The sequence below is a fragment of the gamma proteobacterium symbiont of Scutellera amethystina genome, from assembly GCF_059730845.1.
The window spans coordinates 796,814-1,027,499 of record NZ_AP035935.1; the positions used below are offsets into that span (position 1 = coordinate 796,814).

The window sequence follows — 230,686 nt, forward strand, 5'->3', positions numbered from 1 at the left end:
CCACCGTGCCTTCGGCGGTAAAGGTGCGCGCCGGGCTGTATTTGGAACTCAGCAGGCGATGGCGCGGATCGATCGGCACCGCGCACGGCGCGCCGAGATAGACATCGCCGAGACCGAGAATCAGATAGCTGGCGGCAAACAGGGTGTCGCGTACCGCTTCGCGGCTCGCCAGTCCATTGATGCGCTGAATGAAGTCAACGTTATTCGGCAGCCACGGCGCGCTGGCGCGAACCGTCTCTTTGTAACGCTCCACCGCGCCGAGCGTGGCGCTGTCTTCAAACGCCATCGGCAGCCAGACGATGCGCGACGGCACTTTCAGCGCGCTGACGTCACCCAGCCCGGCTTCCAGCTCCAGCAGCAGCGTCATCAGCTGCTGCTGACCGATCACCAGGCTGTCATAGCGCACCTGCAGCGAGCGCACGCCGGGCGACAGCTCTTCAGTGCCGGGCTCTGCACGCTGGCGCAGCGCCTGCATCAGCAGGTGTACGCGCAGGCGCAGCGCCAGATCCAGCACGTTATCGCCGTACTCAATCAGCACATATTTGTCGCCCGCCTGGCGGTAGACCGCAGCAGGCGTGGTGGCGGTCGCCGGCAGCGCCGCTAACAGGGTGGCAGAACCGATGTCGCTCGCCGCCAGCGAAGGCACCGCGAAGGTCGGTGCGTGCTGGCTGCGCAGCGTGGTTACGCTGTGCGCCTGGGCTTTCTCCAGCGCGACCGCTTCGTCGGCGCTGATCGGGTGGAAGCGGATGCGATCGCCCGGTTTGACCTGGCCGACTTTCCACAGCTCGGCTTTGGCGATGGTGACCGGGCAGACGAAGCCACCAAGGCTTGGGCCGTCGTGCGTCAGGATCACCGGGAAGTCACCGGTAAAGTTCACCGCGCCGATGGCGTATTCGCAGTCGTGTACGTTAGACGGATGCAGCCCGGCTTCACCGCCGTTAGCGCGCGTCCAGCTGGGTTTAGGCCCGACCAGACGGACGCCCAGCCGGTTGGAGTTGTAATGCACCTGCCAGTCGCTGGCAAAGAACTCATCGATGGCAGCCTGGGTGAAGAAATCCGGTGCGCCGTGCGGGCCGTACAGCACGCCAATGCGCCATTCGCTGCCGTAGTGCGGCACCAGCGCGCGATCCAGCGCTTCAGGTTCGCTGACCGGGGCTGGCGTGGTGCAGGCGGCGAGCGCCGGCTGGGAGATCGGCAGCATGTCGGCGACGCGCAGCGTACGTCCGGCGTGGCCGCCAAACTGGCCCAGCGAGAAGGTGGCGCGGCTGCCGAGGTATTCCGGCACGTCGAAACCATTACGCACCGCTAAATAGGTGCGGCAGCCGCTCTGCGCGCGGCCCAGCGTCAGGGTTTGTCCGGCTTTCACCGCCACCGGCTGCCAGTAGTCGACCGTGCTGCCGTCGAGATCGGCCGGACAGTCGGCACCGGTCAGCGCGATCAGCGCATCGCTGTGGAAACGCAGCGTCGGGCCCTGCAGGGTGAACTCCAGCCCGGCGGCGCTGGCGTGGTTGCCAACGATACGGTTGGCCAGGCGGAAGGCGAAGTCATCCATCGGGCCGGACGGCGGCACGCCGATGTCCCAGTAGCCCAGGCGGCCGGGAAAGTCCTGAATGCTGCTGAACGTGCCCGGCTGCAGCACTTCGATGACGCTGGCCGCCGGCGTAAAGCCGTCAAGGAAGCGCGTCCAGACGTTACCGCTGCGGAAGGCGTCGGTCGCCACGATCTGACGCAGATAATCGAGATTGGTGGCGATGCCGTGCAGTTGGGTAGCGTCAAGCGCCTGCTGCAGCTTCGCCAGCGCGGCGTCGCGCGTTTCGCCATGCACGATCAGTTTGGCTACCATCGGATCGTAAAACGCCGTCACTTCGCTGCCGGTCTCGATCCAGCCGTCGACGCGCACCCCCGGCGGGAAGCTGACGTGGGTTAACACGCCCGGGCTCGGCTGGAAGTTTTTCAGCGGATCTTCGGCGTACAGCCGCACCTCAATTGATGCGCCGTGCGGTGCCTGCTGCAGACGATCCCAGTCGATGGCATCGGCCGCCGCCACCTGCAGCATGCACTCCACCAGGTCAAGGCCGGTGACGCACTCGGTCACCGGATGCTCCACCTGCAGGCGGGTGTTCACTTCGAGGAAATAAAACGCGTCCTGCGCGGCGTCATAGATGTACTCCACGGTGCCGGCGCTGCGGTAATTAACCAGCTCGCCCAGCCGCACCGCTGAAGCCAGCAGCGCTTCACGCGTGGCCTGCGGCAGATTAGGAGCCGGCGTCTCTTCCACCACCTTCTGATTGCGGCGCTGCAGCGAACAGTCGCGTTCGCCCAGCGCAATCACCTTGCCCTTGCCGTCGCCAAAAATCTGCACTTCCACGTGGCGCGCACGATCAATGCAGCGTTCAAGAAACACGCCGGCATCGCTGAAAAACTGTTCCCCCAGGCGACGCACGCTCTCCCACGCGTTCTCCAGGGCCGTGGCGTCGGCGCAGCGGGTCAGACCGATGCCGCCGCCACCGGCGGTGCTTTTCAGCATCACCGGATAGCCAATGTCTTCCGCCGCGCTGAGTGCGTCCTGCAGCGAACTGAGCAGCGGCGTGCCCGGCGTCATCGGCACGCCAGCGCTGGCCGCCAGCTCACGGGCGCGATGCTTGAGACCAAATTCGCCGATCTGCTGTGCGGTCGGGCCGACAAACGCGATGCCGGCCTCTTCGCAGGCGGCGGCGAACGGCAGGCTCTCCGACAGAAAACCGTAGCCGGGCCAGATGGCCTGCGCGCCGCTTTGCTGCGCAGCGGCCAGAATTTTGTCGATGCGCAGATAGCTGTCGCTGGCTTTGTCACCGCCAAGGGCGATGGCCACATCGGCTTCGGTAACGTGACGCGCATTGCGGTCGGCATCCGAATAGACCGCCACGCTGGTTACGCCGAGGCGCTTCAGGGTGCGGATGGCACGACAGGCGATTTCGCCACGGTTAGCAATCAGAACGGTGCTGAACATGATTAGTGATTCCCCTGTGACGTCAGCCAGTTGCGCCAGCCGCCGAATTCAGTGATTTCCAGCGCCTGCGTCAGCGCTGCCGGTTCGCAGATAAAGCCTTTCACGATGCGTCCATCCGCCAGCGTCAGCGAGCCGATGCCGAGCGGTGCCGGGATTTCCGCGACGAATTCGCCAAAGCGCGCCAGCGGGATGTCCCACAGTTCAACGGTGATGGCGGCGCCGCTGTCGCCGCGCAGCAGGCCGGGCTTTTTGATCGGGCCATCGAGCAGGGCGAACAGGCGATAGTGGCTGGCGGTTTGCGTCTCTTCGACCCACACCGCCTGACGCGTGGTGAGCTGGAAATTCAGCGGCATGCCGGTGAGATGAGCGCCGACCACCGCCACGCGCACGTGGTCAGGCGACGGTGGCAGCGCGGCGGGCTGCGGCGGCAGCGCTTTGCCGGTGGCCCCGAGCGGCAGCGCCAGCTGCTGCTGCCAGCGCAGGCCAAACGCCGCCAGCGCACGGTCGTGCCACGCCGGGGCGATCAGCGTGATGCCCGCGGGCAGTCCATCGGCGCGGAACGGGCCGGGCAGCGCCAGCGCGCTGAGATCGGCCAGATTCGTGAAGTTGGTATAGGTGCCGAATTGCGAGTTGTAGTGCACCGGCTCCTGCTGCATCTCTTCCAGCGTATGGATGGTGGGCGAGGTCGGCACCACCAGCGCATCGAACCGGGCCAGCGTCTGCTGGATCTGGCGCGTCAGTTCGGCGCGCAGGTATTCGGCCTGATACGCCTCGACGGCGCTGTACTGGCGGCCGCTGCTGACGATGCCGTACACCACCGGATCCATCTCTTCCGGGCGGTCGAGCATCTCACCGACCGCCACGGTGCGCTCAGCCACCCACGGGCCGTAATAGAGCTGCTCCGCCAGCTGGTGGAAAGGGGCGAAGTCGATAGGGTGCAGCGTCGCACCGCTCGCCGTGAGCTGCTCCAGCGCGCTGAGCCACGCCGCTTCCGCCTGCTGGTCACCGTAAAACTGTGGCGCGGCAGGGATCGCCAGCGAGGGTTGCGGCTGGAAACTGGCCGGTGCGCTGCGTGGCGGCTGGCGCGCGTAGGCGTCACCGGCGTCGTAGCCGCCCGCGATGCTGGCGACGCTAAAGGCATCGGCAACCGTCAGGGCGAACACCGAGATGGTGTCATTGAGACGGCAGGCCGGTACCACGCCGCTGGCCGAGAACCAGCCTTTGGTCGGCTTCAGCCCGACGATATTGTTAAAACCTGCCGGCACGCGGCCGGAGCCGGCGGTATCGGTGCCGAGCGAGAAGCCGACCAGGCCGCGCGCCAGCACGGACGCGGAGCCGGAGCTGGAACCGCCGCTGACGTAGGCCGGGTTAAAGGTGTTGCTCACCGCGCCATACGGCGAGCGGGTGCCAACCAGACCGGTCGCGTACTGGTCGAGGTTGGTTTTACCGATGACGATAGCGCCTGCCGCTTTCAGCCTGGCCACCACGAAGGCATCGGCCGCGGCCTGATACGTCAGCGCCGGGCAGGCGGCGGTGGTCGGCCAGCCTGCCACGTCGATGTTGTCTTTGACGGCAAACGGCACGCCAAACAGCGGCAGCGCGGCCGGATTGCGCTGATACGCCGCCAGCAGCGGTTCAACCTGCGCCAGTAGCTGGGCCGGCGAAGCGAGGTACAGCCAGGCATTATCCTGGTTATCGAGTGCGTCGAGATGTGCGGCCAGCAGTGCAGGGATCTGCTGTGCATCCTGCTGTGCGCAACGTTGCCAATCCTGAAGCGTAAAACCGAAGGTCGATGCCATGAGTGAATTCCAGCTGGTATACAAGATGGCATTCAACAGAGCAAAGCGCGTGCCAGAGTTGTAACTGAATGAAAACGCGTAGCTATTTGATGGGTAATAAGTTTTTCTGATGATTATTTGCACAATTGCGGCGCAGGCGCTGAACAATCACGGTGCGCCTGGGTAAATTTTGTGAAGAACGTGGCAAGAGCCGGTTGGCCTGGTTAGCATGAAGGGAGTCCGGCATAAGCTGGAGCGCAGCAATGAGGAGAGCGGAGTGGAGAAGTGGCGTAACTGGATGATAGGGATCTGTCTGGTCAGCACGGCCGGCAGCGTGTGGGCAGATTCGCTGGATCAGCAACGACAGCGCTATGCGCAAATCAAACAGGCCTGGGACAACAAACAGATGGACCAGGTTGAGCAGCTGATGCCAACGCTGCAGGATTATCCGCTCTATCCGTACCTGCAGTACCGCCTGCTGGCGCAGGATCTCGATCAGGAGACCGGGCTGGCGGTGAAAAACTTTATTCAGCAATATCCGACGCTGCCGCCGGCGCGCTCGCTGCAGACGCGCTTTGTTAACGTGCTGGCGCACCGCCAGGACTGGCCGGGCGTGCTCAGCTTCAGCCCGGATGAGCCGAAGCCGGTGCAGGCGCGCTGTAACTGGTACTACGCCAAATGGGCGACCGGTCAGCAGCAGGCGGCGTTTGACGGGGCCAAAGCCATCTGGCTGCGCGGCACAGCGTTACCGAACGACTGCGACAAGCTGTTCTCGGTGTGGCAGGCGTCAGGGCAGCTGTCGCCGATCACCATCCTCGAACGCATCCGCCTGGCGATGAAAGCCGGCAACGACAGCCTGGTCAATTACCTGGCGAAAATGCTGCCGGCGGATTATCAAACCACCGCCAGCGCGCTGATTGCGCTGCAGCAAAATCCCCAGACCGTCACCACCTTTGCCAGCACCCTCGGCCCGACCGATTTTACCCGCATGGCCACCAGCTACGCCTTTGCCCGCGTGGCGCGTCAGGATATGGACAATGCGCGCATGATGATCCCGCAGCTGGTTCAGGCGCAGAAGATGAGCCCGGCGGAAGAGCAGGATCTGAAAGAGACGGTGGTGTGGCGCATGATGGGTGCCGATCTCACCTCGGAGCAGGCGCGCTGGCGCGATGCGGTGGTGATGAACAGCGAATCCACCGCGCTGATTGAGCGGCGCGTGCGGCTGGCGCTGAGTGAAAACGACCGTCGCGGCCTGAACACCTGGATTGCCCGTCTGCCGGTGGAAGCCAAAGAGAAAGATGAGTGGCAGTACTGGCAGGCCGATTTACTGATGGCGCAGGGGCGCAAAGAGGAAGCGGATGAGATTCTGCGTAAGCTGATGCAGCAGCGCGGCTTCTATCCGATGGTGGCGGCACAGCGGCTGGGCGTCGAGTATCCGCTGCAGGTGGATCAGGCCCCGGCGGCGGACAATAGCGTGGTGCAGGGGCCGGAGATGGCGCGCGTGCGCGAGCTGATGTACTGGGGGCTGGATAACCTGGCGCGCAGCGAGTGGGCCAACCTGATCAGCAGCAAAACCCGTACCCAGCAGCAGATGCTGGCGCGCTACGCCAACGAGCAGGACTGGTGGGATCTCAGCGTGCAGGCCACCATCACCGCGAAAATGTGGGACAGCCTGAAAGAGCGTTTCCCGCTGGCGTGGCGCAATCTGTATCAGCAATACACCAGCGATAAAGGCATCACGCCAAGCTACGCCATGGCGATTTCCCGCCAGGAGAGCGCGTGGAACCCGAAAGCGCGCTCACCGGTTGGCGCCAGTGGCCTGATGCAGGTGATGCCGGGCACCGCCAGCCATACCGTGAAGATGTACAACATCCCGGGTTACGTTAACAGCAGCCAGCTGCTCGATCCGCAGACCAATATTCAGATTGGTACGCAGTATCTGGAATATGTGTATCAGCAGTTTGGTCAGAACCGTATCTTCTCTTCTGCCGCCTATAATGCCGGTCCGGGGCGGGTGCGCAGCTGGCTGAATACCAGCGGCGGCAAACTGGATGCGGTGGCGTTTATCGAAACCATTCCCTTCTCGGAAACCCGCGGCTACGTGAAAAACGTGCTGGCCTACGATGCCTATTACCGCTACTTCATGGGCAAGCCGGATAAGATTCTCGCCGACGGCGAGTGGAATCGCCGTTACTGACTGTGTTATGCTTCCGTACTCGTTAATGAGTACGGAAGCCTTCATGAGCCAACCCCTTTCCCCGCAGCCGGTTGAAGACAACTGGCTGCGTTTCATCGACCTGATGCACAACGCGTTTTCCGATGACGTAGCGCTGCCACTGCTGCAGCTGATGATGACGCCGGATGAGCGCGAAGCCTTAGGCACGCGCCTGCGCATTATCGAAGCGTTGATCAACGGTGACATCAGTCAGCGCGAGCTGAAAAACGAATTGGGCGTCGGGATTGCCACCATCACCCGCGGATCCAATAGCCTGAAAGAGGCGCCGCCCGAGCTGAAACGCTGGCTGGAAGCGCGCCTCGGGCGCAGCTGATTACTGCTGATACAGCGGGTGAGTGAACGGACAGAGCGCCAGAATCAGGGCCTGATGATAGACGCTGGAGCGGCTCAGCAGGCCGTGGGTGAAGGTGCCAATCGCACCGCCCTTATGTTTGATATTCTCCACGCCGGTTAAGCGCGCCATTTCGTCACCGAGCTCATGCCCGGCAGCCAGACCGGCCATCACCACCGGTGGCAGCGTAAAGCTGGCAGAGCGGGATTCGCCGCGCTGCTGCGCATTCTCCACCACCATCCAGGCAAAGGCGCAGTCGCCCTCGATGCCCGCTTCAATCGCCACCCAGTAATCCGCCTGTGGCCGCACATGACGCGCGTTCGCCACGCGCTGGCGTGCGCCAGTTCGCGTTTCGGCATCGCTTAAGGGCTGCGCGGCGACGCCGCTCTCGACCTCGACCCCTTCAATATGGCAGGATCCTTCGCCGAAAACGTCGTTGAACGCCTGAGCAATTGCGCGGATTTTTGCCGGATTGATGGTGGCTGCGACAACATGGTACATAATTACCTGAACCCTCAAGACAAATTTGTCGCAGTATAACGGAAATTAAGCATGTTACAGGTCTATCTTGTTCGTCACGGTGAAACGGTTTGGAATGCGGCCCGACGCATTCAGGGGCAGTCCGACAGTCCGCTGACGGATAAAGGTGAGCAGCAGGCGCATCAGGTGGGCGAGCGCGTGAAATCGCTGGGCATTACTCACGTGATTGCCAGCGATTTAGGACGTACCCGGCGCACCGCGGAGATTATCGCTGATGCCTGCGGTTGTAAGGTGACGCTGGATGCCCGCCTGCGCGAGCTCAATATGGGCTGTCTGGAGCAGCGTCCGCTCGACGGCCTGACGGCGGAAGAGGAGAGCTGGCGTAAAGCGCTGGTGGATGGCACCGAAGGCGGCCGGATTCCGGGCGGCGAGTCGATGGAAGAGATGGCGACGCGCATGCATGCCGCGCTCAACGCCTGTCTCGATCTGCCGGCGGGTAGCCGTCCGCTGCTGGTGAGCCACGGCATGGCGCTGGGCGTGCTGGTGAGTACCATTCTCGGGCTGCCGGCCCATGCGGAGCGCCGTTTGCGTCTGCGTAACTGCTCGATTTCGCGCGTCGATCATCAGCAAAGCGCCTGGCTCGCCGCCGGCTGGGTGGTGGAGACGGCCGGTGATGTGTCGCATCTGGATGCCCCGGCGCTGGATGAGCTGCAGCGTTAAGCGCGGTAGCGCACGGCGCAGAATGACCGCGTATCGGTGCATATCAATGATCGCGTATCGGTGCGCATGAATGCGCACCCTACAGGGCATGGGCAATGCGCATCGGCGACAAACGGTAGGGGTTGTTGCTGCGGTTGAATCGGTGCGTATAAATGATCGCATATCGGTGCGCATGAATGCGCACCCTACGGGAGCACGGTCAGTAGGCATCGGCGACAAACGGTGATGCTTCTGTAGGATCGCCATTCATGGCGACCGTCGACAACGCCCGTTACTGCTGCGGACGAATCGGAATCAGATATTCGCAGCGAATCTCCATTGGCGGCTCGCTGCGCTTCTTGCCACCGTGCGTATAGAAACGCTCAATATCCTGGCCCTGACGGCGCACCAGGCCGAGGGTTGGCATACAGGTGCCGTACAGCAGCAGAATAAACTCCTGCAGCGCAGTGCGCGGTCCCTGATAGCTGAACTGCACATAATCCCCGGCTTCCAGAATCACGCTCTGGTTTGACTGCATGCTCAGCGCCTGCTGGTCGGCCGGCACCGCCGTGGTGTACAGAATCTCCTGCTCATCATCCTTCTCATGGCTGGCGCGTACCTGATGCAGGCCATACAGCACCGGCGGCACGGTATCGGTCTCCAGCAGGAACTGCTTCCAGAAGTGGATGCGCATTTCGTCTCGGTAGCTGGAGATCTGCTCCAGCGTACAGGTATAGCTTTGCGTTTGCCCCACCAGCACCGTTTCCGGCAGCGTGACGAACTGCGCTTGCGGCATCGGGTAATCATCGAGGCGAATCGGCGGGCGAATGCCGTACGAATTCCACTCCGACGAGCGGCGATACCACGCAGGTGTCTGATTGAACTGCTTTTTAAACGCGCGGGTAAAGGTTTGCTGCGAATCGAAGCGATACTGCAGCGCAATGTCGAGGATCGGCCGGCTGGTGAGACGCAGCGCGACGGCGGCCTTGGACAGCCGGCGGGCGCGGATATACGCGCCGATGGCGTGGCCAGTAACTTCCTTGAACATTCGCTGCAGGTGCCACTTGGAATAGCCCGCTTTTAGCGCAACGTTATCGAGCGAAAGGGGTTGATCCAGATGGCTTTCCAGCCAGACAAGCAAATCGCGAATGATACCGGCTTGGTCCATAAAACATCCTCATAACTCTCTGGTGGCGCAACGATGAAGTCACCGAATAGTAGCACGAATTGCACAACGGCGCGGGGGTGGTTTGCCAGTTAACTGTGCTACATCAATGCGGGTTGAAACCCGTTAGGTTTGGTTCTCGGTTCGATTAACAGTACATTACATTCACATCTATTCCGTTTGCAATGGTAACTCAATGACAATAGCTCGCAATCTTATAGTCACGCTGGCAACATTTATGTTGAGTCAGAGCGTGCTGGCCGAGGAGATCGGCTCCGTTGACACCGTATTCAAGATGTTTGGCCCCGATCATAAGATCGTGGTGGAAGCCTTCGACGACCCCGACGTTAAAAATGTAACCTGTTATATCAGCCGGGCAAAAACCGGCGGTATTAAGGGCGGACTGGGTCTGGCGGAAGATACTTCCGACGCGGCCATCTCCTGTCAGCAGGTGGGACCGATAGAGCTTACCGATAAAATCGCGCAGGGCAAGGCGCAGGGTGAAGTGGTGTTCCGCAAACGCACTTCGCTGGTGTTTAAAAAGCTGCAGGTGGTGCGCTTCTTTGACCAGAAACGTCATGCGCTGGTATACCTGAGCTATTCAGATAAAGTGGTCGATGGCTCACCGAAAAATGCGCTGAGCGCGGTGCCGATTATGCCGTGGCACTGAGCCGATAAAAAAACGCCCTGACGGGCGTTTTTTTGTTTCGCGACGGACGCTTAATCCTGCAGCTCGCCGCAGAAGCGGTAGCCTTCGCCGTGGATAGTGGCGATGATTTCCGGCGTATCCGGCGTCGATTCAAAGTGTTTGCGGATGCGGCGAATGGTGACATCCACCGTGCGGTCATGCGGCTTCAGCTCGCGACCGGTCATCTTCTTCAGCAGGTCAGCTCGCGTCTGGATTTTGCCCGGATTTTCACAGAAGTGCAGCATGGCGCGGAACTCACTGCGCGGCAGCTTGTACTGATCGCCGTTCGGGCTGATCAGCGAGCGGCTGTTAATATCCAGTTCCCAGCCGTTGAAGCGATAGCTCTCGACCTGACGGCGCTCTTCGCTCGGCATCGCCAGATTCATGGTACGCGACAGCAGGTTGCGCGCACGAATCGTCAGCTCACGCGGATTGAACGGCTTGGTGATGTAGTCGTCGGCACCGATCTCCAGACCGAGGATTTTATCCACTTCGTTATCACGGCCGGTGAGGAACATCAGGGCGACGTTAGCCTGTTCGCGCAGTTCACGCGCCAGCAGTAAACCGTTTTTGCCCGGCAGGTTGATATCCATAATCACCAGATTGACGTCGTTATCGGTCAAAACCTGATGCATCTCGGCGCCGTCGGTGGCTTCATAGACCACGTAACCTTCGGCCTCAAAGATACTTTTGAGGGTGTTACGCGTGACCAGTTCGTCTTCAACGATAAGAATGTGCGGGGTCTGCATGTTTCGCTACCTAAAATTTGCCAACAAATCGAAAACAGGGCGTACGGCGGTTGCCATAACTGTTCCACTGAACAGTGGGCCGTTCGCAACCGGTGTACGAAATGATCTTCGGAATACACCATCCATCTACGTCAACTTCAGTGTTAGCTCAGCCAGTCAGGATGAATATTTGCGTGCCCCGTGGGTATCGGACTGGCGCTTATCCTAACCGTATTAACAGCAACCTAACAGCACCAACAACAACCGATAAGCATAAAAACAACGCTTCGTTGACTTATATCAAATGCAAGTGTAGCACGTTAACACTTTTATGAAAAACTTCTACTGGAATGCCAGCTTAGCTCACAAAAAGCAGCATTTTCGCTACATTTCAGCTGCATCAGCGCAAAAGTAAAACCTGTAGGTAATAACTTTTCAATTGCATGAAAAATAATGTTTTAATATGGGTTTGGCGCATAAATTTTGCTTATTACGCATAATTACGCCTGCCCGGCATTTTTGCCCTGTTTTAACATCCTTAACATCTTATTTTCTCAGGCCCGTGCGGTTGGTATTTTGTCGCCTGCATGCCAACATAGGTCGGGTTATTAACCGTTCGATGGAAAAATCATGCATTTCCCCCTGATCCTTGTCTCACCCGCTCGCCCGGAGAATATCGGCGCGGCTGCCCGCGCCATGAAAACCATGGGATTTAGCGAGTTGCGTATTGTCGCCAGTGACGCCTGGCAGGATCCGGCCGCGCGGCGTGTGGCCCACGGCGCCGGTGAGATTCTTGACCACGTGAAAACCTATGACACGCTGAGCGCCGCGCTGGCGGATGTCGATTTTTCCTTGGCCACTACCGCCCGCAGCCGGGCGAAGTTTCGCTATTACGCCACGCCGGCGCAGGTCGAAACCATCCTGCAGGAGAAGCGTCAGTGGCTGAACCGCATCGCGCTGGTGTTTGGCCGTGAAGACAGCGGGCTGACTAATGAGGAGCTGGAACAGGTCGATCTGCTGACCGGCATTCCGATGGCGCAGGACTATCCTTCGCTGAATCTCGGCCAGGCGGTGATGGTGTACTGCTATCAGCTGTCGGCGCTGCATCAGGTGGCAGCCGCGCCGGTTGAGGCGGCTAACGCGCAGCAGCTGCAGGCGCTGCGCCAGCGTTTTCATCAGTTGCTGGTGACGCTGGACGTCAGCAATGATGCCAAGCTGGCGGACTGGATCGATCAGCGCATCGGTCTGCTGGAGCAGCGCGACAGCGCCATGCTGCACCGTTTGCTGCATGACGTAGAAAAAAAACTTATAGATAATTGCTCGGGAAAACCGGCTCCGGACAGTGAGTGATCGGGCGTCTGTGACGCTGCCTGAACGATCGCAATCCGTTTCGGCGTCTGCGGCGCAGCACTGCGCAGCAGCACCATTCGGGTGCAAAGACAAATTCGTTGACTTAACGTGCGCTTTGCTTTACTTCTGGAAGGCAGACGGACAAGACAAAGACAGACAGAAAAAATCTCAATGCGTAACCACAGCCTGAACACCACCATTATTATTACCACCACCATTACCACAGGTAACGGTGCGGGCTGACGCATACAGGAAAAACAAAAGAAAGAAGCCCGCACCTCAACAGTGCGGGCTTTTTTTTCGGCAAAAATTCAGGAGAGCTTCAATCATGCGAGTGCTGAAATTCGGCGGAACCTCGGTAGCCAATGCGGAACGTTTTCTCCGCGTGGCAGATATTCTGGAAAGCAATGCGCAACAGGGACAGGTTGCCACCGTGCTCTCTGCGCCAGCGAAAATCACCAATCATCTGGTAGCGATGATTGAGAAAACCATCAGCGGCCAGGATGCGCTGCCGAATATCAGCGATGCCGAACGCATTTTTGCCGAACTGCTGCAGGGGCTGGCCGATGCTCAGCCAGGTTTCGATTACGATGGCCTGAAAACCCGCGTTGAGCTGGAGTTTGCCCAGCTGAAACAGGTGCTGCACGGCATCAGCCTGCTGGGGCAGTGCCCGGATGCCGTCAACGCCGCCATTATCTGTCGCGGTGAGAAGCTGTCGATTGCCATCATGGAAGCGCTGCTGCAGGCGCGCGGCCACAAAGTGACGGTGATCGATCCGGTCGAGAAACTGCTGGCGGTGGGCCACTATCTTGAATCGACTGTGGATATCGCCGAATCCACCCGGCGTATCGCGGCCAGCCAGATCCCGACCGATCACATGATCCTGATGGCGGGCTTCACCGCCGGCAATGAGAAGGGCGAGCTGGTGGTGCTGGGGCGTAATGGCTCCGATTACTCGGCGGCCGTGCTGGCGGCGTGTCTGCGCGCGGACTGCTGTGAAATCTGGACCGATGTCGATGGCGTTTACACCTGCGATCCGCGTCAGGTGCCGGATGCGCGTCTGCTGAAGTCGATGTCTTATCAGGAGGCGATGGAGCTCTCCTACTTTGGCGCCAAAGTGCTGCACCCGCGCACCATCGCGCCGATTGCCCAGTTCCAGATTCCGTGTTTAATCAAAAATACCGCCAATCCTCAGGCGCCAGGCACCCTGATTGGCGGCGAAGGCGAAGTGGATGAAAATCCGGTAAAAGGCATCACCAATCTGAATAACATGGCGATGTTTAACGTCTCCGGTCCGGGCATGAAAGGGATGGTGGGCATGGCGGCGCGCGTGTTTGCCGCGATGTCGCGCACCGGCATTTCCGTGGTGCTGATTACCCAATCCTCCTCCGAATACAGCATCAGCTTCTGCGTGCCGCAGAGCGAGCAGGCGCGCGCGCGTCGCGTGCTGGAAGAGGAATTCTACCTCGAACTGAAAGATGGCCTGCTCGATCCGCTCGACGTGCTGGAGCAGCTGGCGGTGATTTCGGTGGTGGGCGACGGCATGCGCACGCTGCGCGGCATCTCCGCTAAATTCTTCTCGGCGCTGGCACGCGCCAACATTAATATCGTGGCGATTGCCCAGGGCTCCTCTGAGCGCTCCATTTCGGTCGTGGTCAGCAACGATGACGTCACCACCGGCGTGCGCGTGGTGCATCAGATGCTGTTCGCCACCGATCAGGTGATTGAAGTGTTTGTGGTGGGCGTCGGCGGTGTCGGCGGCGCGCTGCTTGAGCAGCTGCACCGTCAGCAGGCGTGGCTGAAGGGCAAGCATATCGATCTGCGCGTGTGCGGCATCGCCAATTCGCATGCGCTGCTGACCAACGTGCACGGCATCGACCTCAGCAACTGGAAAGCGGCGCTGGCGGAAGCCAAAGAGCCGTTTAACCTCGGCCGGCTGATTCGTCTGGTGAAAGAGTACCATCTGCTCAACCCGGTAATTGTCGACTGTACCTCCAGCCAGGCGGTGGCCGATCAGTACGCGGACTTCCTCGCCGAAGGTTTCCACGTGGTCACGCCAAATAAAAAGGCCAATACCTCGTCGTGGAATTACTACCAGCAGATGCGTGCGGCGGCGGCGAAATCGCGCCGTAAGTTCCTTTACGACACCAACGTCGGTGCCGGTCTGCCGGTGATTGAAAACCTGCAGAACCTGCTGAACGCCGGCGATGAGCTGATCAAATTCTCCGGCATCCTGTCGGGCTCGCTGTCGTTTATCTTTGGCAAGCTGGATGAGGGCGTGACGCTGTCCGAAGCTACCCGCATGGCGCGCGAGCTGGGCTTTACCGAGCCGGATCCGCGTGACGACCTGTCCGGTACTGACGTGGCGCGTAAACTGCTGATTCTGGCGCGTGAGGCGGGTCATCAGCTGGAGCTGAGCGACATCGACATCGAACCGCTGCTGCCCGCCAGCCTGACGGAGATCGCCGATGTCGATCAGTTTATGGCGCGGCTGCCGGAGCTGGACAACGCCTTTGCCGCGCGCGTTGCCAAAGCGCGTGATGAGGGTAAAGTGTTACGCTTCGTCGGCGCGATTGAAGAGGGCGGCGCCTGCAAAGTTAAAATCGATGCGGTGGACGGCAACGATCCGCTGTACAAAGTGAAGAACGGCGAAAACGCACTGGCGTTTTACAGCCGCTATTATCAGCCGATCCCGCTGGTTCTGCGCGGATATGGCGCGGGGAATGATGTCACCGCGGCGGGTGTGTTTGCCGATTTGCTGCGCACGCTGACGTGGAAGTTGGGAGTTTAATGATGGTAAAAATTTATGCACCGGCCTCGATAGGTAACGTCAGCGTCGGCTTTGATGTGCTGGGCGCGGCGGTTTCGCCGGTGGATGGCTCGCTGCTGGGCGACTGCGTGTCGGTCGAAGCGGCAGACCAGTTTAGCCTGCAGAATAAAGGGCGCTTTGTCAGCAAACTGCCCGCCGATCCGCAGGACAACATCGTTTACCAGTGCTGGCAGCGTTTCTGCCAGGCGATTGGTAAAGACGTTCCGGTGGCGATGACGCTGGAGAAAAACATGCCGATTGGTTCAGGCCTCGGTTCCAGCGCCTGCTCGGTGGTGGCCGGCCTGATGGCGATGAATGAGTTCTGCGGCCAGCCGCTTAACGACACCGAGCTGCTGGCGCTGATGGGCGAGCTGGAAGGGCGCATCTCCGGCAGCGTGCACTATGACAACGTCGCGCCGTGCTTCCTCGGCGGCGTACAGCTGATGATTGAAGAGAACGGGATCATCAGCCAGGAGGTGCCGTGCTTTGATGACTGGCTGTGGGTAATGGCTTATCCGGGCATCAAAGTCTCCACGGCGGAAGCACGCGCCATCCTGCCGGCGCAGTATCGCAAGCAGGATGCCATCAAACATGGTCGTCTGCTGGCCGGCTTTATTCACGCCTGCCACACCCGTCAGCCGCTACTGGCGGCTAAACTGATGCAGGATGTGATCGCCGAGCCGTATCGCACCAAACTGCTGCCGGGCTTTGCTGAGGCGCGTCAGGCGGCCAGCGACATTGGCGCGCTGGCCTGCGGTATTTCGGGCTCTGGCCCGACACTTTTCGCCGTTTGCAACGAGATGGCAACGGCACAGCGGATGGCGGACTGGCTGAGCCAGCACTATCTGCAGAATGAGGAAGGCTTCGTCCATATCTGCCGTCTTGATACGGCTGGCGCACGTAAACTGGGATAACGCATGAAACTCTACAACCTTAAGGATCATAACGAGCAGGTTAGCTTCGCGCAGGCCGTGAAACAGGGCCTCGGCTCGCAGCAGGGGCTGTTTTTCCCGCTGGAACTGCCGGAATTCGAGCTGACCGACATTGATGCGATGCTGGAGATGGATTTCGTCAGCCGCAGCAGCAAGATTCTCTCTGCTTACATCGGCGATGAAATTGCCGCACACCAGCTGGCCGAGCGCGTGAAGAACGCCTTTGCTTTCCCGGCACCGGTGAGCCAGGTGAGCGACGATGTGGCCTGCCTCGAACTGTTCCACGGTCCGACGCTGGCGTTTAAAGATTTCGGCGGGCGCTTTATGGCGCAGATGCTGTCGTACGTGTCTGGCGCGGATGAGCAGATCACCATTCTGACCGCGACCTCCGGCGATACCGGCGCAGCGGTGGCGCACGCGTTCTACGGCATGGAAAACGTGCGCGTGGTCATCCTCTATCCGCAGGGCAAAATCAGTCCGCTGCAGGAGAAGCTGTTCTGTACGCTGGGCGGCAACATTGAAACCATCGCGATCGATGGCGACTTCGATGCCTGTCAGGCGCTGGTTAAGCAGGCGTTTGATGACGAAGAGCTGAAAAAAGCCATCGGCCTGAACTCGGCTAACTCCATCAATATCAGCCGTCTGCTGGCACAGATTTGCTATTACTTCGAGGCGGTGGCGCAGCTGCCGCAGGAGAAACGTAATCAGCTGGTGGTGTCGGTGCCAAGCGGTAACTTTGGCGATCTCACGGCCGGTCTGCTGGCGAAATCGCTCGGTCTGCCGATCAAGCGTTTTATCGCCGCGACCAACGCCAACGATACCGTGCCGCGCTTCCTTGCCGACGGTCAGTGGCAGCCGAACGCGACCGTGGCAACGCTGTCGAATGCGATGGATGTCAGCCAGCCTAACAACTGGCCGCGTGTGGAAGAGCTGTTCCGCCGCAAAACCTGGCGCCTGACCGATCTGGCCTACGGCGCGGTGTCGGATGAGACCACCAAAGCCACCATGCGCGAGCTGGCAGAGCTGGGTTACCTGTCAGAACCGCACGCGGCGATTGCCTATCGTTTGCTGCGCGATCAGCTGCAGGAAGGGGAGTTTGGCCTGTTCCTCGGCACCGCGCATCCGGCGAAGTTTAAGGAGAGCGTGGAAGAGATTCTCGGCCAGCCGCTGCCGCTGCCGGAAGCGCTGGCCGCGCGCGCCGATTTGCCGCTGCTGTCGCATGCCATGAAGGCGGATTTCGCCGCGCTGCGGGCGTTTTTGCTGAAGTAAATACCCAACGGGCCGGTCACATCGGCCCGTTATGCATTTTTCTGGCGGCGCGATTTAACGCGCGGGTTTTTAACAGACGCGCATTAATTTGCGCCGCTACGATTCTGGTGAAACTGGAGTTATTGCTCGCGGCGCTTAAATACCAGCTCGTTACCCTTACTCTCCGCCGCATCAAAGAAATAACCGTCAACATCAAACTTCTTCAGCTGCGTCGGTTTCGTCAGGCGCTTCTCAATCACGTAACGGCTCATCAGGCCGCGCGCCTTCTTGGCGTAGAAACTGATCACCTTGAACTTACCGTTTTTCTCATCGAGGAACACCGGCTTAACCAGCTCGGCATTCAGCTGCTTCGGCTTGATGGCTTTGAAATACTCATCGGAGGCGAGGTTGATCAGCACGTCATCGCCCTGTTCCGCCAGCGCGTCGTTGAGCTTTTGCGTCAGCAGGTCGCCCCAGAAACTGTAGAGATCTTTGCCGGCCGGATTCGCCAGTTTGATGCCCATCTCTAAGCGGTACGGCTGCATCAAATCCAGCGGGCGCAGCAGGCCATACAGGCCCGAAAGCATGCGCAGGTGTTTTTGGGCAAAATCAAAGTCGGCTTCGCTGAAGGTCTCTGCCTGCAAACCGGTATAAACATCACCTTTGAAGGCCAGAATTGCCTGCCGCGCATTATCGGGTGAGAAGGGCGGCTGCCACTGGCTGAAACGGTCGGCGTTGAGGTGCGCCAGTTTGTCGCTGATGCCCATCAGCGAAGCGATTTGCGCCGGGGAAAGATCGCGCGCCACGTCAATCAGCTGCTGTGATTTTTCTAACAGCGCCGGTTGGGTAAACCGTGACGTAGCCAGCGGGCTTTCATAATCCAGTGTCTTGGCTGGCGAGATAACCATCAGCATTGTGTCTGTCCTCGTTGACCCGCTGTTTTCAGGGGATGGATGGGAAAAATGTCGCGACGAGTGTAGCAAAAAAGCTGCACGGATCGGCAAATCGCTCCCATTTGTTAGCGCTATCGTAAAGGGCACGCGGCGATGTTGCGCCGCTTAGCCTGCGTGATATTATCGCAACAGCCTTTTACACCCTGACAGTCAACTTAAGAGAAAAGAGAACCATGACGGACAAACTTACTTCCTTGCGTCAGCTGACTACTGTGGTCGCCGACACCGGTGATATCGCGGCAATGAAACTCTACCAACCGCAGGATGCCACCACTAACCCTTCTTTGATCCTCAACGCTGCGCAAATCCCTGAATACCGCAAACTGATTGACGAAGCCATTAGCTGGGCACGTCAGCAGAGCAGCAACAAAGAAGAGCAGCTGGCGCTGGTTTCTGACAAGCTGGCCGTCAACATTGGTCTGGAAATTCTCAAACTGATCCCGGGACGTATCTCTACTGAAGTTGACGCGCGACTCTCTTACGACACCGAAGCGAGCATCGCGAAAGCACGCAGCCTGATCAAGCTGTACAACGATGCCGGCATCAGCAACGATCGTATCCTGATCAAACTGGCCTCAACCTGGCAGGGCATCCGCGCGGCGGAGCAGCTGGAGAAAGAAGGCATCAACTGTAACCTGACGCTGCTGTTCTCCTTCGCCCAGGCGCGTGCCTGTGCCGAAGCGGGCGTGTTCCTGATTTCGCCATTTGTTGGCCGTATCCTCGACTGGTACAAGCAGAACACCGACAAGAAAGAGTACGCAGCGCATGAAGATCCAGGTGTGGTATCCGTGTCTGAGATCTACAACTACTACAAGCAGCACGGCTATGAAACCGTGGTAATGGGCGCCAGCTTCCGTAACGTCGGCGAAATCATTGAGCTGGCCGGTTGCGACCGCCTGACGATCTCTCCGGGCCTGCTGAAAGAGCTGGCCGAGAGCGAAGGCAGCGTAGAGCGTAAACTGAGCTACAGCGGCGAAGTAAAAGCGCGTCCGGCTAAAATGACCGAAGCGGAATTCCTGTGGCAGCACAACCAGGATCCAATGGCGGTGACCAAACTGGCCGAAGGTATCCGCAACTTTGCCATCGACCAGGGCAAACTTGAGAAGATGATCGCCGAACTGCTGTAAGGTGATGTGCCGTGGCGGCTGCCGGTCGCCACGGTTTTCGCGTTTCCCTCGCTGGTGCTTTGTATTATCCTTTCTGCCATTCCCCTTTTTCTCACCGCCCCGCGGTCAACACAGCGATAACTCTATGGATACTTTACGTATTGGCTTAATTTCCGTGTCCGATCGGGCCGCTAACGGCATCTATCAGGATCAGGGCATTCCGGCGCTGGAAAGCTGGCTTAGCGCTGCGCTGGCGACACCGTTTGAGATTGACACCCGCCTGGTTCCGGATGAACAGCCGATGATTGAGCAGGCAATCTGCGAGCTGGTCGACGAACGTTTTTGCCACCTGGTGCTGACCACCGGCGGTACCGGTCCGGCCCGGCGCGACGTCACGCCGGATGCGACCTTAGCGGTAGCCGACCGCGAGATGCCCGGCTTTGGCGAGCAGATGCGGCAGATCAGCCTGCAGTTTGTGCCGACCGCGATTCTGTCACGCCAGGTGGGCGTGATCCGCAAGCAGTCACTGATCCTCAATCTGCCGGGACAGCCGAAATCGATTAAAGAGACGCTGGAAGGGTTGAAAGCGGATGACGGTACGGTGAAAGTGCCAGGGATTTTCGCGGCTGTACCCTATTGTTTACAGCTGCTGGAAGGGCCTTACGTCGAAACCCACCCGGAGGTGGTAGCAGCTTTTCGCCCGAAAAGCGCACGGCGTGAGACAAACGTCTGAAAATTGCCGTTTTCAGGCATAAAATGCAGAGTGACTGGTGTGGCAAAATATTGACGGTATAGTAACCTCAGCTTTACAACTATACTGACATGGCCTCTGGATACCGCACTCTTATGGATTCGCTGACAACGCGTCGACTCAACCGCCAGGACTACAAAACCCTGGCGCTGGCTGCCCTGGGCGGGGCGCTGGAATTCTACGATTTTATCATCTTCGTCTTCTTCGCTGCGGTGATTGGCGAGCTGTTCTTTCCGCCAGACATCCCGGAATGGCTGCGTCAGGTGCAGACCTTTGCCATCTTCGCCGCCGGTTATCTGGCGCGTCCGCTGGGCGGCATCATCATGGCGCACTTTGGCGACAAAGTCGGGCGCAAGAAGATGTTCAGCCTGAGTATTCTGCTGATGGCGCTGCCGACGCTGGCGATGGGGGCGCTGCCCACCTACGCCAGCATTGGCATTGCCGCACCGTTACTGATGTTGCTGATGCGCGTGCTGCAGGGCGCAGCCATTGGCGGCGAGGTGCCGGGCGCGTGGGTGTTTGTTGCGGAGCATGTGCCGGAAAAGCGCATCGGCTTTGCCTGCGGCACGCTGACTGCAGGCTTAACCGCCGGCATTCTGCTCGGGTCGCTGGTGGCGACGGTGCTGAATACTTCGCTCTCGCCGGCGGCGATACGCGATCACGGCTGGCGCATTCCTTTCTTCCTCGGCGGCCTGTTTGGCCTGCTGGCGATGTATCTGCGTCGCTGGCTGCATGAAACCCCGGTATTTCGTCAGATGCAGCAGCGCAAAGCGCTGGCGGAAAAGTTGCCGCTACAGACCATTCTCGCCAGCCATAAGCGCGGCATTGCGGTGTCGATGCTGCTTACCTGGCTATTATCAGCCTGTATTGTGGTGGTGATTCTGATGGCGCCGACGCTGATGCAGAAGCAGTATGGCGTGCCGGCGGCGCTCAGTCTGCAGGCCAACAGTTTCGCGACCGTAATGCTGCTGATCGGCTGCGTGCTGGCGGGCTGGATTGTCGATCGCTACGGTGCGGCGCGTACCTTACTGATTGGTTCGTTGCTGCTGGCGCTGTGCAGCTGGAGCTTTTTCCAGCAGCTTGGCGGCACGCCGCAGATGCTGTTCATCTGGTACGGTCTGGCGGGACTGAGCGTGGGCGTGGTCGGCGTGGTGCCGTTTGTTATGGTGCGGGCGTTTCCGGCGGCGGTGCGCTTCACCGGCATTTCCTTCTCTTACAACGTGTCGTATGCCATCTTTGGCGGTCTGACGCCGATCAGCGTGACGCTGATGATGTCGCTGACGCCGATGGCGCCGGCCTGGTACGTGCTGGCGCTGGCGCTGATCGGCATGCTGGTGGCGCTGTGGTTATGGCATGACAGCCGCCAGGCTAATGCGCAGCTGGATGTCTCGCTGCATTCATCGTAATGGCAGCGCGCGCAGCGGCACGGCTCCGCGCGCCGTTGATTACTCGCCAATCGGCAACACGCTGCGCTCAAACTTCTCGTTCAGCACTTCGCCCATCGCCAGATAAAAGGCGCTGGCACCACAGACGATGCCCACCCAGCCGGCGATGCGCAGCAGCGCCGCGTGATCCAACAGATGACCGATAGCCAGCAGCGCAAACAGCAGCGTCAGGCTGGCAAACACAAACTGCAGCATCTTCGCGGCCCGCAGCGTGCCAAAGAACAGAAACAGCGTGAAGAGGCCCCACAGTGCCAGATAAGCGCCGAGGAAATGGCCATCGGCGGCGGCAGCCAGTCCCATTTTCGGCAGCAGCAGAATCGCCACCAGCGTCAGCCAGAAGCTACCGTAGGAGGTAAAGGCGGTCAGGCCGAAGGTGTTGCCTTTTTTATACTCCAGCAGCCCGGCAAGGATTTGCGCGATGCCGCCGTAAAAGAGGCCCATCGCCAGGATAATCACATCCATTTCAAACAGACCGGTGTTGTGTAAGTTGAGCAGGATGGTGGTCATACCAAAACCCATCAGGCCCAGTGGGGCGGGATTCGCCAGCGTGGTGTTGCCCATAATTCCTCAGCAGCAGCGTTATTGTTTATTGGTTTAACGCCCGCGCCAACAGCGGTGGGGCGCGGGGCGCTGCATCATAATCAGGTGGCTTTTGCCGCACTTTGATCTCACGCGGTAAGAGAATCTAAATTTTTTTTAGTTTTAACCCTTGATGCGCTTCGAAGCGGCCCCATTTAGTTGTCATCAAGCATTGTGAGGCAGCAAAAAAATCTGCCGCAGCAGTTGAAAGTGGTCAGCGTGACCGCATCTCTGCTTCACAACCCAATTTGGCAAAGAATTTAAGTGGGAGACGTTTAGATGGGTAAGATTATTGGTATTGACCTGGGTACAACCAACTCATGTGTGGCGATTATGGACGGTGGCAAAGCACGCGTGCTTGAAAACGCCGAAGGCGATCGCACCACACCGTCAATCATTGCATATACCGGGGATGGCGAAACTCTGGTCGGTCAACCGGCTAAACGTCAGGCGGTGACTAACCCGCAGAACACCCTGTTTGCAATCAAGCGCCTGATCGGCCGTCGTTTCCAGGACGAAGAAGTGCAGCGTGATATTAAAATCATGCCGTACAAAATCATCGGTTCTGACAACGGTGACGCCTGGCTGGACGTGAAAGGCCAGAAAATGGCACCGCCGCAGATCTCTGCAGAAGTGCTGAAAAAAATGAAGAAAACCGCGGAAGATTTCCTCGGTGAGCCGGTGACCGAAGCAGTTATCACCGTACCAGCCTACTTCAACGATGCGCAGCGTCAGGCGACCAAAGACGCCGGCCGTATCGCGGGTCTGGACGTAAAACGTATCATCAACGAACCGACCGCAGCGGCACTGGCTTACGGCCTGGATAAAGGTCAGGGCAACCGCACCATCGCGGTATATGACCTGGGTGGCGGTACCTTCGACATCTCTATCATTGAGATCGACGAAGTCGACGGCGAGAAAACCTTTGAAGTACTGGCGACCAACGGTGATACCCACCTGGGTGGTGAAGACTTCGACAGCCGTCTGATCAACTACCTGGTTGCCGAATTCAAGAAAGATCAGGGCATCGATCTGCACAACGATCCGCTGGCGATGCAGCGCCTGAAAGAAGCGGCAGAGAAAGCGAAAATTGAGCTCTCTTCTGCGCAGCAGACCGACGTTAACCTGCCGTACATCACGGCGGATGCGACTGGTCCTAAGCACCTGAACATTAAAGTGACCCGCGCGAAGCTGGAATCACTGGTGGAAGATCTGGTTACCCGTTCGATTGAGCCGCTGAAAGTGGCGCTGAACGACGCTGGCCTGTCGGTTTCTGACATCAACGACGTGATCCTGGTCGGTGGTCAGACGCGTATGCCAATGGTGCAGGCGAAAGTGGCGGAGTTCTTCGGTAAAGAGCCACGTAAAGACGTGAACCCGGACGAAGCGGTCGCTGTGGGTGCTGCGGTACAGGGCGGCGTGCTGGCTGGTGAAGTAAAAGACGTTCTGCTGCTGGACGTGACCCCGCTGTCGCTGGGTATCGAAACCATGGGTGGCGTGATGACGTCGCTGATCAGCAAGAACACCACGATCCCAACCAAGCACAGCCAGGTGTTCTCGACTGCTGAAGACAACCAGTCTGCCGTGACCATTCACGTGCTGCAGGGTGAGCGTAAGCGTTCGGCGGATAACAAATCGCTGGGCCAGTTCAACCTCGACGGTATTCAGCCAGCGCCGCGCGGTATGCCACAGATCGAAGTGACCTTCGACATCGATGCTGACGGTATTCTGCACGTGTCTGCGAAGGACAAAAACAGCGGTAAAGAGCAGAAGATCACCATCAAAGCTTCTTCTGGCCTGAACGAGGAAGAGATCGAAAAAATGGTTCGTGACGCGGAAGCTAACGCCGAGTCAGACCGTAAATTCGAAGAGCTGGTGCAGACGCGTAACCAGGGTGACCAGATTGCGCACAGCACGCGTAAGCAGCTGGACGAAGCCGGTGACAAACTGTCAGCGGAAGACAAAGCACCGATCGAGTCTGCCCTGAACGAGCTGAACACCGCGCTGAAAGGCGAAGATAAAGCAGAAATCGAAGCCAAAATGCAGGCGCTGATGGAAGTGTCCAGCAAGCTGATGGAACTGGCGCAGCAACAGGCTCAGGCCGGCGCAGCGGATGCCGGCGACGCTTCGGCGAAGAAAGATGACGACGTTGTCGACGCTGAATTCGAAGAAGTGAAAGATAAAAAATAATTGCCCCTGACCGGGCGCGACGGCTGGCCTGACAGCCGTTGAAACCAGCACGGGCGTCGGAGATCTCTCCACGCCCGTGCGATCATGTTAAGGGCAGAGAAAAATGGCTAAGAGTGATTTTTACGAGATCTTAGGCGTCTCAAAATCCGCCGATGAGCGCGAAATCAAAAAGGCCTATAAGCGCCTGGCGATGAAGTATCACCCGGACCGTAATCCGGGCGATAAAGAGGCCGAGACGAAATTCAAAGAGGTCAAGGAAGCCTACGAGATCCTCACCGATGCGCAGAAGCGTGCAGCTTACGATCAGTACGGTCATGCGGCGTTTGAGCAGGGCGGTGGTGGCGGCTTCGGCGGCGGCTTTGGTGGCGGCGGTGCCGACTTCAGCGATATCTTTGGCGACGTGTTCGGCGATATCTTTGGTGGTGGTCGCCGTCAGCGCGCCTCACGCGGCGCCGATTTACGCTACAACATGGAACTGACGCTGGAAGAAGCGGTACGCGGCGTGACCAAAGAGATCCGCATTCCTACGCTGGAAGAGTGTGATGTCTGCCACGGCAGCGGTGCCAAAGCGGGCACCCAGCCGCAGACCTGTCCGACCTGTCACGGTGCGGGCCAGGTACAGATGCGTCAGGGCTTCTTTACCGTGCAGCAAGCCTGTCCGACCTGTCACGGTCGCGGCTCGGTGATTAAAGATCCGTGCAACGCCTGTCACGGCCACGGCCGCGTTGAGCGCCAGAAAACGCTGTCGGTGAAAATCCCGGCGGGCGTCGATACCGGCGACCGTATCCGCCTCAGCGGAGAAGGTGAAGCGGGTGAGCATGGCGCACCGGCTGGCGATCTGTACGTGCAGGTTTCGGTGAAGAAACACCCGATCTTTGAGCGTGAAGATAACAACCTGTACTGCGAAGTACCGATCAACTTTGCCATGGCAGCGCTGGGCGGTGAGATTGAAGTGCCGACGCTTGACGGTCGCGTGAAGCTGAAAGTGCCGGCAGAAACCCAGACCGGCAAGCTGTTCCGCATGCGCGGCAAAGGCGTGAAGTCTGTGCGCGGCGGTGCGGTCGGCGATCTGCTGTGTCGCGTGGTGGTGGAAACCCCGGTCAGCCTCAACGACAAGCAAAAAGCGCTGCTGCGCGAGCTGGAAGAGAGCTTCGGCGGACCTACCGGCGAGAAAAACAGCCCGCGTTCGAAAAGCTTCTTCGACGGCGTAAAGAAGTTCTTTGACGATCTGACCCGTTAAGCGGGTGCGCAGACAGTAACAAGCGGAGAGGCAACTCTCCGCTTTTTTTATGCGCAGTTCTGCCGTGCAGATATTCAACGGCATTGTTTTTCGTCATTCACATCCCCGACAGCCGTTACCTTTCAAAAATACGCTGACACGCTGTAGGGTCGCCATTTATGGCGACCTCAAGCCGTGAAAATCCCCGCCAAAAACGCTTCCTCACCTTGCAAAAACCGGCTCCGTTTTCGCCAATAGCATTTTTCGGCATTGCGTCGAAAATATATCATAGGTATCTTGCAAGGCGTTTAATGAGAATGATTTTCGATAACATGCACCATCAGCGGTGTGCGGCAGCGCAGTAGCGCGGGACCGTCGCTGCAGGGAGAGAAACGTTGCCAAACCCGACTCACCACCGCGCTCCACAACGCGTGCGCAATGAATTACGCTTCCGTCACATCACCGTCGCCAGCAAAACGCGGGTGGCCGATGCCTTCTGGCGCATCGTCTTTAGCGGCAGCGATCTGGCGGGTTTCCACTCGCCCTCTTTTGACGACCACATCAAAGTGTTTTTCCCGGATACGCCGGGCGGTGCGCTGGCGCTGCCACACATGACCGACGAAGGCATCGTCTGGCCTGACGGCGTGCGTCCGGCGGCGCGCGACTATACGCCGCTGGCCTTTAACGGCAGCGATTCGCTGACGCTGGATTTTTACATCCACGACGGCGGCGTCGCCAGCAGCTGGGCGAGTGCCGCTCAGCCGGGCGATCGCATTGCGATGGGCGGCCCGCGCGGCTCATGCGTCGTGCCGGTGGATTATGCCTGTCAGATTTATGTGTGCGATGAGACCGGTCTGCCGGCATTTAAGCGCCGCTATCAGGAAATGCAGGCACAACAGATTCATCTGCTGGCCTGTGTTGATGAGCCAGTCGGCCGCGCGTATCTTGGCGACCTGCCGGACGTCACGGTGAGCTGGCTCGGCAGCGGCAACATGCAGGCTGAGGCGCTGACGCCGCTGCTGGACCCGATTATGCTGCCTGCTGATGACTACTTTATCTGGCTGACCGGCGAAGGCGCGGCGGTGAAACAGCTGAGCGATTACTTTACTCAGCAACGTGCGGCGCACAGCGACCTGGTGCGCGCCGTCGCTTACTGGCATCAGAAATAACCGGCGCCCGCCCGCTGCCGCCTGTGTTGAATTTTACCAGGCACCAGACTACTATCAACCTCCCTCAACTGACCCCGGGAAGGCGATGAAACAGCAGCGGGATGTTCCAGAGCACGCCGATGCGGCACAGCGTGCCAGCTGTGCCGGCGCACGCAGAAAGCGGCGCGAAAGGATGCTGGATGCCAGTGATATTCGCCTGCTGATGCTGCACTTTCTGGCCAGCGGCGCGGCGCACGGTTATGAGCTGATCAAATCGGTGGAAGAGTTGTCGAAAGGCGAATATTCCCCCAGCCCCGGCATTATTTATCCCAACCTGACGCTGCTGGAAGAGATGGACGCCATTCGCGTGGTGGATGCCCAGGCCACGCGCAAAGCCTACGCGCTCAACGATGCGGGCCGCGCGCTGCTGGCGGAAAATGGCGAAAACGTGGCGGTGATTATCGGGCGGCTCACTTCGCTGGCGATCCTGGTCAACAACCGCAGCATTCCGCAGGTAGAGCAGGCGATCCATACGCTTCGCTATACGCTCAATCACCGGCTGTCGCAGGAGCAGATTTCACCGGCCACGGTGGAAATTGTCGTGGCGGCGCTGCAGGACGCGGCAGAGAAGATCGCCAACAGCTAAGCGCGTTACGGTTTCTTCTTGTCCACGTGCCCCAGTTCGCGATCCGGCCAGCAGAAATCGCGCACCCGCTGCTTCAGTGCTGCCGCATCGGGAAAGCCGCCTTCCTGTTTGCGTTCCCAAATTACCTGACCATCAATGCTGATCTCGAACACGCCGCCGCTGCCGGGCTGGAGCGTGACCGCGCTGAGATCGCCGGCAAAGGTATGCAGCAGCTCCTGCGCCATCCACGCCGAACGCAGCAGCCAGTTACATTGAGTACAGTAGTGAATGGTTACTGCCGGTTTATCTGCCATCTTATCCCTCCTGTTAGTGCCTGATTAAACACAGGTTAACAAATTGTGCGCACAAAGATACATCCTGATGCAAATGATATTGATAATGATTACCAATTGCATTAAATTGTTTTCGCCATCATTTGACTCTCTATAAATCCCACAGGCATCCCTGCGGCGCTGCGGCCAGTGACGCAGGGCAGCTGTGCACTGAAGCGCGCACGACACTGTGCCACAGGTGCCGGGATCGATAACATTATCTGGCCAGCGTGACGCGCTGTTTCTCGGCTTTTAGCATAAAGCCGTGGTTTTCTGGCAGCAAATAAGTGAGCGAATACTAACAATTAACCAGGTATTTCGCGCATGTCTTTACACCTTCAGGGAAATTTCCGGCAGCGTCTGTTTAACGTCGCTGTCCTTGCTTCAGCCATTCACGCAGCCTGCAGCTATGCCGCCAGCGACAGCAGTACGCTGGCGCGTTCCGCAGAGAACAACAGCAGCAATGAACCGGTAATGACCGTTACCGCACCTAAGCAGCAGGCCGGCAATAAAACCACGCTCACCGCCAGCGATCTGCAAAAACGCGGCGCCAATGACTTCGGTTCGATCATGCGTTATGAGCCGCTGGTCAGCGCCACTGGCGCGGCGGGCGGTTCGTCAGCCGGTAAAAGCGGCTTTGACCGTGCAGGCTATACCGGCTACAACATTCGCGGGCTGGAAAGTAACCGTGTCGGTCTGGATATTGATGGCATTCCGGTACCGGACGCCACCGGTCGTCCGTACGTCAGCCGCGCCGGTAACAATACCTTCGGTATTGGTCGCGACTACATCGACCCGTATATGTTTGGTAGCGTCGAAATTGAGAAGGGCGCTACATCGGTGGAACAACCTAACACCGCAATCGGCGGTAACGTATCGTTTCATAACAAGTCGCCGGACGACTATCTCAGCAGCGATAAAACCCACTATTTCGGTTATCAGAGCGACTACAGTTCGGCAGACCGCAGCTGGCACAACGGCATCACTGCGGCGGCAGGGGATGATGAACTGCGCGGCCTGTTTGTTTACAGCCGCCGCGACGGCCAGCAGACGCGCAACAACAGCGGCGTAAAAGACGCCTACCCGGCCAACTGGCACTCGGATGCCTTTATGACGTCGGGCATCTGGCAGCCAAACGATCAGCACAAGCTGAGCGCCACCTTCGACTACTACCACAAAACCAATCACACCCACTACGATACCTGGGACAGCAGCAGCGGCAACACTATTTGGGGCACTGCGCAACAGCAGAGCGATTCGCGCCGCTGGGGCATTAATCTTGCCGATGAGTGGACACCGTACAACGAGATGATCGATACGCTGACCACGCGCGTTTACTGGCAGCAAACCGAGGCGCACGACACCACCTGGTTACCGACCAGCGCCAGTCAGTACGGCTTCGTCTACTCTGACTACAACGTCGATACCTTAGGGTTTGACACGCGCGCCAGCAAAACCCTCGGCCGCCACGAGCTGAGCGGCGGCGTCAACGCGCGTGTGGAGAACAGCGAGCGTCCGTTCCGCCAGGCGCCGAACCCGGGCACCTTCGGCACCATCACCCAGCCGCAGTCAGACAGCCGTTCCTGGACCGTGGCCGGTTATCTGCAGGATAAAATCAATTTCGATCTCGATAGCCACAATTTCGCGGTGATTCCCGGCGTGCGCGTCATTCATCAAAGCACCAAACCGAAGAACCTCGGCGATCTGACCAACGGCAGCACGGTGCTGACCGAAGAGCAGGTGGAAAAACTGTACGGCAAGACCAATTCAGACACCGAAGTGCTGCCGTCACTGACCTTCCAGTACGATATCAATCCGGCGCTCACCACCTGGCTGCAATATAAGCGCGGCGTGGAGTTCCCGACCACCAGCCAGCTGTACGGCTCGTGGAACCTTGGTTCAAGCTACGCCGGCAGCGCGCAGTATGCGCTGATTGGTAATGCCGATCTGAAAACCGAGACCAGCAACAATTTTGAGTGGGGTCTGAAAGGACAGCCGACCGACGGCATCACCCTCAATACCTCGGTGTTCTACAACACCTATAAAAACTTTATTGCCTACACCCGCTATCGTCGCGCCACCAATCCGGCGATGTTCGTCAATGTTCCGGCCAACATCTACACCAGCTATCAGGCTGAGAACCGCGACAAAGCCTACATTTATGGGGCGGAGATCAGCACCCGCGTCAACTACGGCAGCTGGTTCCCGACCGTGGATGGCCTGAGCAGCACGTTCGCGCTCGGTTACAGCGAGGGTAAAGCGAAATCCCGCTATCTGGGCGACAAATACATCGATCTCGACAGTGTCGCGCCGCTAAAAGCGATTGTCGGCGTCGCGTGGGACGACAAAGCGCGCGGTTACGGCGCGGCGCTCACCGCCACCTTCGTCAAAGGCAAACAGGCCAGCGCCACCAACCGTGAGAGCTACAGCAACAGCGGGGCGGCCATCAGCGACGCCAGCAGCGAATACATGCGCGTGCCGGGCTACGGCCTGATCGATGCCACCGCGTACTGGCAGCTGACGAAAAATGTCAGGCTGAGCGGCGGTGTCTACAACATTACCGATCGTAAATACTGGGATTACCTCAGCAGCCGCACGCTGACCAGCGCCAGCGCGCAGGAGCGCAACGACATCAATCTGGCCGTGATGCCGGGACGCACCTGGCAACTGGGCGTGAACGTCGACTTCTAATCACTTTTCGCCCTGCGGTGGCGCAGGGCATTTTCACGGGAGCAAGCGCAATGCATCAACGCTATCAACACTATCTGGCGCTGAAAGGCCAGCAGCCAAAAATGTACGCGCGTGATTTAGCCGCGCTGATGGGCATAGGGGAAGCACAGCTGTGCGAAGCGCGCGTGGGCCACGACGCGCAGCCGCTGCGCGCCGATTTTCCGGCGCTGCTGACGGCGCTGGCGGCAGTGGGTGAGACCAAAAGTGTTACGCGCAATGCCTGGGCGGTGCACGAACAGGTGGGAACCTACAGCAATCTGCATCTCGGCGAACATGGCGGGCTGGTGCTTAATCCGCGTGCGCTCGACCAGCGTGTGTTTCCCGCGCAGTGGCACAGTGCTTTCTTCCTGCGCGAGCAGACCGCGCACGGCGAACGGCAGAGCATACAGATTTTCGATCGTCACGCCGATGCGGTGCTGAAAATTTACACCACCGCGCAAACGGAGATGCCGGCGTGGCAGGCGTTGATTGAGCGCTTCCGGCTGGCGCACGCGCCTCAGCTGCAGCCGCAGCCGGTCAGCGCCACGCCGTTCAGCGACAGGGTGGATGCCGGCACTGTCGAAGCGGAGTGGCGTGCCATGACCGATGTGCATCAGTTCTTTGGCCTGCTGAAGCGTCACCATCTCTCGCGGCCGCAGGCGTTTCGCGCGGTGCCGGATGATTTAGCGCGTCAGGTGAGCAACACCGCGCTGGCAACGCTGCTGGCCCAGGTACAGCAGGATGGCAATGAAATCATGATCTTCGTCGGCAATCGCGGCTGTACCCAGATCTTTACCGGCACTATCGGGAAAGTGGTGCCGCTGGATAACTGGATTAACGTTTTTAACCCCACATTCACGCTGCATCTGATGGCGGATCGCATTCACGAGAGCTGGGTGACGCGCAAGCCGGGCGGCGATGGCTTCGTCACCAGTCTGGAGCTGTTCGCTGCCGATGGCACGCAGATTGCCCAGCTGTACGGCCAGCGCAGCGAGGGCACGCCGGAACAGGCACGCTGGCGCGAGCAGGTGATGGCGCTGACGCCGACAGGAGCCGCCGCATGAAAGCGCTGATCCTGACACTGCTTGCTCTGCTGACGCTGCCGGCGTGGGCGGCGCAGCGCATCATTACTATCGGGGGCGATGTAACGCAGATCGTCTACGCGCTGGATGCGCAGGCGCAGCTGGTGGCGCGCGACAGCACCAGCCAGCATCCGGCGGCGGCCACCAGGCTGCCGGATGTCGGCTACATGCGCCAGCTCAACGCGGAAGGCATTCTGGCACTGAAACCGACGCTGGTACTGGCCAGTGCGCTGGCTAAACCGTCGCTGGTGTTGCAGCAGGTGGCGGACGCCGGGGTAACGGTGGTGGAGGTCAGTGGGGATAACCGCCTCGATGCCATCACGGACAAAATCGCCACCATTGGCAACGCGCTGCAGCGTGAACAGGCGGCCCGCGCATTGATCGACAAGGTCAACAAACAGCGTGCGCAGCTACCGCAGCAGCCGCTGCCGGTGAAAGTGCTGTTTATCATGGCGCACGGTGGCTTACGCACCCAGGCGGCTGGCGCGCAGACCGGCGCTGACGGCGCAATTCGCGCTGCCGGCCTGGTCAATGCCATGGGCGCGGTGCCGCATTATCAGCAGCTGTCGCAGGAGGGCGTCGTGGCGGCAGCACCGGATTTGGTGGTGGTCGGCGAAGAGGGGCTGCGCACGCTGGGTGGCGAACAGGCGGTGTGGGCGCTGCCGGGCCTGAAGCTCACGCCGGCCGGCCAGCATCACGCGCTGCTGGTGATTGACGAGATGGCGCTGCTGAGTTTCGGCCTCGATACGCCGGGCGCGATTTTGCGCCTGCGCCATGCGGCGGAAGCCGCGCAGCATGATTAACCGCCTGATGATGCGCTGGCTGATGTTAATGAGTATCAGCATGCTGGTGTGCATGCTGCTGGCGGCCAACCTCGGCGCGATGCCGCTGTCGCTGCGCACGCTGTGGCAGGCGCCGCTCAGCGATCTGGCCTGGCAAATCTGGCTTACAATTCGCCTGCCGCGCGTATTGCTGGCGGTGCTGACTGGCATGGCGCTGGCGGTGTCCGGTGCGGTGATGCAGGGGCTGTTTCGTAATCCACTGGCCGATCCCGGACTGCTGGGTATCAGCAGCGGTGCCGGGCTGGCGGTGGCGCTCTCAGTGGTGTTGCCGGTCAGCCTGCCGCCGCTGCTGGCGCTATGGCTGCCCTCGCTGGCAGCGTTTGCCGGCAGCCTGGTAGTGACGCTGCTGATCTTCAGCTTTAGCCGGCTGGCGCAGGGCCAGCTGGCGCGCCTGCTGCTGGTGGGCATTGCGATTAATGCGCTATGCGGCGCGGCGGTTGGCGTGCTGTCGTGGCTGAGCAACGACCAGCAGCTGCGTCAGCTGTCGCTGTGGGGCATGGGCAGCCTGACGGGTGCCCAGTGGCCGAGCCTGCTGGTGTGTGCGCTGCTGATCGTTCCGGCGCTGCTGCTGGTACAGACGCGCGCGCGTCGCCTCAATCTGCTGCAGCTGGGCGAAGAGGACGCGCACTATATGGGCGTCGATGTTAAACGCACGCAGCGCCAGCTGCTGGTGCTGAGTGCGCTGCTGGTGGGCACGGCGGTGGCGGTCAGCGGCATTATCGGTTTTGTCGGGCTGGTGGTGCCGCACGTGATGCGTTTTTGTCTCGGCAGTGACCACCGCTGGCTGCTGCCGGGCGCGGCGCTGGCGGGAGCGATTCTGCTGTTGCTGGCGGATACGCTGGCGCGCACCGTGGTGATTCCGGCCGAAATGCCGGTCGGGCTGCTAACCAGTCTGCTGGGCGGGCCGTGGTTCCTGTGGCAGATTCTGCGCCAGCAAAGGGGGCTGAATGAGTGAGCAGTTGCAGGCGCGCGGACTGCGGTTTTGCCGGGGAACGCGTACCTTAATCGATGATGTTTCCCTGACGCTGCCGCCGGGCGAAATGGTTGCCCTGATCGGTCCTAACGGTGCCGGTAAGTCGACGCTGCTGCGGCTGCTGACCGGCTTTCTGCACGCGGACGCCGGCGAATGCTGGCTGGGCGATCGTCCACTGGCGGCCTGGCCGCGTGAACCGCTGGCGCAGCGCCGCGCGGTGATGCGCCAGCAAAACAGCGTCACCTTTCCGCTGCCGGCTGCCGACGTGGTGGCGATGGGGCGCGCACCCTGGCCGGCCGGTAACTGCCAGGCGGTGGTGCAGGAGGTGATGCAGTTAACCGGCAGCGCGCCGCTGGCGCAGCGCGACTATCGGTCGCTGTCGGGCGGGGAGCAGCAGCGCGTGCAGCTGGCCCGGGTGCTGGCGCAGCTGTGGCATGACGACAGCCCGCGCGGCTGGCTGTTGCTGGATGAACCCACCTCCGCGCTCGATCTCTACTGGCAGCAGTCCACTCTGCGCCTGCTGCACCGGCTGACGCGCAATGGCCGCTTCAGCGTCTGCGCGGTGCTGCACGATTTGAATCTGGCCTCACTGTGGTCGGATCGGGTGTTGTTGTTACACCACGGCCAGCTGGTGGCGCAGGGCGCGCCGCACGCGGTGATGACCGAACCGATTCTGACACGCTGGTATCAGGCCGACCTGCAGGTGGTTACGCCGCCAGCGCAGGATCGGCCGCAGATACAGCTGCGGCCATAACTGCACCGGGTCAGGGCGCCTGGCGGCAATTGACAATCAGCCGACCACGCACCTGGCCCGCCAGCAGTTGTTCTGCGCCTGCGCGCGCCTCACTCAGTGGAATCACTTTGGTCATCTGCTCCAGCTGCGCGCCGTCAACCAGCTCCGCCAGACGCTGCCACGCCTGCTGACGCAGCGGTTTGGCGCACATCACGCTGTCCACGCCGGCCAGCGTAACGCCGCGCAGAATAAACGGCGCAACGCTGGTGGGCAGATCGAGGCCCTGCGCCATGCCGCAGGCGGCGACCACGCCGTCGCGCTGGATCCCGGCTAACACATTGGCCAGCGTGTGGCTGCCGACGCTATCGATCGCGGCGGCCCAGCGCTCTTTCGCCAGCGGTTTGCCGGGCGCGCTCAGTTCGTTACGGTCGATAATCGCGGAGGCGCCGAGCGTATCGAGAAGGTAGGCGCTGTCGCTGGCGCGGCCGCTGGATGCCACCACCTCATAGCCGAGACGCGCCAGCAGGCTCACGCTGAAGCTGCCCACGCCGCCGCTGGCACCGGTAACCAGTACCGGACCGTGCTGCGGTGTGATGCCCTGTTTTTCCAGCGCCAGTACGCACAGCATCGCGGTAAAGCCGGCGGTGCCAATCGCCATGGTTTGCAGCGGGCTGAGCGCCGCCGGGACCTTGACCAGCCAGTCGCCGGAGACGCTGGCTTTCTGCGCCAGCCCGCCCCAGTGTTTTTCACCCACGCCCCAGCCGGTGAGCAGCGCAACATCGTCCTGCTGCCACTCCGGATGACGGCTGTGGATCACCCGGCCAACAAAATCGATGCCCGGCACCATGGGAAACTGGCGCACAATCGGCCCTTTATTGCAGATGGCCAGCGCGTCTTTGTAGTTGAGGGTGGAGTAGCTTACTTCGAGGGTAACATCCTGATCGGGTAATTGTTGCTCTGACAGATCCTGCAGGGATGTGCGGTATCCCTGTTCATCATTTTCAATGACCAGTGCCTTGAACATGCAGCCTCCGGCTGGTTGGGAGAAGTGCGCTCCATAGTACGCTTCTGCCGCAGGGAGTGCCAGGCGGATGGGCGCGGCAGGCGGTCGCTATCGCACCGGTGTTACATTCTGCATAACTTTGCGTAATCTTCGACTATTCAGGCAGTTAAAAATAGACGCCTTAACTATTATTCATGTAAATCAATGAAGTGGCGCATTGGCGTTCTGCATCAAAATTCCGCGCTGATTGGTTGTTCCCGGTAAAAAAAGATGCCATCATGTCGCCCGAATTTCTTCCCCATCTTCATCGCTGAGGACGCCGCCATGTCCGGTACAATGCACATCTGCACTTGTCGCCGTGCGCTTCATGACAAGCGCGCCTCTGTCATCTGTTGTTCGCATTTCCCGCTCACCATGCGGTGAGGCTACGCCCCGTTCGCTGTTGGATATGAGTAAAGACAGACGCGATCTGGCTTTACTGATGTCTATCGGTTGCGGCCGCCGGACGTTATTCGCCGGGGAAATTTCCTCATTGCTGTGCCACTGGCACCCACTCATCCTTCATTACGGGGATTTGTGTTATGAACCCATTGAAAATTGCTGCCAGCGTAGCGGTAGCGCCAAGCCTGAGTCTCAACACCGCGCGCGACGTGGTGACGCTGGATAATACCGATTTCACCGACGTAGCCGCGGTAGTGGTCTCGCTGGCCGATACACGCAGCGGCGTGCTGACGCTGCTGCGCCAGACTGGCTTCAATCTGCCGGTGTTTGTCGCGAACGCCTTTGATGACGCGGTGCTGACGCTGCCGGGCGTGACCGGAGAGATCAACGGCGCAGCGGAAGAGTGGCAGGCGCTGGAGCTGGCGGCGCAGGCGTACGAGGCGGAACTGCTGCCGCCGTTTTTCGACACCCTGACGCGCTATGTCGATATGCAGAACAGCACCTTTGCCTGTCCGGGCCATCAGGGCGGGGCGTTTTTCCGCCGTCATCCGGCCGGACGCCAGTTTTATGAGTTCTACGGCGAGAACGTCTTTCGCTCCGATATGTGTAACGCGGACGTCAAGCTGGGCGATTTACTGATCCACGAAGGCTCGGCCAAGGATGCGCAGAAATATGCCGCGCGCGTGTTCAACGCCGATAAAACCTACTTCGTGCTGAACGGCACCTCCAGCGCCAACAAAGTGGTGACCAATGCGCTGCTGACGCGCGGCGATCTGGTGCTGTTTGACCGCAATAACCACAAATCTAACCACCACGGTGCGCTGATCCAGGCAGGCGCCACACCGGTTTATCTGGAAGCGGCGCGTAACCCGTTTGGCTTTATTGGCGGCATCGATGCGCACTGTTTCGACGAGACGTATCTGCGCGAGCAGGTGCGCCAGGTCGCGCCACAGCGCGCGGATCAGCCGCGCCCGTTCCGGCTGGCGATCATCCAGCTTGGTACCTACGATGGCACGGTATACAACGCGCGCCAGGTGGTGGATCGCATCGGGCATCTGTGTGATTACATTCTGTTTGATTCGGCATGGCTGGGTTATGAGCAGTTTATTCCGCTGATGGCCGGCTGCTCGCCGCTGACGCTGGAGCTCAATGAGAACGATCCGGGGATTTTTGTCACCCAGTCGGTGCATAAGCAGCTGGCGGGCTTCTCGCAGACTTCGCAGATTCACAAGAAAGATAACCACATTCGCGGCCAGAAACGCTTCTGCCCACATAAGCGCCTGAACAACGCGTTTATGCTGCACGCCTCAACCAGCCCGTTCTATCCGCTGTTCGCTGCGCTGGATATCAACGCCAGAATGCATCAGGGCGAAGCGGGGCGCAGCATGTGGCACGACTGCGTCACGCTGGGCATTGAGGCACGCAAAGCGATCCTTGAGCGCTGCAGCCTGATTCAGCCCTTCCTGCCGGAGCAGGTACACGGCAAGCCATGGCAGGCGGCAGAAACCGCCACCATCGCCGCTGATCCGGCGTATTTCAGCTTTGAACCGGGCGCGAAGTGGCACGGTTTTGCCGGTTACGATGCCGGACAGTATCTGGTCGATCCGTGCAAGCTGCTGCTCACCACGCCAGGCATCGATGCCACCAGCGGCGAATACACCCGCTTTGGCATTCCGGCCACCATTCTCGCCAACTATCTGCGCGAGAACGGTATCGTGCCGGAGAAGTGCGATCTCAACTCAATCCTGTTCCTGCTGACCCCAGCGGAAACGCCGGAAAAAATGGCGCATCTGGTGGCGATGCTGGAGCAGTTTGAACAGCACGTGCGGGAAGATGCGCTGCTGGCCGAAGTGCTGCCGAGCGTGTATCGCAGGCACGTTGAGCGCTATCAGGGCTACACGCTGCGTCGCCTGTGCCAGGAGATGCACGATTTGTACGTCAGCTACGACGTTAAGGATCTGCAGCGCGACATGTTCCGCCAGGCGTGTTTCCCGAAAGTCGAGGTCAATCCGCAGGATGCGCATCAGGCGTATATTCGCGGTGACGTTGAGCTGGTGCCGATCGCCAGCGCCGAAGGGCGCATTGCCGCCGAGGGGGCGCTGCCGTATCCGCCGGGTGTGCTGTGTGTGGTGCCAGGCGAAACCTGGGGCGGGGCAGTGCAGCGCTATTTCCTCGCGCTGGAAGCGGGTATCAATCTGCTGCCGGGCTTTTCACCGGAGTTGCAGGGGGTTTACACCGAGGAAGATGACAGCGGGCACAAGCGGTTAGTGGCGAATATGATGTTATAAGAGGGGCTGTTCCCCCACCGCACGCCACCTTCTCCCGCGGGCGGGAGAAGGTGGCGATGAGCGCTAATCAATAACGGTGGTAGCTGCGCTGTGCCTGGCTCACTTTGTACAGATAGCGGCGCGACTCGGCCGACGGATGGTTGGTGGTCAGCGTCTGATACACCTGGCTCGGTGACATGCCGTTGATGGTGGCGAAGGCGCGGTCTTTATCGCTGGAGAACACGCGCAGCACGCTGCCCGCCCCGCCGTTATAAGCGGTGATCACTGCGTAACGGCGCGACAGCGGATCCTGAATCCCGCCGAGATAGCTCTTCTGCAGCAGCGACAGATATGCGGTACCGGCATCAATGTTATTGGCCGGATCGAGCAGATAGCTGCGGCTCGGTTTACCCCATTTGCCCTTCATGCGGAACACGTCGACCCCGGCAGTATGCTGCACCACCTGCATCAGACCCAGCGCATCGGCGTTGCTTACCGCATAAGGGTTGAAGCTCGATTCGGTCTGCATGATCGCCAGAATCAGCGAGGCATCAACGCCATACTGTTCGGAGGCTTTGCGCACCAGCGGCAGATATTTATGCGCACGTTTGTCGAGGTGGTTAGGCACCATCGGAATGGTCACCGACCAGATAACGTGCAGCCCGGAGGTGCGTTTCTGCAGTTTGTTCTGAATCAGGTAATCAGCAAAGTTACCGGCGCGTCCCTGCCAGCGGATCGGCTGACCGGTATTATCCAGCACCTGGCCGTACAGCAGCGGCTCTTTACTGATCTGAATATCGTTGGCGTCGGAGTAGAGATCGACGTTACCCGGATCGTCACCAATCAACAGCGTGGTGATGATGGCCTGACGCAGGCTGGCCATCGGATCGGTGCCGGAAATGGTCTCAATGGTGATGCTACCGCTGTCGAAGTTGATGTGACTGCGGGTGTAATAGTTATCGCTGTATTTGACGTAGTCCTTGGGTCCGGCGATCAGAACCTCATTGATTCCCCAGATATTCTCGATGTTGGCGGCAAATTGCCCCATCAGAATGTCAAAACCGTTGGTGTCCTTAACCCACTCTTCATGGTACTGCGATTTTTTTTGTCCGGAGCAGGAGACTAACAGGGGTGCGATGACCAGCAGTGCTATCAGTTTTTTATTCATTGTGAATGCGTGCCTGACTCGAAAAAGAGGGCCTCAAAGGGAGGCCCTGAACGTTTATTTTTCTGGCGGGGTGTAACCTTCAATGTGCACATCTTTGCCTTCGAACAGGAAATTCACCATCTCCTTCTCCAGCACTTTGCGATCTTCCGGGTTCATCATGTTGAGCTTCTTCTCGTTGATCAACATGGTCTGCTTGGACATCCACTGCTGCCAGGCTTCTTTGGAAATCTCATTGTAGATGCGCTTACCCAGTTCGCCAGGATAGAGCTGAAAGTCCTGGCCTTCAGCGTCGCGTTGCAGATAAGTACAAAAAATAGTGCGGCTCATTACTCTTCCTCTTCGGTCAAACTGGTTCGCAGTTGAAGCTGCCGGGGATGGCGCAGCTCATGCAGCAGGCGCTCTACCGGCGCGGCCAGCCCCACTGACGGTGGTTGCGCTAAGTTATACCAGAGACCGCCGGCTTCATCCATCAGCGACCCGGAGGAAGGCCACGCCAGCCACATAGGCACAATATCTAAGTGGAAATGGCTGAAGGTGTGGCGAAACGCGGTAAGCTGCTGCGGCTTCGCGTGGATGCCGCGCGCCGCCAGCCAGTCAGTCAGCGCTTGCTCACTGGTGAACTGCGGGAAGCAGAACAGGCCGCCCCACAAACCCACCGGCGGACGCTGTTCCAGAAACACCTCGTCGCCGTGCTGCAGCATCAGGAACCAGCCGCTGCGCTCTGGTAGCGTGACTTTCGGTTTCTTACCGGGATAATCAGCCCAGTTGCCTTGTGCATAAGCCGCGCAGCCGCTATTCAGCGGGCAGATGTCGCATTTCGGGCGGGAGCGAGTACACACTAACGCGCCGAGATCCATCATCGCCTGATTGAACTGGCTGACGCCTTCCGCTGGCGTGACGTCTTCACTGATCTGCCACAGCCGCTTCTCCACCTCTTTTTTGCCCGGCCAGCCGCTCACTGCATAGCAGCGCGCCAGAACGCGTTTTACGTTGCCGTCGAGGATCGGGAAATGCAGGCCGAGCGACAGCGACAGAATCGCGCCCGCCGTGGAGCGGCCGACGCCCGGCAGCGCCGCGACGTCATCGAAATGAGGCGGGAATACGCCGCCGTGCAGCTCAACCACCTGTTTAGCCGCCTTGTGCAGGTTACGCGCCCGTGCGTAATAGCCGAGGCCGGTCCACAGATGCAGCACTTCATCAAGCGGCGCGGCGGCCAGGTCGGCAACCGTGGGGAAGCGCGCCATAAAGCGTTCGAAATAGGGAATAACGGTGGCAACCTGCGTCTGCTGCAGCATCACTTCGGAGAGCCACACCTTATAGGGCGTTTTCTCCAACTGCCACGGCAGAGTTTTACGGCCAAAGCGTTGATACCACTCCAGCACCTGTTGCGCGAACTGCGGCGCCTGCATCATAAGAAGGAAATTTTCCGTGTTTACTCTACAATCAGGCAGGAATTCCAGCACAGAGACATCAGGGTGTAAACCGGAAGATTGCAAAGGCTTGCTTCTGTTACTTAACTTTGCATAATGCCCGTTTCCCTGAACAGGCTAACCAGCAGGTTTCAACATGATTAATGACGTCATCACCCCGGAATTTGATGAGAACGGGCGGCCTTTACGCCGTATCCGCAGTTTTGTGCGCCGCCAGGGGCGCTTAACGAAAGGACAGCAGCTCGCGCTCGACAATTACTGGCCGGAGATGGGCGTCGAGTATCAGCCGCAGCCGCTGGACATGGTTGCGCTGTTTGGCCGCGAAGCGCCGCTGGTGCTGGAGATTGGTTTTGGCATGGGCGCCTCGCTGGTGACCATGGCGCAGAACAATCCGCATCAGAACTTCCTCGGCATTGAAGTGCATGCGCCGGGCGTCGGTGCCTGTCTGGCCTCGGCCAAAGAGGCTGGCGTGCAGAATCTGCGCGTGATGTGTCACGACGCGGTGGAAGTGCTGGAAAACATGGTGCCGGACAATTCGCTGCGCATGGTGCAGCTGTTTTTCCCGGATCCATGGCATAAGGCGCGCCACAACAAGCGCCGCATCGTCCAGGTACCGTTTGCCGAGCTGGTGCTGCGCAAGCTGAAGCTGGGCGGCGTGTTCCACATGGCGACCGACTGGGAAGAGTACGCCACGCACATGCTGGAAGTGATGAGCAGCATTGATGGCTATAGCAATCAGTCGGAGAGCCAGAATTACGTGCCGCGTCCGGAAACGCGTCCGTTAACCAAATTTGAGCAGCGCGGGCAGCGACTGGGCCATGGCGTATGGGATCTGATGTTTGAGAGGGTGAAATAATGGCTGTAAAACGTAGCCGCCGTTTACGTAAAAAGTTGCATGTTGATGAGTTTCAGGAGCTGGGCTTCTCTGTTGCCTGGCGTTTTGCCGAAGGCACCAGTGAGGAAGAGGTGGATGCCACGCTCGATCAGTTCATCAATGAGGTGATCGATCCGAATGGTCTGGCCTATGACGGCAGCGGCTATCTGGTGTGGGAAGGGCTGGTGTGTCTGCAGCAGACCGGCAAATGCACCGACGCGCACCGCGAGCTGGTGCGTAACTGGCTGGAAAAGAAAAATCTCGCCGATATTCAGGTCACTGAACTCTTCGACGTTTGGTGGGACTAAGTATCACCACTGGCGATAACTTCGCGCGATGAATCGCGCCGCTACACATTCAGTGCGTGTTGGTTGATTCGCTTGTCCAATGCACCTTTCGTAGCGGCGCAATTTATTGCGCATCGCCAGACGCAGCACAATGCCACCGCTTATCAGACTATTCACATCTGCAGGAGATTTCATGGTTCGTAAGGCTCTTCTCGCCGCGCTGCTGCTGGCGGCAGCTCAGGCGCATGCTGACTATCAGTGCAGCGTCAATCCAAAGGATGATGTGATCATCAAACCCCAGAGCGTGCAGGTGGTGGGCAGCAACGGCAACCTTGAAATCACGCCGCAGGGCGATGTGCAGTTCAACGGCAAGTCGGTGAGCATCGATAACGCCACGCGCCAGCAGGCGATTGACTACCAGAACGCGCTGCGTCGCGATCTGCCGTGGGTCGACAGCGGCGCAACCACCCGTCTGGAGCGGGGCCGCGTGGCGCTGGATAAAGTGATTGTCGAAAAACTCGGCTCGGACAGCAATGTGCGCAATCGCCTGACCACGCTGAACGGTCAGCTGAAGCAGCAGATGAACCGCATCATCGAGCATCGCCCGGATGGCCTGACCTTCCATCATCAGGCCATTGAGCAGGTGCGCGCCGACGGCGAGAAGCTGGTGCAGAGCACGCTGGGCGGGGTGTTGCAGGATAGCCTGAACGAGATGGGTACCAAACAGGCCGCCAGCGGCAGCAATCCGCTGCAGGCGCTGATGGGCAACCTCGGCGGGCTACAGCAGTCGATTCAGACTGAATGGAACAATCAGGAGCAGGATTTCCAGAACTTCGGTCATGAAGTGTGTAACCGGGTGACCGCACTGGAGAGCCAGCGCAAGACGCTGATGCAGAACGTAAAGGGCTAACCCAGCCGCGTTGCCGCTGAATGCACGGAACATCACGGCGTCATTGTTCTTCTGAACAGTAACGCCTTTTTTATCCCCGCAGCTTTTAAGTAGTGATTTAACAGATTGTCTTAGATTCGGGACGAATCTGATAACAGCAAAATTTCCGCATTAATAACTATATCAACGGGCATTCAGCCTGTTGAACTTATTAATTTTTAAGGAAATTTTATGTTATTTTCTGACACCTCTGCTTCCAGTTCACACCCGGTTTTATCACCCCCTGTGGTTATCGTTGCCGAACGCGGCTGGTACAACGATCCGCAAAAACGCTGGCAGGGAACGGTACAAACGCCGGACGCCGTTGAAGTCATCGTAACGGTTAACGGTGGCAATCCGCTACGCGTGCCGGTGATCAATGGCCACTTCGAGTGGATGCCGCCGCAGCCGATGGCCGATGGTGAATACCAGCTAACCTTCACCGCCGTGGATGCCGCCGGCAATCACAGCGCACCTACGCGTGTTGATTACAATATCGATACCCATCCGCCCGCCAGACCGATCATTGAAGCGATTGAAGACCACGTTGCCGGCGGCGTGGAGGACGGTAACAGCATCAGGCGTAACGGCTATACCAACGATGATCAGCCGGTGGTACGCGGGCAGGCGGAAGCCAACGCGCTGGTTTATCTCTATAATGGCAACCAACTTCTCGCCTCTGTGCGTGCCGATGCGCAGGGCAACTGGCAGGCGCAGCTCGATCTGCCGCAGGACGGAACCTATAACCTGACGGCGCAGGCCGAGGACCGCGCCGACAACCGCAGTCAGCCGTCGCCGAAGTGGACCTTTCATCTTGATACGCTTACCCCGGAAACGCCGACGTTCAGCTATTACGACGACAATCGCGGGCTGTATCAGGGCCAGTTTGGCCGCGGCCAACCCACCGATGATGTCCGGCCGGAACTGCACGGTGAAGCCGAGCCCGGCAGCGTGGTGCGCATTCAGTATGCCGCACCGGGCGGAAAGTGGGTTGCCGGCGGTACGGCCACCGTCGACAGCAGCGGCCACTGGCACTGGACACCGCCGCAGGATCTGCTGCCGGACGGCGACTGGCGTTTTCGCAGCCGCAGCAGCGATAAGGCTGGCAACGTCAGTCAATGGAGCGACAGCTGGACGCTGACCATCGACACCCGTATCAACACGCCCACCATCCTGCAGGCTATCGATGACGTCGGCACCATCCAGCCGGTGCTGCCGGGCCAGACCACCGACGATAAGCGGCTCGATTTTTCCGGACAGGCTGAGCCTTACAGTCAGGTGACGCTGTACCAGAACGGCGTGGCAGCCGGCAGCGCGACGGTGGGGGCCGATGGCCGCTGGCAGATTACTCCGGACCGCGACATGCAGCCGGGTAGCAACAACTTTACGGTAAAAGCAGTCGATCTGGCGGGTAACATCAGCAACTATGCGCCCAACTGGATGATTAACTATGACTCTGGCGTGAAGCACAGTTCTGGCGAAGAGAACTGGAACTGTCGCGCCAATACCAGCTGGCAAACCGGCCGGGTGTATCAGTACGGCGGGTTGAAAGTCACCGAACTGAAACATGGCACCAGCAACAACTGTTTCTATACCGGCATCATGAACCGGCCGGATGGCTATGAAAGCAAAGCGATTGAGATGCTGGATCATTCAGTCGTGCAGTTTGATTTTGGTGCCACCAATTACGTGGAGTTCAATTATGGCTATCTCCACAATTGCGATACCTACGTGGATATCTTTTCACCCAGCGGTGAGCTGCTGGGGCGCGAATACCTGCAGCCCGGTGGCGCCAGCCGGTCTGAGCAGGGGTTGAACACCTTTAGCTGGCAGGCTCCGGCGGGCCAGCAGATTGGCTATATTGACGTCCATTCAGGTGAAGATCCGGATACCTATAAAAAAGTGCTGTGCTGGAACGTGCTGGTGAAGCGCGATGTCGGCTGGATTATTGATACTGTGCGCTGGGGCAAAGATGAGAGCCTGATACAGCACCATACGCTGCCGGAAACGCAGGAACAGGAGGGCGCGCAGCTGCATCTGAATGATGTGCAGCAGTGGCTGGCGGCGCACAGCGGACAACTGCTGCAGGGCTTCTCTGCGCTGGTGCTGGAAGGAGAACATCAGCAGCTTGATTATCAGCAGCTGACGCAGCATATCAGCGGCCTGCAGCATATCGATCTCACTGGCTCAGGAGACAATCTGCTGCAGCTGGATGCGCAGCAGCTGTTGCAGCAGGCGCACCAGGATGTGCTGCTGCCAGAGCGCACGCGCAGCTGGCTGATTGATGGTGATGCCGGCGACGTGGTGCAGCTCAGCGATAGCACGCAATTTTATCAGCAGTGGCAGCAGCAGGGGACGCAGCAGAGCGGTGGCAAAGTGTGGCAGGTTTTTGAGAGTGTCGACCACAGCGCGACGCTGTTAATCAATAATGAGGTGATGGTCGCCTGAGCGTAACAGATGCAGCCGTGCCGGACAGCACGGCTGCCAGCGGAAAAGGCGCGCGCCTTCTCCGCTGAATTTACATGAACAGCTCCAGCAGCGAATTGAGGAACAGTTTGCCTTTTTCGGTGATCTGCCAGTGCTCTGGCTGCTCCTGCACATAACCGGCGGCAATGGCTGCGTCGATCTGCGGGCGAATCACTGCCTCTTCCAGCCCGGTGTAGCGCTGAAAGTCGGCGCGCGGCGCGGCTTCCAGCAGGCGGAAACGGTTCATAAAGAACTCGAACGGCTTGTCCTCGTCCGGCACGTCATGCTGCTTATCCAGATAGTTGCCCTTCATAAAACCGCGCGGGTGACGGGTTTTCACCGTGCGCACGATGCGCCCGTCCGGCTGCGTCAGCTTGCCGTGCGCGCCACAGCCGATGCCGAGGTAATCACCGAAGCGCCAGTAGTTCAGGTTATGCTCGCAGCGATAGCCCGGTTTGGCGTAGGCCGAGGTTTCATACTGCTGATAGCCTGCGGCGCTCAGCAGCTGATGACCCTGCTCAAAGATATCCCACAGCGCATCGTCATCCGGCAAAACCGGCGGGCGTGAACCAAACAGCGTGTTGGGCTCAATGGTCAGCTGATACCACGACAGATGCGGCGGGTTGAGGGCAATCGCCTGGCGCAAATCGTCCAGCGCCTCTTCCAGCGACTGATCCGGCAGGCCGTGCATCAGGTCGAGGTTAAAGCTGCGCAGGCCGAGACCGGCCGCCAGCTGTGCCGCGCGGACCGCCTCGTCCGGACCGTGGATGCGGCCCAGGCGCGTCAGCTTTTGCGGACTGAAACTCTGCACGCCAATCGAAATCCGGTTAATGCCCGCCCGCTGATAGCCGCTGAAGCGATCGGCTTCCACCGTGCCCGGATTGGCTTCCATGGTGATTTCGGCGTCCGCCGCCAGCGGCAGGCGCGCACGCACGCCGTCCATCAGCTGCTGCATCGCCTCGCTGCTCAGCAGGCTGGGCGTGCCGCCGCCGATAAAGATGGTGCGCACTTCGCGCCCGGCGGTCAGCGGCAGATCCTGGTCAAGATCCTTGAGCAGATGCTGTACATACTCGCTATGCGGCACTTCGCCTTTGAGCGCGTGCGAGTTGAAGTCGCAGTACGGACATTTCTGCACGCACCACGGGATGTGGATATAAAGGCTTAACGGTGGTAACTCAGGCATTGCGCATCGCTTCCAGCAGCAGCGTCAATGCTTTACCCCGGTGCGACACGGCACGCTTTTCATCCTTGCTTAGCTCGGCGGCGGTTTTACCCAGCGCCGGCACGTAGAAGATCGGATCATAACCGAAACCGCCTTCACCGGCGGCCGCGCGGGTAATCTCCCCGGCCCAGCTGCCGTGGAACACCAGTGGCGTCGGGTCAGCGGCGTGACGCACGTACACCAGTACGCAGTGGAACTGAGCCTGGCGCTCGCCGTTCGGCACCAGCTCCAGTGCCTGCAGCAGTTTGTCGAGATTCTGCTGGTCGCTGGCATCAACGCCGGCATAGCGCGCCGAGTAAATGCCCGGCGCGCCGCCCAGCGCATCGACCGCCAGCCCGGAGTCATCGGCAATCGCCGGCAGGCCGGTGATCTGCGCCGCGTGACGCGCTTTCAGGATGGCGTTTTCGATAAAGGTCAGCCCGGTCTCTTCGGCAGACTCTACGCCCAGCTCGGTTTGCGCCACGATATCCAGGCCGAAGGCCGCTAACAGATCGGCCAGTTCACGTACTTTGCCCGGATTACCGGTGGCGAGCACAACTTTTTGCATAACAGTTCCAGATTAACGAATTACAGCAGGTACCAGAGACCCGGGAACAGGTCCATACCGAGGAAGTTCAGCGCATACAGCACCAGAATCACGATCATCGCCGAGAAATCGATGCCGCCCATCGCCGGCAGGATACGGCGAATCGGTGCCATCAGCGGTTCGGTCAGCTGGATCAGCACATAGTCCATCGCGCCGCGTCCCTGGCTGATCCAGCTCATCAGCGAGCGAATGATGATCACCCAGAACACCAGATAGCCGGCGGATTTGACCAGTGACAGCAGGCCCACCAGCAGGTTGGTCGGATCGACGGAGAACACCCCGACCTGAATCAGCAGCAGAATCGGATATTTCAGCGTGGTCAGCACGAATGCCAGCAGCAGTGACGCGGTGTCAATCGGTCCCAGCGCCGGCAAAATGCGGCGCAGCGGTTTAACAATCGGCTGGGTGATCTTCACGACAAACTGCGCCAGCGGATTGTAAAAGTCACAGCGTGACCACTGCATCCAGATGCGCAGCAGCAGCACCATCACGTACAGATCAATCAGCGTTTTGACTAAAAACGTCAGTGTTAACATGAGGTTCCTCAATTATTGTTGTGAAGGGCGTGCATAATCCCGCGCGCCAAATACCGCGGTGCCGATGCGCACCATCGTACTGCCTGCGGCAATCGCCGCATCCATATCGTCGCTCATTCCCAGAGAAAGCGTATCGACGCCTGGATAGTCCTGTTGCAAGGCGCGAAACGCGCTGGCCATCTGCTGGCACACCGCCAGCTGGCGCGCGTAATCCTGCTCGGGCGCCGGAATCGCCATCAGCCCACGCAGGCGCAAACGCGGCAGGGCGGCAATCTGTTGTGCCAGCCCGGCGACGGCCTCCAGCATGATGCCAGATTTGCTGTGCTCGTCACTGATATTTACCTGAATTAACACGTTGAGCGGCGGCAGCGCGGCCGGACGCTGATCGTTCAGCCGCTGCGCGATACGCAGGCGGTCAACGGTGTGGCACCAGGCAAAGTTTTCCGCCACCAGACGGCTTTTATTGGATTGTAACGGCCCGATAAAGTGCCATTGCAGATCAGGATGTGCGGCCAGTTCGGCAACTTTTTCAACCCCTTCCTGCACGTAATTTTCACCGAAGGCGCGCTGTCCGGCGGCAATGGCTTCTGCGATAGCGCTCGCAGGTTTGGTTTTGCTCACTGCAAGCAGCGTAATTTCTTCTGGCGCGCGGCCGCAACGCGCGGCGGCAGCAGCGATCCGCTCGCGCACTTGCTGTAAGTTGTGCTCAATGGAAGTCATAGTCAGGAGAAGTTAAATGGATTTGGATGACGTTGTGGCGCTTAGTGTAAAGCATAATGCGGCCGATCTGCACCTTTGCAGCGGACATTTACCGCACTGGCGCCGGCAGGGCGTGCTGGAGCCAATACCGCAACAGTACAGCTTGCCTGAGCGCTGGCTGCAGGCCTTTAGCGAGCAGTGGCTTAGCGCCGCGCAGCGCAGCGAGTTAGCCAGCAGCGGTCACGTCGATTTCGCCATCACGCTCGGCAACGGCAGCCGGCTGCGCGCCAATCTGTTCCGCCAGCGTCACGGACTGGCGCTGGCGCTGCGGCTGATTGCCAGTCAGCCACCGGATATAGCGCGCCTGCAGCTGCCGGACGTGGTGCGCTCGCTGCTGCAGCTGGAGGAAGGGCTTATCCTCATCACCGGCGCGACCGGCAGCGGCAAATCCACCACGCTGGCGGCGCTGGTGGATAGCCTAAATCGTCAGCAGGCGCGACACATTATCACGCTGGAAGATCCGATCGAGTTTGTCCATCACAGCCAGCGTTCGCTGATTCAGCAGCGCGAAATCGGCGCGCACTGCGCTTCGTTTCAGCTCGGATTAAAAGCGGCGCTGCGTGAAGATCCGGATGTGATCCTGCTGGGTGAGCTGCGCGACAGCGACACCATCCGGCTGGCGCTGACCGCTGCTGAGACCGGCCATCTGGTGCTGGCCACGCTGCATACGCGCGGCGCGACGCAGGCGGTGGACCGGCTGGTGGATGTGTTTCCGGCCGAGGAGAAAAACCTCGTGCGCACGCAGCTGGCCGGCAGCCTGAAAGCGGTGCTGGCGCAGCGTTTAGTCGCCGCCAAAGCCGGCGGCCGCATTGGCCTGTTTGAAGTACTGGTGGCGACGCCGGCGGTCGCTAACCTGATCCGCGAAGGCAAAATGCATCAGCTGCCTGGTGTGTTGCAGACCGGCGCGCAGGCAGGGATGCAGACTTTCGCCCAGAGCGAGCTGGCCCGGCGTGAGGCGGGATTAATTTGAGCAGGGACGTGCCCTGAGAACCGCCGACACGGCGGCGCGAAACCGCGCGGCCGCGTCCGGGCTGATTTAATGCGTCTCGAACCAGTCCTGCAGGATAATCACCGCGGACTGCGAATCGATATGGCCTTTCTGCAGCGCGCGATAGCCGCCGCGTTCGAACAGGTCGGCACGCGCTTCAACGGTGCTCAGGCGCTCATCCTGCAGCTCCACACGCACGCCGAAGCGGCCATGCAGCCGGTTAGCAAACTTGCGCGCGCGCGCCGTCAGCGGCTGTTCGCTGCCGTCCATGTTGAGTGGCAGGCCAACCACCACGTAATCCGGCTGCCACTCTTTCAGCAGCTTACCAATGAGTTCCCAGTCCGGCGTGCCGTCCTGCGCTTTCAGCGCGGTGAGCGGGCGCGCAGTGCCGGTCAGCTGTTGCCCGATGGCGACGCCGATGCTTTTGGTACCGAAGTCGAAGCCGAGCAGCGTTTCACTGGCCATCAGGCGTGCCCTGCATCGCTGGTCATGTTATGGATGTCCACACCCATGCTGCGCGCGGCTTCACGCCAGCGTTCGGCAATCGGCGTCTGGAACAGGATTTGCGTATTGGCCGGCGTGGTCAGCCAGGCATTCTCCAGCAGCTCATTTTCCAGCTGATCCTTCTCCCATGCGCAATAACCCAGCGCTACCAGCACGTTCTCTGGCTGTTCACGCGTGCCGATCGCTTCCAGCACATCGCGTGAAGTGGTGATCACCGTATTGTCAGAAATACGGATACTGGAGGAGAATACGCGCTGGGCCGAGTGCAGAATAAAGCCACGATCTTCCGCCAGCGGACCACCGGCAAACACCGGTTTGTCCAGTTTGATGGCAGGATCGCGTTCTGATGGGCTGATTTTAAGTTTTTTCAGGATGCCTTCGACCGTCAGGTTGTCCATCGGCTTGTTAACGATCAAACCCATGGCACCCTCTTCGTTATGCTCGCAGATATACACCACCGAGCGTTTGAAGAAAGGGTCCTGCAGCGACGGCATCGCAATCAAGAAATGGTGCTGTAAATTCATTCTCACTCGTTTACCAAAAATAGCCGGTGCTGAACGGCTGCACCGGCTTTGGGTGGTTCACGGAGCTCTCACTCCTGCGGCATCCTCAGCCCAAACGTTTTTCAATCGCGTCCATCAGCATGCCGGTGATGGAGACCGGGAACGCCGCCTCGATTTCGCGGATGCAGGTTGGGCTGGTGACGTTAACTTCTGTCAGTTTATCACCGATAATATCGAGGCCGACAAAAATCAGCCCTTTGGCTTTCAATGTCGGACCTACGCGGCGGGCAATTTCCCAGTCGCTGTCGCTCAGCGGACGGGCTTCGCCGCGGCCACCGGCGGCGAGGTTGCCACGGGTTTCGCCGCCCTGCGGAATGCGTGCCAGGCAGTATGGCACCGGTTCACCATCGACCACCAGCACGCGTTTATCACCGTCTTTGATCGCCGGCAGATAATTTTGCGCCATGCAGAAGAACTGACCGTGGTTGGTCAGCGTTTCGGTGATCACGCCGAAGTTGGCATCATCTTTTTTGATGCGGAAAATCGACGCGCCGCCCATGCCGTCGAGCGGCTTGAAGATCACATCGCCATGCTCCTGCCAGAACGCGCGCAGCTGCTCTTTGTTGCGCGTCACCAGCGTGTCTGGCGTCAGGTCGGCAAACCAGGCGGTGTAGAGTTTTTCGTTGCAGTCACGCAGGCTCTGCGGTTTGTTAACGATCAGCGTGCCTTGCTCTTCCGCGCGCTCCAGCAGATAAGTGGCGTAAATGAACTCGGTATCAAACGGCGGGTCTTTACGCATCAGCACCACGTTAAGATCGGCCAGCGGGATAGTCTGCTCGCTGCCAAACGTATACCACTGATCGTAGTTCTGCTCGACGCTCAGCAGCCGGGTGCGCGCGTAAGTCACGCCACCGCGCAGCGACAGATCGCCCATCTCCATGTAGTGAATTTCATAACCGCGGCGCTGTGCTTCCAGCAACATGGCGAAGCTGGAGTCTTTTTTAATGTTGATGGACGAAATCGGGTCCATAACGATGCCAAGCTTAATCATTATTCTCTCCTCAAAGGGGAATTCAGCCACCCCGTTCCGTGCGAAAGCGTTGTGCTGGTCAGTTATCTGCGTGTGTCTTCGGGCTGAAAGTATCCCTTAACCGAGGTCACCAAACCTCACCTGAAGTGCCGTGATGGCGGTGAGCGCCGTGGTTTCGGTGCGCAAAACGCGCGGACCGAGCAGGATATCGGTAAAGCCGTGCTGCGCCGTCATGGCAATTTCCTCTGCCGACAGGCCGCCTTCCGGGCCAATCAGCAGCCGTACGCGCTCAACCGGCTGCGGCAGCGTATTGATGCTGTGACTGGCGCGCGGATGCAGATTGAGCTTCAGGCCGTCATCCGCTTCGGCGCACCAGGCTTCGAGCGTCATCGCGGCGCGGATTTCCGGCACGCGATTACGACCGCACTGCTCGCAGGCGGCGATGGCAATTTTCTGCCACTGCTGAATCTTTTTCGCCAGGCGTTCGGCATCCAGCTTTACGCCACAGCGTTCAGAAAACAAGGGCGTAATCACATTCACGCCCAGTTCGATCGATTTCTGGATAGTGAATTCCATTTTTTCACCGCGCGACATCACCTGACCGAGGTGTAAGTGCAGCGGGGATTCGCGATCGTCAGGCTGGCTGGCAAGGACCTTTACTTTTACACGCTTTTTGTCGGCCTGGGTGATTTCGGCGCTAAAAGTCAGATTACTGCCATCAAACAGCTCGATCTGCTGTCCGGCGCTCATGCGCAACACGCGGCCGACGTGGTTGGCGGCATCCTCATCAAGCAGAACTTCACTGTTAACGGTTAGAGCTTCGGGGTGATAAATGCGGGGTATGCGCATGCGGTTCCTGCCGGCGTTATGCCGCATCGCGCGATGCGGCCCAATCGAAAAAAGCTAGTGTAGGGTAGCGCTTTCAGCGCTGGCAAGCCTGCTGTACCCAGGAATTGTGATTTCCCTGCACCGTGGCGATGCGCTGGTCACGTTCGCACTCCCACGGCGTGACCGGATACTGCTTGTTCCACGCGGTGAACAGCTGGGTTTGCTGGCGTGACAGGCGCAGATGATACTGGTCGCGCATATAGAAGTAGGTGCGGGCGATGGCGCCGCGCGCGCGCTCGGGAGGCTCGGCGCGCTTCTGCTTAAAATCGATCTTCATGCTGCACTGACCGTACTGCTGCTCGTCACCGTTCCACTGGCTGTACTGGAAGTTATTGCGGTCACCGTTCACTTCGCCGATGGCTGGCTGCAGGTTGTGCAGATCGCTTTCGATGCGGCGGTAGTCTGCGTCTTTGCTGCAGTTTTTCCGTCCGCCATTTTGCCAGCACTGACGCTGATGACCAAACTCCCACGCCGGCATGACGTGTTCCCACTCGATGCGTTCCGCGCGGTTGGCGTTCTTGCGCACGCTATAGCCGCAGCTGCTCAGATCCGGCACGCCTTTTTTACCGTGCCAGCTGATTTTGCAGCCGCAGTAAAAATCCGCCGGCGCATCCGCGTTGATCTTTGCCGCGACCACTTTCGCCTGCTGAAAATTGTTCTGGTTGTAATGGGTGAGACTGAGGCTGTACGCGCTGAGCGGCGCGACCAGCAGAGAGAGTAATAACAGCGTTTTGCGAGACATATTCCAAAAAATAACCTGGTACCGAAAAAGGGCGGCAGGGTAACAGAATGGCCGGGCGCGGGGAATGAGAATCGCGGACTAATCCGCTGCGTATTCACCGGGTTGCAGCAGCGTACCGCAATGCACGCAGCGATATTCGCTCTCACCACGCACCACGCGGTTATGGCGGCGTACCGTCAGCTGATGTTGCTGGCAGCGACAGCGATAGGGGAAGGTATTGCTGCGCACCGAAGTGATGGCGAACTGGTGGGTGCGGCGGGCGGGCACGCCCAGCACGTCCTCCATCATCCACTTCCACTCTTTGCCGTGCGGCGGTACGCGGCCGAAGGTTTTCCACACCAGCAGATGCGCCAGCTCATGCGGCACCACTTCATCAATAAAAGCCTGCTGGTTTTCCAGCAGCAGCACCGGGTTGAGGCGAATTTGCCACTGCTCCAGCCACGCGGTGCCTGCGGCCGTACCGCGCTGCTGATAAACCAGCGTTGGCTCTTCGAAATGACGTTCGAGTTTTTGCTGAGCCAGCTGCAAAAAATGGCGCAGCGAGCGCATGACGGCTTGTTGCAGGGCGATGGGCAGACGTGGCGTTTTCATGTGCGGCAGCATAAGGCGTTGCCGCGGGGTACGCAACTGCATGCGCACAGGCGGCAGATAAAAAAAAGGGCCGCCCTGCGGCAGCCCCGGTTAACGCGTCTGGCCTTACTGCTGGCCGATATCGCGCAGTTTTTTGCCCGACATCAGGTTGCGCTCGATGTGCTCCAGCGAGACGTTTTTGGTCTCCGGAATCAGCGCGACCGTCAGCAGAATAAAGAACACGTTCAGCGCGGCGTAGACCCAGAAAGTCGGCGCGTTGCCCAGCGAGTTCAGCATGGTCAGGAAGGTGGCACCAACGATCATGTTGGCAATCCAGTTGGTCGCGGTAGAGACGGTGATACCAAAATCACGCCCTTTCAGCGGCTGAATTTCAGAACACAGTACCCAAATCAGCGGACCGGCTGACATCGCGAAGCCAACAATGAACATCAGCAGCATGGCGATGGCAAAGTACTGCTCACCGGCAGAGTTAATGCCAATGTGCAGCATGGTACCAAGGATGCCCATACCGGCTGCCATCACCAGGAAGCCCAGCACCAGCGTTGGTTTACGGCCCCAGCGATCCACCAGACCGATAGCAATAAAGGTGGCCAGCACGTTCACCAGACCTACGATCACCGTGCCCCACATTTGCTGCGTGGTATTGGCGAAGCCGGCGATTTCGAAGATTTTCGGTGCGTAGTACATGATGACGTTCATGCCGGTGAACTGCTGCATCACCTGCAACAGCACGCCGAGGAACACCGCGCGGCGGAAGTTGCTGTTGCTCTGGAACAGCTGCCAGCCGGACTGTTTGATCTTCAGGCTTTCGCGGATCTCATCCAGCTCGCGTTTCGCCTGCTCGCTGGTGTCACGCAGGCGGTCCAGCACGCGCTGTGCATCGCGGAAGTCACCTTTCGCCGCCAGCCAGCGCGGGCTGTTTGGCAGGAACACCACGCCAACCAGCAGCAGCACCGCCGGAATAGTGATGATGCCCAGCATCCAGCGCCAGTCGCCCGAGGCACTGAACGCGGTGTCCGACAGGTAAGCGCCGAGAATACCGATGGTGATCATCAGCTGATACAGGGAAATCATACTGCCGCGGATCTTCTCTGGTGCGATTTCCGAGAGATACAGCGGGGCGGTATAAGAGGCAACGCCGACGGCAAGGCCGAGCACCACGCGTGCGGCAATCAGCATTTCCGGGTTTGGCGCCATTGCCGACCACAGTGAACCGATAACGAACAGGATGGCACCGGCCATCAGGCTCTTTTTACGGCCGAGACGCGAAGACATCCAGCCGCTGCCCACGGCACCGACCGCAGCACCGAACATCATTGAGCTGACGATCCACTCCTGCTGATGTGCGGTAACGTTGAAATCTTTCGCGATGAAGGGCAGGGCACCGGCGATAACGCCGATATCCAGACCGAACAGCAGGCCCGCCAGAGCGGCCAGAAAGCAGACAAACAGGGTCATCGCCTTGTTTGAGGTTCTGCTTTTGTGAGTATTACCAGGCATATTGCCTCCGAAGTTTATCCATCTTTGTTTTTATCAATGTTAAGTAAGCTGCCTGCGGGAAAAAGTGAGTGCGATCACATCGATGTAATCGGTTACACACGCTGAAACCCTGTAATCCAGCATTTTTTGCCCGAATCAGTCACATAACCAGTAAGGTATAGCACCCTTTAAGTTTCTGACATCACTATAAATATCGGCTATCAGACGACGCTGAAAATAACGCATTTTCATCACCGTTACTACGCTGAAAAATCTCTAAATTGAAGATATTAAAAGGATTTCAAAATGTAATCGTTAACACTTTGTTGTAAGCGCAGTGCTAACAGTGTAGACAGCGCTGAAAAATGCGCCTGCGGTGGTATAGACAAAAAGTGTGATGGTGCAGAGGCGGGATAGGGGAAGCGGTCAGGGACGAAAGCGTGGAAATTTCGCCAGTAAAAAAGCCCGCTTGCGCGGGCTCGATTTTACCTTCTCCGCTAAGAGAAGATCGGGGTGAGAGCCGTTGCCCGCACCCGCGTTGATTACAGGCCTGCGGCCTCGCGCAGCTGGGCGGCTTTGTCGGTCTGTTCCCACGGGAAGTGTTCACGACCAAAGTGACCGTAGGCAGCGGTTTCTTTGTAGATTGGCTTCAGCAGATCCATCATCTGAATCAGACCGTATGGACGCAGGTCGAAGAATTCACGCACCAGTAGCGTCAGCTGTTCGGTTGAAACTTTCTCGGTACCGAAGGTTTCCACCATGATTGAGGTCGGTTCTGCCACACCAATCGCGTAAGAAACCTGGATTTCGCAGCGATCGGCCAGGCCAGCGGCAACGATATTTTTCGCCACGTAGCGCGCAGCGTAAGCCGCTGAACGGTCAACTTTCGACGGATCCTTGCCGGAGAACGCGCCACCGCCGTGACGAGCCATGCCGCCGTAGGTATCGACGATGATTTTACGACCGGTCAGGCCGCAGTCGCCCATCGGGCCGCCGATCACGAAACGACCGGTTGGGTTGATGTGGTATTTGGTGCTGGCGTTGATCCACTCGGTCGGCAGTACCGGCTTGATGATCTCTTCCATCACCGCTTCACGCAGATCGGCCTGAGAAATCTCTTCTGAATGCTGAGTTGACAGCACTACCGCATCGATACCGACGATCCTGCCGCCGTCGTACTGGAAGGTAATCTGGCTTTTGGCATCCGGGCGCAGCCATGGCAGCGTACCGTTTTTACGCACTTCAGCCTGACGCTGCACCAGACGGTGCGCGTAGGTCACCGGTGCCGGCATCAGCACGTCGGTTTCATTGGTGGCGTAACCAAACATCAGGCCCTGGTCGCCCGCGCCCTGTTCCAGCGGATCGGTACGGTCTACGCCCTGGTTGATGTCCGGCGACTGTTTACCAATCGCGCTCAGCACCGCACAGGAGTTAGCATCAAAGCCCATATCGGAATGAACATAGCCGATTTCACGTACGGTATTACGGGTGATCTCTTCGATATCGACCCAGGCGCTGGTGGTGATCTCACCGCCAACCAGCACCATACCGGTTTTTACGTAGGTTTCGCAGGCGACACGTGCTTTGGGATCCTGTTCAAGGATGGCGTCCAGCACGGCATCGGAAATCTGATCGGCGATTTTATCAGGATGTCCTTCTGATACGGACTCGGATGTAAAAAGGTGTTTAGCCATTCTGTTCTTTACCTTGCAAATGGTTTGAATTCGACTGCATAGCGTAAGCGGGATGATGCCAGCTCGACGCCCCTTCAGGCAAAGCCGCAAGCAGTAGGAAGTGTCAGCGTACCAGGCTCACACCGCCTGGATGTTAATCAGTTTAGATGGAAAACCATCTGGACGGCTATTTTAGGTCACTCAGTGCGCGTTTTTCCAGTGCTTTTTCGCCATCCGCATTTATCGCTACAGATCAACTGGAATATTTTCCTGACACCCGCCGCAGCGCGCCGACAAAGATTTTGCATTTTGCCGCGTCAGACTGTATAAAACGCCGCAGTTGTCCCATGGATGACGCCCCCGTGCGTCGCGCTGTCAGAGGCTGTTGATCTGATTTTCATCCACTCCGTTTCCGCATGCTGTTAGCAGGCGCTGGAGGTGATAAAAACAATGAACCACATTTTCGCTCTCTTCGGTTCACGGCGCCGTTCTGGCGCGCTGGCACGCCTTTCCATTTCCAGTTCTGCTCTTTTCTCTCGTCGAAGTTTTCTGCGCTGCGGTAATTATCCCGACACGAGCGCCGGCTAAGCTATTCCCCCAGTTTCTCTGCTGTGTTTCACTCGCCTGTGGTGAGGTGATGCGGGACGATTTTGCCCCGTTGTGCACCGCTTCCGGCACGGTGTTTTACACTTAACCTCAGTAAGGCGCACGGTAACCTGCTGAGGCAAGATAAGCAGAATGAGGAAATTTCCATCCGGCGCAGTAGCAGCAAAATCCGGCAACTTTTTCATATTTCAACGGAAAATTGAGGTTCGTGATGTCTGACGACATGAAGAATATCAAGGGTTCGTCAGCTGGCGAACAGGGTGTACTCCGCTCGATGCAGGAGGTGGCGATGAACGATCAGGACGCAAGCAGAATGCTGCGCACCTACAACATTGCCTGGTGGGGAAACAACTATTACGACGTCAACGAACTCGGCCACATCAGCGTCTGCCCGGATCCGGATCAGCCGGAAGTGCGCGTTGACCTGGCGAAGCTGGTTAAAGAGCGCGAGGCCGACGGCCAGCGCCTGCCTGCGCTGTTCTGCTTCCCGCAAATTCTGCAGCACCGTCTGCGTTCGATTAATGCCGCCTTTAAACGCGCGCGTGAATCTTACGGCTATAAGGGCGACTACTTCCTGGTTTACCCGATCAAAGTTAACCAGCATAAGCGCGTGATTGAATCGCTGGTCAACTCCGGCGAGCCGCTGGGGCTGGAGGCGGGTTCCAAAGCTGAGCTGATGGCGGTGCTGGCGCACGCCGGGAAAACCCGCTCGGTGATTGTGTGTAACGGCTACAAAGACCGCGAATATATCCGTCTGGCGCTGATTGGTGAAAAGCTCGGCCATAAAGTCTATCTGGTGATTGAGAAGATGACCGAAGTGCGCCTGGTGCTGGAAGAAGCCGAGCGGCTGAACGTGGTGCCGCGCCTCGGCATCCGCGCCCGTCTGGCATCGCAGGGCTCCGGTAAGTGGCAGTCGAGCGGCGGCGAGAAATCCAAATTTGGTCTGGCGGCATCGCAGGTGCTGCAACTGGTCGATATCATGCGCAAAGCGGGTCGTCTTGACAGCCTGCAGCTGCTGCATTTCCACCTCGGCTCGCAGATGTCCAATATTCGCGATATCGCCACCGGCGTGCGTGAATCGGCGCGCTTCTATGTTGAGCTGGCGAAGCTGGGCGTCAACATCAAGTGCTTTGACGTCGGCGGCGGGCTTGGGGTTGACTACGAAGGCACGCGTTCGCAGTCAGACTGCTCGGTCAACTACGGCCTGAACGAATACGCCAATAACGTGATCTGGGCCATCGGCGACGCCTGTGAAGAGCACGGTCTGGAGCATCCGACTGTGATTACGGAATCGGGGCGTGCGGTGACCGCGCACCATACCGTGCTGGTCTCCAACATCATCGGCGTTGAGCGCAATGAATTCAGTACGCCGGTCGCACCGGATGCCGACTCACCGCGCCCGATTCAGAGCCTGTGGGATACCTGGCAGGAGATGCACGAGCCAAGCGTACGCCGTTCGCTGCGCGAATGGCTGCATGACAGCCAGATGGACCTGTTCGACATCCATACCGGCTATTCATCAGGCACCTACGATCTCGGTCAGCGCGCCTGGGCAGAGCAGCTGTATCTCAGCATCTGCCACTATATTCAGCAGCACCTTGACCCGAGCAACCGCGCCCATCGGCCGATCATTGATGAGCTGCAGGAGCGCATGGCGGACAAGATTTACGTCAACTTCTCGCTGTTCCAGTCGATGCCGGATGCGTGGGGCATCGATCAGCTGTTCCCGGTGCTGCCGCTGGAAGGGCTGAACAAAACTCCGCAGCGTCGTGCGGTACTGCTGGATATCACCTGTGATTCCGATGGCACCATCGATCACTACGTTGACGGCGACGGTATTGCCACCACCATGCCAATGCCGGAGTACGATGTGGATAATCCACCGATGCTGGGCTTCTTCATGGTCGGGGCGTATCAGGAAATCCTCGGCAATATGCATAACCTGTTTGGCGATACCGAAGCGGTTGACGTCTTCGCCTTCCCGGATGGCAGCGTAGAAGTGCAGCTGTCTGATGAAGGGGATACCGTGGCGGATATGCTGCAATACGTGCAGCTCAATCCTAACGATCTGATGACGTTATTCCGCGATCAGGTAAAACAGCAGCAGGATATTGACGAAGAGCTGCGGGCGCAGTTCCTTGAAGAGTTTGAGAGTGGGCTTTACGGCTACACCTATCTCGAAGACGAGTAAGTGTATTTCCCGCAACGGGCTCCGGCTGGAGCCCGTTATTATCACCTTCCCTGACAATCCTTCCTGCCATTTATTCAATTCGTGATCGCTATCACTCTGAAATTATCCCGGCCGAAACAGCAAATTCAAACCGTTTATTAACAAAAGCTATCTGCTTAATTCAGCAGCGAAAGCGCATCGGCAGCGAAAAAAACGTTTTTTAAATCTGTGGCTTAGTGTTGTACCTGCCCGCAAATGACCAATCTTTCTTTTATGAGTTTCTGGCTATCTATAATAAAAATTTAAGCATAAGGCGGTGGGTGAGCGATGTGCAGACTGTCGGTTTTTTGACGCTTTCTGGAATCCCGCTTTAAGCAGTGCAATATCCCATCTTAAGCACAAAGCCAGAATTTATACCAATGCTTTATAATTAATTGCTTATTAATCAATTGATTATTGGTTTTATTTTTTTGTCAGGGCCGATAAGTAAAATCTGAAATCTAAGAATTATCTGATCTTTATATGAAGCATGCAGTGAAAATGAAGATTTATTGATTGGTTTAAACGATTAAAGTTCACGCTGTTGTTCACTGAAATCTATTTTTCAAAATGTAAGTTGTAAGTTAACCTTCAGTTAAGGTGTTAAGTTTTATCGATGTTTCCCTTACGAATCACATGAGAAAAGCTGACGGTTTAACGCGCTATCAGCCAGTGTAAGGATCGTAAAATGCGCTGCAAATCCGACTACATTCTGATGCTGGAGCCGGTTCACGCTATTTCCGGTGAAGTGGTGGCATGGGAATTGTTGACGCGTTTCGCAGATGATGCAGATACCAATAATAAGCGTAACCCTGACAGGGATGCAGGGTTCTTCAGTCGGCTTTCTGCTGACGAAAAATGGCAGTTATTCCTCCACCAGGTCGAAAAACTTATTCAGCTTTACCATGCGGGGTTTGAGCAGGTCATCAGCGTTAATGTAGACAGAGATATTGTTTCAGGCATTTTTAAAGATGCTGAAATACAAAGAAAACTGGCCGCGCTGACGCGATTACGGCTGGAAATCTCTGCCTTCTTCACCGCACGTTTTAATAGTGCCGACCTGCTGATCCTGAAAGGCGTAGCCAAAATCACGCCGGCCCCGTTATGGCTCGATGACTTTGGTCCGGGTTATTCCAACCTGACCATGCTCGATAGCGGAATATTCGACATCGTCAAGATTGATAAAAATTTTTTTTGGCAATTTGGCGAAGATCGCACTTTCGACATTCTGCTCGACCACCTCAACCAATTATGTCGCGGCGTGATTATTGAGGGCGTTGAACATCAACGTCAGGTTGATTTGCTGTCGCAAAAATCAATTTACGGCATGCAAGGCTACCACTGGAAGAGCGTCTATCTCACTGATTTGTTGGCGCAAGTCTGAAAAGAGTTCGGCAGAGCTGTTTTTCGGGCGGGCGGCAAATAACGACTCAGCGCGTTTTCACTGTGCCTCTGGCAGATGAAACCGGCCTGGAGAGGATGTGAGTAATTCATTGAATTATTCGCGAAGAATACCGGTGTCTGGCGATACCGGGCGTTTTTATGGATGCCATTAAGCTTATAACTGCGCGGGATATCGATAAAATGAACAATATCTCTGTAACGCCTAAAGGCGGAACGATTGCTACTGAAGTGAGCGGTAATCAGGTTAATTTGACTGCTCCCAGTGTGGTTAAGCTCAACCTTAACCAGGCTGATATTAAGTCTTTCACACGCAATGGTAGTGATTTAGTGGTCACCACTAAATCCGGTGAAGTCGTTGTTATTCATAAATTCTACGATGTTAACGGCGACAGCGATCTGGTGCTGCAGGACGACAAAGGCGCGCTGTGGTGGGTGGAAGATCCCGGCACAGAAGGCTTCCAGTTTGTCTCTATCGACAGCACGGAAGGGCTGTTAGTGGAAAACGTCACGGGTGACGGCACACTGACCGCCTTTGGTATCGCCGGCGCCGCGCTGGCCGGTATCGGTGCGCTGATCGCCGGTAACAACGGCGGTGGCGGTGGCGGCGGTGGGGATAACGGCGGCGGCGACAATGGCGGCGGCGGTGATACCACGGCACCGGCGGCGGTCAGCGATCTGCTGATCACGGATAACGCGGGCAGCGTGCAGGGCGCTATCACGGGCGGCACCAGCACCGATGACAACACGCCTACGCTGAGCGGCACGGCTGAAGCGGGGACCATTGTCAGTATTTACGACGGCACCACGCTGCTGGGTACGGTCACCGTCGGTGCCGATGGCCGCTGGAGCTTCACGACACCTGCCCTGGGTGAAGGGCAGCACAGCCTGACGGTTACCGTCACCGATGCTGCCGGCAACACCAGTCCGGCCACCAGCCCGGTTGATTTCACTGTCGATACGCAGCCACCGGCAGTGGCCACGGACGTGTCCCTGACCAACAACAGCGGTGGCAGCAACACGCCGGTACCAAACGGATCGAGCAGCGATGATAACACGCCGACCCTGAGCGGCCGCGGTGAAGCGGGCGCTGTGGTCAGCGTTTACGATGGTCAGACGCTGCTCGGCACCGCGCTGGTGGGCGCGAACGGCAACTGGAGTTTTACCACGCCAGCGCTGAGCAATGGCAGCCACAGCCTGACCGTGACGCTGACGGACGCTGCCGGCAATGTCAGCGCTGCGTCCTCGCCGTTTGTGGTGACGATTCAGGCGGGCCTGCCCTCAACCAGCAGTTCGCTGCAAATTACCGACGATAGCGATGCCACGCTGCGCACGCTGAGCGATGGCGCCAGTACTAAAGACAGCACGCCGGTGCTGAGCGGCCTGGCGAGCGCTAACGCCGTCATCACGCTGTACAACGGCACCACGCTGCTGGGCAGTACTATTGCCGACGGCAGCGGTCAGTGGCGCTTCACTCCCGCCACGCTGGCAGATGGTACTTACGCGTTCCGCGCAGTTGCCACCGACGCCGCCGGTAACGTCACCACCTCCGTCACCCTGACGGTCACCATTGATACCGTGGCGCCCGGCGCGGCAGGCGATCTGCTGCTGACCGGTGACAGCAATGGCACCGTGACGCCGATTGCCGCCGGCGGCAGCAGCAATGACAACACGCTGTCGCTGAGCGGCACGGCAGAGGCCGGCAGCACCGTTACGGTACGCGATGGCAACGTTGTGCTCGGCACGGCTATCGTCGGCAGTAACGGCAGCTGGAGCTTCACCACGCCAGCGCTCAGCGACGGCAATCACAGCCTGACTACCACGGTAACCGACAGCGCCGGCAACACCGGTCCGGCATCAGCGGCTATCGTGGTCACCGTCGATACCACCGCACCGGCGGCGATCGGCGATCTGCAGGTGATCGACAACGTGGGTGCCAGCCAGGGCCCGCTGACGTCGGGCGCTACCACCGATGACAACACACCTACCCTGAGCGGCAGCGGCGAAGCCGGTGCGCTGATCAGCATTTACGACGGCAGCACGCTCCTGGGCAATACCCTTGTCGGGGCCAACGGCAGCTGGAGCTTTACCACGCCAGCGCTCAGCAACGGCAGCCACAGCCTGACCGTTACGCAAACCGATGCGGCGGGCAACGTCAGCAGCGCGACCGCGGAATTTGTGGTCAATGTGGACGCTGCGCTGCCACCCGCCAGCGCCAGCATTGAGCTGGTGGGCGACAGCGGCAATACCCTCGTCTCACTGCAAAACGGCGCCGTCACCAATGACGACAGCCCGACCCTCGCCGGCCTGACCCGGGCGGGCAGCCTCGTCCGCATCTTTGACGGCGGCGATCTGCTCGGCAGCACCACAGCCGACGGCAATGGGCAGTGGAGCTTTGCCCTGAGCAACCTGAGTGAGGGCGGCCACGCGTTCAGCGCCACCATTACCGACGTTGACGGCAATGTGATTGACACCGTCACCCTGAACATTACGGTTGATACCACGCCACCGGCGGCAGCCAGCGATCTGGCACTGCTGAACGATGCCGGCAGTACCGCACAGCCGGTAACGGGCGGCAGCACGATCAACGATGCGACACCGCTGCTGAGCGGCACGGCGGAAGCCGGCAGTATTGTCACGATTCGCGATGGCAACACCGTTCTCGGCAGCGTCAGCGTGGCCAGTAACGGCAGCTGGAGCTTCACCACGCCAGCGCTGGGCGAGGGCAATCACAGCCTGAGCACCACGGTGACCGATGCCGCCGGCAACGTCAGCCCGGCATCAACGCCGATCGCCTTTAGCGTTGACACCACCGCGCCTGCCGCCGTCAGCGGCCTGCAGGTGACGGATAACGCGGGCAGCGCCACCGGCGCGCTGGATTCCGGCCAGACCACCGACGATCGCACGCCAACCCTGAGCGGTTCGGCAGAAGCGGGCGCGGTGGTGCGTATCTATGACGGCACCACGCTGCTCGGTAGCGTTACCGCCGGCAGCAACGGCAGCTGGAGCTTTACGCCAGATGCGCTCACCAACGGGCAGCACAGCCTGACCACCACGGTGACTGACGCGGCCGGCAACGTCAGCCCGGCATCGCCGGTGTTCACGGTCAACATTGAGGCGGGCGTGCCGGCCACCAGCAGCCTGCTGATTGTCACCGATGATAACGGCAGCACGCTGGTCGAACTGGCCAATAACGACAGCACCACCGACAGCACGCCGATTCTCAGCGGCCAGGCCGGGGCGGGCGATCTCGTCACCCTGTACAACGGCAGCACGGTTTTGGGCAGCGTGGTCGCGGGCAGCAACGGACAGTGGAGCTTCACGCCAGCGGCGCTGGCCGACGGCACCTACGCATTCCGCGCCAGCGCCGATAACGGCAGCGGCACGGTGACGGATTCGCCGGTAATCACCATCACCATCGACACCGTCGCGCCCGCGGCACCGACAGGCATCCAGCTGACCAACGATGACGGCGATCCGCTGGGCACAGGCAGCACTAACGTCGCTGCGCCAACCCTGAGCGGCAGCGGCGAAGCTGGCGGTGTGGTGATTATCTCCGATGGCGGCACGGTGATTGGCAGCACCACGGTGGGCAACGATGGCAACTGGAGCTTCACCACGCCGCCCCTCAGCGATGGCAGCCACAGCCTGACCAGCACCGTGACCGATGCGGCTGGCAACACCGGACCGGCGTCAACACCGGTAACCGTCACCGTCGATACGCAGGCACCGGCGGCGGCAGGCAATCTGCAGCTCAGCAATGGCGACGGCACACCGGTTGCCGCGGGCGGCAGCACCAATGACACCACGCCAACCCTGAGCGGTACCGCTGAACCCGGTAGCACGGTGACCGTCAGCGACGGCGATACGGTGCTGGGCACAGCGACGGCAGGCAGCGACGGCAGCTGGAGCTTCACCCCGACCGATCCGCTGAGCGAAGGGCAACATAACCTGACGTCCACCGTTACCGACACGGCGGGCAATACCGGGCCGGGCAGTACGGCGGTGATTGTCATCGTCGATACCAGCGCACCCGCTGTGGCCAGCGAGCTGCTGCTCAGCAATGACCAGAGCGGCACACCGGTGCCGGTCAGCAATGGCCTCACCAATGACACCACGCCGGTGCTCAGTGGCCGCGCGGAACCGGGCAGCACCGTGACCATTTCCGATGGCGATACGGTACTGGGCACCGCCACCGTCGGCAACGACGGCAGCTGGAGCTTCACCGCACCGGTGCTGGCAGCGGGCGACCATAGCCTGACGACGACGGTGACCGATACCGCTGGCAATACCAGCGAACCCTCGGCCGCCCTCAGCTTTACCATCGATACCACCACGCCAGCCGCGCCGGGCAATGTGCAGCTCAGTGATGATCAGAGCGGCACGCCGGTGCTGATCACCAGCGGTGCTACTAACGACACCACCCCAGTCCTGAGCGGCAGCGGCACCGCCGGCAGCACCATCACCGTCTCGGATGGCAATACCGTGCTGGGCACCACCACAGTCAACGACGACGGCAGCTGGAGCTTCACGCCAGCCACCGCGCTGGGCGAGGGGCAGCACAGCCTGACGGCGACCGAAACCAGTCCGGCTGGCAATACCAGCGCACCTTCTGCTCCGCTGGAGGTGAACATCGATCTCACCGATCCGGCGCCCGCCGCAGACTTGCTGCTGATTAACGATCAGGGCGCAACGCCGCTGCCGATCGCGGCGGACGGCGTCACTAATGACACCACGCCGCTGTTCAGCGGAAGCGCGGAGCCGGGCAGTCTCGTCGCGATTTACGACAATGGCAGCGTGATTGGCTCGGCGCAGGCCGATGCAAACGGCAACTGGAGCTTCACGCCGGATCCGGCACTGGAGGCGGGCACGCATAGCCTGACCACCATTGTCACCGACACGGCGGGCAACAGCGGGCCGGCGTCTGATGCGTTTGCTTTCACTATCGATCTCACCACGCCGACTGCCGCCGCTGATGTCGTGCTGAACAACGATAACGGCGAGACGCTGCAGCCGATTAACAGCGGCACCGCGACCAACGACACCACGCCGCAGCTGAGCGGCACCGCCGATGCCGGCAGTACCGTCACCATCCTCGATGGCAACACGGTGCTGGGCAGCGTGCTGGTGGGTGCCGGTGGCACATGGAGCTATGCGGTACCGGCGCTGAGCCAGGGCGAACATAGCCTGACCACCACGGTTACCAGCCCGGCGGGCAACGTTAGCGCACCGTCCGCGGCGATTGATTTTACCGTGGATACCACGGCACCGGCCGAGCCGACCGGCCTGCTGCTGGTGAACGATGAGGTTGATCCGGCCGTACCGGTGGCCTCTGGCGGGGCGACCAACGACACCACACCAGTGTTGAGCGGTAGCGCCGAGCCTGACAGCGTGGTGATCGTGCGCGATAACGGCGTGATCATCGGCTCGGCTACCGCCGGCAATGACGGCAGCTGGCGCTTCACGCCTGATACCGCCCTGGAAGCGGGCAGTCACAGCCTGACGGCCAGCGTCACCGATCCGGCAGGCAATGTCGGGCCGGAGTCCGCGCCGTACACCTTCACCGTCGATCTCACGCCACCGGCAGCGCCAGTGGACGTGGTGCTGAGCAATAACGACGGCAGCACGCTGGTGGCGATTGCCGCCAATGGCGCGACCAACGACACCACGCCGCAGCTCTCCGGCAGCGCCACGGCGGGCAGTATCATCACGGTCTACGATGGCGACAGCACGACGCCGATCGGTTCGGTGACCGTGGGCGCCGATGGCAGCTGGCAGTTTGTTACCGGTACGCTGGACGAGGGCGATCACAGCCTGACGGTAACGGTGACTGATGCGGCGGGTAACGTCAGCGATCCTTCCGCGCCGATTAGCTTTACCGTGGATACCACGGCGCCGGACGCGGTCGTCGATCTGCTGCTGGTGAACAACAATGTCGATCCGGCCACGCCGATCACCTCAGGCAGCAATACCAATGACAGCACGCCGCTGCTCAGCGGAACGGCGGAGCCGAACAGCACCATCATCGTCTATGACGGACAGACGCCTATCGGCACGGCGACGGCAGATAACGACGGCGCATGGACCTTCTCACCTGAACTGACCGATGGCTCGCACAGCCTCAGCGTGACGGTTACCGACGTCGCTGGCAATGTCAGCGCACCGAGCGCCAGCGTGGCGATCACCGTCGATACCGTAGCACCGTCGGCGGTCACCCAGTTGAGCGTCGCCAGCGACAATGGCAACGGCGATCCGGTCACCATCCCGAACGGCGGCTTAACCAGTGACAACACGCCGGTGCTGAGCGGCAGCGGCGATCCGGGCAGCCTGATTGTGATTACCTCGCAGAACGGTCCGGTGGGCAGCGTCACTGTCGGCAGCAGCGGCAGCTGGAGCTTCACACCGGCCAGTGCGCTGAGTGACGGCAGCTACACCTTAACCGTTGTGGCGCGCGACGCGGCGGGCAACGTCAGCGCGCCGGTCACGGCACAGCTGGTGATTGATGCCACCGCCCCGGATCAGGTGACGGAAATCAGTCTCTCCAATGACAACGGCAGTGCGCTGGTAGATATTCCGTCGGGATCGACCACCAGCGATACCACGCCGTTGCTGGCGGGCGTTGCTGAGCCGGGCAGCACGGTGAACATTCTGGATAATGGCGCGCTGATTGGTACGGCGATTGCGGGCAGTGACGGCGCGTGGAGTTTCAACGTGCCAACCCTCACCAACGCGGCGCACAGCCTGACGGTGACGGTCACCGATGCGGCCGGTAACACCGGACCGGCGTCGACACCGATTACCTTTACCGTGGATAGCCAGGCTCCGGCCCAGGCCACGCTGGAAGTGAATAACGACAACGGTACCGATCTGGTACTGGTGCCCGATGGCACCTATACCAATGACAACACGCCACGCCTGAGCGGTACGGCGGAGGCTGGCAGCCTGGTGACCATTTACGATGGCAATGTGGTGCTGGGTTCGACCACCGCCAATGCGGACGGCGAATGGGTGTTCCTGTCGCCCGTGCTCACCGATGGTCAGCACACCCTTACGGCCACGGTGACGGACAGCCTCGGCAACGTCAGTGCGCCGTCTTCCAGCTTCACCGTTCAGGTTGATGCTACGCCGCCGCAGCCGGTCGGCGCCGTGCTGCTGCAGAATGACAACGATCCGGATAATCCAGTCACCATCGCCAACGGTGGCGCCACCAACGACAACACGCCGCTGCTGAGCGGCAGCGGTGAGCCGGGTGCTCTCGTCAACGTGTACAACGGCAACGTGCTGGTGGGGTCGGCGACGGTGGACAGCGAAGGCAACTGGAGCCTGAACACCTTGCCGCTGGATAACGGCAACTACACGCTGACGGTCGTCGTCAGTGACAACGCGGGTAATGTCAGCGACCCGGTAAGCATTGGCGTAACGGTTAACACCGTCGGGCCGGATCCGGTGCTGTCGTTTGAGGTCAACGCCAATAACGGTCCGACCGCTCTGCCGCTGGTGGATGGCAGCTTTACCAACGACACCACGCCGGTACTGAGCGGAACGGCGCAGGCTGGTGCCATCATCAATCTGCTGCAGGACGATACGGTGATTGGCTCGGTGGTCGCCGATGCCAATGGCGTATGGCGCTTTGAAACCAGCGCGCTGCAGGATGGCAGCTACGCCTTCTCGGTGCAGGTGGTGGATGCCGCTGGCAACGTCAGCGAGCCGGTGGGTCCGGTGAATGTCACCATCGATACGCTGGTGCCAGACGCGGTTCCTGACCTGGTGGTCGCCGATAACGTGGGCGGCACGACGGGCCCGCTGGATGACGGCGCGTCGACCGATGACAACACGCCAACCCTGAGCGGCACGGCAGAAGCCGGCAGCACGGTGAGCATCTACGATGGCACCACGCTGCTGGGCACTGCGCTGGCCGGCTCGGGCGGGGCCTGGAGCTTTACACCGAGTATATTGAGTAACGGTGAGCACAATTTTACCGTCACCGTGTCAGACCCTGCGGGCAACGTCAGTGCGGCTACTCCAGTGTTCAACCTGAACATACAGGCTGATTTGCCGCCAGCCACCTCGACGCTGCAAATCACCGATGACAGCGGGCCTATGCCTGTTACGCTGGCAGACAACGCGGTAACCCGCGACACCACGCCAACGCTCAGCGGCTCTGCCGAACCCGGTCAGCTGATTCGTATTTATAACGCTAATACGGATGCGGTAATCACCAGCGTTACGGCGAATGCTAACGGCCAGTGGAGCTATACGCCGACGCTGGCTGAAGGCAGCTACGCATACTACATCACCGCGCAAAACCCTGGCGGTGATGAGGGGACGCCCTCGGCTACCCTCGGCTTCACCGTGGATATCACCGCGCCGGCGGTGGCCGCTGATGTGGTGATCAGCAACGATCGCAGCGGCACGGCGGTGCCGATTAGCGACGGCAGCGTCATCAATGACAACACGCCGGTACTCAGCGGCAGCGCCGAAGTGGGCAGCCTGGTCACAGTGTACGATGGCAACACCGCTATCGCGTCGGTGGTGGTGGGCGCAGGGGGAAGCTGGACGCTGACCACGCCTGCATTGAGCGAAGGGGCGCACGCGCTGAGCGTGGGCGTCAGCGATGCAGCAGGTAACAGCAGTGCTCTCACCCCGGCGCTTAGCTTCACTGTGGACAGCATCGCACCGAATGCTTCGACGCTGGTCATCACCAACGATGATACCGCGCAGCCGGTGCTTAACGGCGGCTACAGCAGCGATGCCACGCCAACCCTGAGCGGCGTAGCGGAAGCGGGCAGCACGGTCACCATCCTCAACAATGGTGATGTGCTGACCACGCTGACCGTGCCGTCCAGCGGCAACTGGAGCTACACGCCAGCGACAGCGCTGATTGAAGGATCGCACACCCTGAGCGTTTCGGTGACCGATGCGGCGGGCAACGTCAGCACCAGCACCAGCGCGACGGTGATCGTTGATACCCTGGCGCCGGACGATCTGACGCTGACGGCCAGCAACAACAACGGCAGCACGCCGGTGACGATTGCTGACGGCGGTACCACTAATGACAACACGCCGCTGTTACGCGGTGTGGCAGAAGCGGGCAGCGTGGTGACCATTCGCCTCGATGGCGATGTGGTAGCCTCGCTGACGGTCGGCAGCAGCGGTAACTGGAGTTACACCTCTGCGGCACTGAGCGACGGCAGCCATACCTTCAGCGTCACGGAAACGGACGCGGCGGGTAACACCGGCGAGGCGCTCAGCGTGACGCTGATCGTTGATGCGACGCCACCGCTGGTGGCCACCAACCTGACCATCACTAACGATGTTACCGGCGTCAGCATACCGGCTGGCGGCGCGACTAACGACACCACGCCAACGCTGAGCGGCAGCGCCGAGGTCAACGCCACGGTTAGCGTGTATGACGGCAACACGCTGCTCGGCACAGCGCTCGTGAACGGCAGCGGCGCATGGAGCTTTGTCTCACCGACACTGGGTAACGGCGCGCATGCGCTGAGCGTGGCGGTCACCGATGCGGCGGGCAATACCGGCCCGCGCACCACGCCGGTGACCATCACCGTCGATACCGTTGCGCCGGGCGCGGCCACGCTGGTGGTCACCAACGACGTCAGCGGCAGCGTCATCCCGAATGGCGGCGTCACCAGCGATACCACGCCGGTGCTGAGCGGTCGGGCGGAGGCGGGCAGCATCGTCACCGTGCTGGATGGCACCACGCTGGTCGGTTCCGCGCTGGTGGGCAGTGATGGTAACTGGACGCTGACGCCAGCCACGGCGCTGAGCGAAACGCTCCATACGCTCAACGTCACGGTCACCGATGCGGCCGGTAACGTCAGTGCCACCACCAGCGCCACGCTGGTGATCGACACCACGCCGCCGGTGGCTATCACCGGGCTGGCAGCGGTAAACAACAACGGCAGCACGCCGGTGGCGATTGCGGCGGGTGGCGTCACTAATGACAGCACGCCACGCCTGAGCGGCACGGCGGAAGCCAACAGCATTGTGACCATCCGCGATGGTGATACGGTGCTGGGTTCGGTAACCGCCGCCAGCAACGGCAGCTGGAGCTTCGTCACTGGCACCTTGTCTGACGGTTTACACTCCTTCAGCGTGACGGCCACCGATGCGGCCGGCAATACCGGTCCCGCAGCGTCCCTTGCGCTGACCGTCGACACCGCGCCGCCGCTGGCGGCAACCGGGCTGACGCTGACCAACGACGTCACCGGTGTGGCTATCGTCAATAACGGAGTCACCAACGACAGCACGCCGACGCTGCAGGGCACGGCGGAAGCGAACGTGATTGTCACGGTTTACGATGGCAACACGCTGCTCGGAACGGTGCAGGCTAACGCCAGCGGCAGCTGGAGCTTTGTCTCGCCGACGCTGAGCAATGCCGCCCACGCGCTGAGCGTGACGGTGACCGATAGCGCGGGCAACGTCAGTCCCCGTTCCGAGGTGATTAACCTCACCGTGGATACGGTGGCGCCAGCGAACACCAGTCTCACCATTATTAATGATGCGACCGGTGCCACCATCGTCAACGGTGGTGCGACCAACGACACCACGCCAACGCTGCGCGGCAGCGTCAGCGCGGCGGAGGCCGGGGCACGCGTCACCATTCTGGACAACGGTCTGGCACTGGGCACGGCGATCGTGCAGGGGGACGGCAGCTGGAGCTTCACGCCACTGGCGGCGCTGAGCGCCGGGCCGCACCCGATCACGGTGACGGTAACGGATGCCGCAGGTAACGTCAGCGGCACCACCGCGGCCACGGTGATCATCGATACCACGGCACCGGCGGCCATCACCAATCTGCTGGCGCTCAACAACAACGGCAGCACGGCGGTGACCATTCCGAATAATGGCGTCACCAACGACAGCACGCCGCTGCTGAGCGGCAACGGCGAGGCGGGCGCGCGCATCACGGTGTACGACGGCACCACATTGCTGGGCACCACCACGGTGGGCAGCAACGGCAGCTGGAGCTTCGTGGTGGGCAACGCGCTGAGCAACGGCAGCCACACGCTGAACGTGACGCAGACCGACCCGGCGGGCAACGTCAGCCCGCAGGTGTCGACCACGCTGATCGTCGACACCGTGGTGCCGGTCGCCAGTACGCTGACCATCATTGATGACATCAGCGGTACGCCGGTGACGCTGGCGAACGGTGCCTTTACGCGCGATACCACGCCAACGCTGCGCGGCACCACCGAAGCAGGTGCCGTGGTCACCATCTACGACGGTGCCAGCGCCATTGGTTCTGTGACCGCGGGGAGTGATGGCAGCTGGAGCTTCACCACCGCCACGCTGGCGAACGGCGCGCACACGCTGAGCACCACGGTGACCGATGCGGCGGGTAACGTCAGCACCGGCAACATCACGGCGACGGTGAACGTCGATACCCTGCCTCCGGCGGCGGTAAGCGGGCTGGCGATCAACAGCGCCGGTACCCTTGTCACCGGTAGCGGTGAAGTGGGGGCCACGGTGACGGTGCGCGATGCCAGCGGCAACGCGCTCGGCACCACCACGGTCGGCAGCGGCGGCAACTGGTCGGTGACGCTCACCACCGCGCAGATCACCGGTGCGCCGCTCTCGGTGATCCAGACGGATCGCGCCGGTAACGTCTCGCCGGGGGCCTCGCTGACCGGTGCGATTCGCATCGTGGCGACCAACGACAGCAACGAGGTGGATTACACCAGCACGCAGGCAACGGTGAACAACGGTACGGTCAACTCGTCGCATACCGCGCTGCTGACCGTGGGGCTGGGTACGGTGCTCAATGCCAGCGTGCTGAACAACGGTAATGCTTACCTGTTCAGCGTGGGTAACGATGACAGCCGTACCGTGACGCTCAACGGTTCGGTGACCAGTCTCGGCGTGGCCGCCAACTATTCGTTAAACCTGTACGAACAGCAGGCGAACGGCTCGTGGCAGTTGATCAGTATCAAGACCAACTACATTAACGCGCTGCTGACGATCGGTACGCTGAAAGGGGCAAACGTCACCTATACCGGACTGGGGACCGGCAACTATGCGGTGGTGGTCGCAGCCACCACCAACATTAGCGTGTTGCCAACCACCACGGTAAGCACGGTGTCGGATTTCACCACGCTGGCGGTCACCACCGCCGCGACGGTCACCGGTAACCTGCTGACCAACGACACCAGCTCCATCGCCGGGACGATTCCGTCCGGCACGGCGGTGGCGTCGGTGGGCAGCAGCGCGGTGGCGTCCAGCGGCAATACGGTGATCAACACCACCTACGGTACGCTGACTATTGATGCGAAGGGTAACTACACCTACACGCTGAAGGCCGGGCTGGATATCGATACCCTGCCATCCGCAGACACCTTCACCTACTCGGTGCGGGATGCCAGCGGTGCAGTGACCTCGGCGACGCTGACGGTGACGCTGCATAACGGTGCAGCCACCGCGCTGTTCGCCACCACCAGTCTGGCGGCGGAAACCACCACCAGCAGCGAGCATGATGCCAGCGGCAGCATCTGGGGAGACAGCAACGTCAGCCACAGCGGCACGCTGAGCATCCTCAATGAGCATGGTGATCTCACCACCGTGAGCAGCGTGGGCAGCACGGCGGTGGCCGGGGACTTTGGTGTGCTGACCATCGCCGCCAACGGTAGCTATACCTATACCCTGAACGCGGATGTGAATATCCAGAACATCACGCATAAGGAGGTGTTTACCTACACCCTGGCGTCGTCCGACGGCACCATCACCAGCAACACCTTTACCATTGAGCTTCACCCGACCATCACGGGCAGCGCCGCGGCTGACAGCCTCACCAGCAGCGCCTACGACGACACCATTACCAGCGGTGCCGGCGCAGATACGCTGGTTTACCACCTGCTGAGCAGCGCAGATGCCACCGGCGGCAACGGTCACGACACCTGGACCGACTTTAACGTCGCGCAGGGTGACAAGATCGACGTCAGCAGTCTGCTGATCGGCTGGAATGATTCCACCAGTAATATCAATGACTTTGTGAAAGTGGATCATACCGCGGACGGCAATACGGTGTTGTCGATTGACCGTGACGGCAGCGGCACGGGGTACAGCAGTACGCAGCTGATTACCCTGGAAGGCGTAAACGTCTCACTGGAGGAGTTGCTGCAGCAACCGCATCAAAACCACACGGCTTAGTGGGTGTAACGCAGGGAAGCATAACGGGCACAGGGAGGTGCCCCTTTCTCTCTTTTACTGGTGAACAATCGATGGATCTGATGCAATCAGGCGCAACAACTCGCCGTACCTGTAAGCTCAGCGCCCTGTGTGCTGGCATTGTGTTTTTTCACAGTTCTCATCTTATGGCTGCCAGTGATGCCGTGACGCAGGCGGGGCGCATAACCTCAGCCGGTCTGGCGCAGCAGCAGGATCTTCCCTCCTTAACCGGTCAGGTGGCCGAACCCGCGCTGGCTAACGTGCCGGATACCTTAACCCTTAACCAGGCAGTACAGCGTGCCATCCAGTGGCATCCGGACATCGCGCAGGCAATTGGCAAAATGCTGGAGCAGGCCAGCCAGGTCGATGTGGCGCAGGCCAAATACTATCCGCAAATCAGCGCCGGCATGAACAACGGCTACAGCAACGCCTACAGCGAGAAAGGCTTCAGCCCGTCATTTGTGCTGTCGGTATCGCAGATGCTGTATGACTTCGGCAAAGTCAGCAGTTCGGTGCGCTCCGCCGAAGCCGGGGTGGCGCAGGAGCAGGCCAGCGTGCTGGTGAGTATTGATACCGTCGCGCACGACACCGCCGCCGCGCTGGTGCAGGTGCAGGGCTATCAGCAACTGGTGAAGATCGCCCAGGATCAGCTGACGGCGTTGAGTAAGATTGGCGATCTGGCGCGTCAGCGCAATGAAGAGGGGGCAGCATCGCTCTCGGACGCCACGCAGACCGACGCGCGTATCGAAGGCGCGCGCACCACGCTGACCCAGTATCAGGCCAGCCTCAACCGCTGGCGTGCCACGCTGGCCAGCTATCTCGGCTGGCCACTGGTGAAAAAGGTCAGCGATGCGTTTCCGCCCAGCCTGACGCGCGCCTGCGCGGTGGGCAAAGCTGACGACAAATCCAATCCGGCGGTGCTGGCGGCGTGGGCGCAGGCACGGCAGGCGCAGGCTAAACTGGATAACGCCAACGCGCAGAATTTACCCACCATTTCGCTGGAACCGCAGGTCACGCATTACCTCAACAACCACTATTCCGGCAGCGAAACGCTCGACCGCACCCAGTATTCCGCGTTCGTCAAAGTTGAGATGCCGCTGTATCAGGGCGGCGGCATTACCGCGGCGCGCGATGCGGCGGCCAGCGCGCTGCAGGCGGCCAATGCGGCGGTGAACTCGGCGCGCCTCAAAGCGCAGCAGCAGCTCAGCGAATCGCAAACCGAAGCGCTGAGCCTGTCGCAGAGCCTGGCGATCATGTCGCGTCAGCAGACGCTGGGCGAGAAGACGCAGCAGCTGTATCAGGATCAGTATCTGCAGCTCGGCACCCGTCCGTTGCTGGACGTGCTCAACGCCGAACAGGAAGTGTTTCAGACGCGCTTCGCCATGCAGCAAACCATCAGTCAGTTACGTTCACTGCAGCTCGACTGCTTATACAGCACCGGGCAGATGCGGTCAGCGTTTGCGCTGAATAACCAGCGCATCCAGTCCGTGGAGATCCAGCCATGACGCAATTACAGATTCCGGACGCACCCAATGGCAATCCCGCCAGCGCCGCCGGTGGCGAGGTGCCGCTACACGGCTGGGCCACCGCCATTATTCTCATCGCGACCCATTATCGCCTGCCGTGCTCGCCGGGCATGATCATGGCTGCCAGCGAATGGCAGGGCAAACAGTCACGCGATAAAGCGCTGCGCCATCTGGCGCGTCAGGCCGGGCTGTCGCTGCAGCTGTATGAAGAGCATCAGTGGGAGATCAGCAGCTGGCGCTTGCCGCTGGCGGTGGAACTGAGCGACGGCCAGGTTGGCGTCATCACCAGCTTTGATGGCGATGACACGGTACGCGTGCACCTGGCCGGCGATGAACAACCGGCGCCGATCGCGCTGAACACGCTGCTGCCGCAGATCCGCTACGCCGCGGCGCTGCGTCCGGTGACGGCCGCCAAAGATAGCCGTGTCAATCGCTATCTCGCCACGGTCAGGCCCGACTGGCTGCGCCGTCTGGTGCTGCACGACATGCGTCCTTACGGCTACGTGATGCTGGGATCGTTCCTGATCAACCTGCTGGCGCTGGTCGGCATCATCTTCTCGATGCAGGTGTACGATCGGGTGATCCCGGCACAGTCGTACCCCACGCTGTACGTGCTGTATATCGGGGTGATCCTCTCGGTGGTGTTCACCTATATTCTGCGCGTCGGTCGCGATCACGTCACCGATCTGCTCGGCAAGCGCGCCGATATGCGCGTCTCCGATCGCGTGTTCGGCCACGCGCTGCGGCTGCGTAACAGTGCGGTGCCGCGATCGACCGGTACCTTTATCTCGCAGCTGCGCGAGCTGGAAGCGGTGCGCGAAATGGTGACGTCGACCACGGTGACGGCGATCGTCGATATGCCGTTCTTCCTGCTGTTTATGCTGGTGATGGCGATCATCGCGCCGCAGCTGGCGTGGATCGCGCCGGTGGCGGTGCTGCTGATGATCCTGCCCGGCGTGCTGAGCCAGAAAAAACTGGCGAAGCTGGCGCAGCAAAACCTGAAAGAGTCGACGCTGCGCAACGCAGTGCTGGTGGAGAGCGTGCAGGGGCTGGAAGATATCAAGCTGATGCAGGCGGAGGATCGCTTTCTGCAGCAGTGGAACAGCTATATCCGCATCACCGCGCAGTCGGGCGTCGAGATGCGCAAAGTGATGCATGCGCTGATCAGCTGGGGCGTCACCATTCAGGGACTGGTGTACGCCAGCGTGATCGTGGTCGGGGCGCCGATGGTGATCAACGGCGATATCACCACCGGGGCGATTGTCGCCGCGTCGCTGCTGTCTTCGCGCATGATTGCGCCAATGGCGACGCTGTGTGGCGTGCTGGCGCGCTGGCAGCAGGTAAAAGCGGCGAAGAGCAGCCTCGATGCGCTGATGAATCTGCCGGTGGAGAACAGTAAAGACGAAACGCGCATTCACTGTCCGGTGCTGTTTGGCCACTATCAGTTCACCGATGCCATGTTCCGCTACTACAGCGATTCGCTGACGGTGGCGCTACGCATCAAGACGCTGACCATCAAGCCGGGTGAGCGCATCGCCGTGCTGGGGCGCAACGGCTCCGGTAAATCCACGCTGCTGCAGGCGATGGCCGGCGGCATGGATCTGGTGGGCGGCGAGCTGCGGCTGGACAACCTCAGCCTGCCGCATATTGATGTCGCGGACGTGCGGCGCAACGTCGGGCTACTGACGCAGAACGCGCGGCTGTTCCACGGTACGCTGCGGGAAAACCTCACCATGGGCGCGGCGCACGCTACCGACGAAGCGATTTTTGCCGCGCTGACGGTCAGTGGCGGGGCCGATTTTATTCGCCGTCTGCCGCTTGGGCTCGATCATCCGGTAATGGAGGGGGGCGTCGGGCTGTCCGGCGGCCAGCGCCAGTCGCTGCTGCTGGCGCGCATGTTGCTGCGCGATCCTAATATCGTGTTGCTGGATGAGCCGACCGCTTCGCTCGACGATCATACCGAGAAGGATTTTATTGAGAGGCTAGGCGCCTGGCTGAATGGCCGCACGTTGATCGTGGCGACGCACCGCGCGGCGATTCTGTCGCTGGTGGATCGCATACTGGTGCTGAAAGAGGGGCAGCTGGTAATGGACAGCCCGAAAGAGAACGCGCTGCCGGCACCGCGCGCCAGCGGAGCGGCGGGGGAGGGACAGGCATGATGAAACAATTGCCGGCAAAACTGCGGCTGGTGACCGCCGCGGAAGTGGATTCGTCCGACGATCTGCTCGGTGAACTGAAATCGGAAAGCCACTACACCGGCGCAGTGCGGCTGATCGTCATCAGCACCGCGCTGATCGTGGTGGCGCTGGTGTGGGCGTGGTTTGGCATGCTGGATGAGGTCTCAACCGGCACCGGGAAGGTGATCCCCAGTTCGCGCGAGCAGGTGCTGCAGTCGCTGGAGGGCGGCATTCTCACGGAACTGTACGTGCATGAGGGCGATCGCGTGCAGGCCGGGCAGATCGTGGCGAAACTGGATGCCACACGCTCGCAGTCCAGCGTCGGCGAGAGCGCGGCGCGCTACCGGGCCGCACTGGCAGCGGCTTCGCGCCTGCGTGCGGAAGTAAACGATGATCCGCTTACGTTTCCCGCCGAGCTGAAGGGCTACCCGGATCTTATCGCGGCGGAAACCCGGCTGTATAACACCAAACGCGCCCAGCTCAATGATGCAACCCGGCAGTTTAAGGAGTCGCTGGCGCTGGCTAATCGCGAACTGGCGATCACCCAGCGGCTGGCGAAAACCGGTGCCGCCAGCAGCGTGGAAGTGCTGCGCTTACAGCGCGATAAGTCCGACCTTGAGCTGAAACTTACCGATATGCGCTCGCAGTATTATGTGCAGGCGCGCGAAGAGCTGGCGAAGGCCAGCGCCGAAGCCGACAGCCTGGCGCAGGTGATTAAAGGACGCGAAGATACCGTAACGCGTCTGACCATCCGCGCGCCGATGCGCGGCATCGTGAAAAACATCAAAGTCTCGACGGTGGGCGGGGTGATTCCGCCCAACGGTGAGTTGATGAACATCGTACCGATGAACGATCGGCTGCTGATTGAAGCACGCCTGTCGCCGCGCGATATTGCTTTTATTCATCCCGGCCAGCGCGCGGTGGTAAAAATCTCCGCTTACGATTACGCCATCTACGGCGGCCTGAACGGCGTGGTGGAAAGCATTTCGCCGGATACCATCCAGGACGAAGTCAAACCGGAGATTTACTACTACCGCGTGTTTATTCGTACTGATAACGACTATGTGCAGAACAAGGCTGGCCGGCGCTTTTCCATCAGCCCTGGCATGGTATCCACCGTGGATATCAAAACCGGCGAGAAGAGCATCATGGATTATCTGGTCAAACCGTTTAACAAGGCCAAAGAGGCGATGCGAGAGCGCTAATTGCGATGCGCGGCAATCTCGGCGATAATCACGCCCATCAATCCCTTCCTCGTCGGGCCTAACGACGCGGAGGGGATTTTTTTCATCTATACCTTAACTGGCTAACCGATTTAAGGATTTAAGAGGACTCGTTATGTACAACACGCTGGGCAATCAGTACGACAACTCCCTGGTTTCTAACGCCTTCGGTTTCATGCGCTTTCCGCTGAACTTCCAGCCTTACGATAGCGACGCCGAGTGGGTGATTACCGGTGTGCCGTTTGATGCCGCAACGTCAGGCCGGCCGGGCAGCCGTTTAGGGCCGGGCGCGATCCGTCAGATCTCCACTAACCTGGCGTGGGAAGGCTGCCGCTGGCCGTGGGATTTCGATCTGCGTCAACGCCTCAACGTGGTGGACTGCGGCGATCTGGTGTACGCCTTCGGCGATTCACAGGATCTGTCCGACAAGCTGCAGGCGCACGCGGAAAAGCTGCTGGCAAATGGCAAACGCATGCTGACTTTTGGCGGTGATCACTATGTCACGCTGCCGCTGCTGCGCGCGCACGCCAAACACTTCGGCAAGATGGCGCTGGTGCACTTCGATGCGCATACCGATACTTACTCCAACGGCCCGACTTTTGACCACGGCACCATGTTCTACACTGCGCCGCAGGAAGGGCTGATCGATCCGCAGCATTCGGTGCAGATTGGTATCCGTACTGAGTTCGATAAGAGCCTGGGCTTCAACGTACTGGACGCCGCGCAGGTTAATGACCGCAGCGTGGACGACATTCTGGCCGAAGTGAAGCGCACCGTGGGCGATTTGCCGGTGTACCTGACGTTTGATATCGACTGCCTCGATCCGGCCCATGCGCCAGGCACCGGTACGCCAGTGATTGGCGGCCTGACCAGCGATAAAGCCACCAAGCTGATTCGCGGCCTGCAGGGCATGAACATTGTGGGGATGGATCTGGTGGAAGTGGCACCGGGCTACGATCACGCCGACCTGACCTCACTGGCTGCTGCCACGCTGGCGCTGGATATGCTGCACGTGCAGGCGGCGAATAAAGGTTAAGCGGCGGTGCGGACGGCTGCCCTCACCCTGACCCTCTCCCCCAGGAGAGGGAACCGATCGAGCGGGCGGTGAAAACAGCACGGACTGCTCCCTCTCCCGCGTGCGGGAGAGGGAACCGATCGAGCGGGCGGTGAGAACAGCACGGACCGCTTCCTCTCCCGCATGCGGGAGAGGGAACCGATCGAGCGGGAGGTGAGAACAGCACGGACCGCTTCCTCTCCCGCATGCGGGAGAGGGAACCGATCGAGCGGGAGGTGAGAACAGCACGGACTGCTCCCTCTCCCGCGAGCGGGAGAGGGCTGGGGTGAGGGGAAGAGCGGCGACTACTTACCATCCGCCGCGATGCGGTCGCGAATATGCTGCGCGCGCGACTCAGAATCCGGATGCGAGTCAAACATTGAGCTCTGGCGGCCCTGATCCAGCTTCGCCAGCTTCTCGAAGCTGGTCGCCAGACCAAGCGGATTAATGCCGCGCTTCTTCAGCAGATCGTACGAATAGTCATCCGCCTGCGACTCCTGGGTCTGTGAGAACTGCGCGTTAACCAGTTTCTCGCCCATCTCGCCCAGTTGTGACTGCGATAGCGAACCAATCACGCCGCCCACCGACGCCGCAGCGTTGCGTGCCGCCGTGGTCGCGAAAGCCACCTGCATTGCTTTGCGCGTGTGGCCGAGCGCGACGTGGCCCATTTCATGGCCGAGCACGCCTTCCACTTCGTTGTCGCTCATCATATCCATCAGACCGCTATAAACGCGGATACAGCCATTGGCCATCGCCCAGGCGTTGACGTCTTTGGTCAGATACACCTTGTAGTTGGCCGGTACACCGTTGATGTTATCGCCCAGCGCGGCGGCGATTTTGTTCAGCCGCTGCTGATAGCTGCTGTTGGCCGGTGCCAGCTGGTTCTCTTTATCCATCTGGGCACATGACTGATCGCTCAGCTCTTTAACCTGGGCATCATTCAGCGAGTAAGCCTGAAACGCCTGCGCGCCAGACTGCAACAGTGCGTTATTATCCATTCCTTCGCAGCCGCTCAGCAGCGAAACCATTCCCAGCGCGACAACCATGGCGCGAATTTTCATATCAGCATCCTTTGAGTAACAAGTAGAGAAAACAAACACCTGAAAAACCACGCAGGTGTTTAAATGCATTGGTTATAGCGTGCCAGGGGCGGATTGGCTAGCAGACAGGCCCCGAAATGCAACCCTGAACCGCAGATTTAGCATCCTGATACATGTACTTTTGCCCCGATTTTCATGTACATTGATGTGCGACTTTTTTCTCGCTTCGCCTTATAACTCATTAATTACAATCAGTTAAGCGTGGCGGAGCATTAATCCGACCTGGAGTAGAAGATGCCCTCTCGTAAAGAGCTTGCCAACGCCATTCGCGCGTTAAGTATGGATGCAGTACAGAAAGCGAAATCGGGACATCCGGGTGCCCCAATGGGCATGGCCGATATCGCTGAAGTGCTGTGGCGTGATTTCCTGAACCACAATCCAACTAACCCGCTGTGGGCAGATCGCGACCGTTTCGTGCTGTCCAACGGCCACGGCTCGATGCTGATTTACAGCCTGCTGCACCTCACCGGCTATGACCTGCCGATGAGCGAGCTGCAGAACTTCCGTCAGCTGCACTCTAAAACCCCAGGTCACCCGGAATACGGTTACACCGCAGGCGTGGAAACCACCACCGGCCCACTGGGTCAGGGCATCGCGAACGCCGTGGGCTTCGCCATTGCTGAGCGCACGCTGGCGGCGCAGTTCAACCGTCCGGGCCATGACATCGTAGACCATCACACTTACGTGTTCATGGGCGACGGCTGCATGATGGAAGGCATCTCACACGAAGTGTGCTCCATCGCCGGTACCCTGAAGCTCGGCAAGCTGGTGGCGTTCTATGACGACAACGGCATCTCTATCGACGGTCACGTGGATGGCTGGTTCACCGACGACACCGCCAAACGCTTCGAAGCCTACGGCTGGCACGTGGTGCGTGGCGTGGACGGTCACGACGCCGACGCGATCAAAAAAGCGGTGGAAGAAGCCAAAGCAGTCACCGACAAGCCATCGCTGCTGATGTGCAAAACCATCATCGGTTTCGGTTCCCCGAACAAAGCCGGTACGCACGATTCGCACGGTGCCCCGCTGGGTGACGACGAAATCGCGCTGACCCGTAAACAGCTGGGCTGGAACTACGCGCCATTTGAAATTCCTTCTGATATCTACGCACAGTGGGATGCCAAAGAAGCCGGCCAGGCGAAAGAGAAAGCCTGGGACGAGAAGTTTGCTGCTTACGCCGCTGCGCATCCGGAACTGGCCACAGAGTTCAAACGCCGCGTGAACAACGAGCTGCCCGCTAACTGGCAGGCGGAATCGCAGAAGTTCATCGAGCAGCTGCAGGCTAATCCGGCAAAAATCGCCAGCCGTAAAGCGTCGCAGAATGCCATCGAAGCCTTCGGTAAGCTGCTGCCGGAATATCTGGGCGGCTCGGCTGACCTGGCGCCAAGCAACCTGACCATGTGGTCCGGCTCGAAGCCGATCAATGAAGATGCCGCAGGCAACTACATTCATTACGGCGTGCGTGAGTTTGGTATGACTGCCATCGCCAACGGTATTGCGCTGCACGGTGGCTTCCTGCCGTACACCGCAACCTTCCTGATGTTCGTCGAGTATGCGCGTAACGCGGCACGTATGGCGGCGCTGATGAAAATCCGTCAGGTGATGGTTTATACCCACGACTCTATCGGCCTGGGTGAAGATGGCCCGACGCACCAGCCGGTTGAGCAGATGGCCAGCCTGCGCACCACCCCGAACATGAGCCTGTGGCGTCCGTGTGACCAGGTCGAATCTGCGGTGGCGTGGAAATATGCTATCGAGCGCGTTGACGGCCCATCAGCCCTGATCTTCTCGCGTCAGAACCTGGCGCAGCAGGATCGTAGCGCTGAGCAGCTGGCTAACGTGGCGCGCGGTGGTTACGTGCTGAAAGATTGCGACGGCACGCCGGAGCTGATTCTGATTGCGACCGGTTCTGAAGTTGAGCTGGCGGTCGGCGCTTACGAGCAGCTGAGCGCGGAAGGTCGTAAGGTGCGCGTGGTGTCCATGCCGTCTACCGATGCGTTTGATAAGCAGGATGCGGCGTATCGTGAGTCGGTGCTGCCGAAAGCAGTTGGCGCACGCGTTGCTATCGAAGCCGGTATTGCGGATTACTGGTTCAAATACACCGGCCTGCACGGTGCCATCGTTGGCATGACCACCTTCGGTGAGTCAGCGCCAGCTGAGAAGCTGTTCGAAGAGTTCGGCTTCACCGTGGCCAACGTGGTGAAAACCGCGAAATCGATTCTGTAATTTCGCGTAATCCGTCGCGCCGCTGCGCGTTGTAGCGGCGCGATTCATCGCGCATTTCTGTTGCCATCCTCATGCTAAACCACGCGCAATAAATTGCGCTGCGACACTGATGTGCAGATCGCCGGCCCTGTTATCGCCTGAACCTGAAACGGTTCAATTATTCCTGCAGTAATAATTATCATCGCCTGAATTTGTGACGCAGATCCAATAATCAGCAGCACAGTTGATCGCAATCATTCCTGTTATTCCTTCCATGCTTTATTCTCGCTGAACCGTTTCAGTTGCAGCCGTGTGCTCTCCGTCAGCAACCGTAACCGGGCAAGAATTCCCTGTACAAAACGCAGCGAAACGCTCAAGGTATTTGGCACGTTTTTTCAGGTGTGGCTGCAGGAAGTGAGATGACCATTCGTATCGCAATAAATGGTTTTGGTCGTATCGGGCGCAACGTGTTGCGTGCGCTGTATGAAACCGGTCGCCGGGCGGAAATCACCGTAGTGGCGATTAACGAACTGGCGGAAGCGGCTGGCATGGCGCATCTGCTGAAGTACGACACCAGCCACGGCCGCTTTGCCTTTGACGTACGCCAGGAGCGCGATCAGCTGTGGGTTGGCGAAGATACCATCCGTATCCTGCATCAGGCTGAGATTGCCGCGCTGCCGTGGCGCGAGCTGAATGTCGATATCGTGCTGGACTGCACCGGCGTGTACGGCAGCCGCGACGATGGTGAAGCGCATCTGCAGGCTGGCGCGAAGAAAGTGTTGTTCTCGCATCCCGGCGGCAACGATTTGGATGCCACCGTAGTGTTCGGCGTTAACGAACAGGCTCTTAAACAAACTGACCGCATTGTCTCCAACGCATCCTGCACCACCAACTGCATTATTCCGGTGATCAAGCTGCTGGATGACGCCTTTGGCATTGAGTCGGGCACCGTGACCACCATTCACTCGGCGATGCACGATCAGCAGGTGATTGACGCGTATCACAGCGACCTGCGCCGTACCCGTGCCGCCAGTCAATCGATCATTCCGGTCGATACGCGTCTTGCCGCTGGCATTACCCGTATTTTTCCGAAATTTAACGATCGCTTCGAGGCTATCGCGGTGCGCGTGCCGACGATCAACGTGACCGCCATTGATCTGAGCGTTTCGGTGCGCCAGGCGGTGAAGGCGTGTGAGGTCAACGCGTTGCTGCAAAACGCGTCAGAGGGGGCATTTCGTGGTATAGTTGACTATACGGAATTACCGTTAGTCTCAGTAGATTTTAACCACGATCCGCACAGTGCCATAGTGGACGGCACGCAAACGCGGGTCAGCGGTCACCACCTGATCAAAACCCTGGTCTGGTGTGACAACGAATGGGGCTTTGCTAACCGCATGATCGACACCACGTTAGCAATGGCCGCAAGCGGTTTCAGGTAAGACGCGGACTGCGTCTGGCAAAACTTATGAGAATCAACGAGAGGGTTCACCATGTCTGTAATTAAGATGACCGATCTGGATCTTGCTGGTAAACGCGTTCTGATCCGTGCCGATCTCAACGTACCAGTGAAAGAAGGGAAAGTGACGTCAGATGCACGTATTCGTGCTTCTCTGCCTACCATCGAAGCGGCGTTGAAACAGGGCGCGAAAGTGATGGTTACCTCTCACCTGGGTCGCCCGACCGAAGGTGAATACAACGAAGAGTTCTCCCTCCTGCCGGTTGTTAACTACCTGAAAGAAAAACTGAACGGCACTAACGTGACCCTGGCGAAAGACTACCTCGACGGCGTTGAAGTGGGCGCGGGTGAACTGGTGGTGCTGGAAAACGTTCGCTTCAACAAAGGCGAGAAAAAAGACGACGAAACCCTGTCGAAGAAATATGCCGCGCTGTGTGACGTGTTCGTCATGGATGCATTCGGCACCGCGCACCGCGCGCAGGCGTCCACTCACGGCGTGGGCAAATTCGCCCCTATCGCCTGTGCCGGTCCGCTGCTGTCTGCCGAACTGGAAGCGCTGGGCAAAGTGATGAGCAATCCACAGCGTCCGCTGGTCGCCGTGGTGGGTGGTTCTAAAGTGTCGACCAAATTCGACGTGCTGCAGTCGCTGGTGAAAATCGCTGACACCGTGATTGTCGGTGGCGGTATCGCTAACACCTTCGTGGCGATCGACAACAACGTCGGCAAATCGCTGTACGAGCCAGACTTCGTTGAGGCCGCTAAAGGCCTGCGCGACCAGTACGGCATTCCGGTACCGACCGATTCACGCGTCGGCACGGAATTCTCCGAAACTGCCCCGGCAACCGTGAAAAAGGTTTCCGAAGTAGCGGATAACGAAGAAATTATGGACTTCGGTGACGAAACCGCACAGAACATGGCGAAACTGCTGAAAGACGCAAAAACCATTCTGTGGAACGGTCCGGTTGGCGTGTTTGAGTTCCCGAACTTCCGTAAGGGCACCGAAATCGTTGCCAACGCTATCGCAGACAGCGACGCGTTCTCTGTTGCCGGCGGCGGTGATACCCTGGCGGCTATCGACCTGTTCGGTATCGAGGACAAAATCTCCTACATCTCTACCGGTGGCGGTGCGTTCCTCGAGTTCGTGGAAGGCAAAAAACTGCCGGCAGTTGCCATGCTGGAAGAGCGCGCGAAGCAGTAATTTTTGGGGGCAGCGCTTCGGCGCTGTCTGAAGGCTTGCCCGCTGTGGGCGAACAGATCGCATTCCCATTGGGGAGTGGACGATAAACGAAACAGGACACAACCATGTCTAAAATTTTTGATTTCGTAAAACCCGGCGTTGTCACTGGTGATGACGTTCAGAAAATCTTCAAAGTAGCGAAAGAAAACAAATTCGCTCTGCCAGCCGTTAACTGCGTCGGCACGGATTCCATCAACGCGGTACTGGAAGCTGCGGCTAAAGTTAAAGCGCCGGTCATCGTTCAGTTCTCCAACGGTGGTGCTGCCTTCATCGCCGGTAAAGGTTTCAAAACCGACAAACCACAGGGCGCTGCGATTTTCGGCGCAATCGCTGGTGCACACCATGTGCATCTGATGGCTGAACAGTACGGCGTGCCAGTAATCCTGCACACCGACCACTGTGCGAAGAAACTGCTGCCGTGGATCGACGGCCTGCTGGATGCTGGCGAAGAGCACTTCAAGAAAACCGGTAAACCTCTGTTCTCTTCACACATGATCGACCTGTCTGAAGAGTCACTGGAAGAGAACATCGAGATTTCTTCTAAATATCTGGCGCGCATGGCAAAACTGGATATGACGCTGGAAATCGAACTGGGCTGCACCGGTGGTGAAGAAGATGGTGTGGACAACAGCCACATGGACGCTTCTGCACTGTACACTCAGCCAGAAGACGTGGATTACGCTTACACCGAGCTGAGCAAAATCAGCCCGCGTTTCACCATCGCTGCGTCCTTCGGTAACGTGCACGGCGTGTACAAGCCAGGCAACGTGAAACTGACCCCAACCATTCTGCGTGATTCGCAGAAATACGTTTCAGAGAAACACGGCCTGCCGCACAACGCGCTGGACTTCGTGTTCCACGGCGGTTCCGGTTCTTCTGCTGCAGAAATCGAAGAGTCTATCAGCTACGGCGTGATCAAGATGAACATCGATACCGATACCCAGTGGGCAACCTGGGACGGCATCCTGCAGTACTACAAAACCAACGAAGCGTACCTGCAGGGTCAGCTTGGCAACCCGAACGGCGCTGACAGCCCGAACAAAAAATACTACGACCCACGCGTCTGGCTGCGTGCGGCACAATCTTCCATGGTTGTGCGCTTAGAGCAGGCTTTCAAAGAGCTGAACGCTGTCGACGTACTGTAATTTTTGCTTACCGTACAAAAAAGGCCCGAAAGGGCCTTTTTTTATGCGTCCCGTCTGGAAATCCCGGTTTATACAGCACATTTTTGGCGCTTCGCCCCATTATTGTTTACCCTTGTACTCGGGAGTGTCGGATTAAATCTGGCAGTTTTTGTACTTTCCTGCGGGAAACTCAACAACAGGGCTAACAAATGGAAGATCTTAACGTCGTTGACGGCATTAACAATGCAGGTGGCTGGCTGGTGCGCAACCAGGCGCTGATCCTCAGCTATGCGGTGAACATCGTGGCGGCTATCGCCATCATTATTGTCGGGATGATTATTGCGCGCGTGGTATCGAACGGCGTCAATCGCCTGCTGGTCGCGCGTCATATTGATGCCACCGTGGCTGATTTCCTCTCGGCGCTGGTGCGCTACGGTATCATTGCCTTCACGATTATTGCCGCGCTGGGCCGTGTCGGCGTGCAGACTGCCTCGGTGATCGCCGTGCTCGGTGCTGCCGGTCTGGCCGTCGGTCTGGCACTGCAGGGGTCGCTCTCCAACCTGGCGGCAGGCGTACTGCTGGTGACCTTCCGTCCATTCCGCACCGGTGAGTTCGTCGATCTCGGTGGCGTGATGGGTACCGTACAGAATGTACAGATCTTCTCGACCACGCTGAAAACCGCTGACGGCAAAATTGTGGTGGTGCCAAACGGCAAAATCATCGCCGGCAACATCGTCAACTTTTCGCGCGAACCTATCCGCCGCAACGAGTTCATTATTGGCGTCGCCTACGATGCGGATGTCGATCAGGTGATCGCACTGCTGCGTGACGTGGTGGAAGCGGACGAGCGCGTACTGAAAGATCTGGGTATTCAGATTGGCCTGAACGAACTGGCGGCATCGTCGCTGAACTTTGTGGTGCGCTGCTGGAGCAAAAGCGGAGATCTGCAGAACGTCTACTGGGATCTGATGAAGAACTTCAAGCGCACGCTGGATGCGCACGGTATCGGTATTCCTTATCCGCAGATGGACGTGCACCTGCATCAGGTGCAGAGCGAGGCGCAGCAGCCTGCGCGCAGCGAGTAAGTTATCAGGGCACCGGCGGGTGCCCTTGTTTTATCAGCTACGCTAATGACCGATTAATTCTTTCCATTTCCGCTAATATCCCCGCCTCACTATACTGCACAGCAACACCACTTTTTCAGGAACTCCTCTGTGTTATCTGTTTACTTACAAGGGCTTGCCCTTGGTGCTGCGCTGATCCTGCCGTTAGGCCCGCAGAACGCCTTCGTCCTGAACCAGGGCATTAAGCGCCACTACCATTTGATGACCGCATCGTTGTGCACACTGAGCGATATTGCGCTGATCTGCGGCGGAATATTTGGCGGCAGCGCGCTGTTGCAGCAGTCGCCGGTTCTGCTGATGCTGATCACCTGGGCTGGCGTGGCGTTTCTGCTATGGTACGGCTGGGGCGCGCTGCGCAGTGCCTGGCAGGGCGATGTCACGCTGGCGTCAGAGGCGGCGCTGAAGCAGGGGCGCTGGCGCATTGTCGCCACTATGCTGGCGGTGACCTGGCTCAATCCGCATGTCTATCTCGACACCTTCGTGGTGCTCGGCAGCCTCGGCAGTCAGCTGCCGTCGGCGGAGGCGCGCCGCTGGTTCGCTTTCGGCACCGCCAGCGCCTCGCTGCTGTGGTTTTTCGGTCTGGCGCTGCTGGCCGCCTGGCTGTCGCCGCGCCTGCGCACCATGCGCGCGCAGCGCATCATTAATCTGCTGGTGGGCGGTGTAATGTGGTTTATCGCCCTGCAGCTGGCGCGTCAGGGCATCGCCGGATGGTGATGCACATGCAGGCCGTAAAGCGCGGGCAGAGCGCCTGCGCTGGCCAGCAGCTCCAGCCGAATCTGGCGGAACGCGGTATCCGGGGGCAGCGCATGATGGCACAGCGAGTGATGATTATCGCTGACCTCGGCCAGCAGCCTGTCATCCAGCCACAGGCGATAGTGGGTAGTGCAGTGCGGCGTCACCGCCTGCGCATGGCCCATCTGCACCGTTTCCATCGCATGATCGAAATCGTTATCGAACAGCAACGTAATCTGGCTGGCGCGCTGCGCATCCGGCCACTGCCAGCACACCCACGGCTGGCAATCGTCCGCTGCCGGCAGCCAGCCGTTGGTGTGACTTTCCGGCCGCAGTTTACCGTTGAGCAAATAGTCGCAGTGCCACAGCCGCAGCGGTGTTGCCAGACTAAACGCGATCAGTATCTGATTAGGCGCGCGGCGCGGTAGCCAGAAATCAAACTCATCCACGCCGTAATCGCCGTCGTTTATCTGCCGGGTGCGTTTCGCGACGCGCGGATTGAGGCTGTTGAATACCATCATGATGCCCGGCAGACGCTGACGGGTGAGCGCCACTTCAACCGCCGGATTTTCTTCAAAGGCGATAAACAGGTAGCGATCGCACTCCGCACGGTAGTCAAACGGCAGCGAATACGCCTCTTCAGCGTCAATCTGCAGGCTGTGCGTGGCCAGCAGCCGATCGCCGCAGGTATTGGCCGGATTGTCGCTGGTCAGCAGTGAAACCTGCAGCGTCTGCGCGGATGACGCCCGCAGCCGCACCGTCAGCGCCGGCAGGCGTTCTCCGGCTTTAAGCGGCAGCAGCAGGGCGCAGCGTGAGGTAAGGGCGTGCCAGCCGCCATCCGCGGGCAGGGCGTGCAGCGCGAAGGTGCTGCTGGCGCTGACCTGAGCGGCACCGGCCGGATGCGCCAGCTGCTGACGCGGAATGAACGCGCCGTGGCGCAGCAGCTGTTGCTGCAGCTGACCAATATGCTCCGGCTGCGCCAGCTGACGCGGTGTCTGGTTGTGCTGCTGACACAGCGCCGCCGCGCGGCCCACCACTTCGCCCAGCACGCCACAGGTGCACATCACGCGCGCGCTGCCAAAGGCAACGTGTGTGGCAGAGATAAGCCGACCGGTCAGCAGCAGATTATCCAGCGACTGGCTGTACAGCGCCCGAAACGGAATGGTGTAAGTGCCTTTGCTGTGGAACTGGCGACAGCCGTCGTGAGCGCTGTACACGCCGTCGGCCGGATGCAGGTCAATCGACCAGCCGCCGTAGGCCACCGCATCGTAGTGGTCGCGCTGCGCGATGATATCCTGCTGACACAGCAGGGTGTCGCCGAGAAAGCGTCGGCTCTCGCGCTTACCGGGAATCAGCCCGACCCATTCAATGGTCAGCGTGTCGGCATCGGCAAACTCGCCGGAGTTTTTGATGTAATCCCACACGCCCCAGACAATCTTCCACAGCTCCCACTTGATGGTTTCGCTTTCATGCACGGTGTCCAGCCGGCCGCCCCACTCAAGCCACCACAGATCGCAGCCGTTGAGATCGGAGCTCAGGCGTTTATAGCGCGGGATGGCGGTGATCTCTCTCAGCGCAAAGGAGGGCGGTGCAAAGCGCACCGGCTGCGCGCTGCGTTTGGTATAAAAATAAATCGAGTGGCCGAGCTTGTGGCCAAACTGCTCGCCCGGCGCCATTTTTTCGCCAAACTCCTGCGGTGATTCTGCGCCCACACGGTGCGCTGCCCCGGCCAGATAGCCGAGCACGCCGTCGCCGCTGGCATCGATAAACTGGTCGGCCGTCACGCGATAGCGGGTCTGATTGATGGCGTTGAAAGCCTGAACCGCCTGCAGGCGCTGCGCGGATTTTTCGATGTCGCTGACCACGGTATTGAGCAGCAGCGTCAGACGCGGCTGCGCCTGCACGATGTCCAGCAGCACCATGTCGAACAGCACTGGGTTGCCCTCTTTGTTGCGCCACAGGTTCTCCTCCATGATCTCGCCCATAATGCCGCCTTCACGCGCCCAGCGGTTGTTATTACCCATATGCGACGTCGCGCCGTTGGCCCACAGCCGTACTTCGCTGGAGGCGTTGCCGCCGGGGACCGGGCGATCCTGAATCAGCACCACCTGCTGTCCCGCGCGTGCCGCAGCCAGCGCGGCGCACACGCCCGCCAGACCGCCACCGGCGACCAGCACATCGGCGTGTAACGACTGCAGCGGAAAGGCACGCGCGGCCTGAGAAGAGAAAGTTTGCATCATGAGGTTACTCCCGCCTGAAGGCTGCTAAGATTGAATTTTTACCGTCACAAGGTGATTTATGTCTTCGCAACCCAACCAGAGCCTGATTGACGGAATTCGCTGCCTGCAATATCTGGTATCCAGTGACAAAGCGGTCGGCGGCCGTGAACTGGCGCGCCAGATGGGGATGAACAGCACGCGGGTAAACCGTCTGCTGATGACCATGGCGTCCATCGGCCTGACGATTCAGGATGAACACCGGCGCTATCTGCCGGGCCCGGGCATTCATGCGCTGGCGGCGCAGGCCATTCGTGGATCGTCGCTGTTTGCTTCGGCACTGCCGCAGCTGGAGGCGCACGCGCCGCGCGATATCGTGGTGGCGCTTGGCGTGCTGTGGGAGGACCAGGTCATTTACATCTGGCACTCGGAGCCCGGCGAGCGCACCAGTACCAGCCAGGCGCTGGCCGGATTCCGCATGCTGCCCGCGTGGCAGTCGGTGATTGGCGTCGCGCTGCTGGCGGCGGAGAGTGACGAGGTGCTGCGGCCACGCTTCAGTGACGAACAGTGGGCGCAGATTGCGCCACTGCTGGCGCGCAAACGCACCGGGGATTATCTGGTGTGGCATCGCGAGGACGGCGAAGTCAGTATGGCGCAGCCGATCAATAACAACCGCGCGGCGCTGGCCTTCGCCAAAATCTGGCAGGCCGATGAAGCCCAGCTGGCGCAGCGTCTGCAACAGCTGCACGCGCTGGCGAAACGGCTCATCAGCGCGCGCTGACATGGTCAATTTTTCCTACCACAAACAGATAGCTGCAGATGCCAATAGCGGCCAGCACGGCGATAAAGGCCAGCGCCGGCGCGAAGTTGCTGCCGTCAATCAGGGCGCCGATGGCGATGGGCACCACGATCGATGACAGCGCGCCGGTAAAGTTAAACACGCCGCCGGCCAGACCGATCAGATGGCGCGGCGCCAGCGCGGTAACAAACACCCAGGTGATGGTCGCCAGGCCATTACCAAAAAACGCCAGCGACATAAACAGGATGATTAGCCGCGAATCTTCGGTATAGTTAGCACCCAGAATGAACAGCGTCAGGAACAAGCCGAGGATCACCGGCAGCTTGCGCGCCACGCTGGCTGAGACGCCGCGCCGGATCATGCGGTCTGAGGCAAAGCCAGCCAGCAGCACACCACAAAACGCCGCGAAGTAGGGCAGCGACGCCACATAGCCGCTCTTGATAAAGTCCATGTGGCGATACTCCACCAGATAGGTAGGAAACCAGGTGAGGAAAAACCAGAAGGTGGCGGAGATGGTGAACTGGCCAATATAGATGCCGACCAGCTTGCGGCTGCGAAACATCTGCGCCAGATCGGCCCAGCGTGCGCGCGGCGGCTGGCTGTCCTGACGATTTTCCAGCAGTGCGCCGTTGTCACGCAGATAGTTAAGTTCAGCCTCTGATACGCCTTTATGCTGGTGCGGCTCGCGATACAGCAGATACCACACCAGCGCCCAAATCATGCCCGCCACGCCGGTAATCAGAAACAGCCCGCGCCAGCCAAACGCAGCCTGCACGTGAAACAGCAGCGGCGTCATACAGGCGAGGCCAACAAACTGTGCGGACGAGTAGATGCCAATTGCACTGGCGCGCTCCTGCTCGGGGAACCAGCTGGAAATCACCCGATTGTTAGCCGGCATCACCGGCGCCTCGAAGGCGCCGACGCCGAGGCGCAGACCGAACAGCGCGCCGAAGCTGCTGGCAAAAGCGTGCAGCGCGGTGATCAGCGACCAGGCAAACAGCCCCGCGCCGTATACCAGCCGCGCACCGAGACGATCGATCAGGAATCCGCCGGGAATTTGCAGCGCCGCATAGATCCAGCCGAACGCCGAGAAGATCAGCCCCATCTCCAGCGGCGTGAAGCGCAGTTCACCGGCCATCTGCGTGGCGGCCACCGACAGGTTGGTGCGATCCATGTAGTTAATGATGATGTTGATAAACACCAGTGCCAGCATCATAAAGCGTGTGCGTCCGGCTCGCACGCTGACCGCGCTTTGGCTAAGTGGCTGTTCTGTCATAATACAACTCTCCCGAGGGGCAGAAGTGTTTCTTTAATAGAAACGCAGGCGGCGCTTTTCAGCGAATCTGTAGCGATAAATTTGCGATCGCGGATACGTTAAACCTGAGCAAAGCCGAACTTTTTGCTAATTTCAAACTCAGACCATCACGCATAGTAATGTGTTTTGGGTTTCGCCATAGTGGCGACCTGCAAATTGAACCCTTCAAGGAGGACTTTCGTGAAACTGAAAGCACTGGCGCTGGCCGCCGTAATGAGCACGGGCGCACTGTCCGGTCTGGTCCAGGCGGGAGAATTGCCGAACGGACCGCACGTGGTGACATCAGGACAGGCCAGCGTGGATGCCCGTCCGGATATGGCGACGCTCTCCATCGTGGTGAATGTTTCGTCGAAAGACGCGGCGGATGCAAAAAAACAGGCTGACGACCGCGTGGCGCAATATTTTGATTTCCTGCAAAAGAACGGCATCGAGAAGAAGGATATTGATGCGGCTAATCTCAGCACCCAGCCGGAGTATGACTACACCAAAGAGGGTAAATCGGTGCTGAAAGGCTACCGTGCGGTGCGTCAGGTGGAAGTAACGCTGCGCCAGCTGGATAAGCTGAATGAGCTGCTGGACGGCGCGCTGAAGTCGGGCCTGAATGAGATTCGTTCTGTTGAGCTGGGCGTGGCTAACGCAGACAGCTACAAAGATCAGGCGCGTAAAGCGGCGATTGCCAATGCCACACAGCAAGCGAGCGCCCTGGCGGAAGGCTTCAATGCCAAACTGGGCTCGGTGTACAGCATTCGCTATCACGTGGCTAACTACCAGCCGATGCCGATGGCGCGCATGTACAAAGCGGCCGGTGCCGCAGCGGACACCACCGCGCAGCAGACCTACGAGCAGCAGAGCATCCATTTTGACGATCAGGTGGATGTGGTATTCGAAATCAAACCGAATACGGCGCAGTAAGTTAGCCTGTAAAATTGTAGCGGCGCGATTCATCGCGCTTTCCAGCAGCAGAATCGCTGTCAAATCGCTCGATGAATCGCGCCGCTACGACTGTTGTGCGCTAATCTGAACGGCGTTAAGCCGCAACTTCATCCTGGCGCAATACGCGGTGGCCATGGGCAATCAGCGCATCGGTCACGCTGCGCATCAGACGGCTTTCCGGCGCGAAACGGTGCCAGTACAGCATCCGGCGCTGATACAGACCCGGCGTCAAATCAACCAGCTCTCCCTGCGCCAGCTCGCGCTCAATCTGCAGGTGCGGAATCATACAGCACACCGATCCCTGTCGCGCCAGCTGCACAAAAGCCTCTGACGAGTTCACGATGTGGCACGGCACGCTGCCCGGCGATAAATCAAAGTTCTGCTGCAAAAAGGCCTGATGCATATCGTCGAGGTGATCAAACGCCACCGCCGGGGCTTTCAGCAGCGCCGAGCGCGTCACGCCATTGGGGAAATAGCGCGCGGCAAACTCCGGCGAGGCGCAGAACAGATAGTCCAGCGCACCCAGCTGATCCACCAGGCAACTTGGCAACGGCTGCGGCTGGATACTCACCGCGCCGACCACTTCACCGCGCCGTAAACGCTCCTGCGTGCGGGTTTCATCTTCCACCTGCAGATTCAGGCGCACCGGCGAGTCGGCCAGCACATCTTTCAGCGCCGGCAGCAGCCAGGTAGCAAGACTGTCGGCGTTCACCGCCAGCGACAGCAGCAGCGGCGTGGTGCCACCGTTATCATCGCCCAGCCACTCCTCTTCCAGCAATTCCACCTGATGCAGCAGCGCCAGCAATTTTTGTCCCTGCTCGGTCGGGCGCGGCGGCACGGTACGCACCAGCAGCGGCTGACCAAATAAATTTTCCAGCTGTTTAATGCGCTGCGACACCGCAGACTGCGTGATGCACAGCTTCTGGGCGGCACGCTCAAAGCCGCGTTCGCGAATCACAGCATCCAGCGCCTGAAGCGTTCGATAATCCGGGCGTTTCATTGTTGTTCTCTCTCGTTCAGGGTGGAAACTACTATGCCATAAAACGGCGAAGCTGTGCGGCCGACGCGTTTTTGCGGGCTGGCTTCCAAAGGCTTACATCCAACGTCGGTCAGCCGCGCTTTTTGACAGCGCCTTGTTTTATACTACGCGCACTTCGATGTCGCACAGGTTTTAAACATACCATGACCCAGGATGAACTGAAAAAAGCGGTAGGTTGGGCAGCGCTGCAGTACGTGCAGCCAGGCACCATTGTTGGCGTAGGCACCGGTTCAACGGCGGCGCACTTTATTGACGCGCTTGGTACGATCAGGGATCAGATCGAGGGGGCGGTTTCCAGTTCGGAAGCCTCAACCGAAAAGCTCAAATCGCTGGGTATTCCGGTGTTCGATCTCAACAACGTGGATGCGCTGTCGGTGTATGTCGACGGGGCTGATGAGATCAATCCACAGATGCAGATGATCAAGGGCGGCGGTGCGGCGCTGACGCGCGAGAAAATTGTCGCGGCGGTGGCGCAGAAATTTATCTGCATCGCGGATGCGTCCAAGCAGGTCGATGTGCTGGGCAACTTCCCGCTTCCGGTGGAGGTGATTCCGATGGCGCGCGCTTATGTGGCGCGGGAGCTGGTAAAGCTGGGCGGCCTGCCGGAGTATCGTCAGCACGTGGTTACGGATAACGGTAACATTATTCTCGACGTACATAATCTGCGCATCCTTGACCCGATTGCGCTGGAAAAAACCATCAATGCGCTGCCGGGCGTCGTCACCGTGGGGCTGTTTGCCGCACGCGGAGCGGATATTGCGCTGATTGGCACGCCGGACGGTGTGAAAACCATCACCAATTGATCTCACCGGCGCGCTGCCAGCGCCGGTTATTTCCATCCGCAAAACATCTTTTCTTGCTGCAGTGAAATTTGGTGACTTATGTCACAAATGATTCATCAACAGCAGGTTCGTACTTTGCGCTCTCGTCATCTCACGATTTTGTGTGGATTTGTGTTGTCTGCACGTGGGCGCGTGCTGGCGTGCAGGCAATCGTTTGTATTGCCGCGCCGGAAAATTTTGATATTTTGACAGAAGGCTACCTTATGGTAGTCCTCGTTGAATTCTGAATAGGGTCGGGAAATGGCAAAGGTATCACTGGAAAAAGACAAGATTAAGTTCCTGCTGGTGGAAGGCGTTCACCAGAGTGCGCTGGATAATCTGCGCGCCGCAGGTTACACCAACATCGAGTTCCACAAAGGCGCACTGGATGCTGAGACGCTGAAGTCCTCCATCCGCGATGCCCACTTCATTGGTATCCGTTCCCGTACCCAACTGACTGAAGAGATCTTCGCGGCAGCTGAAAAGCTGGTGGCGGTTGGCTGCTTCTGTATTGGTACTAACCAGGTTGATCTCAGCGCGGCAGCGAAACGCGGCGTGCCGGTGTTCAACGCCCCGTTCTCCAATACCCGTTCGGTCGCGGAACTGGTGATCGGCGAAATGCTGCTGATGCTGCGCGGCATTCCGGAAGCCAACGCCAAAGCACACCGCGGCATCTGGAATAAAATCGCCACCGGTTCGTACGAAGCGCGTGGTAAGAAGCTGGGTATCATTGGCTACGGCCATATCGGGATGCAGCTCGGCGTGCTGGCGGAAAGCCTTGGCATGCACGTATTTTTCTACGATATCGAAAACAAGCTGCCGCTGGGCAATGCCACCCAGGTGCGCCATCTCTCTGACCTGCTGAACATGAGTGATGTGGTCAGCCTGCACGTGCCGGAAACGCCGTCCACGCAGAACATGATTGGCAGCGAAGAGCTGGCGCTGATGAAGCCTGGTGCGCTGCTGATCAACGCCGCGCGCGGTACCGTGATCGACATCCCGGCGCTGTGTAATGCGCTGGCCAGCAAGCACCTCGCCGGTGCGGCCATCGACGTCTTCCCGGTTGAACCTGCAACCAATAGCGATCCGTTCAACTCGCCGCTGTGCGAATTCGACAACGTGATCCTGACGCCGCACATCGGCGGATCAACGCAGGAAGCGCAGGAGAACATCGGTCTGGAAGTGTCTGGCAAGCTGGCCAAGTACTCTGACAACGGCTCGACGCTCTCTGCAGTTAACTTCCCGGAAGTCTCGCTGCCGATGCACGCTGCCAGCGCCAGCCGCCTGCTGCACATCCATGAAAACCGCCCGGGCGTGCTGACCGCCATCAACCAGATCTTTGCCGAGCAGGGCATCAACATTGCCGCTCAGTATCTGCAAACCTCGCCAGTGATGGGCTATGTGGTTATCGATATTGATGCCGAAGAAGATGTAGCGGAGAAAGCGCTGCATCTGATGAAGGCGATTCCGGGCACTATTCGCGCCCGTCTGCTGTACTGACAGTGCAGGGCGCCGCTGGGCGCCCTGTCTTTATCCCGCCAGCGTTTCCCACTGCCAAAGCTTTGACGGCGTGAGAATCGCCGGCAATGGCACATCCCAGGCCGCCACCGGCAGCGCATCGACGCGCTGGCAGTCGTGCGCAATACCCAGCGGTAAAAAGCCATGCTGCTGCCAGTGCTGTAGCGTGCGATCGTAAAAACCCCCGCCCATGCCTAAGCGTTGTCCCTGCGCGTCAAATGCCACCAGCGGTACCAGCATCACATCCAGCTGATCGAGTGTCGCCAGCTGCGTAATATCCAGCGGTGGCTCAGGGATGCGCAGCTTGTTAGGCCGCAACGGGGTTTCTGGCGTGTAGCGCAAAAAAAGCAGGTGACCAGGCGCAAACGGGTGCAGCACCGGCAGAAAGACCTGCTTCTTTTGCTGCCACAGTTTGGCAATCAGCGGTCGGGTATTGATTTCGCCATCGACGGAAAGAAACAGCGCGATGCGTTGTGCGCTGGCCAGCGGAGCAAAATTGATGGCATGTTCAGCCAGCAGATCGGCGGCCTCAACCTGTTGCTCAGGCGTAAGATTGCGGCGCAGATGGCGCACATGCTGACGAATATCCTGACGGTCGAGAAGAGAGAGTGCTGGCATGATGTCCCCGGCTGATAAGGCTGTTGCTAGCCACATTATCACACCGGGAATAACAGGGTGGAACTAAGAGGAGATCTCCGAGATGCCGCCGCAGGCTGTAACCCTTGAACCCTTGGTTCAAGGTGAGTATGCCGTCGTAACCATCAGGCTTCTCGGACGGACCGAGCATGCTCACAGGTTACAGAGCGTCACACTCTGTTGGTATGAAATATCGGCTCAGGGGACTGGCCCGCTTGCAAACATCTCAGAGAAAATTGACTTCACCGTTACTCTAACACGAGTACCATGAAGTGTTATTCGAATTTAGGGCCCTGACGTTCAGTTATGCGACCTTGCTCAACTAATGCCTGCTCAATGGTCTGCTGCAGCATACGGATGCGTTGTTCCATATTGGCTGCGTAATCGCGCGTTTTACCTTTCTCTTGTGCCAGCTCGTGGCAAATGTTTAACGCGGCGATGAACACCAGCTGCTCTGTATTTGTGACTCTAGTGCGAACTTTTAAATCTTGCAACCGTTGATTGAGATCCTCTGCGGCCAGATTCAGCGCATCTTGCTGTTCAGGCGGACAATTCACTCTCAATGAACGACCAAAAATCTGAATATCTACCGGTTGTGCAGACATGCCACCATCCTGACTGATTACTTCGTTCGCATCTCCCTTACCTGTCAATGGGTTGGGAGGTGCGCAACTATATAGACCCGCGTGATAAGTTACAACCCCTTTTCTGGAAACCCTGAGGCACCTGGTGGTAGCATAACACGAACTTATTCTGCCAACGACGACCAAAGCTTATGTCTTTACAGAACGCAACACCCACTTACAACGCGCTGGCCGCGGCACTTTCCCAGCAGGGCGTAGGCATGACGCCCGCCGAGATGCACGGACTGCTGTGTGGCATTCTGTGCGGCGGCAATCAGGACAGCAGCTGGAAAACCCTGGTACATGACCTGACTAACGAGGGCATGGCGTTCTCGCAAAGCCTGTCGCAGCCGCTGCAGGCGCTGCATGAAAACCTGGCCAACACGCTGGATGAAGAGGGTTTCCTGTTCCAGCTGATGCTGCCGGATGAGGAAGACATCACGGTGTTCGATCGTGCTGACGCGCTGGCCGGCTGGGTTAATCACTTCCTGCTGGGCCTGGGCGTGACGCAGCCGAAGCTGGACAAAGTGACCGGTGAGACCGGCGAAGCGATTGACGATCTGCGCACCATTGCGCAACTTGGCTACGATGAAGATGAAGATCAGGAAGAGCTCGAACAGTCGCTGGAAGAGGTGATTGAGTACGTGCGCGTTGCCGCGCTGCTGTGCCATGACACCTTCACCCGGCCACGCACGCCGACCGCACCGGAAGTGCAAAAACCTACGCTACACTAAGCGCGTCATCGTGGGCAGGTCGCTGCCCGTTTTCTACAGGGAGTGCAAATATGATTACACTGGAAACTTTCCGGCAACGTCGTCAGGCGCTGATCGCCCGCATGGCGCCCGGCAGCGCGGCTTTGATTTTTGCTGCACCTGAAGTGACGCGGAGCAACGACACCGAATATCCCTTTCGCCAGAACAGCGACTTCTGGTACTTCACCGGCTTCAACGAGCCGCAGGCGCTGCTGGTATTAATCAAGAGCGATGACAATCATAACCACAGCGTGCTGTTTAACCGCGTACGCGACCTGACGGCGGAGATCTGGTTCGGGCGTCGGCTTGGTCAGGAAGCCGCGCCGGCGAAGCTGGGCGTTGACCGCGCGCTGCCGTGGGATGCGATTGACGAGCAGCTGCACCAGCTGCTCAACGGACTCGACGTGGTCTATCACGCACAGGGTGAATACGCGGAGGCGGATACGCTGGTGTTCAGTGCGCTGGAGAAACTGCGCCGCGGTTTCCGGCAAAACCTCAGCGCGCCGGCGACGCTGACCGACTGGCGTCCCTGGGTGCATGAGATGCGCCTGTTTAAAAGCGAAGACGAGATCGCCATTCTGCGCCGCGCAGGAAAAATCAGCGCGCTGGCACATACCCGTGCGATGCAGGCGTGCCGTCCCGGCATGTTTGAGTATCAGCTGGAAGGCGAAATCCATCACGAATTCACCCGCCACGGCGCGCGCTTTCCGTCTTACAACACCATTGTGGGCTCCGGTGAGAACGGCTGCATTCTGCACTACACCGAAAACGAAAGCGAAATGCGCGACGGCGATCTGGTGCTGATTGATGCCGGTTGCGAATTCCATGGCTACGCTGGCGATATCACCCGCACCTTCCCGGTTAACGGTAAATTCAGCCAGCCGCAGCGCGAGATCTACGACATCGTGCTAGCCTCGCTGTATAAGGCGCTGTCGATGTTCCGCCCGGGCATCAGCATCCATGAAGTCAATGACGAAGTGGTGCGTATCATGATCACCGGTCTGGTCGATCTGGGCATTCTGGAAGGCAATATCGATACGCTGTTTGAAGAGCAGGCGCACCGTCCGTTCTTTATGCACGGCCTTGGTCACTGGCTGGGGCTGGACGTGCACGACGTCGGCCACTACGGCACGCCCAGCCGCGACCGCCTGCTTGAACCCGGCATGGTGCTCACCGTTGAACCGGGCCTGTATATCGCGCCGGATGCCAAAGTGCCGGCGCAGTATCGTGGCATCGGTATCCGTATCGAAGACGACATCGTCATCACCGCCGACGGTAATGAAAACCTGACCGACAGCGTGGTAAAAGACGCTGAGGCGATCGAAGCACTGATGGCGGCGGCGCGCGGCGTATGAGTATTCTGATTGCAGGCGGCGGCATGACCGGCGCCACGCTGGCACTGGCGATTTCGCATCTGACGCAGGGCCAGTTGCCGGTGACGCTGATTGAGCGTCACCAGCCGGACAGCCGCGCGCACCCGGGCTTTGACGGGCGCGCCATCGCGCTGGCGGCGGGCACCTGTCAGCAGCTGGCGGAAATTGACCTGTGGCGTTCGCTGGCGGATTGCGCCACGCCGATTACCCACATCCACGTCTCCGATCGCGGGCACAGCGGGTTTGTTCAGCTGCAGGCTGAGGATTATCAGCTGTCGGCGTTGGGCAACGTGGTCGAGCTGTATGACGTGGGACAGCGCCTGTTTAAACGTCTGCGTGAGGCACCCGGCGTGACGCTGTGCTGCCCGGATCACGTTACCTCAGTAACCCGCAGCGCCGATAGCGTGCAGGCGACGCTCAGCAGCGGCGCAACGTTACAGGGCGCGCTGCTGGTGGCCGCTGACGGCGCACGCTCGCCGCTGGCGGCATCCTGCGGCATTCGCTGGCAGCGCGACGACTACCAGCAGCTGGCGGTGATTGCCAACGTCGCGACGCAGTTGCCGCATCAGGGCCGCGCGTTTGAGCGCTTCACCCGGCATGGCCCGCTGGCGCTGTTACCGATGTCCGGCAACCGTCTGTCGCTGGTGTGGTGTCATCCGGCGGCCGCCGAAGCCACGGTTAAGCAGTGGGACGATGCCACCTTACTGCATGAATTACAGCGCGCCTTTGGCTGGCGGCTGGGGCGCTTTACGCACGCCGGCCAGCGCGAAATCTATCCGCTGGCGCTGCAGACCGCAGAGCGTCAGGTGACGCACCGGCTGGCGCTGGTTGGCAATGCGGCGCAAACGCTGCATCCGATCGCCGGGCAGGGCTTTAACCTCGGTCTGCGCGATGTGATGTCGCTGGCGGAAACCCTTGCGGCGGCGCATCGTCACCAGCAGGATCCGGGCAGCCACGCGGTGTTGCACCATTTTGCTGCGCGCCGCCAGCCGGATCGCGCGGCGACCATTGGCGTCACCGACGGTCTGGTGCGGCTGTTCGCCAACCGTTATGCCCCGCTGGTGGCAGGACGAAATCTTGGGCTGGTGGCAATGGACCACCTGCCATGGCTGCGAAACCCACTTGCCGTGCGCACGCTCGGCTGGGTTAAGCGTTAAGCATGAATTAAGGGGCAGCAATGCAAACATTTGATGTGGCGATTGCCGGTGGCGGCATGGTCGGTCTGGCGGTGGCCTGTGGCTTACAGGGCAGCGGCCTGCGCGTTGCGGTGCTGGAAAAAGCGCCTGAGCCACAATTTGATGCGGCGGCGCCAGCGTCGGTTCGCGTCTCGGCCATCAACGCCGCCAGCGAGCGTCTGCTGCAAAAACTTGATGTCTGGTCCACCATCCTCGCGCTGCGCGCCAGCGCGTATCACGGCATGGAAGTGTGGGATCAGGACAGCTTTGGCTCGATCAGCTTTGATGACGAGCAGCAGGGGCTGTCGCACCTCGGACATATCATTGAAAACGAAGTGATTCACAGTGCGCTGTGGCAGCGCGCCAGCCAGTGCAGCGACGTGACGCTGATTGCACCGGCTCAGCTGCAGCAGGTGGCGTTTGGCGATAACGAAGCCTTTATTACCCTGCAGGACGGCAGCATGATGAGCGCGCGCCTGCTGATTGCTGCGGACGGGGCCAACTCGTGGCTGCGTGACAAAGCGGATATCCCGATTACCTTCTGGGATTACGAACATCACGCGCTGGTGGCCAATGTACGCACCGATATGCCGCACGATGCCATCGCGCGCCAGGTGTTCCACGGCGACGGCATTCTGGCCTTCCTGCCGATGCAGGATCCGCACCTGTGCTCCATCGTCTGGTCGCTGTCACCGCAGGAAGCGGCGCGACTGCAATCCATGCCGGAAGCGCTGTTTAACCAGCAGCTGTCGGTGGCATTCGATATGCGCCTTGGTCTGTGCCAGGTGGAAAGCGAACGGAAAACCTTCCCGCTGATGGCGCGTTACGCCCGCAACTTTGCTGCGCACCGGCTGGCGCTGGTGGGCGATGCGGCGCATACCATCCATCCGCTGGCCGGGCAGGGGGTTAACCTCGGCTTTATGGATGCCGCCGAGCTGATTGGCGAAATCCGCCGTCTGCATCAGCAGGGCAAAGATATCGGCCAGCATCTCTATTTGCGGCGTTATGAACGCAGCCGCAAGCACAGCGCAGCGCTGATGCTGGCCGGCATGCAGGGTTTCCGTGAGCTGTTTGCCGGCCATCATCCGGCAAAAAAACTGCTGCGCGACGTCGGGCTGAAGCTGGCCGACACGCTGCCTGGCGTGAAGCCGTTACTGCTGAAGCAGGCCATGGGCCTCAACGACCTGCCCGGCTGGATCCGCTAACCCTCCTTATTACGGCACCGTTTCAGGTGCCGTTTTTCCTGCACTGACGTTACGTGATCCCCTCAAGGGTGGGCGTGGCAGTCGGCTGCCGCTCATGAATCAACGAACTGCACAGCGTTGTCGCTATCCATCGCGACCCTGTGCGCACCCGGTAACGTCACTGCAAATCCCGCCCTGGCACCATTATTGTGCATCGCTGCACCCAAATTGCCCTTCATTTGATTTATTCTAATTTCAGGCCTCAATTCGCATTACTTTAACTAATCCTAAATGCTTTTCGTCCCCGAACCATTTCCCTTGTCTGCGGTACAGCTTCCATTATTCGGCTGAACTACTGCGCATCAGGTGAATTATATGCGCGGTAAATCACATAAATGCAGTGAGATGTGCTGGCATAGCTGCCGGGGCAGCACAAAGGATGATAAGGTTTCACCCTCGTTTTCCTTATGGTTAATTGCCGGATTCGGTGGTAACTTCAGCGTAAAGAGAACGTTTGCGTCGCTCAAAACTGACGGCGCAGGCGCGTCACACTCACTTGTCTTCACAGGATGGTTATGACTCAGCAAACGCCTCTATTCGAACAGCATCAGACCTGCGGTGCCCGCATGGTGGACTTCCACGGCTGGATGATGCCGCTGCACTACGGCTCGCAAATGGATGAGCACCATGCGGTGCGCAACGATGCCGGAATGTTTGACGTTTCCCACATGACCATTGTCGATCTGCACGGCGCGCGCACCCGTGAATTTCTGCGTTACCTGCTGGCCAACGACGTCGCCAAACTGACTCAGCCCGGCAAAGCCCTCTACACCGGCATGCTGAATGCTTCAGCTGGCGTCATTGATGATTTAATTGTTTACTTTATGAGCGAAGATTTCTTCCGCCTGGTGGTCAACTCCGCCACGCGCGAGAAGGATCTGGCGTGGATCGCTGAGCATGCGCAGCCGTTTGGGGTTGCGCTCACCGAGCGTGACGATCTGGCGCTGATCGCCGTACAGGGACCGAACGCGCAGCAAAAAGCACAGAGCCTGTTAAGCGCGGCACAGCGTGACGCGGTGGCAGGCATGAAGCCGTTCTTTGGCGTACAGGCCGACGATCTGTTTATCGCCACCACCGGTTATACCGGTGAAGCCGGTTATGAAATCGCCCTGCCTGCCGCTCAGGCCGCAGATTTCTGGCAGCAACTGCTGGCCGCAGGCGTGAAACCAGCCGGACTGGGCGCACGCGATACGCTGCGTCTTGAAGCCGGCATGAATCTGTATGGTCAGGAGATGGATGAAGGCGTTTCGCCGCTGGCCGCCAACATGGGCTGGACCATCAGCTGGGAGCCCGCCGACCGTGATTTCATTGGCCGTGAGGCGCTGGAAGCACAGCGCGAGAACGGCACGGAAAAGCTGGTCGGGCTGGTGATGACCGAAAAAGGCGTGCTGCGTAACGGTCTGACGGTGCGCTTTACCGATGCGCAGGGACAGCCGCAGCAGGGCATCATTACCAGCGGCTCCTTCTCGCCAACGCTGGGCTACAGCATTGCGCTGGCGCGCGTGCCGGCCAGTATCGGTGAGCAGGCGATTGTTGAAATCCGCAATCGTGAAATGCCGGTGAAAGTGACTAAACCTATTTTTGTTCGCGCCGGCAAGCCGGTCGCTCAGTAATTTTTTTTTCAGGAGAAATGGCGATGAGCAATGTGCCAAATGAATTGAAGTACCGTGATAGCCACGAGTGGGTGCGTAAAGAAGCTGACGGTACGTTTACCGTGGGCATCACCGAACACGCGCAGGAACTGCTGGGCGACATGGTGTTTGTCGACCTGCCTGACGTGGGCGCCAGCTTTGCCGCCGGTGACGACTGTGCGGTAGCCGAATCCGTGAAAGCGGCATCGGATATCTATGCCCCGTTGAGCGGTGAAATCGTGGCGGTCAACGAAGAGCTGGGCGATGCCCCGGAGCTGGTTAACAGCGAACCGTATGCCGCCGGCTGGCTGTTTCGCATCAAAGCCAGCGACGAGTCCGAGCTCGACGCGATGCTCGATGCCGCTGCCTACAAAGCGTCCATCGACGAGTAACCGGTAGTCTCTGAAGGTGCTGCACTGCGGCGCCTTCTTTTTTATCTGCCTGATTTAATGCCATTTTGTCACCCAGCCCGATTCAGGATGTACTGTAAATGACCCAGACTCTCAGCCAGCTCGAACATAACGGTGCTTTTATTGAGCGCCATATCGGTCCTGATGCCGCGCAGCAGGCCACCATGCTGGAAGCGATTGGTGCCAGCTCGCTGGCTTCGCTGATCGCTTCAATTGTGCCTGCTGATATCCAGCTGCCAGGCCCGCCGGCGGTAGGCGATGCCGCGACTGAACAGCAGGCGCTGGCAGAGCTGAAAGCCATTGCCAGCCAGAATCAGCGTTATAAATCCTGGATTGGAATGGGTTACAGCGCCGTGATCACCCCGCCGGTGATTCTGCGCAACATGCTGGAAAACCCGGGCTGGTACACGGCGTACACGCCATATCAGCCGGAAGTGTCGCAGGGCCGTCTGGAAGCGCTGCTCAACTTCCAGACCCTGACGCTCGATCTCACCGGGTTGGATATTGCTTCAGCTTCGCTGCTGGATGAAGCCACCGCGGCCGCCGAAGCGATGGCGATGGCTAAACGCGTCAGCAAGCTGAAAAACGCGACAAAATTCTTTATCGCCGATGACATCCATCCGCAAACGCTGGATGTGGTGCGCACCCGCGCCGAAACCTTTGGCTTTGAGCTGATTATCGATCGCGCCGAAAAAGCCCGCGAGCACGAAGATCTGTTTGGCGTGCTGCTGCAGCAGGTTGGTACCAGCGGAGAAGTGCACGACTACCGTGAACTGATTGCTGAGCTGAAAAGCCGCAAAGTGGTGGTGAGCGTGGCGGCGGATTTCATGGCGCTGGTGCAGCTGGAGGCGCCGGGCAAACAGGGTGCTGATATCGTCTTCGGTTCCGCCCAGCGCTTTGGCGTACCGATGGGCTACGGCGGTCCGCACGCGGCCTTCTTTGCCAGCCGTGATGAGCACAAGCGCTCCATGCCGGGCCGTATCATCGGTGTGTCACGCGATGCCGCCGGTAACACCGCGCTACGCATGGCGATGCAGACGCGCGAACAGCACATCCGCCGTGAGAAAGCCAACTCCAACATTTGTACTTCACAGGTGCTGCTGGCGAATATCGCCGGCCTGTACGCGGTTTACCATGGCCCGGCCGGACTGAAGCGCATTGCCTCGCGCATTCACCGTCTGACCTCGATTCTGGCGGCAGGCCTGCAAAACGGCGGCCTGAAGCTGCGCCATCACAGCTGGTTCGATACGCTGACCGTTGAAGTCACGGACAAAGCGGCGGTGCTGAACCGTGCGCTGAGCTTCGGCGTCAACCTGCGCAGCGATATCCTCAATGCGGTCGGTATCACGCTGGATGAAACCACCACGCGTGAAGACGTGCTGGCACTGTTTGCCATTCTGCTGGGCGATGCGCACGGCCAGGATATCGAGGCGCTGGACGCCGCGGTGGCGGCGGAAAATAGCGCCATTCCGGCAGGCCAGCAGCGTACCAGCGAATTCCTTACCCATCCGGTGTTCAACCGTCATCACAGCGAAACTGAGATGATGCGCTATATGCACAGCCTGGAGAAAAAGGATCTGGCGCTGAATCAGGCAATGATCCCGCTCGGCTCATGCACCATGAAACTGAATGCCGCCGCCGAAATGATTCCCATCACCTGGCCGGAATTCGCTGAACTGCACCCGTTCTGTCCGGCAGAGCAGGCGAGCGGTTATCTGCAGATGATCGGCCAGCTGTCACAGTGGCTGGTCCAGCTCACCGGTTACGATGCGCTGTGCATGCAGCCGAACTCTGGTGCGCAGGGCGAATACGCCGGTCTGCTGGCCATCCGCCGCTATCATGAGAGCCGTAATGAAGCGGGCCGCACGATCTGTCTGATCCCGAGCTCGGCGCACGGCACCAACCCGGCGTCCGCGCAGATGGCGGGCATGGCGGTGGTGGTGGTGGCCTGTGATAAGCAGGGCAACATCGATCTCGGCGATCTGCGTGAAAAAGCAGCGCAGGCCGGTGACGCGCTGTCGTGCATCATGGTGACCTATCCGTCGACGCACGGCGTCTACGAAGAGACCATTCGCGAAGTGTGCCAGATCGTGCATCAGTACGGCGGCCAGGTGTACCTCGACGGCGCAAACATGAACGCGCAGGTCGGGATCACCACGCCTGGCTACATTGGCGCTGACGTGTCGCATCTCAACCTGCACAAAACCTTCTGCATTCCGCACGGCGGTGGCGGTCCGGGCATGGGGCCCATCGGGGTAAAAGCGCATCTGGCACCATTCGTACCGGGCCATAGCGTGGTGCAGATTGACGGCGTGCTGACCCAGCAGGGCGCGGTTTCTGCGGCACCGTTCGGCAGCGCATCTATTCTGCCCATTAGCTGGATGTACATTCGCATGATGGGCGCAGAAGGGCTGAAGCAGGCCAGCTCGGTGGCGATTCTCAACGCCAACTACATCGCCAGCCGGCTGCAGTCGGCGTACCCGATTCTGTACGCCGGCCGCGACGGCCGCGTGGCGCATGAGTGCATTCTCGACATTCGTCCGCTGAAAGAGCAGACCGGCATCAGCGAGCTGGATATCGCGAAACGCCTGATCGACTACGGCTTCCATGCGCCGACCATGTCGTTCCCGGTCGCCGGCACGCTGATGGTCGAGCCGACCGAATCTGAGAGCAAAATCGAGCTGGACCGCTTTATTGACGCGATGCTGGCGATCCGCATGGAAATCGATCGCGTAGCCGACGGTGAATGGCCGGCTGACGACAACCCGCTGGTGAATGCACCGCATACCCAGATGGAAATCGTCGGCGACTGGACTCATCCGTACAGCCGCGAGCTGGCGGTCTTCCCGGCCGGCAGCGCCAACAAATACTGGCCGACCGTTAAGCGTCTCGACGATGTGTTTGGCGATCGCAATGTGTTCTGTTCATGCGTTCCGATGAGCGAATACCAGTAATTTGCAGGCGTAATCCAAACCCTTCAGTAATACTAAAGGCCAATTTGTCGGCCTTTTTTTTATGGGAGAAGCATATGAATCTGGCACTGGTCACCGGCGGTAGCCGCGGAATTGGACGGGCAACATCGCTGCTGCTGGCGCAGGCGGGTTATCGCGTGGCAATCAATTTCCGGCAGCGCGCAGCAGAAGCGTTGCAGGTGGTAGCAGATATCGAAGCGCAGGGCGGCAGCGCGTTTGCCTTACAGGCGGATATTGCCGACGAAGCGCAGGTGGTGCGCATGTTTCAGCAACTGGATCTGCAGCCGGGTGCGCTGCGCGTACTGGTGAATAACGCCGGTATTCTCTTCTCCCAGTGCCGGGTGGAAGATCTGGATGCCGCGCGCATTCAGCGCGTACTGGCAACCAATGTCACCGGCACGTTTATCTGCTGCCGCGAAGCGGTAAAACGCATGAGCACCGCACACGGCGGTCAGGGCGGCGCCATTGTTAACGTCTCGTCAGCGGCTGCGCGTACCGGCTCGCCCAATGAGTATGTCGATTATGCGGCGTCGAAAGGCGCGATGGACACGCTGACCAGAGGATTGTCACTGGAAGTGGCGGCGCAGGGGATTCGCGTCAACAGCGTGCGGCCAGGGCTGATCTACACCGATATGCATGCCGACGGCGGCGAGCCGGGGCGCGTTGATCGTCTCGCGGCATCGCTGCCGATGCAGCGCGGCGGCCAGGCGGAGGAGATCGCTGCCGCCATTGCCTGGCTGGCCAGTGACGCCGCTTCATACGTCACCGGCAGCTTTATTGATGCGTCAGGCGGGCGTTGAGCGGCCCGTCATAAATAGCCTGTGAGCGCGCGGCGCACATCAACACGTCGCGCGCCATTAGCGTTACAGCACTTCACCATTGCTGGCGATCACCTGCTGATACCAGGCGAAGCTTTTCTTCTTCGAGCGGGCAAAGCTGCCGCTGCCATCATCGTTTTTATCGACGTGGATAAAGCCGTAGCGCTTGCTGTACTGGCCGGTGGTAAAGGAGACGCAGTCGATGCAGCCCCACGGCGTATAGCCCAGCAGATCGACGCCATCCAGCGCCACCGCTTTTTTCATCTCTTCGATGTGCGCGCGCAGATAATCAATGCGGTAGTCATCTTCAATCACGCCCTCAGCATTGGCTTTATCAATGGCACCAAAGCCGTTCTCAACAATAAATAGCGGCTTCTGATAGCGCTCATACAGCGCGTTCAGCACATAGCGCAGGCCGACCGGATCAATCTGCCAGCCCCAGTCGGACGCTTTAACGTGCGGATTAGGCACTACGCCGTCGAAGCCGGTGATCGGGTCGTCGACGCCGCTGGCTTTGGTGTCCACCGCGTTGCTCATGTAGTAGCTGAAACCGATGTAGTCGCAGCAGCCCTGACGCAGCGTTTCGGCGTCATCGGCTTCCATCGCAATGTGATAGCCCTTGCGCGCCCACTCTTTCAGCGTATAAGCCGGGTACGCGCCGCGCATCTGCACATCGCTGAACACGTAGCGCTGATGCATTGACTCTTGTGCGCGCATCACGTCGTCCGGATGGCAGGAGAACGGATAGACCGGCACCATGGCGATCATGCAGCCAATCTGGAAATCCGGGTTGATTTCGTGGCCACGCTTCACCACTTTGGCACTGGCGATGAACTGGTGATGCATCACCTGATACATCGTCTGCTCGGGCTTTTCATGCTCGGTGAACACCACGCCGGAGCAGCAGTAGCCGAACAGCGGATACTGCCAGTTGCGCTGATTATTGATTTCATTGAAGGTCATCCAGTACTTCACCTTGTGGCGATAGCGCGTCATCACCACGTCACTGAAGCGCACAAAGAAATCGACCACTTTGCGATTAGCCCAGCCGCCGTACTCTTTAACCAGATGATAAGGCATCTCAAAGTGCGACAGGGTAATCACCGGTTCGATGCCATATTTCAGCAGTTCATCAAACAGGTCATCGTAAAATTGCAGGCCGGCTTCATTGGGCTGCAGTTCATCGCCGTTGGGGAAAATGCGCGTCCAGGCAATCGAGGTGCGGAAGCATTTGAAACCCATCTCGGCAAACAGCGCCACGTCCTGTTTGTAGTGCGAATAGAATTCCACCGCCTGATGGTTGGGATAGTGCTGGCCGGGCTGAACGCCGGGCGTGATGACGCGATCTACGCCGTGTGCGCCGCCGGTGAGAACATCGGCGATACTGACGCCTTTGCCGCCCTGATCCCAGCCGCCCTCAACCTGATGGGCTGCCACCGCGCCGCCCCAGAGAAATCCGCTGGGTAACTGCAATCCTTCACTCATTTCAATACCTCGTCACGCTGTTGGCGAAAATAATACTGCCCGCAGTGTAACAACTGAAATAGCAAAGTCACGCTATAACACCGGCGCGGAAATGTGACTTGTTACCGCCGAAAAACAGGCTGTTTTATACCTGCGTGAGGCGGGCAATATAACGGCCCAGCGTCTCCAGAATATAAATCACCGGTACCTGAGTGGTAATATCGTAGCGGTCAGGCAGTTTCTCCTGCGGCACATGATAGGAGAGATTGAAATCCGCCATTTTCGCCAGCGAGCAGTTGTCGTGATTGGTGATGGAGATGATTTTACAGTGATGCAGACTGAACTGACTGGCAAAGCGCAGGATCTCTTCGGTTTCGCCAGAAACGGATAAAATAATCGCCAGCGCATTTTCCCAGGCGCTCTTACTCACCGGGTAATAAGGATCATCGATGTGATGGCTGAATTTGCCAATATTAGAAAAATAGCGCGCACCATATTTGCCAAGGCTGCCTGAAGTACCAGCACCAATAAAGAAAATGTGCTCAGCCTCAATAATCATTTGCGCCGCGGTGGCAATCTGCTGATCAAATTCTGCGTTATTGATGCTTTTAAAAAAGCTCAGCATTTCACCGACACCGGAGGGCAGCAGCACCGGCGCGCTTTCCTCCTGCGCCAGGCGAAAACGGATACGGAATTCTGACCAGCCGTCACAGTGCATTTTGCGGCAGAAGCGCAGCACCGTGGTGGTCGAGACGCCCGCCTGCGCCGCCAGTTCGCGGATGGTCATATAACTGACACTTTCCCGGTGTTTGATGATGAAGTGATAAACCTGCATCTCAAGGTCATTCAAACGGGACAGGTCGCTGTGTGAAAACATTCGGGCGGCGCTCACGGCAAAAAGAAGCCTCAGTGTAACAGATTGGTTTGCCGCTGGGTTGTCACACCTCTTCACAGAATAATTTTAGCGTACATGTGTACTCTGAAATTGTTCTTCGCTACTCTGGTGCACAGAAAAAGCACAACTTTCGTTACGATGTTCAGGAATCCGACGCCATGGTACAGAACCGACTTATTGCCCAGGGCTATTCACTGGCCGAAGAGATCGCCAACAGCATCAGCCACGGCCTGGGCTGTGTGTTTGGCATCGTGGGGCTGGTGTTGCTGTTGACCCAGGCCGTTGAAATGCAGGCGAATATCACTGCCATTACCAGCTATAGCCTGTACGGTGGCAGCATGATTCTGCTGTTCCTCGCCTCGACGCTGTATCACGCCATTCCGCATCAGCGTGCCAAATACTGGCTGAAGAAATTTGACCACTGCGCCATCTATTTGCTGATCGCCGGGACTTACACGCCGTTTCTGCTGGTCGGGCTGCAATCGCCGCTGGCGCAGGGATTGATGGTGGTGATCTGGAGTCTGGCGCTGGCGGGCATCATCTTTAAGCTGACCATTGCGCATCGCTTTAAAGTGCTGTCGCTGGTGACCTATCTCAGCATGGGCTGGCTGTCGCTGGTAGTGATTTATCAGCTGGCAACCAAACTGTCGGCCGGCGGCGTCTGGCTGTTGGCGGCGGGCGGGATTGTCTATTCACTCGGGGTAATTTTCTATGTGTCGCGCCGTATCCCGTACAATCATGCCATCTGGCACGGTTTCGTGCTGGGCGGCAGCGTGCTGCACTTTTGCGCCATCTATTTTTACGTGATGTAACAAGGCCAGGGTCGCCACTGATGGCGACCCTGCGGCATACCAGCCGTAACCGTTACTCTTCCAGCGAATAGGGCAGCGGCTGGATGGTCAGCTTACCGCTCTCATCGCCTTCAACGCGCAGCACGCTGTCCGGCTCCAGATCGTTGTTCAGCACCGCCTGCACCCACACGCTGCCATCATCCAGCTGTACGCCGCTCAGCACCGTGCCGGTGCGACGCCATTTGTCGCCCATCTGCAACTCCAGCGAACTGGCTGCGTCCGGTACTTTGCTGGCGCTGCCCGCCAGCCAGTAGAGCGCACGTTTGTTGGCGCCGCGGAATTTGGCGCGCGCCACCATTTCCTGGCCGGTGTAACAGCCTTTTTTAAAGCTGATGGCATCCAGCGCCTGCAGGTTGGTGGCCTGCGGAATCAGCTGCGCCGTGGTGGCGCTGTCAATGACCGGCACGCCCGCCGCAATATCCAGCGCCAGCCACTGCGTGCTGTCATTCAGCTGCGCTTCCCCGGCCAGCTTCTGCTGCAGCGCTTCGGCCTGCGCCGGCGTGGTGACCAGCAGAAAACGCTCGGCTGGCTCGGCGAACCACAGCAGGGTGGTGTCATCCTGCTGTACCACTGGGGTTGTGGCATCCGGCAGCGTGGCGAAAACGTTAGCCAGCGCGGCGCGCGCCTGAAAACCGGCAACGCCGAGCAGGACTGCGTCATCATCGGCCGCAATGGTCACTTTGGCGAACACCGCATACTTCTTCAGTTCGGTCACCTGCTGCTCGCGCAGATTGCGCCGCACAACATAGGCATAACCTTCTCCACGATGGAACAGACGCAGATTGCTCCACATTTTGCCTTTGGCATCACAGTGCGCTGCCGGGCGATGCTGCGCTGCGTCCAGCGCCGCCACGTCCAGCGTCAGCTGACCCTGCAGATAAGAGGTGCTATCTTTGCCCTGCACCGATACCAGCGCCCACTCGTCGAGCGACATCAGCGTTAAAGGCAGGCGCGACGCCGCAGCGGGCTGGCGAGGCGGAAGGGTGAAAATCGGCATGAGTCCGTCCTGATCAATAAGGTTTATCCAGTAATATGCTTACCAATGTTAAAAGAGCAGTGCGCCATTGCAACCTGTTTGCGGAATCTGGCGCACAAATCGCGTGATAACCCTGTAACCGGTGGCATTGCTGTGCGTCATCGCGCGCAGCGTCCGGTTGCACGCCTGCAGCGCGGCGAAAAAGCAGGTACACTGAGCGCCACTGTTATCAGCTGTGGAAGAAGACACATGGATATTCATGACAAAGCGCGCGTCCAGTGGGCATGCCGTCGCGGCATGCTGGAGCTGGATGTCTCGATCATGCCGTTCTTTAAATATGAGTATGATTCGCTGAGCGACAGCGACAAGCAGGTGTTTGTCGCGCTGCTGAAGAGCGACGATCCGGACCTGTTTAACTGGATGATGAACCACGGCGAACCGGCCGATCCCGAGTTCAAACGCATGGTGAAACTGATTCAGCAGCGCAACCGTGAACGCGGGCCGGTGGCAATGTAATCTGCACGCGTCACGCAGCGCGCGGGTGCTGAATGTGACGCTGTTCGTGCTATGTGGCGCGCTGTTGCTGAGCTGCCACTGGCCGGCGGGCTGGGCCTGGGTTCAGGTCGTGGTAGTCATCCTGCTGACCCTGCAGTGCTGGCGTAACGCGCGTCGCCTGCAGCAGCGCTGCGGAGCGCTCATGCTGGATGACAAGGGTGACTGGTACTGGCGCGGTGAGCGCTGGCAGGCGCAACGGCAGCCAGACTGGCTACCGTGGGGCGTGTTGCTGGTGCTGCGTAACCGTCGCGGGCAGCGCTGGCGGCTGTGGCTGCTGCACGACAGCATGCCGCCCGACGCGTGGCGCGCGTTACGCGCCCGCTGTTTTTTGCTGGATGGCGCGACGCCGCATTAAAGCAGCGCGGCGGTTTCGGTCAGAATCTGTTCGCACCACTGCTCGACGCGCGCTTCGCTCAGCTCAAACTGATTAACGTCGTCGAGCGCCAGACCGACAAACTGCTGACCATCGGCGGTCAGCGGTTTTTTACTGGTGAACTGGTAGCCTTCGAGCGGCCAGTAACCGACAAACTGCACGCCCATCGGCAGCAGCAGTTCGTGCAGCATACCCAGCGCATCAAGGAACCATTCGCTGTACTCGACCTGGTCGCCCATGCCGTACAGCGCTACAATTTTGCCCTGCAGGTTGAGCGCCGGCAGCTGTTGCCACACCGCTTCCCAGTCCTCCTGCAGTTCGCCGAAATCCCAGGTCGGAATACCGAGAATCAGTAAATCGTACTGCTCCATCAGCGACGGATCGTCATCTTTCAGGTTATGCAGTGTGACTAATTCTTCACCGATAAAGTCGCGGATTTTCTCCGCCGTCATCTCGGTGTAACAGGTACTGGAACCGTAAAACAGACCGATATTCATGCAATTAATGCTCTGACTGAAACTCACTCTGGCGCAATTGTACCAGAAGCAGGCCAGTTTCAGGCATAATGAGCACGATTTCACACGGCGAGGGGCAACAGTGCAGGACAGCGATCTGATAGAACAGTTTCTCGACGCGCTCTGGATTGAGCGCAACCTGGCGCAGAACACGCTGGCGTCCTATCGTCAGGATTTGCAGACGCTCACTGCCTGGCTGCACCACCATGAGCGCACGCTGCTGACGCTGGAAGCCGCTGATTTACAGCAGTTTCTGGCTGAGCGGATTGAGGGCGGTTACAAAGCCACCAGCTCAGCGCGTACCCTGAGCGCGATGCGCCGTCTGTTTCAGTATCTGTACCGCGAAAAGCTGCGCAGTGACGATCCCAGCGCGCTGTTATCAGCGCCGAAATTGCCGCAGCGCCTGCCAAAAGACCTGTCAGAAAATCAGGTCGAGCGCCTGTTACAGGCTCCAGCGACGGACATACCGCTTGAACTGCGTGACAAAGCGATGCTGGAGCTGTTGTACGCTACCGGGCTGCGCGTCTCTGAGCTGGTCGGTCTGACGTTGAGTGATGTCAGCCTGCGTCAGGGCGTGGTGCGCGTCATCGGTAAAGGCAATAAAGAGCGGCTGGTGCCATTAGGTGAAGAAGCCATTTACTGGCTGGAGCACTATATGGAACACGGGCGGCCGTGGCTGCTGAACGGGCAGACCATTGATGTGCTGTTCCCCAGCAACCGCGCGCAGCAGATGACACGCCAGACCTTCTGGCATCGCATCAAACACTATGCCACCCTTGCCGGCATCGACAGCGAAAAGCTGTCACCGCACGTGCTGCGCCACGCATTTGCCACACATTTACTGAACCATGGTGCCGATTTACGCGTCGTACAGATGTTGCTGGGGCACAGCGACCTGTCGACCACCCAGATTTACACGCACGTGGCGACTGAGCGCCTGCGTCAGTTACATCAACAGCATCATCCGCGCGCCTGAGCAGCGGCAACAAGGATTTGAGATGAAAAAAACTATTACGACGCTGGCTCTGCTGGTCAGCGCCTTTTCTGCGCTGGCCTATGCCGATGACAGCGCGATTCAGCAATCACTGAAAAAACTGGGTATGCAGCAGGCGGAAATCCAGCCGTCGCCGCTACCGGGTATCAAAACGGTGATGACCGAAAGCGGCGTGCTGTACGTCACCGAAGACGGCAAACACATGATTCAGGGCCCGCTGTACGATGTCAGCGGCGCGCAGCCGGTGAATGTCACCAATCAGCTGCTGGAGAAAAAAGTCGCCGCGCTGGCACCGGAAATGATTGTCTACAAAGCGCCGAAAGAGCAGCACGTGATCACCGTATTTACCGACATCACCTGCGGCTACTGCCGCAAGCTGCACGAGCAGATGGCTGACTACAACGCGCTGGGCATCACCGTGCGCTATCTGGCGTTCCCGCGTGAAGGCCTGCACGGCCAGGTGGAGAAAGCCATGACCGCCATCTGGTGCAGCGCCGATCGCAACAAGGCGTTTGATGCCGCAATGAAAGGCGACGCACCGCAAATGGATGCGCCGGCGAGCTGCAAAATCAATCTCGACCAGCACTACAAGCTGGGCATTCTGTTTGGTATTCAGGGCACGCCCGCCATCCTCACCGACAGCGGCATGATGATTCCTGGCTACCAGGGACCGCAGGAGCTGAAGCAGGTGCTGGACGGCCAGAAGCGTGGTGGTTAAGACACAGTGATGCACTCTGTAGAATTACGTCGGCGTGAAGCCCAGGCCGACGCGCAGTTACCCGATGATTTACCGCCGCTGCTGCGTCGTCTCTACCTGCAACGCGGTGTCAAAGACGCCGCCGAACTGGAACGCGGCGCGAAATTCCTGCTGCCGTGGCAAAGCCTTGGCGGCATTGAGCGCGCTGTGACGCTGCTGCACCAGATGCTGCAGCAGCAACGCCGCATCGTGGTGGTAGGTGATTTCGATGCCGATGGTGCCACCAGCACTGCGCTCACCGTGCTGGCGCTGCGCAGCATGGGCGGCAACGTCGATTATCTGGTGCCGAACCGCTTTGAGGACGGCTATGGCCTGAGCCCGGAAGTGGTGGAGCAGGCGCGCGCGCGCGGCGCGGAGCTGATCCTCACCGTGGATAACGGTATTTCGTCGCACGCGGGCGTCGACACCGCGCACCAGCACGGTATTCCGGTACTGATCACCGATCACCACCTGCCGGGCGAAACGCTGCCGGCGGCAGAGGCCATCGTTAACCCTAACCTGAGCGACAGCGCATTCCCGTCGCGTTCGCTGGCAGGCGTGGGCGTGGCGTTTTATCTGATGCTGGCGCTGCGTGCCCATCTGCGTCAGCTGAGCTGGTTCAGCGACGGACGCAGTGAACCCAATCTGGCCGAACTGCTGGATCTGGTGGCGCTCGGTACCGTGGCCGACGTGGTGCCGCTGGATGCCAACAACCGCATTCTGGTGTGGCAGGGGCTGAGCCGCATCCGCGCCGGCAAATGCCGTGCCGGCATCCGCGCGCTGCTGGAGATTGCTAACCGCGATGCGCGTCAGCTGGCGGCCAGCGACCTCGGTTTTGCCGTCGGGCCACGCCTCAATGCTGCCGGCCGGCTGGACGATATGTCGGTTGGCGTTGCGCTGCTGCTGACAGAAGATATTGCCCAGGCGCGCATGCTGGCCAGCGAACTTGATGCGCTTAATCAGACGCGCAAAGAGATTGAGCAGGGCATGAAGAGCGAGGCGCTGGCGCTGTGCGATGAGCTGGAGCGCCAGCATCGCGATCTGCCGCTCGGGCTGGCGTTTTATCACCCGGAGTGGCATCAGGGCGTAGTTGGCATTCTCGCGTCACGCCTGAAAGAGCGCTTCCACCGCCCGGTCATCGCCTTCGCGCCCGCCGGTGACGGCACGCTGAAGGGCTCTGGCCGTTCGATTGCCGGGCTGCACCTGCGCGACGCGCTGGAACGCATCGACACGCTCTATCCTGGCCTGATCATCAAATTTGGCGGGCACGCCATGGCGGCGGGGCTGTCGCTGGAAGAGGCGAAGTACGATGAGTTCCGCCAGCGCTTTGCCGCGCTGATCGACGAATGGCTGGAAGGCGAGGCGCTGCAGGGCGTGATGTGGTCCGATGGCGAACTGCATGCGCAGGAGTTTACCCTGCACACCGCGGAAATGCTGCGGGAAGCCGGCCCCTGGGGCCAGGCGTTTCCGGAGCCGGTGTTCGACGGTCAGTTTAAGCTGTTGCAGCAGCGTCTGGTGGGCGAGCGTCACCTTAAGGTGATGGTCGAGCCGCTGGGCGGCGGCCCGTTACTGGATGGTATCGCTTTTAACGTCGACACCAGCCTGTGGCCAGACAGCAGCGTGCGTCAGGTGCAGCTGGCCTACAAGCTGGATATCAACGAATACCGCGGCAATCGCTCGGTACAGCTGATCATCGACCATATCTGGCCGCAGTCGTAACCTTTAGAACGTGACGTCGACACCGCCGCGCAGCACCTTCTCATCGCCGCTATCGGCCACGTGGCGGTCGGCACGCAGAAACAGCCGCGCGCGTGCCGACTGCACCAGATCAACCCGCACACCAAACCACTGCGAGCGGCGATCGAGCTGCATACCCGGGATGGTAAAGCTCTGCTGACCGCTGCCGAAGCCGCTCCAGCGCGCGCTGACGTCCATCGACGGATTGCTGAACGCGTACTGGTATTCGCCGTACAGGCTCAGCATGCTCCACCAGCCCGCCGACCAGTCCTGGCGCGCGCTGAGATTCAGGCCACCGTAACCGACGCTGCGGCGATAGCTGTCGCCGTCGCCCTGCAGACCAAACGCGCTGCCGCTGTCGCTGAAGCTGCCGGTTTGCAGGCCGGTTTCACGCCAGCCGAGATAGGGCTCAATGCGATAATCCTCCTGTAGCGTCCAGCGATAGCCGCTCTGTAACGCTGCCTGCCAGCTGTCAGTGCGGGCGGAAGAGGAGACCGGTGCAGCTTCATCCAGCAGCACCAGGCGCTGCAGTTTGTCGCGTCCATGCTGATAGCTGAGATTGCCCTGCCAGTACCAGGCTGGCGTCACCGCATAGCGCCCATACAGCATTACGCCCTGCAGGCTGTTCTGGCTGTTGCCGCCGGTGTCGTCATAGGTGGCATCAAGCTGAGTGTGCGTCCAGGCGATGCCGAGGCGCAGGCCGGGCAGGCCAAAATCGCTGTCGGCACCCAGCGCGGTCAGGGTATTGCGATAGCGGTTGCCGAGATAGCCATCCTGATCGAGCGAACCGCGCAGCTGACCGCTCTCCAGCCAGAAGCCGAAGCGCCCCTGTTCGCTGGCATCATCGATGCGGTTGTTGAGCAGGCGCGTCTGATAATCAAGCGCGTTGGACAGCACCGCATTGCCGGAGGCATGCGCCTGGCCGGACAGGGAGTTGATCGCCGCCTGTGCGCTGCGGGTGTCCGCCAGCGTCTGGAAGGCGCCTGCGGCCGCCAGCGCTGACTGCTGCGCACTGCTCAGCGTCGCCTTACCCTGCCAGCGGTCCGCCAGCTCAAACGCCTGCTCCAGGTTGCGGCTGGTTTGCTGCGCGCTGGTGCTATCGATTCCCATCGCCTGTGCCGCCGCGGCGGTGTTTTTACGCGTTAGCTGGCCGGTAACGCTGTGGGCGTCATAGCTGACGGAACCGTCGAGAAATACGCCGGTATTGACCTGGCTAAACTGACCGCTCACGCCGCCGCCGCTGGTCAGCAACGTTTCCTGCTGTTTCACCACGTAGCTGGCGGAGGGCGGCGCCAGGTTTAGCGTGCCGTCAAGCGCCGCGTTGCCGGTCACGCGCAGCGGATTGTTCAGCGTGACGTTGAGCGTACCGTCGGCGCTCTGCTGATAATTGCCCGCTACCTGCAGGCCGCCGTTAACCGATCCCTGGTTGACCAGATTGCCGCCGATGCGTCCGCTGCCACCCAGTTTGCCGCTGCCGTTTACCAGCGCATTGCCGGCAATCGTACCGTCAATCAGCAGGCTATTGGCGGAGACCTGCGTCAGGCCCTGATAGCTGTTGTTGCCGGTCAGCTGCAGCGTACCGCCGCGTTCGCTGCCGTCCAGCACCAGCCCGCGATCGCCGCTGATGTCATTGCTGAACACATACTGGCCGCCGTCGAGGCGCGCACTGAAGTCCTCTGCCCAGAATTGTCCCGGCCCGTTTAAGGCTTTGGCGGCGTTAAGATCGCCCCAGCCGAACGTCTCATTGTATGGCCGCCCGTTGGCGCTGTCGGCGACGTTATCGTGCGCATCACTGCGGTAGGTGGCGGTGGTCAGCAGGGTTTGCTGCAGGTTATGGCCGCTCATCCACGGGAAACGCTGCAGCAGCTGCGAGGCCGCAGCCGTCACGCGCGGTGCGGCAAACGAGGTGCCGTAGCTGCGCGCCTGCACCCAGCTGCCGTCGGAGTTTTGATACAGGTAATCGGTATAGCCCGGCGCGGTCAGGCACCACGCGGCGGCCGCGCCGCAGGCGTCAAACGGTCCGGTGCCGGCTGCGCGGCCTGGCAGGTCATAACCGGTATGACTCAGGATACCGGTCACCGCCAGCAGATTACGTGCCAGCTGCGGGTCGTTATACATCAGCGGTGTCAGCACGTCCGGTGCCGGCGTGGCGCCGCTGTTGTTGCCGGTGATCATCACCGCCAGCCCATCTGCCGCAGCCACCGCGTTGAGCCCCTGATACAGTGACTGATAGCGCTGGCGCGCATCGGTTAGCGCCTGCTGGCTGGTGAGGCGCTCCTGCGAACCGTAGGACATATTGAAGATGCGTACGCCCTGTGCCACTAAGCCCTGCACGGCGCGCGCAGTATTGTCGTAGCTGAAAATATTATTTTGTGACGCCTGCGCCACATACAGCGCGCTGTCAGGCGACAGCCCCAGCAGCGTCATCGCCACCAGCGTGCCGTGCCCGTTGATCCCCATGTTGTCATTCAGCGCGGTGTTGCTGTTGACATAACTGGAGAAATTCACGTTGGCGTAATTAATTTCGCTGCGGCCCGGGGCCAGACCAGAGTCAATGATGCCTACTTTATTGCTGGCGGCCGTGGCCGGCACCGCAGGTTCAACGACCGGCGTGACCGGGGTCAGGGTGCTGCCTCCGCCGCTACTACCGCCGCCGCCACCACCGCCACCACAGGCGCTGAGCAGAAACGGGATGAGGAGCGCCAGCAGGCGCGGTGAGGGTCGAAAAGTAACAACAGGATAATGCATGGCAACTCCTCATGCCTCTCAGGGCATGTTGTCGCCCGTTCACGTTAACGGGCCTGAATGCAGTCTTTCCCTGTCACGAATACTCCTGAGCAACGTGGCTGACAGACAGAACGCAATAGATGAAGCACGAACCCCTAGGATTCCGCCAGGGTGCAGAAAGGATAAGGTGCGCACTGGCCGGTTGATGGCCAGGACAGCGCAGCATTGCGCAGGCTAATCGCGCTATATCACGCTTCGAACCAGACATTTCTGATGGTGGAGTTTTAACGATTTTGTTTGAGAAATCATGGTGTTTAATGACGCCAGCTGGCGTTTATTGCCGTGATTATGTAGGAAAATTCTGAAGGCGCACCGCGTAGGTGGCGAGTGACAGCGGGATTTCTGGCAACCACGCTACCTGCCGGTTTCCAGAACTGACGCAATTATTTTCTGCCGGTTCATACGCGGTATAGCCATTGATGTGCAAAGCTACAAACCAGGCGCGCTTTCGGGTAAACTAGCGCGTTACTTTTATCTCCTCTCACCGAATCGTCAAAAAAGACTGAAAAGCCATGTTTGAAATTAATCCGGTCAAAAATCGTATCCAGGACCTCAGCGAGCGCAGCAGCGTTCTTAGGGGGTATCTTTGACTACGATGCCAAGAAAGAACGCCTCGAAGAAGTAAACGCCGAGCTGGAACAGCCGGACGTCTGGAACGAACCTGAACGCGCGCAGGCGCTGGGCAAAGAGCGCGCCTCGCTGGAAGCGGTAGTTGAAACGCTCGACCAGATGCAGCAGGGGCTGGAAGACGTGCAGGGTCTGCTGGAGCTGGCGGTTGAAGCCGACGACGAAGAGACTTTTAACGAAGCTGTAGTCGAGCTGGACGCGCTGGACGTGAAGCTGGGTGAACTGGAGTTCCGCCGCATGTTCTCCGGCGAATACGACAGCGCCGACTGCTACATGGATATTCAGGCCGGCTCTGGCGGCACCGAAGCGCAGGACTGGGCCAGCATGCTGCTGCGCATGTATCTGCGCTGGGCGGAAGCCAAAGGCTTCAAAACCGAGATCATCGAAGAGTCCGAAGGCGAAGTGGCCGGTACCAAATCAGCCACCATCAAAATCATCGGTGATTACGCTTACGGCTGGCTGCGTACCGAAACCGGCGTTCATCGTCTGGTGCGTAAGAGCCCGTTCGACTCCGGCGGTCGTCGTCACACCTCCTTCAGTTCGGTATTTATTTACCCGGAAGTGGATGACAACATCGACATCGAAATCAACCCGGCCGACCTGCGTATCGACGTCTATCGCGCCTCGGGTGCTGGTGGTCAGCACGTTAACAAAACCGAGTCAGCGGTGCGTATTACCCACCTGCCGACCAACATTGTGGTGCAGTGCCAGAACGACCGCTCGCAGCATAAGAACAAAGATCAGGCCTTCAAACAGCTGCGTGCCAAGCTGTATGAATACGAAATGCAGAAGAAGAATGCCGACAAGCAGGCGGCGGAAGAGAACAAGTCGGACATCGGCTGGGGCAGCCAGATCCGTTCATACGTTCTTGACGATTCGCGCATCAAGGATCTGCGTACCAGCGTAGAAACGCGTAACACCCAGGCCGTACTGGATGGCGATCTTGACCGTTTTATTGAAGCAAGTTTAAAAGCAGGGCTATAAGGAACCGACATGTCTGAACAACAACCGCAGAGCGCTGATGCCGCCCTTGAGTTAAACAACGAACTGAAAGCGCGTCGCGAAAAACTCAGCGCGCTGCGTGAAAAGGGCGTGGCGTTTCCTAACGATTTCCGCCGTGACACCACCTCCGATCGTCTGCATGCCGACTATGACAGCAAAGAGAACGACGAGCTGGAAGCGCTCGGCGTTGAGGTGAGCGTAGCCGGTCGTATGATGACCCGCCGCATCATGGGTAAGGCGTCGTTCGCCACCCTGCAGGATGTAGGCGGTCAGATCCAGATCTACGTTTCCCGTGACGATCTGCCGGAAGGCGTCTACAACGAGCAGTTCAAAAAATGGGATCTCGGCGATATCCTCGGCGCGCGCGGTAAGCTGTTCAAAACCAAAACCGGCGAGCTGTCGATCCACATCTCTGAGCTGCGCCTGCTGACCAAAGCGCTGCGTCCGCTGCCGGACAAATTCCACGGCCTCGCCGATCAGGAAACCCGTTACCGTCAGCGTTACCTTGACCTGATCTCCAACGACGATTCGCGTAAGACCTTCAAAATTCGCTCACAAATCATGGCCGGCATTCGTCAGTTCATGGTTAACCGCGACTTTATGGAAGTAGAAACGCCGATGATGCAGGTGATTCCTGGCGGCGCATCCGCGCGTCCGTTCATCACTCATCACAACGCGCTCGACATCGACATGTACCTGCGTATTGCGCCGGAGCTGTATCTGAAGCGTCTGGTGGTTGGCGGTTTCGATCGCGTGTTTGAGATCAACCGTAACTTCCGTAATGAAGGGATTTCGCCGCGCCACAATCCAGAGTTCACCATGATGGAACTCTATATGGCGTATGCGGATTACAAAGATCTGATCGAACTGACCGAGAGTCTGTTCCGTACCCTGGCGCAGGACGTGCTGGGCACGACGGAAGTGCCTTACGGTGAGCACACCTTCGATTTCGGCAAGCCGTTTGAGAAGCTCACCATGCGTGAAGCGATCAAGAAATACCGTCCGGAAACGGACCTCGCCGATCTGGATGACTTTGACAAAGCCGTGGCGATTGCCAACGCGCTGCACATCAAAGTGGAGAAGAGCTGGGGTCTGGGCCGCGTGGTGACCGAGATCTTCGAAGAGACGGCCGAAGCGCACCTGATCCAGCCAACCTTCGTTACCGAATATCCGGCAGAAGTGTCACCGCTGGCGCGTCGTAATGACGAGAACCCGGAAATCACCGACCGCTTTGAGTTCTTCATCGGCGGCCGTGAAATCGGTAACGGCTTCTCCGAGCTGAACGATGCGGAAGATCAGGCCGAGCGTTTCCTGCAGCAGGTTAACGCGAAGGACGCCGGTGATGACGAAGCGATGTTCTACGACGAAGACTACGTCACCGCGCTGGAGCACGGTCTGCCACCGACTGCGGGTCTGGGCATCGGTATCGATCGTCTGGTCATGCTGTTCACCAACAGCCACACCATTCGTGACGTGATCCTGTTCCCGGCTCTGCGCCCGACCGGTAAGTAATCAGGTTGCCTTCACCCTCACCCTAACCCTCTCCCATGGGGAGAGGGGACTTGCCTGTACCCCGGTGGGAGAGGGCCGCTGTGGTTTTCTCCCTCTCCCTGTGGCAGAGGGCCGCTGTGGTTTTCTCCCTCCCCCTGTGGCAGAGGACCGCTGTGGTATTCTCCCTCTCCCCGTGGGAGAGGGCCGGGGTGAGGGCATCAGCGCGCACCCAACCTAAGACTTCACCACCCCATCCAGCCACGCCTGGAACCGCGCATAAGGCACATACAGCGCCACATCTTTAAACAACGTTTTGCCGCTCTTATTATCATCAATCCGACTGCTATAGCCGACAATCACCCCGGCCAGCGTGTCGTCGCTGGCGTTATACACCGCGCCGCCGGACATGCCTTTCACCACGCCGGCATTGGCCGCCACCACTACGCAGCTGGCCTTATTCCAGTCATTGCTCAGCGTCGTATTGATCAGATTTTTGCCGCTTGATGCCACCGGCAGCGCGGAGATAAAGCTATACCCATACAGATTTACGTTGTCGCCGATATGGCTGTTGCGGAACTGCGGGGGCAGGTTGGCTTCTTTATTCGCATGATAAACCACGGCGATATCGCACTCCGGATGCCAGGCCTTCACCCGATACAGCGAATATTTGGCCACGTGTGCCGCCGTCAGGCTATATTCGCGCGTCAGGGGGATAGTGGTGCCCAGCGCACCCATGCCGAGCACGGTGGGGATGCCGGTGACGGTCATATCGACGCGCCTGGCCGCTTCTGAGCTGTATTCATAGTGCCCGACCGAGCAGCCGCTTAAGCCGCCGATCGCCAGCGCGATGATCCATCGCATAACTCTGTCCCCCTGTTGTGTTGACGCCGCATTACCGGGCAATCCATTGGGGTATCGGCAATGTGCGACCATCCTTTACTGCCTGATTTAACGCCAGAAAGCGCCGTCGCTGTGACAGCGATCACAACCTGTTATCAAGCGTAGTCTGTTATCGCCGTCCTGTCTCAGTGATGCATAAGCGACACTTTTTAGCGCCGGGATTATTGCCGCGCAGGCAAAATAGCCTTGCTGCCGCCTGGGTGGTTGAGAGTCAGAGGCTGTGCTTTAATAGCAGACTGTGACGCAGTTCAAAATAATCATCCCCCGCGCTGACGGAGGGATACGCGTCTGTCTTAACCGTACGGCGTTCGTCGTGCGGCCCGCCTGCAAAATTATTTTGGGAGAGTGTGTTATGCCTGTTGCATTACTGGCGCTGGCGCTGAGTGCGTTCGCCATCGGCACCACGGAGTTCGTCATCATGGGGTTACTGCCGGAAGTGGCGGGTGACCTGCAGGTGTCGATTCCTTCTGCGGGCTGGCTGATCAGCGGCTATGCGCTGGGCGTGGCTATCGGCGCGCCAATCATGGCGTTGCTGACCGCGAAACTGCCGCGTAAACGTACCCTGATTCTGCTGATGATCATCTTCATCATCGGCAACGTACTCTGTGCGCTGGCTTATACCTATAACCTGCTGATGCTGGCGCGCGTTATTACCGCGTTGTGTCACGGTGCGTTCTTCGGCATCGGTTCAGTGGTGGCGGCCAGCCTGGTGGCGCCGAGCCGTCAGGCATCGGCGGTGGCGCTGATGTTTACCGGTCTGACGCTGGCCAACGTACTGGGCGTGCCGCTCGGCACCTGGTTTGGTCAGCTGTTTGGCTGGCGCGCCACCTTCTGGGGCGTGGCGATTATCGGCATCCTCGCGTTCATCGCGCTGATTGTCAGCCTGCCGACTAACAAAGATGAAAAACCGGTGCACCTGGCGAGCGAAATCAGCGCGCTGGCCAACGGCAAACTGTGGCTGTCGCTGCTGATGACGGTGTGTTTTGCCGCCGCGATGTTTGCGCTGTTCAGCTACATTGCGCCGCTGCTGCTGCAGGTGACCGGCATCAGCGATCGCGGTGTCAGCTGGACGCTGTTCCTGATTGGCGCTGGCCTGACGGTGGGTAACATTGTTGGCGGGAAACTGGCGGACTGGAAAGTGTCGTTCAGCCTGATCCTCAGCTTTTCGCTGATCGCCGTGTTCTCGCTGCTGTTCAGCTGGACCAGCCATGCGCTGTGGCTGGCAGAGGTAACCCTGTTCCTGTGGGCGATGGCGACCTTCGCCACCGTGCCGGGCCTGCAAATCAACGTGGTGCGCCACGGTAAAGATGCGCCAAATCTGGTGTCGACGCTCAACATCTCGGCCTTTAACGTCGGTAACGCACTCGGTGCGTGGGTGGGCGGCGCTGTGATCGACAAAGGCTATGGCCTGACGGCGGTGCCGGTCGCGGCGGCAGCGCTGGCGGCAGCGGGATTAGTGGTTTGTCTGCTGACCTTCCGCAAATCGGGCGGTCAGCGCGAGACGGTGCGCGCTTAAGCCAGACGCTGGGCGATGCGCTGCGGAAAGGTGGCCACCTGCTGCTGCAGGTGGTCGCAGAAGTGATCGACCAGCGCCGATGCCGGCCGATGCTGTGGCCGCACCAGGCTCACCGTGAACGGCACGGCAATACTGAAGCGGCGCATCACCACGCCGCTGTCGGCGTAATCCAGCGCCGTCAGCGGATTAACAATCGAAATACCCACCCCGGCGCGCACCATCGCGCACACCGACGCGGCGCTGTGCGTCTCCAGCACCAGCCGCCGTTCCACCTGCTGCTCATGGAACAGCGCATCCAGCAACTGACGATAGCTATCGCTGCGCGACAGGCTGACATAGTTTTCACCGTGAAAATCCTGCGGCGTCAGCACCGCCCGCTGACACAGCGGATGCTGCGGTGGCAGCACGCACACTTCATCACAGGTCAGCAGTGCCAGGCGTTCAGTCCCGGCGGGTGCATGCTGGGTTTCGGTCAGACCGAGATCGTAGCGCTGCGCCGACAGCCACTCCTCCAGCAGCGGCGACTCCTGCGGAATAATATTCAGGCTCACCTGTGGATAGCGCTGTAAAAACGGCTGCAGCAATGGCGGCAACAGCGACTGGGAAAAGACCGGCAGGCAGGCGATGGACAGCTCGCCCTGGCGGAAATTGCGCAGCCCTTCGGCGGCATCCATGATGCGATCCAGACCGTACCACGAGCGCTGCACCTCTTCGTACAGCCGCAGCCCCTGCACGGTGGGCTGCAGGCGGCCGCGCACCCGCTCAAACAGCTGTAAGCCCAGCTGCTGCTCCAGCCGCGCCAGCTCGCGGCTCACCGTTGGCTGCGAGGTGTGCAGCAGCGTGGCGGCCTGGGTCAGATTGCCGCTGGTCATCACCGCGTGAAAGATTTCGATATGCCGCCAGTTAATTTTTGCCATCGTCGCCTCCGTGTCATCCATATCATATTTGCATAGCTGACGCTTAAACAGATATTTTTCTGCATCACTGTGCTGTGGCTAAATGACAGCAACGACTCAGGAGAATGCTCATGCCACGTCCACTTAACGATTCCCAGACGGCGCTTAACGCCACAAATCTGCTGCCGCTGGCGCAGCGCTACAGCGGCCCGTTCTGGGCTTACGATGCCGAAATCATTCAGCAGCGTATTGCACAGCTCAGCGCGTTTGACGTGGTGCGCTTTGCGCAAAAGGCCTGCTCGAATATTCATATTCTGCGCCTGATGCGCGCTGCCGGCGTCAAGGTCGATTCGGTCTCGCTCGGCGAGATCGAACGTGCGCTGGCCGCCGGTTTTCAGCCGGGCGGCGAGGATATTGTGTTCACCGCCGATGTGCTGGACTCGCCGACGCTGGCGCGCATCGCCGAGCTGAAGGTGCCGGTGAATGCCGGCTCCGTGGATATGCTGCATCAGCTCGGCGCGGTTTCGCCGGGTCACAGCGTCTGGCTGCGCATTAATCCGGGCTTTGGCCACGGTCACAGCCAGAAAACCAATACCGGCGGCGAAAACAGTAAGCACGGCATCTGGCACAGCGATCTGCCGCTGGCGCTGGCGGCGATTCAGCAACACGGCCTGCAGCTGATAGGTTTACATATGCACATCGGTTCCGGCGTCGATTATGGCCATCTGCAGCAGGTGTGCGACGCGATGGTCGATCAGGTAGTGGCCTTTGGCCAGGACCTGCAGGCCATTTCGGCGGGCGGTGGGCTGTCGATTCCTTATCGCTTTGGTGAGGAGGCGATTGATACGCAGCACTATTACGGCCTGTGGAACGGCGCGCGCGAGCGTATCGCGGCGCACCTCGGCCATGCGGTGAAGCTGGAGATCGAGCCGGGCCGCTTCCTGGTGGCGGAGTCGGGCGTGCTGGTGTCGCAGGTGCGGGCGGTGAAGCAGATGGGCAGCCGTCACTTTGTGCTGGTGGATGCCGGTTTCAGCGATCTGATGCGTCCGTCGATGTACGGCAGCTATCACCATATTTCGCTGCTGCCTGCCGATGGCAGCGCGCCGGGTGAGGCGCATGTGGAGAGCGTGGTGGCCGGGCCGCTGTGTGAGTCGGGAGATGTGTTTACCCAGCTGGAAGGGGGCAAAGTGGAAACCCGCGCGCTGCCAGCGGCACAGGTCGGCGATTATCTGGTGTTCCATGATACCGGCGCTTACGGCGCATCAATGTCCTCCAACTACAACAGCCGTCCGCTGATCCCGGAAGTGCTGTTTGAGCAGGGCGTGCCGCGTGAGATTCGCCGTGCGCAGACCATTCAGGAACTGCTGGCGCTGGAGCTGAACTGATGCGCATCGTGCCGCTCAGCAGCGTGCCGCATCACGCCAGCCAGATCACCGACTGGCTATGGCAGGCGTTTGGTGACGGCACCTCGCGCGCGTTTTACGACAGCATTGTTCGCAGTAGCCTGAACGGTGCCGCGTTTCCGGTGACCTTTGTCGCGCTGGACGACGATGACGTGCCGCACGGCACGGTAGGGTTCTGGCGCTGTGATTTGATTAGCCGTCAGGATCTCTATCCGTGGGTTGCCGCGCTGTATGTGGATGAAGCGGCGCGCGGGCAGGGGCTGAGCGCCGCCCTGCAGCAGCACGTGCTGGATTATGCCCGCCAGCGCGGCTATGCAACGGTGTGGCTGTGGTCGACGTTTGGCGGCTACTACGAGCGATTCGGCTGGCAGTATCAGTGTGATGCGCTGGAGTTTCCTGAGGTGCAGGTGAAGGTGTATTCGCAGGATTTATAGTGGGTTGGGTGCGCACTGGCCCTCACCCCAACCCTCTCCCGCAAGCGGGCGAGGGGGCTGACCGCGCTCTCCTTGCCGCAAGGGCTGACCGCGCGCTCTGGAACGTTCTTCTCCCGTCAGGGCTGACCGCGCTCTGGAACGTTCCCTCTCCCTCAGGGAGAGGGTTAGGGTGAGGGAAAGCCCGCACCCGTTTAACCCGGTCCACCCACCGAATGCCGCCTGACCAGCGTCGGGCTAAACATATTGGTCACCTCCGGCAGCGCGGTGCCGTTGGCGAGCGCCAGCGCCAGCTGCGCGGCCTGCTGCGCCATGGTCACAATCGGATAGCGCACCGTGGTCAGGCGCGGACGCACGTAGCGCGACACGAGCACATCATCAAAGCCAATCAGCGACATCTCTTCCGGCACGCGAATGCCGTTATCGCTCAGCACCGCCAGCGCACCGGCGGCCATCGAATCGTTGTAGCACGCCACCGCGCTCACCTGCTTGCCGCGTCCGAGCAGTTCCGTCATTGCCTGCTCGCCACCGACCTCATCCGGTTCTCCCCACGCCACCAGCCGGTCGTTGCACGGCAGACCGTGCTCCTTCAGCGCATCGTAGTAGCCCTGCAGCCGATCTTCGGCGTCAGAGATGGTGTGCGTCGAGCAGATAAAGGCGATCTGCGTATGACCCTGCTGAATCAGGTGGCGCGTGGCCAGCCAGGCGCCGTAGCGGTCATCCAGCGCAATGCAGCGCGACTCAAACCCCTGCAGCAGCCGGTTCAGCAGCACCATGCCCGGCACCTGCTTCATCAGCAGCTCTAAATCGTCATCGGGAATTTTCTTAGCGTGCACCACCAGCGCGGCACAGCGATGGCGCATCAGCTGTTCAATCGCCTGACGCTCTTTCTGCTCATTATGGTAACCGTTACCAATCAGCAGAAAGTTGCCGGTTTGCCCGGCGACTTCATCGACGGCTTTCACCATCGCGCCAAAAAACGGGTCTGACACATCGCCTACCACCAGCCCGAGCGTTTCGGTGGATTGCTGCGCCAGCGCGCGGGCATTGGCGTTCGGATGATACTGCAGCTGTTCCATGGCCTGAGTAACGGCGAGGCGCGAACTCTCGCTGGCTTTGGGCGAATTATTGATGACGCGGGACACGGTCGCGACCGACACCCCCGCCATGCGGGCAACATCCTTAATAGTAGCCATGCAATGGTCGACATCCGGGAAAACGTTTACACATGCTCTCAGTGTTACGGAAAAGCCCGGCAGCCGCAACCCGCCAGAATGTCAGCGCTGTCGCAAAAGTGCGGAAAATCAGACGCTCACGGCGAGGCTTTAGCCCGGTAACGGCACCGTGCTATGCTGCCAGCCTGAATCACACCTGCCTGCCGGACCCATAACCATGAAAACACGTGTGCCGCACCTTGCGCACTGGGGCGCGTTTACCGCCGTCACCGAAAATCAGCGCCTGATTGCCTGCGAACCTTTCTTCGCCGATGCCGATCCTTCCCCGATGATCCACACTATCCCTGAACTGGTGTACTCGGATAAACGCATCCGTCAGCCGATGGTGCGCCGTTCGTGGCTGAAGTCGCGTGAAAACAGCGATCGCACGCTGCGCGGCCGGGAAGATTTTGTCGCCGTGGACTGGGACACCGCGCTCGATCTGGTGGCGGAAGAGAACCGCCGGGTGCGCGACCGCTACGGTGCTTCCGGCATTTTCAACGGTTCGTACGGCTGGTCATCAGCCGGTCGCGTTAACCACGCGCGCACCCTGATTCGTCGCTTCTATTTCCAGGGCGGCGGTGGCGTTGATCAGCAGGGTAACTACAGCTGGGGCGCGGCACAGTTCTTTCTGCCGTACGTGATTGGCACTTATATGCCGCTCACCGGCCGCGTCACCGACTGGCCGCAGGTGGTGGAACATGCAGAAATTTTCGTCGCCTTTGGCGGCCTGGCGCTGAAAAATGCGCAGGTGGCCTCCGGCGGCGCCGGCGAGCACAGCCTGAAACCGGCGCTGCAACAGCTGAGCGCCAAAGGTACGCCGATTATTAATATCAGCCCGATGCGCGATGACTGCCCGGCGTTCGTTAACGCCGAGTGGATTCCGATTCGCCCGAACACCGACGTGGCGCTGATGCTGGCACTCGGCTATGAAATTACCCGCCGCAACGCGATCGATGAGGCTTTCCTCGCCAGCCACTGCACCGGCTGGCCGCAGCTGCGTGCCTATCTGCTGGGCGAAAGCGACGGCGTGGCAAAAACGCCCGCGTGGGCCAGTGCGATAACCGGCATCCCGGCGGCGCGTATCGCGCTGCTGGCGCAGCAGCTGGCGGGCAAACGCAGCTTCATCACCTGTGCTTATGCGGTGCAGCGCGCCCATCGCGGCGAGCAGCCGTACTGGATGATGATTGCGCTCTCGTCGATGCTGGGCCAGCCGGGACTGCCGGGCGGCGGCTTCTCTTTTGGTCATGGCTCAATGAACAGCGTCGGCAATCCGCGCCAGGAAGGCCCGGCGCCGCTGATGAGCACCGGCCCGAATCCGGCGAATCTGTCGATCCCGGTGGCGCGCATCAGCGACATGCTGCTCAATCCCGGCCAGCCGTATGCGTTTCAGGGCGAGACGCTGCATTATCCCGACATTCACCTGGTGCACTGGGCAGGCGGCAATCCGTTCCACCATCATCAGCAGCTCAACCGGCTGGTCGAGGGCTGGCAGCGTCCGGATACGGTCATCGTGCAGGATATCGTCTGGACGCCCGCGGCGCAGATGGCGGACATCGTGCTGCCGGCCACCACCACGCTGGAGCGCAACGACATTGGCGGCTCCTCGCGTGACCGCTTCGTACTGGCGATGCACCAGGCAATTAAACCGCAGCATCAGGCGCGCAACGACTTTGATATCTTTGCTGACTTGGCCGATCGCCTTGGCTACCGCGAGCGCTTTACCGAAGGACGCAACGAGATGCAGTGGATTGAGCATCTTTACCAGCAGTGCGCGCAGGCGCATGCGCAGCTGGACATCGCGTTCCCGGAGTTCGAGGCATTCTGGCAGCGCGGTTTTGTTGAGATTCCGCAGGGCGGCAAGCCGTACGTGTTTATGGATGATTTCCGCGCCGATCCGCAGGCGCATCCGATTCACACCGCCAGCGGCAAAATTGAGCTGTTTTGCCAGACCATCGCCGATTACCAGCTGGCGGATTTCGCCGGGCATCCGGAGTGGCGTGCGCCGCAGGAGTGGCTTGGCGCAGCGCTCAGCGCGCAGTTCCCGCTGCACATGATTTCGGTGCAGCCTGCGGATCGCCTGCACAGCCAGCTGGATGCCACCGCCACGGTGCAGGCCGGCAAAACCGCCGGTCACGAAACGCTGTATATGCACATTGACGATGCCGCCGCGCGCGGTATCAGCGACGGCGATGAGATTGAAGTGAGCAATGCGCGTGGCCGTATGCTGGCTGGCGTTCGCCTGACGGACGGCCTGACGCCCGGCGTGGTGATCATCGCCACCGGTGCCTGGTTCGATCCCGGTTTTGGCAAAGCGTGGCAGCCGTGGGACCGCGCCGGCAACCCTAACGTGCTGACGCTCGACATCGGAACTTCGTCGTTAACTCAGGGACCAAACGCCATGAGCTGCCTGGTGGAAATCAAAAAACACGCCAGTTGCACAATCGGCTAACAATCTCACCGCTGGTTACATTTTGCCGGCAACTGTTGCGTTTGAGTGATAGTTTCTGCGCTGAGCAACTTGCTACAGTCAGGGTCCCAGAGGTATTGATGGGTGAACATCAACAGTTTTCTTGATTACACCGACCTGCGCAGATGCGCAGGTTTTTTTTGCCTGCGATCTGCCGGTGTGAAGCGTCCCGTCGCGATGACCTCAATCGGGCATAAACGAACTGATACATTGTTTTCCTGTCAACTCGCTTTACCTTTCTTTATAACTGCAGCTAACCCCCTTTGGATTCATCTTTTATCGCAGCGGATCGCCATGCCCCCGATTAAAAAATTTCTGGGAAAAGACCAGATTAAAGCCCCGTTTAACCCGTTTCGTTTTCGTCTGATTTGTCTGGGCGTATTAGGCTGCATGGGCCTGCTGCTGGCGCGCGTCGGCGATTTGCAGCTGATCAATCATCCGATGCTGGAGCACGAGGCCGACCAGCGCTCGCTGCGGACCGTGACGCTGCCGACCAACCGCGGCACGCTGCTCGACCGCGACGGCCAGGCGCTGGCGCTCAGCGTGCCATCGCGCGATATCATCGCCGATCCGCTGCGCGTGCTGGAGGCCAATCCCGATTTCACCAGCGCCAAATGGAGCTATCTGGCGGCGGCGCTGAATCTGCGACCGGACGAGTTGCGCGCGCAGATCACCGCCAATCCGAAAAAGCGCTTCCTCTATCTCGGGCGCAAAATCGAGCTGGGCATTGCCAAAGATATTGCTGAGCTGCATCTGAAAGGCATCAGTTCGGTGTATGACGACAGCCGTTTTTATCCGATGAGTGAAGCCGCGGCGCCGCTGATTGGCATCGTCGGGGCGGACAATAACGGGCTTAACGGGCTGGAGAAGGGCTTTGACCGGGTACTGCAGGGCGAGCCGGGTAAAGAGGTGTATCGCCAGGATGGGGACGGCAACATTATTGCGATGATCGATTACGAGCCGCCGAAGCAGCCGCCGACGGTGCAGCTCAGCATCGATAAGTTTGACCAGTTTACGCTGTACAGCAAGCTGCGCGACGGCGTGCTGCTCAACAAGGCCGATTCAGGCGCGGCGGTGCTGGTGAAGATCGACACCGGCGAGATCCTCGCTATGGCATCTTATCCGTCGTTCAACCCCAACAATTATGACAACGCCACGCCAGCGCAAATGCGCAATACCGCCATCAACGACAGCTACGAGCCCGGTTCGACGGTGAAGCCGCTGGTGGTGATGGAGGGGCTGCAGCGCCATCTGGTGCGCCCCGATTCGGTGATCGACACCACGCCCTACAGCGTCAACGGCCACCTGATCCGCGATGTCGGCCACTGGCCGCGCCTGACCATGACCGGCATTTTGCAGAAATCCAGCGACATCGGCGTCTCGCACATCGCGCTGGCAATGCCGGCGGAAGCGCTGGTGAACACCTACCAGGCGTTTGGTCTCGGCAAGCCGACCGGGCTGGGGCTGACCGGTGAGAGCGTGGGTTACTTCCCGCTGCATCGCCAGCGCTGGGCGGACATCGAGCGCGCCACCTTCTCGTTCGGTTACGGTCTGCGCGTAACGCCGCTGCAGATTGCGCGTGAGTACGCCACGCTCGGTTCGTATGGCGTCTATCGCCCGCTGTCGATCACCAAAGTGACGCCACCGGTACTGGGCAGGCAGGTGGCGGATCCGCAGATCGTGCAAACCGTGGTGCACATGCTGGAGAGTGACGTGCTGCCGGGCGGTACCGGGGTGAAAGCAGCGGTTCCGGGCTACCGGCTGGCGACCAAAACCGGTACCGCAGAGAAGATGGGCAGCAGCGGCAAATATGACGGCGGCTATGTCAACTACACCGCCGGCATCGCGCCGGCCAGCCATCCGGAAGTGGCGCTGGTGGTGATGATTAACCATCCTACCGCTGGCGATCACTTTGGCGGCTCGGTGGCTGCGCCGGTATTTGGCAACATCATGGGGCCGGTGCTGAAACACATGAACGTGGCACCAGACGCGATTTACAGTAAACCGGCATCAGATAAATCTTAACGAAATCAGGATGTAAACGCGCAGTCGAGCTTTTCACACCTCGTTGCATTTCGCCGAACTCCGTTGCGATTTGCGGCTGTTATCCGTGCCGCCATTGCGCGACGATAAAGGTCCCAGAGGTATTGATTGGTGTGAAGATCGGCTGCTGCGGCAGCGATACCCTTGTGGTATTCACCCTGTTCGGTTGCACCGACCCACGCGGATGCGTGGGTTTTTTTTGCCTGTAAGTTGTCCTCCTCTCCCGTTTATAGCGCCTGCACGCGCCATCACCGGCCGCTGCCGGGCGCGGTTTAAATCCTGCATCTCTTAACGAAACGCTTACGGTTTGCGTATAGAAAACGTTCTGGCGATCCGCCGATAATGCGCGTCGTGATGATTTTCGCTGAAATAATCCCCTGTTTACCGGGGTTTTTACCCACACTTTTGCTGATCTGAAGACGCTGATGACTATCCATGCTCCCCGTTCTGGTTTCTCCCGCTGGCTGAAATGGCTGCTTGTGTTGCTGGTGCTGCTGATCGCGGCAGGCGTGATCTGGCGTGTGGCAGGCGGCAAGCGGGGCGCAGCACCCGGCGACCTGCCGCCAGGCGGTCATCGCGGCGCGGCGCCGATGAGCGGCCCGGCAACGCTGGTGCACAGCGGCGTTGCCGCGACGGCCGACGTGCCGGTGTACCTGAATGCGCTCGGCACGGTGATCCCCAACGCCAGCGTCACCGTCACCAGCCGCGTGGCCGGGCAGCTGCAGCAGGTGTTCTTTACTGAAGGGCAGAAAGTCAGCGCCGGTCAGCTGCTGGCGCAGATCGATCCGCGCAGTTATCAGGCGACGCTGGCGCAGTATCAGGGCGATCTCAGCCAGAACCAGGCGCTACTGCACAGTGCGCAACTGACGCTGGCACGCTACAAAAAGCTGGCAGCGCAGGACTCGCTGTCGCGCCAGGATCTGGATAGCCAGATTGCTACCGTCGGCCAGTATCAGGGCGCGGTGGCGGCGGATCAGGCGCAAATCGCCAGCGCAAAACTGGATATTGAGTATGCCCGCATCACCTCGCCGATCAGCGGCCGCGTAGGTCTGCGGCTGGTCGATCCGGGCAATATGGTGCAGACCAGCGACACCACCGGCATTGTGGTGGTGACGCAAATGCAGCCTGCCGCCGTGACGTTCAGCGTGCCGCAGAGTTACATCGCGCAGCTGACGCGCGCACTGCGCAACGGCCAGAGCCTGCCCGCGACGGCCTTCGATCAGGACAACAGCACCATACTGGCGCAGGGTGAGGTGAAGTACATCAGCAATCAGATCGATACCAGCACCGGCACCATCGAACTGAAAGCCAGCTTTCCTAACCAGGACGAAGCGCTGTTTGCCAACCAGTTCGTTAATCTGCGTCTGCAAACCGGCACGCTGAAAAACGCGACGGTGATCCCGGCGCAGGCGCTGCAGCTGAGCAGCGACGGGAGCTTTGTGTTTATTATCAACAAAGACAATAGCGTGACGCGCAAAGCGGTCACCGCCGGACCGGCACTGGGGGAAGATCGTCAGGCGATCCTGCAGGGCGTGGCGCCAGGCGATCGTCTGGTGACCGAGGGGATCGATCGTCTGACTAACGGCAGCAAAGTCCAGCTGGCTGACGACAGCAAAAGTACCCAGCCATGAATCCGTCTCGTCTGTTTATCCTGCGCCCGGTGGCGACGATTCTGCTGATGATCGGCGTGCTGATCGCCGGTCTGTTCGCTTATCGCTTTCTCTCCACCTCGGCGCTGCCGCAGGTGGATTATCCGACCATTCAGGTTACCACCCTTTATCCTGGCGCCAGCCCGGACGTGATGGCCTCATCCGTAACCTCGCCGCTGGAGCGTCAGCTCGGTCAGATGGCCGGTCTTAGCCAGATGACGTCTGCCAGCTCGGGCGGATCATCGATTATCACCCTGAAGTTCAGCCTCGATCTGTCGCTCGACGTCGCCGAACAGGAAGTCCAGGCGGCAATCAACGCGGCGAACAATCTGCTACCGGACGATCTGCCCAATCCGCCGACGTATAAAAAGGTCAATCCGGCCGACAGTGCGGTGATCACGCTGGCCGCCAGTTCCGACACGCTGCCGCTGACTGAGGTGCAGGATCTGGTGAACACGCGCGTGGCGCTGAAGCTGTCGCAAATCAACGGCGTGGGGATGGTGACCCTGGCGGGCGGTAATCAGCCGGCGATTCGCGTGCAGATGGATCCAAAAGCGCTGGCGGCGCACAAGCTGTCGCTGGAAGACGTCAATACGCTGATCGCCAACAGCAACGTCAACGGTTCGAAAGGCGGCTTCGACGGCAAATATCACTCGGTGACCATCGACGCCAACGACCAGCTGCGCACCGCAGCCGAATACGGCAATCTGATTCTCACCTGGCAGAACGGTGCGGCGCTGCGGCTGAAAGATATCGCTCATATCGAGCAGGGGCCGGAGAATCGCTTTCAGTCGGCGTGGGCCAATGACCGTCCGGCGATTGTCATCAGCGTGCAGCGCCAGCCCGGCGCCAACGTCATTCAGGTGGTGGATAGCATTAAAAAGCAGTTGCCCGTACTGCAGGCGGCGCTGCCGGATGGCGTGAAAATGCGTGTGCTCGCCGATCGCACGCAAACCATCCGCGCCTCAATCAGCGACGTACAGTTTGAACTGATGCTGTCGATCGCACTGGTGGTGATGGTGACCTTCCTGTTTCTGCGCAACGTGGCGGCGACGCTGATTCCCAGCGTGGCAGTACCGCTGTCGCTGATTGGCACCTTTGGCGTGATGTATCTCGCCGATTTCAGCCTCAACAACCTGTCGCTGATGGCGCTGACCATCGCCACCGGGTTTGTCATTGATGACGCGATTGTGGTGGTGGAGAACATTTCGCGCCGGCTGGAGCAGGGCGAAACGCCGATGCAGGCCGCGCTGAAAGGCTCGCAGCAGATTGGCTTCACCATTATTTCCCTCACGTTTTCCCTGATTGCGGTCCTGATTCCGCTGCTGTTTATGGGCGATGTGGTCGGACGGCTGTTCCGCGAATTCGCCATCACCCTGGCCGTCTCGATTCTGGTGTCGATGGTGGTGTCGCTGACGCTGACGCCTATGCTGTGTGCCTGGCTGTTAAGGCATATTCCGGAGTCGCAACAGTCACGCTTTGCGCGCAAAGGCGGCGAGCTGTTTGACAAACTGGTCCGCGGCTATGACCGCCTGCTCAGCGTAGTGCTCAACCATCAGAAGCTGACGCTGCTGGTGGCGCTGGCAACCTTTGCACTCACCGCGCTGCTGTATCTGGCCATCCCGAAAGGGTTCTTTCCCACGCAGGATACCGGGCTGATTCAGGGGGTGACCGTGGCGTCGCAGGATGTCTCCTTCACGGCGATGGCGCAGCGTCAGCAGGCGCTGGCAACGGTGATCCTGCAAAATCCGGCGGTCGAGAGTGTGTCCTCAACCATTGGTATCGACGGCAATAACACCAGCCTCAATAGCGGGCGCCTGCAGATCAACCTGAAAGCGTTTGACCAGCGCGACGTCAAAGCCGATGAGGTGATTGCGCAGCTACAGCAGGCGGCGCGCCGGGTCGCCGGCATTCAGCTTTATCTGCAGCCAGCACAGGACCTGACGGTCAACGATCAGGTGACGCCGAGCCAGTACCAGTTCACCCTTGATGATGCCGACAGCGAAAACCTGGTGCGCTGGACGCCGCAGCTGATAGCTGCGCTGCAGCAGCGCCCGGAGTTTAATGGCGTGGTCAGCAACCTGCAGGATCAGGGGCGCGTGGCCTATGTGGAGCTGAATCGCGATAAAGCGGCGCGCTACGGCATCACGGCAGCTGACGTCGATACCGCGCTGTACAACAGCTTTGGTCAGCGGCTGGTTTCCACCATTTTTACCCAGGCGAACCAGTATCGCGTGGTGCTGGAAGTGGCGCCGCAGTATCAGCAGTCGCCGGCGTCATTTGATGACGTTTATCTGCCGGTGAGCAGCAGCGCATCAACCAGCAGCGACAGCGACAGTGAGACCACCACCACCGGCATGGTGAAACTCACCGCCATCGCCAGCGTGCATGCGCGGACCGGGGCGCTGATGCACATGCGCCTGAATCAGTTCCCGGCGGTGATGGTGTCGTTCAATCTTAACCCCGGTTATTCGCTGGAGGAGGGGCAGCGGGCGATTGCGCAGGTCACGCAGCAGCTTAAACTGCCCGCCAGCATAACGCTGCGCTATCAGGGTGAAACCGCGGCGTTTCAGAGTGCCACCGGCAACACGCTATGGCTGATTCTGGCGGCGCTGATCACCATGTACGTGGTGCTGGGCATTCTGTATGAAAGCTTTATTCATCCGGTGACCATTCTCTCCACGCTGCCGTCGGCGGCGGTCGGGGCGCTGCTGACGCTGATGCTGGCGGGCAGCGAATTCAGCCTGATCGCGCTGATTGGCGTCATTCTGCTGATTGGCATCGTTAAAAAGAACGCCATTATGATGATCGACTTCGCGCTGGAGGCGCAGCATAAGCAGCATATGACGCCGCGCGAAGCGATCCATCAGGCCTGTCTGCTGCGCTTCCGGCCGATTCTGATGACCACCATGGCGGCGCTGCTCGGGGCGCTGCCGCTGATGCTGGCCTCCGGCTCCGGTGCTGAACTGCGTCAGCCGCTCGGGCTGGTGATTGTCGGTGGCCTGCTGGTGAGCCAGGTGCTGACGCTGTTCTCCACCCCGGTGATCTATCTGTGGTTTGATGGGCTGGCGCAGCGCGGTAAGCGCTACGTGCAGCGCCGGCAGCAGCAGGCGCGGGGCGAGCCATGAACATCACCCGGCTGTTTATCTTTCGCCCGGTTGCCACGCTGCTGCTGACGCTGGCGATCCTGCTGCTCGGGGCGCTGGGCTACCGGTTGCTGCCCGTCGCGCCGCTGCCGCAGGTGGATTTTCCTACCATCATGGTCAGCGCCAGCCTGGCCGGCGCCAGCCCGGAAACCATGGCGGCCACGGTGGCGACGCCGCTGGAGCGTTCGCTCGGCCAGATTGCCGGTGTGACGGAGATGACGTCGACCAGCTCGCAGGGCTCGACCAGCGTGATACTGCAGTTTGAACTTGACCGCGATATCAATGGTGCGGCGCGCGACGTGCAGGCGGCGATCAATGCGGCACGCAGCCTGTTACCGAGTGCCATGGAGTCGCTGCCGACCTATCGCAAAGCGAATCCCTCGGACGCGCCGATTGTGATGCTGGCGCTTACCTCCGCCACGCGCACGCCGGGTGAACTGTATGACCTCGCCGAAAGCAAAATCGAGCAGGCGATGGGCCAGGTCAGGGGCGTAGGCGAGGTGTCGCTGATGGGCAGCGCGCTGCCGGCGGTCCGCATTGATCTGCAGCCGCAACAGCTGACGCACTATGGCATTGCGCTGGATACGGTGCGCAGCGCCGTATCCAGCAGCACCACCAATCTGCCGAAAGGCATGCTGCAGGGCAGCAGCCAGTCCTGGATGGTGGACGGTAACGGCCAGCTGGACAAAGCGGCACAGTACCGCGACCTGATAGTCAGCTACCACGCGGGTAAGGCGGTGCGACTGCATGACGTCGCCACGGTGTATGACTCGGTGGAGGATCAGTATCAGGCCGGCTTTCTCAATTCACAGCCGTCGGTGATGATCGCCATCAAGCGTCAGGCCGGCGCTAACATGCTCGACACCATTGACGCCATCAAAGCGCAGCTGCCACAGCTGGAGAAAGATCTGCCTGCCGATACCCAGCTCAAAGTGGTGGTAGACCGTTCGCCAACGGTGCGCGCCTCCCTGTATGACACCGAAGAGACGCTGCTGGTGGCGATGCTGCTGGTGATTGCCGTGGTATTTGTCTTCCTGCGTAATTTGCAGGCGGTGGTGATTCCGGCGCTGGCGCTGCCGGTGTCGTTAATCGGCACCTGCGCGGTGATGTATCTGCTCGGTTACAGTCTCGATAACCTGTCGCTGATGGCGCTGATCATCGCCACGGGCTTTGTTGTTGATGACGCCATCGTGGTGCTGGAAAATATCACCCGGCACATCGAAGCCGGTCTGAGTCCGCTGCGTGCTGCCCTGCGCGGTGCCCATGAGGTGAGCTTTACGGTGCTGTCGATGACGGTGTCGCTGGTGGCGGTGTTTATCCCGATTCTGCTGATGGGCAGCATTGTTGGCCGCCTGTTCCGCGAATTTGCGGTGACGCTGACGGTCTCGCTGCTAATCTCCATGTTTGTCTCGCTCAGCCTGACCCCGATGCTGTGCGCCCGGCTGCTGCGGCCGAAGCCGCAGCTCACCCGGCGGCCGCATCCGCTCTATCAGCTGATCGAAAATGCGCTCAACGCGCTGCTGGTCGCCTACGCGCGTGGCCTGGCGTGGGTGATGGCGCACCAGAAGATCACCCTGCTAAGTTTGCTGCTCACCGTGCTGCTCAATCTGTTTCTGTTTAGCGTGGTGCAAAAGGGCTTTTTCCCCAATCAGGACACCGGCCTGCTGATGGGCGCCCTGCGCGCTGACCAGAACATCTCCTTCCAGGCGATGAAGCCAAAGATGCTGGCGTTCACCAAAATCATTGAGGCCGATCCGGCGGTAGACAGCGTGATGTCGTCAATGGGCAGCGGCATGTTTGGCTCGCGCAATAGCGCCAACTTTTTTGTCCGGCTGAAAGATTTTGACCAGCGCACTGCCAGCGCCACCGAAGTGGCTAACCGGCTGAGCCTGAAAACCCGCCATATTGCCGGGGCGCAGCTGTTCCTGATGGCCGCGCAGGATCTGCACATCGGCGGGCGCAGCGCCAACGCCACTTATCAGTACAGCCTGCAGGCTGATGATCTCGATCTGCTGCGCCGCTGGACGCCGAAAGTCCAGGCGGCGCTGGCCGCGATACCGCAACTCAACAGCGTGGATTCCGATGCGCAAACCGGCGGACAGGAGGTGGTGATCAACATCGATCGCGACCGCGCCACGCGGCTGGGCGTTAACGTGCAGATGCTGGACACGCTGCTGAACAATGCCTTTAGCCAGCGACAGATTGCCACGCTCTATCACACGCTCAATCAGTACCATGTGGTGATGGCCCTGCAGGACAGCGACACGCGCGATCCGGCCATGCTGCAACAACTGTATGTGATTAACGACAGCGGCGATCGCGTGCCGCTGGCGGCCTTTGCCCGCTTCAGCGGCGGCAACGCGCCGCTGTCGGTTGCGCATCAGGGCCAGTCAGCGACCAGCACCATCGCCTTCAACCTCAACGACGGCGTGTCGCTGGAGCAGGCGCAGACGCTGATTAAGCAAGCGATGGCACAGCTGGGGTTGCCCTCGAGCATTCAGGCGGGCTTTGCCGGCACCGCCGCAGCGTTCTCTCAGCTCACCGCCACCATGCCGTGGCTGATTATTGCGGCGCTGGCGGCGGTGTATATCGTCCTGGGCGTACTGTATGAGAGTTACATTCACCCGCTGACCATTCTCTCCACGCTGCCGTCGGCAGGCGTCGGGGCGCTGCTGCTGTTGCTGCTGACCAATACGCAGCTGACGGTGATTGCGCTGATCGGCATCATTTTGCTGATCGGTATCGTCAAGAAAAACGCCATCATGATGATCGATTTTGCCCTGCACGCCGAGCGCAGCCAGGGGCTGTCGCCGCAGCAGGCGATTACGCAGGCGTGCCTGATGCGCTTTCGGCCGATCATGATGACCACGCTGGCCGCCTTCTTCGGCGCTCTGCCGCTGGCGCTGGGCAGCGGTGGCGACGCTGATTTACGCAGTCCGCTGGGGATTGCGATTGCCGGCGGTCTGGCCCTGAGCCAGCTGCTGACCCTGTTTACCACGCCAGTGGTCTATCTCTGGCTGGATCGTCTCAGCCGCGCCACCCAGCGTCAGTGGCGGCGCGTGCGTCATGTGGAATCCTGATTGATGAAAATGATGAACATTGGCGCGCTGACGGCGGCGCTACTGGTTGCTGGCTGTAGCGTTGGCCCCGATTATCAGCGTCCGGCGATGGCGCTGCCGACGCACTATAAAGAGGCCAAAGGCTGGACGCAGGCCACGCCGCAGGACGCCAGTCGCAAAGGGGAGTGGTGGACGGTGTATCACGATGCCACCTTGTCCAGCCTGCTGCGCCAGGTGAGCATTTCTAACCAGAACGTCGCCAGTTATGCGGCGCAGTATCGCGAAGCCCAGGCGCTGAGCGCGCAGTCGCGCGCGGCGCTGTTTCCCTCACTCGACTACGATGTCAGCAGCACGCGCAGCGGCAGCCGTGCCAGCACCAGCGGTCAGCGCAGCGTCAGCAACAGCCACAGCGCTACGCTGAATGCCAGCTGGGAGCTGGATCTGTGGGGCAAACTGCGCCGCACCCAGGAAGAAGATAAGGCCAGCGCGCAGGCCAGCCAGGCTGAACTGGCCAATGTCACGCTGAGCGCCCAGTCAGAACTGGCGCAGGACTATTTTCAGCTGCGCATCATCGACGAAAAGATCGCGCTCTATCAGCGCAGCATTGAAGCTTATCAGCGCTATCTCAGCGTGATTAACAACAAGTACCGCGCCGGTAGCGAATCCCGCGCAACCCTGGCGCAGGCACAGATGCAGCTGGAGAGCGCCCGCGCTTCGGCGCAGGATTATCAGTGGCAGCGCGCGCAACTGGAGCACGCGGTGGCGCTGCTGCTGGGGCGTGCGCCAGCCGACTTTACGTTGCCGGTGGCGAAGCTGGATGCCACGCTGCCGTCCATTCCGCAGAGCCTGCCTTCGGCGTTGCTGCAGCGCCGTCCGGACATCGCCTATGCCGAACGTAACGTGGCGGCCGCCAACGCGGCGGTCGGGGTGGCGATTGCCGGTTATTATCCCGACCTGACGCTCAGCGCCAGCGGTGGCGTGACCGCCTCAGCGATCCACAGCTTATTGTCGCTGCCGAATCGCGCCTGGTCGCTGGGGCCGGAGCTCAGCGGTACGCTGCTCGACTTTGGCGCGACCTCGGCGAAAGTGGCGCAGGCGCGTGCCGCCTATGATGCCAGCGTGGCCACCTATCGCCAGACGGTGCTGAGCGCGCTGGGAGAAGTGGAAGATAACCTGGTGGAACTGAATACCTTGCAGGGGGAAATCGCCGCGCAGCAGCGCGCCGCCGTGGCGGCACAGGAGTCAGCACGCGTAACGCGCAACCAGTATGACGCCGGCATGATTGATTACCTTGATGTCGCTACCACGGAAAACAGCAGCCTGAGCGAGCAGCAGAGCCTGCTGTCGCTGCAGAGCAGCCAGTGGGTGAGCAGCGTGGCGCTGATCGCCGCGCTGGGCGGCGGCTGGCAGGGCGAATCACCCTGAATTCATCACGATAAATCACTGCGCTACTTGTCGAACATCCCCGGATCCTGCAAGGTAAGAACCATTTTTTACCGCTGCTAAGGAGCTGGCATGCTATTTACCGTTCTGCGTTTCCTCTGTCGCCTGTTATGGCGCGTTGAGCTGCGTGGCGATCTGACTGCCCTGCACAAAGAAAAAGTGCTGATCACGCCAAACCATATGTCGTTTCTCGATGGCGTGCTGCTGGCGCTGTTTCTGCCCATCAAACCGGTGTTCGCCGTCTATTCTTCGATCAGCGAACAGTGGTATATGCGCCTGCTCAGGCCGGTCATCGACTTCGTGCCGCTCGACCCCACCAAACCGATGTCGATCAAACATCTGGTGCGCATGATCAACGAAGGGCGTCCGGTGGTGATCTTTCCGGAAGGGCGCATTACCGTCACCGGCTCATTGATGAAAATCTACAGCGGCGCTGGCTTCGTCGCTGCGAAATCCGCCGCCACCGTGGTGCCGATGCGCATTGAAGGCGCAGAGTACACGCCGTTTGGCCGCCTGGCCGGGGTGTTTAAACGCCGCCTGTTCCCGCGCATTACCCTGACGGTGCTGCCGGCCACGGTAATTCCCATGCCGGAAGCGAAACGCGCGCGCGACCGCCGCGTGCTGGCCGGTGAGCATTTACACCATGTGATGATGGAAGCGCGCATGGCGGTGCGCCCGCGCGAAACGCTGTTCGACGCTTTTCTCAATGCGCGCACCCGTTACGGGCTGAGTAAAGCCTGCATCGAAGACATCAACTTTAAGCCGGACAGCTACACCGGACTGTTGAAAAAAGCGCTCGGCGTCGGACGCATTCTGGAGCGCTACAGCCAGCAGGGCGAATTCGTTGGCCTGCTGCTGCCGAACGCCACGGTGACCGCGGCAGCGATTCTCGGGGCTTCACTGCGCGGTCGCGTGCCGGCCATGCTCAACTACACCGCCGGCATCAACGGCATGCGCGCGGCGCTGACCGCCTCGCAGGTGAAAACCGTGTTTACCTCGCGCCAGTTCCTGGAGAAAGGCAACCTGTGGCACCTGCCGCAGGGGCTGACGGAGGTGCAGTGGATCTATCTGGAGGATCTGAAGGATACCGTCACGCTGCAGGACAAACTGTGGATCCTCGCGCACCTGCTGCTGCCACGCCGGGCACAGGTTGCGCAGCAGCCAGAAGACGCGGCAATGGTGCTGTTTACCTCCGGCTCGGAAGGCAATCCCAAAGGTGTGGTGCACTCGCATAAAAGCCTGCTGGCGAACGTGGAGCAGATTCGCACCGTGGCGGACTTCACCCCGCGCGACCGCTTTATGTCGGCGCTGCCGCTGTTCCACGCCTTCGGCCTCACCGTCGGGCTGTTCACGCCGCTGCTTACCGGCGCGCAGGTGTTCCTCTATCCCAGCCCGCTGCACTATCGCATCGTGCCGGAGCTGGTGTATGACCGTAACTGCACCGTGCTGTTCGGCACCTCCACCTTCCTCGGCAACTATGCGCGCTTTGCCAGCCCGTACGATTTCGCCCGGCTGCGCTACGTGGTGGCCGGTGCCGAGAAGCTGCAGGAAGGCACGCGCCAGATCTACATGGAGAAGTACGGCATCCGCATCCTCGAAGGTTACGGCGTGACCGAGTGTGCGCCAGTGGTGGCAATCAACGTACCGATGGCCGCCAAATCGCATACCGTCGGGCGTATTCTGCCGGGCATGGATTCACGTCTGATTGCGGTACCGGGCATTGAGCAGGGCGGACGACTACAGCTGCGCGGTCCGAACGTCATGAACGGCTACCTGCGGGTGGAAAACCCCGGCGTGCTGGAGCCACCGGTGGCGGATAACGGCGAAGGCGAACAGGAAGCTGGCTGGTACGATACCGGGGATATTGTCAGCTTTGACGAGGGCGGTTTCTGTCAGATTCAGGGGCGCGCTAAACGCTTCGCCAAAATTGCCGGAGAGATGGTGTCGCTGGAGAGCGTGGAGCAGATTGCCCTGAAAGCCTCGGCGGAGAAACAGCACGCGGCGTCGCTGCGGCCCGATGGCCAGCGCGGTGAAGCGCTGGTGCTGTTTACCACCGACAGTGAACTCAGCCGCGAGCGGCTGCAGCAGGCCGCGCGTGAGATGGGTGCGCCAGAGCTGGCCGTGCCGCGCGACATTCGCTACATGAAACAGCTGCCGATGCTGGGCAGCGGTAAACCAGACTACGTCAGCCTGAAACAGCTGGCAGAAGAGGAGCGGGCATGAGTCAGTCGGTGAATCCGGACGCTCCTTTGCTGTCGCGCAGTATGCTGGCGGTGATCGTGGCACAGTTTTTCTCTGCCTTTGGCGACAACGCGCTGCTGTTCGCCACGCTGGCGCTGCTGAAAAGTCAGTTCTATCCGGACTGGAGCCAGCCGATCCTGCAGATGTTGTTTGTGGCCACTTACATTCTGCTCGCGCCGTTTGTCGGGCAGATGGCCGACAGCTTTGCCAAAGGGCGGGTGATGATGTTTGCCAACAGCCTCAAGCTGCTCGGTGCGCTGGTGATCTGCTTCGGCTTTAATCCGTTTCTCGGCTACACGCTGGTGGGCGTCGGCGCGGCGGCATATTCGCCAGCGAAATACGGCATCCTGACGGAGATCACCAGCGGCGCGCGGCTGGTGAAAGCCAACGGGCTGATGGAGTCGTCGACTATCGCGGCGATTCTGCTCGGCTCGGTGGCAGGCGGCGTGCTCGCCGACTGGCATCTGCTGGCAGCACTGGTGGTGTGTGCACTCACTTACGCACTGGCGGTGGTGGCGAACCTGTTCATTCCGCGTCTGCTGCCAGCGCGCCCCGGCCAGAGCTGGCACGCTGGCGCGATGCTGCGCAGCTTTATCGCCTCGGCACAGCTGCTGTGGCGTAACGGTGAAACCCGCTTCTCGCTGCTCGGCACCAGCCTGTTCTGGGGTGCTGGCGTCACGCTGCGCTTCCTGCTGGTGCTGTGGGTGCCGGTGGCGCTCGGCATCACGGACAACAAAACGCCGACCACGCTAAATGCCATGGTGGCGATCGGTATCGTTATCGGCGCGGCCGCAGCGGCAAAACTGGTCACGCTGCAAACGGTGCGGCGCTGCATGCCGGTCGGCGTGCTGATTGGCGTGATGGTGGTGCTGTTCTCGCTGCAGCATAGCCTGCTGAATGCGTATCTGCTACTGATGCTGATTGGTGCGCTGGGCGGCTTCTTTGTGGTGCCGCTCAACGCGCTGTTGCAGGAGCGCGGCAAAGATACCGTGGGTTCAGGCAATGCGATTGCGGTGCAAAACCTGGGTGAGAACAGCGCGATGCTGCTGATGCTGGGGCTGTATACCGTGGCGATTAAGCTGGGGGCGCCGGCGGTCGCGACGGGCGTAGGCTTCGGCGCGCTGTTCGCCATGGCGATTGCCGTGCTGTGGTGGAGAACGCGTCGCTGAGCGGCGCAGAAAGGGACCAGGTCGCCATGAATGGCGACCCTACCCTGGCCCGGCGCGTACGCCAAAACCACAGCAGGTACGCGAGGGTAACACAAACCCTGTAGGGTGCGCGTTAACGCGCACCAAAACCGCAGCAGATACGCAAGGGTAACAAACCCTGTAGGGTGCGCGTTAACGCGCACCAGGGAGATTACGGTGCCGGATACGTGTACTGACGGTGAATCGCTTCCAGCGCCTCTAACACCTCGCCGCTCAGCGTCAGATTGAAACTCTCCACGTTAACCTTCAGCTGTTCCATGGTGGTGGCACCGAGCAGGGTGCTGGCCACAAACGGCTGCTGCCGCACATAGGCCAGCGCCATCTGTGACGGATCCAGGTTGTGCTGTTTCGCCAGCGCCACGTAGGCAGCAATCGCCTGCTGTGACTGCTCGCCGCTGTAGCGGGTAAAGCGGCTGAACAGCGTATTGCGCGCGCCGGCCGGTTTCGCCCCGTTGAGGTATTTACCGCTCAGCGTACCAAAGGCCAGGCTGGAATAAGCCAGCAGTTCCACGCCCTCATGCTGGCTAATCTCTGCCAGACCCACTTCAAAACTGCGGTTCAGCAGGCTGTACGGATTCTGAATGGTGACGATACGCGGCAGCTCATGCTTCTCCGCTAGTTGCAGGTAGCGCATCACGCCCCAGGCCGTTTCGTTCGAGACGCCGATGTAACGGATCTTGCCCGCGCGTACCTGTTCGGTCAGCGCTTCCAGCGTCTCCAGCAGCGTAACGGTGGCGGTGTTATCACTGTACTGATAACCGAGCTTGCCAAAGTAGTTGGTCTGGCGTTGCGGCCAGTGCAGCTGGTAGAGGTCGAGGTAATCGGTATTAAGGCGCTTCAGGCTAGCGTCCAGCGCTTCGCGGATGTTCTTGCGATCCAGCGCCTGGTTGGGGCGAATCAGCGCATCGCTGCCGCGCACCGGGCCGGCGACTTTACTCGCCAGAATGATTTTGTCGCGGCTGCCGCGCTTTTGCAGCCAGCTGCCAATGTATTTTTCGGTCAGGCCCTGGGTTTCCGGACGCGGTGGCACCGGATACATCTCGGCGGTATCAATCAGGTTAATACCCTGGCTAACGGCGTAATCAAGCTGCTGGTGGGCGTCGGCTTCGCTATTCTGCTCACCAAACGTCATCGTGCCTAACCCCAGCTGACTGACTTCCAGCGTGCTATGGGGGATACGGTGATAATGCATTGCCGGCTTCCTTTTTTCATTATGAAACGGAATGTTGTGTTCTCTGGGACTATAGCCTGTGAAGTGGCGCAGAAGGAAGGGGGGAAAGTTCGGGAAATCGCCTGCACAGGGGGAAAACGCGTACAGGCGAGGCAATTTGGCACTTAACGCTCAATGATGGTGGAAACCTCGTCACCATTAATTTGCATAACATGGCCCTGTTCGTCGGTGTACTGCACCAGACCGGTTTCTTTATCAATCGACGGCTTACCTTCGGTCATAATCATGCGGCCATCTTTGGTGGCCATAACGTAATCACTGCTGCAACCGCTTAATGCCAGCGCCGCCAGCAGCAGGCCCACTGCACTTACCAACCCTTTCATTCTCAGCTCCCTCAAGCCACTTCAACAGCAAAAGTGTAGTAATAAATGCTTTTGCCAGCTGGAGTAATCGCATCATTCCTAAAATAACAGGGCGAGATGCGCTCGCCCTTGACAGGTTACGCTTTGTTTTTCCTGCTGCGCATCAGGTTCAGACACTCTACCGCCATGGAGAAGAACATCGCAAAATAAATGTAACCTTTTGGTACATGCATACCAAAACTCTCGAGGATCAGGGTAAAGCCGACCAGAATCAGAAACGCCAGCGCCAGCATTTTGACCGACGGATGCCGCTCAACAAACTCGCCAATCGCGCGCGCGGCCACCATCATCATCAGCACTGCGATGACCACCGCCGCCATCATAATGAACAGGTGATCGGACAGACCGACGGCGGTGATCACCGAATCCAGGCTGAAAATGATGTCGAGCAGCATGATCTGCACGATGGCGCCGAAGAAAGAGTGCACATTGGTTTTGTGCTCCTCTTCGCCGCCTTCGATGGTTTCATGGATCTCCATGCTCGACTTCCACAGCAGGAACAGGCCGCCGAACAGCAGAATCAGATCGCGCGCGGAGAAGGCGTGGTCCATGATGGAAAACAACGGCTGCGTCAGTCTCACCACCCAGGCGATGGAGGCCAGCAGCCCAAGGCGCATCAACATCGCCCCCATCAGACCCAGCCGGCGCGCCCGGTTTTGCTGGTGCTGCGGCAGTTTCGCGACCACCAGAGACAGGAAAATAATGTTATCGATACCCAGCACCACTTCCAGAATGGTTAATGTTCCCAGCGCCAGCCAGGCGTTGGGATCAGCAATCCAGTCAAACATGAATCCTTCATTCCTAAACGAAAAGTAAACGGGAATTATACACGGCGCAGGCGGCGCTGCCTAAAGTGATCCTGCAAGGGCGAGGTTGTACCGGGAATTACAGCAGAAAATGCCGTGCCAGCAGCGGTCCGGTAAAGCTCTTCTTGAGGTAAAAACCGCGCGGCAGCGTCATGATCGGCTCGCCGTGTTCGCCGATGGCTTCGGTCAGCGCTTTGCTGTTGGCCGCTTTTGGCCTGATTTGCAGCCACGCGCCGTGGCGGGCGCTGATGCGCTCCACCTGGCCGAGCACGATCATGTCCATCAGCTCTTCCCAGTCCTCACGTAACTGCTGCTCTTCCTGCGCATTCGGTTGCCACAGCAGTGGCGAACCCACGCGGCGCTCGGCCAGCGGAATGGCGCGATCGCCCTCCACCGGGATCCACAGCACCCGCGCCAGCTTGTGGCGCACGTGGCTGGTTTGCCAGGTAACGCCGCTGTTGCCGGTGAGCGGTGCCACGCAGACAAAGGTGGTTTCCAGCGGCTTACCCAGCGCGTCGACCGGAATGGTTTTGAGTTCAATACCGAGATGCGCAAAATCCTGCTCGGCTTTACTGCCGGCGCTGGCGCCCAGCAGCAGCTCCAGCAGCATGCCAACCCAGCCTTTATCACGGCGTAAATCGGCAGGCATCGGCAGGCCAAGCTGCGCGGCCAGCGCGGCAAAGCTCTGACCAGCCAGCTGTTGGGCACGCTGGAGCAGTTCGGCTTCGTTACGGGGCGCAGCAGGCAAGGCGGCAGGGCAATTCATGATAAAACTCGCATTGGTCAAAATTTGGTCAGTAAAGGTCGGCGCGTGTTGTCCACATCGTGCCGGACAATGTAAACGTGATAATAGCATGATTCAGCATGCTTTTTTAGCGCGATTGACCAGGAGCTCACCAGGGTAAGAGGCGGTTATCCCGGTTTGTTATCGACAATGAACAGGATCTTAAACCCAGTTATCCACAGAAAAGTGGGATAACCCCACGTTTTGCCCACCCCTGTTTCCATTTACAGCCTTGACTTTGCCGAACTGCACGCTTTTTTTCCATTCTCTGCCCAGGTTTAGGACATTCTCTGTGGATAAAATCAACGGTGATGGATCTTTGAGCAGCGGTAACCGCGTGGGGAAGAATAACCGGCTGTCACACCGTGTATCTGAACGCATTGATTGGCTATCACCATGATAAATGGTGGTTTTAGTGCTATTCTCCCCGGCGTGCATGAGAATTTTCCGAAGCGGTTATTCAACTCATTCCCGTGTTCTGCACAAAGCTATCCACAGAAAAGGTGAATAAGATCGCCGTTAAATGCCCCTGTCTGTTTATAACATGGCTATTATCTGTGAGTTATCCCATTGTTATCCGGTCAGCGGCGCGGATATCCAGTGGTTTACCGCCTGTAAGGAGTATGAAACAATCAGGCTATTCAAATTTAGCTTTGAGGTAGTCCAGTGATCGATGATGATGGCTACCGCCCGAATGTTGGTATCGTAATCTGTAACAGGCAAGGACAAGTGTTATGGGCCAGGCGCTTTGGACAGCACTCCTGGCAGTTTCCTCAGGGAGGCATCAATCCGGGTGAAACCGCTGAACAGGCGATGTATCGCGAACTGTTCGAAGAAGTGGGTTTACACCGCAAAGATGTTCGAATACTTGCTTCAACCCGTAACTGGTTACGTTACAAGTTGCCAAAACGTTTGGTGCGTTGGGACACAAAGCCGGTGTGTATCGGCCAGAAACAAAAGTGGTTTCTTCTGCAGTTGATGTGTAGTGACGCGGATATCAATGTGCAACACAGCAGCACGCCGGAGTTCGATGGCTGGCGCTGGGTCAGCTTCTGGTATCCGGTACGTCAGGTTGTCTCTTTCAAGCGCGATGTGTATCGCCGCGTCATGAAGGAATTCGCTGGCGTGGTGATGTCTATGCAGGAGAGTGCGGGGCAGCGCAATAACAACGCCGCCCATCGACGTAAAAGAGGATAGGCCACGCCCTTTATGCTCACTCAGTTGCGCGAAATTGTAGAAAAAGTGGCGAGTGCACCGCGTCTGAATGAAGCACTCGACATTCTGGTCAACGAAATATGCCTGGCGATGGAGACCGAGGTCTGCTCGGTTTACCTCGCCGATCACGATCGGCGTTGCTACTACCTGATGGCGACGCGCGGCCTGAAAAAGCCGCGCGGCCGCACAGTTACGCTGGCGTTCGACGAAGGTATCGTCGGGCTGGTGGGCCGCCTGGCCGAACCGATCAACCTCGCCGATGCGCAAAGTCATCCCAGCTTCAAATACATTCCCTCCGTCAAAGAAGAGCGCTACCGCTCGTTTCTGGGTGTGCCAATCATCAGCCGGCGTCAACTGCTCGGCGTGCTGGTGGTGCAACAGCGAGAGCATCGTCAGTTCGACGAAAGCGAAGAGTCATTTCTGGTTACGCTGGCCACGCAGATGGCCGCGCTGCTGTCGCAGTCGCAGCTTGGCCAGCTGTTCGGTCAGTTCCGCCAGACGCGCGTCAAAGCGATTGCCGCCGCGCCGGGCGTCGCCGTCGCACCTGGCTGGGTTGATGAAACACAGCCGCTGCTCGACCAGGTGTCCGCCGCCTCTACGCTCGATCCACAGCGTGAACGCGAGCGCCTGATTGTCGCCATGGGCGAGGCGGGTAACGAGTTTCGCCGCTTCAGCAAGCGTTTCGCGGCCAGCGTGCAGAAAGAGAGCGCGGCGATCTTCGATCTCTACTCGCACCTGCTCACCGATGCGCGACTGAAAAAAGATCTGTTTGCCGAGATCGAGCGCGGATCGGTAGCCGAGTGGGCGGTCAAAACGGTGATCGAGAAGTTTGCCGCACAGTTTGCCAGCCTGCAGGATCACTATTTACGCGAGCGCGCCGGGGATTTGCGCGTGCTCGGCCAGCGCCTGCTGTTCCACCTTGACGACACGCTGGTGGGCACCAATGCCTGGCCGGAACGCTTTGTGCTGGTGGCCGATGAACTCACCGCCACCACGCTGGCGGAGCTGCCGCAGGAGCGGCTGGCGGGTGTGGTGGTGCGCGATGGCGCAGCCAACTCGCACGCGGCGATCCTCACGCGCGCCATGGGTATACCGACCGTGATGGGCGCGGATATCCTGCCGTCGCAGCTCAACAAGCGGCTGCTGATCGTGGACGGCTATCGCGGCGAAGTGCTGATCGATCCGGAGCCGGTGCTGGTGCAGGAGTATCAGCGGCTGATCAGCGAAGAGAACGCGCTGAGCAAAATGGCCGAAGATGTGGTGGAGCAGCCCGGCGAGCTGAAAAGCGGCGAGCGCGTGCAGGTGATGCTCAACGCCGGTCTCAGCCCGGAACACGAACAGGCGCTCGACAACTGGGTTGACGGCATTGGCCTGTATCGCACCGAAATTCCGTTCATGCTGCAAAGCGGCTTCCCGTCGGAAGAGGAGCAGGTGGCGCAATATCAGGGCATGCTGCAACTGTTTTACGACAAACCGGTGACGCTGCGCACGCTGGATGTCGGCGCTGACAAACAGCTACCTTACATGCCGATCAGTGAAGAGAACCCCTGTCTCGGCTGGCGTGGCATTCGTCTGACGCTCGACCAGCCGGAGATCTTCCTGGTGCAGGTGCGCGCCATGCTGCGCGCCAACGTCGCCTCGGGCAACCTGAGCATTCTGCTGCCGATGATCAGTCATATTGACGAGATCGAAGAGGCGCGGCGCCTGATCGATCGCGCCGGTCGCGAAGTGGAAGAGATGCTCGGTTATGCCATTCCGAAACCGCGCATTGGTGTGATGATTGAAGTGCCGTCGATGCTGTTTCTGATCCCGCATCTGGCGCAACGCGTGGACTTTATCTCCGTCGGCACCAACGATCTTACCCAGTATCTGCTGGCGGTCGATCGCAACAATACCCGCGTCGCCAACCTTTACGATTCGCTGCATCCGGCGATGCTGCGGGCGTTGCAAACCATCGCCAGTGAAGCCCGCCAGGCCAAACTGGAGCTGTGCCTGTGTGGTGAAATGGCGGGCGATCCGATGTGCGTCGCGCTGCTGGTGGGTCTGGGTTATCACCATCTCAGCATGAACGGCAAGAACATTCCGCGCGTCAAATACCTGCTGCGCCACCTCGATTATGAAGAGGCGCAGAAACTGAGCCAGCAGGGCGTGATGGCACACACCGCAACGGAAGTGCGCCATCTGGTGTCGGCCTTCATGGAGCGGCGCGGCCTGGGCGGACTGATTCGCGGCGGACGTTAACTGTTTACATTTCTGCGGAAATTGTGAAAAGCGGCTGTGCTATGATGCGCAGCCTTTTATTGTATGGCCCTTTAGCCACGCCCTTTTGCGGGCAGAAAAAACATGGTGAAAGATGACTAACGGCTACATTTCATTTCCCCAATTCGATCCGGTGATCTTCTCCATCGGACCGGTTTCGCTGCACTGGTACGGCCTGATGTATCTGGTAGGCTTTGTGTTTGCTATGTGGCTGGCGGTGCGCCGCGCCAACAAACCCGGTAGCGGCTGGAAGAAAGAAGAAGTTGAAAACCTGCTGTACGCGGGCTTCCTCGGCGTGTTCCTCGGCGGCCGCATCGGCTACGTGCTGTTCTATAACCTGCCGCTGTTCCTCGACAACCCACTCTATCTGTTCAAAGTGTGGGACGGGGGCATGTCATTCCACGGTGGTCTGATTGGGGTGATCGTGGTGATGCTAATCTTCGCCCGTCGTACCAAACGCACCTTCTTCCAGGTCTCTGATTTCATTGCGCCGCTGATCCCGTTTGGCCTCGGTGCTGGCCGTCTCGGCAACTTCATCAACGGCGAACTGTGGGGCCGCGTGGCGCCTGACTTTAAATTCGCCATGCTGTTCCCGGGTTCGCGCAGCGAAGACCTCGCTTTGGCGGCCAACAACCCGCAATATCAGGAACTGCTGAACACGTACGGCGTGCTGCCGCGCCATCCGTCACAGCTGTATGAGCTGTGCCTGGAAGGCATCGTGCTGTTTATCATTCTCAACCTGTTTATTCGCAAGCCGCGCCCGATGGGCAGCGTCTCCGGCCTGTTCCTGATTGGCTACGGCGCATTCCGCATTATCGTGGAGTTTTTCCGCCAGCCGGATGCCCAGCTTGGCCTGTTCGAAGGCGGTATCAGTATGGGCCAGATTCTGTCGATCCCGATGATTCTGGCCGGAGTGATTATGATGGTCTGGGCGTATCGTCGTCGCCCGCAGCAACAAACGCGTGAGGTAAAATGAAACAGTATCTGGATTTGATGCAACATGTGCTGAATGAAGGCGCAGAAAAGGCCGACCGTACCGGTACCGGCACGCTCTCCATCTTTGGCCACCAGATGCGTTTCAATTTGCAGGACGGTTTTCCGCTGGTCACCACCAAGAAGGTGCATCTGCGCTCGATCATTCATGAGCTGCTGTGGTTCCTCAAAGGCGACACCAACATCGGCTACCTGAAAGAGAACAAGGTCACCATCTGGGACGAATGGGCGGATGAAAACGGCGATCTGGGACCGGTCTACGGCAAGCAGTGGCGCAGCTGGGGCAAAGCTTCCGGCGAAGAGATCGATCAAATCAGCAAGGTGATTGAGCAGCTGAAACGCGATCCGGATTCGCGCCGCATTATCGTTTCGGCATGGAACGTCGGTGAGCTGGATCAGATGGCGCTGGCGCCGTGCCACGCGTTTTTCCAGTTCTACGTGGCGAATGGCAAGCTGTCGTGCCAGCTGTACCAGCGTTCGTGCGATATCTTTCTTGGCCTGCCGTTCAATATCGCCAGCTATGCGCTGCTGGTGCATATGGTGGCACAGCAGTGCGATCTTGAGGTGGGCGATTTCGTCTGGACCGGCGGCGATACGCACCTGTACAGTAACCATCTCGAACAGGCGCGACTGCAGCTGACGCGTGAACCGCGACCGCTGCCGAAACTGTTGATTAAGCGTAAGCCCGCGTCGATTTTTGATTACCAGTTCGATGATTTTGAGATCGAAGGCTACGATCCGCATCCGGCGATCAAAGCGCCGGTCGCCGTGTAATCTGCCGCTCTTCAGCATCAGGCCCTGCCATCGCGCAGGGCTTTTTTTGCCTGGCCTCCGTCCGCTTCTGCGGGGATTTTCTGAATCCGACGCGCAAAAAAAGGGTGTTGTCTGCACCGGGCATAACTTTCCTGCGGCACGCTTTCCATCTTCTCTGTTTGCCGCTGTTGCTTTTCGTCCAGCAGGCGCAGAGTGCCGGTTATGAACAGAACCCAAAACGCCGGCTTTACGCTGCCGGAACTGCTGCTGGTTATGGTGATTGCCGGCATCCTCAGCATCGCAGCCTTACAGGGCTGGCAGCGCTGGCAACAGTATCAGCAACTGCGTGACAGCGTTCTGCAGCTGCAGAGCTTTTTGCTGCGGCTGCGCGCGCACGCCAGCTGGCACAACCGCGACCTCAGCCTGTGGCTGCAACCGGGCGAAAACGGCTGCCTCGGCACCGGGCCGCAGCCTGCAGAAGGGTGTCAGTTGCCGTCGCGCTGGCTGTTCCGGCCGCCTTATCGCGAAGTGCGTATTACTGCGCTGATCGGCGAGCCGGGCTTTTACGGCCGACGCGATGTGGCCCGGCCCGGCAGTATCGAACTGGAGAGCGCAGCTGGCCGCTGGCGCGTCATCCTCTCCGCCCGGGCGCGCATCCGGGTCTGCCAGCCGGGAGAGAAGGGATGCGAATAGCGCAGGGGGGCTTCAGTCTGCTGGAGATGCTGATCGCCATGGCGATTGGCGCGGTGCTGATGGTCAGCGTCGGCCGCTTTCTGCCGCTGCTGCTGGAACAGAACCTGCGCCTGCAGCAGCGGGTCCAGCTGCAACAGGAGCTGCAGCAGATTGCCGGCTCGCTGGCCAAAGCGCTGCGCCGTGCCGGTTACTGTCACGGTCAGTGCGCCGGTGCGGCGCTCACGCTGGTGAGCGGCGGCAGCTGTGTACTGCTGCGCTGGGACGAAAACAGTAACGGACGCTGGGAAGGCGTCGGTCACAGTGAAAGCGATTATTACGGCTATCGTCTGCGCAACGGACAGCTGGAGATGCAGCGCGGCGTGGACGAGTGCAACAGCAACGGCTGGGAGCGCATCACCGATCCGGCATTCCTCAGCCTCAACAACTTCCGGGTTGAGCGTCAGGGCACGCGGCTGCTGTTGCAGCTGGCCGCCACGGCGGGCCGCCAGCAGGCAGAGCTGACGATGATGATTGAGGGGCTGAATCTGTGAAGCAGCGGGGCAACAGCACGCTTGGCATGGTCGTGATGTTACTGCTGATGGGCGGATTCACGCTGCACGCCGCGCGCACGCAGCTGGCGCAGGGCATGGCGCTGGTCGCCGACGAGCAGCAGCATCAGCAGGATTTCTGGCAGGCGCAGGCCGCTTTAACGTGGGGCCGGCAGCAAAACTGGCCACAGGCCGCGGGCTGGCAGTGTCAGACCGCTCAGGCCGACGCGTGGCAAAGCTGTCTGCTGCGGCAGGAGGAGAATCATGGCTTATTATCGGCGCGCGGCACCGGACGCGCGCTCGTGCTCTATCAGTGGGTGTCGCTGCGCAACGGTCAGCTGCAGCCACAGCCGCATGGCTGGATCGACTACTGCCCGCTGGCAAAGGCGGAGCAGTGTCAGCTGCCAGAGGCGACAGCAGGGTTTTAGCCTGGCGGAAACGCTGGTCGCGATGCTGCTGCTGGCGATGACCATCAGCACGCTGCTGCAGTATCATCGCGCACTGGCGCTGGGATTTAGCCAGCAGTGGCAGCAGCGCCAGGCGTGGCAGGTAGCCGGGCAGGCGCTGCTCGGGCGTGATACTGCCGGCTGGCACATTGTGCACCAGCCGCAGAGTTTACCTGGGGGCTGCGTGCTGGATCGCGTTACCGTCACCGGACCCCATCAGCGCACGGCGTCGCTGGCGCGGCTCAATTGCCGCGAAGGTGATGCCGGCGGGTAGGCAGGCCAGACGATTAAGGGTAGAGTGACCGGGCTGCGCTTTCCCTTCTTTAAGGAGTTTTATGTTCCGGGTTTACCACTCCAATCGGTTAGATTTATTGAAAGACTTAGCGGTAGAGCTGATAAAACTCCAGCCGCTGGCCGATCCGCTCGCGGCTGAGCAGGTGCTGGTACAGAGCCCGGGCATGGCGCAGTGGCTGCAGATGGAGCTGGCTAACCGCTTCAACATTGCCGCCAACATTGATTTTCCGCTGCCCGCCAGCTTTATCTGGAGCATGTTCGTTAAAGTGCTACCGGATATCCCGGAAGAGAGCGCTTTCACCAAAGCCAGCATGAGCTGGAAGCTGATGCACCGGCTGCCGGTGCTGCTGGAGCAGGAGGCGTTTCAGCCGCTGCGCAGCTATCTGCATGACGACGACGATCAGCGCAAACTCTACCAGCTCAGCGCGCGCGTGGCGGATCTGTTCGACCAGTATCTGGTCTACCGGTCCGACTGGCTGAACCGCTGGGAGCACGGCGAACAGGTGGACGGGCTGAGCGACGCTCAGCAGTGGCAGGCGGCGCTGTGGCGCGATCTGGTCGAATTCACGCGCAGCCTCGGTCAGCCGATGTGGCACCGTGCCAACCTCTATGCACGGTTTATTCAGGCGCTGGAGCAGGCGTCAACGCCGCCGCCGGGGCTGCCGCAGCGCGTCTTCATCTGCGGTATCTCTGCGCTACCGCCGGTTTATCTGCAGGCGCTGGAAGCGCTGGGCCGCCACATTGATATTCACCTGCTGTTTACCAATCCCTGTCGTCACTACTGGGGCGACATTCAGGATTACGCCTTCCTCGCGAAGCTGCAGAGCCGTCAGCGGCTGCGCCTGCATTCGCAGGAGACGCAGCCGCTGTTCCGCGACCCGGATGCCGCGCCAGCGCTGTTTAACGAACTGGGCGAGCAGCAGCTGACCAATCCACTGCTGGCCTCGTGGGGCAAGCTGGGCCGCGACAACCTGTTTCTGCTGAGCCAGATGGAGTCAGCCGCCAATGACATCGATGCGTTTGTGGAGATGTCACCGGATAATCTGCTGCACTGCCTGCAGGCCGATCTGCTCAATCTTGACGATCGCGCGGTGATTGGGCTTAGCGCTGGCGAGCTGGCAGACAGCATGGACAAGCGCCGGCTCGATCCACACGATCGTTCCATCACGCTGCAGGTGTGTCACAGCGCCCAGCGTGAAGTGGAAGTGCTGCAGGATCACCTGCTGGCGCTGATGGAAGCCGATCCGGAGCTGAAGCCGCGCGATATCATCGTCATGGTGGCAGACATCGACAGCTACGCGCCTTTCATTCAGGCGGCTTTTGCCAGTGCGCCGCCTGAGCGCTATCTGCCGTTCGCCATTTCTGACCGGCGCGCCAGTCAGGCGCATCCGGCCATCCTCGCGCTGCTCAGCCTGCTGGCTCTGCCGGACAGTCGCTTTGCCTCAGAAGAGGTGCTGGCGCTGCTGGAGGTGCCGGCGCTGGCACAGCGTTTCTCCGTCGAGGAGAGCGGCCTGCGCCTGCTGCGCCGCTGGGTGATGGAATCCGGCATCCGCTGGGGACTGGATGACGCCAGCGTGGAAGCGCTGGCGCTGCCGGTCACCGGCCAGCACACCTGGCGCTTCGGCCTGCAGCGTATGCTGCTGGGCTACGCGCTGGAAAGCCGCAACGGTGACTGGCAGGGCATTCTGCCGTATGACGAATCCAGCGGCCTGATCGCCGAGCTGGCGGGCCATCTGGCCGAGCTGCTGGCACGGCTCGACAGCTGGCGCACGCGCCTTGCGCAGACACGCACCCTGGCCGAGTGGCTGCCGCTGTGCCGTGAGCTGATCGACAGCTTCTTCAGCGGCGATGCCGACAGCGAGGCGGCGCTGCTGCTGGTGGAAACGCAGTGGCAGGAGATCATTGAACAGGGGATGCAGGCCGCCTATCAGCAGCCGATTCCGGTCACGCTGCTGCGCGATGAGCTGCGTGCGCGCCTCGATCAGCAGCGCATCAGCCAGCGTTTCCTGGCCGGGCCGATCAACTTCTGTACGCTGATGCCGATGCGCTCCATCCCGTTTAAAGTGGTGTGCCTGCTGGGCATGAACGACGGCGTGTATCCGCGCACCCTGGCGCCGCTCGGTTTTGACCTGATGCAGCAGCAGACGCGGAAAGGCGATCGCAGCCGGCGTGATGATGACCGCTATCTGTTCCTTGAAGCGCTGATCTCGGCGCAGCAGCAGCTGTACATCAGCTACATTGGCCGGGCGATTCAGGACAACACCGAGCGCTATCCCTCGGTGCTGGTGACTGAACTGGTGGATTATCTGGCGCAAAGCTTCTGTCTGCCGGGCGATGAAGCCTGTGAGCCAGACGTCAGTGAGCAGCGGGTGCGGGCACATTTGCAACGCCTGCACAGCCGCATGCCATTCGCGGCGGAAAATTTCCAGCCGGGGAGCCACGTGCAGAGCTTCGCCGCAGAGTGGTTGCCGGCGGCGACCGGCAGCGGGGTGGCGCAGCCCGGGTTTGTCCAGCCGCTGCCGGTTCAGCCGCTGACTACGCTGTCGCTGGAGCAGCTGCTGCGCTTCTGGCGTCATCCGGTGCGGGCGTGGTTTCAGCAGCGCCTCGGCGTGGCTTTCTGGATGGAGGAGAGCGAGCTGCCGGACAGCGAACCGTTCGCACCGGACAGCCTGGAGCGCTATCAGATTAACGCTGAACTGCTCAATACGCTGGTCAACGGTGACGATCCGGCCCAGCTGTATGCGCACCACCGCGCCGCCGGTAATCTGCCTTACGGCGCCTTCGGGGAACTTTTCTGGCAAAGCCAGACCGAAGAGATGCAGGAGGTGGCGGCGGAAGTGAGCGCGCAGCGGCTGCCGGCGGAGAGCTGGGAAGTCAACCTGACGCTGGGCGCAACGCAGTTGACCGGCTGGCTGACTCAGGTGCAAGCTGATGGGCTGTTACGCTGGCGTCCGGGCGTGCTCAACATCAACGATGGCCTGCTGCTGTGGCTGGAACATCTGGTGTATTGTGCGCTGGGCGGCAACGGCACCAGCCGCATGTACGGGCGCAAACAGAGCCGCTGGCGCTTCGCGGCGGTGGCTCCCGCCCAGGCGCAGGCGCAGCTGGCTGAATATGTGGCCGCCTGTGAGGCGGGTCTGGCGCAGCCGCTGCTGCTGCTGAATAAATCCGGCGGCGCCTGGCTGGACGCCAGCTTTGACAGCAAATCTGGCCAGCTTCAGGAAGATGACGCCACGCAGAAAAAGGCGCTCAACAAGCTGTTGCAGGCGTGGCAGGGCGGCTACCAGGTTGAAGGCGAGGGCAGCGATCCCTATCTGCAGCGCCTGTGCCGCACGCTGGACGAGCCGACGCAGCAGCAGATCATCGCTGCGGCGCGTCAGTGGTATTTACCGGTGCGCCTCGCGCATCAGGATGATGTATAGCAACGGAAGTGCGGCCTGTACCTTGGCAGCCACCGTCTTATAAGAAAGTGTTTGAGTATCCCGACCGGCGCAACGCCGGCGGATAAGGGTAACGTTAAGGGGTTGAAATGCGGATTTACGCACGCTGGATAGGAGCGCTGCTGCTGAGCATGCTGGCGCTGAATGCCTTTGCCGACGACGGGCGCGGCTGGCAGCCGATTGATGAAACCATCCGCAAGAGCGATCACGATCCGCGCAGTTATCAGGCCATTACCCTGAGCAACGGCATGACGGTGCTGCTGGTGTCGGATGCTGCCGCGCCGAAATCGCTGGCAGCGCTGACGTTACCGATCGGTTCTCTGGACGATCCCGACAGTCAGCTGGGCCTGGCACACTATCTGGAACACATGGTGCTGATGGGGTCAAAAAATTATCCGCAGCCGGATAACCTGGCGGAGTTTCTCAAGAAGCACGGTGGCAGCCACAATGCCAGCACAGCCTCGTACCGCACCGCGTTTTACCTGGAAGTCGAAAACGATGCGCTGCAACCGGCGGTGGATCGTCTGGCGGATGCGATTGCGCAACCCTTGCTCGACCCGACCAACGCGGACCGCGAGCGGCATGCGGTTAACGCTGAGCTGACGATGGCACGCTCGCGCGATGGGCTGCGTATGGCGCAGGTTGGCGCGGAAACCCTCAACCCGGCGCACCCCGGCTCGCGCTATTCGGGCGGTAATCTTGATACCCTGAGTGACAAACCCGACAGCAACCTGCATCAGGCGCTGCTCGATTTCTATCATCGCCACTACTCGGCGAATCTGATGAAAGCGGTGATTTACAGTAACAAACCGCTGCCGGAGATGGCGACGATCGCTGCACAGACCTTTGGCCGCGTGGCCAATCATCATGCCAGCGTGCCGGATATTACCGTGCCGGTGGTCACCGATGCGCAGAAAGGCATCATCATTCATTACGTGCCAGCGCAGCCGCGCAAGCAGCTGAAAATTGAGTTTCGCATCGCCAACGACAGCGACCAGTTCCGCAGCAAAACCGACACCTTAATCAGCTATCTGCTGGGCAACCGCAGCAAAAATACCCTGAACGACTGGCTGCAGCAGCAGGGACTGGCGGATGGCGTCAATGCCGGCGCTGATCCGATGACCGAGCGCAACAGCGGCGTGTTTGCCATCTCGGTTTCGCTGACCGACAAAGGTCTGGCGCAGCGCGATCGCGTGGTGGCTGCAGTATTCAGCTACCTTGATATGCTGCGCAAACAAGGCATCGACAAGCGCTATTTCGATGAAGTCGCGCACGTGCTGGCGCTGGATTTCCGTTATCCGTCGATTACCCGCGATATGGATTACATTGAGTGGCTGGTGGATACCATGCTGCGCGTGCCGGTGACGCACACGCTGGATGCGCCTTATCTGGCCGACCGCTATGATGCGGCCGCGATCAACGCCCGTCTGGCTGAGATGACGCCGCAGAACGCCCGCATCTGGTACATCAGTCCCGCTGAGCCGCACAACAAACAGGCTTACTTTGTGAATGCGCCTTATCAGGTGGATAAAATCAGCGCCGCGCAGTTCAGCGCCTGGCAGCAGCAGGCGCAGCAGATTCCGCTATCGCTGCCGACCCTGAATCCCTACATTCCGTCGGATTTCGCCCTCATCCCCTCTGACGGTAAGCACTACGATCATCCGGTGGCGCTGACCAGTGGTGACAGCATGCGCATCTACTGGATGCCGAGCCAGTTCTACGCCAGCGAGCCGAAGGCCGCTATTACGCTCGCGCTGCGTAACAAATCCGCGATCAGCGATGCGCGCCAGCAGGTGTTGTTTGGTCTCAACGACTACCTCTCCAGCCTGGCGCTGGATGAGCTGAATTCGCAGGCTTCGGTGGGCGGCATCAGCTTCTCTACCGGTGAGGACGACGGGCTGGTATTCAATGCCAGCGGCTTCACCCAGCGCCTGCCGGAGCTGCTGAAAAAGCTGGTTGAAGGCTACGCCAGCTTCCAGCCGGATGCGCAGCAGCTGGAGCAGGCGAAATCCTGGTATCTGGATCGGCTGGAAGCAGCGGAAAAGGGCAAAGCGTTTGAACAGGCGATTCAGCCGATGCAAATGCTGTCCCAGCTGCCTTATACCCAGCGTGAGGCGCGACGCCAGCTGGTGAAACAGATCACGCTGCAGGAGGTGATGGATTACCGCGATGCGCTGATCCAGCACGCCACGCCGGAAATGATGGTGGTCGGCAACCTGTCGGCCGATCGCGTCAGGCAGCTGGGCGAAGAGCTTAAACAGCAGCTGCACAGCGCGGGGCACGGTTACTGGCACAGCGATTATGTGGTAGTGGATAAGCCGATCAAAGCCAACCTGCAGAAAACCGGCAGCAGCACCGACTCGGCGCTGGCGACGCTGTATGTGCCGCTCGGCTACAGCGAGTATCAAAGTATGGCTAACAGCACCATGCTGAGCCAGATTGTGCAGCCGTGGTTCTACAATCAGCTGCGCACCGAGGAGCAACTGGGCTATGCGGTGTTCGCTTATCAGATGCCGATTGGCCGCCAGTGGGGCATTGGCTTCCTGCTGCAAAGCAACAGTAAAGCGCCCGCTTATCTGCTGCAGCGTTTCCAGGCGTTCTATCCGCAGGCGGAACAGCGTCTGCGCAGCATGAAAGCGGAGGATTTCGCCCAGTATCAGCAGGCACTGATCAACGATCTGAAACAGCGTCCGCAAACGCTGGATGAAGAAGCCAACCGCTACAGTCGTGATTTCAATCGCCAGAACTTCGCGTTTGATACGCGCGAAAAAGCCATTGCGCAAATTCAGCAGCTGACACCGGCCAGCCTGGCTGACTTTTTCCATCAGGCCGTGCTGGCGCAGCAGGGCATGGCGATGATCTCGCAGATTGGCGGCAGTCACGATGGCACCCACGATGCGGATTACGCGCCGCTGCCGGGCTTTACCACTTGGGATGAAGTCGCCCGCCTGCAGCAGTCGCTCTCCGTGAAGAGTGATGCGCCATGAGTCAGCGCCCTGAATCGCTCAATCCCCTGACGCTGCCGCTACAGGGGGAGCGTCTGATTGAGGCCTCCGCCGGCACCGGTAAGACCTTTACCATTGGTCTGCTCTACCTGCGTTTGCTGCTGGGACTTGGCGGACCGAATGCCTATGCGCGCCCGCTGTCGGTGGAAGAGATTCTGGTGGTGACCTTTACCGAAGCCGCCACCGCCGAACTGCGCGGCCGTATCCGGGAGAATATTCATGAGCTGCGGCTGGCGTGTCTGCGCGGCATCAGCGCAAATCCGATGCTGATGCAGCTGCTGGCCGACATTGCCCAGCCCGCTGAGGCGGCTGCGCTGCTGCTGGCAGCGGAACGTCAGATGGATGAGGCGGCGATTTTCACCATTCACGGCTTCTGCCAGCGCATGCTCAATCTCAATGCGTTTGAGTCCGGCATGCTGTTTGAGCAGCAGCTGATTGAAGATGAACAGCAGCTGTTGCGTCAGGCGACGGCGGATTTCTGGCGGCGCCACTGCTATCCGCTGACGCTGGATATTGCGCGCGTCATCGTTTCGGAATGGAGCGGGCCGGAGCAGCTGTTATCGACGCTGCGCCCGTGGCTGCAGGGCGAGTCGCCCAGCCTGCGCCTGGCGCCGCACGACAGTGAAACCCTGACATCGCGCCACAGCAGCAACCTGGCGCGCATTGCCGAAATGAAAGCGCAGTGGCGGGCGCTGGGCGAAGAGGTGCTGACGCTGGTCGGGCAGTCTGATGTTGATAAGCGCAGCTACAGCAGCAAAAACCTGCCGCTGTGGGTCAGCAAAGTCAGCGCCTGGGCGCAGAGCGAGACTGCGGATTACCAGATTCCCGCCGAGCTGGCGCGTTTCGGTCAGCAGGTGCTCAATGAAAAAACCAAAAAGGGCGCGCCACCGCAGCACCCGTTGTTTGCCGCCATAGATACGTTCCTGGCGCAGCCGCTGTCGCTGCGCGATTTGGTGATTGCACGCGCGCTGGTGGAGGTGCGTCACGCGGTGCGTAAAGAGAAACGCCTGCAGGCGCTGCTGGGGTTTGACGATCTGCTGAGCCGGCTGGACGAGGCGCTGCAACAGCCCGGCGGCGAGCAGCTGGCGCAGGCGATTCGCCAGCGTTTTCCGGTGGCGCTGATTGACGAATTCCAGGATACCGACCCGCTGCAGTACCGTATTTTCCGCACGCTCTATTTACAGCAGCCGCAGCATGCGCTGCTGCTGATTGGCGACCCGAAACAGGCTATCTACGCCTTCCGCGGTGCGGACATCTTTACCTATATTCGCGCGCGCGGTGAAGTTCACGCGCACTACACGCTGGATACCAACTGGCGCTCGTCACCGGCGATGGTGGAGAGCGTCAATCAGCTGTTTATGCGCCAGCCCGCCCCGTTTCTGTTTGCGGACATCCCGTTTCTGCCGGTCAATGCCGCGCCGCCCAATCAGCGTTTGTCGCTGAGTATCGACGGCGAGGAACAGGCCGCGCTGCGCTTCTGGCTACAGCCGGGCGCAGGCTGCAGCGTCAGCGAATACCAGCAGCTGATGGCGCAGCAGTGCGCCGCTGATATCAGCCGCTGGCTGCAGGCGGGTCAGCAACAGCGCGCGCTGCTGGGCAAAACCCCCGATCAGCGGCCGGTGCAGGCCTCGGACATTACCGTACTGGTGCGCAGCCGGAACGAAGCCAATCTGATTCGCGCCGCGCTCAATCAGCTCGGCATCCCTTCGGTGTATCTCTCCAACCGCGACAGCGTGTATACCACGCCCGAGGCGCGAGAACTGCTGTGGCTGCTGCAGGCGATCCTCGCGCCCGAGCAGGAGCGGATGCTGCGCACCGCGCTGGCCACGTCGCTGTTTGCCTTTGATGCCGCGCAGCTGGACGCACTGGATCAGGATGCACGCGGCTGGGATGCGCTGGTGGATACCTTTGCCCGCTGGCAGCAATTGTGGCACCAGCGTGGCGTACTGCCGATGCTGCGTCAGCTGATGCTGGAGCGCCAGCTGGCAGAAAACCTGCTGGCCTCAGAGAATGGCGAGCGTCGCTTGACCGATCTGCTGCACCTCGGCGAACTGCTGCAGGAGGCGGCGGCCCAGCTCGACAGTCCGCACGCGCTGGTGCGTTATCTGGCGCAGCAGATCGCCCGACCGGACAGCCAGTCGGCCAGCCAGCAGCTGCGGCTGGAGAGCGACCGCCACCTGGTGCAGATTGTCACCATCCATAAATCCAAGGGGTTACAGTATCCGCTGGTGTGGCTGCCGTTTGCCGCCGGTTTCCGCGAGGCCGATATCGCGCTCTATCACGACCGCGAGCATTACAACGCGGTGCTGGATTTGCAGAATGATGAGCAAAGTCTGGCGCTGGCAGAGCAGGAGCGGCTGGCAGAGGATTTACGCCTGCTGTACGTGGCGCTGACGCGTTCGGTGTATCACTGCAGCGTCGGCGTGGCACCGCTGTTTCGCGGCACGCGCAAGAAAGAGGGCGAGAGCGATTTACATAAAAGCGCGCTGGGTTTCCTGCTGCAGCGCGGCGAGCCGGCCACCGCAGAACAGCTGGCGAGTTTACTGCACGACATCAGCGTGACCGGAACCGAAGTGGTGCTGGCGCAGCCGCAGGGCCATGAACGCTGGCAGGCGCTGGACGAGGTTGACGATGCGCTGGATGCGCGCAGCGTCACGCGCGCGCTGGCCGATCCGTGGCGTGTCACCAGCTACTCCGGGCTGCAGCAGCACGGCAGTCACCGTCTGCTGGATGTAATGCCGGGCTTCGATGCGGAAGCGGTCGGGGAAGATCGCGTGGCGGAAGTGCTGGAAGCCGCGCTGACGCCGCACCATTTCCCGCGTGGCGCTGCGCCCGGGACTTTCCTGCATACGCTGTTTGAATCGCTCGACTTCACCCAGCCGCCTTCAGCGCCGCAGCTGGAACAGCAGTTGCAGCAGAGCGGCTATCCGCTGCACTGGCAGCCGATGCTGAGCGAGTGGATTACCCGCGTGGTGAACACGCCGCTCAACACTCAAGGGATCCGGCTGAGCGACATCACACCGGGCAATCGCCTGATCGAGATGGAGTTCTATCTGCCGATTGATGGACTGCTGACGGCACCGGCGCTGGACGCGTTGATGCGGCAGGATCCGCTGTCGCGTCAGGCGCCGCCGCTCGACTTCCGTCAGGTGCAGGGCATGCTGAAAGGCTTCATCGACCTGGTATTTCGCTGGCAGGGCAAATACTATCTGCTGGATTACAAATCTAACTGGCTGGGCGAGAGCCATCAGGCATACACACCGCAGGCGATGGCGCAGGCGATGATCGACCACCGTTACGATTTGCAGTATCAGCTGTATACGCTGGCGCTGCATCGCTATTTGCAGCACCGCCTGACGGATTACGATTATGAACAGCATTTTGGCGGCGTATTCTATCTGTTTTTACGCGGCATGGATGGCAGCTCGCCGGATAACGGGGTGTTCCATACCCGACCGACGTCAGATTTCGTTTCACAACTGGATAGCCTGTTTCGCGGGCCGGGAGCAGCAGCATGAGTAGCATGAGTACGCTATTGGCACAGGCGGCAGAACTGCGCCTGCTGCGGGCGCTGGATATTCAGTTTGCCCGGCTGCTGGCCGACGACGATCGGCCCGCGCATCTGCTGGCGGCTGCCTGTCTCAGCGCGGAAGCCGGTGACGGTCACGTCTGCCTGCCGCTGTCGCAGCTTACCCGTGAAGGACTCTTTAGCGGTCGTCATCCGGAGCTGGCGCACACCATCTGGCAGGCCGCCGGCGAGCCGCAGGACTGGCCGACGCTGCTGGCGGACTGGCAGGCGCTCAGCGCCAGCGATCGCCCGGCGCCGGTGGTGCTGCGTGATAACCGGCTCTATCTGCACCGGCTCTGGCATCACGAAGGGGAAGTGGCGCGCTTCTTCCAGCCACAGGCGGCGCCGCAGCTATTTGCGCCCGAACAGGTGCGCAGCGTGCTGGATACCTTTTTCGGCAGTCAGCCTGAGGACTGGCAGAAAATTGCGGCGGCGGTGGCGCTGACGCAAAAAACCGCGGTGATCTCCGGCGGGCCCGGCACCGGCAAAACCACCACGGTGGCGAAGCTGCTGGCAGCGCTGATTCGCCTCAGTGAGGGAACCCTGCGCATTCAGCTGGCCGCCCCTACCGGCAAGGCGGCGGCGCGGCTCACCGAGTCGCTGGGTAAGGCGCTGCGCAGTCTCGACGTCAGCGATGCGGAGCGCCAGCGTTTTCCGGCAGAAGCCACCACGCTGCACCGTTTACTCGGTGCCCAGCCGGAGACGCAGCGCCTGCGCTACCACGCCGGTAATCCGCTGCATCTCGACGTGCTGGTGGTCGATGAAGCCTCGATGGTCGATCTCGGCATGATGGCAAACCTGATCGCCGCGCTGCCCGCTCACGCGCGGGTGATTTTTCTCGGCGATCGCGACCAGCTGGCCTCGGTTGAAGCCGGTGCGGTACTCGGGGATATCTGCCGCTGTGCCGAGGCGGGCTATAGTCCGGTGCGTGCGCTGCAGCTCACCACGCTGACCGGCTGCGAGGTTGCCGGCACCGATGATGCGGTGGCCCCGGCGGTGCGTGATGCCATCTGCCTGCTGCGCAAAAGCTACCGTTTCGCGGCGCACTCCGGCATCGGTCAGCTGGCTGCGGCGGTCAACGCCGGCGAAGCGCAGGCGGTCGAGGCGGCCTTTCAGGCGGGCTTTAGCGATATCGTGCGCCAGCCGCTCAACGATGCCGAAGCGTATCAGGCGATGCTGACGCAGATTGCCGAAGGCTATCGGCCATTTCTCCAGCTGATTAACCAGCGTGCCGCACCGGCAGAGGTGATTGCTGCGTTTGGCCGTTATCAGCTGCTGTGCGCGCTGCGCGAAGGGCCATTTGGCGTGCAGGGGCTCAATCAGCGTATTGAGCATAAGCTGATGCAGCTGCAGCTGATTCGGCGTCCCGCAGGGGGCAGCCGCTGGTATCAGGGGCGTCCGGTGATGGTGACGCGTAACGACAGCGCGCTCGGCCTGTTCAATGGTGATATCGGCATTACGCTGTTCGATGAGGAAGGGCTGCTCAAGGTGTTTTTCCCGCTACCCGATGGCAGCATCAAAGCGGTACAGCCAAGTCGCCTGCCGGCCCATGACACGGCATGGGCGATGACGGTGCACAAATCACAGGGTTCGGAGTTTGACCACACCGCGCTGGTGATGCCGGCTCAGTTCCTGCCGGTACTGACGCGCGAGCTGATATACACCGCCATTACCCGGGCGCGCAGCCAGCTGACGCTGTTCAGTGATGAAGCGGTGTTCCGGCGTGCGGTGCAGTTGCGCACGCAGCGGCGCAGCGGGTTGCTGGATCGCTTAGGGGGAGAAGAGGGCAGATGATTGCGCCGCCGCGGGGAATAGCCCTCAGCGGCGCGTAAGGTGCGCTGGCGCTTAGCGTAAGTCTGCCATCAGCACTTTGGAACGACGCTGATAGTTGTACATCTGCTTTTTGCTTTCAGGCAGCGACTCAATATCCACCGGCGTGAAGCCGCGCTCCTGGAACCAGTGGATACTGCGCGTGGTCAGCACGAACAGCTTCTTCAGCCCCATCTGCCGCGCCTGCAGCGCCACGCGCTCCAGCAGCAGCTCGCCGCGTGACGAGCTGCGATAGTCGGGGTGCACCGCCACGCAGGCCATCTCGCCGATTTGCTCGTCCGGGAACGGATAGAGCGCCGCGCAGGCGATGGTCATATTGTCGCGCTGAATAATGGTGAATTTGTCGATCTCCATCTCCAGCTGCTCGCGCGAACGGCGCACCAGAATGCCCTGCTGCTCCAGCGGACGAATCAGTTCGAGAATCCCGCCGATGTCGTTGATGTTGGCGCGGCGAATCTGCTCGGCCGACTCCATGACAATTTGCGTACCGATACCGTCACGCGAGAACAGCTCCTGCAGCAGTGCGCCATCTTCCTGATAGCTAATCAGATGGCTGCGGCGCACGCCGCTGCGGCAGGCTTTGACCGCGCCACGCAGGAAGCGCACGGTACCGGAGAGAAAATCACCGTCGCTCTCCATTTCATCAATACGCGTCTGCGCCTCGTTCGGGAACAGCTCGGAAATGATGGTGCCTTCGCGGTCGGTTACGCCCTGTTCGGAGCAGAAACCGATCATCTTCTCGGCTTTCAGCTTAATCGCCAGCTGCGTCGCTACCTCTTCCGAGGTCAGGTTAAAGCTCTCGCCGGTCACCGAGACCGCCACCGGCCCCAGCAGCACAATGGCATTGTTATCCAGCTGACGATGGATCGCCTCTTCGTCAATCCGGCGGATGCGGCCGCTGTGGCAGTAATCGACGCCGTCATCCACGCCCAGCGGCTGAGCGATGATAAAATTACCGCTCACCACATTAATATGCGCGCCCTGCAGCGGCGTATTATTCAGGCTCATCGACAGACGCGCCGTAATATCGAGCTGTAAACGCCCGGCCGCCTGCTTCACCAGCTCCAGCGATTGGGCATCGGTCACGCGGGTGTGTTTGTGATAAATCGGTTCCAGCTGCTGCTGCGCGAGGCTGGCATCGATCTGCGGCCGCGCGCCATAAACCACCACCAGGCGAATGCCGAGACTATGCAACAGGCCGATATCGTTAACGATGCTGGAGAAGTTCTCATGCTCGATGGCCTCGCCACCCAGCATGATGACAAACGTCTTGTCACGGTGGGCATTAATATAGGGAACGGTATGGCGAAAACCCTGAACCAGTTCGGTACTGCGTTCCTTCACGGCAAACCCTCTGTGAATGGTTATTCGAAATTTATGTATTTTTATGCTCTTTCGCCGCTTTTTGCAAGCATCGGACCTGACGTTACTTTACGATTTTCCTGATGCAAGCCACGCTAACAGACTGCATTATCTGGTTTTTCCGGCAAGACAAGACATTCCTCATTGAATAAAGTTTTCGCCTTCTGCTCGTCAACTGACGATTTTTTAGACATAACACAGTAGCTGGAGCGGCATGTCCGAAGCTTTTACCCGAAGACGACTTTTACAGGGCGCAGGTGCGCTGTGGTTGCTGAGCGTGACGCGCAGCGGTTTTGCGGCCAGTCAGCACATTGTGGCCGTGCGCATCTGGCCATCCTCGACTTACTCGCGCGTGACGCTGGAATCCAACGTCGCGCTGCACTATAAGCAGTTCACGCTGAGCAATCCCGAACGGCTGGTGATCGATATCCAGAACCTGCATATCAACAGCGCGCTGAAAGGCATTGATAAGCTGGTGCGGGTGGACGATCCCTACATTAAAACCGCGCGCGTCGGTCAGTTCGATCCCACCACGGTGCGCGTGGTGCTGGAGCTGAAGCGCAGCGTGGCACCAAAAACCTTCACCCTCGATCCGGTCGCGGGTATTCGCCACCGGCTGGTGGTCGATCTCTATCCCAGCCAGTCGTCACAGGAAGAGGATCCGCTGCTGGCGTTACTGAAGGATTACAACCAGGGCGAACTGGAGCGCGATCAACCGGCGCAGGCGCCGCTACCGGGTAAAGCCGGGCGCGATCGACCGATTATTATCATGATCGATCCCGGTCACGGCGGGGAAGATCCCGGCGCGCACGGCAAGTACAAAACGCGCGAGAAAGATATCGTGCTGAAGATTGGACGCTATTTGAAAGCGCTGATCGACAAAGAACGTAATATGAAGGCTTACATGACGCGCAACGAAGATGTGTTTATACCGCTGCGCGTGCGGGTCGCGAAAGCGCGCAAGCAGCGCGCCGATCTGTTTGTCTCAATTCACGCCGACGCCTTTACCAGCCGGGCGGCGCGCGGTTCTTCGGTCTTCGCGCTCTCCACCAGCGGCGCAACCTCGGCCGCCGCGCGCTTTCTCGCCCAGACGCAGAACGAAGCGGATTTGATCGGCGGGGTCAGCATGAGTGGCGATCGCTATCTCGACCACACCATGTTCGATATGGTGCAGCGGCAGACCATCAGCGACAGTCTGAAGTTTGGCAAAGAAGTGCTGACGCGCATGGGCCACATTAACCACCTGCATAAACGCACGGTGGATCAGGCCGGCTTTGCGGTGCTGAAAGCGCCGGATATCCCGTCGATTCTGGTGGAAACAGCGTTTATCAGTAACGTCGAAGAGGAGCGGAAGTTGCGTACGCCGCGTTATCAGCATCAGGTGGCGGAAGCCATTCTGCACGGTATTAAGGCGTATTTTGACAAAGGCGGCGTGCTGGCACGGCGTTAGGGCAGGGCGGCAGCGATGCCGCTTTTTACCGGGCGCAGAAACAAAAAAACACCCGTCAGGGTGTTGTGATGTTCTTCCGCAGAAGAAGTGGTTGCGGGGGCCGGATTCGAACCGACGACCTTCGGGTTATGAGCCCGACGAGCTACCAGGCTGCTCCACCCCGCGTCCGTCTGTCGCACTGAGCGACTTTGCACATTGTATTCTTCGTTAAGACAATTGGTTGCGGGGGCCGGATTCGAACCGACGACCTTCGGGTTATGAGCCCGACGAGCTACCAGGCTGCTCCACCCCGCGTCCGTCTGTCGCGCTAAGCGACTTGCCACATTGTCTCTTCATCACGAAGAATTGGTTGCGGGGGCCGGATTTGAACCGACGACCTTCGGGTTATGAGCCCGACGAGCTACCAGGCTGCTCCACCCCGCGTCCGTGGATGCGCACTATACACCGGGCGTATGATGATGCAACCCCTTTTTTGCGTTAAAGCGCTAAATAGACAAACAGTTGCTGAATTATTTGGCCATTGGGCGATTTATTATACAGATGTGAGCGCGCTAGCCTGCGGCAGATTTCATTCTGTCTGCCCCTTTGCTATCGTCGCCGTGCAAACAACCAGCTTAAAAAGAGAAGGTAATGAAAGGACATTGGGCGAAGTATGCACTTACTGGCGCATTTCTGGCGCTGTTAGCCGGTTGTAGCTCTAAGCCGACCGATCGCGGTCAGCAATATATTGATGGCAAGCTGGAGCAACCGCTCGGGCTGGTGAATGAGCCGAATGCCAAAGGGCGTCCGGTCAATGGCCGTGATTTCGGCCTGCAGGTGCAGCAGATCCAGTCGGCGTCGTCCGGTCTGTATGGCCGCAACCTCGGCACTTACAGTGCGATTCAGAACTGGCTGCTCTCCGGCGCCGATACGCGTCAGCTGCGCCAGTTCGGCCTGAACGCCTATCAGATGGAAGGCACCGACAGCTACGGCAACGTACAGTTTACCGGTTACTACACGCCGGTGGTGGAAGCGCGTTATACCCGTCAGGGCGAATTCCAGTATCCAATTTATCGCATGCCGCCGCGTCCGCGCGGACAGAAGCTGCCAAGCCGCGCTTCTATCTATAGTGGCGCACTGGATGAGCGTTATGTGATTGCCTGGAGCAACTCGCTGATCGACAACTTTATGATGGACGTGCAGGGCAGCGGCTATGTCGATTTCGGCGATGGCCGTCCGCTGCGTTTCTTCGGTTACGGCGGCAAGAACGGCTGGGCTTACCACAGTATTGGTAAAGAGCTGATCGATCGCGGTGAAGTGAAGCGCGAAGACATGTCGATGCAGGCGATTCGGCAGTGGGCGCAGGAGCACTCGCCGCAGGAAGTGCGCAACGTACTGGAAACCAACCAGTCGTTCGTGTTCTTCAAGCCGGAAGAGTATGTGCCGGTGCGCGGTGCCAGCGCGGTACCGCTGATTGCCAAAGCCTCGGTGGCGTCCGATCGTTCACTGATTCCCGCCGGCACGGCGCTGCTGGCTGAAGTGCCGCAGCTGAATGAGAAGGGCAAATTCAACGGCAAATATGAGATGCGCCTGATGGTCGCGCTGGACGTGGGCGGCGCGATCAAAGGCCAGCACTTCGATATCTACCAGGGCGTCGGCCCGGATGCGGCGCATCTGGCGGGCTTCTACAACCATTATGGCCGCGTCTGGGTGCTGAAAGCCGCACCGGGAACCGGCCAGCCGCTGTTCAGCAATCCGCAAAACGGCAATAATGGTTCATTGATTATCGGCGCAAATTGATAGGCTGCGCACCCTGGGTTTGTCGGGTGCGCGTCTGCGCATCGTACTAAAAGGTTAGCTATGAAAGTTGTCAGCGACGCCTGGCGCCAGCGATTTGGCGGCACGGCGCGTCTCTACGGGCAGGAAGCACTGCAGCGTTTTGCCGACGCGCATTTCTGCGTCATCGGCATCGGCGGCGTCGGTTCCTGGGCGGCCGAAGCGCTGGCGCGCACCGGCATCGGTAAAATTACCCTGATCGACATGGATGATGTGTGTATTACCAATACCAACCGTCAGATTCATGCCTTGCAGGGGCATGTCGGTCAGGCGAAAACTGAGGTGATGGCGCAGCGTATTCACGCCATTAATCCGGAGTGTGAGGTGATCTGCATCGATGATTTTATCACGCCGGACAATACCGCGGAGCTGATGGCGGCGGGGTTCGACTATGTGATTGACGCGATTGATAGCGTGCGCCCTAAGGCTGCGCTGATTGCCTGGTGCCGGCGTAATAAGATCCCGCTGATCACCACCGGTGGCGCCGGCGGACAGATCGATCCGACGCAGATTCAGGTCAGTGACTTAGCCAAAACCATTCAGGATCCGCTGGCTGCCAAACTGCGCGAGCGGCTGAAAAGTGATTTTGGCGTAGTGAAAAACAGCAAGGGTAAACTGGGGATCGACTGCGTGTTCTCTACTGAGGCGCTGGTGTATCCGCAGCCGGACGGCAGCGTATGCGCTTCGCGCAGCACGGCGGAAGGGCCAAAGCGCATGGACTGTGCCGCCGGCTTTGGTGCGGCCACCATGGTGACCGCCACCTTTGGTTTTGTTGCGGTGTCGCACGCGCTGAAAAAATTTCTCGCGCGCGCGGCGCGTCAGTCTGCCTGATGCGCGCGGGCAGCACGCTGTACCGCCTCAGCCAGCGCCTGTAAACCACTGCTGCGCGAGGCGCTCAGCTGCGCGCGCAGCCCTAAGGTATCAAACAGCGCCAGCGGATCTGTGGCTAACAGCGCCGCGGGTGTTTTTCCTTCCACCGCTGTCAGCAGCACCGCCAGCAATCCGCGCACAATGCGTCCCTCGCTGTCGCCGTAAAAATGCAGCGTACCGTCGGCCCGCTGCTGGCTGCTGAGCCAGACGCGGTTTTCGCAGCCGGACAGCTCAATTTCCGCCGTTTTCAGCGCTTCCGGCAGTGCCGGCAGCTGGCGGCTGAGCTGAATCAGCTGGCGATAGCGATCTTCCCACTGATGAAAATGGGCAAACTTCTCCGTCAGGCTGGCTTCGGTAATCAGATCACCAAACGGATGGGGGGCAAGCAGGGCTGATGTCATTACGTTACTCACTCAGTAAATCCACGGCATGGTGCATGGCGCGCACCAGCGCGTCCACGTCCTGCAGATTATTATAGGGGGCAAATGAGACGCGCAGCGTGCCGCTGACGCCAAGCGCCGCCATCAGCGGCTGGGCACAGTGCTGGCCGGCGCGCAGCGCGATGCCCTGTTCCGCCAGCAGCGTCACAATATCGCTGTGGTGAATACCGGCGATATCAAACGCCAGCAGGCTGGCGCTGCCGCAGCGGAAACTGCGGAAGCCGGGAATAGCGCTGAGTTGCTCTTCGGCAAGGCTGGCCAGCTGCTGGCTCCAGCGTTCGGCTTTTTCCGCATCGTACTGTGTCAGCCAGTCCAGCGCCGCACTCAGCCCGACCACGCCCGCCACGTTCGGCGTGCCTGCTTCAAAGCGCCACGGCACCGGCTGCGGCGTGAAGCCGCTGAAATCGACCTGCGTCAGCATTTTGCCGCCGCCCTGCCACGGCGCCATCGCGTCCAGCAGCTCCGCTTTGCCGTACAGCACACCAGTGCCCATCGGACCGTACAGCTTGTGCGCGGAAAAGGCGTAGAAGTCGATATCCAGCGCCTGCACATCCGGCGGGCAGTGCACTACGCCCTGCGCGCCATCCACCATCACTTTCGCCCCGACGCCGTGCGCCAGCGTAATCGCCTGCGCCAGATCCGGACAGCCACCGGTCACGTTAGACATCTGACCTATCGCCAGCAGCCGGGTGCGTGCGTTGAGTAACTGCGGCAGCAGGGCGATATCCGGCCGCCGGTCAGCGCCAAGCGGCCATTTCACCACTTTCGCACCGCTGGCCTGCGCCACCATCAGCCACGGCACCAGATTGGAGTGGTGCTCGGCTTCGCTCACCACAATCTCGTCGCCCGGCTGCAGGCGCGGTGCCAGCCAGCTGTGCGCCACCAGGTTGATCGCCTCCGTGGTGCCACGCGTCCAGACGATTTGCCGATCGTCCGCCGCCTGCAGCCAGTGCGCCACGCGCGCCCGCGCCTGTTCATATTGTGCCGTCAGCGCGCGGGCAGCGGCGAACTGGCTGCGGTGGACGGTGCCGCCGCTCAGCGAATAAAACTGCGCGGTCGCGTCAATCACCGCCTGCGGCTTCAGCGCGGTGGCAGCGCTGTCGAGATAGACACCCGCATCGCTCAGCGCGGGAAACTGCTGACGAAACTCGCCAGGAGAGAAATGGGTCATACTCAGCTCACTTACTTGGATGTTAGGACCAGGCTGAAAGCCACGCCGTGGCCTGGCAAAGCTGGAAAAGCGCGTTATGCTAATTATTGCAAGGTTTGAACCGAAACCCGCATAACGAATCGGTCTTTTCCAGTCGATCGCTCTGTTTGCTGCCACTGATCAGCGCACGCGGGTGGTTTAATGCAATCAATCTGCAAGGAGATAGAAGATGAATAAACTCGCCGCAGTGCTGGCCGTGTGCACCATGGCCTTTACCCTGGCCGCCTGTTCCAGCAACTACGTCATGCATACTAATGATGGTCGCACCATTGTTGCGGATGGCAAACCAAAAGTTGACGATGAAACCGGTATGATCAGCTATAAAGATGCCAATGGCAACGAGCAGCAGATTAACCGCTCAGATGTGAAAGAGATGGTGGAAATGGGCCAGTAAGCCCGGTTAGCAGGTAAAAAAAAGCACCGCAATTTGCGGTGCTATTTAAAATCACTATGGACAGACAGGGTAAATCTACAGGAATTAAATGTTTGATCTGCAATCGTCAGATCAAAATGCAAACACAACATCACGACCACAAGCCAAAAGCTCTCTAAAAGTCTGCGATCTCTCGCACGTTTCCAGAAATCTTTTCGTTCCGGCTCAGGAAGTGCGGCAACTATAGGTATTTGCTGGAGCTTCCTCAACGGACAAATTATAATGTCTCGGATTAAAAAATCTAATGCGTAACGACTTTGTATAAGTTGTAGTGTTACGCCGTCAATCCGGGTACGGAAAACCATGTCAAAACGCCTTCCGCCGCTTAATGCTCTTCGCGTCTTCGACGCTGCGGCCCGTCATTTGAGCTTCACCAAAGCCGCTGAGGAGCTGTTTGTAACCCAGGCGGCTGTCAGCCATCAGATTAAATCGCTGGAAGATTTTCTCGGTCTCAAGCTGTTTCGCCGGCGCAATCGTTCGCTGTTACTGACCGAAGAGGGTCAAAGCTACTATCTCGATATCAAAGAGATTTTTTCGGCACTGAACGATGCCACGCGCAAACTGCAGGCGCGCAGTGCCAAAGGGGCACTCACCGTCAGCCTGTTGCCGAGTTTCGCCATTCAGTGGCTGGTTCCGCGCCTCTCCAGCTTTAATCTGGCTTATCCGGGCATTGATGTGCGTATCCAGGCGGTAGACCGTGATGAGGAGAAGCTGGCCGACGATGTCGACGTGGCGATTTTTTACGGCCGCGGCAACTGGCCCGGTTTGCGGGTAGAGAAATTGTATGCCGAATATCTGCTGCCGGTCTGCTCGCCGCTGCTGCTGACCGGCGACAATCCGCTCAAATCACCGGCCGATCTGGCGCATTTCACGCTGCTGCATGACGCCTCGCGCCGTGACTGGCAATCCTATATTCGTCAGCTGGGCTTGCAGCACATCAATGTTCAGCAGGGGCCGATCTTCAGCCACAGCGCCATGGTGCTGCAGGCGGCGATCCACGGCCAGGGCGTGGCGCTGGCCAATAACGTGATGGCGCAGAGTGAAATTGAGGCCGGACGGCTGGTCTGTCCTTTCAACGATGTCTTAGTGAGTAAAAATGCTTTTTATCTGGTTTGTCATGACAGCCAGGCAGAACTGGGTAAAATAGCCGCCTTTCGGCAGTGGATTCTGGAAAAAGCCGCAACTGAACAAGAAAAATTCCGCTTCCGCTACGATCACTAACGCGTTGCCTGCCGCACAGTGATGTGCGGTTTCACCTTGAGGATAAATGAATGTCCAGTCGTGCCATGTTTATATTTGCCGCCATCAGCGGCTTTCTGCTGGTGGCGTTTGGTGCTTTTGGGGCGCACGTGCTGAGCAAAGCGCTCGGCGCGGCCGAGATGGCGTGGATCCATACCGGCCTTGAATATCAGGCGTATCATACGCTGGCGATTATCGGTATTGGCGCAGCGATGCTGCGTCGCGCCAATATCTGGTTTTACTGGAGCAGCGCCGCGATGGCGCTGGGTATCGTCCTGTTCAGCGGTAGCCTGTATTGTCTGGCGCTGTCGCACCTGAAGTTTTGGGTGTTTGTTACGCCGGTTGGAGGCCTGTGCTTCCTGATTGGCTGGTTTTTGATGTTGATTGGCGCGCTGCGTCTGAAACGAAAGGCAGATCGCCATGAATAAAGTTTTACTCTATTGCCGCCCGGGATTTGAGAAAGAGTGTGCGGCAGAAATCAGTGCCAAAGCAGCGGAGCGCGAAATCTATGGTTTTCCACGTGTTAAAGACGACGCCGGTTACGTGCTGTTTGAGTGCTATCAGCCGGAAGAGGCGGAAAAACTGATCGCCACTCTGCCGTTCGCGGAGCTGATTTTTGCCCGGCAAATGCTGGTGGTGGGCGAGCTGCTGCGCGATCTCCCGCCGGAAGATCGTATTACCCCGATCGTCGGTATGCTGAGCGGCGTTGTGGAGAAGGGCGGCGAGCTGCGCGTTGAAGTGCCCGACACCAATGAAGCCAAAGAGCTGACCAAATTTTGCCGCAAGCTGACGGTTCCGCTGCGCGCCAGCCTGCGCGACAGCAAAATTCTGCTGAATTATGAGAGCAATAAACGTCCGGTAGTGCATGTGTTCTTTATCGCGCCGGGCACCTGCTACGTTGGTTATTCGCTGCCGCATAACAACTCGCCGTTTTACATGGGCATTCCGCGCCTGAAGTTCCCGGCCGATGCGCCAAGCCGCTCTACGCTAAAGCTGGAAGAAGCATTCCATGTGTTCGTGCCGGCCGATGAGTGGGACGAACGGCTGGGCAGCGGCATGTATGCGGTCGATCTTGGTGCCTGCCCCGGCGGCTGGACCTATCAGCTGGTGAAGCGCAGCATGTGGGTCTACGCGGTGGATAACGGCCCGATGGCGCCGAGCCTGATGGATACCGGACAGGTTACGCACTGCCGCGAAGACGGGTTCAAATTTCGCCCGCCGCGCAGCAACATCAGCTGGCTGGTGTGCGACATGGTGGAAAAACCGGTGCGCGTCGCCAGCCTGATGACCGAATGGCTGGTCAACGGCTGGTGCCGTGAGGCGATCTTCAACCTCAAGCTGCCAATGAAAAAGCGCTATGAAGAAGTTACGCAGAATCTGGCAATGATGGACGCGGCGCTGAAGGAGAAGGGCGTAAACGCGCAGATCCAGGCGCGCCAGCTGTATCACGACCGCGAAGAAGTGACCGTGCATGTGCGCCGGATCTGGGCGGCAGTTGGCGGACGGCGCGACGAACGCTAGTTCTGCTTCATGCTTTGCACTATCGCGGCGCTGGCTGCGCCTGCTTCATACTTTGCACTACCGCAGCGTTGGCTGCGCCTGCTCGCCCCGGTCACATACTAATGTATGCTCCCGGGGACTCTCAGGCTTGCCGCCTTGCGCTAGCACAAATTATTTCGCAGATTGGCTGCTTCGTATTAATGCAGGTAACTGCAGGCCGCATAACATTTGTAGCGGCGCGATTCATCGCGCAATAAATTGCGCCGCTACCAAAACCGCAACCGGTGTGGAATGGGGCTGAAACCTGCCTGACCAGCTCGGGCTTGCCGTCCTGCGGTGGCACAAATTATTTCGCAGAACTTCTGCTTCATTCTTTGCACTATCGCGGCGTTGGCAGCGCCTGCTCGCCCCGGTCACATACTAATGTATGCTCCCGGGGACTATCAGGCTTGCCGCCTTGCGCTAGCACAAATTATTTCGCAGAAATTAGCTGCACTAGCCCGTAGCGGCGCGATTCATCGCGCAATGAGTAGGGTTGAAACTTCCCGGAGCAGCTCAGGCTTGCCGTGCTGCTGTAGGGGCGCCATTCATGGCGACCTCAATGACGCGCCGGACCCTGATACCGCAAGGTATTTAAATTCCCCTGCAACACCAAATCCCGCTTCAGCGTTGACACCTGTCGGCACACCTCCGCGATCGCGCGGTGGTCGCGCAACTTCTTCTGCCACTTCTCAGGTACCTGATCCAGCTGCTGATACAGCGCCTCGAGCGAACCAAACTGCAGCAGCAGTTCCCGTGCGCTTTTCGGTCCGATGCCGGGCACGCCTGGAATTTTGCTGCTGCTGATACCGCATAAGCCCCAGTAATCCGCCAGCTGGGCCGGCGCGACGCCGAACTCCTGTTCGATAAACGGCACGTCCAGCCAGCGCTTCTGAAAATAATCGCGGATGCGGATGCTCGGCGCCAGCAGCTGGCAGTAACCTTTATCGGTGGAAACGATGGTGGCCTGATGACCGGCGTCGGCCATCTTCACTGCCAGCGTCGCGGCCAGATCGTCCGCTTCATCATGTTCGGCAACCCAGCAACTGACACCGCTGGCCTCAAAGGCCGCCTGCAGCGAGGCCATCTCCTGCTGTAAATCGTCCGGCATCGGCGGGCGACCCGCTTTGTAGTCCGGCAATAACTGATGACGCCAGCCAGGCTGTCGGTCATGGCTGTCAAACACCGCCACCACGTGCGTTGGCCGCGTGTGACCCAGCAGCTGATGCAGCGCCGCCACGCAGGCCTCACGACAGGGCGAACCCTGCACCGCGTGCAGGCGGCGGATCAGATTGAGCGCGTCGATAATAAGCAGATGAAGCGACATAGTGATACCGGCAGCCCGCAGGCTGCCTTCCTGATGGGTTATTTGATGATTTCGTAGCAGGGGATGTAAGCGCTGCCGGGCAGTTTCATGCGCTGCTGCGCGACGAAGCCCTGCAGCAGTTCGTCCATGCGGTGCATCAGATCGGCATCGCCTTGCAGCTGATACGGACCTTTTTCCCGGATTTCGCGGATCCCCATCTCTTTGACGTTACCGGCCACGATGCCCGAGAAGGCACGCCGCAGATCCGCCGCCAGTTTTTCCGCTGGCTGATTCGGGAACAGCTTGAGGTTGGCCATATTTTCGTGGGTTGGCAGGAACGGCACCTGCAGATCCGGCGCAATGCGAATCGACCAGTTGAAGCTGTAGGCATCGCCGGTTTCGCGGCGGTACTCTTTCACCTGCGGCATGGCTTTCTTCATCAGACGCGCCACTTCCGCAGCATCATCAATGATGATTTTGTAATGCCGGCGTGCGGCTTCACCCAGCGTATTAACGATGAAATCATCCAGCACGCGGAAGTAATCGGCGCTCTCTTTCGGCCCGGTGAGGATCAGCGGCAGCACCTGATCGCTGTTCTGCGGATTCATCAGAATGCCCAGCAGATACAACAGCTCTTCTGCCGTACCCACGCCGCCCGGGAAGATCACGATGCCGTGCGCGATGCGCACAAAGGCTTCCAGACGCTTTTCAATATCCGGCATGATGATCAGTTCATTCACCAGCGGGTTAGGTGGCTCCGCAGCGATGATCGACGGTTCAGTCAGGCCGATAAACCGGCTGTCGTGATAGCGCTGCTGCGCATGGCCTACCGCTGCCCCTTTCATCGGCGCTTCCATCACGCCCGGACCACAGCCGGTACAGATGTTCAGTTCGCGCAGGCCCATCTGCGTCCCGACATTGCGGCAATATTGATATTCGACCGCGTTGATGGAGTGACCGCCCCAGCACACCACGGTGTTGGGATATTCGCCCACGTGCAGCGCGCGCGCGTTGCGCAGAATAGAGAACACCTGATTGGTGATGTGCGCGGAGTCGGTGACGTCCTGATTTTGCAAACGATCCGCCGCTGAGAGCTGGCCGTTAACAAACAGTATGTCGCGCAGTACGGCAAACAGGTTCGCCTGCAGCGAACGGATAATCCGGCCGTCAACAAACGCCTCTTCCGGCGGGTTGATCAGCTCCAGTTTCACGCCGCGCTCGCGGCGCAGCACGTTGATGTCAAAGTTTTCAAAGCGGGAAAGCAGTTCGTGGCTACTGTCGGTCTGGCTGCCGGAGTTGAGTACCGCCAGCGAGCAGTTGCGAAACAGCTGGTAGAGATCGCTGCTGGCAGTGCGCTTCAGCATGTCGACTTCCAGCTGGGAGAGCAGATCCATTGAGCCAAGCGGGCTGATATGTGTAATCAAGAGAACTCCTTTACACGCAAATGCGTGACTGATGACGCTGCGCTTAACCCGTTGAGCGCAGTGACGAAAATCCTTCGGTAAGCACGCTGTCGCCCTCGCGCCTGTACCAGAGTACCGTTGTCGGCCGCGAATGCTCAAGTGGAACCGCGCATCCGTGCGGCGGCCTGCGAGACATCTCGCAATCTGTTACTGGCGCACCAGGCGGGAGTAGCCCGGCGTGAAGGGGACATTGCTGCGCCACGGATTGATATCCAGCCCGCCGCGCCGCGTGTAGCGCGCATAGACGGTTAATGCTGCTGGCTGACAAAAGCGCTGAATATCGTTAAAAATACGCTCGACGCACTGCTCGTGAAACTCATTGTGCTGGCGGAACGAAATCAGATAGCGCAGCAGCGCTTCGCGATCGATACGCGGGCCCTGATAGCGGATCATCACTGAACCCCAGTCCGGCTGATTGGTGATCAGACAGTTCGATTTCAGCAGATGGCTGACCAGCGTCTCTTCAACCACTTCGCTGCCCGTTGCGCTGGCGAGGTAATCGGCGTTAAAGCCGTAATCGCTGATGGTGATATCCTGCTCGTCGATGACATCGCCAGCGAAGTGCCCGATCGGCTGACCTTCCACTTCGCTCAGGCGAAACAGCGCCACGCTGACCTTGCCGTTAGCGCAGGCGCTGAGATCGCGCTCCAGCGTTTGCCGCACGGCGCCCCAGTCGGCGAAAATCGTCTGGTTAAAGCTGTTAAGATAGAGTTTGAAGCTTTTGGACTCGATCAGATTCACGCTGTCGGCGCTTAGCACTACTTCGCCGACCGCGACCTGCGGCACGCCTTTGCTGTTTAGCCAGGAGAGTTCATACAGCGTCCAGATATCTGCGCCGTGGAACGGCAGGTTATCGGGATAAAGCCCGAGCGGCTCGCGATTCAGGCTGCGCGGCACCGCCTGCAGCAGCGTGTTATCGTAGCGATCAACATACGCGGTGGGCTTACCCAAAGTCAGGCCGCTCAGCGCCGTATCCCGGTTTTCAGAAGACATAACGGTTACCACTAAAATCCATCAAAGGGAGTCAGTGTAACCGATCACCAGCGAGAAGATGAATGATGCAGCAAACCGCAGAGGCCCTGCGCGATTTTACCGCCCGTTATGTAGCGCACTGGCAGCAGCAGCACGGCCATTTTCCCGCCAGCGCAGAGCTGTACGGCGTGCCGTCGCCCTGCATTATCAGTGAACTGGATGAGCGTGTCCTGTGGCAGCCGCAGGACTTTACCCTGCCAGCCTCGCTGGCAGCCGTTGAGCGCGCACTGGATATTCAGCTGCAGCCGGACCTCACCACGTTCTACACCACGCAATTTGCCGGCGACATGCACGCGCAGTTTGCACAGCAGCCGCTGACGCTGCTGCAGGTGTGGAGCGAGGACGATTTTACCCGCCTGCAGGAGAACCTGATTGGTCATCTGGTGATGAAGCGCCGTCTGAAACAGAGCCCGACGCTGTTTATCGCCACTACAGATTCGGAGCAGGATGTTATCGCGGTGTGTAATCTGACCGGTGAGGTGATTGTGGAGCAGCCGGGAACGAAAAAACGGCAGAAACTGGCGGTGGATATTCAGACATTTCTTAATGCTTTACAACCGGTTAGTTCGTGAGTTGCAGACTTTTCTCGCAGCCTTTGTAAGAGATCTCTCACAACTGTTGTGCGAGATCGCCAGATCATTGCGCAGACTTCCGGAAGTCCGCAATGTAAAAATATTGTGAATCATGCAGTTATGGCATCAATCCGAAAATACAGACATGGCTTAATCGTTTAACGGCGCTTACTGACTTGTTATTGCGATGGTTTCTGCCAGAATAGTCACCACTGGCAGGAAGCCACGGATTGAGAGACGTTCAGGAGAATGTCAGCCAGGCGGCAGGAACGTAACGGAGTTTACGTCACAGGGAAGGCTTCAGGATGAAGCAGGACACTCCGGAGTGAGTAAAGGACACCTCCAGGATGGAGAATGAGAGCCACGCGGGATGTGGCGGGCCAGGATGCTAAGGACCAATGTCACGATGACAGGCGACGGAAAGCGCAGGAACAGTTGTCAAGGATGAGCAGGGAGCACAGCGGTGGCGGGAATGCTGCAAACGAACCGGGAGCACTGTAATCACAGTGCTCCCTTTTTTTATGCCGTTTTTGCGCGCGCACCCACTAATGATATGCTTGCCGCCCCTTTTTGACGCGGAGGTAGCGTATGTCGACGCACCTGATTATTCAGCGGCTGCAGCAGGTCGAAGCGGTAATGCGCGAACACGGCCACTGGCAGACGCACGCCCCGGCGGCTGAAGCCTTTAATAGCACGCAACCTTTCTGTCTCGATACCCTGCAGCCGCTCGAATGGCTGCAGTGGGTCCTGCTGCCGCGCATGCAGGCGCTGCTTAACGCCGGCGCCGCGCTGCCGCAAAACTTCGCCGTTACGCCTTATTATGAGATGGCCCTGCCACCCACCACGCCGGGCCATGCAGCGCTGCTGCTGACGCTCAGCCAGCTTGATGCGCTGTTTGCGCCGCCGGACGCCTGATGCTGGAGATCATTTATCAGGATGCATGGCTGGTTGCGGTGAATAAACCGGCGGGCTGGCTGGTGCACCGCAGCTGGCTCGATCGCAAAGAGAAAGTAGTGGTGATGCAGACGGTGCGCGATCAGATTGGTCAGCACGTATTTACCGCGCATCGCCTCGATCGTCCCACGTCTGGCGTGCTGCTAATGGGGCTCTCCAGCGAAATCGGGCGGCTGCTGGCGCAGCAGTTTGAGCAGCATCAGATTCAGAAAACCTATCACGCAGTGGTGCGCGGCTGGCTGGACGGTAGCGCAACGCTGGATTATCCGCTGGTGGAAGAGCTGGATAAAATTGCGGACAAGTTTGTCACGGAACCGCGCGCGCCGCAGCCGGCAGTCACCGATTATCGCGCGCTAGCGCAGGCAGAACTGCCGGTAGCCATCGGCAAGTACCCCAGCGCACGTTATACGCTGGTTGAGCTGTCGCCGCACACCGGGCGCAAGCATCAGCTGCGACGCCACATGGCGCACCTGCGTCATCCGATTATTGGTGACAGCTCGCACGGCGATCTGCGGCAGAACCGCGGTGCCGCAGCCCACTTTGGCATGGATCGACTGATGCTGCACGCCAGTGCGCTGACGCTAACGCATCCGGTGACCGGCGAACCGCTGGTGATTCGCGCCGGGCTGGATCGCGTCTGGCAGCAGATGCTGCAATCGTTTGGCTGGCAGCAGCAACTGCCCGAGGTGCCGAGGGTTGAGTTTGCCGCTGAGGCAGTCCAGGATAAGCCGACAGAATAAAGGAGCGGCAAAATGGCAAAGATTGGCATTTTTACAGGTACGGTGTACGGCAACGCGCTGCTGGTTGCCGAAGAGGCGCAGCCGGTGCTGGAAGCGCAGGGGCATGAGGTGAAGGTGTTTGAAGATCCGTCACTCGCCGACTGGCAGGCTTACAGCAAAGAGGTCGCGTTAATTGTTACCTCGACCACCGGGCAGGGCGATTTTCCGGACAATATCGCGCGACTGTATGTGCAGGTGCGCGATGAGCTGGGCTATCAGCCTGAGCTACGCTATGGCGTGATCGCTTTAGGCGACAGCAGTTACGACCACTTCTGTGGGGCCGGTAAGACTTTTGATGCCACGCTGCAGGAGCAGCAGGCGCAGCGTATTGGCGAGGTGCTGCTGGTGGATGCGACGGAAAATCCGGAGCCCGAGTCAGTGACCACGCCGTGGGTGGAGAACTGGGGTAAGTTGTTGTAAATCAGGCCCTCACCCTAACCCTCTCCCGCAGGCGGGAGAGGGAACCGATCGCGCCGAAAGTTAATTTTGCATATCACGTCACCGGTGCCGGATTGAATACTGCCAGCTGATTACGGATTCCCCAGCGATCTGACCACGTCTGTTTACGTCCGCTGGCGATATCCAGAATCAGCTCAAACAGCCGCCAGCCGACCTGTTCAATACTCTCTTCACCCGTCGCGATGGTGCCGGCATTGATATCCATTAAATCGTGCCAGCGGTTCGCCAGCGCGCTGCGCGTCGCCATTTTGATCACCGGAATTGCCGCCAGGCCGTAAGGCGTGCCGCGCCCGGTGGTGAACACCTGCAGCGTAATGCCGGAAGCCATCTGCTGGGTGCCACAGACAAAATCGCTGGCCGGCGTGGCGGCGTAAATCAGCCCGCGCTGCGTCGGGCGCTGTCCGGGTGACAGCACTTCGACAATCGGGCTGCGGCCGGATTTGGCAATTGAGCCCAGCGCTTTTTCTACCACATTGGCCAGGCCGCCTTTTTTATTGCCCGGCGACGGATTCGCGCTGCGGTCGGTTTGCCCCTGGCTCAGATAATCGTCGTACCACGCCATCTCCTCCAGCAGCCGTTTGCCCACCGCTTCGTTTACCACACGCGGCGTCAGCAGATGGATCGCATCGCGTACCTCGGTCACTTCCGAGAACATCACCGTCGCGCCGCAGCGCACCAGCAGATCCGAGGCAAAGCCAACCGCCGGATTGGCCGTCACGCCGGAAAACGCATCGCTGCCGCCGCACTGGGTGCCGACCACCAGCGCTGACGCCGGGCAGGTTTCGCGCTGACGCTGGTTGAGTTTTTTCAGATGGCGCTCGGCCACCTGCAGAATTTCATCGACCATCGCGCCAAAACCCACGTGGCGTTCATCCTGCAGGCGCACGATATCGCGCTCATCCAGCGAAATGGCCTGTACGTCCGGTGTACCGGTGAGCAGGCGCTCCGGCTGTAATTTCTCGCAGCCGAGGCTCACCACCATCACTTCGCCGCCAAAATTAGGATTCAGCGCAAGGTTGTGAATGGTGCGAATGGGCACCACCGCCGCCGGTGCGTTGATCGCCACGCCGCAGCCATATAAATGGTTGAGCGCTACCACGCCGTCAACGTTGCTGTAGCGCGGCAGCAGATCGCGCTCAATCAGCTGCACCACGTAATCCACCACGCCCGCCACGCAGTGCACGCTGGTGGTGATGCCGAGCAGATTGCGCGTGCCGACGCTGCCGTCGGCGTTGCGATAGCCTTCAAAGGTGTATCCTTCCAGCGGTGGCAGGGGCGGCGGCACGTTAGTTGCCAGCGGCAGGCTGGCCAGCGGCGGGGCGGCGGGCAGTGCCACCAGCGACTCCTCAATCCAGCTGCCGCGCGCAATCGGGCGCAGCGCTGTGCCAATCACTTCACCGTAACGCACGATGTCGCCATGCAGGGCGATATCGCTCAGCGCCACTTTGTGCCCCTGCGGCACATGCTCAGTCAGTTGCAGACCGTCATCAAAGCGGCTACCTGCGGGCAATCCCTGATCGTTGACCACTATCGCCACGTTATCGGCGTCGTGCACTTTAATGTAGCGCGGTTTGTCTGTCAGAGGTCGGTTCATTGCTCACCTTCCGGTTCGTCGCACCGGTCATAGCGGTGCGGTTGAAATCACGTCCGTCACATCATCGTTATTTGCCAGCCTCAGTATAAGCAGGGGTATTCACCCGCGCATTGTGCAACTGACTGGCTTTGTGCCGCGATCGGCGCGCAGTTTGGTTCGTTTTACCAAACGCAAGTGAAGAGCCTCACAAAGCGTACGCTTGCTGTTCACTTTTACAGCAATCTGGCGGCTGGATGGCGGGTTCCGTGAGCCACGCCGCAGCGTTATGGGCAAATGCCAGAAAATCGTGCCGGATTGGTGATTATCCTCGGGCGTTCCTCCAGTGTTTCACGGCGATGCTGTTCCTATACTGATTGCCGTTCTTCAACGTTTGGTTATTCGTCACGACGCATCATCGTTTTGCCATAACAACAATCGCCGTGTTTAACCCAACATCATTCTGATACCCAACGCGATGTGTATGCAGTCAGAGTGAATGTAGCGTTCGCTATATTTCAGGAGTGCATCATGAATAGTTACAGCCAGACAGCGGCAGCGGTGCAGAAGCGCACCAACGCCCGTTACTGGATTGTGGTGATGTTATTTATCGTCACCTCGTTCAACTACGGTGACCGGGCCACCATTTCGATTGCCGGTTCGGCGATGTCGAAGGAGATCGGTCTCGATTCCGTCGGCCTCGGCTACATCTTCTCCGCCTTCTCGTGGGCGTACGTTATCGGTCAGATTCCTGGCGGCTGGCTGCTGGACCGCTTCGGCTCCAAACGCGTCTATTTCTGGAGCATCTTCCTGTGGTCGCTGTTTACCCTGTTGCAGGGCTTCGTCGACATCTTTAGCGGCTTCGGCATTGTGGTGTCACTGTTCCTGCTGCGCTTCATGGTGGGGCTGGCGGAAGCGCCGTCTTTCCCGGGTAACAGCCGTATTGTTGCTGCCTGGTTCCCGGCGCAGGAGCGCGGTACCGCCGTCGCCATCTTTAACTCCGCCCAGTACTTCGCCACGGTGATTTTCGCACCGATCATGGGCTGGCTGGTGGCCGAGGTGGGCTGGGCGCACGTGTTCTGGTTCATGGGCGGGCTGGGCATCATTCTCAGCTTTATCTGGCTGAAAGTAATTCATGACCCGAACGATCACCCTGGCGTGAACAAAGCCGAGCTGGAGTACATGGAGCAGGGCGGTGCGCTGATTAACATGGATGCGAAGAAAGCCGAGCGTAAAGTGAGCTGGGATGAGAAGTGGTTTCAAATCAAGCAACTGCTCTCCACCCGCATGATGTGGGGGATCTATCTCGGTCAGTACTGCGTTAACGCCCTGACCTACTTCTTTATTACCTGGTTCCCGGTGTATCTGGTGCAGGCGCGCGGCATGTCGATTCTTAAAGCCGGCATGATCGCCTCGATTCCCGCCATCTGCGGCTTCCTCGGCGGCGTGCTGGGCGGCGTGATTTCAGATTATCTGATGCGTAAAACCGGCTCGCTAAACATCGCGCGTAAAACCCCGATTGTCATCGGTATGCTGCTCTCCATCAGCATGGTGATGTGTAACTACACCGAAACCGAATGGGTAGTGGTGCTGTTTATGGCGCTGGCGTTCTTTGGTAAAGGCATTGGCGCGCTGGGCTGGGCGGTGATGGCCGATACCGCACCCAAAGAGATCAGCGGCCTGAGCGGCGGTCTGTTCAATATGTTCGGTAACTTCTCTGGCATCGTCACGCCGATTGCCATTGGTTACATCATCGCCACCAGCGGTTCGTTTGAAGGGGCGCTGATTTATGTCGGCATCCATGCGTTTGTGGCGGCGTTCAGCTTCCTGGTGATAACCGGCGATATCAAACGTGTCGAACTCAAACCCCGGTCATAAGGAACCGAATATGAATACGCAAAGTTCCCCGGTGATTACCGACATGCAGGTGGTTCCGGTGGCGGGTTACGACAGCATGCTGCTCAACATCGGCGGCGCGCACAGCGCCTGCTTCACCCGCAATATCGTGGTGCTGACCGACAGCGCCGGCCACACCGGCGTCGGCGAAGCGCCGGGCGGTGAAACCATCTATGAGACGCTGGTCGCGGCAATACCGCAGGTGAAAGGGCAGCAGGTGGCGCGCATGAACCGGCTGGTGCAGCAGGTGCACAAAGGTAACCAGTCGGCGGATTTCGATACCTTCGGCAACGGCGCCTGGACGTTTGAGCTGCGGGTCAATGCGGTGGCGGCGCTGGAAGCGGCGCTGCTCGACCTGCTCGGCCAGTGCCTCGGCGTGCCAGTGGCCGAACTGCTGGGGCCGGGTCAGCAGCGCGATGAGGTCACGGTGCTGGGCTACCTGTTTTACATTGGCGATCGGCGTAAAACTGATTTGCCGTATCAGAGCGGCGACGCGGCCGGTCACGACTGGTATCACCTGCGCCATCAGGAGGCGCTGACGCCAGACGCGGTGGTGCGCTTAGCCGAAGCGGCGCAGGACAGGTACGGCTTCAAAGATTTCAAACTGAAAGGCGGCGTGCTGCCGGGCGAGCAGGAGATTGCCTCGGCGGTGGCACTGAAGCAGCGTTTCCCGGACGCGCGCATCACCGTCGATCCCAACGGTGCCTGGCATCTGGATGAAGCCATCGCGCTGTGCAAAGGCCTGCACGAGGTGCTGACCTATGCCGAAGATCCGTGCGGTGCCGAGCAGGGATATTCCGGGCGCGAAGTCATGGCCGAGTTTCGCCGCGCCACCGGTCTGCCGGTCGCCACCAATATGATCGCCACCAACTGGCGGGAGATGAACCACGCGGTGATGCTCAACGCGGTCGATATTCCGCTGGCCGACCCGCACTTCTGGACGCTGAGCGGCGCGGTACGCGTGGCGCAGCTGTGTGATGAGTGGGGGCTGACCTGGGGCTGCCACTCCAATAATCACTTCGACATTTCGCTGGCGATGTTTACCCACGTCGGCGCAGCGGCACCGGGTAAACCGACCGCCATCGATACCCACTGGATTTGGCAGGAGGGCGACCAGCGTCTGACTAAAGAGCCGCTGCAGATCCGCAACGGCAAAATTGCCGTGCCGGACAAGCCCGGCCTCGGCGTTGAGCTGGACTGGGATCGCCTGCGCCAGGCTAACGCCCTGTATCAATCGCTGCCGGCAGGCGCACGTAATGACGCCACGGCAATGCAATATCTGGTTCCCGGATGGTCGTTCGACCGCAAGCGTCCGGCTTTTGGACGCCGCCATGCATAAGGAGCAGGAAATGAGTCACACCCCGAAAATTACAGCAATGCAGGTCATTCCGGTGGCCGGTTACGACAGCATGCTGCTGAATCTGAGCGGTGCCCACGCGCCGTTTTTTACCCGCAATATCGTGATTGTGAAAGATAACGCCGGCCACACGGGCGTGGGCGAGATCCCCGGCGGCGAGAAAATCCGTCAGACGCTGGAAGACGCGGCGGCGCTGGTGACCGGAAAAACCGTCGGCGAGTACAAAAATATCCTTACCCTGGTGCGCACTACCTTTGCCGATCGCGATGCCAGCGGGCGCGGCAATCAGACCTTTGACCTGCGCACCACCATTCACGTGGTGACCGGCATCGAAGCGGCGCTGCTGGACCTGCTCGGCCAGCATCTGGGCGTCAACGTGGCGTCGCTGCTGGGCGAAGGACAGCAGCGTGACCGCGTCGAGATGCTCGGCTACCTGTTTTACGTCGGCGATCGCCGCAAAACGTCACTGCCGTATCAGAGCCAGACCGATGATCCGTGCGACTGGTATCGCCTGCGGCATGAGGAAGCGCTGACGCCGGACGCGGTGGTGCGCCTGGCAGAAGCCGCCTATGAAAAATATGGCTTTAACGATTTCAAACTAAAAGGTGGCGTACTGCGCGGCGGTGAGGAGGCCGAAGCGGTAACCGCACTGGCGAAGCGTTTCCCGCAGGCGCGCGTGACGCTCGATCCCAACGGGGCCTGGTCGCTGAATGAGGCCATCCTGCTCGGTAAACAGCTGAAAGGCGTGCTGGCTTATGCAGAAGATCCGTGCGGCGCTGAACAGGGTTACTCCGGACGTGAAGTGATGGCCGAGTTCCGGCGCGCCACCGGTCTGCCTACCGCCACCAATATGATCGCCACCGACTGGCGTCAGATGGGCCACACGCTGTCGCTGCAGTCGGTCGATATTCCACTGGCCGATCCGCACTTCTGGACCATGCAGGGCTCGGTGCGCGTGGCGCAGATGTGTCACGACTTCGGCCTGACCTGGGGTTCGCACTCCAACAATCATTTCGATGTTTCGCTGGCGATGTTCACCCATGTGGCCGCCGCCGCACCGGGCGCCATTACCGCCATCGACACCCACTGGATCTGGCAGGAGGGCAACCAGCGCCTGACCAAAGAGCCGTTGCAGATCAAGGGCGGCATGGTGCAGGTGCCGCAGAAGCCGGGCCTTGGCGTCGAACTGGACATGGATCAGGTGATGCAGGCCCATGCGCTGTATCAGCAGCATGGACTGGGCGCGCGCGACGATGCGCAGGCGATGCAGTTCCTCGTGCCGAACTGGACATTTGATAACAAGCGTCCGTGCCTGGTGCGCTGATTTTATTCCGCGCGCCCGCGGGCGGCGGTGCTAAATAACAGGAGTAGAGATCATGAGCAATGCCTGGCCCAACCCTTTTCGTCGTCGTTTGCTGGCAGGGGAAACCCTGATTGGCAGCTGGTGCGCCCTTGCCAATCCTCTCACCACGGAAGTGCTGGGGCTGGCGGGCTTTGACTGGCTGGTGCTGGACGGCGAACACGCGCCGAACGACATCACCACCTTTATTCCGCAGCTGATGGCGCTCAAAGGCAGCCCGAGCGCGCCGGTGGTGCGACCGCCGTGCAATGAGCCGATCATCATCAAGCGTCTGCTGGATATTGGCTTCTATAACTTCCTGATTCCGTTTGTGGAAACCGCAGAAGAGGCGGCGCGCGCGGTGGCATCGACCCGCTATCCGCCAGCCGGTATACGCGGCGTGTCAGTTTCGCATCGTAGCAACATGTACGGCACGCTGGCGGACTACAACGCCACCATCAATGACAACATCACCGTGCTGGTGCAAATCGAAACCCAGCAGGCGGTGGACAACATTGACGCCATTGCGGCGGTTGACGGTGTAGACGGCATCTTTGTCGGCCCGGGCGATCTGTCAGCGGCGCTGGGCTATCTCGGCCAGCCGGCGCATCCGGAAGTGCTGAAAGTGATCCGTTACATCCTTGAGCGCGCCAAAGCCGCCGGTAAGCCGAGCGGGATTCTGGCGCCGGTGGAGGCTGACGCACGCCGTTATCTCGAATGGGGTGCCAGCTTTGTTGCCGTTGGCAGCGATTTGGGTGTATTCCGCCACGCCACGCAGGCGCTGTGCGACAAATTTAAGCAGTAACTGACGAAGGGGAAAGGCAATGAAAATTGGATTTATCGGCCTCGGCATCATGGGCAAACCGATGAGTAAAAACCTGGTGAAAGCCGGTTACACCCTGGTGGTGCGCGACCACAACGCCAGCAACGAAGCCGAACTGGTGGAGCTGGGTGCCACCGTGGCGAAAACGCCGAAAGAGCTGGCCGCGCAGGTTGACGTGGTGATCACCATGGTGCCGAACTCACCGCAGGTGAAAGAGGTGTGTCTGGGCGAGAACGGCATCATCGAAGGGGCGAAGCCGGGACTGGTGGTGATCGACATGAGCTCCATCGCGCCGCTGGCCAGCCGCGAAGTGCATGATGCGCTGGCAGAAAAAGGCATCCGGATGCTGGATGCGCCGGTGAGCGGCGGTGAGCCAAAAGCGATTGAAGGCACGCTGTCGGTGATGGTCGGCGGCGATAAAGCGCTGTTTGATCAGTGCTACGATGTTCTTAAGGCGATGGCCGGTTCGGTGGTGCACACCGGCGATATCGGCGCGGGCAACGTCACTAAACTGGCCAACCAGGTGATTGTGGCGCTCAACATTGCCGCGATGTCAGAAGCGCTGTCGCTGGCCACCAAAGCCGGCGTCAATCCGGAACTGGTTTACCAGGCGATTCGCGGCGGTCTGGCGGGCAGCACCGTGCTGGATGCCAAAGCGCCCATGGTGCTGGATCGCAACTTTAAGCCTGGCTTCCGTATCGATTTGCATATCAAGGATTTAGCCAATGCGCTTGATACCTCACACGGCATTGGCGCACATCTGCCGCTGACCGCAGCGGTGATGGAGATGATGCAGGCGCTAAAAGTCGACGGGCAGGGTACGTCCGATCATAGCGCGCTGGCTTGCTATTATGAAAAATTAGCCAAAGTTGAGATCACCCGGTAGTGCCCGCGTCCGGTGTCTGCGGATGCCGGACGCTGTACTGCCTTAGCCAGACGGATTTCCGTCACCTACCGCGCTCGGATTGCCTATGAAAATTGTCATCGCACCGGATTCATACAAAGAGAGTTTGTCCGCCCTGGAAGTGGCTACCGCGATAGAAGCGGGATTTCGCGAAATTTTCCCCGCCGCTGACTATGTCAAAATACCGGTCGCCGACGGCGGAGAAGGCACGGTTGAAGCAATGGTGGCGGCAACCCAGGGCAACATCGTCAGACTGACGGTGACCGGGCCGCTCGGCGAGCCGGTCGACGCGTTTTACGGATTATCCGGTGATGCGCGTACCGCCTTTATTGAGATGGCTGCGGCCAGCGGGCTGGAGCTGGTGCCTGCAGCACAGCGCGATCCGCTGATCACCACCTCTTACGGTACCGGTGAACTGATCAAAAATGCGCTGGATCGCGGCGTCGATCACATCATCATCGGCATCGGCGGCAGCGCCACTAACGACGGCGGTGCCGGCATGGTGCAGGCGCTCGGTGCCCGGCTGCTGGACAGCGACGGCAGCGGGATTGGCTATGGCGGCGGGGCACTGCCGCAGCTGGCGAAGATTGAGATCGCCGATCTGGATCCGCGCCTGCTGCAGTGCCGCATTGAAGTGGCGTGCGACGTGACCAATCCGCTGATTGGCGAAGAGGGGGCGTCGGCGATTTTTGGCCCGCAGAAGGGGGCCACGCCGCAGCTGGTGCAGCAGCTGGATGCCGCGCTCGGCCATTACGCCGCGATTATTCAGCGAGATCTGGATATTGATGTGCTGCACATCGCCGGCGGTGGTGCAGCCGGCGGCATGGGCGCGGCGCTGCATGCGTTTTGCCACGCGGAACTTCGGCGCGGCATTGAGATTGTCACCGAAGCGCTGGGGCTGGCGCAGCAGGTGCAGGATGCCGATCTGGTGATTACCGGTGAAGGGCGCATCGACAGTCAGTCAGTCAACGGCAAAGTGCCGGTTGGCGTGGCGCAGGTGGCGAAGCAGTTCAATAAGCCGGTGATCGGTATTGCCGGCAGCCTGACGGCGGATGTCGGTGTGGTGCATCAGCACGGGATCGACGCAGTGTACAGCGTGCTGTCGGGTATCTGTTCGCTGGAAGAGGCGCTGGCCAATGCCGCGCAGAATGTCCGCCTGACGGCAAGGAACGTCGCTGCCACGATCAAGGTGGGGCAGGGGTTGTAGGGGGGAGGCGGTGCGGTTTTCCCCTCACCCCAGCCCTCTCCCGCAGGCGGGAGAGGGGGCTGATGGTGCACGGATTTGGATTTCGCGCTGTTCCTCTTCATCGCACCGCACGGTTCCCTCTCCCGCCGGGAGAGGGTTAGGGTGAGGGCCCAGCGCACAACCCAGAACGCACACCCCACAACCCTCACTACGCCACGCCCAGCACCTGACGCGCTTCTCGCGCCACATTCGCCATCTCGTCGCTCAGCTCCAGCAGCTCTGGTTCCAGCGCTGCGATATCGCTCTCCTGATGCAGACTCTTCTCCAGCTGCTGACACAGCTGTTTCAGCCGTGGCACGCCGCTGTAGCTGGCGCTGCCGTGCAGCTTGTGGATAATCTCGCGCAGCCCATCGACGTCATTCTGCGTCATACACTGCGCCACGCGCTGCTCCACTTCCGGCAGAAAATCCAGCAGCATCTGCAGCAGATCGCGCGCCAGCTCGGCTTTATTCGCCGCCTGACGCAATGCCAGCGCCCAGTCAAGTGAGGGTGCGATCGCCGGTTGTCGCACCGCGCTCGCCACGCTGCCCGGCGCATAGCGCTGCAGCAGCTGCTTCAGCTTGTCCTCATCAATCGGCTTGGCGAGATAGTCATTCATGCCGGCGGCGATCAACTGCTCACGTTCGCCATCCAGCGCATGCGCCGTGACCGCGACAATCGGCGTGCTGGCGTGCTGTGGCAGGCTGCGGATGATCTCGCTGGCGCGGATGCCGTCGATGTCCGGCATCTGAATATCCATCAGAATCACGTCCAGCCGCTGCTGCCGCGCCTGGTGAATCGCCTGACTGGCGTTGTCGCACAGAATGATGTTCTGGACCTGCTCCTCCAGCAATGCGCCGATCAGCTTCAGGTTGGCCGGATTATCATCCACCGCCATCACCGTCAGCGGCTGTCTTACGCCGCGCGGGGCGGCGTCGCTATGACGCATGTTGAGATCGAGCAGCATCGGCAGCAATCGCGTCAGCGACACCGGTTTGGCAATGCAGCCGGCGATACCGCGCGCGCGCAAATCATCGGCGAACAGCATCATTTCGCTCGGCAGCGCCAGCAGCACCGAGTCGGCGTGTGCGCGCAGGCGGGCAATCAGCGCATCGGACAGCGTAGCCGGATGCGGATCGCTGACCGGCAGCCCCATCAGCAGCAGCGGGAAATGGGCGTCGGGCAGATCGTCAAGGCTGGCAAAGTGCTGCACCTGCAGAGGCGTAATGCTCAGCATCTCCTGAACCGCTTTCGCCACCGCCGGATGGGGTTCGATATAAGCCAGCGGCGTGGCGTGCAGATCGTCCAGCATGCGTGGAATCGCCGGTGCGTTAGGATTGAGATCCAGATGTACCTGTACCCAGAAGGTGGAGCCCTGATTCTGCCGGCTGTGGAAGGCGATCTCACCGCCCATTTCGTGCACCAGTTTCTGCGTAATCACCAGGCCAAGACCGGTACCGCCGTGACGGCGCGAAATACTGGCATCCGCCTGACGAAATGCCTGGAACAGCTGCGACTGCTGCTGCTCAGAGATACCGATGCCGGTATCGTGCACCTGAATCTCCAGTTCCGCCCGCGTGATGCTGAGATGACGCAGCTCGACGCGCAGATCAATGTGGCCGCGCTCGGTGAATTTGATGGCGTTGCCAATCAGGTTGATCAGAATTTGCTGCAGACGCAGCGGATCGCCAATCACATTATCCGGCACCTGTTTCTCCAGGCACACGGTGATCTCGAGGCCTTTCTCATGCGCGGACGGCGCCAGCAGCACCAGCGTTTCATCCAGCGTGGCGCGCAGCGGGAACGGGATCGACTCCAGCACCAGCTTACCGGCTTCCAGTTTGGAGAAATCGAGCACGTCGTTAATGATGCTCAGCAGGTTATTGGCCGAGCGCTCAATGGTGCTCATGTAATCACGCTGGTTGGTGCTCAGCCCGGTTTTCAGCATCTGGCGGGTAAAGCCAATCACGCCATTGAGCGGCGTGCGCAGCTCGTGCGACATATTGGCGAGAAACTCCGACTTGATGCGTGCCGCTTCCTGGGCGCGCTTTTTCGCCAGGTCCAGCTCGACGTTCTGAATCTCCAGCTGCTCGAGCGTTTCGCGCAGATCGTAGGTTGCCTGGTCGATGTTCTGCTGCATCTCTTCATGGTAGGCGGTGAGCGACATCGCCATGGCGTTGATGCCGTTTTTCAGGATGCTCAGCTCGCCCAGCATGTAGCCATCCACGCGGCTGTCGAGCTGGCCACGCCGGATGCGGTCCACGGTGGTAACCATGTTGCGAATCGGGCCGGTGACGTCCCGCATCAGTCGATAGGCAAACAGCATGGCGATACACAGGCAAAACAGCAGCAGCAGAGTGGCGACAAACACCTCTTTGTACTGCTCCAGCCGCACCGACTGCAGATCCAGCTCAATCGCCACATAACCCAGCGGATTCCCTGCCGGCTTGGCGTCTTCACCCGGCAGTTCGTCCACCGAATAGCGTTCAGAGATGATTGGCGTGCGCAGCACCATCAGGTTGCCGTGCCGCTCCACCGACACGCCATCCGCCAGCGTGGAAATATCGGCTTTTTGCAGCAGCGCGAGGTTCTGGTTGTTATTGGAGCTGACGTAGATGTGATTGTTGTTGTCGAAAACCGTAATGGCACGGACAATATCGGAATGACGGCGATGCAGCAGGCTGACCAGCTCGCGAATCGCATCACGATTATGCCACGTCATGCCGTACTCGCTCGACACCGCCAGCGGTTCGATAATGTTAGCGCCGGCATCGCGCACCTGGTGCTGCAGTTCGTTGTAGCGGTGCACCACGAAGAAGGTACTGAGCAGCAGGCCAATCATCAGCGTCGGCGCCAGTATCAGAATCATCATTCGCGCCCGCAGGCTGTATTTGGTCATAATTGTGGCCTGGCGACTCCTGGCATTTTATCCCTGTGCAAAAACCGCGTACGGCTGCACACCTAATGAAAACTGAGAATTCACAATACTATGGCGCAATTTTACTCCGCAAAACAGCGCGTGACGACGAAGCAACGTCTCAGCGTCACCATTGACGAGCTCGATCCCTTTGGTCAGGGCGTGGCGCGCCATAACGGTAAAACGCTGTTTGTCAGCGGCGCGCTGCCCGGCGAACAGGCCGAGGTGATCCTGACCGAAGATAAGCGTCAGTTTGCGCGCGGCAAAGCCAAAAAGATTACACAACCGAGCCCGCAGCGCCAGCAACCGCGCTGCATCCATTTCGGCGTGTGCGGCGGCTGCCAGCAGCAGCACGTGTCCGTGGCGCTGCAGCAGGAGAGCAAAGCGCGGGCGCTGGGCCGCATGCTGAGTCAGGAAGCGGCGCTGCCGGTGCAGGTGGATGAGATCATCAGCGCTGCGCCCTGGGGCTATCGCCGGCGCGCGCGTCTCGGTTTGCAGTGGCTGCCGAAGCAGCAGCGCCTGCAGATGGGCTTCCGTCAGGCGGCCAGTAACGATCTGATTGATGTGACGCAATGCCCCGTTTTGGTGCCCGAGCTTGAGGCGCTGCTGCAGCCGCTGCACCACTGTCTCAGCAGCCTGCACGCAGCGAAACGGTTGGGGCATGTGGAACTGGTGCTGGCGGATAACGGTCCGCTAATGGTGCTGCGCCATCTTGATGCGCTCTCCGCTGCGGACCGGACAAAACTGGAACGTTTTTCGCATGAGCACCGGCTGATGATCTGGCTGGCGGACGGCAGTGACGCGCTGCAGGCGCTCGGCGCGGAGCAGCCTTACTACCGCTCGTTTGATTTGCAGCTAACCTTTAGCCCGCAGGATTTCATTCAGGTCAACGATGGCGTGAATCAGCAGATGGTGGCACAGGCGATTGCCTGGCTGGATCTGCAGCCGGACGATCGGGTGCTCGATCTGTTCTGCGGCATGGGCAACTTCACATTGCCGCTAGGAAAGTTCGTACAAAATGCGGTGGGTGTGGAGGGCGTTGCAGCATTAGTGCGCCAGGCAGAGTATAATGCTCAGCTTAACAATCTCAGAAATGTCTGCTTCTTCCAGCACAATTTAGAGGAAGATGTCTCGCGCCAGCCCTGGGCGGCGCAGGGATTTAATAAGGTGTTACTGGATCCGGCGCGTGCCGGGGCCGCGGGCGTGATGTCGCATATCGTTAAACTTGCGCCGCAACGCGTGGTCTATGTTTCCTGTAACCCGACAACACTTGCCCGCGACAGTCAGACATTACTGTCGGCGGGCTACCATCTGGAAAGGGTCGCGATGCTGGATATGTTCCCTCATACCAGCCATCTCGAATCCATGGTGCTGTTTAGCAAAACATAAGCGATGTTTAAGTCGCTGTGGCAGGAGAGGATATGGTTGCGGTTAGAAGTGCGCATTTAAATACGGCCGGGGAATTTGCCCTTGACCAGTGGATCGCCAGCTTGAGTATCAGTAATCCGCAATCCTGCGAACGACTGGCGGAAACATGGCGCTACTGTGAAGCCGAAACGCACGACCATCCAGATCAGGCTCTGCTGCTGTGGCGCGGTATTGAGATGGTGGAAATTCTCACCATGCTCAGTATGGATATCGATAGTCTGCGCGCCGCGCTGCTGTTCCCGCTGGCCAATGCGGGCGTGGTGAGCGAAGAGGATCTGGAGAAGGCCTTTGGCAAAAGCATCGTCTCGCTGGTGCACGGCGTGCGCGATATGGATGCCATCCGCCAGCTGAAAGCCATTCACAACGACTCGATGGCCTCGGAGCAGGTGGATAACGTGCGCCGCATGTTGCTGGCGATGGTGGAAGATTTCCGCTGCGTGGTCATCAAGCTGGCAGAACGTATTGCCCACCTGCGCGAGATGAAAGATGCGCCGGAAGATGAGCGCGTGCTGGCGGCGAAAGAGAGCACCAACATTTATGCGCCGCTGGCCAACCGTCTCGGTATCGGCCAGCTCAAATGGGAGCTGGAAGATTATTGCTTCCGCTACCTGCATCCTGACGAATATAAGCGCATCGCCAAACTGCTGCATGAACGCCGCATCGATCGTGAACAATACATTGATAACTTCGTCGATAACCTGCGTAAAGAGATGCAAAAAGAGGGCGTGCGTGCGGAAGTTTACGGCCGTCCCAAGCATATCTACAGCATCTGGCGCAAAATGCAGAAGAAGTCGCTGGCGTTTGATGAGCTGTTCGACGTGCGTGCAGTGCGCATCGTCGCTGAACGCCTGCAGGACTGCTACGGCGCGCTCGGCACCGTCCACACGCTGTATCGTCATCTGCCTAGCGAGTTCGACGATTACGTTGCCAATCCCAAGCCAAACGGCTATCAGTCGATTCATACCGTGGTGCTGGGACCGCAGGGCAAAACGGTCGAGATTCAGATCCGTACCCGCCAGATGCACGAGGACGCTGAACTGGGCGTCGCGGCACACTGGAAGTACAAAGAAGGGCCGACGGCCAGCAACGCGCGCGGTGCCGCAGGGCACGAAGAGCGCATCGCCTGGCTGCGTAAACTGATTACCTGGCAGGAAGAGATGGCGGATTCCGGCGAGATGCTGGAAGAGGTGCGCAGCCAGGTATTTGATGACCGCGTTTACGTGTTTACGCCGAAGGGCGACGTGGTCGATTTGCCGGCCGGTTCCACGCCGCTCGACTTCGCCTACCACATTCACAGTGATATTGGTCATCGCTGCATCGGCGCCAAAATCGGCGGCCGTATCGTGCCCTTTACCTATCAGCTGCAGATGGGCGATCAGATTGAGGTGATCACCCAGAAGCAGCCGAACCCGAGCCGCGACTGGCTGAACCCCAACCTCGGCTATATCACCACCAGCCGCGGGCGCTCGAAGATTCATGCCTGGTTCCGTAAACAGGATCGCGACAAAAATATCGCGGCCGGCCGGCAAATCCTGGATAGCGAGCTGGGCCAGCTGGATATCAGCATGCGCGAAGCCGAGAAGCTGCTGCTGCCGCGTTATAACGTCAGCTCGCAGGATGAGCTGCTGGCGATGATTGGTGGCGGAGATATCCGTCTTAACCAGATGGTTAACTTCCTGCAGGCGAAGCTCAACAAGCCGAGCGCTGAAGAGGAAGATCGCGAGGCGCTGCGTCAGCTGACGCAGAAATCGCATCAGCCGTCGTCGGCGCGCAAAGAGAGTGGCCGCGTGGTGGTGGAGGGCGTCGGCAATCTGCTGCACCACATTGCGCGCTGCTGCCAGCCGATTCCGGGCGATGATATTGTCGGGTTTATTACCCAGGGGCGCGGCATTTCGATTCACCGCGCCGACTGCGATCAGCTCAGCGAACTGATTTCGCATGCACCGGAACGCATTGTCGATGCGGTGTGGGGCGAAAGTTACTCCAGCGGTTATTCGCTGGTGGTACGCGTGACGGCCAACGATCGCAGCGGGCTGCTGCGCGACATCACCACCATTCTGGCCAATGAAAAGGTCAACGTGCTGGGCGTGTCCAGCCGCAGCGACACCAAAAAGCAGCTCGCCACCATCGATATGGATATCGAGATTTATAACCAGCAGGTGCTGGGTCGCGTGCTGGCGCGCCTTAATCAGGTGCCGGATATTATCGATGCGCGCCGCTTACATTAAGCCCTGCTGAGACCGGTGCGCAGCAATGCGCACCCGGGCAAAACCGCGTAATTACCCTGCAGGGTCGCCATTAATGGCGGCTTTTTATCTTGTTGTTCCGGGGACTTTCATGACTGCTTTAAACCGCCTGCTCACCATCATGCAAACCCTGCGCGATCCGGTGCGCGGCTGCCCGTGGGATCGCCAGCAGACTTTCGCCTCTATCGCGCCGTATACGCTGGAAGAGACCTATGAAGTTATCGACGCCATCCAGCGCGAAGACTTTGACGATCTGCGCGGCGAACTGGGCGATCTGCTGTTTCAGGTGGTGTTCTACGCCCGCATGGCCGAGGAACAGCAGCGTTTCAATTTCGATGACATCTGCAACGCCATCAGTGACAAACTGGAGCGTCGCCATCCGCACATCTTCGGCGAAGCCCAGGTCGATTCCACGGCCGAAGTGCTGAAAAACTGGGAGGCGATCAAGCAGCGCGAGCGTGCGGAGAAGTCGCAGCACTCGGTGCTGGACGATATCCCGAAAGCGCTGCCGGCGCTGATGCGCGCCTATAAAATCCAGAAGCGCTGTCACAGCGTAGGCTTCGACTGGGACAGCCTCGGGCCGGTGCTGGATAAAGTGCATGAAGAGATCGACGAAGTGATGCATGAAGCGCAGCAGGCCGTGGTGGACAGCGACAAGCTGGAAGAGGAGATTGGCGATCTGTTGTTCGCTACCGTCAATCTGTCACGCCATCTCGGCAGCAAAGCGGAAACCGCGCTGCAGAGGGCCAACGACAAGTTCGAGCGCCGCTTCCGTCAGGTAGAGAATATTATTCAGGCCCAGGGGCTGAGCATGGAACAGGCTACGCTGGCGCAGATGGAAGCCGCCTGGCAGCAGGTTAAAGCCGGCGAATAACCTTATTCAGCCTCTCTGCGCAGCGCAGGTGATTATTCCAGCGCTGCGCATAAAATCACCGCCTGAGCTTACTCGATTCAGCCAGTCGGCAACTTTGTGACGTACGTCAACATTTCACCCGGCACTCTCCGCTATGTTACAGGCTGTAATGCGAGGAGGATGGTGTGATTCATCAATTGTGGCTGCGGACGACTTCGGGTATACTGTTTTCCCGTCCTGGTTATTCCACCGTCTTTAAACCTAAACTCTCAGGTTCAGCATGACAACGAATTATATTTTTGTGACCGGCGGGGTCGTTTCCTCTCTGGGCAAAGGCATTGCCGCAGCCTCCCTCGCAGCCATCCTTGAAGCACGTGGTCTGAATGTGACCATCATGAAACTCGATCCGTATATCAACGTCGATCCGGGTACCATGAGCCCTACGCAGCACGGTGAAGTGTTCGTCACCGATGACGGGGCCGAGACCGATCTGGATTTAGGTCACTACGAGCGCTTCATCCGTACCAAAATGTCGCGCCGCAACAACTTTACTACCGGCCGTATCTACTCAGAAGTGCTGCGCAAAGAGCGTCGCGGCGACTATCTGGGCGCGACCATTCAGGTCATCCCACACATCACCAACGCCATCAAAGAGCGCATCATTGAAGGTGGCGAAGGTCATGACGTCGTGCTGGTGGAAATCGGCGGAACCGTGGGCGATATCGAATCCCTGCCGTTCCTGGAAGCGATTCGCCAGATGGCGGTCGATGTGGGCCGTGAACACACCATGTATATGCACCTGACGCTGGTGCCTTACATGGCGGCGGCGGGTGAAGTGAAAACCAAGCCAACTCAGCACTCGGTTAAAGAACTGCTGTCGATTGGTATTCAGCCTGACGTGCTGATTTGCCGTTCAGACCGCGCGGTGCCCGCTAACGAGCGAGCGAAGATCGCCCTGTTCTGTAACGTGCCGGAAAAAGCGGTTATCTCGCTGAAAGACGTTGATTCGATCTACAAGATCCCGGGCCTGCTGAAATCGCAGGGTCTGGATGATTACATCTGCAAGCGTTTCAACCTGAGCGCGCCGGAAGCCAATCTGGCCGAGTGGGAGCAGGTGATTTACGAAGAAGCCAATCCGGGCGGCGAAGTCACCATCGGTATGGTCGGCAAATATGTCGAACTGCCGGATGCCTACAAATCCGTGATTGAAGCGCTGAAGCACGGCGGCCTGAAAAATCGCGTCACCGTTAACATCAAGCTGATCGATTCGCAGGATGTGGAAACGCGCGGCGTCGAAATTCTGAAAGATCTTGATGCTATCCTGATTCCTGGTGGCTTCGGTTACCGCGGTGTGGAAGGAAAATTGCTGACCGCGCAATACGCGCGTGAAAACAACATTCCGTACCTCGGCATTTGCCTTGGCATGCAGATTGCGCTGATGGAATTCGCGCGCAACGTGGCCGGGATGGAAGGCGCCAACTCCACTGAATTTGTGCCAGACTGTAAGTACCCGGTGGTTGCGTTAATCACCGAATGGCGCGATGAAAACGGTAACGTTGAACAGCGTACCGAGCAGAGCGATCTGGGCGGCACCATGCGTCTGGGAAGCCAGCAGTGCCAGCTGACGCCGGAAAGCAAAGTGCGCCAGCTGTACGGCTCTGACGTCATTACTGAGCGTCATCGCCACCGTTACGAAGTAAACAATCTGCTGCTGAAGCAGATTGAAGCGGCGGGTCTGCACATTGCAGGCCGTTCCGGCGACGATCAACTGGTGGAGATCATCGAGATCCCGAATCATCCATGGTTTGTAGCCTGCCAGTTCCACCCGGAATTCACGTCGACCCCGCGTGATGGTCATCCGCTGTTCGCTGGCTTTGTGAAAGCCGCGCAGGAGCACCAGAAGCGTTTAGCGAAGTAAGAGTTTAACGAACAGCGCGCGAACTTTTCGCGCGTTGTTTGTCTTAGGATTGACTAACTTGTACTGAGGAAAATCGAATGTCCAAAATCGTTAAAGTCATCGGTCGCGAAATCATCGACTCCCGTGGCAACCCGACTGTAGAAGCAGAAGTGCATCTGGAAGGCGGTTTCGTTGGTCTGGCTGCTGCGCCATCAGGTGCATCAACCGGTTCACGCGAAGCACTGGAGCTGCGTGACGGTGATAAGTCTCGTTTCCTGGGCAAAGGCGTAACCAAAGCGGTTGCTGCGGTTAACGGCCCAATCGCTGACGCGGTAAAAGGCAAAGATGCCAAAGACCAGGCGAACATCGATAAGATCATGATCGAGCTGGACGGTACTGACAACAAATCCAACTTCGGTGCAAACGCCATTCTGGCGGTTTCTCTGGCAGCAGCGAAAGCAGCAGCAGCCTCTAAAGGTCTGCCACTGTACGCACACATTGCAGAACTGAACGGCACCCCGGGCAAATACTCTATGCCACTGCCAATGATGAACATCATCAACGGTGGTGAGCACGCGGATAACAACGTTGATATCCAGGAGTTCATGATTCAGCCGGTTGGCGCGAAAACCGTGAAAGAAGCCATCCGTATGGGTTCTGAAGTGTTCCATCACCTGGCTAAAGTTCTGAAAGCCAAAGGCATGAACACCGCGGTGGGTGACGAAGGTGGCTACGCGCCAAACCTGGGTTCAAACGCCGAAGCGCTGGCCGTTATCGCCGAAGCTGTTAAAGCAGCAGGCTACGAGCTGGGCAAAGACATCACCCTGGCGATGGACTGCGCAGCATCTGAATTCTACAAAGACGGCAAATATGTGCTGGCTGGTGAAGGCAACAAAGCCTTCACTTCTGAAGAGTTCACCCACTTCCTGGAAGACCTGACCAAACAGTACCCAATCGTTTCTATCGAAGACGGTCTGGATGAGTCTGACTGGAACGGCTTCGCTTACCAGACCAAAGTGCTGGGCGACAAAATTCAGCTGGTGGGCGACGACCTGTTCGTGACCAACACCAAAATCCTGAAAGAAGGCATCGAGAAAGGCATCGCTAACTCTATCCTGATCAAATTCAACCAGATCGGTTCTCTGACCGAAACCCTGGCTGCGATCAAGATGGCGAAAGATGCTGGCTACACCGCGGTCATCTCTCACCGCTCTGGCGAAACTGAAGATGCGACCATCGCTGACCTGGCGGTCGGTACTGCTGCTGGCCAGATCAAAACCGGTTCTATGAGCCGTTCTGACCGCGTTGCTAAGTACAACCAGCTGATTCGTATCGAAGAAGCACTGGGTGACAAAGCGCCGTTCAACGGTCTGAAAGAAGTTAAAGGCCAGGCGTAATCGCCTGCGGATGTGGCTAAACGGCCACATCGCCTGACATCAAGCCCCGCCTCGTGCGGGGCTTTTGCTTTTTATGGCACGAAGCAGCTGTGAAGCGACGCACAAAATCTGCCATAATCTGCGCCTCGAATTTCTGACGTGAGTAAAAAATGTTCTACCCGATTAACGAAATGTTCCAGACGCTGCAGGGCGAAGGTTTTTACACCGGCGTGCCGGCCATCTTTATCCGCTTACAAGGATGTCCGGTGGGCTGTAGCTGGTGTGATACCAAACATACCTGGGAAACGCGGGCGGATCGGGAGACGTCGCTGGGGGACATTCTGGTCAAAACCGTGGAGAGCGATGCCTGGGGCAGCGCCGATGCGGCCACGCTGATTGAGAGCATTCAGCGTCAGGGCTGGACCGCCCGCCATGTGGTAATCACCGGCGGTGAGCCGGCAATTTTTGACTTACGTCCACTGACCGAAGCGCTGGAAGCGGCCGGTTTTCAGTGTCAGATTGAAACCAGCGGCACGCATGAAGTGCACTGTTCCGCTGCCACCTGGGTGACGGTGTCGCCGAAGGTGAACATGCGGGGTGGCTACGATGTGCTGCCGCAGGCGCTGCAGCGTGCCGATGAGATTAAACATCCGGTGGCGCGCGAGCGGGATGTGGAAGCGCTGGATGCGCTGCTGGCTGGCCTGCAGGATGAGAAAAAACGCATTGTGGCGCTGCAGCCCATCAGCCGTGGCGAGGCGGCGACCAGACTGTGTATTGAAACCTGCATTGCCCGCAACTGGCGGCTTTCGATGCAGACACACAAATACCTGAACATCGCCTGATTCACCCGATGCGCACCCGGCGAAATCAACGCCATTGTGGCGGGTAAGCATCAATGCGCACCCTACAAACTCATTACACCGTAGGGTCGCCATTGATGGCGACCTTCTGACCTTTACCGCGACTGTCAGCCGCGATAGACGCAGCCTGCGGTGCAGGTCTCTTTGATCATCACTGCACTCAGCTCAGGCAGAATCGGCTTCATCTCATCCCAGATCCATTTCGCCAGCACTTCGCTGGTCGGGTTCTCCAGACCGGGAATATCGTTGAGATAATGGTGATCGAGGCGATCGTAGATCGGCCTGAACGCCGCCTTTAGTTCGGCAAAATCCATTACCCAACCGGTATGCGCATCCACTTCACCGGTAATTTCCAGTCGCACCAGAAATGAATGGCCGTGCAGACGACCGCATTTATGCCCTTCCGGCACGTGAGGTAAGCGGTGGGCCGCTTCAAACTGGAACTCTTTAAACAGCGTGGTAGACATAATGGCTCTCAGACGTAAAAACCGCTGAAGTCTACCTGAAAAGCAGATTTTTCGCACCCGCCAGCGCTGAAAAGGGCATTTCTGCCGATCTGCCGCTTACGCCGTAAATTAACTGATTGAATTACGACAACTTTATTTACCACTTTTACTGGTTAGTCTGACCCAAAAAACCACTTAGTCATTTTGGTTATTTATTATGTCGAAGCCTTATTTAATCGTTAATATACAGGCCGGTAACCTACCCACTCTTCCGCCGCTTCCCGGTACGGATTTCTGACACTGGAATTTTTAACGCGATGACGACTCAGGCACCCCCAGCGATGCTTCCGCTATCCCCGGAGCAAATTGCGCGCTTACAGGCCGCGACCACCGATTTCAATCCAACGCAGCTGGCATGGCTCTCTGGCTACTTCTGGGGCATGGTTAATCAGGCACCGGGCACCGTTGCCGCGCCTGCGCCGGTCGCCGCTGAGGTGCCGGGCATTACGCTGATCTCCGCCTCCCAAACCGGCAATGCGCGCCGGCTGGCCGAGCAGCTGCGTGACGATTTGCTGGCGGCGAAACTGAGCGTCAACCTGGTGAATGCCGGCGACTATAAATTCAAACAGATCGGTCAGGAAAAACTGCTGGTCATCGTGACCTCAACGCAGGGCGAGGGCGAACCGCCGGAAGAGGCGGTGGCGCTGCATAAATTCCTGCTGTCGAAGAAAGCGCCGAAGCTGAGTGATACCGCCTTTGCCGTGTTCGGTCTTGGCGATACCTCCTATGAATTTTTCAGTCAGGCCGGTAAAGACTTCGACCAGCGTCTGGCTGAACTGGGCGGCGAACGCCTGCTGGATCGCGTGGATGCCGATGTTGAATACAGCGAGCTGGCCAGCGCCTGGCGGCTGCAGCTCACCGATATTCTCAAAGCGCGCGTGCCGGCGGAACCGGCAGCGGAGCTGGCAGCCAGCGCGGCTGGCAGCGTCAACCAGGTGGACAGCAGTCCTTACACCAAAGAAGCGCCGCTCACCGCCAGCTTTGCGCTGAACCAGAAAATTACCGGTCGCAACTCAGATAAAGACGTGCGCCATATCGAAATCGATCTGGGTGATTCCGGTCTGCGTTACCAGCCAGGCGATGCGCTCGGCGTATGGTATGAAAACGATGCGGAACTGGTGCAGGAGCTGCTGCAGCTGGTATGGCTGAAAGGCGATGAGCAGGTCGAGGTGCGCGGAGAAACCCTGCCGCTGGCCGAGGCACTGCAGAAACATTTTGAGCTGACGGTCAACACGCCGCAGATCGTCGAGCAGTATGCAGCCCTGTCGCGCAATGAGGCGCTGCTGGCGCTGGCGGGCGACAAGCCGAAGCTGCAAAGCTTCGCGCAGAGTTTCCCGATTGTCGACATGGTGCGCCAGGCGCCCACCGAACTGAACGCCGGCCAGCTGACTGGCCTGCTGCGTCCGCTGACGCCGCGGCTTTACTCCATCGCCTCGTCGCAGGCGGAGAGCGAAACCGAAGTGCATATCACCGTCGGCGCGGTGCGTTATGAAATTGACGGCCGTCAGCGCGGCGGCGGCGCTTCTACCTGGCTGGCCGATCGCCTGGAAGAAGATGGCGAAATCCGCGTGTTCATCGAGCATAACGATAATTTCCGCCTGCCGGCCAATCCGGATGCGCCAGTGATCATGATCGGCCCGGGCACCGGCATTGCCCCGTTCCGCGCCTTCATGCAGCAGCGTGAAAACGACGGTGCCAGTGGTAAAAACTGGCTGTTCTTTGGTAATCCGCACTTCACCGAAGATTTCCTCTATCAGGTAGAGTGGCAGAAATACGTTAAAGACGGTCTGCTGACCCATATCGATCTGGCGTGGTCACGCGATCAGGCCGAAAAGATTTACGTGCAGGATAAAATCCGCGCCAGAGGGGCGGAAGTGTGGCGCTGGATTGAAGAGGGCGCGCACCTGTACGTCTGCGGCGACGCCAATCGCATGGCGAAAGACGTTGAACAGGCATTACTGGATGTGGTGGTCGAACACGGCGGCATGGATCGTGAAACCGCTGACGAATTTTTAAGTGAGCTGCGCATTGAGCGCCGTTATCAGCGAGACGTTTACTAATGAGCGAAAAACATCCTGGACCGCTGGTGGTTGAAGGCAAACTTTCCGACGCCGAGCGTCTGAAAAAGCAGAGCAACTACCTGCGCGGCACCATTTTAGAAGATCTCGACAATGGCCTGACCGGCGGCTTTACCGGCGATAACTTCCTGCTGATCCGTTTTCACGGCATGTACCAGCAGGATGACCGCGACATCCGCGCCGAGCGCGCCGCGCAGAAGCTGGAACCGCGTCATGCGATGATGCTGCGCTGCCGTCTGCCGGGCGGCATCATCACGCCAACGCAGTGGCTGGCGATTGATAAATTTGCCACCGACAAAACGCTGTACGGCAGCATTCGCCTGACCAACCGTCAGACGTTCCAGTTTCACGGCATTCTGAAGAAGAACGTCAAGCCAACTCACCAGATGCTGCATGAAGTCGGACTGGATGCGCTGGCCACCGCCAACGACGTCAACCGTAACGTGCTGTGTACCTCGAACCCGGTGGAATCAGAACTGCATCAGGAAGCGTACGAGTGGGCGAAGAAGCTTTCCGAGCATCTGCTGCCGCAGACGCGCGCCTACGCCGAGATCTGGTGGGATCAGGAGAAGGTCGCCACCACCGATCAGGAGCCGATCCTCGGTGAGACCTATCTGCCACGTAAGTTTAAAACCACCGTGGTGGTGCCGCCGCATAACGATGTCGATCTGCATGCGAACGATCTGAACTTCATCGCCATTGCGGAGAACGGCAAGCTGATTGGCTTTAACCTGCTGGTCGGCGGCGGCTTGTCGATTGAGCACGGCAACAAAGCCACTTACGCGCGCACCGCCAGCGAGTTTGGCTATCTGCCGGTGGAGAAGATCCTTGATGTGGCTGCAGCGGTGGTCACCACGCAGCGCGACTGGGGTAACCGTACCGATCGTAAAAATGCCAAAACCAAATACACGCTGGAGCGCGTCGGCGTCGAGACCTTTAAAGCCGAAGTCGAGAAGCGTGCCGGCCTGACCTTCGAGCCGATTCGCCCATACGAATTTACCACCCGTGGCGATCGCATCGGCTGGGTGAAGGGCATCGACAAGAAATGGCACCTGACGCTGTTTATCGAAAACGGTCGCCTGCTGGATTATCCGGGCCGTCCGCTGAAGCGCGGTATCGCGGAGATTGCCAAAGTGCATCAGGGCGATTTCCGCCTGACCGCCAATCAGAACCTGATTGTGGCCGGCGTACCGGAGGCGCAGAAAGCGCAGATTGAAGCCATTGCGCGTGAGCACGGCCTGATGGAAGCGGTCACGCCGCAGCGTGAAAACTCCATGGCCTGCGTGGCCTTCCCAACCTGTCCGCTGGCGATGGCTGAAGCCGAACGCTTCCTGCCGTCCTTCGTCAGCAAAGTGGAGGAGATCATGCACCGCCACGGCGTCGGCGAAGAGCACATAGTGTTACGCGTTACCGGTTGTCCGAACGGTTGCGGGCGTGCCATGCTGGCCGAACTGGGCCTGGTGGGCAAAGCACCGGGCCGTTACAACCTGCATATTGGTGGTAATCGCATCGGCACGCGCATCCCGCGCATGTACCGCGAAAACATCACGGAAAACGAAATCCTCGCCAGCATCGATGAGCTGGTGGCGCGCTGGGCCAGCGAGCGCACGGCGGATGAAGGGTTTGGTGACTTCGTGATTCGCGCGGGCATTGTGCAGCCGGTGGTCGATCCCGCCCGTGATTTCTGGGACCCGGAGGCAGTATGACACTACCCGATCTCGCCAGCCTGAACAGCGGCAGCAAAGTCGATCGCATCATGGCGCTGGCGGAAAGCAACGTCCAGCTGGAAAAGCTCTCTGCCGAACAGCGCGTCAGCTGGGCGCTGGAGCAGCTGCCGGGCGCCTTTGTGCTGTCGTCGAGTTTTGGTATTCAGGCGGCGGTACTGTTGCACATGGTCACGCAGCAGCGCCCGGATATTCCGGTGATCCTCACCGATACCGGTTATCTGTTCCCTGAGACCTACCGCTTCATTGATGAACTGACGCAGCAGCTGAACCTGAATCTGCAGATCTTCCGCGCCGAAACCTCACCGGCGTGGCAGGAAGCGCGCTACGGCAAGCTGTGGGAGCAGGGTGTTGAAGGGATCGAGCAGTACAACCAGCTTAACAAAGTCGAGCCGATGAACCGCGCGCTGCAAACGCTGGGTGCGCAGACCTGGTTTGCCGGCCTGCGCCGCGATCAGTCCGGCAGCCGTGCCAGCCTGCCGGTACTGGCCGTGCAGCGTGGCGTGTTCAAAATCCTGCCGATCATCGACTGGGATAACCGTCAGGTGCACCAGTATCTGAAGCAGCATGGGCTGAAGTACCATCCGCTGTGGGATGAAGGTTACCTCTCCGTGGGCGACACGCACACCACGCGCAAATGGGAGCCGGGGATGGCTGAGGAAGAGACGCGCTTTTTCGGCCTCAAACGCGAATGCGGGTTACACGAAGGCTGACGGGCGCAATTGCTGCGAGTGCGCATCGGTGCGCACCCGCAAAAACCGGCAGGATCTTACAACGTCGGATTAGCCAGCTCCGTCAGCAGCGGCTGCAAAATACGTACGCTGTCGCGCGTGCGCTGATGGATGCGCCCCGGCAACCAGTGGTCGATGTAATTCAGATTATCGCGCCCGGTCTGGTGGCGCACCGTACCCTCCGGAAAATGCGGTGAACGCGCGCGCTGCTGCTCACCGGCTTTATTGCCCAGCGCCCAGTTGGCCGCGGTGACGTCCAGCAGCGGAATCCCGGCTTTATCAAACGGATTAACGCCCGGGTAATCGTGTGCGGTCAGCACATGGCTGGCGGCCGTGATACCGTAACGGTGCGCAATCTGCAGGGCGCGCGCGCTGGTCTGCTTGCGTACCGCCGCTGGCGTATTCATGCCGTTATTAAAGTAGAGGCGATCGCCAACGATCAGGCTATTCAGATCGATCACCAGCAGCGTATCTTTCTTCTCCTGCACGCTCATGCGCGCCAGATAATCATCCATACCGTGTAAACCGGCTTCGCCTGCACTCAGCGCCACAAAGCGCACGCCATAGTGCAGCGGCGTTTGACTCAACGCCTGCGCCAGCTCCAGCATCACGCCCAGCCCGGAAGCGTTATCGTCCACGCCCTGCAATCGCAGGCCGCCGAGATTATTATCTGCCTCGTGCTGGCTGAGCGGTGTCCAGGTATCCAGATGGGTGACGATCAGAATCTCCTGCGGCACGCTGCCGGCGCGTGCGGCGATCACCGAGGTCGCCGTCACTTTATGGCGGCGCGTGATGCCCTGTTTCTCCAGCCAGTTATAGCTGGTATTAAACTGCCGGGTATTGCTCTGATAACCGAGCTGGGTGAACTGCTGCTGCAGATAATCTGCCGTCATCAGCTCGGCGGGGCTGCCGCTCATGCGGCCGGGGAAATAGGTGGCGATGTGACGCAGCTGCTGTTCGGCAAAGTGGCCTGGGGCGATCGCTGCAGCCTGCGCCAAAAGAGGCAAACCGCCGGCAATCAGTGCTGCCAGCACGCTGCGGCGGAGAGTGGCAAACATAGTGGTTGTCCTTTTCTGACATCCCGTCAGGGTAAAAAAATTCTGAGTTAGTATGAAACTGTGACGCCGCCTGCACAATTTGTATCGCTCCGAAACACCAGCAATATCATTTGTTAAGCACAAATTGTTATCAGCAATCCCGGTGCGTTATTCCATTTGGTAACTACTCATGCTAATTCGTAATTTCATCTGCCAGAAGGCGGGGACGTATAGTCGCGTTAACTTATTGTAAAACTAACAAGGTTAACGTGGATTACTTGCCTCTCTTTGCCGATCTCAAAAACCGTCCGGTGCTGGTGGTCGGCGGTGGCGAAATCGCTGCGCGTAAAATTGAGCTGCTGCGGCGTGCCGGTGCGCACGTGCGGGTAGCCGCGCGCGAGCTCGGCCATGAACTGCAGGCGCTGCGCGATATTAACGCCATCGAGTGGATTGCTCAGCACTTCGACGCGGCGCAGCTGGACGATGTTTTCCTCGTGATTGCCGCCACCGACGATAATGCTCTCAACGCGCAGGTATTTGATGCCGCCAATGCGCGCCACAAGCTGGTAAATGTGGTCGACGACCAGCCGAAATGCAGCTTTATCTTCCCGTCGATTGTTGACCGCTCACCGCTGGTGGTGGCGATCTCCTCCAGCGGCACCGCGCCGGTGCTGGCGCGTCTGCTGCGTGAAAAAATCGAAGCGCTGCTGCCCGCCAATCTCGGGCAGATGGCCGAAGTGGCCGGTCAGTGGCGCGACAAAGTCAAACAGCGTTACCACAAAATGTCTGACCGTCGTCGCTTCTGGGAGCGGGCTTTTAATGGCCTGTTTGCCAGCCAGATGGCGGCGGGTAACGTCAACGAGGCGCGCCGCACGCTCGATCGCGAACTGGAAAACACCTCCGATAATCAGGGTGAAATCACGCTGGTCGGTGCCGGACCGGGCGACAGCGGTCTGCTGACGCTGCGCGGGCTGCAGGTGATGCAGCTGGCCGATGTGGTGCTGTATGACCATCTGGTCAGCGACGAGGTGCTGGAGCTGGTAAGACGCGATGCCGATCGTATCTGCGTCGGCAAACGCGCCGGCGCCCATTCGGTGCCGCAGGAAGAGACCAATCAGCTGCTGGTGACGCTGGCGCAGCAGGGCAAGCGCGTGGTGCGCCTGAAAGGCGGCGATCCGTTTATTTTTGGCCGCGGCGGCGAAGAGCTGCAGGCGGCACAGGCGGCGGGCATTCCGTTCCAGGTGGTGCCGGGCATTACTGCGGCCGCAGGCGCAACCGCCTATGCCGGTATTCCGTTAACCCACCGCGATTATGCCCAGAGCGTGATGTTTATCACCGGTCACTGCCGCGCCGACGGCGACGGTATCGACTGGCCGTCGCTGGCGCGCGCGCGTCAGACGCTGGCAATTTACATGGGCACGGTGAAAGCGGCGGAAATTGCCGCCGGGCTGATCGAACACGGCCGCGCGCCGTCAACGCCAGTGGCGGTGATTGGTCGCGGCACGCGCCAGGATCAACAGGTGCTGACCGGCACCTTAGCACAACTCGAGGCGCTGGCAGCTGCCGCGCCGACGCCAGCGCTATTAGTGATTGGCGAAGTGGTGAATCTGCACGGGCAACTTGCCTGGTTCCAACATTCGGCACAGCAGGGGGCTCGCGAGTCCGCCGTTGTCAATTTGGCTTGAGGAAAAATTATGGACCAAAATCGTCTCACTCATCTGCGCCAGCTGGAGGCAGAGAGTATCCATATCATCCGCGAGGTGGCGGCCGAGTTCAGCAATCCGGTGATGATGTACTCCATCGGTAAAGACTCCTCGGTGATGCTGCATCTGGCGCGCAAAGCCTTCTATCCGGGCACGCTGCCGTTTCCGCTGCTGCACGTTGATACCGGCTGGAAATTCCGTGAAATGTACGAGTTCCGCGATCGCACCGTGAAAGCGATGGGCGCAGAGCTGCTGGTGCACCGTAACCCGGAAGGCGTGGCGATGGGTATTAACCCGTTCGTGCACGGCAGCGCCAAACACACCGACATCATGAAAACCGAGGGTCTGAAGCAGGCGCTGAACAAATACGGTTTTGATGCGGCATTCGGTGGCGCACGCCGTGACGAAGAGAAGTCGCGCGCCAAAGAGCGTATCTATTCGTTCCGCGATCGTTTCCACCGCTGGGATCCGAAAAACCAGCGTCCGGAGCTGTGGCACAACTACAATGGCCAGATCAACAAAGGCGAAAGCATTCGCGTGTTCCCGCTCTCCAACTGGACCGAGCTGGATATCTGGCAGTACATCTTCCTGGAAAACATCGAAATCGTGCCGCTGTACCTGGCAGCACCGCGCCCGGTGCTGGAGCGCGACGGCATGCTGATGATGATTGATGACGATCGTATCAACCTGCAGCCGGGTGAAGTGATTAAGCAGCGTATGGTGCGTTTCCGTACCCTCGGCTGCTGGCCACTGACCGGCGCGGTGGAATCCGAGGCGCAGACGCTGCCGGAAATCATTGAAGAGATGCTGGTCTCCACCACCAGTGAACGTCAGGGGCGCGTGATTGACCGCGACCAGGCCGGTTCGATGGAACTGAAAAAACGTCAGGGTTATTTCTAAGGAGACGCCGATGAATACCGTTATTGCCCAACAGATTGCCGAGCAGGGCGGCGTTGAAGCCTGGCTGACCGCGCAACAACACAAAAGCCTGCTGCGTTTCCTCACCTGCGGCAGCGTCGACGACGGCAAAAGTACGCTGATTGGCCGTCTGCTGCACGATACGCGCCAGATTTATGAAGATCAGCTGTCGTCGCTGCACAATGACAGCAAACGCCACGGCACCCAGGGCGAGAAACTCGATCTGGCGCTGCTGGTTGATGGCCTGCAGGCCGAGCGCGAGCAGGGCATCACTATCGATGTGGCCTATCGCTATTTCTCCACCGAGAAGCGCAAGTTCATCATCGCCGACACGCCGGGGCACGAGCAGTACACCCGCAACATGGCGACCGGTGCCTCAACCTGCGATCTGGCGATCCTGCTGATCGATGCGCGCAAAGGCGTGCTGGATCAGACCCGTCGCCACAGCTTTATTGCCACGCTGCTGGGCATCAAACATCTGGTGGTGGCGATCAACAAGATGGATCTGGTGGCGTACAGCCAGGAGACCTTCGAGCAGATCAAACAGGATTACCTCGATTTTGCCGCGCAGCTGCCGGACGATCTTGATATCCGCTTTGTGCCGATGTCGGCGCTGGAAGGCGATAACGTCGCCACCCCGAGCGTAACCATGCCGTGGTACAGCGGCCCGACGTTGCTCGACGTGCTGGAAACGGTAGAGCTGAAGCGCGTGGTCGACACGCAGCCGATGCGCTTCCCGGTGCAGTATGTTAACCGGCCGAACCTCGACTTCCGTGGCTATGCCGGTACGCTGGCATCGGGCGTGGTCAGCGTCGGCCAGCGAGTGAAAGTGCTGCCGTCCGGTGTGGAATCCAGCGTTGCGCGTATCGTCACCTTTGACGGCGACCTGCAGCAGGCGGCCGCCGGTGAGGCGATTACCCTGGTGCTGAACGATGAGATCGACATCAGCCGTGGCGATCTGCTGGTGGATGCCGCAGCCGATTTGCAGGCGGTGCAGTCCGCGACCGTCGACGTGGTGTGGATGGCGGAACAGCCGCTGCAGCCGGGACAAAGCTATGAAGTGAAAATTGCCGGCAAGAAAGCGCGTGGCCGCGTCGAAAAGATTCTCCATCAGGTGGAGATCAATACGCTGGAAAAACGCGCGGTCGACAGCCTGCCGCTCAACGGCATCGGTCTGGTAGAAGTGACGTTTGATGAACCGATGGTGCTGGATGCTTACCAGCAGAACCCGGTGACCGGCGGCATGATCTTTATCGATCGCCTGAGCAACGTGACCGTCGGCGCTGGCATGATCCATCAGCCGCTGAGCGCCGCGCGCAGTCAGGCTGGCCAGTACAGTGATTTCGAGCTGGAGCTGAACGCGCTGGTGCGCCGTCACTTCCCGCACTGGAACGCGCGCGACCTGCTGGGCGGTCAGTAATGGCGCAGCACGACGAAAACGTGGTGTGGCATGACCACCCGGTCACGCGCACTGAGCGCGAACAGCAGCACGGCCATCGTGCCGTGGTGCTGTGGTTTACCGGGCTCTCTGGCTCGGGTAAATCTACCGTGGCCGGTGCGCTGGAGCAGGCGCTGCACCGGCTGGGCGTCAGCACCTATCTGCTGGACGGCGACAATGTGCGTCACGGCCTGTGCCGCGATCTCGGTTTCAGCGATGACGACCGCAAAGAGAATATCCGGCGCGTGGGCGAAGTGGCGAAACTGATGGTGGATGCCGGACTGGTGGTGCTGACGGCGTTCATCTCGCCGCACCGTGCCGAGCGCCAGATGGTGCGCGATCTGCTCGGTGACGGGCAGTTTATCGAGGTGTTCGTTGATACACCGCTGGCGGTGTGCGAAGCGCGCGATCCGAAAGGCTTGTATAAAAAAGCCCGTGCCGGCGAGCTGCGTAACTTCACCGGTATCGACAGCGTTTACGAGGCGCCGGACGCGCCGGAAATCCAGCTGGATGGTGAACAATTGGTTACAAAACTGACCGGCCAATTGTTAGACCTGCTGCGCCACCACGATATCATCAGATCCTGAACCGACAGCGGCAAATCTCACGGTTTGCCGCGCTTTAGCGTCAACAGGATCTCTATGCAGAACGTTACCCCCATGCTGGCACGCAAAGATGAACGCACCCCGGATGAGCCACGCTCATCGCTGCCGGGCGGCGTGATCGGCTTTCTCTCGTACTGGTGTGCACTGGGCATCCCGTTTCTGCTGTACGGCTCTAACACGCTGTTTTTCTTTCTCTACACCTGGCCTTTTTTCCTCGCGCTGCTGCCGGTTTCGGTGCTGATTGGCATCGTGCTCAGCCTGATGCTGCGTGGCCGTCTGTGGTGGAGCGGCCTGATCACCGCCTTGGTGGTGGTGTGCCTGTTCTGGCTGCTATTCTCCTTTCTCTCCGGCTGGTAATCCGGCGCTGATGTGCAAACGCATCGGCAGGTTACAAAACTTTACCTGCCGTCCGGCGCTTTCTCCGTCATTATTTGTCCAGACAAATCTGCTTGCGCGCCATTTTCGCTGCCGCAGTGGAGTCCGGCGTCAAGTTATGGGATGATTGAGCCGTTTTTCAGGGGGCGGGGATGGGAAAACTGACGTTACTGCTGCTCGTGCTGCTGGGATGGTTGCAATACTCTCTGTGGCTGGGCAAGAACGGTATCCATGATTACACGCGCGTCAGCGAAGACGTGGCGTCACAACAGGCGAATAACGCCAAACTCAAAGCGCGTAACGATCAGCTGTTTGCCGAAATTGACGATCTCAATGGCGGTTCAGAGGCGATTGAGGAACGCGCACGCAGCGAGCTGGGCATGATCAGGCCTGGCGAGACTTTCTATCGTCTGGTGCCAGACCAAAACAAACGTAATGCGCAACAAGCGGCGCAGAACCAACAACGATAAACCATGAATCAGCTCTCTTCCTCTGCGGATGTGATTGCCGTGGTGCCGGCTGCCGGTATCGGCAGCCGCATGCAGGCCGCCTGTCCGAAGCAGTATCTCACCATCGGTCCGTTAACCCTGCTCGAGCACAGCGTGGCGCGCCTGCTGGCGCATCCGGCGGTAAAGCAGGTGGTGGTGCCAGTCAGCCCGGATGACGGCTGGTTCGATAGCCTGCCGCTGGCGCAGGATGCCCGCGTGCTGCGCGTCACCGGCGGCGAAACCCGCGCCGAGTCGGTGCTGGCCGGATTACAGACCATCCGCCACAGCGCCTGGGTGCTGGTGCATGACGCGGCGCGTCCGTGTCTGCATCCCGATGATTTAGCGCGTCTGCTGGCGGTGCGTGAGCACAGCAAAGTCGGCGCGATTCTGGCGGCGCCGGTGCGCGACACCATGAAGCGCGCGGAGCCCGGCAAAGGTGCCATTGCGCATACCGTTGAACGCGATGACTTATGGCATGCGCTGACGCCGCAGTTTTTCCCGCATGCGTTGCTGACCGCCTGCCTGACGCGCGCGCTCAATGAAGGCGCGACCATCACCGATGAAGCCTCGGCGCTGGAGTATTGCGGTTATCATCCTGAGCTGGTCAGCGGACGCAGCGACAATATTAAGGTAACGCGGCCGGAAGATCTGGCGCTGGCGGCCTTCTATCTCACTCAGATTCAGTTAAAGGAGCACGCATGATGCGTATCGGTCACGGTTTTGACGTGCACGCGTTTGGCGGCGAAGGTCCGCTGGTGATTGGCGGGGTGCGTATTCCCTTCGAACAGGGCTTTATTGCGCATTCTGACGGCGATGTGGCGCTGCATGCGCTGACCGACGCGCTGCTGGGCGCGGTGGCGATGGGCGACATCGGCAAACTGTTCCCGGACACCGATCCGGCATTCAAAGGCGCCGACAGCCGCGGTTTGCTGCGCGAAGCCTGGCGTCGCATTCAGCAGAAGGGCTACCGCATCGGCAACGTCGATGTCACCATCATCGCTCAGGCGCCGAAAATGCTGCCGCATGTGCCGCAGATGCGCGTCAACATCGCCGAAGATCTCGGTTGCCACATGGATGATGTCAACGTCAAAGCCACCACCACCGAGAAGCTGGGCTTCACCGGTCGCGGTGAAGGCATTGCCTGCGAAGCCGTGGCGCTGCTGGTGAAGGCCGATCGGCCATGAGTGAGCTGCTCTACCTGCACGGCGTGCCCGCTGCCACCGGGGTGATCAAAGCCAGTCCCGAAGATTTCGTGGTAATTGAAGATCTCGGCTATCCCTATGATGGCGAAGGCGAGCAGCTGCTGGTGCGCGTCCGTAAAATTGGCTGCAACACGCGTTTTGTCGCTGAGGCAATCGCCAAATTTCTCGGCGTGCATCAGCGCGATCTCAGCTATGCCGGCATGAAAGATCGCCACGCGGTCACCGAGCAGACGCTGTGCTTCCGCGTGCCGGGCACGGCGATGCCCAACCTTGCCGGCTTCCAGCTGGAAGGCGTGGAGATCCTGCAGGTGATTCGCCACAAGCGTAAACTGCGCACCGGCGCGCTGGCGGGCAATGCGTTTCGTCTGGTGGTACGTCAGGTGTCCGATCGCGCGCAGGTGGAATCGCGGCTGCAGCGAATTCAGCAGCAGGGCGTGCCCAACTACTTTGGCGAACAGCGCTTTGGCCGCGGCGGCAATAACCTGACGCAGGCGCGCCTGTGGGCAGACGAGAAATTCCGTCCACGCGACCGCAGTATGAAAGGCATTCTGCTGTCGGCGGCGCGCAGCCAGCTGTTCAATCAGCTCACCAGCGCGCGTCTGCAGCGTGACGGTGCGCTGAATCGCGTGCAGCCCGGCGATGCGCTGCAGCTCAGCGGGCGCGGCAGCTGGTTTGTTGCCCAGACGGACGAGTTACCTGCGCTGCAGCAGCGTGTGGATAACCACGAGCTGCGCATCACCGCGCCGCTGGCCGGGCGCGGCGAGCTGGGCACCCAGGGCGAAACGCTGGCGTTTGAACAGCAGCAGCTGGCGGGCGCGGCCGATCTGCTCGGCCTGCTGGAGCGTGAACGCGTCGATGCCGCGCGGCGCGCCATGCTGGTGGTGCCGAAAGATCTGCAATGGAACTGGTGGGATGACGTCACGCTCGAGCTGCAGTTCTGGCTGCCGGCCGGCAGTTTTGCCACCAGCGTAGTGCATGAGCTGCTGAGCAACGGCGCGGCGGCCCCGCTCGGCGACGAATAAGCGAACCCGGCGACGATGAGCAAAAATCTCACCATCAAGGATATTGCCGTACTCGCCGGTGTATCGATCACTACCGTCTCGCGCGTGCTCAATAAGCATGCGTGGGTGTCGGAAAAAACCCGCACGCGGGTGGAACAGGTGATCGCCGAGCATCAGTTCAGCCCCAACCTGATGGCGCGCGGCATGATATCCCGCCAGAGCTACACCCTCGCGGTGATCGTCTCTGACATCACTAACCCTTACTTCGTCACGCTGGTGGCGCAGATTCAGCAGGCCTGTCTGGCCATCGGTTACAAAATCACCCTGTACGATACCCAGTCAGCCAACCGCAGCCCTCAGCACGACGATGACGAAAGCGCGATTTTTCAGTCGATTATCGATAGCCAGATCGATGGGGTGATCGTGCTCGGCGGCCACAGCGACTATGCGCCGATTCCGGCCGGCTACCTGACGCTGCTGGAATCGCTGATGGACAAAATGGCGGTGGTGGTGGTGGGGCAGCCGCATCCTGCTGGCCGCTGGCCGTGCGTGATGCGCGACCAGCAGCACTGCGTCGGACTGGCGGTGAATCATCTGCTGGCGCGCGGCCTGCGTGATATCGCGTTTATTGGCGGTTCGCGCAAAGTGTGGGTGACGCGCGAGCGCGTCAGTCATTTCCACGCCACGCTGCAGCAGGCCGGCATTACGCCGCGCGACAGCTGGATCTGCCTGAATAACTTCTATCCTGAACATGGCTATCAGGCGGTTGATACGCTGTGGCAGCAGGCTGAGCGACCGCAGGCGCTGGTGGCAATCAACGATCGCGTGGCGATGGGCGCGATCCGCGCGCTACACGATCGCGGCATTGACGTGCCTGAGCAGGTAGCGGTCATCAGCTGCGAGCGCTTCCCCGGCAGCGAGTATTTTATTCCGCGCCTGACCAGTGTCGATCACCAGAATCCGCAGCTGGGGCAAAACATTATCACCATGATGATGGCGCAGCTGGACGGCAGCTTAAGCCCGCACGCGCGCTGCAGCACACCGCTAAAGCCGGTATTGATTCCCGGCGAATCCGCCTGATCTTCTCCCCTTAAACGTTCCGCCTGCTTTCGTTGCGCTTTGTTAGCGCGATCGCAATTTCACGATCCTCACGTTGACTTAATATGCGCCATTAAATAAGTTGGCTCATAACCTGAAAACGTTTTCAGGTTGGCGGGAAAACAGTTTAAGGAGCGGTAATGAAACCCACCATGATGACCTACATCCACCAGCAACCCGAGGTGCTGAGCCATCTGCTGGCGTGCTATCCGCAGGGATTACCGGTGCTGGGCAAGGCAAAAACAGTGCTGATTCTGGCCACCGGCTCCAGCATCAACGCCGCGCTCAGCGCCAAATATTACGTTGAGCAACTGACCGGCGTACGCATCAGCGTGCAGGAGCCGTTTCATTTTCAGCATTACGAGCAGTGGGATCCGGCGACCGATTTGGTGATCGCGATTTCACAAAGCGGCGAGAGCACTTCGACGCTGGCAGCGATCGACGCGCTGAAAAAACAGCACGGCGTGGCAACCTGGGGCATCACCAGCAAAATCACCAGTCCGCTGGCGCAGGCGGTGGATCACGCGGTAGACATCATGAACGGCGAGGAGCGCGTCGGTTATGTCACCAAAGGCTATGTCGCCACGATCCTGACGCTGATGCTGATTGGCGTGCACAGCGCGCGCCACAGCGGTCGCCTCAGTGCAGAGCAGGAGCAGCAGGCGCTGGCGCAACTGCAGCGCGGCGTCGACGCGATTCCGGACATCATCGCCCGCACCGAGCGCTTCTGGCAGCGCTGGCAGGACGATCTCACTGCGGCGCCACGCTTTATCTCGATTGGCTTTGGTCCGGCGATTGGCGTGATCAAAGAGATGGAGACCAAATTCAGCGAAACGGTGCGCGTGCCGTCGCAGGGCATTGAACTGGAAGCGTTTATGCATGGCCCCTATTTCGAAATCAATCCGCAGCACCGGCTGTTCTTCATCGACGTCGAGGCGCCGGTGCGCGAACGCCTGCAGCTGCTGCGCCAGTATGAGCAGCGCGTGACACCGCACGTCTGGAGTCTGTGTCTCGGGGAGAGCGATGATGCGCGCACGCTGGCACTCGGCGTGGAGGTCAGCGAATGGATGGCGCCGCTGCTGATGGTGATTCCGTTCCAGATCCTCGCGCATCACATCGCTGAAGCCAAAGGCAATAATCTGCCGCAGCGCATATTCACTGATTTTGGCGTGGCGATGAAGAGCAAAACCAAACCGGGTGATTACGACTAACGCCGGGCGCGAGCCATAAGGATAACAACAATGAAACTCGATTACGTGAAGCTGGCGCAGGCCATCAGGGAACAGGTCGGCGGCGACGATAATATCAGCCATATTTCACACTGCGCCACGCGACTGCGGCTGACGATAAACGATCTGGCCAGTGTCGATATGCCGGCCATCAGTAACCTGCCGGGCGTCATCCGCGTGGTGAACGCGTCCGGACAGCTGCAGATTGTGGTCGGGCCGCAGGTCGAACAGCTGTATCAGGCGATGCAGCAGGGCGCAGCGCCGGTGGCCGAGCCGGTGAAGCCCGGCAAAGACGAGCGCGGCGTTGCGGGCAAAATGCTGGCCACGCTCGGCGCTATCTTTACGCCCTACATTGGCGTACTGGCCGGCATCGGGGTGATCAAAGGCATCATGGTGCTGCTGCAGACGCAGGGCTGGGTGGCGGACGATGACCTGCTGTTCGCCATGTTCAACGCGCTGGCCAGCGGCGTGTTTGTCTTCCTGCCGCTGTTTATTGCCGTTACCGCGGCAGACCGTTTCGGTGCCAGCCGTTTCACCGCGCTGGCGCTGACGGCGGCGATGGTGTTTCCGCTCACCCAGCCGGATCTGCCGGCGCACTTTACGCTGTTCGGCCTGAGCATCAGCCTGAAGATTTACGGCGGCGCGGTGATTCCGGCGATTCTGGCGGTGCTGCTGCTGAGCAAGGTTGAGCACCGACTGAAACAGTGGATCCCCGAGGTGGCAGCGCTGGTGTTTGTGCCGTGCCTGTCGCTGCTGATTTGCGGCTTTGTGGTGTTCACGGTGATTGGCCCGCTGGCAGATTACGTTGGCGTCGGCATCGCCAGCGGCTACAGCTGGCTCTATCAGCTCAGCCCGATGATCTCCGGCGCGCTGCTGGCGGGCATTGGTCAGCTGTTCGTGGTGTTTGGTGTCCACTGGGGCATCATCCCGCTGGCGCTGATCAATATTCAGGTGCAGGGCTACGACACCATCATGGCGATGTTTATGTCGGCGGTGATGGGGCAGTTTGGCGCGGTTACCGGCGCGATCTTCATCGCCCGCAGCCTGCGCGACCGGCAGATTGCAATCTCGGCGTCGCTGTCAGCGTTCTTTGGCATCACCGAACCGGCGCTGTACGGCGTCAATCTCAAGTACCGCATGCTGTTTATCTTCGGCTGCATCGGCGCGGCGCTCGGCGGTGGCATCACCGGGCTGTTGCAGGTGAAAACCTACAGTTTCCTGCCGGTGCTGAACGTGTTTGAACTCGGCCTGTTCGAAGGCCCCGAGTCGAAGATGATCTATGAAGTGGCGGCAATTGCCGTGGCTTTCCTCACCCCATTCATTCTGACGCTGATTTACGGCCGCTGGACGCTGCGCAGCGTGAATAAAACCGGCGCCTGATGCGCTGATTCGTTAACACCAAAACAGGGAAATCGCATGCGGCTGCTTCGCAGGGCCGCGTGCACCTTAAGGAAAGGTCATGAACACATTCACCAGGAGAAAAAAGGCAGCGCTGCTGCCGCTGGCCACCCTGATGCTGGGCGCGGCACCGCCGGCGCTGGCGGAAGGATTTGTTGAAGACAGCACGCTGGAGGGCACCATCTATTACTGGCAGCGCCACCGCGAGCGCAAAGATCTCAATCCAGACAGCGCACACTATCAGCAGTATCAGACCAACCTGCATCACAGCACGCTGACCGGCGCGCTCGATTATCAGTCCGGCTATCTGGCCGATGTCGTGGGCATTGATGTGGCGGCCTTCGCCACCTGGGATCTGTTTGAAGGCAGCCCGGCACATCCCAATGAGATCAGCTTCAGTCACGGGCCTTCGATGTGGGAAGACCGTGGCGTTGGCGAACGTAACGGGCTGGATCTCTACCGTGCCGCGCTGAAACTCAAAGCCGGTGACTACTGGCTGCGGGCCGGTTATATCCAGCCGAGCGGCCAGACGCTGCTTGGCACCCAGTGGGGATTTCTGCCCGGCACCTATCAGGGCGTGGAAGTCGGAGCGGTCTATGACTACGGCGACGCAGGCGCGCTGTCGCTGTCGTGGATGGGCGCCAACAAGTACAAAGCGCCGTGGTACCGCAAAATGTACGAGTTTCGCGAAATCGACCGGCAGACGCGCATTCCTTATCTGCACTCGCTGGGCGCGAAGTATGACTTCAAAAACGGCAACACGCTGGAGCTGGCGTGGGGTGAATCTCCGCATTATCTCGACAAATATTTCGCCAAAGCGGCACGCCAGACCACGCTGTGGGATAACCCGTTCAGCGTCAGCTGGCAGTTCTACGGCTCGCAGGATCGTACCGGTCGGCATGATGTTTACGATGAGTTTGCCTGGCAGCAGGGCCTGACGCTGGCGTACCAGTGGGATCGCTACCAGTTCCGGCTCGAGGGCAGCGCAGTACACGCACCGGGGAAACAAGGTTACTACACCGTGGCGATGACGCCGATCTATCCCAACTCCGCGGGCCGCATCGATATGTGGTGGGATTCGCGCTCTGACTTCAACGCCGACGGCGAAAAAGCGCTGTTCGCGGGCCTGATGATCGATCTCAGCGACATCGTCTGGCCGGGCGTCAGCATCGGTGGCTCGTTTGCCTGGGGCTGGGACGGTAAACCGGCGCGCGGCGGCGACTGGTCGCAGCAGCAGCGCCTGACGGAAACCGCCATCAACGGCGATCTGGTGTGGCAGGTGCAGTCCGGCTGGGCCAAAGACACGGTATTTAAGCTGCATCTCACCGCCTACAACAATCATAGCGATAACCCCAGCTGGGGCGGCGGCTATGGCAACGTTTTCCAGGATGAAAAGGACGTCAAATTCATGATGATTGCCCCTTTTAGCCTGTTCAATCACTCACGACACTAAGGATGATGACCATGAGGATTCGCTTCTCCGCGCTGACCGCAGCGCTGTTACTGGCCGGGCTGGCGCACGCCGAAACCCACGTTTTAATCAATCAGGTCGGCTACGATGTTGCCGCGCCGAAAAACGCCATCGTGCAGCTGACCGGCGACTCGCGCGCTAAGCCGCCGGTGAAATTTACCCTGCTGGATAATGAGACCAATAAAGCGGTGCTGAGCGGCACGCTGCAGCCGCAGGGTGACGTGCCGGGCTGGGGCGATCGCACCTTCTATCGTGCCGATTTCTCCGGCTGGCAAACGCCGGGCCGCTACGTGCTGCAAACCACCAGCAGCGACGGCGATGTGCGCTCCGGGCCGTTCATTATTGGTGCCGATCTGCTCGAGCGCTATACGCTGTCCGATGTGATTGCCTATTTCAAAAGCCAGCGCGTCACCGGCCTGTTCGATAAGGCGGACCGCAAACTGCCGCTGCCACCGGGCACCGGCAGCGGTACGGTTGACGTCCACGGCGGCTGGTATGACGCCACCGGCGATTATGGCGTGCACCTGTCGCACCAGAATCTGACCTCTTACTTCAATCCGCAGCAGGCGCCGCTGGTGGCGTGGAGTTTACTGCGCGGTTATCAAAATCTCGGGGCGCGGGATAACCCGAACTTTGATGAGTATCGCCGGCGCATGCTCGACGAAGGGCTGTACGGTGCCGATTTCCTGGTGCGCATGAAGCGGCCGGGGGAATCCTTCTTCCAGGCGATCTCCTCGCCGGGCAAAGAGAAGCTGGCTCAGGACCGGGTGATCGCCAATCCCAACTGGCGCACGCAGATCAAAGAGAAGGAGTCCGATTCCACCATTGTTGAAGAGGAGGCGGTCGGCCCGCTGGCGTGGCAGGCCAGCTTCCGCTCCGGTGCCGGCATGTCAATTGCCGCGCTGGCGCTGGCCAGCACCATGGAGAATGACGGTAACTTCACGCGGCAGCAGTATCTGCAAACCGCAGAAGATGCCTTTGCCTTCCTGCAGAAAAATAACCTGCGCATGGTGAACGACGGCAAAGAGAACATCGTGGATGATTACACCGCGCTGCTGGCGGCTACCGAGCTGTATCGCGCCTCGCAAAAAGCGGTCTATCTGGCTGCGGCGCAGCAGCGTGCGGAGAGCCTGATGGCGCGACTGACGTCGCTGGATAACTGGCATGACTACTGGCGTGCCGACGGCGAAAAACGCCCGTTCTTCCATCCGTCCGATGCCGGTCTGCCGGTGATCGCACTGCTGGAGTACGCGCGCATCGCGCCGCAGGCGCAGCAGGCGAATATCCGCCAGACGGTAAAACGCTCGCTGGGCTTTGAGCTGGCGGTGACTAAAGAGAGCAATAACCCGTTTGGCTATGCGCGCCAGCTGGTTCAGCTGAAATACGGCGTGAAGCGCACCAGCTTCTTCTTCCCGCACGACAGCGAAGCTGCGCCGTGGTGGCAGGGCGAAAACGCGCGTATCGCCTCGCTGGCCGCCGCCGCCCGTCAGGCGATGCCGCTGTTCGCGGACGATAAAGCCTTTACGCAGCAGCTGCAGAGTTATGCCTGGGATCAGCTCAACTGGATCCTCGGTCATAATCCGTACGACGTCAGCATGCTGACCGGCAGCGGCTATCGTCACATCAGCTATCTGTTCTTCAATTCGTGGAAATACACCACGCTGCCGGGCGGTATCGTCAACGGCATCACCGGCGCGTCGAATCAGGTGGCGGACGGTATCGCCTTTGATGAAGGCTATGCGGTCACACGGAAGGATGACGACTGGCGCTGGGCGGAAGGCTGGCTGCCGCACTCGGCCTGGTATCTGTATGCGGTGAGCTTACCGGATCGTCACTGAGGTGATAAATCAGCCCGGCTTTCCGCCGGGCTTTTTACTGGGTGCCATTGCGTTTGACTGCTTATTGTTGCGACAACTGCCGACGGTTGCGTGATTTACGCCTACCACTTCCCGCGCCTCACCGCTAGAATGCAAACATCCTTGTGCCGCCAGCGCAGGACCGCTTGCGCCGCTGAAGGCGCAAAACGGGCGCGGCGGTCGGTGGACCGGTTAATGAAAAAGGTCAGAATCAGATGCGGATACGGCTCAGCAACGATGATGGAATTCAGACTCCCGGCATTGGCGTGTTCCCTGGCGTGAAGACATTACGACAGGTTGATCCTGGCGCCGGCGTGGCGCGGAAGAGGGCAGGCGACGGGCTGTACCAGGCTGAGGTGAATCCGGCATGGTAAACCGGCGCATCGAAACGCTTCTGGCCCAACTGCGCACGCAGGGTATTCACGATGAGCATTTGCTGAAAGCCATCGCTGATGTCCCGCGTGAACGCTTTATCGACGAGGCTTTTGAACATAAAGCCTGGGAGAACGTGGCGCTGCCGATTGGCAACGGCCAGACCATTTCTCAGCCTTATATGGTGGCGCGTATGACGGCGCTGCTGGAGCTGAACCCGACCTCGCGCGTGCTGGAAATTGGCACCGGTTCGGGTTATCAGACCGCCATTCTCGCGCATCTGGTTAACCACGTTTACTCGGTTGAACGCATCAAAGGGCTGCAGTGGCAGGCGAAACGCCGCCTGAAGCAGCTCGATCTGCATAACATTTCCACACGCCACGGCGACGGCTGGCAGGGCTGGGCCGCGCGCGGGCCGTTTGATGCCATTATTGTGACTGCCGCACCGCCAGAAATTCCGACTGCGCTGATAGCGCAACTGGGAGAAGGCGGCAAAATGGTGCTGCCGGTGGGTGAGGACCAGCAGGTACTTAAGCGCCTGCGTCGTCAGGGTGGTGAAATTATTGAAGAAACGATTGAGCCGGTGCGCTTTGTGCCGCTGGTTCAGGGCGATCTGGCATAAAGCCATCTTACGTATTTCTTCACAATCGTTACATGGCATGGCGCAGTTGATATTGTTACTATCCTTGTTAATCAATGCGAAAGCGCGTTTTTGACGGCACAGCTAGTGAATCATGCGGTCAACGTCGACACACAGTTTTATCCAGGATTGCCATCACGGGGGATCAATGAGCACGGGAAGCACAGTATTTCAATTACGCCGTCTGGCGGCACTTTCACTGGTCGGTTTTTGGCTGGCAGGCTGTAGCTCTGGCGACAACACACAAGCCCCCATCAGCCAGATTGGCAGCAACAGCGGCGACAGCGGTATGGCTGCTGCTCCCACCACAGGCGGCATGATCGCCGCGCAGAACAGCACCGTGCCGGCGATGCCGCGTGGTGGAATGTTAAGCGGTGGTACACCATCAGCCGCGCCTGCGGGTGGAATGGTTAGTGGCAATAATAATGTGACCACCGAAAATGGTCGTATTGTGTACAATCGCAATTATGGGAATATTCCTAAAGGCAGCTACGGGGGTGAAACCTACACCGTTAAGCGAGGCGATACGCTGTTCTATATCGCCTGGATTACCGGCAATGATTTCCGCGATCTGGCACAGCGCAATAATATCGCGGCGCCCTATAGCCTGAGCGCCGGGCAGACGTTGCAGGTGGGTAACGGTAACGGTCAGACCATCACCGGTGGTAACGCGATAACCGCAGCGGATGCCACGCAGGGCGGCGTTCCGGTGGCATCGAATCAGACGCAAATTAAATCCACCCCTGTTGCACAGCAACCTGTTATTACGTATTCTGATGATTCGGGTTCGACAGGCGGGAAAATGCTGCCGTCGAAAGGGGCAAATAATGTGGCAACGACCACAGCTCCGGTTACCGCACCGCCCACAGTTAGCAGCACAACTAATAGCACAACACCAGTGGGAAGCTGGCGTTGGCCGACTGATGGGAAGATCATCGATAACTTCTCCGCTGCGGAAGGCGGAAACAAAGGGATCGATATCGCCGGGTCGCGTGGACAACCTGTCGTCGCCACTGCATCAGGACGAGTGGTATACGCAGGCAACGCGCTCCGCGGGTACGGTAATTTAATCATCATCAAACACAACGATGATTACCTGAGTGCCTACGCCCACAACGATACCATGCTGGTCCGGGAACAACAGGAAGTTAAGGCGGGGCAAAAAATCGCTACCATGGGTAGCACCGGAACCAGTTCAGTAAGATTGCACTTTGAAATTCGTTACAAGGGGAAATCCGTAAACCCGTTGCGTTAT

The 230,686-nt window shown here is 59.5% G+C and carries 177 protein-coding genes, 3 tRNA genes, 1 other RNA gene and 1 other annotated feature (2 of these 182 cut by a window edge); of the genes, 125 read left to right on the top strand and 56 right to left on the bottom strand.

The features are described 5' to 3' along the window. Together uca and atzF are read right to left on the bottom strand one after the other, a co-directional pair. On the bottom strand, window positions 1–2,989 hold the 5' portion of the coding sequence (uca, locus tag AC6I79_RS03710; protein WP_498027576.1) for an urea carboxylase. Its footprint begins 629 nt before the window's first position; only the first 2,989 of its 3,618 coding nucleotides appear in the window; it begins with the start codon at window positions 2,987–2,989; its stop codon lies beyond the left edge, outside the window. A gap of 2 nt (window positions 2,990–2,991) precedes the next feature. After that, window positions 2,992–4,788 (bottom strand): allophanate hydrolase, encoded by a 1,797-nt coding sequence (gene atzF, locus AC6I79_RS03715; RefSeq protein WP_498027577.1) that lies wholly within the window; start codon window positions 4,786–4,788, stop codon window positions 2,992–2,994. 256 nt (window positions 4,789–5,044) lie between these two features. Here atzF and sltY point away from each other — a divergent pair, with 256 nt between their 5' ends. After that, window positions 5,045–6,964: a murein transglycosylase gene (gene sltY / locus AC6I79_RS03720; protein ID WP_058776213.1), complete on the top strand. Its 1,920-nt coding sequence runs from the start codon at window positions 5,045–5,047 to the stop codon at window positions 6,962–6,964. Between the two features lie 43 nt (window positions 6,965–7,007). Further along, window positions 7,008–7,316 (top strand): trp operon repressor, encoded by a 309-nt coding sequence (trpR, locus tag AC6I79_RS03725; protein ID WP_021508685.1) that lies wholly within the window; start codon window positions 7,008–7,010, stop codon window positions 7,314–7,316. Here the strand turns inward: trpR and yjjX are convergent, their stop codons facing one another. Beyond that, window positions 7,317–7,835 carry an inosine/xanthosine triphosphatase gene (yjjX, locus tag AC6I79_RS03730; RefSeq protein WP_498027578.1) on the bottom strand — a complete coding sequence of 173 codons (519 nt, stop codon included), beginning with the start codon at window positions 7,833–7,835 and terminating at the stop codon, window positions 7,317–7,319. Between the two features lie 51 nt (window positions 7,836–7,886). On the opposite strand from yjjX, the gene gpmB reads away from it, so the two are divergent. Further along, window positions 7,887–8,534 (top strand): 2,3-diphosphoglycerate-dependent phosphoglycerate mutase GpmB, encoded by a 648-nt coding sequence (gene gpmB, locus AC6I79_RS03735; RefSeq protein ID WP_058781605.1) that lies wholly within the window; start codon window positions 7,887–7,889, stop codon window positions 8,532–8,534. Window positions 8,535–8,805: 271 nt separating this feature from the next. Here the strand turns inward: gpmB and robA are convergent, their stop codons facing one another. Continuing rightward, window positions 8,806–9,681, bottom strand: coding sequence for an MDR efflux pump AcrAB transcriptional activator RobA (robA, locus tag AC6I79_RS03740; RefSeq protein WP_021508651.1), 876 nt, complete (start codon window positions 9,679–9,681; stop codon window positions 8,806–8,808). Between the two features lie 193 nt (window positions 9,682–9,874). Here robA and creA point away from each other — a divergent pair, with 193 nt between their 5' ends. Beyond that, window positions 9,875–10,348, top strand: coding sequence for a protein CreA (gene creA / locus AC6I79_RS03745; protein ID WP_498027579.1), 474 nt, complete (start codon window positions 9,875–9,877; stop codon window positions 10,346–10,348). 50 nt (window positions 10,349–10,398) lie between these two features. Here the strand turns inward: creA and arcA are convergent, their stop codons facing one another. Further along, the gene (gene arcA, locus AC6I79_RS03750) at window positions 10,399–11,115 is read right to left on the bottom strand and encodes a two-component system response regulator ArcA (protein WP_021508652.1); all 717 of its coding nucleotides are present in this window, start codon (window positions 11,113–11,115) and stop codon (window positions 10,399–10,401) included. 609 nt (window positions 11,116–11,724) lie between these two features. On the opposite strand from arcA, the gene AC6I79_RS03755 reads away from it, so the two are divergent. The 5 genes from AC6I79_RS03755 (at window position 11,725) to thrC (ending at window position 17,454) form a co-directional block, all read left to right on the top strand. Next, window positions 11,725–12,444 carry a tRNA/rRNA methyltransferase gene (locus AC6I79_RS03755; RefSeq protein WP_498027580.1) on the top strand — a complete coding sequence of 240 codons (720 nt, stop codon included), beginning with the start codon at window positions 11,725–11,727 and terminating at the stop codon, window positions 12,442–12,444. Window positions 12,445–12,615: 171 nt separating this feature from the next. Further along, window positions 12,616–12,687: a thr operon leader peptide gene (gene thrL, locus AC6I79_RS03760; protein ID WP_128601299.1), complete on the top strand. Its 72-nt coding sequence runs from the start codon at window positions 12,616–12,618 to the stop codon at window positions 12,685–12,687. After that, window positions 12,623–12,746, top strand: a sequence feature (Thr leader region). Its footprint overlaps the gene before it by 65 nt. Window positions 12,747–12,772: 26 nt before the next feature. After that, window positions 12,773–15,235, top strand: a complete 2,463-nt coding sequence (gene thrA, locus AC6I79_RS03765) for a bifunctional aspartate kinase/homoserine dehydrogenase I (protein ID WP_058781607.1) — start codon at window positions 12,773–12,775, stop codon at window positions 15,233–15,235. A gap of 2 nt (window positions 15,236–15,237) precedes the next feature. Continuing rightward, window positions 15,238–16,167: a homoserine kinase gene (gene thrB / locus AC6I79_RS03770; RefSeq protein ID WP_031279903.1), complete on the top strand. Its 930-nt coding sequence runs from the start codon at window positions 15,238–15,240 to the stop codon at window positions 16,165–16,167. 3 nt (window positions 16,168–16,170) lie between these two features. Beyond that, window positions 16,171–17,454: a threonine synthase gene (thrC, locus tag AC6I79_RS03775; protein WP_021508656.1), complete on the top strand. Its 1,284-nt coding sequence runs from the start codon at window positions 16,171–16,173 to the stop codon at window positions 17,452–17,454. A gap of 119 nt (window positions 17,455–17,573) precedes the next feature. Here thrC and yaaA read toward each other — a convergent pair whose 3' ends face one another. Beyond that, entirely contained in the window at window positions 17,574–18,347 is a 774-nt protein-coding gene (gene yaaA / locus AC6I79_RS03780) for a peroxide stress protein YaaA (RefSeq protein ID WP_058757132.1), read from the bottom strand. A 212-nt stretch (window positions 18,348–18,559) separates the two neighbouring features. Here yaaA and tal point away from each other — a divergent pair, with 212 nt between their 5' ends. The 3 genes from tal to AC6I79_RS03795 all read left to right on the top strand — a co-directional run bounded on the left by tal (window position 18,560) and on the right by AC6I79_RS03795 (window position 21,649). Next, window positions 18,560–19,513: a transaldolase gene (gene tal / locus AC6I79_RS03785; protein WP_058757131.1), complete on the top strand. Its 954-nt coding sequence runs from the start codon at window positions 18,560–18,562 to the stop codon at window positions 19,511–19,513. A 124-nt stretch (window positions 19,514–19,637) separates the two neighbouring features. Next, complete coding sequence (mog, locus tag AC6I79_RS03790) at window positions 19,638–20,225, top strand: molybdopterin adenylyltransferase (RefSeq protein ID WP_021508659.1); 588 nt, start codon at window positions 19,638–19,640, stop codon at window positions 20,223–20,225. A gap of 113 nt (window positions 20,226–20,338) precedes the next feature. Further along, on the top strand, window positions 20,339–21,649 hold the full coding sequence (locus AC6I79_RS03795; RefSeq protein WP_159377893.1) for an MFS transporter: 1,311 nt from the start codon (window positions 20,339–20,341) through the stop codon (window positions 21,647–21,649). Between the two features lie 39 nt (window positions 21,650–21,688). Here the strand turns inward: AC6I79_RS03795 and satP are convergent, their stop codons facing one another. Next, complete coding sequence (gene satP / locus AC6I79_RS03800; RefSeq protein ID WP_059011785.1) at window positions 21,689–22,249, bottom strand: acetate uptake transporter; 561 nt, start codon at window positions 22,247–22,249, stop codon at window positions 21,689–21,691. A 297-nt stretch (window positions 22,250–22,546) separates the two neighbouring features. On the opposite strand from satP, the gene dnaK reads away from it, so the two are divergent. The 4 genes from dnaK to AC6I79_RS03820 all read left to right on the top strand — a co-directional run bounded on the left by dnaK (window position 22,547) and on the right by AC6I79_RS03820 (window position 27,470). Next, window positions 22,547–24,457: a molecular chaperone DnaK gene (gene dnaK, locus AC6I79_RS03805; protein WP_021508662.1), complete on the top strand. Its 1,911-nt coding sequence runs from the start codon at window positions 22,547–22,549 to the stop codon at window positions 24,455–24,457. Window positions 24,458–24,560: 103 nt separating this feature from the next. Beyond that, the gene (gene dnaJ, locus AC6I79_RS03810) at window positions 24,561–25,697 is read left to right on the top strand and encodes a molecular chaperone DnaJ (RefSeq protein ID WP_021508663.1); all 1,137 of its coding nucleotides are present in this window, start codon (window positions 24,561–24,563) and stop codon (window positions 25,695–25,697) included. Between the two features lie 374 nt (window positions 25,698–26,071). After that, complete coding sequence (locus AC6I79_RS03815; RefSeq protein ID WP_159377892.1) at window positions 26,072–26,845, top strand: siderophore-interacting protein; 774 nt, start codon at window positions 26,072–26,074, stop codon at window positions 26,843–26,845. Between the two features lie 85 nt (window positions 26,846–26,930). Then, a complete protein-coding gene (locus AC6I79_RS03820; RefSeq protein WP_021314062.1) occupies window positions 26,931–27,470 on the top strand; it encodes a PadR family transcriptional regulator in 540 nt (179 codons plus the stop codon). A 5-nt stretch (window positions 27,471–27,475) separates the two neighbouring features. Here AC6I79_RS03820 and AC6I79_RS03825 read toward each other — a convergent pair whose 3' ends face one another. Beyond that, the gene (locus AC6I79_RS03825) at window positions 27,476–27,763 is read right to left on the bottom strand and encodes an Rdx family protein (protein WP_159377891.1); all 288 of its coding nucleotides are present in this window, start codon (window positions 27,761–27,763) and stop codon (window positions 27,476–27,478) included. Between the two features lie 342 nt (window positions 27,764–28,105). On the opposite strand from AC6I79_RS03825, the gene AC6I79_RS03830 reads away from it, so the two are divergent. From AC6I79_RS03830 to AC6I79_RS03850, 5 genes are read left to right on the top strand one after another with little or no spacing between them, the layout of a single operon-like run. Beyond that, window positions 28,106–30,472 (top strand): TonB-dependent receptor domain-containing protein, encoded by a 2,367-nt coding sequence (locus AC6I79_RS03830; RefSeq protein ID WP_159377890.1) that lies wholly within the window; start codon window positions 28,106–28,108, stop codon window positions 30,470–30,472. A gap of 50 nt (window positions 30,473–30,522) precedes the next feature. Further along, a complete protein-coding gene (locus AC6I79_RS03835; RefSeq protein WP_159377889.1) occupies window positions 30,523–31,554 on the top strand; it encodes a hemin-degrading factor in 1,032 nt (343 codons plus the stop codon). After that, window positions 31,551–32,375, top strand: a complete 825-nt coding sequence (locus tag AC6I79_RS03840) for a heme/hemin ABC transporter substrate-binding protein (RefSeq protein ID WP_159377888.1) — start codon at window positions 31,551–31,553, stop codon at window positions 32,373–32,375. Before AC6I79_RS03835 ends, AC6I79_RS03840 begins: the two co-directional genes overlap by 4 nt. Further along, a complete protein-coding gene (locus AC6I79_RS03845) occupies window positions 32,368–33,369 on the top strand; it encodes a FecCD family ABC transporter permease (protein ID WP_127834537.1) in 1,002 nt (333 codons plus the stop codon). The genes AC6I79_RS03840 and AC6I79_RS03845 overlap by 8 nt, the downstream gene beginning before the upstream one ends. Next, the gene (locus tag AC6I79_RS03850) at window positions 33,362–34,141 is read left to right on the top strand and encodes a heme ABC transporter ATP-binding protein (RefSeq protein WP_159377887.1); all 780 of its coding nucleotides are present in this window, start codon (window positions 33,362–33,364) and stop codon (window positions 34,139–34,141) included. Before AC6I79_RS03845 ends, AC6I79_RS03850 begins: the two co-directional genes overlap by 8 nt. A 10-nt stretch (window positions 34,142–34,151) precedes the next feature. Here the strand turns inward: AC6I79_RS03850 and acuI are convergent, their stop codons facing one another. Further along, window positions 34,152–35,144, bottom strand: coding sequence for an acrylyl-CoA reductase (NADPH) (gene acuI, locus AC6I79_RS03855; RefSeq protein WP_159377886.1), 993 nt, complete (start codon window positions 35,142–35,144; stop codon window positions 34,152–34,154). A 560-nt stretch (window positions 35,145–35,704) separates the two neighbouring features. Between acuI and AC6I79_RS03860 the strand changes: the two genes are divergently transcribed. Beyond that, window positions 35,705–37,852: an ornithine decarboxylase gene (locus AC6I79_RS03860; RefSeq protein ID WP_159377885.1), complete on the top strand. Its 2,148-nt coding sequence runs from the start codon at window positions 35,705–35,707 to the stop codon at window positions 37,850–37,852. A gap of 67 nt (window positions 37,853–37,919) precedes the next feature. On the opposite strand, the gene mltC is transcribed toward AC6I79_RS03860, so the two are convergent. From mltC to mutY, 3 genes are read right to left on the bottom strand one after another with little or no spacing between them, the layout of a single operon-like run. Beyond that, window positions 37,920–38,999, bottom strand: a complete 1,080-nt coding sequence (mltC, locus tag AC6I79_RS03865) for a membrane-bound lytic murein transglycosylase MltC (RefSeq protein WP_159377884.1) — start codon at window positions 38,997–38,999, stop codon at window positions 37,920–37,922. A gap of 54 nt (window positions 39,000–39,053) precedes the next feature. Further along, window positions 39,054–39,326 carry an oxidative damage protection protein gene (locus AC6I79_RS03870; RefSeq protein ID WP_010617014.1) on the bottom strand — a complete coding sequence of 91 codons (273 nt, stop codon included), beginning with the start codon at window positions 39,324–39,326 and terminating at the stop codon, window positions 39,054–39,056. Next, a complete protein-coding gene (mutY, locus tag AC6I79_RS03875; RefSeq protein WP_159377883.1) occupies window positions 39,326–40,411 on the bottom strand; it encodes an A/G-specific adenine glycosylase in 1,086 nt (361 codons plus the stop codon). The genes AC6I79_RS03870 and mutY overlap by 1 nt, the downstream gene beginning before the upstream one ends. Window positions 40,412–40,565: 154 nt before the next feature. Between mutY and trmB the strand changes: the two genes are divergently transcribed. The 4 genes from trmB to AC6I79_RS03895 all read left to right on the top strand — a co-directional run bounded on the left by trmB (window position 40,566) and on the right by AC6I79_RS03895 (window position 44,966). After that, the gene (trmB, locus tag AC6I79_RS03880; protein WP_021506621.1) at window positions 40,566–41,285 is read left to right on the top strand and encodes a tRNA (guanosine(46)-N7)-methyltransferase TrmB; all 720 of its coding nucleotides are present in this window, start codon (window positions 40,566–40,568) and stop codon (window positions 41,283–41,285) included. Continuing rightward, window positions 41,285–41,611 (top strand): YggL family protein, encoded by a 327-nt coding sequence (locus tag AC6I79_RS03885; protein ID WP_021313105.1) that lies wholly within the window; start codon window positions 41,285–41,287, stop codon window positions 41,609–41,611. Before trmB ends, AC6I79_RS03885 begins: the two co-directional genes overlap by 1 nt. A gap of 172 nt (window positions 41,612–41,783) precedes the next feature. After that, window positions 41,784–42,500, top strand: coding sequence for a YggN family protein (locus AC6I79_RS03890; RefSeq protein WP_125310019.1), 717 nt, complete (start codon window positions 41,784–41,786; stop codon window positions 42,498–42,500). Between the two features lie 210 nt (window positions 42,501–42,710). Then, window positions 42,711–44,966 (top strand): Ig-like domain-containing protein, encoded by a 2,256-nt coding sequence (locus AC6I79_RS03895; RefSeq protein ID WP_498027581.1) that lies wholly within the window; start codon window positions 42,711–42,713, stop codon window positions 44,964–44,966. 70 nt (window positions 44,967–45,036) lie between these two features. Here the strand turns inward: AC6I79_RS03895 and hemW are convergent, their stop codons facing one another. Genes hemW through AC6I79_RS03915 form a run of 4 tightly spaced genes read right to left on the bottom strand, consistent with a single transcriptional unit; the run spans window position 45,037 to window position 48,048 of the window. Next, on the bottom strand, window positions 45,037–46,167 hold the full coding sequence (gene hemW / locus AC6I79_RS03900; protein ID WP_104093690.1) for a radical SAM family heme chaperone HemW: 1,131 nt from the start codon (window positions 46,165–46,167) through the stop codon (window positions 45,037–45,039). Further along, window positions 46,160–46,753 (bottom strand): XTP/dITP diphosphatase, encoded by a 594-nt coding sequence (locus tag AC6I79_RS03905; RefSeq protein ID WP_104093689.1) that lies wholly within the window; start codon window positions 46,751–46,753, stop codon window positions 46,160–46,162. Before AC6I79_RS03905 ends, hemW begins: the two co-directional genes overlap by 8 nt. A gap of 20 nt (window positions 46,754–46,773) precedes the next feature. Then, window positions 46,774–47,328 (bottom strand): YggT family protein, encoded by a 555-nt coding sequence (locus AC6I79_RS03910; protein WP_021506626.1) that lies wholly within the window; start codon window positions 47,326–47,328, stop codon window positions 46,774–46,776. A 12-nt stretch (window positions 47,329–47,340) separates the two neighbouring features. Next, the gene (locus tag AC6I79_RS03915; protein WP_021506627.1) at window positions 47,341–48,048 is read right to left on the bottom strand and encodes a YggS family pyridoxal phosphate-dependent enzyme; all 708 of its coding nucleotides are present in this window, start codon (window positions 48,046–48,048) and stop codon (window positions 47,341–47,343) included. 16 nt (window positions 48,049–48,064) lie between these two features. Between AC6I79_RS03915 and AC6I79_RS03920 the strand changes: the two genes are divergently transcribed. Continuing rightward, window positions 48,065–49,057, top strand: coding sequence for a type IV pilus twitching motility protein PilT (locus AC6I79_RS03920; protein WP_238561556.1), 993 nt, complete (start codon window positions 48,065–48,067; stop codon window positions 49,055–49,057). A gap of 66 nt (window positions 49,058–49,123) precedes the next feature. Here AC6I79_RS03920 and ruvX read toward each other — a convergent pair whose 3' ends face one another. The 8 genes from ruvX to metK all read right to left on the bottom strand — a co-directional run bounded on the left by ruvX (window position 49,124) and on the right by metK (window position 56,506). Next, complete coding sequence (ruvX, locus tag AC6I79_RS03925) at window positions 49,124–49,540, bottom strand: Holliday junction resolvase RuvX (protein WP_058757113.1); 417 nt, start codon at window positions 49,538–49,540, stop codon at window positions 49,124–49,126. Next, window positions 49,540–50,103, bottom strand: a complete 564-nt coding sequence (locus AC6I79_RS03930) for a YqgE/AlgH family protein (protein ID WP_021506630.1) — start codon at window positions 50,101–50,103, stop codon at window positions 49,540–49,542. The genes ruvX and AC6I79_RS03930 overlap by 1 nt, the downstream gene beginning before the upstream one ends. An 85-nt stretch (window positions 50,104–50,188) precedes the next feature. Continuing rightward, window positions 50,189–51,133 (bottom strand): glutathione synthase, encoded by a 945-nt coding sequence (gshB, locus tag AC6I79_RS03935; protein WP_021506631.1) that lies wholly within the window; start codon window positions 51,131–51,133, stop codon window positions 50,189–50,191. 96 nt (window positions 51,134–51,229) lie between these two features. Continuing rightward, window positions 51,230–51,961 (bottom strand): 16S rRNA (uracil(1498)-N(3))-methyltransferase, encoded by a 732-nt coding sequence (rsmE, locus tag AC6I79_RS03940; protein ID WP_021506632.1) that lies wholly within the window; start codon window positions 51,959–51,961, stop codon window positions 51,230–51,232. 73 nt (window positions 51,962–52,034) lie between these two features. Beyond that, a complete protein-coding gene (endA, locus tag AC6I79_RS03945) occupies window positions 52,035–52,742 on the bottom strand; it encodes a deoxyribonuclease I (RefSeq protein WP_104093687.1) in 708 nt (235 codons plus the stop codon). Window positions 52,743–52,820: 78 nt separating this feature from the next. Next, window positions 52,821–53,333, bottom strand: coding sequence for a SprT family zinc-dependent metalloprotease (locus AC6I79_RS03950; protein ID WP_088517903.1), 513 nt, complete (start codon window positions 53,331–53,333; stop codon window positions 52,821–52,823). A gap of 105 nt (window positions 53,334–53,438) precedes the next feature. Then, complete coding sequence (locus AC6I79_RS03955; protein ID WP_031279461.1) at window positions 53,439–54,833, bottom strand: sugar porter family MFS transporter; 1,395 nt, start codon at window positions 54,831–54,833, stop codon at window positions 53,439–53,441. Between the two features lie 521 nt (window positions 54,834–55,354). Further along, window positions 55,355–56,506, bottom strand: a complete 1,152-nt coding sequence (gene metK / locus AC6I79_RS03960) for a methionine adenosyltransferase (protein WP_058771539.1) — start codon at window positions 56,504–56,506, stop codon at window positions 55,355–55,357. 796 nt (window positions 56,507–57,302) lie between these two features. Here metK and speA point away from each other — a divergent pair. The 7 genes from speA to speB all read left to right on the top strand — a co-directional run bounded on the left by speA (window position 57,303) and on the right by speB (window position 79,848). Then, on the top strand, window positions 57,303–59,282 hold the full coding sequence (speA, locus tag AC6I79_RS03965; RefSeq protein ID WP_071813582.1) for a biosynthetic arginine decarboxylase: 1,980 nt from the start codon (window positions 57,303–57,305) through the stop codon (window positions 59,280–59,282). 706 nt (window positions 59,283–59,988) lie between these two features. After that, window positions 59,989–60,684, top strand: a complete 696-nt coding sequence (locus AC6I79_RS03970) for an EAL domain-containing protein (RefSeq protein ID WP_058757107.1) — start codon at window positions 59,989–59,991, stop codon at window positions 60,682–60,684. Window positions 60,685–60,884: 200 nt separating this feature from the next. Then, window positions 60,885–73,868, top strand: coding sequence for an Ig-like domain-containing protein (locus tag AC6I79_RS03975; RefSeq protein WP_498027582.1), 12,984 nt, complete (start codon window positions 60,885–60,887; stop codon window positions 73,866–73,868). Between the two features lie 71 nt (window positions 73,869–73,939). Continuing rightward, window positions 73,940–75,391 carry a TolC family outer membrane protein gene (locus tag AC6I79_RS03980; RefSeq protein WP_031279469.1) on the top strand — a complete coding sequence of 484 codons (1,452 nt, stop codon included), beginning with the start codon at window positions 73,940–73,942 and terminating at the stop codon, window positions 75,389–75,391. Next, window positions 75,388–77,571, top strand: coding sequence for a type I secretion system permease/ATPase (locus tag AC6I79_RS03985; protein ID WP_238561559.1), 2,184 nt, complete (start codon window positions 75,388–75,390; stop codon window positions 77,569–77,571). Before AC6I79_RS03980 ends, AC6I79_RS03985 begins: the two co-directional genes overlap by 4 nt. Next, window positions 77,571–78,794: an HlyD family type I secretion periplasmic adaptor subunit gene (locus tag AC6I79_RS03990; RefSeq protein WP_370586648.1), complete on the top strand. Its 1,224-nt coding sequence runs from the start codon at window positions 77,571–77,573 to the stop codon at window positions 78,792–78,794. The genes AC6I79_RS03985 and AC6I79_RS03990 overlap by 1 nt, the downstream gene beginning before the upstream one ends. Window positions 78,795–78,927: 133 nt before the next feature. Next, a complete protein-coding gene (gene speB / locus AC6I79_RS03995; protein ID WP_021506644.1) occupies window positions 78,928–79,848 on the top strand; it encodes an agmatinase in 921 nt (306 codons plus the stop codon). Window positions 79,849–80,171: 323 nt separating this feature from the next. Here the strand turns inward: speB and loiP are convergent, their stop codons facing one another. After that, complete coding sequence (loiP, locus tag AC6I79_RS04000) at window positions 80,172–80,927, bottom strand: metalloprotease LoiP (RefSeq protein WP_021506645.1); 756 nt, start codon at window positions 80,925–80,927, stop codon at window positions 80,172–80,174. Window positions 80,928–81,200: 273 nt separating this feature from the next. On the opposite strand from loiP, the gene tkt reads away from it, so the two are divergent. The 6 genes from tkt (at window position 81,201) to argO (ending at window position 88,826) form a co-directional block, all read left to right on the top strand. Further along, a complete protein-coding gene (gene tkt, locus AC6I79_RS04005) occupies window positions 81,201–83,192 on the top strand; it encodes a transketolase (RefSeq protein WP_058771542.1) in 1,992 nt (663 codons plus the stop codon). Between the two features lie 398 nt (window positions 83,193–83,590). Then, on the top strand, window positions 83,591–84,610 hold the full coding sequence (epd, locus tag AC6I79_RS04010) for an erythrose-4-phosphate dehydrogenase (RefSeq protein ID WP_021506647.1): 1,020 nt from the start codon (window positions 83,591–83,593) through the stop codon (window positions 84,608–84,610). Between the two features lie 51 nt (window positions 84,611–84,661). Continuing rightward, window positions 84,662–85,825 (top strand): phosphoglycerate kinase, encoded by a 1,164-nt coding sequence (gene pgk / locus AC6I79_RS04015; RefSeq protein ID WP_021506648.1) that lies wholly within the window; start codon window positions 84,662–84,664, stop codon window positions 85,823–85,825. Between the two features lie 104 nt (window positions 85,826–85,929). Beyond that, window positions 85,930–87,009, top strand: coding sequence for a class II fructose-bisphosphate aldolase (gene fbaA / locus AC6I79_RS04020; protein WP_058757103.1), 1,080 nt, complete (start codon window positions 85,930–85,932; stop codon window positions 87,007–87,009). 188 nt (window positions 87,010–87,197) lie between these two features. Beyond that, on the top strand, window positions 87,198–88,073 hold the full coding sequence (gene mscS, locus AC6I79_RS04025) for a small-conductance mechanosensitive channel MscS (RefSeq protein WP_159377875.1): 876 nt from the start codon (window positions 87,198–87,200) through the stop codon (window positions 88,071–88,073). 129 nt (window positions 88,074–88,202) lie between these two features. Further along, a complete protein-coding gene (gene argO, locus AC6I79_RS04030) occupies window positions 88,203–88,826 on the top strand; it encodes an arginine exporter ArgO (protein WP_159377874.1) in 624 nt (207 codons plus the stop codon). Here the strand turns inward: argO and AC6I79_RS04035 are convergent. Continuing rightward, entirely contained in the window at window positions 88,805–91,081 is a 2,277-nt protein-coding gene (locus tag AC6I79_RS04035) for an FAD-dependent oxidoreductase (RefSeq protein ID WP_498027731.1), read from the bottom strand. The genes argO and AC6I79_RS04035 overlap by 22 nt on opposite strands. Before the next feature lie 61 nt (window positions 91,082–91,142). Between AC6I79_RS04035 and AC6I79_RS04040 the strand changes: the two genes are divergently transcribed. Then, window positions 91,143–91,841, top strand: coding sequence for an IclR family transcriptional regulator (locus tag AC6I79_RS04040; RefSeq protein WP_058775866.1), 699 nt, complete (start codon window positions 91,143–91,145; stop codon window positions 91,839–91,841). Here the strand turns inward: AC6I79_RS04040 and AC6I79_RS04045 are convergent. After that, window positions 91,828–93,135, bottom strand: a complete 1,308-nt coding sequence (locus AC6I79_RS04045; RefSeq protein WP_132464545.1) for an MFS transporter — start codon at window positions 93,133–93,135, stop codon at window positions 91,828–91,830. The genes AC6I79_RS04040 and AC6I79_RS04045 overlap by 14 nt on opposite strands. Before the next feature lie 219 nt (window positions 93,136–93,354). Between AC6I79_RS04045 and AC6I79_RS04050 the strand changes: the two genes are divergently transcribed. Beyond that, window positions 93,355–94,086, top strand: coding sequence for an oxidative stress defense protein (locus AC6I79_RS04050; RefSeq protein ID WP_159377871.1), 732 nt, complete (start codon window positions 93,355–93,357; stop codon window positions 94,084–94,086). A gap of 115 nt (window positions 94,087–94,201) precedes the next feature. Here AC6I79_RS04050 and AC6I79_RS04055 read toward each other — a convergent pair whose 3' ends face one another. Next, window positions 94,202–95,107, bottom strand: a complete 906-nt coding sequence (locus tag AC6I79_RS04055; protein WP_021506656.1) for a LysR family transcriptional regulator ArgP — start codon at window positions 95,105–95,107, stop codon at window positions 94,202–94,204. A 182-nt stretch (window positions 95,108–95,289) separates the two neighbouring features. Here AC6I79_RS04055 and rpiA point away from each other — a divergent pair, with 182 nt between their 5' ends. Both rpiA and serA read left to right on the top strand, forming a co-directional pair. Beyond that, window positions 95,290–95,949 (top strand): ribose-5-phosphate isomerase RpiA, encoded by a 660-nt coding sequence (gene rpiA, locus AC6I79_RS04060; protein WP_021506657.1) that lies wholly within the window; start codon window positions 95,290–95,292, stop codon window positions 95,947–95,949. 279 nt (window positions 95,950–96,228) lie between these two features. Then, the gene (gene serA / locus AC6I79_RS04065; protein ID WP_159377870.1) at window positions 96,229–97,467 is read left to right on the top strand and encodes a phosphoglycerate dehydrogenase; all 1,239 of its coding nucleotides are present in this window, start codon (window positions 96,229–96,231) and stop codon (window positions 97,465–97,467) included. 30 nt (window positions 97,468–97,497) lie between these two features. Here the strand turns inward: serA and AC6I79_RS04070 are convergent, their stop codons facing one another. The 3 genes from AC6I79_RS04070 to zapA all read right to left on the bottom strand — a co-directional run bounded on the left by AC6I79_RS04070 (window position 97,498) and on the right by zapA (window position 98,726). After that, complete coding sequence (locus AC6I79_RS04070) at window positions 97,498–98,103, bottom strand: 5-formyltetrahydrofolate cyclo-ligase (RefSeq protein ID WP_058757099.1); 606 nt, start codon at window positions 98,101–98,103, stop codon at window positions 97,498–97,500. A 70-nt stretch (window positions 98,104–98,173) separates the two neighbouring features. Beyond that, window positions 98,174–98,357: non-coding RNA, 6S RNA (ssrS, locus tag AC6I79_RS04075), on the bottom strand. Window positions 98,358–98,396: 39 nt separating this feature from the next. Then, the gene (zapA, locus tag AC6I79_RS04080) at window positions 98,397–98,726 is read right to left on the bottom strand and encodes a cell division protein ZapA (protein ID WP_021506660.1); all 330 of its coding nucleotides are present in this window, start codon (window positions 98,724–98,726) and stop codon (window positions 98,397–98,399) included. A 170-nt stretch (window positions 98,727–98,896) separates the two neighbouring features. Here zapA and AC6I79_RS04085 point away from each other — a divergent pair, with 170 nt between their 5' ends. From AC6I79_RS04085 to AC6I79_RS04120, 8 genes are all read left to right on the top strand, one after another. Then, a complete protein-coding gene (locus tag AC6I79_RS04085; protein WP_058757098.1) occupies window positions 98,897–99,478 on the top strand; it encodes a YecA/YgfB family protein in 582 nt (193 codons plus the stop codon). A 50-nt stretch (window positions 99,479–99,528) separates the two neighbouring features. Beyond that, entirely contained in the window at window positions 99,529–100,851 is a 1,323-nt protein-coding gene (pepP, locus tag AC6I79_RS04090) for a Xaa-Pro aminopeptidase (RefSeq protein WP_104188393.1), read from the top strand. Then, window positions 100,848–102,026, top strand: coding sequence for a 2-octaprenyl-6-methoxyphenyl hydroxylase (gene ubiH / locus AC6I79_RS04095; protein WP_159377869.1), 1,179 nt, complete (start codon window positions 100,848–100,850; stop codon window positions 102,024–102,026). The genes pepP and ubiH overlap by 4 nt, the downstream gene beginning before the upstream one ends. Window positions 102,027–102,046: 20 nt before the next feature. Then, entirely contained in the window at window positions 102,047–103,249 is a 1,203-nt protein-coding gene (gene ubiI, locus AC6I79_RS04100) for an FAD-dependent 2-octaprenylphenol hydroxylase (protein WP_059011499.1), read from the top strand. Between the two features lie 554 nt (window positions 103,250–103,803). Continuing rightward, entirely contained in the window at window positions 103,804–104,901 is a 1,098-nt protein-coding gene (gene gcvT, locus AC6I79_RS04105) for a glycine cleavage system aminomethyltransferase GcvT (RefSeq protein WP_159377868.1), read from the top strand. Window positions 104,902–104,924: 23 nt separating this feature from the next. Then, window positions 104,925–105,311 (top strand): glycine cleavage system protein GcvH, encoded by a 387-nt coding sequence (gene gcvH / locus AC6I79_RS04110; RefSeq protein WP_159377867.1) that lies wholly within the window; start codon window positions 104,925–104,927, stop codon window positions 105,309–105,311. A gap of 98 nt (window positions 105,312–105,409) precedes the next feature. Then, window positions 105,410–108,283, top strand: coding sequence for an aminomethyl-transferring glycine dehydrogenase (gcvP, locus tag AC6I79_RS04115; RefSeq protein ID WP_159377866.1), 2,874 nt, complete (start codon window positions 105,410–105,412; stop codon window positions 108,281–108,283). A gap of 74 nt (window positions 108,284–108,357) precedes the next feature. Continuing rightward, window positions 108,358–109,101 (top strand): SDR family oxidoreductase, encoded by a 744-nt coding sequence (locus AC6I79_RS04120; protein ID WP_159377865.1) that lies wholly within the window; start codon window positions 108,358–108,360, stop codon window positions 109,099–109,101. 63 nt (window positions 109,102–109,164) lie between these two features. Here the strand turns inward: AC6I79_RS04120 and AC6I79_RS04125 are convergent, their stop codons facing one another. Together AC6I79_RS04125 and AC6I79_RS04130 are read right to left on the bottom strand one after the other, a co-directional pair. Next, entirely contained in the window at window positions 109,165–110,604 is a 1,440-nt protein-coding gene (locus AC6I79_RS04125) for a 6-phospho-beta-glucosidase (protein ID WP_159377864.1), read from the bottom strand. Between the two features lie 124 nt (window positions 110,605–110,728). After that, window positions 110,729–111,460 (bottom strand): MurR/RpiR family transcriptional regulator, encoded by a 732-nt coding sequence (locus AC6I79_RS04130; RefSeq protein WP_125309814.1) that lies wholly within the window; start codon window positions 111,458–111,460, stop codon window positions 110,729–110,731. A gap of 176 nt (window positions 111,461–111,636) precedes the next feature. Between AC6I79_RS04130 and trhA the strand changes: the two genes are divergently transcribed. Continuing rightward, on the top strand, window positions 111,637–112,290 hold the full coding sequence (gene trhA, locus AC6I79_RS04135; protein WP_021506671.1) for a PAQR family membrane homeostasis protein TrhA: 654 nt from the start codon (window positions 111,637–111,639) through the stop codon (window positions 112,288–112,290). A gap of 52 nt (window positions 112,291–112,342) precedes the next feature. Here trhA and ygfZ read toward each other — a convergent pair whose 3' ends face one another. Beyond that, complete coding sequence (gene ygfZ / locus AC6I79_RS04140) at window positions 112,343–113,326, bottom strand: tRNA-modifying protein YgfZ (RefSeq protein ID WP_132464570.1); 984 nt, start codon at window positions 113,324–113,326, stop codon at window positions 112,343–112,345. A 228-nt stretch (window positions 113,327–113,554) separates the two neighbouring features. On the opposite strand from ygfZ, the gene sdhE reads away from it, so the two are divergent. Continuing rightward, window positions 113,555–113,821 (top strand): FAD assembly factor SdhE, encoded by a 267-nt coding sequence (gene sdhE / locus AC6I79_RS04145; RefSeq protein WP_010616925.1) that lies wholly within the window; start codon window positions 113,555–113,557, stop codon window positions 113,819–113,821. Continuing rightward, window positions 113,796–114,215 (top strand): protein YgfX, encoded by a 420-nt coding sequence (locus AC6I79_RS04150; RefSeq protein WP_211725016.1) that lies wholly within the window; start codon window positions 113,796–113,798, stop codon window positions 114,213–114,215. The genes sdhE and AC6I79_RS04150 overlap by 26 nt, the downstream gene beginning before the upstream one ends. Here the strand turns inward: AC6I79_RS04150 and fldB are convergent. Next, entirely contained in the window at window positions 114,212–114,730 is a 519-nt protein-coding gene (gene fldB / locus AC6I79_RS04155; RefSeq protein ID WP_088517213.1) for a flavodoxin FldB, read from the bottom strand. The two genes, AC6I79_RS04150 and fldB, sit on opposite strands and share 4 nt — an antisense overlap. Before the next feature lie 100 nt (window positions 114,731–114,830). Here fldB and xerD point away from each other — a divergent pair, with 100 nt between their 5' ends. Genes xerD through recJ form a run of 3 tightly spaced genes read left to right on the top strand, consistent with a single transcriptional unit; the run spans window position 114,831 to window position 118,197 of the window. Further along, the gene (xerD, locus tag AC6I79_RS04160; RefSeq protein WP_058757089.1) at window positions 114,831–115,724 is read left to right on the top strand and encodes a site-specific tyrosine recombinase XerD; all 894 of its coding nucleotides are present in this window, start codon (window positions 114,831–114,833) and stop codon (window positions 115,722–115,724) included. Between the two features lie 22 nt (window positions 115,725–115,746). Further along, window positions 115,747–116,460 carry a bifunctional protein-disulfide isomerase/oxidoreductase DsbC gene (dsbC, locus tag AC6I79_RS04165; protein WP_088517215.1) on the top strand — a complete coding sequence of 238 codons (714 nt, stop codon included), beginning with the start codon at window positions 115,747–115,749 and terminating at the stop codon, window positions 116,458–116,460. A 9-nt stretch (window positions 116,461–116,469) separates the two neighbouring features. Further along, window positions 116,470–118,197 carry a single-stranded-DNA-specific exonuclease RecJ gene (gene recJ, locus AC6I79_RS04170; RefSeq protein WP_104188409.1) on the top strand — a complete coding sequence of 576 codons (1,728 nt, stop codon included), beginning with the start codon at window positions 116,470–116,472 and terminating at the stop codon, window positions 118,195–118,197. Window positions 118,198–118,200: 3 nt separating this feature from the next. On the opposite strand, the gene AC6I79_RS04175 is transcribed toward recJ, so the two are convergent. Then, on the bottom strand, window positions 118,201–120,963 hold the full coding sequence (locus tag AC6I79_RS04175) for an autotransporter domain-containing protein (protein WP_498027583.1): 2,763 nt from the start codon (window positions 120,961–120,963) through the stop codon (window positions 118,201–118,203). A gap of 551 nt (window positions 120,964–121,514) precedes the next feature. Here AC6I79_RS04175 and prfB point away from each other — a divergent pair. Beyond that, a protein-coding gene (gene prfB, locus AC6I79_RS04180) for a peptide chain release factor 2 (protein ID WP_104093670.1) occupies window positions 121,515–122,613 on the top strand; the annotation gives its coding sequence in 2 pieces (ribosomal slippage) (window positions 121,515–121,589 and window positions 121,591–122,613; 1,098 coding nt in all). 9 nt (window positions 122,614–122,622) lie between these two features. After that, window positions 122,623–124,143 (top strand): lysine--tRNA ligase, encoded by a 1,521-nt coding sequence (gene lysS, locus AC6I79_RS04185; protein ID WP_159377860.1) that lies wholly within the window; start codon window positions 122,623–122,625, stop codon window positions 124,141–124,143. Window positions 124,144–124,356: 213 nt separating this feature from the next. Here the strand turns inward: lysS and AC6I79_RS04190 are convergent, their stop codons facing one another. Further along, window positions 124,357–124,983, bottom strand: a complete 627-nt coding sequence (locus AC6I79_RS04190; protein WP_021506683.1) for a hypothetical protein — start codon at window positions 124,981–124,983, stop codon at window positions 124,357–124,359. A 391-nt stretch (window positions 124,984–125,374) separates the two neighbouring features. Between AC6I79_RS04190 and AC6I79_RS04195 the strand changes: the two genes are divergently transcribed. After that, window positions 125,375–126,538 carry an MFS transporter gene (locus tag AC6I79_RS04195; protein ID WP_058775879.1) on the top strand — a complete coding sequence of 388 codons (1,164 nt, stop codon included), beginning with the start codon at window positions 125,375–125,377 and terminating at the stop codon, window positions 126,536–126,538. On the opposite strand, the gene AC6I79_RS04200 is transcribed toward AC6I79_RS04195, so the two are convergent. Beyond that, on the bottom strand, window positions 126,535–127,455 hold the full coding sequence (locus AC6I79_RS04200) for a LysR family transcriptional regulator (RefSeq protein WP_021506685.1): 921 nt from the start codon (window positions 127,453–127,455) through the stop codon (window positions 126,535–126,537). The two genes, AC6I79_RS04195 and AC6I79_RS04200, sit on opposite strands and share 4 nt — an antisense overlap. A 110-nt stretch (window positions 127,456–127,565) precedes the next feature. Between AC6I79_RS04200 and lysA the strand changes: the two genes are divergently transcribed. Then, entirely contained in the window at window positions 127,566–128,819 is a 1,254-nt protein-coding gene (gene lysA, locus AC6I79_RS04205; RefSeq protein ID WP_125309798.1) for a diaminopimelate decarboxylase, read from the top strand. Beyond that, a complete protein-coding gene (locus tag AC6I79_RS04210; protein WP_058757074.1) occupies window positions 128,819–129,271 on the top strand; it encodes a GNAT family N-acetyltransferase in 453 nt (150 codons plus the stop codon). Before lysA ends, AC6I79_RS04210 begins: the two co-directional genes overlap by 1 nt. 191 nt (window positions 129,272–129,462) lie before the next feature. Here the strand turns inward: AC6I79_RS04210 and galR are convergent, their stop codons facing one another. After that, window positions 129,463–130,464, bottom strand: a complete 1,002-nt coding sequence (galR, locus tag AC6I79_RS04215) for an HTH-type transcriptional regulator GalR (RefSeq protein WP_031279486.1) — start codon at window positions 130,462–130,464, stop codon at window positions 129,463–129,465. A 196-nt stretch (window positions 130,465–130,660) separates the two neighbouring features. On the opposite strand from galR, the gene AC6I79_RS04220 reads away from it, so the two are divergent. The 8 genes from AC6I79_RS04220 (at window position 130,661) to lplT (ending at window position 147,702) form a co-directional block, all read left to right on the top strand. Beyond that, window positions 130,661–132,934 (top strand): molybdopterin-dependent oxidoreductase, encoded by a 2,274-nt coding sequence (locus AC6I79_RS04220; protein WP_211726621.1) that lies wholly within the window; start codon window positions 130,661–130,663, stop codon window positions 132,932–132,934. 312 nt (window positions 132,935–133,246) lie between these two features. After that, a complete protein-coding gene (locus AC6I79_RS04225) occupies window positions 133,247–134,977 on the top strand; it encodes a penicillin-binding transpeptidase domain-containing protein (protein ID WP_021506690.1) in 1,731 nt (576 codons plus the stop codon). A 443-nt stretch (window positions 134,978–135,420) separates the two neighbouring features. Next, the gene (locus tag AC6I79_RS04230; protein ID WP_315656494.1) at window positions 135,421–136,626 is read left to right on the top strand and encodes an MdtA/MuxA family multidrug efflux RND transporter periplasmic adaptor subunit; all 1,206 of its coding nucleotides are present in this window, start codon (window positions 135,421–135,423) and stop codon (window positions 136,624–136,626) included. After that, complete coding sequence (locus tag AC6I79_RS04235) at window positions 136,623–139,772, top strand: multidrug efflux RND transporter permease subunit (RefSeq protein WP_498027584.1); 3,150 nt, start codon at window positions 136,623–136,625, stop codon at window positions 139,770–139,772. The genes AC6I79_RS04230 and AC6I79_RS04235 overlap by 4 nt, the downstream gene beginning before the upstream one ends. After that, window positions 139,769–142,870: an efflux RND transporter permease subunit gene (locus AC6I79_RS04240; RefSeq protein ID WP_498027585.1), complete on the top strand. Its 3,102-nt coding sequence runs from the start codon at window positions 139,769–139,771 to the stop codon at window positions 142,868–142,870. Before AC6I79_RS04235 ends, AC6I79_RS04240 begins: the two co-directional genes overlap by 4 nt. 12 nt (window positions 142,871–142,882) lie before the next feature. After that, complete coding sequence (locus AC6I79_RS04245) at window positions 142,883–144,274, top strand: efflux transporter outer membrane subunit (protein ID WP_372773972.1); 1,392 nt, start codon at window positions 142,883–142,885, stop codon at window positions 144,272–144,274. 90 nt (window positions 144,275–144,364) lie between these two features. Continuing rightward, entirely contained in the window at window positions 144,365–146,515 is a 2,151-nt protein-coding gene (gene aas / locus AC6I79_RS04250; protein WP_264442038.1) for a bifunctional acyl-ACP--phospholipid O-acyltransferase/long-chain-fatty-acid--ACP ligase, read from the top strand. Continuing rightward, the gene (gene lplT / locus AC6I79_RS04255; protein WP_498027586.1) at window positions 146,512–147,702 is read left to right on the top strand and encodes a lysophospholipid transporter LplT; all 1,191 of its coding nucleotides are present in this window, start codon (window positions 146,512–146,514) and stop codon (window positions 147,700–147,702) included. The genes aas and lplT overlap by 4 nt, the downstream gene beginning before the upstream one ends. 190 nt (window positions 147,703–147,892) lie before the next feature. Here the strand turns inward: lplT and AC6I79_RS04260 are convergent, their stop codons facing one another. The 4 genes from AC6I79_RS04260 to mutH form a co-directional block, all read right to left on the bottom strand. After that, window positions 147,893–148,933: an NADP(H)-dependent aldo-keto reductase gene (locus AC6I79_RS04260; RefSeq protein ID WP_021506697.1), complete on the bottom strand. Its 1,041-nt coding sequence runs from the start codon at window positions 148,931–148,933 to the stop codon at window positions 147,893–147,895. A 143-nt stretch (window positions 148,934–149,076) separates the two neighbouring features. Further along, on the bottom strand, window positions 149,077–149,295 hold the full coding sequence (locus AC6I79_RS04265) for a YgdI/YgdR family lipoprotein (protein WP_021506698.1): 219 nt from the start codon (window positions 149,293–149,295) through the stop codon (window positions 149,077–149,079). A gap of 116 nt (window positions 149,296–149,411) precedes the next feature. Next, window positions 149,412–150,122 (bottom strand): TerC family protein, encoded by a 711-nt coding sequence (locus tag AC6I79_RS04270; RefSeq protein ID WP_021506699.1) that lies wholly within the window; start codon window positions 150,120–150,122, stop codon window positions 149,412–149,414. Window positions 150,123–150,219: 97 nt separating this feature from the next. Further along, entirely contained in the window at window positions 150,220–150,906 is a 687-nt protein-coding gene (mutH, locus tag AC6I79_RS04275; RefSeq protein WP_031279494.1) for a DNA mismatch repair endonuclease MutH, read from the bottom strand. Between the two features lie 684 nt (window positions 150,907–151,590). Between mutH and rppH the strand changes: the two genes are divergently transcribed. The 12 genes from rppH (at window position 151,591) to recD (ending at window position 169,911) form a co-directional block, all read left to right on the top strand. Then, window positions 151,591–152,121: an RNA pyrophosphohydrolase gene (rppH, locus tag AC6I79_RS04280; RefSeq protein ID WP_031279497.1), complete on the top strand. Its 531-nt coding sequence runs from the start codon at window positions 151,591–151,593 to the stop codon at window positions 152,119–152,121. A gap of 12 nt (window positions 152,122–152,133) precedes the next feature. Next, window positions 152,134–154,380, top strand: a complete 2,247-nt coding sequence (gene ptsP, locus AC6I79_RS04285) for a phosphoenolpyruvate--protein phosphotransferase (RefSeq protein ID WP_058757064.1) — start codon at window positions 152,134–152,136, stop codon at window positions 154,378–154,380. Between the two features lie 112 nt (window positions 154,381–154,492). Further along, window positions 154,493–155,374 carry a prolipoprotein diacylglyceryl transferase gene (gene lgt, locus AC6I79_RS04290; protein ID WP_021506703.1) on the top strand — a complete coding sequence of 294 codons (882 nt, stop codon included), beginning with the start codon at window positions 154,493–154,495 and terminating at the stop codon, window positions 155,372–155,374. Then, entirely contained in the window at window positions 155,371–156,165 is a 795-nt protein-coding gene (gene thyA / locus AC6I79_RS04295) for a thymidylate synthase (protein ID WP_498027587.1), read from the top strand. The genes lgt and thyA overlap by 4 nt, the downstream gene beginning before the upstream one ends. 201 nt (window positions 156,166–156,366) lie before the next feature. Beyond that, window positions 156,367–156,837 (top strand): prepilin-type N-terminal cleavage/methylation domain-containing protein, encoded by a 471-nt coding sequence (locus AC6I79_RS04300; RefSeq protein WP_166720487.1) that lies wholly within the window; start codon window positions 156,367–156,369, stop codon window positions 156,835–156,837. After that, window positions 156,828–157,367 (top strand): prepilin peptidase-dependent protein, encoded by a 540-nt coding sequence (locus AC6I79_RS04305; RefSeq protein WP_498027588.1) that lies wholly within the window; start codon window positions 156,828–156,830, stop codon window positions 157,365–157,367. The genes AC6I79_RS04300 and AC6I79_RS04305 overlap by 10 nt, the downstream gene beginning before the upstream one ends. Beyond that, complete coding sequence (locus tag AC6I79_RS04310; protein ID WP_498027589.1) at window positions 157,364–157,792, top strand: DUF2509 family protein; 429 nt, start codon at window positions 157,364–157,366, stop codon at window positions 157,790–157,792. The genes AC6I79_RS04305 and AC6I79_RS04310 overlap by 4 nt, the downstream gene beginning before the upstream one ends. Window position 157,793: 1 nt before the next feature. Next, the gene (locus AC6I79_RS04315) at window positions 157,794–158,084 is read left to right on the top strand and encodes a prepilin-type N-terminal cleavage/methylation domain-containing protein (protein WP_230857086.1); all 291 of its coding nucleotides are present in this window, start codon (window positions 157,794–157,796) and stop codon (window positions 158,082–158,084) included. A 61-nt stretch (window positions 158,085–158,145) separates the two neighbouring features. After that, complete coding sequence (gene recC / locus AC6I79_RS04320) at window positions 158,146–161,526, top strand: exodeoxyribonuclease V subunit gamma (RefSeq protein WP_498027590.1); 3,381 nt, start codon at window positions 158,146–158,148, stop codon at window positions 161,524–161,526. Between the two features lie 107 nt (window positions 161,527–161,633). Continuing rightward, complete coding sequence (gene ptrA / locus AC6I79_RS04325; RefSeq protein ID WP_159377845.1) at window positions 161,634–164,531, top strand: pitrilysin; 2,898 nt, start codon at window positions 161,634–161,636, stop codon at window positions 164,529–164,531. Beyond that, a complete protein-coding gene (gene recB, locus AC6I79_RS04330) occupies window positions 164,528–168,067 on the top strand; it encodes an exodeoxyribonuclease V subunit beta (RefSeq protein WP_159377844.1) in 3,540 nt (1,179 codons plus the stop codon). Before ptrA ends, recB begins: the two co-directional genes overlap by 4 nt. Continuing rightward, entirely contained in the window at window positions 168,064–169,911 is a 1,848-nt protein-coding gene (gene recD / locus AC6I79_RS04335) for an exodeoxyribonuclease V subunit alpha (RefSeq protein ID WP_159377843.1), read from the top strand. The genes recB and recD overlap by 4 nt, the downstream gene beginning before the upstream one ends. A gap of 51 nt (window positions 169,912–169,962) precedes the next feature. Here the strand turns inward: recD and argA are convergent, their stop codons facing one another. Next, entirely contained in the window at window positions 169,963–171,291 is a 1,329-nt protein-coding gene (argA, locus tag AC6I79_RS04340) for an amino-acid N-acetyltransferase (RefSeq protein WP_021506712.1), read from the bottom strand. A 232-nt stretch (window positions 171,292–171,523) separates the two neighbouring features. Here argA and amiC point away from each other — a divergent pair, with 232 nt between their 5' ends. Beyond that, entirely contained in the window at window positions 171,524–172,759 is a 1,236-nt protein-coding gene (gene amiC, locus AC6I79_RS04345) for an N-acetylmuramoyl-L-alanine amidase AmiC (RefSeq protein WP_031279511.1), read from the top strand. 88 nt (window positions 172,760–172,847) lie between these two features. Here amiC and AC6I79_RS04350 read toward each other — a convergent pair. The 3 genes from AC6I79_RS04350 to AC6I79_RS04360 form a co-directional block, all read right to left on the bottom strand. Beyond that, a tRNA-Met gene (locus AC6I79_RS04350) sits at window positions 172,848–172,924 on the bottom strand. 52 nt (window positions 172,925–172,976) lie between these two features. Further along, window positions 172,977–173,053, bottom strand: a tRNA-Met gene (locus AC6I79_RS04355). A gap of 52 nt (window positions 173,054–173,105) precedes the next feature. Next, window positions 173,106–173,182: transfer RNA gene (locus tag AC6I79_RS04360), tRNA-Met, on the bottom strand. Window positions 173,183–173,389: 207 nt separating this feature from the next. Here AC6I79_RS04360 and mltA point away from each other — a divergent pair. Both mltA and tcdA read left to right on the top strand, forming a co-directional pair. Continuing rightward, a complete protein-coding gene (gene mltA / locus AC6I79_RS04365) occupies window positions 173,390–174,538 on the top strand; it encodes a murein transglycosylase A (protein WP_021507388.1) in 1,149 nt (382 codons plus the stop codon). Window positions 174,539–174,598: 60 nt separating this feature from the next. Continuing rightward, window positions 174,599–175,405, top strand: a complete 807-nt coding sequence (tcdA, locus tag AC6I79_RS04370; protein ID WP_021507387.1) for a tRNA cyclic N6-threonylcarbamoyladenosine(37) synthase TcdA — start codon at window positions 174,599–174,601, stop codon at window positions 175,403–175,405. Here tcdA and csdE read toward each other — a convergent pair. Beyond that, window positions 175,393–175,845, bottom strand: coding sequence for a cysteine desulfurase sulfur acceptor subunit CsdE (csdE, locus tag AC6I79_RS04375; RefSeq protein ID WP_021507386.1), 453 nt, complete (start codon window positions 175,843–175,845; stop codon window positions 175,393–175,395). The two genes, tcdA and csdE, sit on opposite strands and share 13 nt — an antisense overlap. A 4-nt stretch (window positions 175,846–175,849) precedes the next feature. Further along, window positions 175,850–177,055, bottom strand: coding sequence for a cysteine desulfurase CsdA (csdA, locus tag AC6I79_RS04380; protein WP_159377842.1), 1,206 nt, complete (start codon window positions 177,053–177,055; stop codon window positions 175,850–175,852). 208 nt (window positions 177,056–177,263) lie between these two features. On the opposite strand from csdA, the gene AC6I79_RS04385 reads away from it, so the two are divergent. The 4 genes from AC6I79_RS04385 (at window position 177,264) to rlmM (ending at window position 180,287) form a co-directional block, all read left to right on the top strand. After that, window positions 177,264–177,488 carry a YgdI/YgdR family lipoprotein gene (locus AC6I79_RS04385; protein ID WP_010616412.1) on the top strand — a complete coding sequence of 75 codons (225 nt, stop codon included), beginning with the start codon at window positions 177,264–177,266 and terminating at the stop codon, window positions 177,486–177,488. 342 nt (window positions 177,489–177,830) lie between these two features. Further along, window positions 177,831–178,748 carry a transcriptional regulator GcvA gene (locus tag AC6I79_RS04390; RefSeq protein WP_010616414.1) on the top strand — a complete coding sequence of 306 codons (918 nt, stop codon included), beginning with the start codon at window positions 177,831–177,833 and terminating at the stop codon, window positions 178,746–178,748. Between the two features lie 50 nt (window positions 178,749–178,798). Beyond that, a complete protein-coding gene (locus AC6I79_RS04395) occupies window positions 178,799–179,194 on the top strand; it encodes a DUF423 domain-containing protein (protein ID WP_021507384.1) in 396 nt (131 codons plus the stop codon). Further along, entirely contained in the window at window positions 179,187–180,287 is a 1,101-nt protein-coding gene (gene rlmM / locus AC6I79_RS04400; protein ID WP_021507383.1) for a 23S rRNA (cytidine(2498)-2'-O)-methyltransferase RlmM, read from the top strand. The genes AC6I79_RS04395 and rlmM overlap by 8 nt, the downstream gene beginning before the upstream one ends. Before the next feature lie 577 nt (window positions 180,288–180,864). Here the strand turns inward: rlmM and xni are convergent. From xni to queF, 3 genes are all read right to left on the bottom strand, one after another. Next, on the bottom strand, window positions 180,865–181,632 hold the full coding sequence (gene xni / locus AC6I79_RS04405) for a flap endonuclease Xni (protein WP_215481468.1): 768 nt from the start codon (window positions 181,630–181,632) through the stop codon (window positions 180,865–180,867). A gap of 38 nt (window positions 181,633–181,670) precedes the next feature. Further along, window positions 181,671–183,035, bottom strand: a complete 1,365-nt coding sequence (gene ppnN / locus AC6I79_RS04410) for a nucleotide 5'-monophosphate nucleosidase PpnN (protein WP_021507381.1) — start codon at window positions 183,033–183,035, stop codon at window positions 181,671–181,673. 186 nt (window positions 183,036–183,221) lie between these two features. Continuing rightward, window positions 183,222–184,067 (bottom strand): NADPH-dependent 7-cyano-7-deazaguanine reductase QueF, encoded by an 846-nt coding sequence (queF, locus tag AC6I79_RS04415; RefSeq protein ID WP_021507380.1) that lies wholly within the window; start codon window positions 184,065–184,067, stop codon window positions 183,222–183,224. Between the two features lie 62 nt (window positions 184,068–184,129). On the opposite strand from queF, the gene syd reads away from it, so the two are divergent. The 4 genes from syd to AC6I79_RS04435 all read left to right on the top strand — a co-directional run bounded on the left by syd (window position 184,130) and on the right by AC6I79_RS04435 (window position 186,831). Beyond that, window positions 184,130–184,678: a SecY-interacting protein gene (gene syd / locus AC6I79_RS04420; RefSeq protein ID WP_059010890.1), complete on the top strand. Its 549-nt coding sequence runs from the start codon at window positions 184,130–184,132 to the stop codon at window positions 184,676–184,678. A 588-nt stretch (window positions 184,679–185,266) separates the two neighbouring features. Continuing rightward, on the top strand, window positions 185,267–185,593 hold the full coding sequence (locus tag AC6I79_RS04425; RefSeq protein ID WP_058776606.1) for a YqcC family protein: 327 nt from the start codon (window positions 185,267–185,269) through the stop codon (window positions 185,591–185,593). Continuing rightward, on the top strand, window positions 185,593–186,372 hold the full coding sequence (gene truC, locus AC6I79_RS04430) for a tRNA pseudouridine(65) synthase TruC (protein WP_058757049.1): 780 nt from the start codon (window positions 185,593–185,595) through the stop codon (window positions 186,370–186,372). The genes AC6I79_RS04425 and truC overlap by 1 nt, the downstream gene beginning before the upstream one ends. Before the next feature lie 12 nt (window positions 186,373–186,384). Next, the gene (locus AC6I79_RS04435; protein WP_238561586.1) at window positions 186,385–186,831 is read left to right on the top strand and encodes a flavodoxin; all 447 of its coding nucleotides are present in this window, start codon (window positions 186,385–186,387) and stop codon (window positions 186,829–186,831) included. 73 nt (window positions 186,832–186,904) lie between these two features. On the opposite strand, the gene garD is transcribed toward AC6I79_RS04435, so the two are convergent. Next, on the bottom strand, window positions 186,905–188,464 hold the full coding sequence (gene garD, locus AC6I79_RS04440; RefSeq protein ID WP_021507374.1) for a galactarate dehydratase: 1,560 nt from the start codon (window positions 188,462–188,464) through the stop codon (window positions 186,905–186,907). A 507-nt stretch (window positions 188,465–188,971) separates the two neighbouring features. Here garD and AC6I79_RS04445 point away from each other — a divergent pair. From AC6I79_RS04445 to AC6I79_RS04470, 6 genes are all read left to right on the top strand, one after another. Next, window positions 188,972–190,318: an MFS transporter gene (locus tag AC6I79_RS04445; RefSeq protein WP_058771607.1), complete on the top strand. Its 1,347-nt coding sequence runs from the start codon at window positions 188,972–188,974 to the stop codon at window positions 190,316–190,318. Between the two features lie 10 nt (window positions 190,319–190,328). Beyond that, entirely contained in the window at window positions 190,329–191,675 is a 1,347-nt protein-coding gene (locus AC6I79_RS04450; protein WP_104094368.1) for an enolase C-terminal domain-like protein, read from the top strand. A gap of 10 nt (window positions 191,676–191,685) precedes the next feature. After that, window positions 191,686–193,017 (top strand): glucarate dehydratase, encoded by a 1,332-nt coding sequence (gudD, locus tag AC6I79_RS04455; protein ID WP_040679678.1) that lies wholly within the window; start codon window positions 191,686–191,688, stop codon window positions 193,015–193,017. 52 nt (window positions 193,018–193,069) lie between these two features. Then, window positions 193,070–193,837 (top strand): 2-dehydro-3-deoxyglucarate aldolase, encoded by a 768-nt coding sequence (garL, locus tag AC6I79_RS04460; protein WP_021507370.1) that lies wholly within the window; start codon window positions 193,070–193,072, stop codon window positions 193,835–193,837. Between the two features lie 19 nt (window positions 193,838–193,856). Next, the gene (gene garR, locus AC6I79_RS04465; protein WP_058771604.1) at window positions 193,857–194,741 is read left to right on the top strand and encodes a 2-hydroxy-3-oxopropionate reductase; all 885 of its coding nucleotides are present in this window, start codon (window positions 193,857–193,859) and stop codon (window positions 194,739–194,741) included. Window positions 194,742–194,826: 85 nt separating this feature from the next. Further along, the gene (locus tag AC6I79_RS04470) at window positions 194,827–195,966 is read left to right on the top strand and encodes a glycerate kinase (RefSeq protein WP_058757043.1); all 1,140 of its coding nucleotides are present in this window, start codon (window positions 194,827–194,829) and stop codon (window positions 195,964–195,966) included. Between the two features lie 187 nt (window positions 195,967–196,153). On the opposite strand, the gene barA is transcribed toward AC6I79_RS04470, so the two are convergent. Next, window positions 196,154–198,883, bottom strand: a complete 2,730-nt coding sequence (gene barA / locus AC6I79_RS04475) for a two-component sensor histidine kinase BarA (RefSeq protein ID WP_058771474.1) — start codon at window positions 198,881–198,883, stop codon at window positions 196,154–196,156. Window positions 198,884–198,973: 90 nt separating this feature from the next. Between barA and rlmD the strand changes: the two genes are divergently transcribed. The 6 genes from rlmD to queE all read left to right on the top strand — a co-directional run bounded on the left by rlmD (window position 198,974) and on the right by queE (window position 207,543). Further along, entirely contained in the window at window positions 198,974–200,290 is a 1,317-nt protein-coding gene (gene rlmD, locus AC6I79_RS04480) for a 23S rRNA (uracil(1939)-C(5))-methyltransferase RlmD (protein ID WP_498027591.1), read from the top strand. Between the two features lie 32 nt (window positions 200,291–200,322). Next, complete coding sequence (gene relA, locus AC6I79_RS04485; RefSeq protein ID WP_021507365.1) at window positions 200,323–202,557, top strand: GTP diphosphokinase; 2,235 nt, start codon at window positions 200,323–200,325, stop codon at window positions 202,555–202,557. Between the two features lie 109 nt (window positions 202,558–202,666). After that, complete coding sequence (mazG, locus tag AC6I79_RS04490; protein ID WP_159377837.1) at window positions 202,667–203,449, top strand: nucleoside triphosphate pyrophosphohydrolase; 783 nt, start codon at window positions 202,667–202,669, stop codon at window positions 203,447–203,449. A gap of 259 nt (window positions 203,450–203,708) precedes the next feature. Next, on the top strand, window positions 203,709–205,346 hold the full coding sequence (gene pyrG, locus AC6I79_RS04495; protein WP_021507363.1) for a glutamine hydrolyzing CTP synthase: 1,638 nt from the start codon (window positions 203,709–203,711) through the stop codon (window positions 205,344–205,346). A 77-nt stretch (window positions 205,347–205,423) separates the two neighbouring features. Continuing rightward, window positions 205,424–206,722, top strand: coding sequence for a phosphopyruvate hydratase (eno, locus tag AC6I79_RS04500; RefSeq protein WP_021507362.1), 1,299 nt, complete (start codon window positions 205,424–205,426; stop codon window positions 206,720–206,722). A gap of 149 nt (window positions 206,723–206,871) precedes the next feature. After that, window positions 206,872–207,543 (top strand): 7-carboxy-7-deazaguanine synthase QueE, encoded by a 672-nt coding sequence (gene queE / locus AC6I79_RS04505; protein WP_021507361.1) that lies wholly within the window; start codon window positions 206,872–206,874, stop codon window positions 207,541–207,543. 125 nt (window positions 207,544–207,668) lie between these two features. Here queE and queD read toward each other — a convergent pair whose 3' ends face one another. Beyond that, a complete protein-coding gene (gene queD, locus AC6I79_RS04510) occupies window positions 207,669–208,031 on the bottom strand; it encodes a 6-carboxytetrahydropterin synthase QueD (RefSeq protein WP_176428100.1) in 363 nt (120 codons plus the stop codon). 293 nt (window positions 208,032–208,324) lie between these two features. Between queD and cysJ the strand changes: the two genes are divergently transcribed. The 3 genes from cysJ to AC6I79_RS04525 are packed head-to-tail and all read left to right on the top strand — an operon-like array spanning window position 208,325 to window position 212,582. Beyond that, window positions 208,325–210,127, top strand: a complete 1,803-nt coding sequence (cysJ, locus tag AC6I79_RS04515) for an NADPH-dependent assimilatory sulfite reductase flavoprotein subunit (RefSeq protein ID WP_498027592.1) — start codon at window positions 208,325–208,327, stop codon at window positions 210,125–210,127. Beyond that, complete coding sequence (gene cysI / locus AC6I79_RS04520; protein ID WP_021507358.1) at window positions 210,127–211,851, top strand: assimilatory sulfite reductase (NADPH) hemoprotein subunit; 1,725 nt, start codon at window positions 210,127–210,129, stop codon at window positions 211,849–211,851. The genes cysJ and cysI overlap by 1 nt, the downstream gene beginning before the upstream one ends. Continuing rightward, window positions 211,848–212,582, top strand: coding sequence for a phosphoadenylyl-sulfate reductase (locus AC6I79_RS04525; RefSeq protein ID WP_058759741.1), 735 nt, complete (start codon window positions 211,848–211,850; stop codon window positions 212,580–212,582). The genes cysI and AC6I79_RS04525 overlap by 4 nt, the downstream gene beginning before the upstream one ends. A gap of 56 nt (window positions 212,583–212,638) precedes the next feature. On the opposite strand, the gene AC6I79_RS04530 is transcribed toward AC6I79_RS04525, so the two are convergent. Beyond that, window positions 212,639–213,658 (bottom strand): aminopeptidase, encoded by a 1,020-nt coding sequence (locus tag AC6I79_RS04530; RefSeq protein WP_394521447.1) that lies wholly within the window; start codon window positions 213,656–213,658, stop codon window positions 212,639–212,641. Window positions 213,659–213,906: 248 nt separating this feature from the next. Here AC6I79_RS04530 and cysG point away from each other — a divergent pair, with 248 nt between their 5' ends. The 16 genes from cysG to nlpD form a co-directional block, all read left to right on the top strand. Continuing rightward, a complete protein-coding gene (gene cysG / locus AC6I79_RS04535) occupies window positions 213,907–215,322 on the top strand; it encodes a siroheme synthase CysG (protein ID WP_264250848.1) in 1,416 nt (471 codons plus the stop codon). A 9-nt stretch (window positions 215,323–215,331) separates the two neighbouring features. Continuing rightward, window positions 215,332–216,240, top strand: a complete 909-nt coding sequence (cysD, locus tag AC6I79_RS04540; protein WP_021507354.1) for a sulfate adenylyltransferase subunit CysD — start codon at window positions 215,332–215,334, stop codon at window positions 216,238–216,240. A 10-nt stretch (window positions 216,241–216,250) separates the two neighbouring features. Next, complete coding sequence (gene cysN, locus AC6I79_RS04545; protein WP_058771479.1) at window positions 216,251–217,678, top strand: sulfate adenylyltransferase subunit CysN; 1,428 nt, start codon at window positions 216,251–216,253, stop codon at window positions 217,676–217,678. Then, window positions 217,678–218,283: an adenylyl-sulfate kinase gene (gene cysC / locus AC6I79_RS04550; RefSeq protein WP_498027593.1), complete on the top strand. Its 606-nt coding sequence runs from the start codon at window positions 217,678–217,680 to the stop codon at window positions 218,281–218,283. The genes cysN and cysC overlap by 1 nt, the downstream gene beginning before the upstream one ends. 54 nt (window positions 218,284–218,337) lie before the next feature. Next, window positions 218,338–218,658: a DUF3561 family protein gene (locus AC6I79_RS04555; RefSeq protein WP_021507351.1), complete on the top strand. Its 321-nt coding sequence runs from the start codon at window positions 218,338–218,340 to the stop codon at window positions 218,656–218,658. A gap of 170 nt (window positions 218,659–218,828) precedes the next feature. Then, a complete protein-coding gene (gene ftsB, locus AC6I79_RS04560; protein ID WP_021507350.1) occupies window positions 218,829–219,146 on the top strand; it encodes a cell division protein FtsB in 318 nt (105 codons plus the stop codon). Between the two features lie 3 nt (window positions 219,147–219,149). Continuing rightward, window positions 219,150–219,866, top strand: a complete 717-nt coding sequence (ispD, locus tag AC6I79_RS04565) for a 2-C-methyl-D-erythritol 4-phosphate cytidylyltransferase (RefSeq protein ID WP_021507349.1) — start codon at window positions 219,150–219,152, stop codon at window positions 219,864–219,866. Further along, window positions 219,866–220,348, top strand: a complete 483-nt coding sequence (ispF, locus tag AC6I79_RS04570) for a 2-C-methyl-D-erythritol 2,4-cyclodiphosphate synthase (RefSeq protein WP_459747387.1) — start codon at window positions 219,866–219,868, stop codon at window positions 220,346–220,348. Before ispD ends, ispF begins: the two co-directional genes overlap by 1 nt. After that, on the top strand, window positions 220,345–221,388 hold the full coding sequence (gene truD / locus AC6I79_RS04575; protein ID WP_498027594.1) for a tRNA pseudouridine(13) synthase TruD: 1,044 nt from the start codon (window positions 220,345–220,347) through the stop codon (window positions 221,386–221,388). Before ispF ends, truD begins: the two co-directional genes overlap by 4 nt. 15 nt (window positions 221,389–221,403) lie before the next feature. Further along, complete coding sequence (locus tag AC6I79_RS04580; RefSeq protein ID WP_498027595.1) at window positions 221,404–222,447, top strand: LacI family DNA-binding transcriptional regulator; 1,044 nt, start codon at window positions 221,404–221,406, stop codon at window positions 222,445–222,447. Window positions 222,448–222,605: 158 nt separating this feature from the next. Beyond that, window positions 222,606–223,676, top strand: coding sequence for an SIS domain-containing protein (locus tag AC6I79_RS04585; RefSeq protein ID WP_058771484.1), 1,071 nt, complete (start codon window positions 222,606–222,608; stop codon window positions 223,674–223,676). A gap of 30 nt (window positions 223,677–223,706) precedes the next feature. Beyond that, window positions 223,707–225,074, top strand: a complete 1,368-nt coding sequence (locus AC6I79_RS04590; RefSeq protein WP_125310172.1) for a PTS transporter subunit EIIC — start codon at window positions 223,707–223,709, stop codon at window positions 225,072–225,074. A gap of 79 nt (window positions 225,075–225,153) precedes the next feature. Then, a complete protein-coding gene (locus AC6I79_RS04595; protein ID WP_159377831.1) occupies window positions 225,154–226,545 on the top strand; it encodes an OprD family outer membrane porin in 1,392 nt (463 codons plus the stop codon). A gap of 11 nt (window positions 226,546–226,556) precedes the next feature. Next, entirely contained in the window at window positions 226,557–228,401 is a 1,845-nt protein-coding gene (locus AC6I79_RS04600; RefSeq protein WP_498027596.1) for a glycoside hydrolase family 9 protein, read from the top strand. Window positions 228,402–228,786: 385 nt separating this feature from the next. Then, window positions 228,787–229,413: a protein-L-isoaspartate(D-aspartate) O-methyltransferase gene (locus AC6I79_RS04605; protein WP_021507341.1), complete on the top strand. Its 627-nt coding sequence runs from the start codon at window positions 228,787–228,789 to the stop codon at window positions 229,411–229,413. Window positions 229,414–229,579: 166 nt separating this feature from the next. Next, window positions 229,580–230,686 carry the 5' portion of a murein hydrolase activator NlpD gene (gene nlpD / locus AC6I79_RS04610; protein ID WP_058771487.1) on the top strand. Its footprint extends 15 nt past the window's final position, so the window shows 1,107 of its 1,122 coding nt (coding positions 1–1,107); its start codon is at window positions 229,580–229,582; the stop codon falls past the right edge of the window.

Coding starts and splice junctions, on each gene's coding strand:
- atzF (WP_498027577.1), bottom strand. CDS start 4,788: ATGGCATCGACCTTCGGTTTTACGCTTCAGGATTGGCAACGTTGCGCA.
- trpR (WP_021508685.1), top strand. CDS start 7,008: ATGAGCCAACCCCTTTCCCCGCAGCCGGTTGAAGACAACTGGCTGCGT.
- yjjX (WP_498027578.1), bottom strand. CDS start 7,835: ATGTACCATGTTGTCGCAGCCACCATCAATCCGGCAAAAATCCGCGCA.
- gpmB (WP_058781605.1), top strand. CDS start 7,887: ATGTTACAGGTCTATCTTGTTCGTCACGGTGAAACGGTTTGGAATGCG.
- robA (WP_021508651.1), bottom strand. CDS start 9,681: ATGGACCAAGCCGGTATCATTCGCGATTTGCTTGTCTGGCTGGAAAGC.
- creA (WP_498027579.1), top strand. CDS start 9,875: ATGACAATAGCTCGCAATCTTATAGTCACGCTGGCAACATTTATGTTG.
- arcA (WP_021508652.1), bottom strand. CDS start 11,115: ATGCAGACCCCGCACATTCTTATCGTTGAAGACGAACTGGTCACGCGT.
- AC6I79_RS03755 (WP_498027580.1), top strand. CDS start 11,725: ATGCATTTCCCCCTGATCCTTGTCTCACCCGCTCGCCCGGAGAATATC.
- thrA (WP_058781607.1), top strand. CDS start 12,773: ATGCGAGTGCTGAAATTCGGCGGAACCTCGGTAGCCAATGCGGAACGT.
- thrB (WP_031279903.1), top strand. CDS start 15,238: ATGGTAAAAATTTATGCACCGGCCTCGATAGGTAACGTCAGCGTCGGC.
- thrC (WP_021508656.1), top strand. CDS start 16,171: ATGAAACTCTACAACCTTAAGGATCATAACGAGCAGGTTAGCTTCGCG.
- yaaA (WP_058757132.1), bottom strand. CDS start 18,347: ATGCTGATGGTTATCTCGCCAGCCAAGACACTGGATTATGAAAGCCCG.
- tal (WP_058757131.1), top strand. CDS start 18,560: ATGACGGACAAACTTACTTCCTTGCGTCAGCTGACTACTGTGGTCGCC.
- mog (WP_021508659.1), top strand. CDS start 19,638: ATGGATACTTTACGTATTGGCTTAATTTCCGTGTCCGATCGGGCCGCT.
- AC6I79_RS03795 (WP_159377893.1), top strand. CDS start 20,339: ATGGATTCGCTGACAACGCGTCGACTCAACCGCCAGGACTACAAAACC.
- satP (WP_059011785.1), bottom strand. CDS start 22,249: ATGGGCAACACCACGCTGGCGAATCCCGCCCCACTGGGCCTGATGGGT.
- dnaK (WP_021508662.1), top strand. CDS start 22,547: ATGGGTAAGATTATTGGTATTGACCTGGGTACAACCAACTCATGTGTG.
- dnaJ (WP_021508663.1), top strand. CDS start 24,561: ATGGCTAAGAGTGATTTTTACGAGATCTTAGGCGTCTCAAAATCCGCC.
- AC6I79_RS03820 (WP_021314062.1), top strand. CDS start 26,931: ATGAAACAGCAGCGGGATGTTCCAGAGCACGCCGATGCGGCACAGCGT.
- AC6I79_RS03825 (WP_159377891.1), bottom strand. CDS start 27,763: ATGGCAGATAAACCGGCAGTAACCATTCACTACTGTACTCAATGTAAC.
- AC6I79_RS03830 (WP_159377890.1), top strand. CDS start 28,106: ATGTCTTTACACCTTCAGGGAAATTTCCGGCAGCGTCTGTTTAACGTC.
- AC6I79_RS03835 (WP_159377889.1), top strand. CDS start 30,523: ATGCATCAACGCTATCAACACTATCTGGCGCTGAAAGGCCAGCAGCCA.
- AC6I79_RS03840 (WP_159377888.1), top strand. CDS start 31,551: ATGAAAGCGCTGATCCTGACACTGCTTGCTCTGCTGACGCTGCCGGCG.
- AC6I79_RS03845 (WP_127834537.1), top strand. CDS start 32,368: ATGATTAACCGCCTGATGATGCGCTGGCTGATGTTAATGAGTATCAGC.
- AC6I79_RS03850 (WP_159377887.1), top strand. CDS start 33,362: ATGAGTGAGCAGTTGCAGGCGCGCGGACTGCGGTTTTGCCGGGGAACG.
- acuI (WP_159377886.1), bottom strand. CDS start 35,144: ATGTTCAAGGCACTGGTCATTGAAAATGATGAACAGGGATACCGCACA.
- AC6I79_RS03860 (WP_159377885.1), top strand. CDS start 35,705: ATGAACCCATTGAAAATTGCTGCCAGCGTAGCGGTAGCGCCAAGCCTG.
- mltC (WP_159377884.1), bottom strand. CDS start 38,999: ATGAATAAAAAACTGATAGCACTGCTGGTCATCGCACCCCTGTTAGTC.
- AC6I79_RS03870 (WP_010617014.1), bottom strand. CDS start 39,326: ATGAGCCGCACTATTTTTTGTACTTATCTGCAACGCGACGCTGAAGGC.
- mutY (WP_159377883.1), bottom strand. CDS start 40,411: ATGATGCAGGCGCCGCAGTTCGCGCAACAGGTGCTGGAGTGGTATCAA.
- trmB (WP_021506621.1), top strand. CDS start 40,566: ATGATTAATGACGTCATCACCCCGGAATTTGATGAGAACGGGCGGCCT.
- AC6I79_RS03885 (WP_021313105.1), top strand. CDS start 41,285: ATGGCTGTAAAACGTAGCCGCCGTTTACGTAAAAAGTTGCATGTTGAT.
- AC6I79_RS03890 (WP_125310019.1), top strand. CDS start 41,784: ATGGTTCGTAAGGCTCTTCTCGCCGCGCTGCTGCTGGCGGCAGCTCAG.
- AC6I79_RS03895 (WP_498027581.1), top strand. CDS start 42,711: ATGTTATTTTCTGACACCTCTGCTTCCAGTTCACACCCGGTTTTATCA.
- hemW (WP_104093690.1), bottom strand. CDS start 46,167: ATGCCTGAGTTACCACCGTTAAGCCTTTATATCCACATCCCGTGGTGC.
- AC6I79_RS03905 (WP_104093689.1), bottom strand. CDS start 46,753: ATGCAAAAAGTTGTGCTCGCCACCGGTAATCCGGGCAAAGTACGTGAA.
- AC6I79_RS03910 (WP_021506626.1), bottom strand. CDS start 47,328: ATGTTAACACTGACGTTTTTAGTCAAAACGCTGATTGATCTGTACGTG.
- AC6I79_RS03915 (WP_021506627.1), bottom strand. CDS start 48,048: ATGACTTCCATTGAGCACAACTTACAGCAAGTGCGCGAGCGGATCGCT.
- AC6I79_RS03920 (WP_238561556.1), top strand. CDS start 48,065: ATGGATTTGGATGACGTTGTGGCGCTTAGTGTAAAGCATAATGCGGCC.
- ruvX (WP_058757113.1), bottom strand. CDS start 49,540: ATGGCCAGTGAAACGCTGCTCGGCTTCGACTTCGGTACCAAAAGCATC.
- AC6I79_RS03930 (WP_021506630.1), bottom strand. CDS start 50,103: ATGAATTTACAGCACCATTTCTTGATTGCGATGCCGTCGCTGCAGGAC.
- gshB (WP_021506631.1), bottom strand. CDS start 51,133: ATGATTAAGCTTGGCATCGTTATGGACCCGATTTCGTCCATCAACATT.
- rsmE (WP_021506632.1), bottom strand. CDS start 51,961: ATGCGCATACCCCGCATTTATCACCCCGAAGCTCTAACCGTTAACAGT.
- endA (WP_104093687.1), bottom strand. CDS start 52,742: ATGTCTCGCAAAACGCTGTTATTACTCTCTCTGCTGGTCGCGCCGCTC.
- AC6I79_RS03950 (WP_088517903.1), bottom strand. CDS start 53,333: ATGAAAACGCCACGTCTGCCCATCGCCCTGCAACAAGCCGTCATGCGC.
- AC6I79_RS03955 (WP_031279461.1), bottom strand. CDS start 54,833: ATGCCTGGTAATACTCACAAAAGCAGAACCTCAAACAAGGCGATGACC.
- metK (WP_058771539.1), bottom strand. CDS start 56,506: ATGGCTAAACACCTTTTTACATCCGAGTCCGTATCAGAAGGACATCCT.
- speA (WP_071813582.1), top strand. CDS start 57,303: ATGTCTGACGACATGAAGAATATCAAGGGTTCGTCAGCTGGCGAACAG.
- AC6I79_RS03970 (WP_058757107.1), top strand. CDS start 59,989: ATGCGCTGCAAATCCGACTACATTCTGATGCTGGAGCCGGTTCACGCT.
- AC6I79_RS03975 (WP_498027582.1), top strand. CDS start 60,885: ATGAACAATATCTCTGTAACGCCTAAAGGCGGAACGATTGCTACTGAA.
- AC6I79_RS03980 (WP_031279469.1), top strand. CDS start 73,940: ATGGATCTGATGCAATCAGGCGCAACAACTCGCCGTACCTGTAAGCTC.
- AC6I79_RS03985 (WP_238561559.1), top strand. CDS start 75,388: ATGACGCAATTACAGATTCCGGACGCACCCAATGGCAATCCCGCCAGC.
- AC6I79_RS03990 (WP_370586648.1), top strand. CDS start 77,571: ATGAAACAATTGCCGGCAAAACTGCGGCTGGTGACCGCCGCGGAAGTG.
- speB (WP_021506644.1), top strand. CDS start 78,928: ATGTACAACACGCTGGGCAATCAGTACGACAACTCCCTGGTTTCTAAC.
- loiP (WP_021506645.1), bottom strand. CDS start 80,927: ATGAAAATTCGCGCCATGGTTGTCGCGCTGGGAATGGTTTCGCTGCTG.
- tkt (WP_058771542.1), top strand. CDS start 81,201: ATGCCCTCTCGTAAAGAGCTTGCCAACGCCATTCGCGCGTTAAGTATG.
- epd (WP_021506647.1), top strand. CDS start 83,591: ATGACCATTCGTATCGCAATAAATGGTTTTGGTCGTATCGGGCGCAAC.
- pgk (WP_021506648.1), top strand. CDS start 84,662: ATGTCTGTAATTAAGATGACCGATCTGGATCTTGCTGGTAAACGCGTT.
- fbaA (WP_058757103.1), top strand. CDS start 85,930: ATGTCTAAAATTTTTGATTTCGTAAAACCCGGCGTTGTCACTGGTGAT.
- mscS (WP_159377875.1), top strand. CDS start 87,198: ATGGAAGATCTTAACGTCGTTGACGGCATTAACAATGCAGGTGGCTGG.
- AC6I79_RS04035 (WP_498027731.1), bottom strand. CDS start 91,081: ATGCAAACTTTCTCTTCTCAGGCCGCGCGTGCCTTTCCGCTGCAGTCG.
- AC6I79_RS04040 (WP_058775866.1), top strand. CDS start 91,143: ATGTCTTCGCAACCCAACCAGAGCCTGATTGACGGAATTCGCTGCCTG.
- AC6I79_RS04045 (WP_132464545.1), bottom strand. CDS start 93,135: ATGACAGAACAGCCACTTAGCCAAAGCGCGGTCAGCGTGCGAGCCGGA.
- AC6I79_RS04055 (WP_021506656.1), bottom strand. CDS start 95,107: ATGAAACGCCCGGATTATCGAACGCTTCAGGCGCTGGATGCTGTGATT.
- rpiA (WP_021506657.1), top strand. CDS start 95,290: ATGACCCAGGATGAACTGAAAAAAGCGGTAGGTTGGGCAGCGCTGCAG.
- serA (WP_159377870.1), top strand. CDS start 96,229: ATGGCAAAGGTATCACTGGAAAAAGACAAGATTAAGTTCCTGCTGGTG.
- AC6I79_RS04070 (WP_058757099.1), bottom strand. CDS start 98,103: ATGCCAGCACTCTCTCTTCTCGACCGTCAGGATATTCGTCAGCATGTG.
- zapA (WP_021506660.1), bottom strand. CDS start 98,726: ATGTCTGCACAACCGGTAGATATTCAGATTTTTGGTCGTTCATTGAGA.
- AC6I79_RS04085 (WP_058757098.1), top strand. CDS start 98,897: ATGTCTTTACAGAACGCAACACCCACTTACAACGCGCTGGCCGCGGCA.
- pepP (WP_104188393.1), top strand. CDS start 99,529: ATGATTACACTGGAAACTTTCCGGCAACGTCGTCAGGCGCTGATCGCC.
- ubiH (WP_159377869.1), top strand. CDS start 100,848: ATGAGTATTCTGATTGCAGGCGGCGGCATGACCGGCGCCACGCTGGCA.
- ubiI (WP_059011499.1), top strand. CDS start 102,047: ATGCAAACATTTGATGTGGCGATTGCCGGTGGCGGCATGGTCGGTCTG.
- gcvT (WP_159377868.1), top strand. CDS start 103,804: ATGACTCAGCAAACGCCTCTATTCGAACAGCATCAGACCTGCGGTGCC.
- gcvH (WP_159377867.1), top strand. CDS start 104,925: ATGAGCAATGTGCCAAATGAATTGAAGTACCGTGATAGCCACGAGTGG.
- gcvP (WP_159377866.1), top strand. CDS start 105,410: ATGACCCAGACTCTCAGCCAGCTCGAACATAACGGTGCTTTTATTGAG.
- AC6I79_RS04120 (WP_159377865.1), top strand. CDS start 108,358: ATGAATCTGGCACTGGTCACCGGCGGTAGCCGCGGAATTGGACGGGCA.
- AC6I79_RS04125 (WP_159377864.1), bottom strand. CDS start 110,604: ATGAGTGAAGGATTGCAGTTACCCAGCGGATTTCTCTGGGGCGGCGCG.
- AC6I79_RS04130 (WP_125309814.1), bottom strand. CDS start 111,460: ATGTTTTCACACAGCGACCTGTCCCGTTTGAATGACCTTGAGATGCAG.
- trhA (WP_021506671.1), top strand. CDS start 111,637: ATGGTACAGAACCGACTTATTGCCCAGGGCTATTCACTGGCCGAAGAG.
- ygfZ (WP_132464570.1), bottom strand. CDS start 113,326: ATGCCGATTTTCACCCTTCCGCCTCGCCAGCCCGCTGCGGCGTCGCGC.
- sdhE (WP_010616925.1), top strand. CDS start 113,555: ATGGATATTCATGACAAAGCGCGCGTCCAGTGGGCATGCCGTCGCGGC.
- fldB (WP_088517213.1), bottom strand. CDS start 114,730: ATGAATATCGGTCTGTTTTACGGTTCCAGTACCTGTTACACCGAGATG.
- dsbC (WP_088517215.1), top strand. CDS start 115,747: ATGAAAAAAACTATTACGACGCTGGCTCTGCTGGTCAGCGCCTTTTCT.
- recJ (WP_104188409.1), top strand. CDS start 116,470: ATGCACTCTGTAGAATTACGTCGGCGTGAAGCCCAGGCCGACGCGCAG.
- AC6I79_RS04175 (WP_498027583.1), bottom strand. CDS start 120,963: ATGCATTATCCTGTTGTTACTTTTCGACCCTCACCGCGCCTGCTGGCG.
- lysS (WP_159377860.1), top strand. CDS start 122,623: ATGTCTGAACAACAACCGCAGAGCGCTGATGCCGCCCTTGAGTTAAAC.
- AC6I79_RS04190 (WP_021506683.1), bottom strand. CDS start 124,983: ATGCGATGGATCATCGCGCTGGCGATCGGCGGCTTAAGCGGCTGCTCG.
- AC6I79_RS04195 (WP_058775879.1), top strand. CDS start 125,375: ATGCCTGTTGCATTACTGGCGCTGGCGCTGAGTGCGTTCGCCATCGGC.
- AC6I79_RS04200 (WP_021506685.1), bottom strand. CDS start 127,455: ATGGCAAAAATTAACTGGCGGCATATCGAAATCTTTCACGCGGTGATG.
- lysA (WP_125309798.1), top strand. CDS start 127,566: ATGCCACGTCCACTTAACGATTCCCAGACGGCGCTTAACGCCACAAAT.
- AC6I79_RS04210 (WP_058757074.1), top strand. CDS start 128,819: ATGCGCATCGTGCCGCTCAGCAGCGTGCCGCATCACGCCAGCCAGATC.
- galR (WP_031279486.1), bottom strand. CDS start 130,464: ATGGCTACTATTAAGGATGTTGCCCGCATGGCGGGGGTGTCGGTCGCG.
- AC6I79_RS04220 (WP_211726621.1), top strand. CDS start 130,661: ATGAAAACACGTGTGCCGCACCTTGCGCACTGGGGCGCGTTTACCGCC.
- AC6I79_RS04225 (WP_021506690.1), top strand. CDS start 133,247: ATGCCCCCGATTAAAAAATTTCTGGGAAAAGACCAGATTAAAGCCCCG.
- AC6I79_RS04230 (WP_315656494.1), top strand. CDS start 135,421: ATGACTATCCATGCTCCCCGTTCTGGTTTCTCCCGCTGGCTGAAATGG.
- AC6I79_RS04235 (WP_498027584.1), top strand. CDS start 136,623: ATGAATCCGTCTCGTCTGTTTATCCTGCGCCCGGTGGCGACGATTCTG.
- AC6I79_RS04240 (WP_498027585.1), top strand. CDS start 139,769: ATGAACATCACCCGGCTGTTTATCTTTCGCCCGGTTGCCACGCTGCTG.
- AC6I79_RS04245 (WP_372773972.1), top strand. CDS start 142,883: ATGAACATTGGCGCGCTGACGGCGGCGCTACTGGTTGCTGGCTGTAGC.
- aas (WP_264442038.1), top strand. CDS start 144,365: ATGCTATTTACCGTTCTGCGTTTCCTCTGTCGCCTGTTATGGCGCGTT.
- lplT (WP_498027586.1), top strand. CDS start 146,512: ATGAGTCAGTCGGTGAATCCGGACGCTCCTTTGCTGTCGCGCAGTATG.
- AC6I79_RS04260 (WP_021506697.1), bottom strand. CDS start 148,933: ATGCATTATCACCGTATCCCCCATAGCACGCTGGAAGTCAGTCAGCTG.
- AC6I79_RS04265 (WP_021506698.1), bottom strand. CDS start 149,295: ATGAAAGGGTTGGTAAGTGCAGTGGGCCTGCTGCTGGCGGCGCTGGCA.
- AC6I79_RS04270 (WP_021506699.1), bottom strand. CDS start 150,122: ATGTTTGACTGGATTGCTGATCCCAACGCCTGGCTGGCGCTGGGAACA.
- mutH (WP_031279494.1), bottom strand. CDS start 150,906: ATGAATTGCCCTGCCGCCTTGCCTGCTGCGCCCCGTAACGAAGCCGAA.
- ptsP (WP_058757064.1), top strand. CDS start 152,134: ATGCTCACTCAGTTGCGCGAAATTGTAGAAAAAGTGGCGAGTGCACCG.
- lgt (WP_021506703.1), top strand. CDS start 154,493: ATGACTAACGGCTACATTTCATTTCCCCAATTCGATCCGGTGATCTTC.
- thyA (WP_498027587.1), top strand. CDS start 155,371: ATGAAACAGTATCTGGATTTGATGCAACATGTGCTGAATGAAGGCGCA.
- AC6I79_RS04300 (WP_166720487.1), top strand. CDS start 156,367: ATGAACAGAACCCAAAACGCCGGCTTTACGCTGCCGGAACTGCTGCTG.
- AC6I79_RS04305 (WP_498027588.1), top strand. CDS start 156,828: ATGCGAATAGCGCAGGGGGGCTTCAGTCTGCTGGAGATGCTGATCGCC.
- recC (WP_498027590.1), top strand. CDS start 158,146: ATGTTCCGGGTTTACCACTCCAATCGGTTAGATTTATTGAAAGACTTA.
- ptrA (WP_159377845.1), top strand. CDS start 161,634: ATGCGGATTTACGCACGCTGGATAGGAGCGCTGCTGCTGAGCATGCTG.
- recB (WP_159377844.1), top strand. CDS start 164,528: ATGAGTCAGCGCCCTGAATCGCTCAATCCCCTGACGCTGCCGCTACAG.
- recD (WP_159377843.1), top strand. CDS start 168,064: ATGAGTAGCATGAGTACGCTATTGGCACAGGCGGCAGAACTGCGCCTG.
- amiC (WP_031279511.1), top strand. CDS start 171,524: ATGTCCGAAGCTTTTACCCGAAGACGACTTTTACAGGGCGCAGGTGCG.
- mltA (WP_021507388.1), top strand. CDS start 173,390: ATGAAAGGACATTGGGCGAAGTATGCACTTACTGGCGCATTTCTGGCG.
- tcdA (WP_021507387.1), top strand. CDS start 174,599: ATGAAAGTTGTCAGCGACGCCTGGCGCCAGCGATTTGGCGGCACGGCG.
- csdE (WP_021507386.1), bottom strand. CDS start 175,845: ATGACATCAGCCCTGCTTGCCCCCCATCCGTTTGGTGATCTGATTACC.
- csdA (WP_159377842.1), bottom strand. CDS start 177,055: ATGACCCATTTCTCTCCTGGCGAGTTTCGTCAGCAGTTTCCCGCGCTG.
- AC6I79_RS04385 (WP_010616412.1), top strand. CDS start 177,264: ATGAATAAACTCGCCGCAGTGCTGGCCGTGTGCACCATGGCCTTTACC.
- AC6I79_RS04390 (WP_010616414.1), top strand. CDS start 177,831: ATGTCAAAACGCCTTCCGCCGCTTAATGCTCTTCGCGTCTTCGACGCT.
- AC6I79_RS04395 (WP_021507384.1), top strand. CDS start 178,799: ATGTCCAGTCGTGCCATGTTTATATTTGCCGCCATCAGCGGCTTTCTG.
- rlmM (WP_021507383.1), top strand. CDS start 179,187: ATGAATAAAGTTTTACTCTATTGCCGCCCGGGATTTGAGAAAGAGTGT.
- xni (WP_215481468.1), bottom strand. CDS start 181,632: ATGTCGCTTCATCTGCTTATTATCGACGCGCTCAATCTGATCCGCCGC.
- queF (WP_021507380.1), bottom strand. CDS start 184,067: ATGTCTTCTGAAAACCGGGATACGGCGCTGAGCGGCCTGACTTTGGGT.
- syd (WP_059010890.1), top strand. CDS start 184,130: ATGATGCAGCAAACCGCAGAGGCCCTGCGCGATTTTACCGCCCGTTAT.
- AC6I79_RS04425 (WP_058776606.1), top strand. CDS start 185,267: ATGTCGACGCACCTGATTATTCAGCGGCTGCAGCAGGTCGAAGCGGTA.
- truC (WP_058757049.1), top strand. CDS start 185,593: ATGCTGGAGATCATTTATCAGGATGCATGGCTGGTTGCGGTGAATAAA.
- AC6I79_RS04435 (WP_238561586.1), top strand. CDS start 186,385: ATGGCAAAGATTGGCATTTTTACAGGTACGGTGTACGGCAACGCGCTG.
- garD (WP_021507374.1), bottom strand. CDS start 188,464: ATGAACCGACCTCTGACAGACAAACCGCGCTACATTAAAGTGCACGAC.
- AC6I79_RS04445 (WP_058771607.1), top strand. CDS start 188,972: ATGAATAGTTACAGCCAGACAGCGGCAGCGGTGCAGAAGCGCACCAAC.
- AC6I79_RS04450 (WP_104094368.1), top strand. CDS start 190,329: ATGAATACGCAAAGTTCCCCGGTGATTACCGACATGCAGGTGGTTCCG.
- gudD (WP_040679678.1), top strand. CDS start 191,686: ATGAGTCACACCCCGAAAATTACAGCAATGCAGGTCATTCCGGTGGCC.
- garL (WP_021507370.1), top strand. CDS start 193,070: ATGAGCAATGCCTGGCCCAACCCTTTTCGTCGTCGTTTGCTGGCAGGG.
- garR (WP_058771604.1), top strand. CDS start 193,857: ATGAAAATTGGATTTATCGGCCTCGGCATCATGGGCAAACCGATGAGT.
- AC6I79_RS04470 (WP_058757043.1), top strand. CDS start 194,827: ATGAAAATTGTCATCGCACCGGATTCATACAAAGAGAGTTTGTCCGCC.
- barA (WP_058771474.1), bottom strand. CDS start 198,883: ATGACCAAATACAGCCTGCGGGCGCGAATGATGATTCTGATACTGGCG.
- rlmD (WP_498027591.1), top strand. CDS start 198,974: ATGGCGCAATTTTACTCCGCAAAACAGCGCGTGACGACGAAGCAACGT.
- relA (WP_021507365.1), top strand. CDS start 200,323: ATGGTTGCGGTTAGAAGTGCGCATTTAAATACGGCCGGGGAATTTGCC.
- mazG (WP_159377837.1), top strand. CDS start 202,667: ATGACTGCTTTAAACCGCCTGCTCACCATCATGCAAACCCTGCGCGAT.
- pyrG (WP_021507363.1), top strand. CDS start 203,709: ATGACAACGAATTATATTTTTGTGACCGGCGGGGTCGTTTCCTCTCTG.
- eno (WP_021507362.1), top strand. CDS start 205,424: ATGTCCAAAATCGTTAAAGTCATCGGTCGCGAAATCATCGACTCCCGT.
- queE (WP_021507361.1), top strand. CDS start 206,872: ATGTTCTACCCGATTAACGAAATGTTCCAGACGCTGCAGGGCGAAGGT.
- cysJ (WP_498027592.1), top strand. CDS start 208,325: ATGACGACTCAGGCACCCCCAGCGATGCTTCCGCTATCCCCGGAGCAA.
- cysI (WP_021507358.1), top strand. CDS start 210,127: ATGAGCGAAAAACATCCTGGACCGCTGGTGGTTGAAGGCAAACTTTCC.
- AC6I79_RS04525 (WP_058759741.1), top strand. CDS start 211,848: ATGACACTACCCGATCTCGCCAGCCTGAACAGCGGCAGCAAAGTCGAT.
- AC6I79_RS04530 (WP_394521447.1), bottom strand. CDS start 213,658: ATGTTTGCCACTCTCCGCCGCAGCGTGCTGGCAGCACTGATTGCCGGC.
- cysD (WP_021507354.1), top strand. CDS start 215,332: ATGGACCAAAATCGTCTCACTCATCTGCGCCAGCTGGAGGCAGAGAGT.
- cysN (WP_058771479.1), top strand. CDS start 216,251: ATGAATACCGTTATTGCCCAACAGATTGCCGAGCAGGGCGGCGTTGAA.
- cysC (WP_498027593.1), top strand. CDS start 217,678: ATGGCGCAGCACGACGAAAACGTGGTGTGGCATGACCACCCGGTCACG.
- AC6I79_RS04555 (WP_021507351.1), top strand. CDS start 218,338: ATGCAGAACGTTACCCCCATGCTGGCACGCAAAGATGAACGCACCCCG.
- ftsB (WP_021507350.1), top strand. CDS start 218,829: ATGGGAAAACTGACGTTACTGCTGCTCGTGCTGCTGGGATGGTTGCAA.
- ispD (WP_021507349.1), top strand. CDS start 219,150: ATGAATCAGCTCTCTTCCTCTGCGGATGTGATTGCCGTGGTGCCGGCT.
- ispF (WP_459747387.1), top strand. CDS start 219,866: ATGCGTATCGGTCACGGTTTTGACGTGCACGCGTTTGGCGGCGAAGGT.
- truD (WP_498027594.1), top strand. CDS start 220,345: ATGAGTGAGCTGCTCTACCTGCACGGCGTGCCCGCTGCCACCGGGGTG.
- AC6I79_RS04580 (WP_498027595.1), top strand. CDS start 221,404: ATGAGCAAAAATCTCACCATCAAGGATATTGCCGTACTCGCCGGTGTA.
- AC6I79_RS04585 (WP_058771484.1), top strand. CDS start 222,606: ATGAAACCCACCATGATGACCTACATCCACCAGCAACCCGAGGTGCTG.
- AC6I79_RS04590 (WP_125310172.1), top strand. CDS start 223,707: ATGAAACTCGATTACGTGAAGCTGGCGCAGGCCATCAGGGAACAGGTC.
- AC6I79_RS04595 (WP_159377831.1), top strand. CDS start 225,154: ATGAACACATTCACCAGGAGAAAAAAGGCAGCGCTGCTGCCGCTGGCC.
- AC6I79_RS04600 (WP_498027596.1), top strand. CDS start 226,557: ATGAGGATTCGCTTCTCCGCGCTGACCGCAGCGCTGTTACTGGCCGGG.
- AC6I79_RS04605 (WP_021507341.1), top strand. CDS start 228,787: ATGGTAAACCGGCGCATCGAAACGCTTCTGGCCCAACTGCGCACGCAG.